This window comes from Pseudoxanthomonas sp. JBR18 (genome assembly GCF_028198165.1).
Classification (GTDB): Bacteria; Pseudomonadota; Gammaproteobacteria; order Xanthomonadales; family Xanthomonadaceae; genus Pseudoxanthomonas_A.
The window spans coordinates 1,722,430-1,951,075 of sequence record NZ_CP116339.1; the positions used below are offsets into that span (position 1 = coordinate 1,722,430).

Annotated in this window: 195 protein-coding genes and 3 pseudogenes (2 of these 198 running past the window's edge); 102 read left to right on the forward strand and 96 right to left on the reverse strand. The window is 67.6% G+C overall.

All coding sequences use genetic code 11. The features are described 5' to 3' along the window. Both PJ250_RS07840 and PJ250_RS07845 read left to right on the forward strand, forming a co-directional pair. Nucleotides 1-1,348, forward strand: the 3' portion of a protein-coding gene (locus PJ250_RS07840) for a heavy metal sensor histidine kinase (RefSeq protein WP_271648025.1). Its footprint begins 104 nt before the window's first position; 1,348 of the gene's 1,452 nt are visible here — the last part of the coding sequence; its start codon lies off the left edge, out of view; its stop codon occupies nt 1,346-1,348. A 93-nt stretch (nt 1,349-1,441) separates the two neighbouring features. Then, nucleotides 1,442-1,939, forward strand: a complete 498-nt coding sequence (locus tag PJ250_RS07845; RefSeq protein ID WP_271648026.1) for a hypothetical protein — start codon at nt 1,442-1,444, stop codon at nt 1,937-1,939. Nucleotides 1,940-2,064: 125 nt separating this feature from the next. Here PJ250_RS07845 and PJ250_RS07850 read toward each other — a convergent pair whose 3' ends face one another. After that, entirely contained in the window at nt 2,065-2,967 is a 903-nt protein-coding gene (locus PJ250_RS07850) for a LysR family transcriptional regulator (protein ID WP_271648027.1), read from the reverse strand. 98 nt (nt 2,968-3,065) lie between these two features. Here PJ250_RS07850 and PJ250_RS07855 point away from each other — a divergent pair, with 98 nt between their 5' ends. Then, a complete protein-coding gene (locus tag PJ250_RS07855; protein ID WP_271648028.1) occupies nt 3,066-4,076 on the forward strand; it encodes a zinc-binding alcohol dehydrogenase family protein in 1,011 nt (336 codons plus the stop codon). A 70-nt stretch (nt 4,077-4,146) separates the two neighbouring features. Beyond that, nucleotides 4,147-4,644 (forward strand): PH domain-containing protein, encoded by a 498-nt coding sequence (locus PJ250_RS07860; protein ID WP_271648029.1) that lies wholly within the window; start codon nt 4,147-4,149, stop codon nt 4,642-4,644. An 11-nt stretch (nt 4,645-4,655) separates the two neighbouring features. On the opposite strand, the gene PJ250_RS07865 is transcribed toward PJ250_RS07860, so the two are convergent. After that, on the reverse strand, nt 4,656-5,015 hold the full coding sequence (locus PJ250_RS07865) for a ribonuclease E inhibitor RraB (RefSeq protein ID WP_271648030.1): 360 nt from the start codon (nt 5,013-5,015) through the stop codon (nt 4,656-4,658). Between the two features lie 166 nt (nt 5,016-5,181). Here PJ250_RS07865 and rmuC point away from each other — a divergent pair, with 166 nt between their 5' ends. Continuing rightward, nucleotides 5,182-6,765: a DNA recombination protein RmuC gene (gene rmuC, locus PJ250_RS07870; protein ID WP_271648031.1), complete on the forward strand. Its 1,584-nt coding sequence runs from the start codon at nt 5,182-5,184 to the stop codon at nt 6,763-6,765. 125 nt (nt 6,766-6,890) lie between these two features. Here rmuC and PJ250_RS07875 read toward each other — a convergent pair whose 3' ends face one another. Both PJ250_RS07875 and PJ250_RS07880 read right to left on the reverse strand, forming a co-directional pair. Continuing rightward, nucleotides 6,891-7,532 carry a hypothetical protein gene (locus tag PJ250_RS07875; protein WP_271648032.1) on the reverse strand — a complete coding sequence of 214 codons (642 nt, stop codon included), beginning with the start codon at nt 7,530-7,532 and terminating at the stop codon, nt 6,891-6,893. An 11-nt stretch (nt 7,533-7,543) separates the two neighbouring features. Further along, nucleotides 7,544-8,410, reverse strand: a complete 867-nt coding sequence (locus PJ250_RS07880; RefSeq protein ID WP_271648033.1) for a hypothetical protein — start codon at nt 8,408-8,410, stop codon at nt 7,544-7,546. A 392-nt stretch (nt 8,411-8,802) separates the two neighbouring features. Here PJ250_RS07880 and PJ250_RS07885 point away from each other — a divergent pair, with 392 nt between their 5' ends. Then, nucleotides 8,803-9,345, forward strand: a complete 543-nt coding sequence (locus tag PJ250_RS07885; RefSeq protein WP_271648034.1) for a glutathione peroxidase — start codon at nt 8,803-8,805, stop codon at nt 9,343-9,345. 86 nt (nt 9,346-9,431) lie between these two features. Here PJ250_RS07885 and PJ250_RS07890 read toward each other — a convergent pair whose 3' ends face one another. From PJ250_RS07890 to PJ250_RS07915, 6 genes are all read right to left on the reverse strand, one after another. Next, nucleotides 9,432-10,454, reverse strand: a complete 1,023-nt coding sequence (locus PJ250_RS07890) for an MlaA family lipoprotein (protein ID WP_271648035.1) — start codon at nt 10,452-10,454, stop codon at nt 9,432-9,434. 53 nt (nt 10,455-10,507) lie between these two features. Then, a complete protein-coding gene (locus tag PJ250_RS07895; RefSeq protein WP_271648036.1) occupies nt 10,508-10,819 on the reverse strand; it encodes an STAS domain-containing protein in 312 nt (103 codons plus the stop codon). A 7-nt stretch (nt 10,820-10,826) separates the two neighbouring features. Beyond that, the gene (locus PJ250_RS07900; protein WP_271648037.1) at nt 10,827-11,486 is read right to left on the reverse strand and encodes an MlaC/ttg2D family ABC transporter substrate-binding protein; all 660 of its coding nucleotides are present in this window, start codon (nt 11,484-11,486) and stop codon (nt 10,827-10,829) included. Beyond that, complete coding sequence (gene mlaD, locus PJ250_RS07905) at nt 11,483-12,013, reverse strand: outer membrane lipid asymmetry maintenance protein MlaD (protein WP_271648038.1); 531 nt, start codon at nt 12,011-12,013, stop codon at nt 11,483-11,485. Before mlaD ends, PJ250_RS07900 begins: the two co-directional genes overlap by 4 nt. 69 nt (nt 12,014-12,082) lie before the next feature. Continuing rightward, nucleotides 12,083-12,832 carry an MlaE family lipid ABC transporter permease subunit gene (locus PJ250_RS07910; protein ID WP_271648039.1) on the reverse strand — a complete coding sequence of 250 codons (750 nt, stop codon included), beginning with the start codon at nt 12,830-12,832 and terminating at the stop codon, nt 12,083-12,085. Nucleotides 12,833-12,844: 12 nt separating this feature from the next. Then, nucleotides 12,845-13,633 (reverse strand): ABC transporter ATP-binding protein, encoded by a 789-nt coding sequence (locus PJ250_RS07915; protein WP_271648040.1) that lies wholly within the window; start codon nt 13,631-13,633, stop codon nt 12,845-12,847. 205 nt (nt 13,634-13,838) lie between these two features. Here PJ250_RS07915 and recC point away from each other — a divergent pair, with 205 nt between their 5' ends. The 5 genes from recC to PJ250_RS07940 all read left to right on the forward strand — a co-directional run bounded on the left by recC (nt 13,839) and on the right by PJ250_RS07940 (nt 25,227). Beyond that, on the forward strand, nt 13,839-17,249 hold the full coding sequence (gene recC / locus PJ250_RS07920; RefSeq protein WP_271648041.1) for an exodeoxyribonuclease V subunit gamma: 3,411 nt from the start codon (nt 13,839-13,841) through the stop codon (nt 17,247-17,249). After that, nucleotides 17,246-21,244 (forward strand): UvrD-helicase domain-containing protein, encoded by a 3,999-nt coding sequence (locus tag PJ250_RS07925; protein ID WP_271648042.1) that lies wholly within the window; start codon nt 17,246-17,248, stop codon nt 21,242-21,244. Before recC ends, PJ250_RS07925 begins: the two co-directional genes overlap by 4 nt. After that, on the forward strand, nt 21,241-23,157 hold the full coding sequence (recD, locus tag PJ250_RS07930) for an exodeoxyribonuclease V subunit alpha (protein WP_271648043.1): 1,917 nt from the start codon (nt 21,241-21,243) through the stop codon (nt 23,155-23,157). The genes PJ250_RS07925 and recD overlap by 4 nt, the downstream gene beginning before the upstream one ends. A gap of 307 nt (nt 23,158-23,464) precedes the next feature. Beyond that, nucleotides 23,465-24,529: a serine hydrolase domain-containing protein gene (locus tag PJ250_RS07935; protein ID WP_271648044.1), complete on the forward strand. Its 1,065-nt coding sequence runs from the start codon at nt 23,465-23,467 to the stop codon at nt 24,527-24,529. A gap of 65 nt (nt 24,530-24,594) precedes the next feature. Further along, on the forward strand, nt 24,595-25,227 hold the full coding sequence (locus PJ250_RS07940; protein ID WP_271648045.1) for a nucleoside/nucleotide kinase family protein: 633 nt from the start codon (nt 24,595-24,597) through the stop codon (nt 25,225-25,227). A 119-nt stretch (nt 25,228-25,346) separates the two neighbouring features. On the opposite strand, the gene PJ250_RS07945 is transcribed toward PJ250_RS07940, so the two are convergent. Further along, nucleotides 25,347-25,679, reverse strand: a complete 333-nt coding sequence (locus tag PJ250_RS07945; protein ID WP_271648046.1) for a hypothetical protein — start codon at nt 25,677-25,679, stop codon at nt 25,347-25,349. Nucleotides 25,680-25,905: 226 nt separating this feature from the next. Between PJ250_RS07945 and PJ250_RS07950 the strand changes: the two genes are divergently transcribed. Further along, nucleotides 25,906-26,976, forward strand: a complete 1,071-nt coding sequence (locus PJ250_RS07950) for an alpha/beta hydrolase (RefSeq protein ID WP_271648047.1) — start codon at nt 25,906-25,908, stop codon at nt 26,974-26,976. A gap of 62 nt (nt 26,977-27,038) precedes the next feature. Here the strand turns inward: PJ250_RS07950 and PJ250_RS07955 are convergent, their stop codons facing one another. Further along, the gene (locus PJ250_RS07955) at nt 27,039-27,779 is read right to left on the reverse strand and encodes an SDR family oxidoreductase (RefSeq protein WP_271648048.1); all 741 of its coding nucleotides are present in this window, start codon (nt 27,777-27,779) and stop codon (nt 27,039-27,041) included. Nucleotides 27,780-28,066: 287 nt separating this feature from the next. Here PJ250_RS07955 and PJ250_RS07960 point away from each other — a divergent pair, with 287 nt between their 5' ends. Next, nucleotides 28,067-28,942, forward strand: coding sequence for an AraC family transcriptional regulator (locus PJ250_RS07960; protein ID WP_271648049.1), 876 nt, complete (start codon nt 28,067-28,069; stop codon nt 28,940-28,942). Nucleotides 28,943-29,058: 116 nt separating this feature from the next. Here PJ250_RS07960 and PJ250_RS07965 read toward each other — a convergent pair whose 3' ends face one another. The 7 genes from PJ250_RS07965 to PJ250_RS07995 all read right to left on the reverse strand — a co-directional run bounded on the left by PJ250_RS07965 (nt 29,059) and on the right by PJ250_RS07995 (nt 33,978). Next, complete coding sequence (locus PJ250_RS07965) at nt 29,059-29,982, reverse strand: XVIPCD domain-containing protein (RefSeq protein WP_271648050.1); 924 nt, start codon at nt 29,980-29,982, stop codon at nt 29,059-29,061. Nucleotides 29,983-29,999: 17 nt separating this feature from the next. Continuing rightward, nucleotides 30,000-30,437 (reverse strand): DUF6393 family protein, encoded by a 438-nt coding sequence (locus PJ250_RS07970; protein WP_271648051.1) that lies wholly within the window; start codon nt 30,435-30,437, stop codon nt 30,000-30,002. A gap of 166 nt (nt 30,438-30,603) precedes the next feature. Beyond that, a complete protein-coding gene (locus PJ250_RS07975; protein ID WP_271648052.1) occupies nt 30,604-30,936 on the reverse strand; it encodes a hypothetical protein in 333 nt (110 codons plus the stop codon). 145 nt (nt 30,937-31,081) lie between these two features. Then, on the reverse strand, nt 31,082-31,708 hold the full coding sequence (locus PJ250_RS07980; RefSeq protein WP_271648053.1) for a DUF4145 domain-containing protein: 627 nt from the start codon (nt 31,706-31,708) through the stop codon (nt 31,082-31,084). 67 nt (nt 31,709-31,775) lie between these two features. Then, a complete protein-coding gene (locus PJ250_RS07985) occupies nt 31,776-32,438 on the reverse strand; it encodes a hypothetical protein (RefSeq protein ID WP_271648054.1) in 663 nt (220 codons plus the stop codon). Between the two features lie 83 nt (nt 32,439-32,521). Beyond that, on the reverse strand, nt 32,522-32,887 hold the full coding sequence (locus tag PJ250_RS07990) for a hypothetical protein (RefSeq protein WP_271648055.1): 366 nt from the start codon (nt 32,885-32,887) through the stop codon (nt 32,522-32,524). An 842-nt stretch (nt 32,888-33,729) separates the two neighbouring features. Beyond that, a complete protein-coding gene (locus tag PJ250_RS07995) occupies nt 33,730-33,978 on the reverse strand; it encodes a type II toxin-antitoxin system RelB family anti-toxin (protein ID WP_271648056.1) in 249 nt (82 codons plus the stop codon). A gap of 111 nt (nt 33,979-34,089) precedes the next feature. Between PJ250_RS07995 and PJ250_RS08000 the strand changes: the two genes are divergently transcribed. After that, complete coding sequence (locus PJ250_RS08000; protein ID WP_343228705.1) at nt 34,090-34,395, forward strand: hypothetical protein; 306 nt, start codon at nt 34,090-34,092, stop codon at nt 34,393-34,395. Nucleotides 34,396-34,690: 295 nt separating this feature from the next. Here PJ250_RS08000 and PJ250_RS08005 read toward each other — a convergent pair whose 3' ends face one another. Next, nucleotides 34,691-35,623 (reverse strand): LysR family transcriptional regulator, encoded by a 933-nt coding sequence (locus PJ250_RS08005; protein WP_271648057.1) that lies wholly within the window; start codon nt 35,621-35,623, stop codon nt 34,691-34,693. Nucleotides 35,624-35,741: 118 nt separating this feature from the next. On the opposite strand from PJ250_RS08005, the gene PJ250_RS08010 reads away from it, so the two are divergent. From PJ250_RS08010 to PJ250_RS08025, 4 genes are all read left to right on the forward strand, one after another. Continuing rightward, complete coding sequence (locus tag PJ250_RS08010; RefSeq protein ID WP_271648058.1) at nt 35,742-36,458, forward strand: SDR family oxidoreductase; 717 nt, start codon at nt 35,742-35,744, stop codon at nt 36,456-36,458. Between the two features lie 163 nt (nt 36,459-36,621). After that, a complete protein-coding gene (locus PJ250_RS08015) occupies nt 36,622-37,593 on the forward strand; it encodes an amidohydrolase family protein (RefSeq protein WP_271648059.1) in 972 nt (323 codons plus the stop codon). Nucleotides 37,594-38,170: 577 nt separating this feature from the next. Beyond that, entirely contained in the window at nt 38,171-39,013 is an 843-nt protein-coding gene (locus tag PJ250_RS08020; RefSeq protein ID WP_271648060.1) for an endo alpha-1,4 polygalactosaminidase, read from the forward strand. 359 nt (nt 39,014-39,372) lie between these two features. After that, entirely contained in the window at nt 39,373-40,254 is an 882-nt protein-coding gene (locus PJ250_RS08025; protein WP_271648061.1) for an MBL fold metallo-hydrolase, read from the forward strand. A gap of 142 nt (nt 40,255-40,396) precedes the next feature. On the opposite strand, the gene PJ250_RS08030 is transcribed toward PJ250_RS08025, so the two are convergent. Then, on the reverse strand, nt 40,397-41,200 hold the full coding sequence (locus PJ250_RS08030; RefSeq protein WP_271648062.1) for a DUF1206 domain-containing protein: 804 nt from the start codon (nt 41,198-41,200) through the stop codon (nt 40,397-40,399). Between the two features lie 209 nt (nt 41,201-41,409). After that, nucleotides 41,410-42,168, reverse strand: a complete 759-nt coding sequence (locus PJ250_RS08035; protein WP_271648063.1) for an SDR family oxidoreductase — start codon at nt 42,166-42,168, stop codon at nt 41,410-41,412. 97 nt (nt 42,169-42,265) lie between these two features. Between PJ250_RS08035 and PJ250_RS08040 the strand changes: the two genes are divergently transcribed. Continuing rightward, complete coding sequence (locus tag PJ250_RS08040; protein WP_271648064.1) at nt 42,266-43,174, forward strand: LysR family transcriptional regulator; 909 nt, start codon at nt 42,266-42,268, stop codon at nt 43,172-43,174. 90 nt (nt 43,175-43,264) lie between these two features. Here PJ250_RS08040 and PJ250_RS08045 read toward each other — a convergent pair whose 3' ends face one another. Continuing rightward, on the reverse strand, nt 43,265-44,191 hold the full coding sequence (locus PJ250_RS08045) for a LysR family transcriptional regulator (protein ID WP_271648065.1): 927 nt from the start codon (nt 44,189-44,191) through the stop codon (nt 43,265-43,267). 348 nt (nt 44,192-44,539) lie between these two features. Between PJ250_RS08045 and PJ250_RS08050 the strand changes: the two genes are divergently transcribed. Together PJ250_RS08050 and PJ250_RS08055 are read left to right on the forward strand one after the other, a co-directional pair. Then, a complete protein-coding gene (locus PJ250_RS08050; RefSeq protein WP_271648066.1) occupies nt 44,540-45,229 on the forward strand; it encodes an SDR family NAD(P)-dependent oxidoreductase in 690 nt (229 codons plus the stop codon). 725 nt (nt 45,230-45,954) lie between these two features. After that, nucleotides 45,955-46,632, forward strand: coding sequence for a DUF2306 domain-containing protein (locus tag PJ250_RS08055; RefSeq protein ID WP_271648067.1), 678 nt, complete (start codon nt 45,955-45,957; stop codon nt 46,630-46,632). Between the two features lie 75 nt (nt 46,633-46,707). Here the strand turns inward: PJ250_RS08055 and PJ250_RS08060 are convergent, their stop codons facing one another. Further along, a complete protein-coding gene (locus PJ250_RS08060) occupies nt 46,708-47,643 on the reverse strand; it encodes a LysR family transcriptional regulator (protein ID WP_271648068.1) in 936 nt (311 codons plus the stop codon). A gap of 100 nt (nt 47,644-47,743) precedes the next feature. Between PJ250_RS08060 and PJ250_RS08065 the strand changes: the two genes are divergently transcribed. Both PJ250_RS08065 and PJ250_RS08070 read left to right on the forward strand, forming a co-directional pair. Further along, on the forward strand, nt 47,744-48,070 hold the full coding sequence (locus PJ250_RS08065) for a nuclear transport factor 2 family protein (protein WP_271648069.1): 327 nt from the start codon (nt 47,744-47,746) through the stop codon (nt 48,068-48,070). Next, complete coding sequence (locus PJ250_RS08070; RefSeq protein ID WP_271648070.1) at nt 48,070-48,852, forward strand: SDR family oxidoreductase; 783 nt, start codon at nt 48,070-48,072, stop codon at nt 48,850-48,852. Before PJ250_RS08065 ends, PJ250_RS08070 begins: the two co-directional genes overlap by 1 nt. Before the next feature lie 113 nt (nt 48,853-48,965). Here the strand turns inward: PJ250_RS08070 and PJ250_RS08075 are convergent, their stop codons facing one another. After that, on the reverse strand, nt 48,966-49,577 hold the full coding sequence (locus tag PJ250_RS08075; RefSeq protein WP_271648071.1) for a TetR/AcrR family transcriptional regulator: 612 nt from the start codon (nt 49,575-49,577) through the stop codon (nt 48,966-48,968). A 131-nt stretch (nt 49,578-49,708) separates the two neighbouring features. Between PJ250_RS08075 and PJ250_RS08080 the strand changes: the two genes are divergently transcribed. Next, nucleotides 49,709-50,677 (forward strand): SDR family NAD(P)-dependent oxidoreductase, encoded by a 969-nt coding sequence (locus PJ250_RS08080; RefSeq protein WP_271648072.1) that lies wholly within the window; start codon nt 49,709-49,711, stop codon nt 50,675-50,677. Between the two features lie 417 nt (nt 50,678-51,094). Next, entirely contained in the window at nt 51,095-52,960 is a 1,866-nt protein-coding gene (locus tag PJ250_RS08085) for a M61 family metallopeptidase (RefSeq protein WP_271648073.1), read from the forward strand. Between the two features lie 213 nt (nt 52,961-53,173). Here the strand turns inward: PJ250_RS08085 and PJ250_RS08090 are convergent, their stop codons facing one another. The 6 genes and pseudogenes from PJ250_RS08090 to PJ250_RS08115 all read right to left on the reverse strand — a co-directional run bounded on the left by PJ250_RS08090 (nt 53,174) and on the right by PJ250_RS08115 (nt 58,028). Continuing rightward, nucleotides 53,174-54,394, reverse strand: a complete 1,221-nt coding sequence (locus PJ250_RS08090; RefSeq protein ID WP_271648074.1) for an FAD-dependent monooxygenase — start codon at nt 54,392-54,394, stop codon at nt 53,174-53,176. A 106-nt stretch (nt 54,395-54,500) separates the two neighbouring features. Then, the gene (locus PJ250_RS08095; protein ID WP_271648075.1) at nt 54,501-55,310 is read right to left on the reverse strand and encodes an AraC family transcriptional regulator; all 810 of its coding nucleotides are present in this window, start codon (nt 55,308-55,310) and stop codon (nt 54,501-54,503) included. Between the two features lie 239 nt (nt 55,311-55,549). Then, the gene (locus tag PJ250_RS08100) at nt 55,550-56,230 is read right to left on the reverse strand and encodes an XAC0095 family protein (protein WP_271648076.1); all 681 of its coding nucleotides are present in this window, start codon (nt 56,228-56,230) and stop codon (nt 55,550-55,552) included. A 499-nt stretch (nt 56,231-56,729) separates the two neighbouring features. Next, entirely contained in the window at nt 56,730-57,128 is a 399-nt protein-coding gene (locus tag PJ250_RS08105) for a GFA family protein (protein WP_271648077.1), read from the reverse strand. A 120-nt stretch (nt 57,129-57,248) separates the two neighbouring features. Continuing rightward, nucleotides 57,249-57,782 (reverse strand): annotated as a pseudogene (locus PJ250_RS08110) (RNA 2'-phosphotransferase); the annotation flags it as partial. 18 nt (nt 57,783-57,800) lie between these two features. Further along, entirely contained in the window at nt 57,801-58,028 is a 228-nt protein-coding gene (locus PJ250_RS08115) for a hypothetical protein (protein WP_271648078.1), read from the reverse strand. A gap of 192 nt (nt 58,029-58,220) precedes the next feature. Between PJ250_RS08115 and PJ250_RS08120 the strand changes: the two are divergent. Then, a pseudogene (locus PJ250_RS08120) lies at nt 58,221-59,430 on the forward strand (IS4 family transposase). A 58-nt stretch (nt 59,431-59,488) separates the two neighbouring features. On the opposite strand, the gene PJ250_RS08125 reads toward PJ250_RS08120, so the two are convergent. The 4 genes from PJ250_RS08125 to PJ250_RS08140 form a co-directional block, all read right to left on the reverse strand. Next, a complete protein-coding gene (locus PJ250_RS08125; protein WP_271648079.1) occupies nt 59,489-60,826 on the reverse strand; it encodes a hypothetical protein in 1,338 nt (445 codons plus the stop codon). Between the two features lie 87 nt (nt 60,827-60,913). Continuing rightward, entirely contained in the window at nt 60,914-61,477 is a 564-nt protein-coding gene (locus tag PJ250_RS08130) for a hypothetical protein (RefSeq protein ID WP_271648080.1), read from the reverse strand. 55 nt (nt 61,478-61,532) lie between these two features. Continuing rightward, nucleotides 61,533-62,390: a restriction endonuclease gene (locus PJ250_RS08135; RefSeq protein WP_271648568.1), complete on the reverse strand. Its 858-nt coding sequence runs from the start codon at nt 62,388-62,390 to the stop codon at nt 61,533-61,535. A 129-nt stretch (nt 62,391-62,519) separates the two neighbouring features. Then, nucleotides 62,520-62,864 carry a hypothetical protein gene (locus PJ250_RS08140; RefSeq protein ID WP_271648081.1) on the reverse strand — a complete coding sequence of 115 codons (345 nt, stop codon included), beginning with the start codon at nt 62,862-62,864 and terminating at the stop codon, nt 62,520-62,522. A 641-nt stretch (nt 62,865-63,505) separates the two neighbouring features. Here PJ250_RS08140 and proB point away from each other — a divergent pair. Continuing rightward, nucleotides 63,506-64,660, forward strand: coding sequence for a glutamate 5-kinase (gene proB, locus PJ250_RS08145; protein ID WP_271648082.1), 1,155 nt, complete (start codon nt 63,506-63,508; stop codon nt 64,658-64,660). A gap of 13 nt (nt 64,661-64,673) precedes the next feature. After that, complete coding sequence (locus tag PJ250_RS08150) at nt 64,674-65,957, forward strand: glutamate-5-semialdehyde dehydrogenase (protein WP_271648083.1); 1,284 nt, start codon at nt 64,674-64,676, stop codon at nt 65,955-65,957. A gap of 58 nt (nt 65,958-66,015) precedes the next feature. Here the strand turns inward: PJ250_RS08150 and PJ250_RS08155 are convergent, their stop codons facing one another. The 6 genes from PJ250_RS08155 to PJ250_RS08180 form a co-directional block, all read right to left on the reverse strand. After that, nucleotides 66,016-67,320, reverse strand: coding sequence for an aminotransferase class V-fold PLP-dependent enzyme (locus PJ250_RS08155; RefSeq protein ID WP_271648084.1), 1,305 nt, complete (start codon nt 67,318-67,320; stop codon nt 66,016-66,018). A 334-nt stretch (nt 67,321-67,654) separates the two neighbouring features. After that, nucleotides 67,655-68,548, reverse strand: coding sequence for a type II toxin-antitoxin system RelE/ParE family toxin (locus tag PJ250_RS08160; RefSeq protein WP_271648085.1), 894 nt, complete (start codon nt 68,546-68,548; stop codon nt 67,655-67,657). 201 nt (nt 68,549-68,749) lie between these two features. After that, a complete protein-coding gene (locus PJ250_RS08165) occupies nt 68,750-69,697 on the reverse strand; it encodes a hypothetical protein (protein WP_271648086.1) in 948 nt (315 codons plus the stop codon). Nucleotides 69,698-69,733: 36 nt separating this feature from the next. Then, entirely contained in the window at nt 69,734-70,141 is a 408-nt protein-coding gene (locus tag PJ250_RS08170; RefSeq protein WP_271648087.1) for a hypothetical protein, read from the reverse strand. Between the two features lie 229 nt (nt 70,142-70,370). Then, a complete protein-coding gene (locus tag PJ250_RS08175; RefSeq protein WP_271648088.1) occupies nt 70,371-70,502 on the reverse strand; it encodes a hypothetical protein in 132 nt (43 codons plus the stop codon). 255 nt (nt 70,503-70,757) lie between these two features. After that, nucleotides 70,758-72,164: a hypothetical protein gene (locus PJ250_RS08180; protein WP_271648089.1), complete on the reverse strand. Its 1,407-nt coding sequence runs from the start codon at nt 72,162-72,164 to the stop codon at nt 70,758-70,760. 142 nt (nt 72,165-72,306) lie between these two features. Here PJ250_RS08180 and PJ250_RS08185 point away from each other — a divergent pair, with 142 nt between their 5' ends. Then, entirely contained in the window at nt 72,307-72,858 is a 552-nt protein-coding gene (locus PJ250_RS08185) for a YdeI/OmpD-associated family protein (RefSeq protein ID WP_271648090.1), read from the forward strand. A 51-nt stretch (nt 72,859-72,909) separates the two neighbouring features. On the opposite strand, the gene PJ250_RS08190 is transcribed toward PJ250_RS08185, so the two are convergent. Beyond that, nucleotides 72,910-73,521 (reverse strand): TetR/AcrR family transcriptional regulator, encoded by a 612-nt coding sequence (locus tag PJ250_RS08190; RefSeq protein WP_271648091.1) that lies wholly within the window; start codon nt 73,519-73,521, stop codon nt 72,910-72,912. A gap of 260 nt (nt 73,522-73,781) precedes the next feature. Here PJ250_RS08190 and PJ250_RS08195 point away from each other — a divergent pair, with 260 nt between their 5' ends. After that, nucleotides 73,782-74,996 carry an MFS transporter gene (locus tag PJ250_RS08195; RefSeq protein ID WP_271648092.1) on the forward strand — a complete coding sequence of 405 codons (1,215 nt, stop codon included), beginning with the start codon at nt 73,782-73,784 and terminating at the stop codon, nt 74,994-74,996. A gap of 104 nt (nt 74,997-75,100) precedes the next feature. Here the strand turns inward: PJ250_RS08195 and PJ250_RS08200 are convergent, their stop codons facing one another. The 3 genes from PJ250_RS08200 to PJ250_RS08210 form a co-directional block, all read right to left on the reverse strand. Continuing rightward, nucleotides 75,101-77,155 carry a glycoside hydrolase domain-containing protein gene (locus PJ250_RS08200; protein WP_271648093.1) on the reverse strand — a complete coding sequence of 685 codons (2,055 nt, stop codon included), beginning with the start codon at nt 77,153-77,155 and terminating at the stop codon, nt 75,101-75,103. 93 nt (nt 77,156-77,248) lie between these two features. Beyond that, nucleotides 77,249-79,387: a penicillin acylase family protein gene (locus PJ250_RS08205; protein ID WP_271648094.1), complete on the reverse strand. Its 2,139-nt coding sequence runs from the start codon at nt 79,385-79,387 to the stop codon at nt 77,249-77,251. A gap of 363 nt (nt 79,388-79,750) precedes the next feature. Beyond that, nucleotides 79,751-80,197: a MarR family winged helix-turn-helix transcriptional regulator gene (locus PJ250_RS08210; protein WP_271648095.1), complete on the reverse strand. Its 447-nt coding sequence runs from the start codon at nt 80,195-80,197 to the stop codon at nt 79,751-79,753. Nucleotides 80,198-80,513: 316 nt separating this feature from the next. On the opposite strand from PJ250_RS08210, the gene PJ250_RS08215 reads away from it, so the two are divergent. The 9 genes from PJ250_RS08215 to PJ250_RS08255 all read left to right on the forward strand — a co-directional run bounded on the left by PJ250_RS08215 (nt 80,514) and on the right by PJ250_RS08255 (nt 90,382). Further along, a complete protein-coding gene (locus PJ250_RS08215; protein WP_271648096.1) occupies nt 80,514-81,002 on the forward strand; it encodes an RNA polymerase sigma factor in 489 nt (162 codons plus the stop codon). A 5-nt stretch (nt 81,003-81,007) separates the two neighbouring features. Beyond that, complete coding sequence (locus tag PJ250_RS08220; RefSeq protein ID WP_271648569.1) at nt 81,008-82,060, forward strand: FecR family protein; 1,053 nt, start codon at nt 81,008-81,010, stop codon at nt 82,058-82,060. A 151-nt stretch (nt 82,061-82,211) separates the two neighbouring features. Next, nucleotides 82,212-85,259, forward strand: coding sequence for a TonB-dependent receptor (locus tag PJ250_RS08225; RefSeq protein ID WP_271648097.1), 3,048 nt, complete (start codon nt 82,212-82,214; stop codon nt 85,257-85,259). Between the two features lie 115 nt (nt 85,260-85,374). After that, on the forward strand, nt 85,375-86,772 hold the full coding sequence (locus tag PJ250_RS08230) for a CehA/McbA family metallohydrolase domain-containing protein (RefSeq protein ID WP_271648098.1): 1,398 nt from the start codon (nt 85,375-85,377) through the stop codon (nt 86,770-86,772). A 98-nt stretch (nt 86,773-86,870) separates the two neighbouring features. Next, nucleotides 86,871-87,473 (forward strand): GTP cyclohydrolase I FolE, encoded by a 603-nt coding sequence (folE, locus tag PJ250_RS08235; RefSeq protein WP_271648099.1) that lies wholly within the window; start codon nt 86,871-86,873, stop codon nt 87,471-87,473. Between the two features lie 58 nt (nt 87,474-87,531). After that, nucleotides 87,532-88,068 (forward strand): cytochrome b, encoded by a 537-nt coding sequence (locus tag PJ250_RS08240; RefSeq protein WP_271648100.1) that lies wholly within the window; start codon nt 87,532-87,534, stop codon nt 88,066-88,068. A 304-nt stretch (nt 88,069-88,372) separates the two neighbouring features. Next, on the forward strand, nt 88,373-88,957 hold the full coding sequence (locus tag PJ250_RS08245; protein WP_271648101.1) for a manganese efflux pump MntP: 585 nt from the start codon (nt 88,373-88,375) through the stop codon (nt 88,955-88,957). 4 nt (nt 88,958-88,961) lie between these two features. Continuing rightward, nucleotides 88,962-89,363 carry a YchJ family protein gene (locus PJ250_RS08250; protein WP_271648102.1) on the forward strand — a complete coding sequence of 134 codons (402 nt, stop codon included), beginning with the start codon at nt 88,962-88,964 and terminating at the stop codon, nt 89,361-89,363. A gap of 161 nt (nt 89,364-89,524) precedes the next feature. Continuing rightward, the gene (locus tag PJ250_RS08255) at nt 89,525-90,382 is read left to right on the forward strand and encodes a D-hexose-6-phosphate mutarotase (protein WP_271648103.1); all 858 of its coding nucleotides are present in this window, start codon (nt 89,525-89,527) and stop codon (nt 90,380-90,382) included. 20 nt (nt 90,383-90,402) lie between these two features. On the opposite strand, the gene PJ250_RS08260 is transcribed toward PJ250_RS08255, so the two are convergent. Together PJ250_RS08260 and PJ250_RS08265 are read right to left on the reverse strand one after the other, a co-directional pair. Further along, on the reverse strand, nt 90,403-91,011 hold the full coding sequence (locus tag PJ250_RS08260; protein WP_271648104.1) for a hypothetical protein: 609 nt from the start codon (nt 91,009-91,011) through the stop codon (nt 90,403-90,405). Between the two features lie 199 nt (nt 91,012-91,210). Continuing rightward, a complete protein-coding gene (locus PJ250_RS08265) occupies nt 91,211-91,648 on the reverse strand; it encodes a PepSY domain-containing protein (RefSeq protein ID WP_271648105.1) in 438 nt (145 codons plus the stop codon). A gap of 311 nt (nt 91,649-91,959) precedes the next feature. Here PJ250_RS08265 and PJ250_RS08270 point away from each other — a divergent pair, with 311 nt between their 5' ends. Both PJ250_RS08270 and bphP read left to right on the forward strand, forming a co-directional pair. Continuing rightward, nucleotides 91,960-92,556, forward strand: coding sequence for a biliverdin-producing heme oxygenase (locus PJ250_RS08270; RefSeq protein ID WP_271648106.1), 597 nt, complete (start codon nt 91,960-91,962; stop codon nt 92,554-92,556). Further along, nucleotides 92,553-94,454 (forward strand): bacteriophytochrome BphP, encoded by a 1,902-nt coding sequence (gene bphP / locus PJ250_RS08275; protein ID WP_271648107.1) that lies wholly within the window; start codon nt 92,553-92,555, stop codon nt 94,452-94,454. The genes PJ250_RS08270 and bphP overlap by 4 nt, the downstream gene beginning before the upstream one ends. Nucleotides 94,455-94,525: 71 nt before the next feature. On the opposite strand, the gene PJ250_RS08280 is transcribed toward bphP, so the two are convergent. The 9 genes from PJ250_RS08280 to PJ250_RS08320 all read right to left on the reverse strand — a co-directional run bounded on the left by PJ250_RS08280 (nt 94,526) and on the right by PJ250_RS08320 (nt 109,315). Next, on the reverse strand, nt 94,526-95,671 hold the full coding sequence (locus PJ250_RS08280; protein WP_271648108.1) for a glycoside hydrolase family 5 protein: 1,146 nt from the start codon (nt 95,669-95,671) through the stop codon (nt 94,526-94,528). A 542-nt stretch (nt 95,672-96,213) separates the two neighbouring features. Then, on the reverse strand, nt 96,214-97,257 hold the full coding sequence (locus tag PJ250_RS08285; RefSeq protein WP_271648109.1) for a glycoside hydrolase family 5 protein: 1,044 nt from the start codon (nt 97,255-97,257) through the stop codon (nt 96,214-96,216). Between the two features lie 449 nt (nt 97,258-97,706). Continuing rightward, nucleotides 97,707-98,717: a glycoside hydrolase family 5 protein gene (locus PJ250_RS08290; RefSeq protein WP_271648570.1), complete on the reverse strand. Its 1,011-nt coding sequence runs from the start codon at nt 98,715-98,717 to the stop codon at nt 97,707-97,709. A 234-nt stretch (nt 98,718-98,951) separates the two neighbouring features. After that, entirely contained in the window at nt 98,952-100,139 is a 1,188-nt protein-coding gene (locus PJ250_RS08295; protein WP_271648110.1) for a benzoate/H(+) symporter BenE family transporter, read from the reverse strand. A 99-nt stretch (nt 100,140-100,238) separates the two neighbouring features. Next, nucleotides 100,239-101,288, reverse strand: coding sequence for an acyltransferase family protein (locus PJ250_RS08300; protein WP_271648111.1), 1,050 nt, complete (start codon nt 101,286-101,288; stop codon nt 100,239-100,241). 132 nt (nt 101,289-101,420) lie between these two features. Further along, a complete protein-coding gene (locus tag PJ250_RS08305; RefSeq protein WP_271648112.1) occupies nt 101,421-102,473 on the reverse strand; it encodes an acyltransferase family protein in 1,053 nt (350 codons plus the stop codon). Nucleotides 102,474-102,688: 215 nt separating this feature from the next. Beyond that, complete coding sequence (locus PJ250_RS08310) at nt 102,689-104,140, reverse strand: glutamate synthase small subunit GltD family protein (RefSeq protein ID WP_271648113.1); 1,452 nt, start codon at nt 104,138-104,140, stop codon at nt 102,689-102,691. A gap of 133 nt (nt 104,141-104,273) precedes the next feature. Then, on the reverse strand, nt 104,274-108,731 hold the full coding sequence (gene gltB, locus PJ250_RS08315) for a glutamate synthase large subunit (protein WP_271648114.1): 4,458 nt from the start codon (nt 108,729-108,731) through the stop codon (nt 104,274-104,276). 221 nt (nt 108,732-108,952) lie between these two features. After that, complete coding sequence (locus PJ250_RS08320; protein WP_271648115.1) at nt 108,953-109,315, reverse strand: I78 family peptidase inhibitor; 363 nt, start codon at nt 109,313-109,315, stop codon at nt 108,953-108,955. Nucleotides 109,316-109,417: 102 nt separating this feature from the next. Here PJ250_RS08320 and PJ250_RS08325 point away from each other — a divergent pair, with 102 nt between their 5' ends. After that, entirely contained in the window at nt 109,418-110,521 is a 1,104-nt protein-coding gene (locus PJ250_RS08325) for a DNA topoisomerase IB (protein ID WP_271648116.1), read from the forward strand. 70 nt (nt 110,522-110,591) lie between these two features. Here PJ250_RS08325 and PJ250_RS08330 read toward each other — a convergent pair whose 3' ends face one another. Beyond that, complete coding sequence (locus tag PJ250_RS08330) at nt 110,592-110,906, reverse strand: hypothetical protein (RefSeq protein WP_271648117.1); 315 nt, start codon at nt 110,904-110,906, stop codon at nt 110,592-110,594. Between the two features lie 300 nt (nt 110,907-111,206). On the opposite strand from PJ250_RS08330, the gene PJ250_RS08335 reads away from it, so the two are divergent. The 7 genes from PJ250_RS08335 to PJ250_RS08365 all read left to right on the forward strand — a co-directional run bounded on the left by PJ250_RS08335 (nt 111,207) and on the right by PJ250_RS08365 (nt 120,421). Continuing rightward, a complete protein-coding gene (locus PJ250_RS08335; RefSeq protein ID WP_271648118.1) occupies nt 111,207-111,908 on the forward strand; it encodes a TorF family putative porin in 702 nt (233 codons plus the stop codon). 18 nt (nt 111,909-111,926) lie between these two features. Then, nucleotides 111,927-112,019, forward strand: a complete 93-nt coding sequence (locus PJ250_RS08340) for a potassium-transporting ATPase subunit F (protein ID WP_093141244.1) — start codon at nt 111,927-111,929, stop codon at nt 112,017-112,019. Nucleotides 112,020-112,029: 10 nt separating this feature from the next. Further along, entirely contained in the window at nt 112,030-113,733 is a 1,704-nt protein-coding gene (gene kdpA / locus PJ250_RS08345; protein WP_271648119.1) for a potassium-transporting ATPase subunit KdpA, read from the forward strand. An 11-nt stretch (nt 113,734-113,744) separates the two neighbouring features. Next, entirely contained in the window at nt 113,745-115,787 is a 2,043-nt protein-coding gene (gene kdpB / locus PJ250_RS08350) for a potassium-transporting ATPase subunit KdpB (RefSeq protein ID WP_271648120.1), read from the forward strand. Between the two features lie 56 nt (nt 115,788-115,843). Then, nucleotides 115,844-116,437, forward strand: a complete 594-nt coding sequence (gene kdpC / locus PJ250_RS08355) for a potassium-transporting ATPase subunit KdpC (protein ID WP_271648121.1) — start codon at nt 115,844-115,846, stop codon at nt 116,435-116,437. A gap of 623 nt (nt 116,438-117,060) precedes the next feature. Next, nucleotides 117,061-119,724 carry an ATP-binding protein gene (locus PJ250_RS08360; protein WP_271648122.1) on the forward strand — a complete coding sequence of 888 codons (2,664 nt, stop codon included), beginning with the start codon at nt 117,061-117,063 and terminating at the stop codon, nt 119,722-119,724. Continuing rightward, nucleotides 119,702-120,421 carry a response regulator gene (locus PJ250_RS08365; protein ID WP_271648123.1) on the forward strand — a complete coding sequence of 240 codons (720 nt, stop codon included), beginning with the start codon at nt 119,702-119,704 and terminating at the stop codon, nt 120,419-120,421. Before PJ250_RS08360 ends, PJ250_RS08365 begins: the two co-directional genes overlap by 23 nt. A 2-nt stretch (nt 120,422-120,423) precedes the next feature. On the opposite strand, the gene PJ250_RS08370 is transcribed toward PJ250_RS08365, so the two are convergent. From PJ250_RS08370 to PJ250_RS08390, 5 genes are all read right to left on the reverse strand, one after another. Next, nucleotides 120,424-120,972, reverse strand: a complete 549-nt coding sequence (locus PJ250_RS08370) for an SH3 domain-containing protein (protein WP_271648124.1) — start codon at nt 120,970-120,972, stop codon at nt 120,424-120,426. 59 nt (nt 120,973-121,031) lie between these two features. Next, on the reverse strand, nt 121,032-121,832 hold the full coding sequence (locus tag PJ250_RS08375) for a MipA/OmpV family protein (RefSeq protein ID WP_271648125.1): 801 nt from the start codon (nt 121,830-121,832) through the stop codon (nt 121,032-121,034). A gap of 104 nt (nt 121,833-121,936) precedes the next feature. Continuing rightward, nucleotides 121,937-122,212, reverse strand: coding sequence for an EF-hand domain-containing protein (locus PJ250_RS08380; protein WP_271648126.1), 276 nt, complete (start codon nt 122,210-122,212; stop codon nt 121,937-121,939). Nucleotides 122,213-122,358: 146 nt separating this feature from the next. Further along, entirely contained in the window at nt 122,359-123,666 is a 1,308-nt protein-coding gene (locus tag PJ250_RS08385; RefSeq protein ID WP_271648127.1) for an ATP-binding protein, read from the reverse strand. Beyond that, on the reverse strand, nt 123,663-124,382 hold the full coding sequence (locus PJ250_RS08390; RefSeq protein WP_271648128.1) for a response regulator: 720 nt from the start codon (nt 124,380-124,382) through the stop codon (nt 123,663-123,665). Before PJ250_RS08390 ends, PJ250_RS08385 begins: the two co-directional genes overlap by 4 nt. 290 nt (nt 124,383-124,672) lie before the next feature. Between PJ250_RS08390 and PJ250_RS08395 the strand changes: the two genes are divergently transcribed. The 8 genes from PJ250_RS08395 (at nt 124,673) to PJ250_RS08430 (ending at nt 138,097) form a co-directional block, all read left to right on the forward strand. After that, on the forward strand, nt 124,673-125,830 hold the full coding sequence (locus PJ250_RS08395) for an efflux RND transporter periplasmic adaptor subunit (RefSeq protein WP_271648129.1): 1,158 nt from the start codon (nt 124,673-124,675) through the stop codon (nt 125,828-125,830). Between the two features lie 11 nt (nt 125,831-125,841). Then, nucleotides 125,842-128,883 carry an efflux RND transporter permease subunit gene (locus PJ250_RS08400; protein ID WP_271648130.1) on the forward strand — a complete coding sequence of 1,014 codons (3,042 nt, stop codon included), beginning with the start codon at nt 125,842-125,844 and terminating at the stop codon, nt 128,881-128,883. 4 nt (nt 128,884-128,887) lie between these two features. Beyond that, nucleotides 128,888-131,956 (forward strand): efflux RND transporter permease subunit, encoded by a 3,069-nt coding sequence (locus PJ250_RS08405; protein WP_271648131.1) that lies wholly within the window; start codon nt 128,888-128,890, stop codon nt 131,954-131,956. Next, the gene (locus PJ250_RS08410; protein ID WP_271648132.1) at nt 131,953-133,386 is read left to right on the forward strand and encodes an efflux transporter outer membrane subunit; all 1,434 of its coding nucleotides are present in this window, start codon (nt 131,953-131,955) and stop codon (nt 133,384-133,386) included. The genes PJ250_RS08405 and PJ250_RS08410 overlap by 4 nt, the downstream gene beginning before the upstream one ends. 397 nt (nt 133,387-133,783) lie before the next feature. Beyond that, nucleotides 133,784-134,170, forward strand: coding sequence for a BlaI/MecI/CopY family transcriptional regulator (locus PJ250_RS08415; protein ID WP_271648133.1), 387 nt, complete (start codon nt 133,784-133,786; stop codon nt 134,168-134,170). Between the two features lie 2 nt (nt 134,171-134,172). Next, on the forward strand, nt 134,173-135,885 hold the full coding sequence (locus tag PJ250_RS08420; RefSeq protein ID WP_271648134.1) for a M56 family metallopeptidase: 1,713 nt from the start codon (nt 134,173-134,175) through the stop codon (nt 135,883-135,885). 236 nt (nt 135,886-136,121) lie between these two features. Further along, on the forward strand, nt 136,122-136,769 hold the full coding sequence (locus PJ250_RS08425) for a hypothetical protein (RefSeq protein WP_271648135.1): 648 nt from the start codon (nt 136,122-136,124) through the stop codon (nt 136,767-136,769). A gap of 8 nt (nt 136,770-136,777) precedes the next feature. Beyond that, complete coding sequence (locus tag PJ250_RS08430) at nt 136,778-138,097, forward strand: XVIPCD domain-containing protein (RefSeq protein ID WP_271648136.1); 1,320 nt, start codon at nt 136,778-136,780, stop codon at nt 138,095-138,097. A 103-nt stretch (nt 138,098-138,200) separates the two neighbouring features. Here the strand turns inward: PJ250_RS08430 and PJ250_RS08435 are convergent, their stop codons facing one another. The 3 genes from PJ250_RS08435 to PJ250_RS08445 all read right to left on the reverse strand — a co-directional run bounded on the left by PJ250_RS08435 (nt 138,201) and on the right by PJ250_RS08445 (nt 142,942). Beyond that, nucleotides 138,201-139,388: a ribonuclease H-like domain-containing protein gene (locus PJ250_RS08435; protein ID WP_271648137.1), complete on the reverse strand. Its 1,188-nt coding sequence runs from the start codon at nt 139,386-139,388 to the stop codon at nt 138,201-138,203. A 115-nt stretch (nt 139,389-139,503) separates the two neighbouring features. Further along, nucleotides 139,504-142,044: a DEAD/DEAH box helicase gene (locus tag PJ250_RS08440; RefSeq protein WP_271648138.1), complete on the reverse strand. Its 2,541-nt coding sequence runs from the start codon at nt 142,042-142,044 to the stop codon at nt 139,504-139,506. A 187-nt stretch (nt 142,045-142,231) separates the two neighbouring features. Continuing rightward, the gene (locus PJ250_RS08445; protein ID WP_271648139.1) at nt 142,232-142,942 is read right to left on the reverse strand and encodes an outer membrane protein; all 711 of its coding nucleotides are present in this window, start codon (nt 142,940-142,942) and stop codon (nt 142,232-142,234) included. A gap of 1,093 nt (nt 142,943-144,035) precedes the next feature. On the opposite strand from PJ250_RS08445, the gene PJ250_RS08450 reads away from it, so the two are divergent. The 3 genes from PJ250_RS08450 to PJ250_RS08460 all read left to right on the forward strand — a co-directional run bounded on the left by PJ250_RS08450 (nt 144,036) and on the right by PJ250_RS08460 (nt 146,160). Next, entirely contained in the window at nt 144,036-145,013 is a 978-nt protein-coding gene (locus PJ250_RS08450; RefSeq protein ID WP_271648571.1) for an AI-2E family transporter, read from the forward strand. Nucleotides 145,014-145,156: 143 nt separating this feature from the next. Beyond that, the gene (locus PJ250_RS08455; protein WP_271648140.1) at nt 145,157-145,642 is read left to right on the forward strand and encodes a hypothetical protein; all 486 of its coding nucleotides are present in this window, start codon (nt 145,157-145,159) and stop codon (nt 145,640-145,642) included. 8 nt (nt 145,643-145,650) lie between these two features. Then, the gene (locus PJ250_RS08460) at nt 145,651-146,160 is read left to right on the forward strand and encodes a hypothetical protein (protein WP_271648141.1); all 510 of its coding nucleotides are present in this window, start codon (nt 145,651-145,653) and stop codon (nt 146,158-146,160) included. A 36-nt stretch (nt 146,161-146,196) separates the two neighbouring features. Here PJ250_RS08460 and PJ250_RS08465 read toward each other — a convergent pair whose 3' ends face one another. From PJ250_RS08465 to PJ250_RS08480, 4 genes are all read right to left on the reverse strand, one after another. Further along, nucleotides 146,197-146,784, reverse strand: coding sequence for a hypothetical protein (locus PJ250_RS08465; protein ID WP_271648142.1), 588 nt, complete (start codon nt 146,782-146,784; stop codon nt 146,197-146,199). Between the two features lie 84 nt (nt 146,785-146,868). Further along, a complete protein-coding gene (locus PJ250_RS08470; protein WP_271648143.1) occupies nt 146,869-147,450 on the reverse strand; it encodes a TetR/AcrR family transcriptional regulator in 582 nt (193 codons plus the stop codon). Between the two features lie 385 nt (nt 147,451-147,835). After that, the gene (locus PJ250_RS08475; RefSeq protein WP_271648144.1) at nt 147,836-149,251 is read right to left on the reverse strand and encodes a serine hydrolase domain-containing protein; all 1,416 of its coding nucleotides are present in this window, start codon (nt 149,249-149,251) and stop codon (nt 147,836-147,838) included. 85 nt (nt 149,252-149,336) lie between these two features. Further along, on the reverse strand, nt 149,337-150,107 hold the full coding sequence (locus PJ250_RS08480) for a hypothetical protein (RefSeq protein WP_271648145.1): 771 nt from the start codon (nt 150,105-150,107) through the stop codon (nt 149,337-149,339). A gap of 192 nt (nt 150,108-150,299) precedes the next feature. Between PJ250_RS08480 and PJ250_RS08485 the strand changes: the two genes are divergently transcribed. Continuing rightward, a complete protein-coding gene (locus PJ250_RS08485) occupies nt 150,300-151,085 on the forward strand; it encodes a winged helix-turn-helix domain-containing protein (RefSeq protein WP_271648146.1) in 786 nt (261 codons plus the stop codon). A 497-nt stretch (nt 151,086-151,582) separates the two neighbouring features. On the opposite strand, the gene PJ250_RS08490 is transcribed toward PJ250_RS08485, so the two are convergent. Beyond that, on the reverse strand, nt 151,583-151,954 hold the full coding sequence (locus PJ250_RS08490; protein ID WP_271648147.1) for a YciI family protein: 372 nt from the start codon (nt 151,952-151,954) through the stop codon (nt 151,583-151,585). 310 nt (nt 151,955-152,264) lie between these two features. On the opposite strand from PJ250_RS08490, the gene PJ250_RS08495 reads away from it, so the two are divergent. Then, on the forward strand, nt 152,265-154,079 hold the full coding sequence (locus PJ250_RS08495; protein WP_271648148.1) for an amidase: 1,815 nt from the start codon (nt 152,265-152,267) through the stop codon (nt 154,077-154,079). Between the two features lie 525 nt (nt 154,080-154,604). After that, nucleotides 154,605-155,186: a hypothetical protein gene (locus PJ250_RS08500; protein ID WP_271648149.1), complete on the forward strand. Its 582-nt coding sequence runs from the start codon at nt 154,605-154,607 to the stop codon at nt 155,184-155,186. Between the two features lie 87 nt (nt 155,187-155,273). Here the strand turns inward: PJ250_RS08500 and PJ250_RS08505 are convergent, their stop codons facing one another. Together PJ250_RS08505 and PJ250_RS08510 are read right to left on the reverse strand one after the other, a co-directional pair. Continuing rightward, on the reverse strand, nt 155,274-155,711 hold the full coding sequence (locus tag PJ250_RS08505) for a transposase (protein ID WP_271648150.1): 438 nt from the start codon (nt 155,709-155,711) through the stop codon (nt 155,274-155,276). 126 nt (nt 155,712-155,837) lie between these two features. After that, complete coding sequence (locus tag PJ250_RS08510; protein WP_271648151.1) at nt 155,838-156,197, reverse strand: IS110 family transposase; 360 nt, start codon at nt 156,195-156,197, stop codon at nt 155,838-155,840. A gap of 1,405 nt (nt 156,198-157,602) precedes the next feature. Here PJ250_RS08510 and PJ250_RS08515 point away from each other — a divergent pair. The 8 genes from PJ250_RS08515 (at nt 157,603) to PJ250_RS08550 (ending at nt 162,930) form a co-directional block, all read left to right on the forward strand. Then, nucleotides 157,603-157,953, forward strand: a complete 351-nt coding sequence (locus tag PJ250_RS08515; protein WP_271648152.1) for a hypothetical protein — start codon at nt 157,603-157,605, stop codon at nt 157,951-157,953. Between the two features lie 67 nt (nt 157,954-158,020). After that, nucleotides 158,021-158,305 carry a DUF7660 family protein gene (locus tag PJ250_RS08520; RefSeq protein ID WP_271648153.1) on the forward strand — a complete coding sequence of 95 codons (285 nt, stop codon included), beginning with the start codon at nt 158,021-158,023 and terminating at the stop codon, nt 158,303-158,305. Between the two features lie 762 nt (nt 158,306-159,067). Then, nucleotides 159,068-159,760, forward strand: a complete 693-nt coding sequence (locus PJ250_RS08525) for a hypothetical protein (protein WP_271648154.1) — start codon at nt 159,068-159,070, stop codon at nt 159,758-159,760. 634 nt (nt 159,761-160,394) lie between these two features. Next, nucleotides 160,395-160,784 carry an Imm26 family immunity protein gene (locus tag PJ250_RS08530; RefSeq protein WP_271648155.1) on the forward strand — a complete coding sequence of 130 codons (390 nt, stop codon included), beginning with the start codon at nt 160,395-160,397 and terminating at the stop codon, nt 160,782-160,784. Nucleotides 160,785-160,986: 202 nt separating this feature from the next. Continuing rightward, a complete protein-coding gene (locus PJ250_RS08535) occupies nt 160,987-161,214 on the forward strand; it encodes a hypothetical protein (RefSeq protein WP_271648156.1) in 228 nt (75 codons plus the stop codon). Beyond that, a complete protein-coding gene (locus PJ250_RS08540; RefSeq protein WP_271648572.1) occupies nt 161,184-162,077 on the forward strand; it encodes an IS3 family transposase in 894 nt (297 codons plus the stop codon). Before PJ250_RS08535 ends, PJ250_RS08540 begins: the two co-directional genes overlap by 31 nt. 25 nt (nt 162,078-162,102) lie before the next feature. Next, complete coding sequence (locus tag PJ250_RS08545; RefSeq protein WP_271648157.1) at nt 162,103-162,513, forward strand: DMP19 family protein; 411 nt, start codon at nt 162,103-162,105, stop codon at nt 162,511-162,513. Nucleotides 162,514-162,573: 60 nt separating this feature from the next. After that, complete coding sequence (locus PJ250_RS08550; RefSeq protein WP_271648158.1) at nt 162,574-162,930, forward strand: hypothetical protein; 357 nt, start codon at nt 162,574-162,576, stop codon at nt 162,928-162,930. A 229-nt stretch (nt 162,931-163,159) separates the two neighbouring features. On the opposite strand, the gene PJ250_RS08555 is transcribed toward PJ250_RS08550, so the two are convergent. Beyond that, nucleotides 163,160-163,546 carry a hypothetical protein gene (locus tag PJ250_RS08555; protein ID WP_271648573.1) on the reverse strand — a complete coding sequence of 129 codons (387 nt, stop codon included), beginning with the start codon at nt 163,544-163,546 and terminating at the stop codon, nt 163,160-163,162. Between the two features lie 214 nt (nt 163,547-163,760). Between PJ250_RS08555 and PJ250_RS08560 the strand changes: the two genes are divergently transcribed. From PJ250_RS08560 to PJ250_RS08570, 3 genes are all read left to right on the forward strand, one after another. Then, nucleotides 163,761-164,084 (forward strand): YdcA family protein, encoded by a 324-nt coding sequence (locus PJ250_RS08560; protein WP_271648159.1) that lies wholly within the window; start codon nt 163,761-163,763, stop codon nt 164,082-164,084. 237 nt (nt 164,085-164,321) lie between these two features. Next, nucleotides 164,322-168,713, forward strand: a complete 4,392-nt coding sequence (locus PJ250_RS08565) for a hybrid sensor histidine kinase/response regulator (RefSeq protein ID WP_271648160.1) — start codon at nt 164,322-164,324, stop codon at nt 168,711-168,713. A gap of 101 nt (nt 168,714-168,814) precedes the next feature. Beyond that, on the forward strand, nt 168,815-169,750 hold the full coding sequence (locus PJ250_RS08570) for a diguanylate cyclase domain-containing protein (protein ID WP_271648161.1): 936 nt from the start codon (nt 168,815-168,817) through the stop codon (nt 169,748-169,750). A 160-nt stretch (nt 169,751-169,910) separates the two neighbouring features. Here PJ250_RS08570 and PJ250_RS08575 read toward each other — a convergent pair whose 3' ends face one another. Then, on the reverse strand, nt 169,911-170,825 hold the full coding sequence (locus tag PJ250_RS08575) for a LysR family transcriptional regulator (protein ID WP_271648162.1): 915 nt from the start codon (nt 170,823-170,825) through the stop codon (nt 169,911-169,913). A gap of 97 nt (nt 170,826-170,922) precedes the next feature. Between PJ250_RS08575 and PJ250_RS08580 the strand changes: the two genes are divergently transcribed. Next, nucleotides 170,923-171,747, forward strand: a complete 825-nt coding sequence (locus tag PJ250_RS08580) for an SDR family oxidoreductase (protein ID WP_271648163.1) — start codon at nt 170,923-170,925, stop codon at nt 171,745-171,747. Nucleotides 171,748-171,771: 24 nt separating this feature from the next. Here PJ250_RS08580 and PJ250_RS08585 read toward each other — a convergent pair whose 3' ends face one another. Next, entirely contained in the window at nt 171,772-172,734 is a 963-nt protein-coding gene (locus PJ250_RS08585; protein WP_271648164.1) for an AraC family transcriptional regulator, read from the reverse strand. A gap of 91 nt (nt 172,735-172,825) precedes the next feature. On the opposite strand from PJ250_RS08585, the gene PJ250_RS08590 reads away from it, so the two are divergent. Beyond that, entirely contained in the window at nt 172,826-173,668 is an 843-nt protein-coding gene (locus PJ250_RS08590; RefSeq protein ID WP_271648165.1) for an oxidoreductase, read from the forward strand. Between the two features lie 86 nt (nt 173,669-173,754). Here PJ250_RS08590 and PJ250_RS08595 read toward each other — a convergent pair. Next, a pseudogene (locus PJ250_RS08595) lies at nt 173,755-174,633 on the reverse strand (ATP-grasp fold amidoligase family protein); the annotation flags it as partial. Nucleotides 174,634-175,171: 538 nt separating this feature from the next. Next, nucleotides 175,172-176,272: an HDOD domain-containing protein gene (locus tag PJ250_RS08600; RefSeq protein WP_271648166.1), complete on the reverse strand. Its 1,101-nt coding sequence runs from the start codon at nt 176,270-176,272 to the stop codon at nt 175,172-175,174. Between the two features lie 446 nt (nt 176,273-176,718). Here PJ250_RS08600 and PJ250_RS08605 point away from each other — a divergent pair, with 446 nt between their 5' ends. The 3 genes from PJ250_RS08605 to PJ250_RS08615 all read left to right on the forward strand — a co-directional run bounded on the left by PJ250_RS08605 (nt 176,719) and on the right by PJ250_RS08615 (nt 179,856). Continuing rightward, the gene (locus tag PJ250_RS08605; protein ID WP_271648167.1) at nt 176,719-177,291 is read left to right on the forward strand and encodes a VOC family protein; all 573 of its coding nucleotides are present in this window, start codon (nt 176,719-176,721) and stop codon (nt 177,289-177,291) included. A gap of 84 nt (nt 177,292-177,375) precedes the next feature. After that, entirely contained in the window at nt 177,376-179,337 is a 1,962-nt protein-coding gene (locus PJ250_RS08610) for an ADP-ribosylglycohydrolase family protein (RefSeq protein WP_271648168.1), read from the forward strand. A gap of 138 nt (nt 179,338-179,475) precedes the next feature. Further along, a complete protein-coding gene (locus PJ250_RS08615) occupies nt 179,476-179,856 on the forward strand; it encodes a hypothetical protein (RefSeq protein ID WP_271648169.1) in 381 nt (126 codons plus the stop codon). 86 nt (nt 179,857-179,942) lie between these two features. On the opposite strand, the gene PJ250_RS08620 is transcribed toward PJ250_RS08615, so the two are convergent. Both PJ250_RS08620 and PJ250_RS08625 read right to left on the reverse strand, forming a co-directional pair. After that, complete coding sequence (locus PJ250_RS08620; protein ID WP_271648170.1) at nt 179,943-180,542, reverse strand: nitroreductase family protein; 600 nt, start codon at nt 180,540-180,542, stop codon at nt 179,943-179,945. A 150-nt stretch (nt 180,543-180,692) separates the two neighbouring features. Next, complete coding sequence (locus tag PJ250_RS08625) at nt 180,693-181,925, reverse strand: serine hydrolase domain-containing protein (protein WP_271648171.1); 1,233 nt, start codon at nt 181,923-181,925, stop codon at nt 180,693-180,695. 158 nt (nt 181,926-182,083) lie between these two features. On the opposite strand from PJ250_RS08625, the gene PJ250_RS08630 reads away from it, so the two are divergent. Together PJ250_RS08630 and PJ250_RS08635 are read left to right on the forward strand one after the other, a co-directional pair. Further along, nucleotides 182,084-182,452 carry a DUF427 domain-containing protein gene (locus PJ250_RS08630; protein WP_271648172.1) on the forward strand — a complete coding sequence of 123 codons (369 nt, stop codon included), beginning with the start codon at nt 182,084-182,086 and terminating at the stop codon, nt 182,450-182,452. 401 nt (nt 182,453-182,853) lie between these two features. Continuing rightward, nucleotides 182,854-183,036, forward strand: coding sequence for a hypothetical protein (locus PJ250_RS08635; protein ID WP_271648173.1), 183 nt, complete (start codon nt 182,854-182,856; stop codon nt 183,034-183,036). A gap of 221 nt (nt 183,037-183,257) precedes the next feature. Here PJ250_RS08635 and PJ250_RS08640 read toward each other — a convergent pair whose 3' ends face one another. Then, nucleotides 183,258-185,051: a GGDEF domain-containing protein gene (locus PJ250_RS08640; RefSeq protein ID WP_271648174.1), complete on the reverse strand. Its 1,794-nt coding sequence runs from the start codon at nt 185,049-185,051 to the stop codon at nt 183,258-183,260. A gap of 139 nt (nt 185,052-185,190) precedes the next feature. Then, a complete protein-coding gene (locus PJ250_RS08645; RefSeq protein ID WP_271648175.1) occupies nt 185,191-185,622 on the reverse strand; it encodes a VOC family protein in 432 nt (143 codons plus the stop codon). A 104-nt stretch (nt 185,623-185,726) separates the two neighbouring features. On the opposite strand from PJ250_RS08645, the gene PJ250_RS08650 reads away from it, so the two are divergent. From PJ250_RS08650 to PJ250_RS08670, 5 genes are all read left to right on the forward strand, one after another. Further along, on the forward strand, nt 185,727-186,617 hold the full coding sequence (locus tag PJ250_RS08650; protein WP_271648176.1) for a LysR family transcriptional regulator: 891 nt from the start codon (nt 185,727-185,729) through the stop codon (nt 186,615-186,617). 285 nt (nt 186,618-186,902) lie between these two features. Then, on the forward strand, nt 186,903-188,051 hold the full coding sequence (locus PJ250_RS08655) for an efflux RND transporter periplasmic adaptor subunit (protein WP_271648177.1): 1,149 nt from the start codon (nt 186,903-186,905) through the stop codon (nt 188,049-188,051). Nucleotides 188,052-188,054: 3 nt separating this feature from the next. Then, on the forward strand, nt 188,055-191,156 hold the full coding sequence (locus PJ250_RS08660) for an efflux RND transporter permease subunit (protein ID WP_271648178.1): 3,102 nt from the start codon (nt 188,055-188,057) through the stop codon (nt 191,154-191,156). Nucleotides 191,157-191,369: 213 nt separating this feature from the next. Then, on the forward strand, nt 191,370-192,206 hold the full coding sequence (locus PJ250_RS08665; RefSeq protein WP_271648179.1) for an alpha/beta fold hydrolase: 837 nt from the start codon (nt 191,370-191,372) through the stop codon (nt 192,204-192,206). A 317-nt stretch (nt 192,207-192,523) separates the two neighbouring features. Continuing rightward, nucleotides 192,524-193,945: a carboxylesterase/lipase family protein gene (locus tag PJ250_RS08670; protein WP_271648180.1), complete on the forward strand. Its 1,422-nt coding sequence runs from the start codon at nt 192,524-192,526 to the stop codon at nt 193,943-193,945. Between the two features lie 12 nt (nt 193,946-193,957). On the opposite strand, the gene PJ250_RS08675 is transcribed toward PJ250_RS08670, so the two are convergent. Further along, nucleotides 193,958-195,271: an Nramp family divalent metal transporter gene (locus PJ250_RS08675; protein WP_271648181.1), complete on the reverse strand. Its 1,314-nt coding sequence runs from the start codon at nt 195,269-195,271 to the stop codon at nt 193,958-193,960. Nucleotides 195,272-195,482: 211 nt separating this feature from the next. Between PJ250_RS08675 and PJ250_RS08680 the strand changes: the two genes are divergently transcribed. The 4 genes from PJ250_RS08680 (at nt 195,483) to PJ250_RS08695 (ending at nt 197,795) form a co-directional block, all read left to right on the forward strand. Next, nucleotides 195,483-195,839, forward strand: coding sequence for a hypothetical protein (locus tag PJ250_RS08680; protein WP_271648182.1), 357 nt, complete (start codon nt 195,483-195,485; stop codon nt 195,837-195,839). 84 nt (nt 195,840-195,923) lie between these two features. Then, complete coding sequence (locus PJ250_RS08685; protein ID WP_271648183.1) at nt 195,924-196,406, forward strand: flavin reductase; 483 nt, start codon at nt 195,924-195,926, stop codon at nt 196,404-196,406. A 152-nt stretch (nt 196,407-196,558) separates the two neighbouring features. Next, the gene (locus PJ250_RS08690) at nt 196,559-197,287 is read left to right on the forward strand and encodes a haloacid dehalogenase type II (RefSeq protein WP_271648184.1); all 729 of its coding nucleotides are present in this window, start codon (nt 196,559-196,561) and stop codon (nt 197,285-197,287) included. Between the two features lie 25 nt (nt 197,288-197,312). Next, entirely contained in the window at nt 197,313-197,795 is a 483-nt protein-coding gene (locus PJ250_RS08695; protein WP_271648185.1) for an Lrp/AsnC family transcriptional regulator, read from the forward strand. Between the two features lie 18 nt (nt 197,796-197,813). On the opposite strand, the gene PJ250_RS08700 is transcribed toward PJ250_RS08695, so the two are convergent. From PJ250_RS08700 to PJ250_RS08710, 3 genes are all read right to left on the reverse strand, one after another. Continuing rightward, nucleotides 197,814-199,661, reverse strand: coding sequence for a family 43 glycosylhydrolase (locus tag PJ250_RS08700; RefSeq protein ID WP_271648186.1), 1,848 nt, complete (start codon nt 199,659-199,661; stop codon nt 197,814-197,816). Between the two features lie 451 nt (nt 199,662-200,112). After that, nucleotides 200,113-201,318 carry an enoyl-ACP reductase FabV gene (gene fabV / locus PJ250_RS08705; protein ID WP_271648187.1) on the reverse strand — a complete coding sequence of 402 codons (1,206 nt, stop codon included), beginning with the start codon at nt 201,316-201,318 and terminating at the stop codon, nt 200,113-200,115. Between the two features lie 171 nt (nt 201,319-201,489). Further along, complete coding sequence (locus tag PJ250_RS08710; RefSeq protein ID WP_271648188.1) at nt 201,490-201,723, reverse strand: hypothetical protein; 234 nt, start codon at nt 201,721-201,723, stop codon at nt 201,490-201,492. A 140-nt stretch (nt 201,724-201,863) separates the two neighbouring features. Between PJ250_RS08710 and PJ250_RS08715 the strand changes: the two genes are divergently transcribed. From PJ250_RS08715 to PJ250_RS08725, 3 genes are all read left to right on the forward strand, one after another. After that, a complete protein-coding gene (locus PJ250_RS08715; RefSeq protein ID WP_271648189.1) occupies nt 201,864-203,858 on the forward strand; it encodes a bifunctional 2',3'-cyclic-nucleotide 2'-phosphodiesterase/3'-nucleotidase in 1,995 nt (664 codons plus the stop codon). A 54-nt stretch (nt 203,859-203,912) separates the two neighbouring features. Continuing rightward, nucleotides 203,913-204,257, forward strand: a complete 345-nt coding sequence (locus PJ250_RS08720; RefSeq protein WP_271648190.1) for an antibiotic biosynthesis monooxygenase family protein — start codon at nt 203,913-203,915, stop codon at nt 204,255-204,257. A 102-nt stretch (nt 204,258-204,359) separates the two neighbouring features. After that, nucleotides 204,360-205,418: an alpha/beta hydrolase fold domain-containing protein gene (locus tag PJ250_RS08725; protein WP_271648574.1), complete on the forward strand. Its 1,059-nt coding sequence runs from the start codon at nt 204,360-204,362 to the stop codon at nt 205,416-205,418. A 3-nt stretch (nt 205,419-205,421) separates the two neighbouring features. Here the strand turns inward: PJ250_RS08725 and PJ250_RS08730 are convergent, their stop codons facing one another. Further along, nucleotides 205,422-206,834, reverse strand: coding sequence for an amino acid permease (locus PJ250_RS08730; RefSeq protein WP_271648191.1), 1,413 nt, complete (start codon nt 206,832-206,834; stop codon nt 205,422-205,424). 222 nt (nt 206,835-207,056) lie between these two features. On the opposite strand from PJ250_RS08730, the gene PJ250_RS08735 reads away from it, so the two are divergent. The 3 genes from PJ250_RS08735 to PJ250_RS08745 all read left to right on the forward strand — a co-directional run bounded on the left by PJ250_RS08735 (nt 207,057) and on the right by PJ250_RS08745 (nt 209,979). Then, nucleotides 207,057-207,269: a ParD-like family protein gene (locus tag PJ250_RS08735; RefSeq protein ID WP_271648192.1), complete on the forward strand. Its 213-nt coding sequence runs from the start codon at nt 207,057-207,059 to the stop codon at nt 207,267-207,269. Then, on the forward strand, nt 207,266-208,042 hold the full coding sequence (map, locus tag PJ250_RS08740) for a type I methionyl aminopeptidase (protein ID WP_271648193.1): 777 nt from the start codon (nt 207,266-207,268) through the stop codon (nt 208,040-208,042). The genes PJ250_RS08735 and map overlap by 4 nt, the downstream gene beginning before the upstream one ends. A 362-nt stretch (nt 208,043-208,404) precedes the next feature. Next, on the forward strand, nt 208,405-209,979 hold the full coding sequence (locus tag PJ250_RS08745) for an FMN-binding glutamate synthase family protein (protein ID WP_271648194.1): 1,575 nt from the start codon (nt 208,405-208,407) through the stop codon (nt 209,977-209,979). A 94-nt stretch (nt 209,980-210,073) separates the two neighbouring features. Here the strand turns inward: PJ250_RS08745 and PJ250_RS08750 are convergent, their stop codons facing one another. Then, nucleotides 210,074-211,078, reverse strand: a complete 1,005-nt coding sequence (locus tag PJ250_RS08750) for a LacI family DNA-binding transcriptional regulator (RefSeq protein ID WP_271648195.1) — start codon at nt 211,076-211,078, stop codon at nt 210,074-210,076. A gap of 94 nt (nt 211,079-211,172) precedes the next feature. Between PJ250_RS08750 and PJ250_RS08755 the strand changes: the two genes are divergently transcribed. Genes PJ250_RS08755 through PJ250_RS08770 form a run of 4 tightly spaced genes read left to right on the forward strand, consistent with a single transcriptional unit; the run spans nt 211,173 to nt 215,510 of the window. After that, nucleotides 211,173-212,225 (forward strand): sugar phosphate isomerase/epimerase family protein, encoded by a 1,053-nt coding sequence (locus PJ250_RS08755; protein WP_271648196.1) that lies wholly within the window; start codon nt 211,173-211,175, stop codon nt 212,223-212,225. Nucleotides 212,226-212,258: 33 nt separating this feature from the next. Further along, a complete protein-coding gene (locus tag PJ250_RS08760) occupies nt 212,259-213,479 on the forward strand; it encodes a nucleoside permease (protein ID WP_271648197.1) in 1,221 nt (406 codons plus the stop codon). 11 nt (nt 213,480-213,490) lie between these two features. Beyond that, nucleotides 213,491-214,618, forward strand: coding sequence for a Gfo/Idh/MocA family protein (locus tag PJ250_RS08765; RefSeq protein WP_271648198.1), 1,128 nt, complete (start codon nt 213,491-213,493; stop codon nt 214,616-214,618). Between the two features lie 34 nt (nt 214,619-214,652). Next, complete coding sequence (locus PJ250_RS08770; protein WP_271648199.1) at nt 214,653-215,510, forward strand: sugar phosphate isomerase/epimerase family protein; 858 nt, start codon at nt 214,653-214,655, stop codon at nt 215,508-215,510. A gap of 186 nt (nt 215,511-215,696) precedes the next feature. Here PJ250_RS08770 and PJ250_RS08775 read toward each other — a convergent pair whose 3' ends face one another. The 9 genes from PJ250_RS08775 to PJ250_RS08815 all read right to left on the reverse strand — a co-directional run bounded on the left by PJ250_RS08775 (nt 215,697) and on the right by PJ250_RS08815 (nt 226,442). Beyond that, nucleotides 215,697-216,410, reverse strand: a complete 714-nt coding sequence (locus PJ250_RS08775; protein WP_271648575.1) for a 3-keto-disaccharide hydrolase — start codon at nt 216,408-216,410, stop codon at nt 215,697-215,699. Between the two features lie 67 nt (nt 216,411-216,477). Further along, nucleotides 216,478-217,062, reverse strand: coding sequence for a gluconate 2-dehydrogenase subunit 3 family protein (locus PJ250_RS08780; RefSeq protein WP_271648200.1), 585 nt, complete (start codon nt 217,060-217,062; stop codon nt 216,478-216,480). Beyond that, nucleotides 217,062-218,747: a GMC oxidoreductase gene (locus PJ250_RS08785; protein WP_271648201.1), complete on the reverse strand. Its 1,686-nt coding sequence runs from the start codon at nt 218,745-218,747 to the stop codon at nt 217,062-217,064. The genes PJ250_RS08780 and PJ250_RS08785 overlap by 1 nt, the downstream gene beginning before the upstream one ends. A 34-nt stretch (nt 218,748-218,781) precedes the next feature. Then, entirely contained in the window at nt 218,782-219,654 is an 873-nt protein-coding gene (locus tag PJ250_RS08790) for a hydroxypyruvate isomerase family protein (protein WP_271648202.1), read from the reverse strand. A gap of 386 nt (nt 219,655-220,040) precedes the next feature. Beyond that, entirely contained in the window at nt 220,041-221,294 is a 1,254-nt protein-coding gene (locus tag PJ250_RS08795) for an MFS transporter (protein ID WP_271648203.1), read from the reverse strand. 87 nt (nt 221,295-221,381) lie between these two features. Further along, a complete protein-coding gene (locus PJ250_RS08800) occupies nt 221,382-223,601 on the reverse strand; it encodes a TonB-dependent siderophore receptor (RefSeq protein ID WP_271648204.1) in 2,220 nt (739 codons plus the stop codon). Between the two features lie 114 nt (nt 223,602-223,715). Then, nucleotides 223,716-224,570, reverse strand: coding sequence for a nitrilase-related carbon-nitrogen hydrolase (locus PJ250_RS08805; protein WP_271648205.1), 855 nt, complete (start codon nt 224,568-224,570; stop codon nt 223,716-223,718). After that, complete coding sequence (locus tag PJ250_RS08810; protein ID WP_271648206.1) at nt 224,567-225,490, reverse strand: proline iminopeptidase-family hydrolase; 924 nt, start codon at nt 225,488-225,490, stop codon at nt 224,567-224,569. The genes PJ250_RS08805 and PJ250_RS08810 overlap by 4 nt, the downstream gene beginning before the upstream one ends. A gap of 178 nt (nt 225,491-225,668) precedes the next feature. After that, the gene (locus PJ250_RS08815; RefSeq protein ID WP_271648207.1) at nt 225,669-226,442 is read right to left on the reverse strand and encodes a LuxR family transcriptional regulator; all 774 of its coding nucleotides are present in this window, start codon (nt 226,440-226,442) and stop codon (nt 225,669-225,671) included. A 404-nt stretch (nt 226,443-226,846) separates the two neighbouring features. Between PJ250_RS08815 and PJ250_RS08820 the strand changes: the two genes are divergently transcribed. Then, nucleotides 226,847-228,253 carry an ethanolamine ammonia-lyase subunit EutB gene (locus tag PJ250_RS08820; RefSeq protein ID WP_271648208.1) on the forward strand — a complete coding sequence of 469 codons (1,407 nt, stop codon included), beginning with the start codon at nt 226,847-226,849 and terminating at the stop codon, nt 228,251-228,253. Continuing rightward, nucleotides 228,250-228,646, forward strand: partial view of an ethanolamine ammonia-lyase subunit EutC gene (gene eutC, locus PJ250_RS08825; RefSeq protein ID WP_271648209.1) — the 5' portion only. Its footprint extends 413 nt past the window's final position; 397 of the gene's 810 nt are visible here — the first part of the coding sequence; the start codon lies at nt 228,250-228,252; its stop codon lies off the right edge, out of view. The genes PJ250_RS08820 and eutC overlap by 4 nt, the downstream gene beginning before the upstream one ends.

A 228,646-nucleotide genomic window follows, 5' to 3' on the forward strand; every position in this document is an offset into this window, starting at 1 on the left:
CGAGCTGCAGCGCCACAAGCGTGAGGAGCTCAGCGCGCGGCTGGTGATCATCGAGCGCCTGTCCCACCAGGCCAGCGACCTGAAGCACTGGGCGTACTTCCGCGACAAGCTGGCCGACTTCACCCCAGAGGACGGCAGCCTCTACTTTGCGGTCGAAAGCGCAGACCCGCGCTTCCGCGTGGGTGAGCGGTTCCTGGATCAGGCGACCTTCGACGAGCATGGCGAGGGCTTCGGCAACGCCATCCTGCCCAATGGCCAGCGCTATCTCACCGTAGCCCATGTCTTGCCGCCAGAGGGCGACCGCCCCGCCGTGCGCCTGATGGTGGCCGCCGGGCAGCGTGACATCGAATCGGCCGAATGGCTGCTGGCGGTGGGCATCGTGGTGCTCTCGCTGGTGGCCATCGCCGCGGTCTCGGCCACCGGCTGGTGGATCGCCCGTCGCGGCCTGGCCCCGGTGGACCGGCTGAGCGAGTACGCACGCCGGCTGGATGCGCGTGATCTGACCCTGCGCCTGCCGGCCGACGACCTGCCGACCGAGCTGGACGGCCTGGTGGTCTCGCTCAACGAGGCGCTGGCCCGGCTGCAGCGAGCCTACGAGCAGCTCAATGCCTTCAACGCCGATGTGGCCCACGAACTGCGCACACCGCTGGGCAACATGATCGGCGAGACCCAGGTGACCCTGTCGCGCGCGCGCTCGACCGACGCGCTGGAGTCCACGCTGCAGTCCAACCTGGAAGAACTCGAGCGCCTGCGCAACATCATCAACTCCATGCTGTTCCTGGCCCGCGCCGACCGGGGCGAAACCGCCCGCGACCTGGTCGAGGTCTCCCTGCACGAGGCCACCACCAAGTCGGCCGAATTCATGGAAATGCTCATGGAGGACGCCGGGCTGGAGCTGCGCATCGTCGGCGACGCGCGCGCCTGCGTGGAGCAGTCGCTGTATGCCCGGGCGATCACCAACCTGTTGGACAACGCCCTGCGCCATGGCGCGGCGGGCAGCACCGTGCACGTGGACATCGCCGACGGGCCCGATGCGGTGAGCGTCACCGTGCGCAACCAGGCCACGCCCATCCCGCCGGACAAGCTGGCGCATCTGTTCGACCGCTTCTACCGGGCCGACCCCTCGCGCACTGGCAGCGACCAGAACCACGGCCTGGGCCTGGCCATCGTCAAGGCCGTGGCACAGCTGCACGGCGGCTCGGTCTTCGCCGAGTCGCGCCAGGGCGAGGTGGCCATCGGCCTGCGCCTGCCGCGGGTGCCGCGCACCGACCCTCCGTCCCGCCCGGACAGGCCGGCTGCCCGCGCCGCCCGTGATTCAGCGCTGCCCAGCGCCCAGCCCAGCCACTGAGCCGGGCGCCGCTGGTCGCTGGGCGGCCGCCGCGTTTACAGTGCGGCCCTGCGTTGTGAATGGGCGCGTGCTGCGCCGGGATCAGGAAACTCCATGCTTGCCCTGCTGCTCGCCGCCGCGACTGCCGTCGCCCCTGCGGACACCCGTGAGGTCACCGTGCAGACCGCCGTCCCGGCGCCATGCCTGGCGGTCTACCAGGGCCCGCCGCAGGGCAGCCACCTGCTGATATCCGCCCAGACCCTGGGCAAACTGGCCCATCAGGATGCCGACGGCCTGCCCCTGGACGCACGCATGGCCCGGATCATGGCCAAGCGCGCCCAGGCGCTGCTGGATGCCGCCAAGGGTGCCGCGCCCGATCCGCAGGGCTGCCAGCCGGTGTCGCTGGCCCCGCTGCACGATGCCGGCTACGTCGTCATCCCCCTGATCGAGGCCGGCCGGGTCGCGGTGTGGTCGCAGGCGCGCGGCGCCCTGGCGTCCACGATCCACACCCGGCAGAACGCCTGCACCCTGGATGCACCGGCCGGTGGCTTCAGCGCCACGATCGAAGGCGAGGCCACCGCGTTCTTCGCCATGGTCACCTGCGTGACCTGAGCGCCATGGGTGTGGGCGACGGGTGGGGTCCGGCACATTGGCGAGTGGCTTGATCGGGAAGGTCTCGTCGCCGCCGTGGCGGCTCCCCCAGCAGCGATGCCCTCAACGCTTCCTCGAAAGCGGACTCAGGGCGGGGCGAACAGCGCCTGCAGCCGCTCGGCCAGCAGGGCATGCAGCTGGCGCACCGCCGGGGAGAACTGACGCCGGTGCGGGCACGCCAGCTGGATCGGAAACGGCTCGCCGTGGTCGGGCAACAGCCATTCCAGGCGACCGGCGGCGATGTCGGCCTGCACGTCCAGCCACGACTTGTAGGCGATCCCGTGCCCGGCCAGCGCCCACTGGCGGGTGATGTCGGCGTTGTTGCTCAGCAGGCTGCCACGCACGTGCACCACCTGGCGCTGGCCGTCCACCTCGAAGTTCCAGCGGTCGTAGGCGCGCGCGCCCACCATGTACAGCACCGCCTCGTGTTCGCGCAGGTCCTCCAGCCGCGTCGGCCGCCCACGCCGTGCCAGGTAGTCCGGCGCGGCGACCAGGACGTGGCGGTTGTCCGGCAGCAGCGGCAGGGTCACATAGCGCGCATCGTCGAAGCGGCCCTGGCGGATGGCTGCGTCCACCGGCTCGCGGAACACATCGGCCACCTGATCGGACAACAGCAGCTGCAGGGTCAGCTGGGGATGGGCGGCGCGGAACACGTCCAGCCACGGCAGCAGCACGTTGCGGCCCAGGTCCGACGGGGCCGACAGGCGCAGCGTGCCGGTCAGCGGCGCATCGTCGCCCCGCAGGCGTTCGCGGCCCTGGCGCAACATGTCGAGCACCTCGCGTGCGGTGTCCAGGTACTGCTCGCCCTCGGCGGTCAGGCGCAGCGCGCGGGTGGTGCGGGCGAACAGGCGCAGGCCGAGCTCGCGCTCCAGGCGCTTGATCGCCGCGCTGGCCTGGCCCGGCAGCAGGTCGGCCTCGCGCGCGGCGGCCGAAAAGCTGCCCAGCGCGGCGGTGCGCACGAACAGGGCCAGGTCGTCGAAGCGGATCATTTTCCCTCTGACGGTGAAAGTGATGCTCGATTGTGCCGCTTACCGGACGCAAACACCTGGCCGAAGATACTGGGCCATCCCCCTCGTGGAGTTCCCCCATGAAAGCCGTCGCCTATTCCCAGGCCGCCTTGCCGATCGAAGACCCCCAGGCCCTGGTCGACCTGGACCTGCCCCTGCCCGAGCCGGGCCCGCGCGATGTGCGGGTCAGGGTCCACGCCGTGTCGGTCAATCCGGTGGATACCAAGCTGCGCCGGCGGGCGCAGGTGAGCGAACCACGCGTGCTGGGTTTCGATGCGGCCGGCACCGTTGACGCGGTGGGCGCGGCGGTGACCCTGTTCAAGCCGGGTGACGCGGTCTACTACGCCGGGGCCATCGACCGCGCCGGCAGCAATGCCGAGTACCAGCTGGTGGACGAGCGCATCGTCGGGCGCAAGCCGGCGAGCCTGGACGATGCCCATGCCGCGGCGCTGCCGCTGACCGCCATCACCGCCTGGGAGCTGCTGTTCGACCGGCTGTGCGTGCCGGAGGGCAAAGGCCAGGGACAGGTGCTGCTGGTCACCGGCGCCGCTGGCGGGGTCGGCTCGATGCTGGTCCAGCTCGCGCGCAGGCTCACCGGCCTGACCGTGGTGGGGACCGCCTCGCGTCCGCAGACCCAGGCCTGGGTGACCGAACTGGGCGCCCATCACGTGATCGACCACCATCAGCCCTTGCTGCCGCAGTTGAAAGCGGTGGGCATCGATCAGGTCCAGCACGTCGCCAGCCTCACCCACACCGACAGCTATTTCGAGCAGTTCGTCGAGCTGCTGGCACCGCAGGGCCAGCTGGCGCTGATCGACGACCCGGCCACGCTGGACGCGCTACCGCTGAAGTCCAAGAGCATTTCGCTGCACTGGGAGCTGATGTTCACCCGCTCGCTCTACCAGACCGCGGACATGCAGGCCCAGCACGACCTGCTCACCCGCGTGTCCGACCTGATCGATGCCGGCACCCTGCGCACGACCTTCGGCGAGCACTACGGCGCGATCAACGCGGCCAACCTGCGCCGCGCCCACGCCTTCATCGAAAGCGGCCAGGCCCGCGGCAAGGTGGTGCTGGAAGGCTTCGACTGAGCCCCGCCATGGGGCGATGCGCGGCAGGCCCCATACTGGCGCGTCGATGGGACAAAAGGACAGGGACGGCATGGCGGCGCACAGCACGCCCTCGCGCCGGTATCGCGCCGGCGCCGCCACTTGGTTGGCCACCGGCGGCCTGGCCGCGCCACTGCTGGTGTTTGCCGGGGTGGCCGGCGTCCGGGGCAGCCTCGGGCTGGCGCTCGTGGCCGTGGTCATCGCCGGTCTGCTGCTGGCGGGCACCGCGCGCGTGGAACTGGTCCTGACCCCGGCCGGCGTGCGCTACCGGACCTTATTCACCACCTCTGCGCTGGCCTGGTCGCAGATCGCCGGGGCCTGGCTGGCCGCGCCGCGTGGACTGTGGTCCTACGGACGCGCGCTGCCGATGCTGGGCGTGGTGCCGCAGCAGGGCCGGACCCTGGTCCTCAGCCTGCGCGCGCTGCCGCGCGAGGCGATCGTCGATTTGGCGCACTGCCTGGCCGCGGGCGGCACGCCGGTACAGGTGGCCAATACCGGTCCGGCGCGTCGGGCGGCGGCCAGGCTCTGGGCGCCGCCCCCGCGCCGCTGAGGCCCATCGGCTCAGGCCGGGACGCCGGCCTGCTGGCTGCAGCCCCAACCGGTGCCATGCCCGCCGAAATGCTCGGCCACCTGCTGCAGGTACTGCTCGAAGTGGGTGATCTCGGCGTGCCGCGGCAGCATGTTGGCCACCACCAGCACCGTCCACGCGCCTTCGCCCTCGCCCTCTTCGGGCGCTTCCAGCTGGACCTTCAACTCGTTGCGAAACAGGAACATGCCGCAGTCCAGCGCGGCCTGCTCCTCGCTGAAATCCAGGGTGAAGTCGATCTCGCGCGGGATCGACAGGTCGTCGCCGGCCGAGGCCAGGCGCCACAGCACCTCGCCGTTCTCGTCATCGGGAAAGAGCAGGGGATTGCGCTGCATGGGCGGGTCCTTGCGCCAAGGATCGGGGCGGGCAGGATAGCGCTCCGCAGCGACACCGCAGTACCGGATCCAGGCCGGCCGTCCGTGTAGGGGCGGGCCGCGCGCTGCGCGCGTCTCCAGGCCGCCCGAAGCAGGTTCTGAGATCGGCGACCGATACACTGGCCCCATGCAACCTGACACCCTGATCCTTGGCGGACTGATCGCCGCCGTCCTCGTCCTGCAACTGGTGCTGCTGTTCCGCCGCAACGCCAACACTAGCCTGGAGCAGGCCCTGCGCGAGGAGCAGCGTATCGGCCGTGGCGAGCTGCGCGAGCAGCTCGAAGGCCTGGGCCGCCAGCAGGAGGCGCGGCTGGACCTGTTCGCGCGCAACCTCACCGACCTGTCCACCCGCACCGACGCGCGCCTGGACCAGCTGCGCGAGGCCCTGGGCGAGGACGCGCGCAAGGCACGCGAGGAGGGCGCGCTGTCCCAACAGCGCACCGCCGACCTGCTCGGCGCGCGCCTGCAGGACATGCGCACCCAGCTGGAGGCCTTCGGCCAGCAGCAGGAAACGCGCATCGTCGCCTTCGGCCAGCAGCTGGCCGAGCTGATCGCCCGCACCGATACGCACATGGCCGCCCTGCGCGAGCAGCTGGCCGAGGATGGCCGCAAGGCACGCGCCGAGAGCGGCGAATCGCTGGCGCGTTTCAGCGAGCAGCAGGGCCTGCGCCTGGTCGAGCTGACCCAGCGCAACGAGGCGCGCATCGCCGAGATGCGCACCACACTGGACGAGCAACTGCAGCGCCTGCAGGCCGACAACGCCGCCCGCCTGGAGCAGATGCGCGTGACCGTGGACGAGAAGCTCCAGGGCACGCTCAACGAGCGCCTGGATGCCTCCTTCAAGCTGGTCTCCGAGCGCCTGGAGCAGGTCCAGCGCGGCCTGGGCGAGATGCAGCAGCTGGCCACCGGCGTGGGCGACCTCAAGCGGGTGCTGACCAACGTCAAGTCGCGCGGCGGCTGGGGCGAGGTGCAGCTGGAGAACATCCTCGAGCAGACCCTCACCGCCGAGCAGTACGGGCGCAGCGTCAAGCTGCGCGCGGACAGCAACGAGATGGTGGACTTCGCCGTGCGCCTGCCCGGGCGCGGCGACCACGATGCGCCGGTGTGGCTGCCGATGGATTCCAAGTTCCCGCACGAAGACTACGAGCGCCTGCTCGACGCACAGGAGGCCGGCGACCTGGACGCCGTGCGTGCGAGCGGCACGCAGCTGGAGCGCGCCATCCGCCTGCAGGCCAAGTCCATCGGCGACAAGTACATCACCCCGCCGCAGACCACCGATTTCGCGGTGATGTTCCTGCCCACCGAAGGGCTCTACGCCGAGGTCATCCGCCGCCCTGGGCTGGTGGATCTGCTGCAGCGCGAGCACCGCGTGGTCATCGCCGGACCGACGACGGTCACCGCCCTGCTCAACAGCCTGCAGATGGGCTTTCGCACCCTGGCCATCGAGCAGCGCTCCAGCGAGGTGTGGGCGCTGCTGGGCGCGGTGAAGGGCGAGTTCGGCAAGTTCGCCGGCATCCTGGAAAAGGCCGAGAAGCAGATCACCACCGTCGGCCGCAGCCTGGGCGAGGCCAGCCGCAAGACCCGCACCATCCAGCGCAAGCTGCGCGGCGTGGAAAGCCTCGGCGCGCCGGAGTCGCAGGCCCTGCTGGGCGATCTGGGTGCTGACGCTGATGACGAATCAGCGACGACCGGTGAAGAAGCGGAGGGCTGAGCGATATCAACAAGCTGTTGCGTTGACCGACCGAATCGGCAGCCGACAGCGGCCGTTACACCCTCACGGAAAGCATCCGGCCATCGTCAGTGTCGCGGTGCACAAGATGCTGCTAAGCAGTATTCCTAGAGCGCGCCATATGCATCTAAGAACTCCTGTTTCTCAGTGTTGCACAGCGTTCTACGCGCCTGACCAGCGGCCAGACCGTAATACATCGCACAGTTCACATCGCCGTAGTATTCCGCGGTGACCTGAAATCCAAGCGCGTGACCGAATTCGTGAAGCATGGACGATTCGAAATCAAATTGATCACCGGGAACATTGCTTGAGGTTAAGCAATAAAAGCCGCCGTCATCCGCATAAGCTGGGTCGAGCCGCGAGCTGATCACGAAGATGTCAGCATTGATGATGGTGCCACCGCCTGGATCCCTCAAAATACGGGTCTTCATCAACGCAGTGGGAGATGGAAGATTTGGCGCGTCTTCCACCGTAATGTATTGGTAGTTGAAGGCCTGTGTTTGGTCTTGGACGCGTGGGTAGGTGTAGAAAAGGTCTGCTGCGATCGCAAAGCTGGCGTTCACCGCGTTCCAAGAATTTGATGCTCCCAGACTGGCAAATGCGCATCCAGCGTTGGTGATTGAATCGTGAAAGCCCTGCCGGATGCCTTGTCCAGGCCACTGAGCTTCATTGACGGGTCCTGCAGCCAAAGCGCTGTTCATTGCAAATGTCATGGCCAAGCCAAAAGTAATAGATAGCTTCCTTTCCATTTGAATTTTCCTCAGTCCTTTGAGTGAAGCGCATCGCTTTGTGCGTCGGAGACGCGAACGACCTCGGCAACCGATCGAAACGCACCGCCAAAAATAGGGTCGCTCGAACGATGCAAGAGAGCGTTGTCATCGTCCAGCTGATACGCAGAGAATAGGGACGCACTTTCTTGAGTTGCAGGGTTCTTGCCCGATTCAATGACGAGTTGCTGATACCAGTTCTTGGAAAGGATCAGCAGGTAGATATCGTTCGGGACCACTGAAAGCTCCGAGGTTACCGTTAGGATCGTCCCATCGGGGTTGGTTCCTGACCGTAACGGGATGCTTATCTCATCTCCCTGCAAGGAGGTTCCCTTGATGCTTTTCATTACTTCAAAACGCAGTTCCGAAAGGTATCCATCTTGTCTGGTGGATTGAATCGGATCAGGAAATGCTCGGGCTACAACCACAGTATCAGCAAGCAGCACTTGCTCTTGAGGCGTCGACGATGCAGAGAACACATGGTGAGCAACCTCGGCAAGATCTATTCCGGCCCGTCTTGCGATGGCGACATCTGATGCATCGAACCCAAGCGCAGCAAGATTTATTGCTGTCTCGTTGATGGTGATGTTCTGAAATTGTGCACGCCTTTCAGCGATGGCCTGAGATTGAACTCGCTTGGTTGCGGGGAAGTTGAATGAGCTTGCATCAAGCTTAGTGGCGCGAAAGCTCTCGTAATTGTCAGCTTTGCCGCGAGCCTCCAATGCTTTGATTCGCATCAGCTGTTGGTTGCTGCGCTCTGCCGCGTAGCGCTCAGATGCCTGCGGTGAGCTAAGTAGACTTTGACCAGATGCAGAAGCGACCGCCGCGAAAGAGCAAGCGATGAGAATCATGGCCTTCATATCCCATTCCCTTGGAAGTTGTACTTCTGGGAAGATTCTGAAACTCCTCTAGCGCTGTCTGGGATTTCTGTCAATAAAATGCGGGCTAATCGAATTGCTTTTTTCCTATAACCTAGTCTTAAGGCGTCTTCGAAGAAGCTGCTCAAGCCAACCGATCGTCGATAGTCGATAGTCGATAGTCGAGCCAGTCCATGTGAGCATTTGGCCGCTTTCTGTCTTTCCGGATCTGAACATCGTCCCGTTCCTGCAGAGCTGTAGCTTCCGGAGCTCAGTACGGTACGCGAGGCAATCGTACCCGTAGACACACGATTCCCACGCCGCGCTAACACCTGACGCTGCGCTGCGTGCTTAGACTGCGCGGCCAGTCTTTCTCCTACCTTGGGCTCCCGCCAATGACCAGCCTGTACGACCTCCCCCTCAAGACCATCGAAGACCAGCCGGCGACGCTGGGCGACTACCGCGGCAAGGTGCTGCTGGTGGTCAACGTCGCCTCAAAGTGCGGCCTGACCAAGCAGTACGCCGGGCTTGAGGCGCTGTATCGCGCCAAGCAGGACGCCGGGCTGGAAGTGCTGGGTTTCCCGGCCAACAACTTCAAGGAGCAGGAGCCGGGCAGCAACGCCGAGATCGCCAGCTTCTGCAGCACCGAATACGACGTGACCTTCCCGCTGTTCTCCAAGATCTCCGTGGCCGGCAACGCGGTGCATCCGCTCTACCAGGCGCTGGTCAACGCCCAGCCGGTGGCCACCGGCGAAGGCCCGATGCGCGACAGGCTCAAGAGCCTGGACATCAAGGTCAACCCGGCGCCGGGCGTGCTGTGGAACTTCGAGAAGTTCCTCATCGGCCGCGATGGCCGGGTGGTGGGCCGCTTCGCCCCGGACGTGGAGGCCGACGACCCGCGTCTGGTCGAGGCCGTGGACGCGGCGCTGGCCGGCTGAGCATCCGGCTGGCCCGATCATGAAAAAGGCCGCCTGGACAGGCGGCCTTTTCTCTTTCCTGGAATCCGGTGTTCGCGGCGGGCAGCTCAGCCGCCGCCGGCGGGGAACACCGTCGGCATGGCGTCCATCGGCACGGTCGGGTTGCCCTCGTCCTCCAGCAGATACGGCGGCAGGTCGCTGTTCTTGTCCTTGTTGCGCTGGCCGGCGTCGTCGATTTGGTAGTTGCGGCGCTGCAGCCAGCCATCGCGGAACAGCGCGTACTCGTCCAGTGCGCCGGCGCGCAGCGCGTCCAGCGACATCAGCTGGGTGCGCACGTCCACCAGCTGCAGGCCCTGCAGGAAGATGCGGGCCTTGTCGTTTTCCACCCGCTGCACCGGCGAGAACGGGGCGTCGCCCACCAGGCCGAAGGTGTCGCGCACCGTGCGCGGCCCGAACAGCGGCAGCTCCACGTAGCGCGACTGCCGCCAGCCCCAGACCGCCAGGGTCTGACCGAAGTCTTCGCTGTCGTTAGGCACGTTGTCGCGGCTGGCCGGATCGAAGATGCCGGCCACGCCGACGGTGGTGTTGATCAAAAACCGCCCCAGCGCGTCCCAGGCTTCGCCCGGCTTGCCCTGCAGCAGGCTGTTGACCACCGTCAGCGGCTGGCCGAGGTTGTCGAAGAAGTTGGTCACCCCGTTGCGCACCGGGCGCGGCACCACCTTGACGTAGGCGGTGGCCAGCGGCTTGGCGACAAAACGGTCCACGCCGTTGTTGAAGCGGTGGACCTTGCGGTTCCACTTTTCCCACGGGTCGTAGCTGGGCGGTGCGCCCGGCGCCGGCGGCGGCAGGGTGGGATCGGCCACCGGATCGTAGGGCGAGCTGCCGTAGATGGCGCCGTAGTCCTGCTCTGCGGCGGTCGGTGCAGGCGCTGGCGCGCCGGCGACCGCCTCCGGGGCGGAGGCCTGCGGCGCAGCCGGCGTCGGATCGGACACGGCAGCGGCCGGTGCCGGTGCATCAGCGGGAGCCACCACCTCAGAGGCCGGTGGCGCGGAGGCGACCGGCTTGTTGGAGGCGCAGGCGCCCAGCAGGGCGCTGATCAGCAGGACGGGGACAACACGCAGCGTTTTCATTTCCAAGTTCCCTATGGGAGGCACGCCCCCGGTGGGGGGACATGCAGGGCCGATCAAGCCGGCCGTAGCGCGGGCACGTAGTCCAACGCGGGGGTCAAGCGATAGGCCGCGCACAGCTCGGCCAGTCCAGTGGGTGCGCCGTCCACCTGCACCTCGCTGGCACCGCCGGCACGCAGACGCGTGGCGGCGGCGACCAGCAGGGCCAGCCCGGCGCTGTCCACCGAGGCGACCGCGGTCAGGTCCAGCCGCCGCGCACCGTCCAGTGCGCGTTGCGTGGCCGGCCACAGGGCCTGGGCGGCGGCACGGTCCAACGCCCCGGTGAACACCAGGGCATCGCCGTCACGCTGGACCGTGGGCTGGCTCATGCGCGGATCAACGGCCGCCGTTGCTGCCAGCGGCCTGCAGGCGCCCGGCGCGCAGATCGGCGGTCACCTGCTGGATGGACTTCTGCCGCAGCGGGGCGTCGAACTGGTTCTTGAAGGTCTGCACGTAGGAGATGCCCTCGACCATCACGTCGAAGATCTTCCACTGGCCGTTGACCTGGTGCAGCAGGTAGTCCACCGGCACCGGGTCGCCGGTCTCGCGCAGCATCTCGCTGGACACGCGCACGCCGCGGTTGCCCGGCAGCGGGGTCTCGGACTTGATCCGCACGCGCAGGCGGCTGTTGAAGTCCAGCAGCGACTGGCCGTAGCGCGCGGTCAGGTTGTCGGCCAGCGCGTTGGCGAAGTCATTGACCTCCGCGTCCGAGGCGCCACGGCCGTGGATGCCCAGCACCAGCCGCGCGGCGTAGTTGCCGTCGAACGCGGTGTCGAACTCGGTCTTGACGAAGGACTTCAGCGCGGCCGGGTTGGCCTTGAACTCGGCCCGGCGGTTCTCCAGCGTGGTCAGCACGCGGGTGGAGTTGCTCAGCACCAGGGCGCTGGCCGAGCCCTGCGTGGGCGCGGCGGCGGTGGTCTGTGCGGCCAGGGCCACGGTGGGGGCCGTCGCGGCCAGGACGGCGGCCAGGGCCAGGGTCATCATCGAACGTTTCATGGGGTCTCTCCCGTGGGGGCGGCGGGCGCATCGGGCGCGCTGTCCGAATCGTTGCCGGCGGGCTTGCCACCGCCGCTGAACATGTATTTGCCGACCAGCTGCAGCAGATCCACCGCCGGTTGGGTGAAGGCGATCTCGTCGCCGGGCTTGAGCGGCTGCGGGTCACCGCCCGGCGACAGGCCGATGTAGTTCTCGCCCAGCAGGCCGCTGGTGAAGATGCCCGCCGAGGTATCGCCCGGCAGGTCCTTGTACTTGCCGTCGATGCTCAGGGTCACCACCGACTCGAACTGCTTCGGGTCCAGGGTGATGTCGCTGACCTGACCGATCACCACCCCGCCGATCTTGACCGGCGCCTGCACGCGCAGCTGGCCCAGGTTGGTGAAGCGCGCCTTCAGTTCGTAATGGCCGCCACCGCCGAAGCCGAAGGAACGGTTGGTCGAGGCCAGCGCCAGCACCAGCAGCGAGGCCAGCGCCAGCAGCAGGAAGGCACCGACGGCGAATTCGAGTCGTGGTCCGCGTGCGGCCATGGTCATCTCACTCTTGAGTCTTCAGGTCGCGCTGCGTGGTGCGCCGCGACGGTTGGCAGGAGGCGCGCATCACTGGAACAACAGCGCCGAGAGGACGAAATTGAGCATCAGCACCAGCAGCGAGCCGTTGACCACCGCGCGGGTGGTGGCCACCGAGGTGCCCTCGATGGTCGGCTCGGCATGGAAGCCGACATAGGAAGCGACCAACGCCGCCACGCCGCCGAACACCGCCGACTTGAGCAGGGCCACGCCGAAATCGTCCCAGGCATCCACACTGCCCTGCAGCGCCGACCAGAACGTGCCGTTGTCCAGGCCCAGCACCTTGACCGCCTCGAACCAGCTGGCGCTGATCGCCAGCGAGCAGAAGAAGCCGGTCAGCAGCGGCACGGTCAGCACCGCGGCCCAGAACCGCGGCGCCACGGCCTTGGCGATCGGGTCGATGGCCATCAGCTCCAGCGCCTTGATCTGGTCGGTGGCGCGCATCAGGCCCAGCTCGGCGGCGATGGAGCTGCCGGCGCGGCCGATGAAAAGCAGCGCGGTCAACACCGGGCCCAGTTCGCGATACAGCGACAGGCCCAGCAACGTGGACAACGCATCGGAGGCGCCGAAGGTGGTCAGGGTGCGGTAGCCCTGCAGGGTCAGCACCAGGCCAACGAAGGCGCCGCCGACCACGATGATCGGCAGCGAACGCGCGCCGATCTTGTAGATCTCGCGGGTCAGCTCGGCCCAGAAGTCGCGCGTGGGCACCGAGGCGCGCAGCACCGACAGCGAGAACAGCCCGGCGGCACCCAGTGATCGGATGGAGGTAGCGAAGGCCATCAGGACATGCCCTTATGCGGCCCGCGCCGAGGCGGCGCTGTCGAAGGGGATCGGGCCATCGGGCGCGCCGCGCAGGAACTGCACCACCAGCGGATCCTCGCTGGCTTCCAGCTGCGCCGGCGTTCCGGAGAACACCAGCCCGCCGTTGGCGATCACCAGCGCCTGATCGCAGACCGGCAGGGTCTCGTGCACGTGGTGGCTGACGATGATGCTGGTCAGCCCCAGCGAATCGTTGAGCCGGCGGATCAGCGACATGATGACCCCCGAGGCGATCGGGTCCAGCCCGGTCAGCGGCTCGTCGTAGATCATCAGCGGCGGGTCCAGGGCCAGGGCGCGGGCCAGGGCCACGCGGCGGGCCATGCCGCCGGACAGCTCGCGCGGGTACAGGCCCTCAGCCGTGCGCAGGCCGACCGCGTTGAGCTTGAGGTCCACCAGCTGGTCGATCAGCGCCTCCGGCAGCCGGGTGTGTGCGCGCAGCGGCAGGGCGACGTTCTCGGCCACGGTCAGGTCGGTCAGCAGGCCATTGCCCTGCAGCAGCACGCCGACGTTCTTGCGCAGCTCGCGCAGGGCGCGGGTGCCGCGCGGGATCGGCTGGCCGAACAGTTCCACCGTGCCGGCGGCCGGCACCAGCTCGCCGGTCAGCGCGGCCAGCAGCGTGGACTTGCCGCTGCCCGAAGGCCCCAGCACCGCGGTGACGCTGCCGCGCGGGGCCGACAGCGTGACATCGCGCAGGATCGCGCGCCCGCCGCGCTCCAGGCGCAGATTGGCAAGACGGATGGCGATGTCGTCGGACTGGGTCATTGGGGAGCAGGTAGGGGCGGCCCACGGTAGGTGAGCAAAACGACGAAGCAGCTTCGTTGGCGCGCCCTGAATAAAACCGCACTGGTCAGTACGTTTATTGTGACAGATCGGACCGGTTGACCGGGATGGGCGGAAGTCACGGTCTGCGGGACGCGCTGTTGCGCGCGTCTCGCGCGGCGCGACGGGCATGCCGCATCATGCCCGGATGCAGGACGCCCGACCGGATTTCCGCCTCTACCCTTCGAACGCGCTCGACCTGCTGGCCGGCCTGCTGGCCGCGGAACTGCGCCAGCCCGTGCCCGGACAGTCGATCCTCACCCCCGAGGTGATCCTGATCCCGCAGGTGGCCATGCGCCGCTGGCTGCAGGCCACGCTGGCCGCCGAGCACGGCGTGGCGGCCAACCTGGAGTTCCTCACCCCTGGCGAGTTCGTCGCCCGTGCGCTGGAAGCCAACCCCGAACAAGCCTCGGCGCCAGTCCTCGGCAAGGCCCAGGACGAGCTGGATGCAGCCACCCTGCACTGGCGCCTGTACGCGGCGCTGACCGACCCGGCGGTGCTGGCCGATCCGGCCCTGGCCCAGCTGGCCGCCTACCTGCATGGGGACGACGTTCTCAAGCCCTGGGCCCTGGCCGGCGAGCTGGCCGGCGTGTTCGAGAAATACCAGGCCTGGCGCCGCGACTGGCTGTTGCGCTGGGAGGCCGGCGCCGACCCGGCCGATCCGCAGGCGGTGCTGTGGCGGCACGTCGCGGCCGGCAGCGCGTATCGGGCGCGGCGCATCCAGGCCTACCTGGACCGGTTCGAGCGCGGCGCGCTGCCGCAGGGCCTGCCCGGGCGCGTGTTCGCCTTCGCCACGCTCAATGTCTCGCCCGACGTGCTGCGCGTGCTGGCCACCCAGGCGCGCGTGGGCACGCTGCACTTCTACCTGCCCACCCCCGCGCAAGGTTACTGGGGCGACCTGCAGGCCCTGCGCCCGCGGCGGCGTGCCGATGCCGGTGACGGTGACGGGGTGATCGACGGCCTGCTCGACGCCACCGGCGGCGAGAACCCGCTGCTGCAGGCCTGGGGCGCGGCCGGGCGCGACTTCATGGCGATGCTGGGCAGCTACGAGGTGGTCCACCCCAGCGCCGAGATCGATGTCTACGCCGATCCGCTGGCCACCGGCCAACGCCCGCTGCGCGCCGGCGGCCTGGGCGACAGCCTGCTCAAGCGAATGCAGAGCGACCTGTTCCATCGCCGCCGCCCCGCCGTGCCGGCGCCGCTGGCCGCGCTGGACCGCACCGACCCCAGCCTGCAGGTCCACGCCTGCCACACCCGCCTGCGCGAATTGCAGGTCCTGCACGACCAGCTGCGCGGCCTGCTGGAGGACCCGCGCTTCGATCCGCCGCTGCAGGCGCGGCAGATCGCCGTGCTGGCGCCGGACATCGACCCGTACATCCCGTACCTGGAAGCCGTCTTCGGCGCCAGCCAGGACGCGCCCGGCGCGCGCATTCCCTACGCGCTGGCCGATACCAGCCCGCTGGCCGGCGAGCCGCTGGCCGAGGTGTTCGTGCGCCTGCTCGGCCTGCCGGTCTCGCGCTTTGGCCTCAACGAAACCCTCGACCTGCTGGCCAGCCCGCCGCTGGCCGAGGCCGCCGGGCTGGATGCGGCCGCGTTCGAGCGCCTGCACGGCTGGCTGCAGGCCGCCGGCGCGCGCTGGGGCGTGGATGCCGCCCATCGCGCCCAGCACGGCGCGCCGGCCGACGACGCCTACACCTGGACCTTCGCGCTGGACCGGCTGCTGCTCGGCCATGCCAGCGGCAGCACCGAGGACATCGCCGGGGTGGCGCCGTTCGATGCCCTGGAAGGCGGGGCCCTGGACGCGCTGGACGCCCTGGTCCGCCTGCTGCGCGTGCTCGCGCGCTACCAACGCGCCTTGAACGAGGCGCTCTCGCCGTCGGCCTGGCGCGAACGCCTGCTCGGCCTGCTCGACGCGCTGCTGCCGCAAAGCCCCAGCGCGCCGGCCACGCAGCGCGCGCTGGACCGCCTGCGCAAGCTGATCGACGACTTCGCCAAGGAGGCGGGCAAGGCGGGCTTCGAGGCCAGCGTGCCTGCCGAGGTCGTGCGCGCGCATTTTGCTGGCGTGCTGGCCGAGGCCGACACCCGCGCCCCGCTGCTCACCGGCGGCCTGAGCGTGGGGCGCATGGTGCCGATGCGCCTGCTGCCGTTCCGGGTGATCTGCCTGCTGGGCTTGAACGATGGAGACTTCCCGCGCCGCGACCCCGCCGCCGGCCTCAACCAGCTCACCGCGCAGCTGGGCACCGACAAGCGCCGCTACGGCGATCGCTCCACGCGCGAGGACGACCGCTTCCTGTTCCTGCAATTGTTCGCCTCGGCGCAGGACGTGTTCTATGTCAGCTACCTGGGCGCCGATGCGCGCGATGGCAGCGTGCGCGAGCCCTCGGTGCTGGTCACCGAACTGATCGGCGCGGCCGCGGACCAGCACGTCGATGCGCCCGCCGCACGCACCGCCCTGACCGTGCGCCACGCGCTGCAGCCCTTCGCCCCGGCCGCGTTCGGCGCCGAGGGCGATCCGCGCCGTTTCAGCTATCGCGGCCAGTGGCAATCGGCCTCGGCGCGCCTGGGCGGTGCGCGTGCGCCGCTGGCGCCGTGGTTCGATGCGCCGCTGCCGGCGCGTGATGTGGAAGAACGCGACCTCCCGCTCGAGGCGCTGCGCCGCTTCTTCACCGCCCCGGCCGCGCAGTTCCTGCGCCAGCGCCTGGACCTGCGCCTGCCCGAGCTGGACGAGGTGGGCCAGGACGTCGAGCCGCTGCTCACCCCCGGTGCCGGGCTGGACAAGGCGCTGCTGCAGCACCAGGTGTTCGACGCGCTGCTGACCGGGAACGACGCGGCGTTGTGCGACCGGCTGCGCGCCCGCGCGCTGCTGCCCTCCGGACCGCTGGGCCGCAGCCAGCTGGCCACGTTGGTCGCGCAGCTGCGGCCGTATGCCGAGGCCTTCGCTGGCTGGGCCGGGGGTGCGGAACGCCGCACGCAGGCCATCGACATCGAACTCGACGGCCTGCGCCTGCACGGTCGCCTGGAGGGCGTCTACGACACCGGCCTGGCCCATGTGCGCCTGGGCGCCATGAACGGCCCGGCCGCGATCCGCCAGGGGCTGGACTGGCTGGCCGCCAACGCCGCAGGCCTGGCCCTGCCGCTGGTGCGCTTCCACGAGGCCGAGACCGGCGTGGGCCCGTTCGTGCGTGCGCCCATCCCGCAAGCCCAGGCCAGGACCGCTCTGCAGGGCCTGCTCGCCCTACGCGCGCGAGGCCTGCAGGCGCCGCTGCCCTTCGGCCCCTACAGCGGCTGGGAATTCTTCAACGCAGACGATGCGGACAAGGGCATCAAGGCCGCGGCAACGCGCTGGCGCGGCACCGAGCGTTCCTGGGGCGAAGGCACCGGCGAGGCCTATCGACTCGCGCTGCGCGGCCGTGATCCGTTTGCCGACGCCGCGCTGCTGCGCCAGTTCGCCGATACCAGCTTCGCGATCTTCAGCGCGGTGGAGCGCGGCGTGGTCCACGCAGACTTCGATGACGACCACCGCTTCGCCGTGGATGCCGACACGGAGGTCGAGGCATGACGCCCGCCGATCCCTTCCTCGCACTGCCCCTCACCGGCACCCACCTCATCGAGGCCAGCGCCGGCACCGGCAAGACCTTCACCCTGGCCACCCTGGTGACCCGGCTGGTGGTCGAGCAGCGCCTGCGCATCGGCCAGATCCTGGCGGTCACCTTCACCGACGCGGCCACCCAGGAGCTGCGCAAGCGCATCCGCGAGCGCCTGGTGCTGGCCGCCTCGCTGGTGCCGGACACCGCCGACAAGGGCCCGCTCGACGTGGGAGCCGCCATGGCGGCGACGGGGCCCGCAGGCAACAGCGACGTCGAGCCGGCGCTGGCCGAGCCTCAAGGGACGGCTTCAGGGGAAAGCTCCTCGCCGCCATGGCGGCTCCCACGGGACCACGCGACGCCAGACGAGGCACCGGATGCCGCGCTGAGCCGCGCCATCATCGCCGCGCACCTGCAGGCCGGCGACGAAACCCCGAGCCAGCTCAAGCGCCGCCTGCAAACCGCCGACGAGGACGTGGGAGCCGCCATGGCGGCGACGGGGCCTGCAGGCAACAGTGATGTCGACCCGGCGCTGGCCGAGCCTCAAGGGACGGCTTCAGGGGAAAGCTCTTCGCCGCCATGGCGGCTCCCACGGGGACAGGCGACGCCGGACGAGGCACCGGATGCCGCGCTGAGCCGCGCCATCATCGCGGCGCGCCTGCAGGCCGGCGACGAAACCCCCAGCCAGCTCAAGCGCCGCCTGCAAGCCGCCGCCGACGAGATGGACCTGGCCGCGATCTTCACCATCCACGGCTTCTGCGCGCGCGTGCTGCGCGAACACGCGCTGGAAAGCGGCCAGACCTTCGCCCCGCCCGAGCTGCTGGCCAACGACCGCGCTCTGCGCGCCGAGCTGGCAGCCGACTTGTGGCGCAGCACGGCCGCCGACGAAGCGCTGGCACCGCTGCTGATGTCGATGTGGCCAGGGGGCCCGGATGCGCTGGCCCGCGATCTGGGTGAGCTGATCCGCCAGCCCAACCTGCTGCCGCCGCTATGCAAGCTGTCTGAAAATCCCCGCCCCCTTGTGGAGGTTGCTGCGCGGGAGCTGATCGCCGCGATGGATGCGCATCTTCCAGAAGCACAAGAGGCGATCGCCCGTGCGTTCGATGGCAAGGCATTCGACGGCCGCCGCGCACGCCGCCCGAGTTTCGATAAGGCCTTTCAGACACTGCAGGCAGGGCGCGAACTCGCAGCCTGGCAGTTCGACGACAAGAACCATCTGGATAAATTGTTGCCGGCCAGAATGCTGGAATTCTGCAAGGACGATACGCGGCACAAGGTTCCGGTCTCCCCGCTTTTCGATGCGCTGCACGCTTGGGCTGAGGCAGATCGCTTGGCGCAGCAGTGGCTGGAGGAGGCCAAGACACACCTGCTGCACGCCCTGCGCGACCAGGCCCGCACGCGCCTGGTCCAGCGCAAGCAGCAGCTGCGTGTGCAGACCTATGACGACCTGATCGACGGCGTGGCCGATGCGCTCAAGGGCCCGTACGCCGACGCGCTGGTCCAGCGCCTGCGCGCGCAGTACGCCGTCGCGCTGGTGGACGAGTTCCAGGACACCGATGCGCGGCAGTGGGGCATCTTCCGCACCGTGTTCTGCGACTCGGAGGCCACGCGCAACGCATCGCTGACCCCGGCGCTGTTCCTGATCGGCGATCCCAAGCAGGCCATCTACGGCTTCCGCGGTGGCGACGTGCAGACCTATCTGCAGGCCGCCAAGCACGCGCAGGCCGCGCCGGCCCTGGAGCGCAATTTTCGCTCGCGCCCGGCCGTGCTGGCCGCGATCGAGGCCCTGTACACGCAGGCCGGCGAGCGCGCCTTCCTTGACGACAGGATCCGCTTCCACCGCGTGCTGCCCGGCACCCAGCGCGCCGATGCGGATTACCAGCGCCGCGGCGCCAACGCGCCCGCGCTCACGCTGTGGCAGGCGCCTGCGCCGCAGCCCGACGACAAGGGCAAGCGCAAGCCGCACAGCGCCGCGCGCGCGCGCGAACTGGCCACCCAGGCCTGTGTGGTCGCCATCCATCAGGTGCTCAGCGACGCACGCGCCGGCACCGCGACGCTCAACGGCAGGCCGGTGCAGCCGGGCGACATCGCCGTGCTGGTGCGCAAGCACGGCGAGGCCACGCGCATCCAGCAGGCGCTGGCGGCGGTCGGCATCCCGGCCGTGGCGGCGGGCAAGCAAAGCCTGTTCGCCACGCCCGAGGCGCACGAGCTGCTGACCCTGCTGCTGGCCCTGCTGCATCCCGCTGATGACGGCCGCCTGCGCGCGGCGCTGGCCACCGTGCTGCTGGGCGTGGATGCCGCCGGCATCGCCGCGCTGGAAGGCGATGGCACCACCCACGCGCAGTGGCAGGGCAAGGCGCTGGCCTGGCGCGAGCGCTGGCAGCGCGGCGGTCCGCTGGCCCTGGTGTCGGACCTGTGCGCCGACAACGCCGAGCGCCTGCTCGGCCTGCTCGATGGCGAGCGCCGCCTCACCAACTACCTGCAGCTGGGCGAACTGCTGCAGCAGGCCGATGCGCGCGCGCTGGGCCTGCAGGGCCTGGTCGACTGGCTGGGCCAGCAGCTCGCCCAGGCCGATCCCGACGACGAGACCCAGCTGCTGCGGCTGGAGTCCGACGCACGCCGCGTGCAGATCGTCACCCTGCACAAATCCAAGGGCCTGGAATACCCGCTGGTGTTCCTGCCGTTCGTGGGCATCGGCGGCAAGGCGCCCGATCCCGGCCGCGCCTGCGTGGTCGCCGACGAGGACGGCCAGCGCTTCCTGCACTGGAAGCTGCAGCCGGAGCTGTTCGGCTGGGACGCCGCACGGCAGCTGTGGATCGAGGCGCAGCGTGCCGAGGACGCGCGTCTGCTCTACGTCGGCCTGACCCGCGCCGAGCACGCGCTGTGGATCGCCACCGGCGACTTCTACAACGCGCAGCAGACCGCGCTCGCGCCGATGCTCGACGGCCTGCCCGAGACCGCCGGCATCGTGCGCGACAGCGCCCAGCCGGGCACCGTGGCGTGGCTGCCGCCGCTGAGCGAGGGCGATGCCCCCATCGCGCGGCCCGTCACCCGCCACATCGCGCCGGACTGGTGGGTCTACAGCTTCACCCAGCTGGCCAACGCCGACAGTGGCGGGACGGACCTGTCCACGCGCGCCACGGTGGCCGTGGCCGGTGGCAGCGACGAGCCGGAAGGCGAGGGCGGTGATGCCACGCCGCAGCCGGCCGAGGTGTTCGACCCGCGCTTTGCCGGCAATCGCTTCGGCGTGGTGCTGCACGAGGCGTTGGAAGAAGGCGACTTCGCCAAGTGGCGCGACTGGCAGCCCGGCGATGCCGCACCCGCCGACGAGCGCCGCACCATCGAGACCGCACTGAAGGGCGGCGGTTATGCCACCGACGAACTGGACGACGGTGTCGCCGTGCTCACCACGCTGATCGGCCAGACGCTCACCGTGGCCCTGCCCGAAGGCGTGCGCCTGTGCGATGTGCCGGCCGAGGCCCGCCGCGCGGAAATCGAATTCCAGTTCGCCCTGCAGCCCACCGCCATCGAGGCCCTGCTGGCGTTGCTGCATGCGCACGGCGTGGTGCGCGATCGCCACGGCTTCGGCCTGCGCCGCACGCTGGAAGGCCTGATGACCGGCCTGATCGATCTCACCTACACCCATGCCGGCCGCTGGTACGTGCTGGATTACAAGTCCAACCGCCTGCCGGCCTACGACGCCGCGGCGATGCAGCGGGCCATGGCACACAGCGAGTACGACCTGCAGGCGTTGATCTACACCCTGGCGCTGCACCGCTGGCTGCGCTTCCGCCTGGGCGACGGGTACGACTATGACCGCGACTTCGGTGGCATCCGCTACCTGTTCTGCCGCGGGCTGGACGCGACGCGTGCCGATTCGCCTGGCGTGCATGCGCAGCGCTTCGCACCGGAACTGATCCATGCACTGGACGCGCTGTTTGCCGGTGCGGCGGTGGAGAAGGCGGCATGAGCCTCCTCAACGCCCTCTTCGCCGGCGGCCACCTGCGCACGCTCGACCACGCCTTTGCGCAGAGCCTGCGCCGGCTTCGCCCGGACACACCGGACGAGGTGCTGGCCGCCGCCGCGCTGGCTTCGCTGGCGGTCGCCAACGGCCACGCCGGCTTCGATCCGGCGCGTCCGCGCCTGCTGGTCGATGTGGACATGGCCTGGCCGCAGGCCGAGGCATGGGCCGACCAGCTTCGCGCCTCGCCATGGATCGCCCAGCCAGCCGATCCGCTCATGCCGTCGGCCACTGATGCGCCGCTCGCCTTCGAGCGTGGCCTGCTCTACCTGCGCCGCTACCGCGAGTACGAGTCGCGCCTGGCCGCCGGCCTGCAGCGCATCGCCGACCAGCCTGCGCACACCGATGACCTCAACGCCGTGCGCGAGGTCTTCAACGCCTTGTTCCCCAACGCGGCGCAGGGCGAAGACCGCCAGGCGCGCGCCGCCGCCCTGGCCCTGCGCCGCACGCTGCTGCTGGTCACCGGCGGCCCCGGCACCGGCAAGACCACCACCATCACCCGGCTGCTGGTGCTGCGCATCGCGCTGGCGGCGGCATTCGGTCGGCCGCCGCCGCGCATCGCCCTGGCCGCGCCCACCGGTCGGGCCGCCGAGCGCATGGCCGAAAGCCTGCGCCGTGCGGTGACGGCCATCGTCGCCAGCGGCGTGGACGCCGGCCTCTGCGCCGCGCTGCCGGAGTCCGCCAGCACCTTGCATCGCCTGCTCGGCGTCATCCCCGACAGTCCCAGCTTCCGCCACACGCCGGACAACCCGTTGCCGCTGGATGTGTTGGTGGTGGACGAGGCCTCCATGGTCGACCTGCCGCTGATGTGCAAGCTGGTCGAAGCCGTGGCCGCCGGCACCCAGCTCATCCTGTTGGGCGACGCCGACCAGCTGCCCTCGGTCGAGGCCGGCGACGTGCTGGCCGCCATCCTCAGCGCCGCAGGCCCTGGCCATGCCCTGCGCGCCGATGACGCCGCCGCGCTGCAGCCGCTGCTCGGCGACGCCACGCCCGTCGATGGCGACACCGGCGGCCTGCGCGGCCACCGCGTGCAGCTGCTGCGCGGCTATCGCCAGGATGCGGACTTCGATCTGTCCCCGTTGGCCGACGCCGTGCGCGGAGGCGATGCCGACACCGCTTTATCACTGCTGCGAGGCGGCACCCTGCGTGGGGTGGAATTCCACGAGGACGTGCTGGACCCGTTCGAGGTCCGTCGCGAGGCGCTGCTGGCGCACTGGCGCGCCTTGAGCGAGGCGCCCGAACCGGCCACCGCCCTGGCCATGGCCCAGCGCCTGCGCCTGCTCACCGCCGTGCGCGAAGGCCCGCAGGGTGCGCGCGGCCTCAACGCCCGTATCGAGGAATTGCTCTCCGGGCGTCGCACCGGCCCTGCGCCGGCCTACTTCCACGGCCGCCTGCTGCTGATCACCGAGAACAGCTACCGCCATCGCCTGTTCAACGGCGACATCGGCATCTGTCTGCGGGACGGCAGCGGCGCACTGCTGGCCTGGTTTGCCGGCGAGGCCTCCGGCCAGGTGCGCGCCTTCCATCCGGCCGCGTTGCCCGCGCACGAAAGCGCCTTCGCCATGACCGTGCACAAGGCGCAAGGGTCCGAGTTCGATGAGGTCTGGCTGCAGCTGCCGCGCGGTGACAGCCGCGTACTCTCGCGCGAGCTGGTCTACACCGCCATCACCCGTGCCCGCACCCGCCTGCATGTGGCCGGCAGCGCCCAGGTGCTACGCGAGGCCCTGGCCCGCCACGCCGTGCGCATGTCCGGACTGGCGTGGCGCTTGGGCGTGGACCACGTCAGCTTGCCAAGCAGCGCGCCTGCGGAAGCCCAGGCGCCAATCGTAGAGGCCACGCCGGTCCAGGGCGCGCTCTTCTAGCGGGCGGCGTGCGGGTGCGTCATCGCCTCGGCGCGGCCGCAGCGCCCACGACGCAGGACGCCCGTCACGGCCGAACGTGTCTGACGCAGGCCAAACGCAAGCATGGCCGCGTGTCATGACGATCTGTGCGCCGCGCGGCCTCGCTTCTGGATCGCGCGACAGGCACACCGATTCCAGCGGCGCAGGTCGAGCGCACACGTGCGCTTTGCGTCCGCGGATCGCCGTCGCCCGATGATTTGGGTGAACGAGCGAGCGTGTGTAGAGTCCCCCCGTGTCGAAACACGCGGTCTGGGGAGGCCGACACTGCATGAAGCGCAAAGCAGGACCGGTGGTGCGCGTGCTGCGCGTGGTGATGCCGCTCGTCGCACTCGCCTGCCTGGTGGTGCTGCCGCCCTGGGCCGGCATCCTCGCCTGGCTCAAGCCGCTGCCGGATACCGTGCAGCAGCAGGTCGATGACGCTGGCGCCGCAGGCCTGGAAGGGTTGGTCGTCTACGTGGACCGGGCCGGCCAGCCGCCGCGCACCTATGTCGCGGCCGGCCAGCACACCGATCCGCATGCGCTGTTCAAGATCGCCAGCATCAGCAAGCTCTACATCGCCGCGGCAACGGTCAAGCTGGTCGACCAGGGCCGGATGTCGCTGGACGACACCGTGGCCCAGCGCCTGCCGCAGCTGGCCGGGCACATCGCCAACGCCGACCGCATCACCGTGCGCATGCTGCTGCAGCATCGCAGCGGCATCCCCAATTTCGTCGACGCCAAAGGCTTCGACTGGGGCCAGCGCCAGCACGATCCCGACGACAACCTGGCCCTGGTGCTGGACCAGCCGGCCGACTTCGCGCCGGGTGCCGAGCAGCGCTACTCCAACACCAACTATCTGCTGCTCGGCAAGATCCTGGACCAGGCGCTGGGTCACAGCCACCGACGCTACATCCGCGAGCACCTGCTCGCCCCGCTGGGGCTGACCCATACCTACGGGCAGCTGGCCGACGTGGACCCGGCCGCGCTGGCCAGCGGGCACGACCGCAGCGTGCCGGACGACCTCAAGACCCTGGACTTCAACACGCCCGGCGGCGCGATGATCGCCACCGCGCAGGATGTCGGGGTGTTTGTGCGTGCGCTCAACGACGGCCGCCTGCTCACTCCGCGCCAGCAGGCGCGCTACGCCAGCGTCTCCGACACCAGCCACGACGGCTGGCTGCCCGGCTACCAGAGCATCGCCCGTTACGACGCCGGCTTGGATGCGGTGGTGGTGCAGTTTGCCGGCGTCACCGGCGGGCGCGGCGAAACCGAGCTGCTGGCCAAGGTGAATGTCCAGCGCGTGCTGCGCCTCCTGCGCCGGCAGGCCCAGGCAAGTGCCCATCCGAAGCAGTGATGCGCAGCGGTGCGTCGCGCCGATCGCGTAGGGTGTCCGCCCCAGTCCATCGTCTCGAGGCACCGATGATTCCAGACCAGGCCATCGCCCGCGCCAACGCGCTGCTGGCCCAAGGCGGCCGCCGCATCCTGGGTATCGCGGGGCTTCCAGGGGCGGGCAAGTCCACGTTGGCCGCGCAACTGGCCGAACAGTTGGGCGCATCGGCGATGGTGGTGCCGATGGATGGCTTCCACCTGGCCAACGCCGAGCTGCAGCGCCTGGGCCGTGCCGCGCGCAAGGGCGCACCGGACACTTTCGATGCCGCGGGCTACGTGGCCCTGCTGGGCCGCATCCGCCAGCAGCGGCCCGGCGAGGTGATCTACGCGCCTGCGTTCCATCGGGAGATCGAGGAGCCCATCGCCAGCGAGATCCCCATCCCTCATGACGTCCCGCTGATCATCACTGAGGGCAACTACCTGCTGATGGAAGACGGCGCGTGGGCCGGCGTGCGCGCCCAGCTGGACGAGGCCTGGTTCGTCGATGTCGATGCCCAGCAGCAATATGGCCAGCTGCTGGCGCGGCACATGCGCTACGGGCGCAGCCAGGCCCAGGCCGAGGCGTGGATCGCGCAGACCGATGCGCCCAACGCACAGCGCATCGCCGCCACCGCGCATCGCGCCGACTACCGCGTGCCCTGGGCCAGCCAGGCGATGGCCTGATTCCATCCGCCCGGCTGTGTAGACGGCGCGCGCGTCACGCGGCATTCCACGCGGGCTTCCACGCAAGGCGCGCACAAAAAGGCCCGCAGCGCGGGCCTTGTCGTGCCAGCGTCAGGCGCCTACTTGGTCTCCACGCGCCGGTACTGGTCGCTGCCGGTATTGAGCTGGCCGTTGGCCTCGTCGATGGCGAAGGTCACCGTCTCGCCGTCGTTGTTCACCTGTAGCGCGCCGTCCTTGTAGATGGCCGGGTAGCTGTCGGTCTTGGGCTTGCGGCTGAAGAACTTCGGCGTGGTGCTGCGGACCATGAAGGCCTCGCCGCTGCGCTCGATGTCCATCGTCTCGTCCTGCGTCTGCACGTTGACCCAGTGGCCCACGAACTTCTCGCCTTCCACCTTGGCGCAGCCGGACACCAGCAACGCCGTGGCCAGTGCGGCCCCCATCCACTTCATCATCGTATGTACTCCGTCAGTTGTGCTGGCGGCGAGGATGCGCGGCGGGGGATGTAGGGAAGGTCAAGGTGTGGCGTGGGTCAGGCGCGCCTTGCAAAGGAGCTGCACTCTGAGCGTTGTCCCCGGTGGCCATCGCGTGACTTCTGGGCCTTCCAAGGATTGCGCCGGGCGGCAATGATGCAAACGCGGTGATGGACGTCCATCTGCCGCCACGATCAGGGGAACCACTTTGAAGAACGTCTTTGCCGTGCTGCTGCTGGCGCTGGCCTTTTCCGGCTGTGCGTGGGCCAATGACCTGCGACCGTCAGCGCAGGAAGCCGGCGCGTCCGCGTGCACCTCGCCCCGGCAGCCGGTGAACGAGCAGGGCTTTGTCCAGATCGGTGGCATTCCGCAATGGATCACCATCAAGGGCGATGACTGCGCCAACCCGATCGTACTCCTTGTGCATGGCGGTCCCGGCAATCCGATGAGCCCGTATGCCGACACCATCTACGCCGGCTGGCAGAAGCATGTCACCCTGGTGCAATGGGATCAGCGCGGCGCTGGCATGACCTACGGCAAGAACAAGCCTTCGGAAGAAACGCCGCTGACCTTGCAGCAGATCCGCGATGACGGGATCGAAGTGGCCACCTACCTCACCCGGCATCTGGGCCAGCGCAAGGTCATCGTGATGGGCGGCTCGTGGAGTTCGATTATCGCCATCCACATGATCAAGGCACGGCCGGACCTGTTCACTGCGTATCTGGGCTGGTCGCAGATAGTCAGCTACAGGACCAATCCGCCCGACACCTATCAACGGCTGCTCACCCTGGCACGGGCCGCTGGCGATGCCGAAAGCGTAGCCAAGCTTGAGCGGCTGGGCGCGCCGCCGTGGAAGGACCCGCACAACTTCGGCATCATGCGCCGTATCGACCGCAAGTACGAAGCGATGAACACGGAAGACGCGCCCAAGGCGTGGTGGACGCCGGCGCCGCTGTACGCGACCGCGCAGGCGCAGGCCGACGCCGTCGCAGGCGACGACTATTCTTACCTGCAGTTTGTCGGGCTGCACGGCGACGGCATGTTCGCCACCGTGGACCTGCCCGCCCTGGGCACCGACTTCGATGTGCCGATCTTTCTGCTGCAGGGAGAGGAAGACCTGCTGACCTCGCCCGCCATTGCAAAGCCCTACTTCGACAGCCTGTCGGCGCCGAAGAAGGCCTTCGTGCTATTGCCCCGCACCGGCCACGACCCCAACCCGATCATGGTCGATGCGCAATATCGCCTGCTGACCGAACAGATCCTGCCGTTGGCGCAGTAGCGGCCACCGCCTGCGCGATAGGGGTATCCGTATCGTGCGGCCGTCCCTGATGGGACGGCCGGCTACCAGGCGTGCCGATGCTGGGTGGCGTGACCATCGTGGAAAAAGCCGCCGGTGGGCCCCAGCGGGTTGGCCTGGGCCAGCTCGACGACGACCCTGGCGGCCTCCTCGACCGAGCGAAAGCCGTCGTGTCCATTGAGATCGGTCGCGGTGTAGCCCGGATTGACCGCGTTGACCTTGATGCCTTCGGCCAGCAGTTCCTTGGCCAGCTTCACGGTCAGCATGTTCAGGGCGCTCTTGGACGCACTGTAGCCGGCGTAGCCCACGTCCCAGAACAGGCCGGCCGGGTCGTTGGTTTCCGCGATCGATCCAAGGGAGCTGCTCACCATCACGATGCGCGCGCCCTTGGCCTGGCGCAGGCAGGGCAGAAAGGCCTGGGTCATGCGCATGGGGCCAAGGGTATTGACCTCGAACATAGTGCGCATGTCATCCAGCGACTCCTGGCTGGCCTGCACCGGCGAGCCCAGGCTGATGCCGGCATTATTGACCAGCACATCCAGCGCGCCAGCCTCCTGCTGGAAGCGCGCGCTGGCGGCTTGCACGCTGTGGGCATCGGTGACGTCCAATACCAGCGCATGCGCGTCGAGCCCCTCGCCGCTCAGGTCGGCGGCGGCCGCCTGGCCGCGCTGGTGATCACGACAGCCCAGCCACACGGTGTAGCCCAGGGCGCCCAGCTGACGCGCAACGGCCAGGCCGATGCCCTTGTTGGCGCCGGTGATCAGGGCGGTTTGTTGACGGGACATGCAAGACCTCACGGACAAGGAAGACAGGCATCCACTATCCCCGGCCGCCGCGCGGACGGCCGCCCTCCAAGACCCATTGTCTTGCCTGATCCTTCCAATCCGGTTAGCGTCGCCGCGGTCGGTGCGACGGCCTGCCATGGATCCGGCGTGAGGCGGCCCAGGCCATCGGCGCTTGCCGCCCGCGGCCCGTGCATTCAGCCCGCTTGCGTCGATGCAAGGGTCCCACCACCCCGCCAGACGCGTGTCGCCGACATGATCCGATGTTCCGCCCGCATGGACACCCGCCCTTGAGCGACCCCGCCGCACTGCTTGAACCCCTGATTGCCATCGCGTCCCGGCATGCCAGCACGCGCGACGCGCGCACCGCCGTGCCCGGTCTTTCGATCTGGTCGGCGCACGCGCGCAGCAAGCCGATCCCAGGCCTGTTCGAACCGGCGTTCTACCTGCTCGCCCAGGGCGCCAAGCGGCTGAGCTTCGCCGACCGGGAATACGCGTTTGGTCCGGGCATGTGTGCGGTCGCGCTGGTCGGCCTGCCGTTTTCCAGTCGCGTGGTCGACGCTTCGACCAGCAAGCCGTACCTGGGCCTGGCGGTCAGGCTCGATGCCAGCGTCATTGCCGGCTTGCTGATCGACATGTCCGATCCGCCCGCCAAGCGGCCGGACACCATCACCATCATGCAGGCCGACCAGCGGGTGCTGGAGCCCCTCGGCCGCCTGCTGGGGCTGCTGGATTCACCCGCGGATATCGCCATCCTGGCGCCGCAGTTCGAGCGGGAGTTCTGCTATCGCCTGCTGCAAGGCCCGATGGGCAGCCAGCTACGCGAGATGGGCGGCTATGGCCCGCGCTTCTGGCAGATCAGAAAGGCCGCAGAGTGGATCGCGACCCACGCCGACCAGCCCATGCACATTGCGCAGCTGGCCGAGGAGATCGGCATGAGCGTCACCTCGTTCCATCGCCATTTCAAGGCCATCACCGGCCATGCGCCCCTGGCCTACCAGCGCTACATCCGCCTGCTGCATGCGCGCCAACAGCTGGCTGCCGGCACCGGCAACGTCACCTCGATCGCCTTCGCGGCCGGCTACGCCAGCGCCTCGCAGTTCAGTCGCGAATACAAGAAGTGCTTTGGCGTGTCGCCTGTCAGCGATTTGTTGAAGTCGGCTTGATTCAAGTGGGCCAGCCAACAACGGGGCCGGGCGCGCCTTTAGGTGGCGAAGGTGCCAGCCAGGTTTTGTTGCAAGCAGTGGAAACTGCACGCTGACCCGCTTCTCTGGAAAGGAACTTACCGAGCGAGCGCGCCGTGTTGGGGCTGCTCCATCGAGCGCGAGGTCTCCTGGGTGGGCGCCTGCACGGCTTGCTGGTTGGCGATCTCAAGCCTGTGCAGATTGTCGGCCAGGGGCTGCTTGATCGCATCGCCCTTGTCGACGTGGACGCGCATGACGTCCTGACCATTCCCCGGATTCTTCCAGACCGCAAACAGGTTGCCATTGGCCGGATTGGCGACCACGTCCTGGATCCCCGGCAGACGGCCCTGTTTGGCTTCTACCGCAAGCGCACCCGCCATCCGTTCCTTGTCCTGCTGGTTCGTGTAGACGCCTGCTTCGGGGCCAAGCCTGTCCAGTCCTGCCAGGGCCTGCCTGAAATACGGGTCGTTGCGCTGCTGGGCCTCGCGCTCGGCATCCTGGGCGGGGCGCCCTGCGCTGGAGACGCGGCCAGAATTGCTGAGTCCAGGCAAGACCGGTCTGATCGACTCATCCAGCTGCCGACCCGATGCGGGCGCCCAATGACCAGTGAATCCATCCTGCCTGGGCTCCGGAAGCTTTGCGTCCCGCAGCACGCTGTCTGCCAGCGTGTTGGAGTTCTGCTCCAGGGGGTCGTAAGGGTATCTGTCGTCCTTGCTCCTGGCGTTGGCGATCATCTGCTGCCAGGTCTTGGACAAGTCCGGACCATGCGCGATGCCTTCCCGATATTGCTTCTGGCCCACCGCGTTGGGATTGGCGGGATGGTCGGGATTTGTCCTGTCGTAAGGAAGGTTGGTTTCGACGTGCATCCTTCCATAGGGCAGGCCGGGCTGAGGATCCCCTGTCCATCCGCTAATGGTGTGCTGGTGACCCTGCTTATCCGTATAGAGCAGGAACTTATGGTGATAGTCCTTGCCCAGCTGTGACCCGATATTGCGGTACCCAACCTCGATCTTCTCTTCCATGAGGCGCTCCGTGATCCCTACTGGTTTTTGAGGTGCAGTGCTTCGATTCCGGACACCTTGCCGTTCGTATCCAGATTGAAGGTGATCACGACAGATCGCGCATCCGGGTCCAGCATGGCCTGACCATGGTTGTCGCGTACCACCAGCTTGTCCGCCGTGTCCTCGACCACCTTTGAGGTGGAGGATTTTGCGAACGCATCAATGACGGCGGCCTTGTCGGTGCCGACGGGAAAGTGCCTGCGCACGATGTCGCTGACATCCAGCTGCTCGAACCGGACAGGCTTCTGGGACGCGTAAATCTCTTCCAGCATGGGACCAACTCCTGATTTCATGGATGCTTCCTGTGTCGGCGCGCGACGCGCCGTGCCCGCATTGGTGCAGGATGCAAGCGGCAGTGTGGCGATGGCGATCAAAGCGATCGATGCAGTCCAGCCGCAAGGCGTGAAGCGTGGCATGGCGATCTTCCTTCTCCTTAAGGTCTACGGCATGGCGCGTACGCCATGGCGTCTGACGGTCCCTGACCGCGCCGGCGGAGCACGTCCGCATTCCAGGCGAGGGCCATAGCGTACCCCTTATCCGGTCGGCCGGCTGCGCCCGCCTTTGTGGGCGCAGCTTGGCACGTCACCTGGTCTCGACGCGCCGGTACTGGTCGCTGCCGGTATTGAGCTGGCCGTTGGCCTCGTCGATGGCGAAGGTCACCGTCTCGCCGTCGTTGTTCACCTGCAGCGCGCCGTCCTTGTAGATGGCCGGGTAGCTGTCGGTCTTGGGCTTGCGGCTGAAGAACTTCGGCGTGGTGCTGCGGACCATGAAGGCCTCGCCGCTGCGCTCGATGTCCATCGTCTCGTCCTGCGTCTGCACGTTGACCCAGTGGCCCACGAACTTCTCGCCTTCCACCTTGGCGCAGCCGGACACCAGCAACGCCGCGGCCAGTGCGGCCCCCCTCCACTTCATCATCGTGTGGTCTCGGTCAGTTGAGCTGGCGGCGAGGATGCGCGCGGGGGGGCGTAATGGAGATCAAGGATGTAGATCTAGATTGTGGCAGGGGCCAGTGTGCCTTGCGAAGAAACTGCACTCTGGCCCTTGTTCTTGTCTGTTTTCGTTAGACCTTAACCGGCTGGGCCACGGCCTCTTTCTTTGCAGCGCGATCATTCTTGCGCTTCTGGAACTGTTCGAACTTCTGCGCGAGCAGGAAGACATAGTCAATGATGGCATACGTGAACGTCATGACGTCGTTGGCATCTTGGGCACTGATTTCTGTGTCTGTTGCGTGCGCAGCATTGTTGCGTTGATCTCTAAGTTCCTCGCTCCATTGATACAGTCGTGAGTCAATGACTCCGCTGTCACGAAGCTCCTTGAGCCCACCCCCCAGGTAATTGTCTTTCGTGTTGTAGTAACGACATATGGCTTCAAGAGATCGGCCACACATAGCAGTCGCGGCGAGATACGCACCAGACTGCATGCATTTCTCGGCTTCGTCGATTGAGTTGCGCACGATGGGTGGAATGTCTGAACCCAAGGCGCGCTTGGGGCGCGGGTAAACTCTGATTGGGCGAGACCAAACAGTTTTGCTGTCTACAAAATCCTCCTGAGACTCAGCAACGATGGCCGAGTCGCAGGATGGGCACTTAAGGAAGAAAGTCTTTGTCGCAAGGAACTCAAGGTCGCTGTGCTCACACAGCAACTCAGCGTCAACTCTTGCTGCGCAGACATGGCAATCAATCAGCACCCGTGGCCTCCTAACGCCTGATTTAAGTCGAACCACGAAGCGGCTTCGGCTTGCATGAATTGTTAGATTATTCGTCAGAGTCACCGCGAACGTTCAGCTTGCCAGCCGCTTGCTGCTCTGCCAGCGGCTCAACGCGCCGATACACTGAGAGCAAAATCTTGAGTTTCATCACGGGGTGGCCTTGAGTGCGCTGATCTAACAGCGCTACTTCCCGCTCGGACAAACCCAGCAAATTTTCCAGCTGCTTTGCGGAGGACTCGCAAAATTCGATCTGCTTTTTTCGCAGGTCGAGCTCTTGGCTCTTCAAGTTTATCTTTGAAAGTTTATGTTCCACGGAACCCTTTTGGATGTTCCGGTATGTATCGTGCGCGGCATTAATCGAGGAGCAAACAGACTTAACTATGTGGGCTACCGTTGCTGCAGCAGCCAACAGCAATGTTAGCTCGATGAAACCCGGTGAAGCGTACTGAATGCTTTTCACCTGTGGACGAAGCCGCGGAGGGATCTTGTGGAAAAGCTGATTGAAAAAATTGACGGTGCTGTAGCCGCCCTGCCAAGGGAACTTCCCGTAGATGTATTCAATCTCTTCCCGGCGGGCTAACGGTAGATCAGTCATGAGCGAGTAGGCGAAGCCGTAAAGCTGAACGTACTCGCGGGTCGCCTCGGAAAGATCCTCCAAATTCCAGCGGCCATCCAGCTCAAGCTTCACGTCTTCTGCAGTCAGTGCCATGAACTCCCCCCTACGAGAATCTAACGCTGGATTTAAGTCGCGCCGCGAAGCGGCGTCGGCTTGGACGAGTTGTTAGGCGGCGCTCAGGTGGCGAGTGCGACGACCAGGGCGAAGACCGCCAGGACTGAAGATCCCACCGCGAGCTTGAGAGTCACAGCTTGCTGCGCAGCAGTCTCCTTTAACCCCAAAGCAATTCCCTCAAGTTGCTCAGCAATGCGGACCACCACTTCCGATTCATTCTCTTGGTGGGTTTCTAATGCTTGAATGCGCTCAGCAATGGACTTTATCTGGGCTGAAGCAGATGCATGCGGATCAATAGGGGCGGGCTTCGGCTTCGAATCGAAAGTTTTCCAAATGCCTTTGGCTGCTTTAGCCACATCCGGCAGATAGACAAGAATTTGCCTCCACGGAATCTTCGTCGCGGCAGTGACGGCTACTGATGCAGGCATGTGCCCCCCTTCGGGCGTTGAAATAGCAATGATTCTGGTGTGCGGCCTAACGCCTAAATCAAGTCGGCCCGCGAGGCCGGTTTGGCCTGAATAATTTGTTAGAGCCTACCTTTGCTTGAGAATGTTCTCGAGCGAGTTGCTGCGACCTGCCAATGCACACTGATGAAAGAGGGTTAGCCAGTACTCCCTTGTCCTCTTCTTGCTCTCTTCAGCATTTTCCCAATTGGAAATCTGAATCATCAGATCGTATGCGACTCGAGCGGCTGAGTCGGGTTGTACCGTGATTGGGCCACTGACCGAAATTTGATCCGCCATAACTATCTCCTGATGTTGGGTGTGAGCTCTAACGCTCATTGGACCCCGGGTCCGGGGTGCTGCTCGAACTGTTCATGTGTGAAGTGTTTGACGTCAAGGAATTTTCTAAATAAAAGCCGGGAGCTACATGATCGTGGGCGGTGTCGAAACCAGTCCAGACTAGCGTGGAATCCGACAGAAGCATGGGGTGTAACAGACGGAAATCTCACTGGGCGTCTGTCGCACTGACGCGCGAGCACGTCAACGGCTTCCATTGCTTGCACTGCACCAGGGGGCGGCATCCTTGGTCTGCGGTGATACCCATCGGCCACGGCAAGGCGGCGATTACTTCGATTCCGTTCTGCTTGCGCCTGCGTCCCATGCAAGAACTCCCCAGTCCCTGCGCGAACCATAGACCTCGGCCGGTCTCCTGTCAGCGGTGAGCGAAATTGTCCCGGTGAGTAAAGGGAGCGGCTAGACGTCGTGGCTACGCAGATGTTGCCGTGAGCGATCAATTGAGGCGCCGCGCCAACAGACGCCACCCGTGATCAGCTGGCCAAAGCCCGCTCGAACTTTGAAACAAACACTTTGAGAGAGCTTCCACAAGCGGCGCAAAAATCACGCAGTTGCAGCAAATCCATCCGCCGCCCGCCGCGTTCAACATCGCTGACGTAGGACTGGGGACGGCCCAGCGCAGCGCTCAGGCCCGCCTGCGTCAGCCCTGCAGCCAATCGGAGATCGCGCAGCTGCTGCAGCAGGATTGCGTACTCCGCTTTATGGATCGACTTGGTGGACATGGGGGGGAACGTCGCGCGGGAGCAACGACGCTATATCCCCTTTTCAAATATCCGAAAAACAGATAAATTCGAACTGCGGGCACCCCGTCCGCCATGTCGAGGAAGGACGCCGTGACGACTTCGAAAGCCTTGAGAAAAGCCGCCAAAGCCCAGGCCACTGCCACTGCCACTGCACCGCCGAGCGCGGTCTACCCGTTCGGCGCGACGCTGGTGCAGATCGACCGGTTCCATCAGCTGCTGCGCACGATCAGCGCGCATAGCGACATGGTGACCGTTTGCAGTGGCGCGCAGATGGACGACGCCAGCCTGAGCACGCTGGGCGAAAGCATCTTCAACGCGGCGCACGAGGTGCGTGTGCTGGTCGATACGATCTACACGCAGCGGCTGTGCGAGGGCAGCCCATTGGGCAATGGTTAGCGGTCGCGTCGGGCTGGTCGCTCAGGGTTGTTCGCGGGTGGCGGTTTCGCTCCATGCCGGCTCGTTCCATCGCTGGCGCCTGGCATGGGGCCGCCACGCCTGCGCTGGTGCCAGTTGCCTGTTGCGTCCCCGTTTCCGCCCGCATGCCAGCGGCCGTCCGCCTGCTTGTCAGCGGTAAACCGCGCTGCGGATGCGCTTGGGCACCCATCGCCGGAAGCTCGCACGCCCGGGCGTGGCGGAGTGGCGGTGGTGCGCGCTGCCGGATCGAGATTGCGCGTCTGCACTGATCGACCGATCAGTCGCGCAGCCGCGTCTCCTTGCAGACGGTCAGGACGGTGTCGCGCAGCCAGCGATGGGCGGGGTCTGCATGCAGGCGCGGGTGCCAGATGGCCGAGACCTTGATCGCCGGGGTGCGCACCGGCAGCTCGAAGTACTGCAGGCCCGCGTCGGTGGCGATCTCCTCAGGCGATCCGCTGCCCAGGCTCGAACGCGGAACCAGCCCGATCAGGTCCGCATTGCGCACGATCCGCATGGCGTTGGTGTAGCTGGGCACGACCATGACGACCGTCCTGCGCAGGCCCAGCCGATCCAGCGCATCGTCCACCGGACCTGAAAACTTGCGCTTGCGCGATACGACCACATGCGGATGGCTGGCGTAGCGCTTCGCCGTGATGCCAGGCCTTGCCAGGAGCGGATGTCCGGTCCGGCAGATCCCGACGAATCGGTCCTGCAGCAGCAGCCGCGTCTTCAACTCCGGCGCCTTGGTGCCGATCACCCCGATCTCCAGGTCGATCATGCCGTCGCGCAACGGCTGTGCGTCCTTGTCGAGTTTGGGAACGAAGCGCAGGCGCACGCGCGGCGCGGCCTGGGCGATCGCTGCCATCAGCGAGGCGCCGATGAGGTCGATGAACCCGTCATTCGCCCGCAGGGTGAAGGTCCGCTCCAGGGTCTTCAGGTCGAGGTCGTTGTTCGCCGGCTGGAGCACGGCGCGTGCACTGTGCGCGAGTTCATGCACCTGCGCGGTCAGTTGTTCGGCGTAGGGCGTTGGCACCAGGGTCCTGCCGGCCTGGACGAGCAGTTGATCGCCGGTAGCGAGCCGCAGCCTGGACAGCGTCCTGCTCATGGCCGAGGGGCTCAGGCCCAAACGACGCGCGGCGCGTGTCACGTTGCGCTCGGTCAGCAACATGTCCAACGCGGTGAGGAGGTTCAGGTCGACGTGCTGGCTCATGAAGGTCCGGGATCAACTGTGCATCAGACGCATTCGATTATTGCATCTCACGCGTCTGGTGCATGCCCTGATCCACCCGCAGAATCGATGGCAGACCTATCGTTGAGAGGTGTACGTCATGAACAACGCGAATCAGCTTGAACCCCGCCCGCGCGTCCTGCTCGTCGGGGCGTCGCGTGGCCTGGGTGCGGCGATGTCGGCCGAACTTCTCCGCAGGGGTTGGGACGTCACCGGCACCGTCCGCGGGCATGGCAGGACCGAACTGCATGACCTGGCCGATGCCCACGCCGGCCGCGTGGAGATCGAACAGCTCGACGTCACCGATCAGGCGCAGATCGCCGCACTGCGCGAGCGCTTGTCCGGTCGCAGCTTCGACATCCTGTTCGTCAACGCCGGTACCGCGAACACCCACCAGGAAGAAACCATCGCCGAGGTCTCCACCGAGGAATTCACGCGTGTGATGGTCACCAACGCGCTCTCCCCGATGCGCGTCATCGAGGCGTTGCAGGACCTGGTGCCCACGCACGGGCTGATCGGGATCATGTCGTCGGGGCAGGGCAGCATTGCCGATAACGAGAAGGGTGGTCATGAGGTCTATCGCGGCAGCAAGTCCGCCCTGAACCAATACATGCGCAGCTACGCGGCCCGCCACGCAGGGGAATCGCGTGCCCTGTTGCTGCTGGCGCCCGGCTGGATCCGGACGTCCCTGGGCGGGCCGGAGGCACCATTCAGCCTGGAGGAGACCGTCCCCGACATCGTCGACACCCTGCTCTCCAAGCAGGGTAAACCAGGGCTGGAATATCTCGACCGCGTGGGCCGCGCCGTGCGTTGGTGACACGGGCAGATGCCGCGCATGTCAGCGCCGAACGACGGACGGTCGCTGGAGCCGCGGTGGCGGACCGTGATGCGCTGCACCGGGGCCGGGCGCTAGCCAAGGCGCCCGGCGCGACCTGCCGCGGCAGAGACCAGGGTGGACTGAGTAAACGCCAGGAGGTTGCATGAAATTGATCGGCATCGAAGAACACGTGCTGACCCACGACGTCCTCAAGGCCTGGAGCGCGGCAGGCCTGGAGGCCACCGATCCAAGCGTGGCGTTCCATTCCGGCGTGATCGAGGGCCGCCTGCTGGACCTGGGCAAAGGCCGGATCGAATTGATGGATGAAACCGGGCTGGACGTGCAGGTGCTGTCCCTGACCACGCCGGCGCTGCACGATCTCGGAGCGGACAGTGTGGAGCTGGCAAGACGCACCAATGACGCGCTGGCGGCGGCTGTTGCCCGTCATCCGACCCGTTTCCAGGCGATGGCGACGCTGCCGATGGCCGTCCCCGAGGCCGCGGCCCGCGAACTGGAGCGCTGCGTCAGGACGCTGGGCTTCAAGGGCGTGCTGTTGTGTGGAAAGGTCGGCGAGCGCCACCTGGACGCTCCTGCCTTCTTTCCGGTCTTCCAGACGGCGGCGGCGCTGGGCGTGCCGGTGTTCCTGCACCCCCGCGTGCCCGCCCCGTCGGTGCGGGATGCTTACTACTCGGGCTTCTCGCCGGAGGTCGATGCGGCGTTGGCCACCTACGGCCTTGGCTGGCATTACGACGCCGGCCTCCAGTTCATCCGCCTGGTCCTTGCCGGGCTGTTCGACCGCTTGCCGAGCCTGCAGGTGATCCTCGGTCATTGGGGCGAACTGGTGCTGTTCTACGCCGAACGCCTGGCCGCGATGGATCGTGTGTCCGGTCTTGAACATCCGATCGCCACGTACCTGCGCAGGAACCTCTATGTCACCGCAAGCGGCATGTTCCTCCCGCACTTCTTGGAGCGTGCCGTGGCCATCGTCGGGGCCGAGCGGCTGCTGTTCTCGACCGACTTTCCCTACCAGTACCGTCCAGGCCATGAGGCGAGGGCCTTTCTGGAGCGCTGCGGGCTCTCCGATCAATGCAAGGCCGGGTTCGCCCACGCCAATTGGACGCGGTTGACCGGCTGAAGCGTCACGCGCACGACAAGGAAGCGGACGCGCTCTTGGCCGCGGGTTGGCTTTACGCAGTGGCGCATGACCAGGCACGGAAGCGTCGCGTCCATCAAGCGACGCAGGGCAATGGTCTTGCGGTCGCTTCCCGTTTTCCGGGTGCTTTGAGCGCTTGCATCTCGGCGGGAGCAGCCGGGGCGCGGCCCGAGCGGGCTAACTGGGGAGCGCGCATCGGGAGGCGATCCGGTGATCAGTCCCTTTCGCGCTTTCCCTCAGCCCCGGGGGATGGACGTCGTAATGGCCGTACGCCGAGCATGGGGCGCATGCGAGGGGACAACTGGAGACTTCAGCGCGCCATGACGATGCGTGCCCGTGGGGGCGACCGGTCGCCCCCGCGCTGTGACAGGTTGCGCTTTATGGTCGATCAGGCCCTCTTTTTGTCGGTTTAACGTTTCGTTACATTGCGTGATGTTTCGTTTTCGCTCTATGTTCGCTGCGCGCGGGCCGGTCGGCCGGCGCGCGTGGACAGGATGCAGGCGCCTTGGGTGGGCCCTGTCCGCCACGCCCTTCGCACATCCCCGGACGGAGCAGGCTGATGAAAAGACATGGCGCGGTACGCAGTTCGTTGGCAACGATGGTGGGCACGGTGGCGTTGTTCACTGCGGGCGTGGGCTTGGCGGTGACGCTGCCGCCGGCCAATGGCAAGTTCGATTACCAGCTGGGCGGGGCGTACACGCCCAAGGCCGACGTGGCCATCGTGGACCGGGACCGCACCGATGCGCCGGCCACGGGCAAGTACAACATCTGCTACATCAACGGCTTCCAGACCCAGCCTGGCGAGACCGCGTGGTGGAAAAAGAACCATCCGGACCTGCTGGTCAAGAAGAACGGCAAGTACCTGGAAGACCCCAACTGGCCGGGCGAGCTGCTGTTCGACACCTCCACGGCGGCCAAGCGCACCGCGCTGATGCAGGTGGTGGGCCCGTGGATCGACGGCTGCGCGGCGGCAGGCTTCAACGCGGTGGAGCCGGATAACCTGGATTCGTGGACGCGCTCGTCGGGTCTGTTGAAGCGGGCCAACAATGTGGCCTTCGCCACGCTGATCGCCGCACGCGCGCACCAGGCCGGCCTGGCGGTGGCGCAGAAGAACGCGCCGGAACTGTCGCTGCAGGGCTATACCAAGATCGGCTTCGACTTCGCCATCGCCGAGGAATGCCAGGTGTGGTCCGAGTGCGAGGACTACACCGATGTCTACGGCAAGCAGGTCTACGAGATCGAATACAACGACGTGACCGAGGACGCCGACGGCAACCCGGTCGATCCGATCAGCTTCTACAACGCGGCTTGCAAGGCGCGCGGCCAGAACATCTCCGTGATCTACCGCGACCGCGCGGTGACCACGGACACCGGCGCCGGCTACGTCTACAAATCCTGCTGAGCGACGCCGGGCGCGGGGAGGCGCCCGGCCGACCGCCGCCCAGACCTGTGCGGCGGCGGCCGCGCATGCGGTTGGCTGCGCGTCCAAGAGGCAAAGGCCCAGCGCGCCATGTAACAGTTGTAAACGTCTGTGTCGGGCGCGACACCAGCGCCCCGCGCGCCGGCGCCATACTCGCCCGGCCGCCCGCGGCTGGCTGCAATGGCGCTCGGCGGTGCGTGACACCACGACCTTGTGGTGATGCGCGCGCGACCTCTGCAGCTGTGGCCAGCGGGCCGGATCGATGACCCGGTGCCACCGGGTGCGGATCCGCACGCGCCGGACCGTCGGCGCCATCCCCTTGCATGCACAGGAAAACCAACATGGACCTGAGGACCGAATCCAGGGTGTACACGGTGGGCGAGGCGAGCGTCACCCGCATCACCGACCGCGTGCTGGACACGTTGCGCGGCCCGGACATCTTTCCCGACTGGACGCACGAGGCGGTGCGGGACCACGCCCAGCCCATGCGGCCCGAGCACCTGGGCGAAGACGGCGAGCGCCTGCTGATGAGCGTGCACAGCTGGCTGGTGCGCGTGGGCGGCAAGACCGTGCTGGTCGACACGGGGATCGGCAATGGCAAGTCGCGACCGTTCAACCCGATCTTCCACCAGCTCAACACCGACTACCTGCGCAGGCTGGCGCACGCCGGTGTGACGCCCGAGGCGGTGGACATGGTGCTGCTGACCCACCTGCACGTGGACCACGTGGGCTGGAACACCATCAATGTCGATGGTGCGTGGGTGCCGACTTTTCCCAACGCACGCTACGTCTATGCGCAGGCCGAAGAGGATTTCTACGCCAGCGACGAAGGCGCGTCGCGCCGAATGGTGTTTGACGACAGCGTGCTGCCGCTGATCGAGGCAGGCCTGGTCCAGCGCATCGGCGATGGCGGCGGCGCGGTCGATGCGCACTTCCACTTCCATCCCACGCCCGGGCACTGCGTGGGCCACATGTCGATCGGGCTGGCGTCGGCGGGTGCGTCGGCGCTGTTCGGCGGCGATGTCATGCACCATCCGCTGCAATTACGGCATCCGGCGTGGAACGCGGTCTTCTGCGCGGAGGCGGAGCAGGCGCGGCGCTCGCGCGCCTGGGCGCTGGCGTACGTGGCCGACACGCGTGGGCTGTATTTCAGCTCGCACTTCGCAGGGACCTCGGTGGTGCAAGCCAAGGGGCCGGACCCAGCGCAGTGGGCTTTTGTTTGAGCGGTTCGCCGGCTGCGTGGCGGCGCTGCCCCGGCCGGCAAGGCGCCAATGACCTGCATGGTCGTCCGCCATCGGCAGCACCAGCGGCGTGCATGTGCCAGGCACTGACGCCCGGACGCGTATGGCCGGCTGGCCCCGTGATTCAGGCATTGGTATCGCGATACCGGGCATTGACGAAACAGTACACGCCATAGGCCACCAGCCCCAGCGCGACCACCAGCAGCAGCCAAGGCCCAAAGGGTTGCTGGGCCAGCGTCGTGAGCGCCCCGCCCAGGCCCTTGGCCTCACTGGGGTCGGTCTGCAGCGCCGCCAGGCACAGGAATCCGCCAATCATCAGGAAGACCAGCCCACGCGCCGAGAGCCCCCAGCGGGCGATGCCCTCGGCCCACTTGAGTTGATGGGCCGGCATGTCCTCGGTATGCCAATGCGCGCGATAGCTGCGTTTGATGGCGCGGCGGAACTGGGCCACGCCCACCAGCGCGATGATGATCCCCACCAGGCCGATGGCGATCAGCCCGCCCTCATGCTGCATGACCATGGCGGTGCGCTGCGGAGTGCTGGAGGAATCGCTGCTGCTGTGCATCAGCAGGCTGATGCAGCGCCAGGCCAGCGCCGCATAGCTCAGGCCGCTGATGACGAACCCGGCGCGCATCAGCAGGCCCTTGGCACCGTTGCCCTTGTTTTCCGAATCGAGCACGGCCTGGATCAGCCGCCAGGCGGTGTAGCAGATCAGGCCCACCGCCAGGAACACCAGCAGCGTGGTGCCCATGGGCTGGGCGGCCATGTGGGTGATGGCCTCCGAGGCACCGCCGCGTTGACCGCCCAGGCCGAACGCCGCCATCGCCGCCAGCCCGCCGATGAGCAGGTAGACCACGCCCTTGGCGGTGTAGCCGATCCGGGCAGCCACGGTGACACCGCGCTGCGTGTTCCCACTGGGGTGTTCCATGCCGAGTCCTCTGCGTTGGGGCAGGCGATTGCGCCACTGGCCGTGCCAACGCGCATCACGCTACCGCCCGGCTCGGAAGGTGACGTGATGTGCGGGCCTCGGCACCCCGCGCCGTGCTGAAGGGGCGACATGGACTGCGTGTCCGCGTGGACCGCAGACGCGCGTTGCCGGCTCGATCCAGCCACGCGCGCCACCAGCGATGCGCGCAGTTACACCTGCGCCTGGCCCCCATCGACGAACAGCTCCGCACCGTTGACGAAGCTGGCATCGTCGGAGGCGAGGAACACGGCCGCACGCGCGATCTCGATCGGCTCGCCCACGCGTCCCAACGGCACCTGGGTGGCCAGGAAGTCCAGCAGGCCCTGCTGCTGGCCGGCGTCCGGACCGGCCAGTTCCACCAGCCCGGGCGTGCGCGTCGGGCCAGGCGCCAGGATGTTGAAGCGCAGCTTGCGTGCCTTGTCGACTTCGAGAATCCAGTTGCGGACCAAGGCGCGCACCGCCGCCTTGGACGCGCCATAGACGCTGAAGCCCGGCGAGCCGGTGGAACCGGCGGTCGAGCCGGTGAGCATGACCGAGGCGCCCTCGGCCAGGACCGGCAGCAGCGCCTGCACCGTAAACAAGGTGCCCTTGACGTTGCGATCGAAGGTGTCATCGAAGTGCGCTTCGGTGATTTCCCCCAAGGGGACCAGGCTGCCGCCGCCTGCGTTCACGAACAGCACGTCGAGGCGGCCGTGGTCGGCCTTGATGGTCTGCGCCAGATGCGCGAGTTCGCCGAGTTTGGCCGAATCGACCTGGATACCTTTCGCATTGGCGCCGATCGAGGCCACCGCAGCATCGAGCTGTTCCTTGCGGCGACCGGTGACGTACACCGTGGCCCCTTCGAGGGCGAACTGGCGCGCGGTTTCCAGGCCGATGCCGGTAGTGCCGCCGGTGACCAGGGCGATCTTGTTGTTGAGCTTGAGTGACATGAGGAAAACCTCGACAAGTGGTAGGTGACCAACAAGGTATCGACCCCACATCCGCAACAAAATAGAATCATCTGAAAGCCATCGTTTCAGGAATGTCATGTCCAAGCTTCCCGACTTCGAAGGCCTCGCGCTGTTTGCCAAGGTCGCCGAATGCCGCTCCTTCGCCGCCGCGGCGCGGGAACTGGACCTCTCGGTGCCCACGGTGTCGCGCGGCATCGCCAGGCTCGAGACGCGTCTGGGCGCACGCGTGTTCAATCGAACCTCGAGGCAACTCGCACTGACCGGGTTCGGCCAGGATCTGTTGGGGCGGGCGACCCAGCTGTATCGCGATGCAGAAGAAGCCGAGGCCGTCGCACGCGACCAGTCCGCGTCCCCGCGTGGCACCGTCCGCCTCGCCGTGCCCATGAGTTTCGGCGTGCGCTGGATCGCGCCCCTGCTGCCCGGCCTGTTCGAGCGCTACCCGGAGCTGTCGCTGGACCTGCACCTGTCCGACGCGGTCGTGGATCTGGTCGGGGACGGCTTCGACGCAGGCCTGCGCATTGCCTCCCTGCCTGATTCGACGCTGGCCGCGCGGCGCCTGTGTCAGGTCTCGCGCTACACGGTGGCCGCACCGAGCTATGTCGCCCGCTACGGCCAGCCCGGTCACCCGCGCGATCTGGATCCGGCGCACTGCCTTGCCTTCGCGCTGCGCGCCGGGGGCGATGTCTGGCGCCTCAGCAACGGGCGCAGGAAGGAAACCGTGCACCCCCTGGGCCGCCTGCGTGTGACCAATTCGGAAGCGTTGCTGCCCGTGTTGCTGGCGGGCCATGCCGTCGCCGCGCTCCCCGAGTTCATCGCCGCCGAGTACCTGCGCGACGGGCGGCTCGTGCCACTGTTGACCCAGTGGAAGCAGTCGGACGGCGGTCTGTACTTCGTCACCCCCACCACACAGAACCGGCCCGCGAAGGTGGAAGCGGTGGCCCGCTATTTCATCGAGATGTTCGCCGCGCCGCCGTGGCGGCAGTGAGGACAGCGCCAGCAGGGCCCTCGCGGTGCTGATCAGGCAGCTGGTCTACAGCGTTCGCAGATCCGGAGCAGCAGACGCGCGCTGATCGGGCTACATCAGCCTGACTCCGCTTCCCGAATCGCGCGTGATCTGCAGGCAGAAGTCCAGGAATGCGCGCACCTTGGCTGGCGGATGCCGACGCGAGGGATAGATCGCGTAGAGCGGGAACACCTCATCCGGCCAGTCAGGGAACAACTCCACCAACGCACCGGACGCCAGGAGCGGCTGCAGGCCGAGCGACATCAATTGGGCAATCCCTGCCCCTGCCACGCACGCATTGATCATCGTCCCCACGTCCGTAAGCAGCAGCGTTCCGCGCGTTGCCACCGGCAGGGTCACCCGGCCTTTCTGAAATTCCCAGTCAAAGGGATGGCCGGTCTGCGGATCGCGAAATTGCAGGCAATCATGGGCTTCCAGTTCCTGCGGCGTGGCGGGCCTCCCGCAGCGCTCCAGGTAGGACGGTGCGGCGACGGTGAGGATGCGGGTTTCCAGCAGGCGTCGCGCGACCAGCGATGAACTCGGCTGGGGACCGAACCGGACCGCCACGTCCACGCCATCGGACACCAGATCGCCGATCACCTCGCGGGTCAACACCTCGATGTGCAGGTCCGGATAGCGTTGGCAGAACGCGGGCAGATGCGGCGCCATGACCAATGCCGAGAAGAACGGATCGACCTGCACGCGCAACCGCCCTTCGACACGGTGGGCGGCTCCCGAGGCACGCCCGGCGGCCATCCCGATCGCCTCCAGGTGCGGCATCACCTCCTCATAGAACCGCTGGCCTTCGGAGGTCAGCCGGAGCGAGCGCGTATTGCGGTCGAACAGGCGAATCCCCACGCTCGCCTCCAGGCGGGCGATCGCACGGCTTACACCAGAAGGCGACATCTCCAGGCGCTCGGCCGTCCTGGCAAAACTCCCCGCTTCGACCACCGCCGCCAGCAGACTCACGCCACCCAGCAATCGACCATCGAACTGCATCACCTCTCCTGGCCAAGACACGCCCGCAGGCGCAACTCACGACTTCAGCGCGCTGGCCATACGGCCGACTCGTGCATTCAAGTCAAGAGTCTACTTCCCTGGATTCGCTTCAGTCCCAGGCCAGCGCCTTGCATGATGGCTGCGTCCTGTGACCCCACTGCTCGGGGTAGCGCACCGCCCCGGTGAGCCCCGTGCCGCCGGCCGCCCCTGGAGTCCGTCCCGCTCCGCGCGGGAGGTCACGCATGACACCACGCGTGCCGCGCACGGCGTCTCGGCCGTCCACCCTGAAATCCAGACGGCCCTGCCTGATCGGCGGTCCAACCGGCCGCCCAACCCCGGAGACCTTCCATGCCCCCCAAGAACACCATCCTCATCATCGGCGCCTCGCGTGGCCTGGGCCTGGCCCTGACTGAAGCCTTCTGCCAGCGCGGCTGGCACGTCATCGCCACCACCCGGGCCCCGTCCGCGGCGCTGGATGAAGTCGCCCAGCGCTTCCCCGCCAGCCTGGAAGCCGAGCGCGTCGACCTTGCAGAGGCCACCAGCGTCCAGGCCCTGCGCGAACGCCTCTCCGGCCGTTCCCTGGACATGCTCTTCGTCAACGCCGGCATCGCCAAGTCGATCACCGCCACCGCGAGCACGGCGCCCCAGCAGGACTTCCTGGACATGATGCTCGTCAACGCCTTGGGACCCATGCGCCTGATCGAGCTGTTCGAACCCGTGGTCGCGCCCCACGGGACGATTGCGGCGATGTCCTCCGAGCTTGGCAGCATCACCCAAAACAGCGGTGCCTGGGATCTCTATGCCTCGACCAAGGCCGCGCTCAACATGCTGATGAAGTGCTTCGCTGCGCGGCGTCCCCACGATGGCCGCGCGATGCTCGTGGTGGCCCCGGGCTGGATCAGGACGGACATGGGCGGTGACGAGGCGACCTATTCGATCGAGGAGGCCATCCCGCGCGTGGTCGACACGCTGGAAAAGAACCACGGCCGCCCAGGCCTGCGTTACGTCGATCGCTTCGACGCCACGCTGCCCTGGTAGCGATCGACGGGCATCGGGATCGTCGCCGGACGAGCACCTGGATCCGCTGGTGACGCCCGGCGTGGACCGACGCCATCTCCAGGATGATGCAAGCGCTCGGACGGGGCGACGTGAGACGGTTCAGTGCGCGCCACCGTCGTACCGGCACGTCGTGCGGATTCGCGCCAACCTGCCCTCGTGATCCAGATCCCCAGCCCGGGCAAATAAAAACGGCGCCAGGGTGTTGCCACCCGGCGCCGCCGCTGTCCCGCAAGCCGATCAAGCCGGCCGGGGAAAGCCGCTTACTTGTTCTTCTTTTCAGCCTTGGCCGCGCGCTTTTCCTTCAGCGTCTTGGTCGGCTCTTTCTTCTGGGTCTTCTTCTGGTCCATTCCCTTGCTCATGACACCCTCACGTTCAGCGGTTGGATCGGTCTGGCATCGCCAGGGGCCTGGCGTGCGCGGCTAATGTACGCCTGGTGCGGTGCGTGGTGTCAGGGCCAACGCGGGCGCTGGATTTTCGTTGGCCATCCAGTCATGCATGGCCTGCGCGGGGTCGCATCCCACGGTCAGAACAACGGGCTGGTACGCCTGGGTCGCCGTCCTCCGCGCGCCGCCTGAGGTCCGGGCGTGGACCATCGCGGCCGCCTTTGAACGATCTGCAAGCAAGGGCGGCAGGTTGAGCTGGCCCCCTGCAAGGGTGCTAGCGTTGCGCCGGGCCGGCCGCGCGATGGGGTGGGGGAGCGAGCAATGACACACCGAGTCGAAGCGCAGGCGCGCCGCGCACGTGGCGGGGCGAGCGTCACCGGCATGGCCGGCGTTCTGCTCTGGCTGGGCCTGGCCGTTGTCGGCGGCAGCTTCCTGCATGCGGCATATGGGAAATACGCCTCGCTGGCGTCGCCGGCGTATGCGATGTTCGTGGCGCGGCATGGATGGCTGTGGTGCCACCTGGCCGGGGGGAGCGTGGGCGTGGTGCTGGGACTGGTGCAGCTGCTGACCCAGCGCTGGCCGCGGCTGTGGCGTGTGCACCGCGTGTCGGGTCGCGTGTACTTCGCCGCGATGCTGGTGGCCATGGTCGGCGCGATCGGCCTGATTGCGACCTCGCCGGCACCGATGGGCATCCGCGTGGCTTTCAGCGCGACCTTGCTGGCGTGGCTGGTCACCGGCGGTGCGGGCCTGGTGGCCATCCTGCGTCGCGACGTGGCGGCGCACCGGCGCTGGATGCTGCGCGCGTATCTGGTGACGCTGGCCCCGGCCGTGTTCCGGCTGGCGCTTGCGGGCGTGGTGGCGCAGGGTATCGCGCCATCGCCGAGCCTGATCGCGTGGATGCTGTGGGGCAGCTGGGCCGTGCCGTTGCTGGTCTATCAGGCCGGAAAGTGGGCGACCGGCAGCACTGTCCGGCGGGACGCGCGCACCGCTGCCGCCTGAGGCCGTCCGGAGCGCAGGGCGCGGCAAGTGCCGAGGCTGTAGTGTCCAGACAGCGCGACTAGGTTGCCGAATCGATCATCGGGAAGCGCCTGGCTTCGCGGGCGCTTCATTCCCGATATCCCGATCGAGCAGGCAGTCGATAAAGGCACGCAGCGCCGGCCGCATGTAGTGCCGGCTCGAGTAGTAGAGGAACAGGCCGGGGACCGTCGGCGACCAGTCGGCCAGGACGCGCCTGAGGCGTCCGTCCTGCAGTGCTTCGGCGATGTCCGCGTCGTTGTACGCATACAGGATGCCCAGTCCCTGCAGCGCGGCGGGCACGATGATGTCCTGATGGTTGGAGATCACCTGTCCCTCGCCGAAGAACTCGATGGCCTTGTCCTTTTTCTTGAAGGTCCAGCCGGCGACCTTGCCGCTGCCGGGGAAGCGCCAGTTGATGCAGGCATGGCGGCTCAGGTCCGCTGGCGTCCTGGGCTCGCCATGCCGGGCCAGGTAGTCGGGCGAAGCGACAGCGAGCAGTTCGAAGTCCGGCGTCAGCCGGACCGCCACCATGTCCTTCTGCAGTCGGCCGCCGACGCGGATGCCGGCATCGAAGCCTTCTCCGGCGATGTCGCTCAGGCCATCGTCGATGACGATGTCGAGCACGACATCGGGGTTGGCCTGCGCGAAACGCCCCAGCCGCGGCGCGAGCACGCGCTTTGCCGCCATGCTCAGCGTGTTGATGCGCAGGGTGCCTGCCACGCGTGCGCGCGTGCCCACCGCCTGCGCCACGGCCTGGTCCATGTCACGAAGCAGGGGGGCCATGCGCTCATGCAGCCGTCGGCCGGGCTCGGTCGGTGAAACGCTGCGGGTGGTGCGATTCAACAGGCGCACGCCGAGCCGGGCTTCCAGCTGACGGATGATCTGGCTGAGCGCGGAGCGCGACAGCCCCAGGTGATCGGCGGCACGGGCGAAGCTGGCCCGGTCGACGACGGCCACGAAGGCCTTGAGTTCCGCAAACTCCGAGCCGCGCATTGTGCACTGATTCCTACATAGCCTGATCAGATCATAGGCGATTCTCTAACCTCGCCAAGCGGATCAATCTTGCGTTGCACACCCAAACTGGAGCATCGCAATGAAAGATCTGGAGCTGCCCGAGCCGATCTCGGCCTACTTCGAAGCCGACCGCCAAGATGGCCAGGCGGTGGCCCGCTGCTTCACCAAGACCGGCGTCGTCCTCGACGAGGGCAGCACGCACGCCGGCGCGGCCGCGATCGAGACCTGGAAGAACGCGGCGTCCGCCAAGTACACCTACACCGCCAGGCCCCACACGCTGGAGGTCCAGGCGGGGCGCTACATCGTCACCAGCCAGGTGTCGGGAAACTTCCCGGGCAGCCCGCTGGACCTGCGCTACTCCTTCGTCCTGGAGCGCGGCAAGATCGCCTCGCTGGAGGTGGCGTGATGCACTTCGACCTCCAACTGGCAGGCAAGCGCATCGTCGTCACCGGCGGCACGCGCGGCGTCGGGGCGGCAGTGGTTGAACTGCTGTCCCAGCTCGATGCACGGGTCGTGGCGATGGCGCGCTCGATGCCGAAGACGCCTGTCGAAGGCGTCCACTACGTGGCCGCCAACCTGGCGTCGGCCGACGGCGTCCATCAAGCGGTCGAGGCGGCGCGGGAACGGCTCGGCGGCGTCGACATCCTGATCAACGTGGTGGGCGGTTCTTCGGCGCCCGCGGGAGGCTTCGCCAGGCTGGACGATGCGCAATGGGCCACGGCGCTCGACTTGAACCTGATGTCGGCCGTGCGGATGGACCGCGCCTTGCTTCCGGCGATGCTGGCGCAGGGATCCGGCGTGATCCTGCATGTGACCTCGATCCAACGCATGCTGCCGCTGCATGACGCCACGATCGCCTATGCCGCGGCGAAGGCGGCGCTGTCCACCTACAGCAAGGCGCTGTCCAAGGAAGTGACCTCCCAGGGTGTGCGCGTGGTCCGCGTCTCGCCGGGCTGGGTGGAGACGGAAGCGGCGGTCGATTTCCTCGGCGCCATCGCGGCCAATGCGGGCACCGATTACGAAGGCGCCAAGCAGAAGGTCATGGAGGCGCTGGGTGGGATTCCGTTGGGGCGTCCGGCCAAGCCGAGCGAAGTGGCCGATCTCATCGCCTTCCTGGTGTCGCCCCGCGCCGAGTCCATCTCCGGCGCCGAATACACGATCGATGGCGGGACCGTGCCGACGACGTAAACGCCCGATCGGCACTCGCGGCACCGTGGCGTCGCGCGCCTCGCGGGCAGGCGCCTTGCTGCACCGCCCACCGACGTTGGGCGGCTTTCCGTTCGCAGTCGATCAGTCCGGGGTCACCGCTGATCGTCCTCGCGCACCGGCCTGTCCGAGGCATCGATGCCGGCGATCAGGAGGTCGACCATGGCCCTTGCCGCCTGCTGACCGTTCGGCCCGGCATTGACGTTGGCCACGCCGGCCAGCGCGCGAAGCAGATCCAGTGGCTCCAGGCCGAGCCGGATCGGACGGTGCTCGGCGAGTCCGTCGACCAAGCGGCGCACGGCCTGCTTGAGCTTCAGGCTCGACGAGGCGTAGACCTCGGAGGCCTGGCCGTCCATGGAACTCAGCACTTCACGCATCCCTTGCTTGGCGGCGAGGTAATCCACGAACAGCAGCAACCATTCGCGCAGCGCCGTGATCGGTGGGTGGGCTGCGGCCAGGCGCTCGGCCGCGGCAAGGAGATGCTCCAACTCGTTCTGGTAGACCGCCAGCACGAGCGCGTCGCGATTGGGAAAGTGGCGGTACAGCGTTCCCGGACCGACCCCGGCGCTGCGGGCGATTTCGTCCAGGCTCGCGTCCGACCCCTTCTCGGCAAACGCCGCCTTGGCTGTCTCCAGCAGGCGGAGACGATTGCGTTCCGCGTCGGCCCGCGGCTTGCGTCCGGGGGGCTTCGCGCCGGCTTTGGTCATTCCAGTCGTTACCTCTTGATAAGCGGAGAGCGTCTCCGCATAATAAACGGAGAGCACTTCCTTTTAATTCCAGCGTCGGGCTCATGGTAGCCGCTGGCGCGCTCGCCCCGTCACCCACCGAGGAACCCACCATGTCCAATGCATTCGGATCCAAATCCACCACGGACGATGTCCTGGCCGGAATGGATCTCAGCGGCAAGCGCGTCCTGGTCACAGGCGTGTCGGCCGGCCTGGGCGTCGAAACCGCCCGCGCCCTGGTCGCCCACGGTGCCCACGTGGTTGGCGCGGCGAGGAATCTCGCCAAGGCGAAAGAAGCCACGGCCGGCATCCACGCCCAGGCGGCGAATGGCGGGCAATTGGACCTGATCGAGCTTGACCTGGCTTCGCTGCAGAGCGTGCGGAGCTGCGCCGATGCGCTGCTGGCCGATGGCCGCCCCTTCGATGTCGTCATCGCCAACGCCGGGGTGATGCGCACGCCATTCGGTCACACCGCCGATGGTTTCGAAACGCAGTTCGGCACCAACCACCTGGGCCACTTCGTGCTGGTCAACCGGATCGCCTCGCTGATCGCGCCAGGTGGGCGCCTGATCTGCCTGTCGTCCGCCGGGCATCGCTACTCGGACGTGGATCTGGACGATCCGAACTTCGAACGGACCCCCTACGATCCGAGCGCGGCCTACGGCCGCTCCAAGACCGCCAACATCCTGTTTGCCGTCGAGTTCGATCGCCGTCACAACGCACAAGGCGTCCGCGCAGCCGCCGTGCACCCGGGCGGCATCATGACCGAGCTCGGTCGCCACCTGGCACCCGGCGAACTTGAAGCGACGGTGGAGAAGATCAACGCGCAGTCCGCGGCCGAAGGCCATCCCCCGTTCGAGTTCAAGTCCATCCCGCAGGGGGCCGCCACCTCGGTCTGGGCCGCTTTCGTTGCCAACGCGGACGACATCGGCGGGCGATACACCGAGGACTGCCAGGTGTCGTCGGTCACCGACGGACTGATCACGCCCGGCACCCCTGGCGTCCGCTCCTACGCACTGGACCCGGAGCGGGCACAGGCACTGTGGGCACTGAGCGAAAAGCTGGTGGGCGAACGTTTCTGACGGCCCCAATGCGACGCAAGCACACGGATTCATCGGCCTCGGAGCCGTCGATGACTCCAGGTCGCGGGGGCGGGCGCCATGCCCCAGCGCCCGCGCGCCTGGGAAACTGACGGTATCCCGGGAAGTCCTTTCTCATTGCCGCGAAGCGATCCGCTCCCTTGAAAGTCGTTGCGCGTGGGTGTGCTGAATTCACGGCTACCATGTCGCGCGTGGCCGCGATGCCCGCCGCAGCCCGGTGCGCCCTTGGCGTCCGCGTCGGCAGGTCGAGGGGGATGCCGGCATCGGCATGACCTGCGGTTTAGGCCTCATGTCGTCGTGTTTGCATCGATGTTCGTCTTTCAGGGGTAGGTGGTGGATCCAAGAATTTGCCGGCTGTTGCGCCGGTCGATGTTGCTAAGCGGGTGCTGGTTGGTCACCGTGTGCGCCGCGCACGCGCAGCTGCCGCAACCACTGCCTGGTCCGCCTGCAATTCCCAGCCCGCGCGAGCAGCCGTTCGACGGCGTGATCACGCTGCAGGTCGATGCGACAGACACCGCGCACGCGCTGTTCAAGGTGCGCGAATCGATCCCGGTCTCCGCGTCCGGCCCGGCGGTGCTGCTGTATCCCCAGTGGGAGCCATCGAGCCACGCGCCGAGTATCTCCGCCGCGCAGCTGGCCGGCCTGGTCGTCCGCGCCGGCCAGCAGCGGCTGGAATGGCGCCGCGATCCGCTGGATCCGCACGCGTTCCATGTGGCGGTACCGGACCACGTCGACCGGCTGGACCTGGAGTTTGCCTACGTCACGCGCGTCAGCGATGGCCTCCTGCGCCCCGACTTCGTCAACGTGCAGTGGCAGCACATGCTGCTGTATCCGGCCGGGTGGTTTGCGCGGGACCTCCCGGTACGCGCCGGCATCACCTTGCCGCCGGGGCTGCAGGTGGTCTCCTCACTGCAGGTCGAGGGACGCAGCGGCAACGCCTACACACTGGCGCAGACCACGCTGGAGCGGCTGACCGACGCGCCCCTGTTCGGCAGCCGCCAGCTGCGCACGCTCGACCTGTCCACGCCGGATTCGCCCGGGCTGCACCTGGATCTGGTGTCGCGGGACCCGGCCGCGCTGCAGGTGTCCGATGAGCAGATCGCCGCACTGCATCGCCTGGTGGCGCAAACCTCGGCGGTGTTCGGCCGCGCGCCGTACCGGCACTTCGATGCGATCACCCTCCTCGACGACGATGCCAGTTTCGGCGGAATCGAGCACGCCACGTCGGCGGAGATCTACCTGCCGGCCCACTACTTTTCCGACCCGGACGCGCAGCTGGGCCTGGCCGACATGTTCGGGCATGAGCACGTGCATGCGTGGAACGGCCGTGCCCACCAGCCGGCGGACCTGTGGACGCCCACGCCCAACACGCCGATCCGCAACAGCCTGCTGTGGGTCTACGAGGGCCAGACCGAGTTCTGGGGCCGGGTCCTGGCCGCCAGAAGCGGCATGCGCAGCCGTCAGCAGGCGATCGACAACCTCGCCCTCGTGGCCGCCGAGGTCGCCGCCAGCGACGGACGGGCCTGGAAGACGCTGCGCGATACCGTCAACGATCCGCTGTATGTCACCGGCGCATCGACGGTGTGGCCGGAGTGGCAGCGCCGCAAGGACTACTACGGCGAGGGCGTGCTGCTGTGGCTCGATGTCGAGATGACGCTGCGCGCGCGCTCGCATGGCCGCTACGGCCTCGACGACTTCGCCAGGCGCTTCTTCGCCGCTCCCCAACCCGGAAGCGGCCCGGCGACCTACACCTTCGAGGATGTCTGCGCCGCGCTCGCCGCGCTGGTGCCGATGGACTGGGCCGGCTACCTCAACGCCCGCCTGGACGCGCATGACGCCATCGTGCTGCAGGGCCTGGCGCGCGGCGGCTGGGCGCTGGTCTACGAGGCCACGCCCACTGCGGCCTTCGCGCAGAGCGAGCGCGACCTGGGCGGCACCGACCTGCGCTATTCGATCGGCCTGGTCGTCGCCGATTCCGGCAAGCTGCGCTCGGTGGCGATGGACAGCCCCGGCTACAACGCCGGACTGGCCCCCGGCGCCGTGCTGACTTCGGTCAATGGCGCGACGTTCTCGCCTGCCGCACTGCGCGCGGCGGTGGCCAATTCCGCCCGACAGCCGGTTTCACTGGGCTACACCGTCGACGGTAAGGCCCTGCAGACCAGGCTCGACTATCACCAGGGCGCCCGCTATCCGCGCCTGGTGCGCATTCCCGGTAGCGAGGACCGGTTGTCCGCACTGCTCGCCCCGCGCCCGGCCGGCGGCTGATGCATCAAGCCTGCGTGTTCGCCAGTGGAGCGACTGTGTGTGCTCACTGTCGCTGTGGCGCGCAGGGGATTTAATTTCCTCCGTACTTTATTGCACGTCCCTTTTATTGCACGCAGATTGCCTGGCATTCGCCCCGCGCCCCGCTTTCAGGAAGCACGCAGGCGCACGCTGGCGGATTCAATCCAGCCTGGCCCCGTTTCCGGCGGTCACCCGCTAAGGCCGCCGTGCGTCCAAGGGTGGTGCGTATTGGGGGAAAGCAAAGTCGTTGACGATGGCTTGCTCGCGCCGTGCGGGGCTCGGTTTCAACAAGCGCTGCACCGGGCGGCTGGCCATCACCCGCAGGACAAGACGTGCCAACGCGCTGCCGAACGCGGTCCGCGGATGCATCCAGCGGATGCTCCGGGGGCTGATGGCGCGTTGCGAGGCCTCCACATACGGGCGCAACAGCGCCTCATAGGACGTGAAGGCACGCGCGTGATCCGCGCCAGATCCGATCTCGCCCGCCAGAAGATAGGCGCCCACCAGCGCCAGCGCGGTGCCCTCGCCGGTGAACGGGGTCGGACAATAGGCGGCATCGCCGAGCAGCACCACGCGTCCGCGGGACCAGTGCGACGCCTGCACCTGACTCATCGGGCCAAAGTAGAAATCCCTTACGTCATCGAGTGCGGCGACGATGCGCTCGGCAAGCACGCCGCGGCCGTTCAGGGCCTCGGTCAGCAGCGCTCTCGCCGCGGACGTCCTGTCGCCCACGATATCGCTGCGTTCCCGTCGGAAGGTGACCAGCACGGTGGTCTCCTGCGCGTCACCGGGGCGCAGGAAGATCATCGTGCCCTTGCCCAACGTCGCGCAGGCCCAGTCATCGTCGTCCGGATGCCGCGGGATTTTGAAGAACGCCATGCAAGCGCCGAGATAGCGGAACCGGGTCTCCTCGGCGAGGACCAGGCCGCGGGTGGATGAGCCGATCCCCTCGGCACAGATCACCAGCTCGAATTCCTCGACCTGGCCCCCGTCGAAGGTGACGCGCACGCCGTTCTCATGCTCGGACAGCGCACTGACACGCGTTCCGAACCGGTAGTCGCACCGCTCCCGCACCGCCTCGTATAACAGGTGCGCGAAATCGCCTCGCAGAATCTCGAAATCCGCGGTCAGTCCCGCGAAGGCGCCGCGGGGAAACGCCGCGAAGCGCCGGCCGGCCGCGTCGACAAAACGGACCCCGCGCTCGCCGGTATTCCGGGCTTCGATCGCTTCGGCCAGGCCCATCCACTTCACCACCTGCTGGCCGGCGCCCTTGATGTCGACGTTCTGCCCGCCGTCGCGCAAGGCCAGCGCCTTCTCGGCGATCACGACGTGATGGCCGTACCGTTGAAGCCAGTACGCACATGCGGGCCCGGCGATGCCCCCGCCGCAGATCAGGATCTTCTTCGCGTTATTCATGCCTACCCAGGCCCGCCGTGTGGGAGCACAGAGCCTAGGCCGGCGCGGCGGAAGAGGCATGGGGCCGGCCTGCCAATCGGTATTGCGATCCCGCCACCCCGTCGCGTCAATCGTCCGTGCGAACGGACGCGTGGCGCCCTGCGCGGAGCGCGAGGTACCGTGCCGGGGGCTGGCCGAGCACCTTCTTGAACATGGTGATGAAGGCGCTGGCGTTCTCGTATCCCAACGCGAAGGCCACCGCCTGCACGGCCTCGCCTTCAGCCAGACGTTTCAACGCGAACACGATGTGACATTGCTGGCGCCACCGCACGAAGCTCATGCCGATGTCGCGGTGAACGAGGCGGAAAAGGCTGCGCTCGCTCATTGCGAGCCGGTGCGCCCATTCGCCGATCGACGTGCGATCGGCAGGATCGGCAGCGAAGGCATCGGCGATCCGGCGCAGGCGCGGGTCGCTCGGCAAGGGCAGATGCAGGCGTTCGACCGGCGCTTTCACCAGCTGGTCCAGCATCGTCTGCGCCAGGCGGCCGTCCGCGCCCTCGGTTTCGTACAGCGGCGGCAGGTGCGACACGCCGATGATCAGTTCGCGCAGCAGTGGCGACAGGGAAAGCGTGCAGCACTCGGTGAACATCGCCGGAACCGCTTCGGGTTCGACGAAAAGCATGTAGACCGCGACGTCGCCCACGCCACGCACGCCGTGTTCCATGCCTCCTGGAATCCACAACGCACACTGCGCAGGCACCATCCACAGGCCCTTGGCGACCTCGCATGTCACCAGGCCACGAACCGCCATGATGAGCTGCGCTTTCCGGTGCCGGTGCGGCGGCTGCTCGAATCCGTCGGTGACCAGCTCCGCCCCGATCGCATAGACGGGACGTGGGACCTCCTGCGGATAGTGGTAGTTGTCCGTGGACGACACTCGCCCTCACGCGTGCTCGGTACCTGGGGTCGCGCAGGTTAGCGCAGCTGTGCCCGACCGCGAGCAAGGGCCGCAAGCGGGCAGGCCATCGCAAGGGTGTGGCCGGCGGTGGCGGCGGCCCGTCCCCTGATCCAGGCCCCGACACCTCGGAACTGGCAGAGGTGTCGGGGCGGATTGAGCTGGCCTCGTGTGTTGCCCGGATCCAGTCAACCCGGCCCCGCTACCCATGCCTTGACTGGCTACTGATACGTCGGATGCGATTGCGAGAGGCGCGGTGCGATGCCAGCAGGCACAGGCGCCGGTGGCACCAGGTAGCTGGCAGGCGCTTCACGCACGCTGCCCAGCGTGCGCTTGGGACTGAAGCGCTGCGACGCGTAGATCTCCTCGACGATGTCATGGATCCGACCCACATCCCGGGAGATGGCATCGCCCATCACCGCCAGCGTGGCTTCTGCGTACTCGGCATGATCGGCGCAGCCGACGACGTTGCCGATGGCGCGCAGGCTTTCGAGCAGCAGATTGATCTCGTCGATCTGGCGCAGGGTGATGCCGGAGAGGTAGCGCTTGCCCGTCGCCGGATGGATCGCGCCTCCCGCCTCGATGCCTGCTTCCGATGCCTCATCCGGCGCCCCGTGCGCGTCGCGCTCCATCCCGGACGCGACTGCGTCCTTCCCACGCCTGGCCGGCCAGGCAAGTGTCTCCATGACCTGGGCCATCTGTTGCTTCATCTGCCTCAGGCGCCTCGCCACCTCGCCCAGGCGACGCGCCGCGTCTCCCTCCGCGGTGTCGACCCTTTTTTGCGGCCGGGCCAGATTGGCCAACTCGGCCACGTCGGTGTGCAGCTGCTTCAGCCGTCGCTGGCTGTCCTCCGGCAGGAAATAGCCGGTCGTTTCCTGATCGTGCGTATCGTGCGTCGACATGCTTGCCTCCTCGTTCCATGAAGTACCCGCACGCCGGGATGGCGACGGGAAGTCGGGAGGTTCGAAACCGCTAAGAGCCGGCGGGCGTATTCCCCCGAAGGGTGTTGTATTAGCCGCCCTCCCGACGCAGGCATCGCATCGGTTTGCACCCAGAGATCCAGGCACAAAAAACCCACCGGTTTGACGGAGGTGGGTACCGCTCTTAGAGGAGTTTCGACGCTCCTTGGTAGGAAGACTGCTACCGGTAAACGCGCGTGTCAACAGGCTTCCAGCCAATCACGGTGCGCAATGTTTGAGAGGCGCGCTCGATGTAAGGGAGGCGATGCCTACGGCCCCAGCAGGCTGACTGTGGTGAGCGAAACGGCTCGCACATCAACGCATCGGCTGCTCATCTCTTTGGGTGCTGGTGCCGAGGCAGACGGCCTGCCATTCGCACCGCACCTCGCCTGCGGGAGGGATGCAGGCGCGCGCTGCGTAAATTCAGGGCAACCCGGCCGCGTTACTTCCGATCCGCTGGATGATTAATGCCGTCACTGGTGGGGACATCCGGGATGGCGAAGGGATCGATGCCCTCAAGACACCCCACGTTGTACCCGTACAGGCCTGGGTTGGAGCGACGCTGGTGGTGGGTGTAGATGCCGCAGTTCGAGCAGAAATAGTGCTTGGCGGTATGCGTATTGAACTCGTAGAGCTTCAGGTGCTCAGCGCCCTTGAGGATGCGGATGCCGCTCAGCGGGACCGAGGCAACAACGGCCCCTTTGCGCCTGCAAATGGAGCAATTGCAGCGGCGTGGGTCGACGATGCCGTCCGGCAGATCGAGTTCCAGCTCCACCAAGCCGCAATGACAAGAAGCCCGATGCTTGGGCTGTACTTGGACACCACCAACTTCCTTCAACACTGAGGGTCTCTCCTGTAAGGGCAATCGCCTGGATCAAGTCACGCTGCGAGGCGGATTCGGCTTGAATGGGTCATGAGAACCGCCGCACCCTGACTCCTGTTCCTCGACTCCTGTCCTATCAATGAATGTCGGCGGCACATCCCCGGTGAGCCACACACCGTTGTCCGCCTGAAAGAACGCGAAGCCCTGCGAGTGCATCCGTAGGGCTTCGATTTTCAGGACCACGGGTTTGCCGTAGCGCTGTCCGACAGTGGTCGCTGTGGCGATATCTTGCGACAGGTGCACGTGATGACGTGCGCCAGGGCGCAGGCCCTCGGCCAAAATCGAATCGAGGAAGCGTGTAGCGGTGCCGTGATAGAGGAACTCCGGTGGCATTTTGGCTTCGTGCTGGATGGCCACGGTGTCGGTTGAGTGGCCCTGTACGGCGCGAATGCGAAAGCCGTCCTCGGAGATCGCAAAGCGCTTCTTGTCGCTGCCGGCGACCACGGCGCGGATCAGCTCTACATCAAGTTCCTTGCCGGCCGTCTTGGCTCCTGTAATCAGCGTCTCAATCTCAGCCCAGCCCTCACGGTCCAGCGTCAATCCGATGGCGTGCGGCTCATGCCGCAGCACGTAGCTCAGGAACTTGCTCGTCTCGTTGAGTTGCTTGCTCATGTCGCTGTTCAATCGCTGCTAGAAAGCTAATCCACCGCCCTGACCTGCTCTTTGCAGCAGGGCCAGTTCCTGCCCAAATAAAACAAGGTCAGAGCGAATATTCTGAGATGCTAAAACTCGCTCCGGCCCCTTTTTCTGGGTCGGCGGTACCTGCAGCTCGGCGGCGCACAGCGGCGCCACCGCCAGCAGGCTGCACAGACCAAGCAGCGCCCGTTGTGCGAGGAACGTCAGGGGATTTCGGGGCATCGCGGTGGTTCCTTTGGAAAATTAAGGCTGAAGATTGAGTGCAGGTACTGATTTATGAAAGTGCACTCTGACTCTGAGGTATCCCCACGTTTTCCCGAGATGGATCAGGTAGTTGCGTCCTGATCGAGTGGAAAGCAGTGCGCGCATGGCGCAGTCTTCGAGGTGACTAAACCAAAAGAAGGACTGCGAGCCATGCGCGCCAGTGAAGTATTGCAGAGGTGCTTGGGTGATGCACTGGGCCCCATGCACGCCTTGCGTGCGCGGGCGCTGTTGAAGGCGGTGGAAGCGCTGACCGCGGGATGGCGATTGACCCTGATCGATCTTGCCCGGCGTTGGCCGCGCCGAGCGCGTGCGCGCCCCGCTCAAGGCGGCAGACCGCTTGCTGGGCAATCGGTATCTGCAGGCCGAGTGTCTGTCGCTGCATAGCGCTATGGCGCGCTGGTTGCTTCGAGGCGAGCGCCCGCTGATCGTGATTGACTGGAGCGACTTGAAGGCCGACAAGTCCTGGTGCCTGCTGCGTGCGGCCGTTCCTGTGGGTGGCAGGACATTGACCTTGCTGGATCGGGTTTACCCGGGCGATGAGCAAGGATCTCCGGGTGCCGAACGACGGTTCCTGCAACAGCTGCAGACGCTGATTCCCGCTGGGCTACGCCCGATTCTGATCACTGATGCAGGCTTTCGCACACCCTGGTTCAGGGCAGTGGAGGCACAGGGCTGGAGCTGGGTCGGTCGCCTGCGCGGCACAACGCTGGTCAAGCCAGCCGAGGTGGAGAACCGACCGGACCAGTGGGTGTCATGCCGATGTCTCTGGCAACTGGTGCAAGCCAGGCCGCGCGAGCTGGACCTGATGCACATCAACCGAAGTGATCCACTGGCTTGCCGATTGGTGGTTCATGGCAAAACCCCGCGCGGACGCAAGCACTACAGCCGACGTCATCGGACTGCGGTGGCGCGCAACTCGCATAGCCGCAAAGCAGCCGCAGGCGTACGCGAGCCATGGCTGATCATTGCTTCACCGGATCTGGTCGACGCCAGCGCCCATCAGCTGGTCGGACTGTATGCGCGGCGCATGCAGATCGAGGGCAGCTTCCGCGACCTGAAATCGCATCGCTACGGTGCCGCCTTCGAAGACAGTCTGACCCGCCAGGGCCCACGCCTGAGCATCCTGTTGATGCTCAACACACTGGCCTGTTTCGCATGCTGGCTGGCGGGCCTAGCCAGCGAGCGCAACGGCCAAGCCAGCTGGCTGGCGCCGCGCAAGACCAAGCGCAAGCTCTATTCGACCCTACGCCTTGGACGCGAAGCCCTGCTCAGACATTGGCCAATGGAACCCATCGGCCAATGGTTGGCCTGCCTGCGCACGTTGCCAGACCACGTTCACCAACAGATGGTGTTGGGCTAGAAACGTGGGGATACCTCAGACTCTGACCTCTGATATTCGAAGATAAAAAATTAAGAAACTACGGAATATCTTCCTCGCCTTGTGCCCCAGAACGGCTCACTGACGAGTAGGACTCAGATACCGCCAGTTCGAAGTCCGCACCTAGTTCTGATGAGAGATGGCTGCGCAACATCATCAGCTTGAGCTTTACTCGCTCCCGGAATTTAAATTCGTCGCTTAAGTCCAATCCATCCACAGACGTATAAACAGTGTCTTTAGCAATTACTAATAAGCGGGCAAGTGCCAAGCGTTGTTCATTTATCCGCATAATCTTTCTTATAAACAAGTCGCCTAGGCGCCAGGCCAGCCCGACCACGCCGGCAATCGTCGCGGCGAAGGGTAGCCTTTGTAGCATCAAAGCCATCACTTCGGTGTAAGTACTAACGTCCGAACGCAGAATCCTATCAGCTCCAAAATATAGAAGAAGGACGCAGGTGGCGATGATTGAAATCGAAAAATATAAGAACCAAGAGTAGAGCGACGACTGCTTCTTACCTTCGAGAACATAGTCGCTGTATTCGTCGGATATTAAGCTTCTATCATTGTTAAGACGTTGAAGTTCGGCTCTTTGTTCGACTAAATTTGAATTAAGGCGTTGCGCTTCTTGCCTCAATTGCTGTACGGAATTTTCATCCGCAGATAATGTAGACTTTTGAGTTTCGATAGAAGTTTTGAGCGTTGCAGCTTGGCTGATAAGAGTCGATTGCTCCTTTTTAAGAGCATCTATGGACGATTTAATGTCATCTTTTTCTTCAGAAAGTGTTGATATCTCCAGCTGGGTCTCGCGAGTAATTTTATCTAGTTCCCCCAGCTTTGATTCAGCAGCATCGACGGAAGTATTTTTTGCGGCCACGTACTCTTCCGCTTCCGCCCTAATTTCTTCAACAAAGGACGCCCGTTCCGCGATTTTTTCAAGCTGAGAGTAGGTATGTCCGTTAATCTTCAGATTAGAAGCAAAAAGTGCTCTAGATCCCGATGGTGAACTAGCTATAAAGCCCGAGCATACTTTCCTAACTCTAAATCTAGTGAAGGGGGTCTTTTGAGTTCCTTGCGTCAAAATCATTGAAGTTGCAGTCAATACGGAATCCGAGCCGGCAATATCGATCGCCTTTAATGAAAGAGAAGATATCGCCTTGTTATCGCTTGAGAAAATATCGATGCTACTGACGTAGCAGGGTTCTGTAAATTCAAATGCTCGGCCGCCTTTAGGTATCTGCGCATTAGCAATATTTTTCGGTTTTAGAAGCCTTTTCGAAGACCCGGTAGTCTTGACGCTACTGTTGATCAATGAGACGCCTGGCGGGTGCTCGCCTCGGAGCAGCTGCAGTACGCTCAAAAATTTTTCCGGCGAGACCATTTGATTTCCTTTTCTTTGTTAATTAAAAAATGGCGGGCGCTGAAATTTTGGTGGCTGATTGAGCAGGGCGTACTGCCGGAGCTCTGATTACTTCAAGGGCACCCAGTATGAGTAAGCGGCAAAAACGAGACCAATAATACCTAGCGCAAACCCACCAACGGTGTAGTACTTCTGCATGCGGTGCTCTCGACTCTTTAGAGCGACAAGTTCCCTAATTTGTATGGCCAAGGGTTCGAGTGCATCTGGTGTTTGCGACATTCCCTCCCTGAGTCTTTCTAGGTGTATGCGAACCTCGTTGGGTAGACCATCAAATGGCTCACGGTCCCTCATTTCTTTAAGTAGAGACTCAATAAGGGATTGGTGCTCTTGGAGGCTCAAATTCCGCTGTGCGAGAATTTCACGCAGCAAGATTTTAAGGTTATTCTGTATATCGTGTTGAGTGGCTCCTCGTGTTTCAGCAATTTCTTGAATTTGGCGGAGACTAAGGTTTTTGCCTTTGTGAATTATAGACAGGGCTAGATCTTCAGAAAACTTTTTCTTGTTTTTTTGTTTGATTATTTCTTCTGTCAGACTAACTCCTAGCCAGAAGGAGAAAATAACTCCCGCGAATAAAGATGAAAATATTGCAATGGCCGGCGCGTAATTTGTCATGGCAATTGTGTTGCAAGCGGGGTCAGGTTCACTCGGCTAACGAGGTCAGGTTCACTCATGCGGTTCCTCTGCACTTGGGGAAATGGCTGCAGCCGAGGAAGGGCTCGCCGGTGCGGCGGTTCGTTCGCTGCACCAGCGTGCTGCCGCAGCGCGGGCAGTGGGGTTCGGCGGTGGCGATGGGTGGCGTGGCCACCAGCACCGGTTCGATGCGCAAGGAAGGCGCCGGCGGGACCGCCGCGTCTCGCTGTGCGGCGCGGATCATCTGCAACAGCTGCGTGCCGCTGATCAGTTCAATCGGCTTGCCCTGGGCAAAGCGCTCGGCGTCTTGCGTGTAGGTGCCAATGCAGACGATCTTCACCGCATCGGCGCGGTGATGCGCTAGCAGCCCGGCCATTTCGCGCACGATGCTGACGCCGACTTGCTGGCGCTTCCACTGCTTGCATTGCACCAAGGTGCGGCGGCCGTCCTTGCGCAGGATCAGGTCGATGCCGCCATCGGCGCCGCCCAGGCCGGTTTCCTCCACGGCATAGCCCTGGCGGCGGAAAGCTTCGCCCACCAACAGCTCGAACTGGCGCCAGCCGCCTTGGCTGAGACTTTCAAGATCACTGCGTGTATCGAGGAGGCGTTGTCGCTCCTCGCGCTGCTTCCGCACTTTGCTGCGGTGTTCCTGGCGATTGCCGAAGGAGACCAGCGCGCCCACGCAGCACATGACGAGCCAGAGCCACGCCAGCGGCGCGAGCATGGCACCCATGCCTTGATTGAAGCCCTGCGCCAGCATCCCGCCGTGGTGACCCATCCACCAGACGAAGCCGTCGCGCACAGCGAAGAAGCCGATCAGGCCGAGGGCGATGCCCACCGGCCACGGCAACGCGCTGACCACCTCGATGCCGTGCTGTTTGCGTCTGCGTCCCATGCAAGAAACCCCCGTTCCCGACCGCACCATAGCCGCCGGTGACCATGTTGTCAGCGTGCAGCACGGCACGGTGTGCCGGGGGCACGTGCGTTTGCGGTGGCCTCGCCACCGGGGGTGACGCGTGCTGCGCTAGCGCCCGGCGTTGTCGTCCGGCATCAGCAGCACCAGCGGGGCGCAGGCGCGGTCCGAACAGCCGAACGTGCGCACACGTTCGCCGTGGATCCACGTGGCGGTCGCGGCCGCGTTGATCCGGTAATTCCCGATCTGACCATCGGCGGTGAGCTGGCCGCTGATGGTGCAGGGCAGTGCATAGAACGCGCCCTGGGTGCCATCCGAATATTCGCGGCTGGCGGCGAAGAAGCGCGCCACATCGTCGCGGTCCAATGTCCAGGCCTGGCATGCACGTTGCAGCCCGGCATCGGCCGCGCGGCCGGGCTCGGGCGCGTAGACCGGTGCGCCGACGCTGCGTACCACGACGCTGGATCGGTTCGCGCCCGGGGGCTGCAGGTGCGTCAGCGGATCGGGCCGCTGGGTTGCTGCACGCCGCCAGCGGCAGCGCCAGGCTGGCACTGCCGGCCTTCGCGTTCGCCTGCCGTGGCTTGGCAAAGCGTGTCGTCGCTGTCGAGGTGGTGGGCATTCCTGCGGTCCTGTTGTGGTGGCGCGCGGCTCCGGTGATGCGGTGGGGCGGATTGCCCTGCGAACGCGCATCGCTGTGGGCGGTGTTTCATCTTCGCTCAGCGCGGCTTCCCATCGCCGCGCAAAGCCTTCAACCACAGGCCTTTTGCCGCACTGCGGAAAGTCGCCGATCCCGCTGGAAACGCCTTGAAATGCCGCTTATTTCGCAATGTCGGCTTGGGTGAACAGGGCAATTCTGTTAGACTGCGTCGTCTTCGGATTCAGCCCGCGACCTTCGCTCCCATCGCCGAGCGGGTGTTCGGATCCCCACAACCAGGCGCGCGATTGAGCCTGCTCTCGCGCCGCACTGCGCTGCTGATCTGCTTCTCCCTTCTGCCGATCGTGTGCGTACCGGGTCATCGCCCGGACACCGCAGGCCGGCCTGCGCCCGCACGTTGGGCGCGCGCATCTTTATCTTCGCAACAAAGAGGAATTGCTCGATGTCTGGTTCTGCTGTCTCCCCCCTGCCGCACCCCTTCCCCGCGCAGACCCTGGCGCCCTGGCGTCGCGCGGTGATCAAGGTGGGCAGCAGCCTGCTGACCGATGGCCGTGGCGCGCTGGGCACGCATAACGCCGCGGTGCTGGCGGCGCTGATCGCGCGCTTCCGCGCGCAGGGCCGCGAGGTGCTGCTGGTGTCCTCTGGCGCGGTGGCCGCCGGCCGCGGGCTGGTGGCACGGCGTCGCGGCAGCCTGGTGCAGCGCCAGGCGCTGGCTTCGCTGGGGCAGACCCCGATGCTGGCGCTGTGGCAGGGCCTGGTCGACCAGCCGGTGGCGCAGGTGCTGCTGAGCCACGACGACCTGCGCAATCGCCGCCGCTACCTCAACGCGCAGGCCACGCTGCAGGAACTGCTGCGCAGCGGCGCGCTGCCCATCGTCAACGAGAACGACACCGTCGCGGTGGACGAGCTGAAGCTGGGCGACAACGACAACCTCGGCGCGGCCGTGGCCACGTTGGTGGATGCGGACGTGCTGTTCATCGCCACCGACACCCAGGGCCTGTACACCGGTCACCCCACGCGCGATCCCAACGCGCGTCCGCTGACCCGGGTCGAGGCCATCACCCCGGAGATCATGCGCATGACCGCCGGCGGTGCCGGCGCGCTGGGCACCGGCGGCATGGCCACCAAGCTGGAAGCCGCCAGCAAGGCCGCCGCGGCCGGCATCGACACCGCGCTGTTCTGCGGCCGCGATGCCGGTGCGCTCGACGCCCTGGGCCAGGACGTGCTGCACGGCACGCTGATCCCCGCGCACGGCCCGCGCCTGCTGGCGCGCAAGCTGTGGCTGCATCATCAGCCGGCCTGTCGCGGCCGCCTGCAGATCGACGCCGGCGCCTGCCGTGCCCTGGCCGAGCGCGGCGCCTCGCTGCTGCCCGGCGGCGTGGTGAACGTGGAAGGCGACTTCAGCAGCCGCGCCGTGGTGGACCTGATCGACCTGGACAACCGCCGCATCGGTCGTGGCCTGGTGCAGTACCACGCCAGCGACCTGCAGCGCATCGCCGGACGCCACAGCCAGGAGATCGAGGACGTGCTGGGCTTCCACAACGGCCGCGCCGTGGTCCGCCGCGACGACCTGGTCCTGATGGACCGCATGCACTGAACACGGAGACCCCATGACCGCACAGAACGACCGCTATATCCGCACGCTGGCCACCCGCGCCCGCGCCGCTTCCCACGCCATTGCCGCGCTGGACGCCGACCGCCGCGCCGCGCTGCTGCAGGCCATGGCCCAGGCCGTGGACGCCGGCCGCGCCGACATCCTGGCCGCCAACGCCGATGACCTGCAGCGCGCCCGCGCCGCCGGCACCACCGGTGCCATGCTCGACCGCCTGGCGCTGGACGATGCGCGCCTGGACGGCATCGTGCAGGCCATCGCCGAAGTGGCCGCGCTGCCCGATCCGGTCGGGCAGGTGACCCAGCGCCAGACCCATCCCAACGGCATGACCGTGGAAAAGGTGCGCATCCCGCTGGGGCTGATCGCGATGATCTACGAGGCCCGCCCCAACGTGACTGCCGATGCCGCCGCGCTGTGCCTGCGCGCGGGCAACGCGGTGCTGCTGCGCGGTGGCTCGGAGGCGCGCGGCAGCAACATCGCCATCGCCCGCTGCCTGCATGCGGCACTGGCCCGGTTCGACCTGCCGGCCGAGGCCGTGGCGCTGGTGGAAGACACCGCGCGCGAGCACGTGCTGGAACTGCTGCAGCTCACCGACCTGGTGGACCTGGCCATCCCGCGCGGCGGCGAGCGGCTGATCCGCTTCGTCGCCGAAAACGCGCGCGTGCCGGTCATCAAGCACTACAAGGGCGTGTGCCACCTGTACGTGGATGCCGCCGCCGACCCGGTGCTGGCCACGCGCCTGGCCATGGACGGCAAGCTCTCGCGCCCGGGCGTGTGCAACGCGCTGGAGACCCTGCTGGTGCATGCTGACATCGCGCAGAGCTGGCTGCCCGGCGCGCTGCAGGCCCTGGCCGCGCGCGGCGCGGAGATCCGCGGCTGCGCGCGCACCCAGGCGCTGTTCCCCGAGGCGAAGGCGGCCACCGAAGAGGACTACGATGCCGAGTACCTGGCGCCGATCCTGACGGTGCGCGTGGTCGACACGCTGGACGACGCCATCGCCCACATCCAGCGCCACACCTCCGACCACACCGAGGTGATCTGCACGCGTGACGAGGCGGCGGCCACGCGCTTCATCGGCGCCATCCGCAGCTCGGCGGTGATGGTCAACGCGTCCTCGCGCTTCAACGACGGCGGCCAGCTGGGCTTGGGCGCGGAGATCGGCATCTCCACCACCCGCCTGCACGCCTACGGCCCGATGGGCCTGGAATCGCTGACCATCGAGCGCTGGGTCGTGCGCGGGCAAGGCCACGTGCGCCACGCGGAATCCGCCGAGGCGGCGTGATCCGCAGGTCCGGTTACCGCGGTGCCTGGCGCTGAGGGTGACCGGCGGCCGCCATGGCTCAGGCCGTGGCGGCGATCTTGCGCAGGGCCTCGGCCAGGGCGTGCAGGTGCGTGACCGGGGTGAAGGTCTGCGGGGTCACGCGTACGTTGCAGCCGCTGGCCAGCTCCTTGCGCACCACGGTGAAGATGCCGAATTCATCTTGCAGCCGGCGCTGCAGTGCGCCCACCTGCGCCTCGCTGCTGCGCCCGCGCAGGCGCACGCCGCCCATGCCCGAGGCGTTGGCCATGCTGGCCGGGCCGAGGAGTTCGATGTCGGCGTGGTCGTGGAACTCGTCCGTCCACGCCTGGCGCAGGTACTGCAGGCGCACCTGCTTGTTGGCCCCGCCCAGCGCGTGGTGGAAGGCCAGCGCATCGGGCACGGTGAGGAAGGCGGCGAAGTTGGAGGTCGCCAGGTGCACGCGGTTGGACACGTCCTCGTCACCCGCATGCTCGCCGGGGAACGGTGCCACTGCCGCGCGCGTACCCGCTCGCATGTACAGCGCGCCCACGCCCACCGGCGAGCCGATCCACTTGTGCAGGTTGAACACCGCCCAGTCCACGTCCAGGTCCGGCAGGGTGAAGTCCATCAGCCCCCAGGACTGGGCGCAGTCGCAGATCACATGGATGCCACGCTGCCGCGCCAGCGCGGCGATGCGCTTCACCGGCAGCACCAACCCATGCTGGTTGCTGACGTGGGTCAGCACCATCAGCTTGAGGTTGGGGTGCGCGTCGAAGGCGTCGGCATAGGCCTTGAGGTAGTCGGCATCGGTGCCGGTGGCCGGCAGCGCCAGGCGGTGGCCTTGCGCGCCGCGGGTGTCGGCCAGCCAGCCCATCATCTTCTGGAACTCGGGGTAGTCCACGTCAGCCCACAGCACCGCGTCGCCCTGGCCCAGGCCCTGGTACTGGGTGACCAGGTTGACGAAGGATTCGGTAGCGTTGCGGGTCAGCATCAGGTCGCTGGCGTCCACGCCCAGCGCCTCGGCGGTGCGCTTGCGCGCGCTGTGGAAATCGGCCGGGTAGTCGCGGCGTGCGTACCAGGACAGCTCGTGATTGACCCGATGCGTATGGCGCCCGTACGCGGCCTCCACCGCGTTGGACATCTTGCCCCAGTAGCCTTGTTCGAGATTGATGATGTCCTCCTGCGCCGGATAGAGCGCGCGCACCTGCTGCCAGTGCGCCTCGTCGCGGGCCAGCACCTCGGGAGTGGCTGTGGAGGAAGGCACCTGGGCCGGCGTCGGATCGGCGCAGGTGGACAAAGCCGGGCCGGCCAGCGCGGTGCCGGCGAGCGAGGCGGAGGCCTTGAGGAAGGTCCTGCGATGGGTCATGTCGGGGCGGCGCTGCGGGGGTTCTCGAACGTAGCAGCCGGTGGTGACCGCCGCCAGCGCGTCCGCGCCTGACGGCGCGGGGCATCGCGCATCGATGGCGCCAACGCGGGCATCACCGACGCGAGTGCGTGGAGAAGATCGGGTGCGACAGCGGCCTTTCGCACGCTGGGACCTTCGTCATCCCTGGCGTGGGTAGCGCGATCGGAGGGGCACGCCAGGTCCGCGCGGCGGCGCGGTATCGATGTTTCGCCGCGCTTCGTGATCGCGCCCGAACGGTGGCAGGCGCGTGGACGACTGGGCGCCGGTGACGAACTCCGCGCGCGCCGGCGTGCCGTCAGCGATACGGGCCCGGACCCTTCCAGACCAGATCGCCATGGTGGTAGACGCGCAGCATGTTGATGATCTGCCGCGACTCGCCGATGTCCGCCAGCTCGGGGGAATCCGGCGGCAGCGCCCGGCACGCGCCCGAGCCGTGCTTGAGCACGATGTCCAGCGGGCAGACCATCAGATATTCGGTGCCGGGCAGGGGGATGGCGAACTCCTTCATGCCCTGCGCCATCCAGGCGCGCACGCGATCCTCGCTGCGGGTCTCGTAGATGGCGTGATAGCCACCGACCTGCAGGCTGGGTCCGCTGTCGCCCGTGTCGCGCCCGCTGCCCTGGCGCACCGCCGGGCTGTCGTCCCAGCCGGCGTTGACCGGCGCGCTGTCCTGGGCGATGTAGCCCGGCGGGTGACCCCAGGTGGGCGAGCGGCGCCCGGTCGGCGGCGGATTGGAAGGCGGGGTCTGCGAGGGCTGCGGCGCCTCACGCGGCTGCTCGGGCGTGGGGGCCTGCTCGCTGGTCGCGGTGCTGGGCGGTGCGTCCTGCTGGACCAGCAGGGGATTGTCGGAGCGGTCGGTGCGCGTGGTCTGCAGGCGCGAGGCGGCCGGCGGCGTGCGTGCCACGCGCGGCTTGGCCGGGCGCGGCGTGGGGGGCGTCTTGGCGCGCGAGGGCGGTGGGCTGGGCGGGGCGGTGTCCGCCGGCGCGGTCGAGTCACCGATGAAGTCCACGCGCATGCGTCCGCCGGCCGGTGCGCCCTGGCTGGTCTCCACGGTCGGCGGGTTGGAGTGCAGCAGCACCAGCAGCATCAGCAGATGCAGCAGCAGGCTCAGCAGCGCGCCGATCCACGACTGCAGGCGTTCACTCCAGGGCTGGGCCCGCTGTTCCGCGGGGATCGACGCGTCGCTCATGCCGTCGGGGCGTCGATGGTGCGGGACTTCATGCGGGCTCTGCGGGGGTGAAGCCGGTGGGGTGTGCGCATCGTAACGCGCCCGCGGGCCGGTTCCGTTTGCAGGCGATGACAAGGCGAACCGCGCCGGCGGGGACATTCAGCCGGGACGCAGGTGGGCCGGGCAATCGTCCGGTGCTCAGGATCGCGCGAACCTCCGCGGTTACCTGGCCAGCGCGGATGGGGTCTGAAGCGCCTGCGTGGGGGCCTGTGCTTCGGTCGCCAGTGCCTGGCTGCGTGCCAGTGATTCGGGCAGCGTCGGGGGTGGCTGGGTCAGGTCCGCCCTGATCCGCAGGCCAGGGTCTTGCGAGGAGTAGACCCAGGCGATGTCCTGGTGCACCGCGGCCTGTGCGTGTTCGGGCCTGAGGCCCTCGCGCTGTGCCTTCACTGCGCTGTCCAGGACATGCGCATCGGACACCGAATCAGGCAACTGTTCGCGCAGGGTCTTGAACATCGGCGCGGCCGGGTGGTCGCGGTCCAGCGCTTGGGCCGGCGCGACGGGCGCGGGAATCTGCCCGGTGCTGCGCAGCCAGGGCACCACCGCCGTGTCGTAATGGCTTCCGTAGTAGTCCCGGTAGTCGCCGGCCGGGGCGACCGAAGGGTGCTCGTTGCCAAAGGCGGTGGCGATGCGCGAAAGCGCGGTCTCGCGGTCGATCGTGCCTGCGGCATGCTCCCCGGCGATGGTGGCGTAGGTGGCCGCGTTGGCGCCGGCGATGCCGATGTCGGGCCCGCCGGCGGCCCGGATCTCGTCGCGCACCACCGCGTTGCTCAGCGTGGCGGTGGCCTCGTCGCGCAGCGACCGGGTGATGTAGGCATCGCGCGAGCTGTAATCCTCCGGCTCGTTGAAGCGGTGATGCCCGCACTCATGGGACAGGGACTGGGCAATGCTGTCGCCGTGCCCCATCTGCCCGCGGTCGATGACGATGCGGGTATTGGGCGCATCGTAGTAGGTGCCGCCGCCGGCGGCGCCCCACTCCACGGTGAAGCCGTCATGCCGCAGCTGCTGCAGTTCCTGTTGCAGCGTGGCCGACTGCTGCACGAGGGCAACCAGGCTCGGGTCCTGCAGCGGGGTCGCCGGTGCGGGCGGATTGGGAGGGGTCGGGTCGGCCATGGTGCAGGTCCTTTGCAGCCTGGGAAGCGATCGGAATCAGTGTTGGCGGATGGAGAGCTGGACCAAGTGCTGTTGCGCCGCATCCAGCCCCAGGATCACCGTGGCCTCGCCTTCATGGGCTTCCCAGTAGGCCGTGGAGCCCGGCGCGTTGGGGCGTGGCGGCTTGGGCATCGCGCCGGGCCACTGGGCTCCATCGAACGGCACCTCGCCCGCTTCGAAGGACAGCAGCAGGACGCGCGCGCCCTGGCCATCGGCGCTGGTCCGCACCGTGATGTCATGGACGGGCAGTCCCGCGAGCCGGCCCTGCGCGGCTTGTCGGATCCGCCAGCCATCCTGCTCGGAGGTGGGCCCCAGGGCGCTGCCCAGCAGGGCATCCAGGCGCTGGGCGTCGTCGAAGGGGGTGGCGATCAAGCGATCCACATCCTGTTTGATGCGTTCGATCACGGCAGTGCTCCTGCTCGAAGTGGGGGTGGCCGGGGCGGCCGGCGGTTGAACGGGCGAAGTCGCACACGCGGACACCGTGCACGCGACGGCGAGTGTCAGGGCACGGGCGGCGACGGGGAAAGCGGGGTTCATCCTGGATCCGCAGTGCTTTCGAAGGGCCCGAATCTAGAAGATTGGCTGGCCCGTGTAAAAGCCCACGCGCGGAGCCGTGATGGAATGCGCAGGCGTGTCAGGCCTGGTTGCGGTGGTCGGTCGCCCAGGCGCTGCCGCACTCGGCCAGCAGCGGCGCGGGCGTCGGCGTATCGGCGCCGGCACCCTTGTAACGATGCGCTCCGGCCGGTCGGTTTGGCCAAAGAGGCAAGTGCGGCCACGTGGGTGGGCGCGCCAGCAGGGCCGGGTTGGACATGTCCCCGCGCGGCTTGGCCGCCCACCACGCCCACCCGCGCGCTGCTGTTGATGGCGTCGGCTCGGTGATGGCCGACAGGGGCGGTCCAGGCGCGCGCCACATCAGCGAGGAAAGCACCCCCGGCTGGCCGACACCGCCCGCCCAATGTGGCCGCGCTGGCCTGCAGCATCTGGACTACCCGGGGCGTTTGTTGCCGTGGCGAAGCGCGGTTCAGGCGTCTGCGACCGCCGGGGCCGGCGGGGATTGTGCCGACGCGCCAACATCCGGGTCGTACCAGAAGGGGATGGCATAGTCGCGCCTGCGCAGCACGCCACGCTCGCTGCCCTCTGAATTCCATCGCAGGTGCAGGTCGTGTCGGCCGGGTACCTTGCCCTGCAGGTCGAGGTAACCCACCAAGCCGCGCATGCCCAGATCGCGACGCTCCATCGGCACGAAGTCTGACAGCGCGACCGGTTGGCCATCGAGCGTCACGGTCCAGATGCTCGCCATGCAGGCAACGGCCGCATCGGCCGCTGCGCGGTCGGTTGCGATGTTGTCGCCATGGTCGACGCATACGGTCTGCGCCAGTGCATTGTCCAGACGCGGACGATGTGGAATGAACAGCCGCAGCCGCGCCTGCTCGATCCGGTCGGAGGGAATCAACGGATAACGCAGCATCGCATCGTCCGGCGTGCGCATGGATTCGTAATGCGCGCTGAGCATGCCGTGGTCGACCGCTTCGCTGGTGACGACGCGATAGCGGCTGAGGAGCGAGAAGCTGGTCGAGGAGACGATCTGGAGGCCGCCGATCGTCATGGCCAAGAAGATCACCAGCAGATACACCGTATTGAAGCCGACACTGCCCATGTTGCTCTGCAGGGTGAACTGGACCGGTCCGCCCAGGCGCTGCAGGGTCACCGCTGAGAACACGCGCAGCAGGCGGTTCATCGCGAGCTCGAGCCCCTGGGCAGGTTGACGGCGCCGGGCGCGGCGCATCATCAGCTTGTCGAGCGCGAAGATCGCCATGCCGCCCACCAGGAAGGCGACGTAAGGGACCGCGAAGGCGATGAAGGTCGCACGTTCGCTGTCTTCGAACAGCAGACCGATCAGCGATGCGGGGATCAGCAGCGACAGGCCGATCACCCCGATCCACGTCAGCGTCAAGGCCAGCAGGATGGTCATGGCGAACAGCACCGAGGCGGTGCGGTCCACGCGGTCGATCGTCTCGCCCAGCTCGCCAATCATGCTGCGATAGAAGCGTTGGGAACCGGCGCCCATCGACGACAGCCGCTCCCAGCGGATGCCGGAGGGAAAGTGCGACTTCAACCCGACCAGGCCGACCCAGTAGCCGCGGATCGCCAGGTGCACCACGAAGGCCGAGCCCAGGGCATAGGACAGGCCGACGCCGATATTGAAAGCGAACTGCAGCACGTACCAGGTCGCGCCGTCGGCGTGCAGCTCGCTGCCGACCCAGGCCTGGAACAGGTGCGTCGGCAAAGTCAGCAGGGCGAAAGCGAGCAGACCGGAGATCAGTAGCTCCAATTCGTCAGTTCGCTCGCGCAGACGCTCGAAGCTGATACGGCGGCCCGCAGGCATGGCGTTTTCGCCCTGTGGCGCGGCCTGGTCGATGTCGTTCATCCCGAATGCCCCTGTCTCCCCGCGCCGGAGTGTAGGGGCACCGCCACGTCATCGCCTAGATCGGGGCGGCGGGGGACCCACATTGGCGGACGCACGACGGGCGCTGCTAACGTGTGCGCCTGTCTTCCTCAACGGGCGTGTCATGGGCCGGGCATCGGGCATGGTGAGCTTCAGGGCCAAGTTGCTGCGGCCGGCCGCACCGGACGGTGCAACGTGGTGCTTCCTCCTGGTGCCTGCGGCGGCCAGTGCGAAGCTGCCGGCGCGTGGGATGGTGACCGTAGACGGGACGCTGGCCGGTACGCCGTTTCAGGCCACGCTGCTGCCGGACGGACAGGGCAGCCATTGGCTCAAGGTCGAGGACGCGCTGGCGCAGGACGCCGGGGTGGCGGCGGGCCAGACCGTGGCGGTGGCGATGACGCCGGTCGCCGAGGAGCCCGAGCCGGCCGTGCCCTCGGATCTGCGTGAGGCGCTGGAAGACAACGTGGTCGCACGTGCGACCTGGGACGACATCACCGCCGTGGCGCGGCGCGACTGGATCTTCTGGATCACCTCGGGCAAGAAGGTCGAAACCCGCGCCAAGCGCCTCGGCGTGGCGATCGACAAGCTGGCCAAGGGCAACCGCCGTGCGTGCTGCTTCGACCGCTCCGGGATGTACGACAAGAGCCAGCACGCGCCGAAGGCGGCGCTCGATTGAACGGGCGCGTCGGCGTTGCGGGCAGCATCGGCTCGCGTCGCTCGGCAACCGCTACGCGCTGCGTGACGCGTCCCAGGCCGACATGATCGCGGTGACGGCAAGATCCATGACCGGATAACGGACGCCATCGCGGGCCAGGGTTGACAGGCCCAGCAGGAAGGCGTCGAACACGCTGGCCAGGGCGCGCGCGTCGGTCCCGGCACGCAACTCGCCGCTGTCGATACCCCGCTGGACGCAGGCGGTGATGCCAGCGCGTGTCCGCGCGCGCGAGCGCGTCAATGGCGCGGTGACCGATGCGTCCTCGCTGGGCGCACTCATGACGCCCAGGCCGACCATGCAGCCCTTTGGGTGGCCGCGTTCGCACTGCATCCGGGCCGAGCTGCGCAATGCGGTCTCCAGCGCATCGCGCGGGTCCAGTCGCGTATCCCACAGGCATTCGGTGACCTGGGCGAAGGTGGCCAGGTAGCGCTGCACGCACTCCTGGAACAGCGCCTGCTTGGAGCCGAAGGCTGCGTAGAAGCTGGGCGCCGAGATACCCGCACCGATGGCGCCTTTCAGCTGGCTCAACGAGGTCGATTCGTACCCGTGCTGCCAGAAGATATGCATCGCCTGTTCGACCGCCTGGTCCCGATCGAAACCGCGCGGACGTCCCATCACTGCCATGTCACGCTCCACGAAGGCCACATTAGTTAAATACTAATCGGTACAGATATCGTTGACAACGCGTCGCGCGCCGACTAATTTACCGTTCGATACATAAGTGCAGCTGGCCCAGTCAGTGCGCTCCCCTCAAGCGCCAACGCATGCCGCTTTCGACCGTCCGGCGATCTGCATTGGATTCGCCAAAATATGGATCGATCGATACAGACGTCGGCCAGATGGCATGGCATGTACGGCTCCAAGCCCTTACGACCAGGATCTCCATGAAGACATCGGCACCGCCCCCTCCTGAACGCGCGGACGCGCCCCTGCCCCTAGGCGCCCTGCTAGCGCTGGCGATGACCGGCTTCATCTGCATCGTCACCGAGACGCTGCCGGCCGGGCTGCTGCCCCAGATGGCGGCTGGGCTCGGGATCTCCCAATCGTTGGCGGGGCAGTCGGTGACCGCTTACGCGCTGGGCTCTCTGCTGGCGGCCATCCCGTTGACCATCGCCACGCAACGCTGGCGGCGACGCAACGTGCTGCTGCTGACGATCCTTGGATTCCTCGTCTTCAACTCGATCACGGCCTGGTCCACGCACTACGGAGCGACGCTGGTGGCGCGCTTTCTGGCCGGGGTCGCGGCAGGCCTGGCATGGAGCCTGCTGGCGGGTTATGCGCGCCGCATGGTGGCGGTGCGGCAACAGGGCAAGGCCATGGCGGTGGCCATGCTGGGCACGCCCATCGCGCTCTCGCTCGGCGTGCCGCTGGGCACTTGGCTGGGCGCCGCGATTGGATGGCGATGGGCATTTGCGGCCATGTCGGGACTGACCGTGGTGCTGGTCGTCTGGGTGCTTGCCAAGGTGCCGGATTATCCGGGCCAGGCTCGCGCCGAGCGCCTGTCCTTGGCCAAGGTCTTCGTCGGCCCGGGCGTGCGGCCCGTGCTCGCGGTGGTAGTGGCCTGGATGCTGGCGCACAACATCCTTTACACCTACGTGGCGCCTTTCGTCGCGCGGGCAGGGCTGGCGACGCAGGTGGACGTCATCTTGCTGATCTTCGGCCTGGCGGCGCTGGTGGCGATCGCCTTCACCGGGCGCCTGGTCGACCACCATCTGCGCACCCTGGTCCTGGGAAGCCTGGCGCTCTTCGCGGTGGTCTCCCTGCTGTTCGTCTGGCTGGGACGCGTGCCGGCGGCGATCTATATCGGCGTGGCGGTATGGGGGATCACTTTCGGGGGCGCGGCGACCTTGTTGCAGACGGCGCTGGCTGACACCGCGGGCGAGGGAGCCGACGTGGCGCTGTCAATGAATGTCGTCGCGTGGAACTCGGCCATCGCCGGCGGTGGCCTTCTGGGCGGCGTGCTGCTGAAGACCTGGGGTGCAGCCGCCTTCCCGCCGGCGATGCTGATGCTGCTTGTCGCCGGATGGTGCATTGCCTGGTCGGCGCGGGCGCACGGCTTCAGGGCAGGCGCGCGTGACGTACATGCGGCCGGGCATTGAAGCCATCGCCGCACCTGGCGATCCGGCGGGTAACGCCAGGATCCCGCGCTGTGCGGCATCCGGTTCCGGTTCGCCCGACGCCGTGGTGAAACGGGCGGTGCGGCTCAGTTGGCGGTGTGCATTCGCAGGGTCATGCCCCGCGCCAGCGCGGCATGGTCGATCCACGGCAGGGGTGTCGGCTTTCCAGCCAGCGTGGCGCGGGTGATCGCCGCACCGTGGCCTTCGCGTTCGATGGTGATGGTGCGCCCCGGCTGCGGATGCAGCTGGATGCGGGCGAAGGCCGGCACGGCGCCGATGACATAACGTGGTTCGCCCAGGACCAGCGGGTACAGGCCCATCGAGGCCCACACATACCAGGCCGACATGCAGCCCGCGTCGTCGTCCATGCCGTCGGCAAAGCCGACGGGATCCAGCGCGAAGCTGCGCCCATGCCAGGGCGTGCGGCGCTTGCCCTCGTTGGCATACGGATGGTCGATGGGCTGGGTGAGCAGGCGCTCGACCAGCGCCTGGCCGCGCTGCGGCGTGGCGGTCAGCGCATACAGGAACGGCGCCTGGATGTCCGGCTGATTGGTCATGTTGTAGCGGTCCTCGTCAAAGAACCGCTGCAGCTGCGCGTCGAAATCCCGCGCGCCCAGCGCCGTGCCGCGCAGCCAGTCCAGGTCGAACACGCCCGCCCAGCGGTACTGCCACAAGGTGCCCTGGTACAGACCGCGCGCACGCACCGTGTCGAACTCCGGAGTGATGTCGTGGAAGACCTGCATCCACATCGGCCGGTAGGACAGCGCGCGCTGCTTGAAGTCGGCGGCCAGTGACTTGTTGCCAAGGTCGTCGGCCAGCTGCCACACCGCCCAGTCGTCGTAGGCGGCCTCGATCACCTGGTCGGGCGTCTGCCGCTGCAGCGTGGCGCTGTCGGCGGCCATGCGCGGCAGCAGGGCCTTGGCGTCGATCCCGGTGATGCCCTTGCGCAGATAGTCCAGCAGCGCGATGCCGGCGTGCTCGGTGCGCACGGTGATGAAGGGTTCGGTGCGCGTGGACCACTGCGGCTTGCCGACCGCGTACAGCTCGGCCAGCGAGGCGCCGATGTCGCCGGCGCGCTGCGGGTCCAGCAAGGCCAGCAGCGGCAGCTGGGTGCGGTAGTTGTCCCACACCGCCCAGCCGGAATAACGATGATGTCCGGCGGCCACAGTGCGCACCACGCCATCGGCCGCGCGATAGCGGCCATCCACGTCGTCGATGCGCGACGGCGACTGCATCACATGAAACAGCGCGGTGTAGAACAGCGCCCGGCGCTCGGGCGCGCCGCCCTCCAGGGTGATCCGCGACAGCGCGACGTTCCAGGCATCGTGTGTCTGTTGCTGCACGGCCTCCAGCGTGCGGTCGCCCAGTTCGGTGGCCAGCACGCGCGCGGCCGAGTCAGCATCCACGGTGGAGAACGCGCTGCGCAGTTCCAGCGTGTCGCCAGCCTGCACATCCAACGCCAGGCGCAGGCGGTTCTGGGCGTCGGGCTGCACCGTTTGCGTGACCGGATGGCCGTTGTGCAGCAGCGTGCTGGCGAACCACAGTCGGTACACGCCTTCGTCGCAGACGGTGCCGCCTTCCAGCGCGCCGCGCAGCGCGTCGAGCCGGGTCGATTCCCAGCGCGCGTCGATGCGCTTGGCATAGCTGTGCATCGGGTCCAGCGTCACCACCACGCGTCCGGCCTGCGGCACGGTGAACCGGGCGATGCCGGCGGCATTGGTCGCAGCCAGGTCGGCCACCAGGCCGGTGCGAGCGTAGCGCACGTGGTAGCGGCCGGGCGCGGCGGTCTCGGTGGTCTTGTCGATGGGTGCCGGGCGGTCCTGGTCGCCTTGCGCATCCACGCGCACCAGCAAGTCACCCCCGGCGCCGCCGCAGCCCACGCCGACCGCGCGCGTATGCGAGAAGCCGCGCAACAGCCCATCGCTGTCGTCGTAGCCCATGTGGTTGCCCGGCGCGGTGTCCGGCCCCAGCAGCACCATGCCGAACGGCGCGCCCACCGCTGGCGTCAGCTGGCCATGGTCACCGCGTGTGCCGACGAACGGATCGACCGCATCCACCGGTGCGGTGGCGGCGAAGGCAGGGCTGGCCAGCAACAGCAGGGCGGCCCACAGCAGGCGCAGCGGACGGAGCGCAGGGGACATCGGCATTCGGCCTCGGAGCAGGGCGGAAACGCCACATGATTCCAGATGCGCATGGCAGACGACATCACGCGCCCTGCGGGGCCGGGCGTTGACTCAGTAATGCTCGATGGATTCGACGTGCGCGTCGACCTGCTCGCGCGTGGTCCACAGGGTGCGGTATTCGCCCTTGGCCAGCAGGCCGAGCTGGTCGTTGTTGTGCGGGGTCCCCGGCATGGTGGAGTTGCCGTAGCTCATCAGGCCGCGGGCTTTGAGCGGCGTGCTGAACTCGACCATCGACACCCAGGTCTCGCCGTGTTGCGGCAGGCGCTCGCCGTCCTTGATCGGATCCCAGGTGATCACGTCGAACACGCCCAGGTTGCCGAAGCCGCCGCGGCCGGGCAGGTCGACCTCGCCGATGTGGAAGCGCGAGACCTCGCCATACGCACGGTCGATGCTGCCGTAGCGCTGCTCGGTGATGCCCACGGCCTGCTTGAGCTGCTGCAGCGCCAGGGCCGGATGCTTCAGGCCGTTCGGCGTGGCCAGCGGATCGTCCAGCGTCCACGGCGTCCTGTAGCCCTGCTGCGAGGTGAACTTGTAGTCGCCGGTGAACAGGCGACCCCACTCCTCGAACAGCAGCGCCCCACGGCTGCCGGCCTCGAAGTTGCGGTCCCACCGGGACAGCACGTCGGCGGCGCGGGCGATCTCCGGATCGCTGCTGCCCTTGGCCTGCGCCAACAGCGCCGGCAGCAAGCGGTCGGCGGCTAGCGAATGCACCGAGCGCTTGCGTGCGATGAAGTCATCGAAGGACAGCTTTTTATCGCCGGCCATCGACAGGACCGAGGTTTGCGAGCGCAGCGACATCGGGCCGACCGGGGCGATATAGGACGGGTAGTCCTTTGGGTCCAGCACGCGCGGCCAGGTCGAGACCCACGGCGTGTCGTTGGTGTTCTGCACGAAGCCGCCGGCCGGGTTGATGACCTTGGGCAGCTCCCTGAAGGTGTGGATGTCGGCCTCGTCCCACAGCGTGTCCGAGGTATCGCCCGGCACCAGGCCCTCCCAGAACGCCAGGTCACCGGACTTGTGGCGCGGCAGAATGCCGTTGTCCAGGTACATGACGTTGCCTTCGCGATCGCCGTAGACGATGTTGAACTTCGGCACCTGGACCTGCTCCACCGCGGCCAGGAACTGTTTGAAGGTGTGCGCCATGCCCATGTCCCAGTACTGCTTGAGCATGCCGGGGCGGTCCAGCCCGGCCACGCGCAGCGCCACCAAGGTGCCGTCGTGCCGCTCGAACACCGGCCCGTGCACGGTGTGCTTGACCTGGAAGCGCACGGTCTTGAGCGACCCATCGGGCTGGCGCACTTGCATCTGCCTGTCGGTGACCTTGAACGGCAGCACCTTGCCGTCGAACACATAGCCATCGCCCTTGGCCGTGAGCTTGTAGGTGGTCGACCCCAGCAGGGTGTTGACCGTGTTGGTGAAGCCCAGGTCGTTGTTGAAGGCGAAGCGAATGATCGGCAGTCCGATCTGGGTGGCGCCGTAGAGGTCGATGCCCGGGCCGTTGAGGTGCGCCTCGTAGTAGGTGAAGAAGCCCGGTGCCCACGGCAGGTGCGGGTTGGCCAGCAGCATGGTGTGGCCGTCTTTGGTGCGCCTGGGCATCAGCGCCCAGGCGTTGGAGCCGTCACGGCCTTTGGTATCGGGCGGTGGGGCATCGCCCAGCACGTTTTTCTCGTTGGCGATGTAGATGTAGTTCATCAGGCGCTCGGCGTGGGCCACCACGTCCACGCCGGTGATCGGCAGCACCTGCATCAGGGAGGGATCGATGCCTTCGGGATGCGTGCGCGCGGCTTCGGTCATACCGCGCGCGAAGGCATCCAGGTCCTGCTTGAACTGCGGGGTCTGCTGGTCGTACCAGATCCGCGCGCGCGGGTAGACATCGTTGCTGATCATCCAGCGATCCTGGTCGGCGTACTGCGCACCCCAGTATTCGGCGGCGCGGCCGCGGGCCTCGCCGTAGAGATGCAGGACGATGTTGGCGTGGCTGCGGACCTGCGACCAGCCAAAGCCATAGAACACGTCGGCTTCGGTCCTGCCGTAGATGTGCGGTACGCCGTAGGTGTCCCAGAGGATTTCGCCATGTTCGCCCGCTCCGGCGGCCAGTGCGGGGGTGGCCAGGGCGAGCAGGCCGATTGCGAGCACATGGCGCAGCGCGAGCGCGCAGCGGCGCAGGCAGGACGGGCGGGCTGGATGCATGCGAGGACACCTGTGGGGGAAGGACGCCACCGCCAAGCGCGATGCCGCGTGGGTGGGATTGCGGCGCGTCCCACCGTCCGCAGTCTAGGCAGGCGGCCATGGGCGCGGAAGCCGCCGCGCGGGTGGGTCGTGGCCGGGTGGGTAGGAGGTGTGCACCGTCGGGTCCGGGTGCGACGACGCGCCCGGGCCTGGCTGGAGATGGGGTGCGTGCGCCAGCTCCTGCAGGGCTGGCCGCGCGCTGGCGCAGAGCCGAGGCAAGAAGAGCGGGTCGGCGCCCGACCTCCAGAGCACGGACGAGGGCGGCGTGATGGGTGCAGGCAGAGGAAGCCCGTCAAGGCAGTCAGGCCATGCCGGGCGGGCCGATCAGGCGGGTTTGGCAGCTTCTTCCACGATCCGATAGAAACGCAGGATCACCTCAATCTCCTGCGCCGACAGTTGCCCGAAGGTGGCCTTGCGCAATGCGGTCAGCTGTCGCTCCAGCTGCTCGCGCAGGGCCTCGCCCTCGGCGGTGAGCCACAGCAGGTTGGCGCGCCGGTCGCTGGCATCGCACTGGCGCTCGACCAGTCCGGCGGCGGCCAGCTTGTCCAGGATCCGCACCAGCGAGGGGCCCTCCACCCCGATCAACTGGGCCAGTTCGACCTGGCGGAGGCCGCCCCCAGCGCGGCCGATCATCAGCAGCGGCGTGGTCATGGCATTGGAGATGCCCTGGCCGGCCAACGCGTTGTCCACCACCTTCTGCCACTGCCGCGCCACCGGGATCAGCCCGGCGGAAAGCTGGAAACGGAGCTGTTCGGCGCTGGAGATGGGCATGGGACAACCGGTGGTTCGTGGGGCTCCTATCTAAACACCGAAGCGATTTGCCTGGGAAACGCCTTGGCCTTCATGCGCTACGGAGCCTGCAGGCCTGGCGGTGTTCGCGATGTCCGGCGTGCTGGTGGCGGCGCGCCAGCGGGTGGATGCGGCCGGCGCGTGCGTTCTTGCCCTGGCCGCGCAGCCAGGCAATGCGGGAGGATGTGCCCCCGCCCCCACGTCATCGACGTGTCATCGCTCCGGCCTACCTTGCCCGGTTCACAGGGGCGGCAAGGGGAGCGGGTTGGGCGAGCCGGCGAAGCGGGGACTGGCGCGGATGTTCGCCGAGCAGCAACCGGTGCTGCGCGGCTTCTTCGTGCGCCGGGGTGCGCATGAGGACGCCGACGACCTGGTGCAGGAGACCTACCTGCGCCTGCTGCGCGCGCACCAGCAGCCCGGGGCGGCGATCGCCAACCCGGAGGCCTATCTGTTCACCGTCGCGCTCAACCTGGCGCGCGAGCAGGCCGTGCGCCGGCGCCGGCCGCACGTGCCGATCGAGGAGTTCGAGCAGCTGTCCGGCGGACTGGAGGGAGGGGAGGCCGTGGAAGATGCCGCCGAGCGCGCGCAGCGTCACCAGCGCCTGCAGGAACTGCTTGGCACCTTGCCCGAACACACCCGTGCCGTGCTGGTCATGCAGTACCGCGACGGCCTGAGCTACAAGCAGATCGCCGAGCGGATGGGGGTGTCGGCGCACATGGTCAAGAAGCACGTGACCCGGGGGCTGTCGGTGTGTCGCCGGGCGTTGGCCGATCGGGTGCCGGCATGAGCGCGGTGCAGTCCCTGCCCGGCGCGGCCACCCGCGAAGCCGCGCACTGGCATGCCGTGCAGCGTGCCGGCGGCCTGGACCAGGCCCAGCAGGCGCGCTTCATGGACTGGCTGCTGGCCTCGCCCGTGCACCTGCGCGAATACTTGGCGGTCTCGCGCGTGGCCGGCGAACTGGGCGAGGTGCTGCGCGACATGGAGCTCGACCTGGATGCCCTGCTGGCTGGCGGCAGCCCGTCCGCCGAGCCCGACAACGTGGTGACGTTGCCACAGCGAAACGGGTCAGCGCAGGCACGGCCTGCGCGTGGTGCGGCGCCACGCCGACGCTGGCCGCGCCTTGCCGCGGCGATGCTGGTGGTGGCATGCGCCGGCGCGGTGCTCTGGACCGCGATGCCGCGGACCACGCACTACGTCGCCGGCCATGGGGCGACACGGCGCTTCACCTTGCCCGATCACACGGTCGTGCACCTCAATGCCAGCAGCGCGCTGTCCGCGCGCGTGGGCTGGTTCTCGCGTGAGGTGCGGCTCGAGCGAGGGCAGGCCAGCTTCGAAGTGGCCTCCGACCGGCGTCCGTTCGCGGTCCAGGTTGATGGCATGGAGGTGCGCGACATCGGCACCACCTTCGATGTGTCGGTCCTGCCCGGGCACACGCGGGTGGACGTGATCGAGGGACGCGTGCGCGTGATCGACCATGCGGGTCATGGACGCATGCTGGCCGATTTGGGCATGGGGCAGCGCGCACGCATTGGATCGGGCGACCGCGTGGTGAGTGTGACCCAGGAGGATGTCGACACGATGACTGCCTGGTGGCAGCGCCGCGTCGTGTTCCGCGATACGCCGCTGCGTGAGGTCATCGCGCAGTTCAACCGCCTCAACACCACGCAGCTGCAGGTGGACGATGCGCGCGCCGGCGCGCTGCGCCTGACCGGCAACCTGCAGGGCGACGACCTGGCCTCGCTGCGTGCCTTCCTCAAGGACCAGCCGACGCTGCAACTGCGCCAGGCCACGGATGCCGTGCACATCGCCAGCCGCACGGCCGCACCGACGGTGACACGACGCTGAGCATGCCCACGCGCGGGCGCGCGGCGCGTGTCAAAAAAAATTCATGGGCAAACCGGTACCCGATCCAGGTCGAAGGCCGTCGTAGTCGTGGCATGTGCGGACACGCGGTGTCACGCACGGCCACCTCCGACCCCACCACCGGATTCCCATGATGCGTCGCACCCTGTTCCTCTCCATTGCCCTGGCCCTCAATCCCCTGGTCGCCACCGCGCAACAGGCCGCGCCTGCCACGCAGGCCATGCCCGCCCAGTCGCTGGACCATGCGCTCAATGCGCTGTCGCAGCAGACCGGGCTGCAGTTCGTCTACGACAGCGCCGCGGCGGGCAACCCACGCACCGCGGCGATCCCCGCCGGGCTCAGTGCCGAGGACGCGCTCAAGCGCCTGCTGCAGGGCACCGGGCTACGCTACCGCTATCTCAATGCCGGGACGGTGACCATCGAGGCCAATGCCGCCGCGGCGCCCGCCGCGCCGCAGGCCGCGACCGGGATCGGCGCGGCCACTGGCGGTCCCGGCCCGCAGGAGGCCTCGCTGGTCAGCGCCCGCCTGCAGGACCTGGACGGGGTGCAGGTCACCGGCAGCTACAGCCGCAGCCTGGAACAGGCGGTGGACCTCAAGCGCGCCAACATCGGCTTTTCCGATTCGATCGTGGCCACCGACGTGGCCGACTTTCCCGAGCAGAACCTGGCCGAGGCGCTGCAGCGCATGCCTGGCGTGGCGATCGAGCGCAACAAGGGCCTGGGCACCAAGGTCAGCGTGCGCGGCCTGCCAACCGAGTACACCCACGTGTCGATCAACAACCTGGCCACCGCCTCGGGTAGCGGCGGGCGCGACGTGGAGTTCGACATGTTCGCCTCGGAGATCATCCAGCAGGTCACGGTGAAGAAGTCCCCGACCGCCGCCGACGAGGAGGGCGGCATCGCCGGCTCGGTGGACATCAGTACCGCGCGCCCGTTCGACTATCCCGACCGCAAGCTGGTGGCCTCGGCCGAGGGCGCCTACAACTCGATCTCGGAAAAGACCGATCCCAAGTTCGCCTTTCTGGCCAGCGATACCTGGGGCGACTGGGGCGCGTTGGTGTCCTTCGCCTCGGCCAAGCGCACCAATCGCACCGACTCGACCTCGGGCATCAACTTCCGCCCGCTGACGCGCTTCCTGGGGGCGTCGGGGACACGCAGCAGCCAGGCCGTGGACGTGCTGGCGCGCGATGCCGGCATCGTGGTCAGCGACCCGAAGGACACCGACGTCACCGACCGCCTGGTGTTCCAGGACAAGGTCGGCGATCGGGTGTATCTCAACGAGCAGGACAAGTGGGGGGCCACCGCCTCGCTGCAGTACAAGCCCAGCCAGGACTTCAGCCTGACCTTCGACGCGATGCTGGGCAGCTACGACACCCACGAGGACGAATACGACGCTGCGGCCTACTCGGCCTCCAGCAAGAGCACGCTGCAGCGGATCTACGATTACGACGCCGACACCCTGGCCGATGATGGGCTGGTGGTGCTGCGCGACGTGGCCTACACCGCCACCCAGCACGAGTTCCTGAGCAAGGAGCGGACCAACAAGACCGACTACAGCCAGTACAGCCTCAACCTGGACTGGAAGGGCGACACCTGGCAGCTGGATGCCATGGCCGGCTACTCCGGCGCGGACAAGTCGCTGGACTACGCCAACCTCAAGCACGTGGCCTATGCGCCCTCGCGCACGCGCTGGACCGGCCACAGCGGCGAGACCATTCCCAGCGACGACCCCAACACCATCGACATGTACAACGCGCCGGAGCGCTACCTGTTCGAGGCCTACGAGACCTCGCTGGAGAAGATCTCCGACGACAAGTACGCCGCGCAGCTGAACTTCCGCAAGTCGCTGGACCTGGGCTTCTTCCCCGCCCTGCGCGCGCTGCAGTTTGGCGGCCGCTATACCGACAAGTCCAAGGAACGCCGCTACGGCGAACTGAAGATCACCGGCCCCACGGCCGGCAGCAGCGCGTGGGTGGGCACGCGCACCCTGGCCGACAGTCCGTTGCAGCCCATCGGCGACATCGTCCCGGGCGGCGGCTACAGCCTCAAGGGGCTGGACTGGATGATGATCTCCAATGACGATGCGCGCGACCTGTTTCGCTACGACGGCTTCTATACGCCGTTCGACGCGGGCCAGTACTACCGCGTGGACGAGACCGCCAGCGCGCTGTACGCCATGGCCGACCTGGCCTTCGACGTGGGCACGGTGCCGGTCACGATCAACGCCGGCACGCGCTATGTCGATACCCAGGTGACCTCCTACGGCTATCACCCGATCCAGAACCCGGACGGCAGCACCGGCTATTCCGATGCCCCGGTCTCCCAGGATGGCGATTACCAGCGCTGGTTGCCGAGCTTGAACGCGACCGCCGAGCTGGTGCCCGACTTGCTGCTGCGCGCGGCAGCGTCCAAGACGATGATGCGCCCGGCGCTGTCGGACATCGCCTACAAGCGCACCGCCAGCTGGAGCTCCTATCGCTTCACCGACGGCAATCCGGACCTCCAGCCGACCTATGCCAAGCAGTGGGAGGTGGGCCTGGAGCGGTACCTGGACAACGGCGGCCTGCTGGCGGCCTCGTATTTCTACAAGAAGATCGACGGGGTGGTGATCAGCGCGCTGACCGGCACGGTGCCGGACGTGACCGTCTACAACGCCAACGGGACGGTCAACGGCGTGTATGACTTCGACGTCTACCAGCCGGTCAATGCCGAAGGCAGCTACGAGGTCGACGGCTGGGAGTTGGTGGCGCAGCTGCCGCTGGGCATGGTCCACCCGGCGCTGGAGGGCTTCGGCATCAATGCCAACTACACCATGCTCGACAGCTCGCTGGCCGGTGAGTCGGACCTGGGCATCAAGACGCCCATGCCGGGCCTGGCCGACAAGGTCTACAACTTCACCGCCTACTTCGAGAACGACCGCTTCGATGCGCGCGTTTCGTATAACCACAAGAGCGCCTACGTCGAGTCCATCGGCTACAACCTCTACCCGATCTGGCGCGACGCCTACGGCCAGGTGGACGTGTCCATCGGCTATCGCATCAACGATGTGGTCAAGCTGACCCTCAAGGGCATCAACCTGACCGACGAGGCGACCACCGGCTACACGATGGATCCGGCGTTCCCGACGATGTACGAGCTGTCCGGTCGGCGCATCAGCCTGGGCATCCGCGCCGACTTCTGATCGCGCGCCATGGCGATGCGAGGGTGGCCGCGTGCGGCCATCGCATCGCCCTCCCTCGTCTCCGTGCGCAGCGCCGTGCCTTCCCGCGCGGAGGTGACGCTCAAAGGAGTTTCCGATGTTCTTTTCTCGACATGCGCCGCGGTCGGCGCTATTGGGCCTGCTGCTCACGGCAGGATCGGCCCAGGCCGCGGATGACCCCGACGCTGGGCGCCAGTGGCAGCCCGGCGATCACCACGTCCATAGCGAGTGGAGCGTGGACTGGGACCGCAGCACCAACCCGCCCACGCCCGTGCGTGGTGGCGACTCGCACTACACACGCACCCGCAATGCGCAGGCGGCCCATGCCTACGGGCTGACGTGGATGGTGCACACCGACCATGGCGGTCCTGGACATGCCGCGGTGGATCGCGACCAGGCCTGGCCGGCGCTGCAGCAGGCGCGCCAGGCGGTGCCGGAACTGGTCCAGTTCCATGGCATGGAGTTCAACGTGCCGGCGGGCGAGCACGCCTCGCTGATCATCGCGCCCGGCGCGGACGAACGTGGCCAGTTGTATGAGATCGAGCGTCGCTACAGCCGGGGTGACGCCTTTCCCGAAGATCCGCGTGACGACCAGCCGCAGCGCATGCTGGAGGGGTTGGCGTACATGCGCCAGCTCTCGCCCACGCCGTTGATGATCATCAACCACCCCGCGCGCACCGCCACCGGCATGGGGCGCTGGGGCGATGTCACCCCGGCCGAGTTGCGGGCCTGGCATGCGGCCGCGCCGCAGGTGCTGGTGGGGATGGAGGGCGCGCCCGGGCACCAGGCCTCGGCGCAGCATCGCGGGCTGTACCGCAACGCCCCGGCGCCCACGCTGGGTGGCTTCGACCAGATGGTCGCCGTGGTGGGCGGGGTGTGGGACCAGCTGCTGGCCAGCGGCATGCGCCTGTGGATCACGGCCAACTCCGACTCGCACGTCAACGCGCGCGATGGCGGTGAGGAGTTCGACCCGGGCCAGTACAGCAAGACCTACGTGTGGGCGCGACACACACCGCAGGACCTGATGGACGGCTTGCGCCAGGGCCGGGTGTTCACCGTCACCGGGGATCTGGTCGATGCGCTGTCGCTGCAGGTGGGCACACCGGACGGCCGCGCCGTGGCGCAGCTGGGCGGGCAGGTGGCGCTGTCGGCCGGCGCGCCGATGCAGGTGCGCCTGCGCGTGCACCGGCCCACTGCCGTCAACGCCCACGGCCAGCGTCCGCCTTTGGATCATGTGGAGTTGATCGTGGGCACGCCTGGCGCGGAGGGGCCACGCATGCGCAGCCGCGTGTTCGGCGAGCAGGACTGGCGGCGCGAAGGCGACTGGATCGTGGCCGAGTGGACGCTACCGGTGCCGGCGGGCGGCGCCTTCGTGCGCGCCCGCGGCAGCAGCACGCCTGAACGCACACCGGCACCGGATGTGCCCGGCGAAGACCCCTGGCAGGACCTGTGGTTCTACACCAACCCGGTGTTCGTGGTCCCGGCGTCCTCCTGAAGCGGCCTGCAGTGTTCCGTACGCCCCGCGCTGACGCGCGCGGGGCAGTCCGGTACGATGCCGGCCCCTTCCAGCTGTCCCGGACAAGGTCTGCGGCCATGAGCGATTCCGACAACATCCGCGGCGGCGTCAGCCGCGACCAAGCCGAGGACGCCGTGCGCACGCTGTTGCGCTGGGCGGGCGAGGATCCCGCGCGCGAAGGCCTGCTGGACACGCCCAAGCGCGTGGCCAAGGCCTATGGGGACTGGTTCAGCGGATATCGCGAGGATCCGCACGACTATCTGGCCCGCACCTTCGAGGAAGTGGCCGGCTACGACGAGCTGATCGTGCTGCGCGACATCGAGTACGAAAGCCACTGCGAGCACCACATGGCGCCGATCATCGGCAAGGTCCACGTGGGTTACCTGCCCGATGGCAAGGTGGTGGGCATCAGCAAGCTGGCGCGCGTGGTCGATGCCTTCGCGCGGCGCTTCCAGGTGCAGGAGAAGATGACCGCGCAGATCGCCCAGTGCATCCAGGACGTCCTGGCGCCGCGTGGGGTGGGCGTGGTGGTGGAGGGCGCGCATGAGTGCATGACCACCCGTGGCGTGCACAAGCGCGGGGTCAGCATGGTCACCTCCAAGATGCTGGGCGCGTTCCGCGATGACGCACGCACCCGCGCCGAGTTCCTGCGCTTCATCGAGGTCGGCGGCAAGCGCTGACGGCACTCCGACCTTGCCCGGGCTAGGATCGCATTTCCGCGATTGGCACAGGCCCGTCATGACCGAAGTGATCCCTGCGCGCTACAGCCGGCGCGTGCGCGTCTTCCACTGGGTGACCGTGCTGCTGATCGCCGGCGCCTACGCGACCATCAACGCCCGTGGCTTTCTGGAGCGCGGGACCCCCGAGCGCACGCTGGTGATGCAATCGCACTTCCTGTTCGGGCTGGCGGTGCTGCTGGTGGCCCTGCCGCGGCTGGTCTCGCGCCTGGGCACGCAGGCCCCGCCGATCCAGCCGCCGCCACCCCACTGGATGCACCGCGCCAGCCAGGTCACCCACGTGCTGCTCTACGCCTTCATCATCGTCCAGCCGCTGCTGGGCCTGGTCTCGGGCATCGTCGACGGCGGGGGTGTCGGCCTGCCTGGCGGCCTGCGCATCCCCGGGCTTCCCACCGAACACAAAGCCCTGTCCGATACGCTGAAGTCGGTGCACGTCTGGCTGGGGACGGCCTTTTACTGGGTGATCGGGCTGCACATCGTGGCCGCGCTGTATCACGCGCTGTTCCGCCGCGACAACGTCCTGCGGCGCATGCTCTGAGCGCAGATGCAGGGGCCGCGTGGCCACTTGCCTGCGTGGTCGCCGGTCCAGTTGCGGACGTTGCCTGTGTATACTGCGCGCCCCGCTCGCAGCCCAGTGCCGTGTCGCGGGATCTCCTTGGGGAGTAGCCGGCTCGGCCCGCATCGCGGCCAGAGCGCAGCCGTCAACATGCTTGGCTTCAAAAGGCCATGGCGGCTGCAACCACACCAGGTTGGCAAGACCAACGAGCAGCCCGACGCGGCAGATGGCCGGCGCGTGGGGTTTGTTCGTTCGTCCACGTTTCCGGCCGTGGTGACTTCATCCGATGAATCCGATTTCCATCCTCCTGCTCGGCCTGGCCATGTCCACCGATGCGTTCGCCGCGGCCCTGGGCAAGGGCGCGGCCATGGCCAAGCCCACGCTCGCCCAGGCGCTGCGCGTGGGCCTGATCTTCGGCGTGGTCGAGGCCATCACCCCGGTCATCGGCTGGCTGATCGGCTCGGCGGCCTCCAGCTACGTCAAGGCTTACGACCACTGGATCGCCTTCGTCCTGCTGGGCGCGCTGGGCGCGCACATGATCTGGAAGGCGCTGACCGAGGACGATGAAGCCGACGAGGCCGAGGCGTCCGCCGACCGGCACGGCAACCTGGTCACCCTCGCCCTGACCGGCCTGGCCACCAGCATCGATGCGATGGCCGTCGGCGTCGGCCTGGCCTTCGTCAACGTGCCGATCTTCGTGGTGGCCGGGGTCATCGGCGCCTGCACCTTCACCATGGTCACCCTCGGGGTGATGGCCGGGCGGGCGCTCGGAGCGATGATCGGCCGCCGCGCGGAGCTGGCCGGCGGCGTGATCCTGATCCTGGTCGGTGCGGCGATCCTCTACGAACACCTCAGTGGCGCGGCGGGCTGACGCCATGCGGACATCCACTCCCCCCAAGACCTGTCCGTGCGATACGGGCCTTCCCTACGCCCGCTGCTGTGGCCCGCTGCATGCCGGTACCCCGGCGGCCGACGCCGCGGCCCTGATGCGCTCGCGCTACAGCGCTTATGTGCTGGGTGATGCCGGGTATCTGCTGGACAGCTGGCATGCCTCCACGCGCCCGGAGAGCTTGTCCCTGGATGATGCCCCCGGGCGACGCACCGCCTGGCTTGGGCTGAAGGTCGAATCACACACCGTCACCGGGCCGGACACCGCCGAGGTGGCATTCACCGCACGCCTGCGCATCGGGGGCGGCTCTGCCCAGCGCATGCACGAGCACAGCCGTTTCGTGCGCGAGGACGGGCACTGGTTCTACCTGGACGGCGAAGTCGACTGAATCACGGGCCGGGGCGATGAGCGCGCAGGCTCAGACGCACTGCGAAGGCCCGCCCGGTGAGGGGTCCGACCAGGCTGCAGAAGGTTGGGTAAGACGCGCTCCCACGGCGACCCCACGGGCGTCTGGCTAGACTGGCGGCCCGCTTTCGTTCGCGAGCCACCATGACCCACGCCCTGACCGAGACCACGCTGCGCGGCCTGCCCGTGCTGGAGATCGAATCGCCGCTGTGCACCGCCCGGCTGTCGCTGCATGGGGGCCAGCTGCTGTCGTTCGTGCCGGCGGGGGGGCAGGAGATGTTGTGGGTCTCGCCGACGGCGGTCGGTGCGCCCAAGGCCATCCGCGGCGGTGTCCCGGTGTGCTGGCCCTACTTCGCCAAGGAGAACCAGCCGGCCGACGTCGTCCAGCATGGCTTCGCCCGCACACAGCCATGGACGCTGGAGGAATCGCGCGAGGACGGCGATGGCAACGTGCATGTGCGGCTTTCGCTCCCGGCCGATCCGCGCACGCCGCTGCGGCTGGAGCAGCTGCTGGTCTTCGGCGCCGGCCTGCAACAGGCGCTGGTGACCCACAACCCTGGGGCCGAGCCCGTGCGCATCACCCAGGCGCTGCATAGCTACTTCCAGGTGGGCGACGCGCGGCGGGTCACGGTCGAAGGCCTGGCGGGCCTGGACTACACCGACAAGTTCACCGGCCGCGTGTTCACCCAGGACGGCGACTGGACGCTGGCCGATCCGCGTGATCCCGGGCGCAGCGACCGCGTCTACCACGACGCAGGCGGACGCTACCTCATCGTCGATCCGGTGCTCGGGCGCCGCCTGCGCCTGTCCACCACCGGCAGCGCCGCGGTGGTGGTGTGGAACCCGGGGCAGGAGGGCGTGCAGGGCTTCACCGATGTTCCGCCCGGGGCCTGGCCTGATTTCCTGTGCGTGGAGGCGGCCAACGCGGGCCGTGACGTCGTGAGCGTGGCGCCCGGTGCGTCAGTAACCCTGGCGCAGACGCTGGAGGTTCTGCCGGCATAAGGAAGCCGTCCGGTGCGCGACTACAGCCGCTGGTAGGCGTAGCCCCCCAGCAGGGACAGGCGCTTGAGCGCCTCGTCGCGCTCGAACTCGTCCAGGCCGTCGGTCAGAAAGACCAGGGTCTTGCCATCGCGCGAGATCGACAGCACCGCCATGTCGGCCAGCACGCCGCGGTCCGGGTCCCGACGCTCGACCACGGCGGTGGCGTAGTGCCCCATGCCCTCGACCGGGACCAGGCGGACGCGGTCCAGGTCCGGCTCACTGCCATCGGTGAAACCCCGCGCCAGGTCACGCACTTCTTGACGCGGCGTGTGGCCCTTGGACGGCCATTGCTGCACCAACAGCCGTCCGAACTCGCCATTCCACTCGCATGACGCGATGCCGAAGGCATCGTGCTGTTCCTGCCTGGCACCTTCGGCCAGCGGGAACACCTTGCGCAGCTCGTCCCGGGTGATCAGCTCGCAGGGGGTCGAGGCGATCTGACGCGGTGCCGGTGTGCGCGCCGCCGGTGCGGTGACGGCGGCCTCGGGCTGCGAATCGGCGCAGGCAACCAGGCAAACGGCCAGCAACAGCGTGACCAGGCCGTGTCGGGCGCGCCGGCGCCTAGAGGCCGTGGTGCGGGCAATGCGCATGTCGATCCTGGACGCCTGCTGGACGGGGGAACCCAGCTTCTCCAGAACGTAACCCCATTTGCAGGATTTTTAGGACACGAAGCACGAAAAAAATGCGGGGTTAGCCGCAAAAAACCAAAAACAGAGCCGCCCAGGTGACCCGGGCGGCTCGTAAAGCAAGGCATGACAGGCCGGCGTGACGAGCGCGCCGGCCCGAGATTCAGTCGTTCTCCACGTGCAGGATGGCGCCGTCGTCCGGGCTCAGGTGGATCTCGACCTGCTTGCCGTCGGCGCGTTCGGCTTCGGCCTGCCACATGCCGTCGTCGAAATCGACGTCATGGATCTTGGCATAACCGGCGGCGGCGAGCTTGGCCTTGATATCGTTCTCGCTGAGATTGGAGACCTGGGCATCGGCGAAGACGCGGCCACTGGCCGGGTCCACCCGCACGTCCGTGCGATTGCCGTTGGCGCTGGTGGCATCGGCCTCCCACATGCCGTCCTCGAAGTCGATATCGTCCACCTTGGTGTAGCCCTTGTCGGCCAGCAACTGGCGCACCTGGGGTTCGGTCAGGCCCTTGGTCTTGGGCGCATCGGCCGCGGCGGCGGCGCCGGCGGCGGTCAGGGCGAGCAGCAGCGTCGTGGTCTGGATGATCCGCATGGTCCTTCCTCCTCACTCTTGGGTGGGGACCACTGAGCCAGCGTGGACGTGTAGGCGGGGTCAGCAATGCGCTGCTGCCAGCTGAACGCGGCCCGCGTCGACGCGGCAACGCCCGCCATCACAGGGATTGCGGCGCTGGCCGCGGGCTGAACGGTCATGGCGACCCCCCCATCGAAGTTCCGATGGTCGGGAGCCGTGTGCGAGCGCGGGCCGGGCTTTTGATTGGTCATCGGCGCAGGCGCTGTTAGGCTCGCAGGGGCTGGGGCGGTTCTCCTGGCTCTGTGCCGCTCATGCCCCACGCCTGCCATCCCATGTCCCCCGTTCCCGACCTTGCCCCACCGCCTGCCGCGCGTTTCCTGCGCGAGGCGACTGCGCAGGCACACGCTGCAGTGGAGGCACTACCGCACATGCCCGCGCTGGCGGCCGGCACCCTGGAGCCAGCCCTCTACGGCCGGGTCCTGCAGGCGCACCTGTCCATCCTGGCGCCCTGGGAGCACGCGCACGCGGCCTGGCTGGCGGCGCTGCCGGTCCATGGCTGGCGCTACCGGCCTCGCGTTCCGGCGCTGCGCCATGACCTGCATGCCCTGGGCGAGCCCCTTCCGCCGGTGGCCGGAGCCGCCGAGGCGTCGATCGAAGCCGCCCAGGCCTGGGGCATGCTCTACGTCGTGGAGGGCTCGATGCTGGGTGGGCGGGTGATCGCCCGACAGTTGCGGCGTCAGCAGCCCTCCTTGGAAGGGGCGCTGGCCTACTTCGACCTCGGCAGCGAGGAGCCCGCCGCCTGGCGGCGGTTCCAGGACTGCCTTGAAAGGGCGCTCACCCCGCCTGGCGCCCGCGAGCAGGCGGTGGCTGGTGCGATGGCGATGTTCGCCCGTTTTCACCAACAGCTTTGCTTCGGAAGGCCCGTATGAACGTTGTCGTCGATCCCGTGGACATGGATGCGTGCGCGCGCGAGCCCATCCACATCCCTGGCTCCATCCAGCCGTTCGGCGTGCTGCTGGTCATCGACCCGGCCACCGGATGCATCGTCCAGGCCAGTGAGACGGCCGCGGCGGTCCTGGGCGTGGACGATCCGCTGGGCCGGCGTTGGGACGCGTTGCTGGACCTGGGCAAGCGCCAACTGCCCGATCCGGCCAGCGTGACCGAGCGCGTGCACCTGTCCCACGCGGCGGTCGAGTTCCCGCTGCGTGACGCGACTCCGGAGGCGTCCTGGGTCGGCGCGTGGCATCTGTCACCCACGCACTGGCTGGTCGAACTGGAGCCGCGCGACTCGCGTGGCTCCGACGCCGGACTCAACGATGCGCTGCCGACCCTGCGGCTGCTGGAGCGCGACGGTTCGGTCGCCGAGGCCAGCCTGCGCGTCGCGCGCGAGATCCATGCGTTGCTCGGCTATGACCGGGTGATGGTCTACCGTTTCGACAACGACTGGAACGGCGATGTCATCGCCGAGGCGCGCGCGCCGGACCTGGAGGCCTACCTGGGCCTGCATTATCCGGCGACCGACATTCCGGCCCAGGCCCGTGCGCTGTACCTGCGCAACCGGGTGCGCCAGATCGCCCATGTCGGCTATCGCCCCTCGCCGATTACACCGGTGCTCAACCCGGCCGATGGCCAGCCGGTGGACCTGAGCGATGTGAGCCTGCGCAGCGTCTCGCCGGTGCACCTGGAGTACCTGGCCAACATGGGGGTCTCGGCGACGCTGGTGACCTCCATCGTGGTCAACGACGCGCTGTGGGGCCTGGTGGCCTGCCATCACTACAAGCCGCACTTCGCCAACCATGCCATGCGCGATGTGGCCGATGCGCTCTCGCGCGGCCTGGCCGGGCGCATCGGGGCACTGCAGGCGGTGGAGCGCGCGCGCACCGAGTCGGTCCTGCTGACCGTGCGCGAGAAGCTGATCACCGCGTTCAACGACGCCGACACCATGACCCCGGACATGCTGGCCGAGATGGCGCCGGACCTGATGGACGTGGTCGATGCCGACGGCGTGGCGATCTTCCACGGAGATCATGTCACCCGCCACGGACAGCTACCGCCGGAGCGGGACCTGGCGCGGATCCGCGCCCAGATCGAGTCGGGCGATTACGAGGCGCTGCGCGAGGGCGCGGTCGGGGCCCTGCATACCGACACCATCGGGACCACCTTTCCGCCGCTGGCCGACCTGGCGCCGCTGGCGGCCGGCCTGATCTTCGTGCCGCTGATGCCGCAGGCTCGCAGTGCGCTGATGTGGACCCGGCGCGAGCAGGTCCAGACCGTCAACTGGGCCGGCAACCCCGCGTTGGCCAAGCTGCCGGACATCCCCAACTCGCGCCTGTCTCCGCGCAAGAGTTTTGATCTGTGGCAGGAAACCGTGCGTGGCCGCGCGCGGCCGTGGTCGCAGCTGCACCTGGAGTCGGCCCGCAGCCTGCGCGTGCTGATCGAGCTGATGGAGCGCAAGCGCTATCAGCAGGACTTCGTCATGCTCGAGGCCTCGTTGGCGCGCCTGCGCCAGGGCGTGGCCATCATCGAGCGCGGTCCGGCGGGCATTGCCCGGGTGGTCTTCGTCAACGAGGCCTTCGCCGACCTGGCCGACCTGGACAATTCGGACATGATCGGCCTCGACATGCGGACCCTGCTGGATCCCTCGGTGCGCGCCGAAGCCCTGTCGGCCCTGGAGACCCAACTGCGCGCATCGACACCGGCCGCCAGCGTCCTGCCCCTGCGGGTCGCCAATGCCGAACCACGCCTGCTGCATTTCGACTTCGAGCCGCTGCCCGCACGCGGCGGGCAGACGACCCATTGGCTACTGCAGCTGAGCGAGCCCGGCTGAGCGACTCCCCGGTGCCAAGTCCGGACCTTGTCCGGGAACTGGCGTTGGGTCTGCGTTGCGCGACGTGAGGTCTAGAGCTTCCTGGCCTTGACGGGCAGCGAGAGCATCGGGGAGACAGGGGAGCTGGCCGCGGGATTCGACGGCGGGTTGGAGCTGGCCGGGGGGGGCGAGGCTGTGCCGGTGGTGATGCGCTTGGCCCGGTTCGACAGGACCGTCATCTGTGGCTTGGCGCTGCCATCGCTGGCCGGTTGTACGCTGAACATATAGTTGCCCCACCATGCGCCGCCGGCCCAGTAGCTCCAGCCGCGCCAGACATCGGCGTTGTCCTGGACGTAGGCCAGCATGTTGTCCAGTGCGGACAGGCAGGTCTCGTTGGCGGCCGCGCCGAACTCGCCGAGGAAGCCCGTCCTTCTGTTGGTGCGCAGCCAGCTGGTGAACGCCGCCAACTTGTCCGCTCCGATCGACGTGCTCACGCAGGTCGAGTGGGTCCCGGAATAGTCCGAATCCATGTACTGGTGGACCTCAAAGGCGATGTTGTTGGCCGAGTCGGTAATCGTCAGCAGGGCATCGGCGTTGGAAGTGCCACCGCCTGCGCTGGCATTGGTCCAGCTGTGCGCGCCAGTCCATGCCACGCCGGGGACCAGGATCAGGTTGCGGGCGCCCGTGGCGCGGATCGCATCGATGCCTGCCTGGGCACTCGCGGCCCAGGTGACGGCGTCGACCCCGTAGGGTTCGTTCATGAGGCCGAAGATCACGGCGCGATCGTTGGCGAATTCCTTGGAAAGCTGGCGCCAGAGATCGGCAAAGACCGTGTTCGGAACCGAGCTGGTCCCGATGCGGGTGCCGTAGTACTTGGCATAGTTGTGCGGATCCAGGATGACAGTGATGCCGTGGTTCTTGGCACGCGTGACGGCCGTGCGGATGTAGGAGAGCTGGGTGACGTCGAGGGTGGCCCCCGCACTGGATTGCAATCGCTCCCAGAGGAAGGGAAGGCGTACGACGTTCATCCCCTGACTGGCGTAGTAGGCGAAGTCGGCATCCGAGGGATAGACGTAGTTCTGGTACAGCACGCCCGGCTTGGCCGAGGAGTTGAACTCGGCGCCGGCGAGGTTGACGCCGGCGTACTTGAGGACATCGGTGGCGCTGGCGGGATGGGCGTGGGTTAGCAGGGCGATCAGGAGGGCGGCGGAGGCCGCCAGGGGCGGTAGCAGACGCATATGGGCTCGGGGGAAGTGGTCACCTCGCCGTGCCGTCCGGCCGGTCGAGGCGGAGGACCCGCACTGCCTTGTCGGACAGCCGCTGGTCCCTGCGTCGGGAGGAGGAGGTCATGACCCATGCGATCCCTGTGCATTCGGTCGATGGCCCCCGCGGAGTGCCGTTCTCGGCATCGGGGGCCATGGCCCACTCGATGCGGCGGGCCATTTCTGGCCCGATTTGCCAAACGGTCACTAGGCTCCCAGCAAGGCCTGTGCCGATTTCGGTCGGTTTCATACGTGATGTGTAGAAACTGTGACGATTGCCGCTCTGTGTCATCACTCCCTTAGTGAGGGGCGACTCGTTTTGCGCTGTGAAGCGTTTGCCATGTGGCTCTGTAGCAAAGTTTCCCGCGCTCACCTCTCCGCCACGAGCCAACCTTGCGTCGGCTTTACGTCGCGTCGTGCCCCTGGGAGTCACTTCCTGCGGGGGCGGAGCACGGATCCGTGACGGTGACGAAAGACCAGGCGGGCCGGACATCGCGTCCTGCCCGCCCGGTTAGGACTTACTTGCCGCTGACCTCATGGGCGTGCGGAGCAAGGATCTTCATCTGGGGCCGGGAGGCGCCCTTGTAAGGCTGCACGTTGAACATGTAGTTCGAGGGCCACCATGCGCCTGCGGCCCAGTAGGTCCAGCCCAGCCACACGTCCTTGTTGGACTGCATGTACTCGAGCATGTTGTCCAGCGCCACCATGCAGGTGCCGTTGTTGGCCGCGCCGAACTCGCCAAGGAAGCCGACCTTGTGGTGGGCGCGCAACCAGGAGGTGAAGCTCTTGAGCGTGTCCGCGCCGATGGTCTTGCTGACGCAGCTGGAGTGGGTGCCCGAATAGTCCGCATCCAGATATTGGTGGACCTCGAAGGCCAGCTTGTTGGCGGGATCCTTCAACTTGAGCAAGGCATCGCCATTGGAGGTGCCGCCGCCTGCCGAGGCGACCGTCCAGTTATGCGCCCCGGTCCAGGCGACACCCGGGACGAGGATCAGATTCTTGGCACCGGTGTTGCGGATGGCGCTGATGCCCGCCTGGGCAGCGCTGGCCCAGGTCACCGCCTTCATGTCGTTTGGCTCGTTCATCAGCCCGAACATCACCGCATCGTCGTTCTTGAAAGCAGCGGCCAACTGGCGCCACAGGTCGGCGAACACGGCGTTGGGGACGGCGCTGGTTCCGATGTACCTGCCGTAGTACTTGGCGTAGTTGTGCGGATCCAGGATGACCTTCATGCCGTGGTTCTTAGCGCGCGTGACCGCCGTGCGCAGGTAGGACAGCTGCGTCGCATCGAGCTTGCCCCCCGCACTGCGCTGCAGCCGTTCCCACAGGAAGGGAAGGCGCACCACGTTCATGCCCTGCCTGGAGAAATACGCGAAGTCCGAATCGGACGGATAGACGTAGTCGTTGTAGAGCACGCCAGGCTTGGCCGCGGAGTTGAACTCGGCGCCGGACAGGTTGACGCCGGCGTACTTGAGCACGCTGCCAGCCTTGGCGGCGGGGGCGCACGCCAAGGCTGCGGCGAGTGCGATGGACGAGACACGAAGGGTTTGGAACAGGCGCATATCGGGGGATCTCAGCGTCGTTACTCGGCAAGCGAGTGGAGGTTTCATGGGAGGTGGGTTCAGGCCGGCGGCATCCAGGCAGCACCGGTCATCGGGCCAGGCGCCCGCTCGCACGGGCAGTCAGGCCGCTTTTGCATTGAGGAGGAGCCGTTACCCCGCGCGATCCGGCACGGTGCTCAATCGACCCCAAGGCGTGGTGCCACAGGCGGCCGGCCATTCGGTCCGGCGATACCTGACAATCGCGACATCACGTGGCCGATCCTAGGTGGGTTTTGCGTGCAGTTCACACCCGGCGTGTAGAAGGTGTGACGCCGTCGTGAATATCACATTCGTGAACAGGGGTCTGTGCCGTTTCGAGGACTGCGTCTCGCTCCGGTTGTTGACCCGGATAACAAAAAAGCCGTCACGTGGACGGCTCTTGTCATGTCACTGCCAAGCGCTTGCGCGAATCAGTGGGGTGAAGTCACCGCCCGGGCATGGCGAGAGAGGATGCGCATCTGCGGCTTGTCGCCGCCATCCCGACCCGGTTGCACGCCGAACATGTAGCTCGGCGGCCACCAAGCCCCAGCCGCCCAATAGCTCCAGCCCAGCCAGACGTCACCGTTCTTTTCCATGTAGCTCAGCATCCCATCCAGCGCGGCCATGCACTCGGGCCGCGTGCTGGCGCCAAACTCACCCAGGAAACCGGTTTTGTGGTGCTTGCGCAGCCAGCGCGTGAAGCCCTCCAGGCGCTGCACGCCGACCTGTTCATTGACGCACGTGTCCTTGGTACCGGAGGAATCCTTGTCCAGGTACTGGTGCGCCTCGAACGCAAGGTTGTGAGCCGGGTCGCGGATGGCGAGCAGGGCGTCGGCGTTGGAACTGCCGCCCCCGGCGGTCGCGCTATTCCAGCTATGCGCGCCGCTCCAGGCCGTGCCAGGGACCAGGATCAGGTTCTTTGCGCCCGCCTCGCGGATGGCATCGATGGCCGCCTGGGCCGAGCGGGCCCAGGCGCGCGCGCTGATGCCGTGCGGTTCGTTCATCAGCCCGAACAGCACGTCCGGCTTGTTGGCCAAGGCCGGCTCGCGGGCCAACCGCGCCCACAGGTCGGCGAACACCGCGTCGGGTACCGCGTCGCTGCCGATCTTCTGTCCGTTGTATTGGCCATAGTTGTGGACATCCAGCAGCAGGGCGATGCCATGCCGGTGGGCGTTGTCCACGGTCTTGGTGAGCATCTCCAACTGGGTCGGGTCCAGCTCGCCCTTGGGCTCGGGCTGCAGGCGCTCCCACAGGAACGGCAGGCGCACGATGTTCATGCCCTGCGCGGCGAAGTAGGCGAAGTCCTTATCCGACGGATAGGTGTAGTCCTTGAACACCCTGCCCGGCTTCTGGCTGGACTTGAACTCGGCCCCGGCCAGGTTCACGCCGGCGTATTCCAGCACGCGCTTGTGCTGGGCCAGGCCCGTCAGCGGCAGGGCCATGAGCAGCAGGGCCAGGAACCGGGAAGGTCGGGACGGATGCAAGCGCATGCGGAAGCTCCGGTGGGCCGTCATCGCGGCTCCTGGTCGTGGTGAGCGACGGTTTCGCCGATGCGGTCTGGGTGGGTGCGGCGGAGGGTGGGGGATGGCCGCCTCGTCGTGACGAGCCTAGGACACCTAACGCAACTGCAGCATGAAACCGGCGCTGACCATCGCGTCAGCGCTCAGTCGGCAGCGTCAGCCGCGCTTGGGCGGGCGCAGCGCCAGCATCACCACCACGCCAGCCACCAGGCCCCAGAAGGCCGAACCGATCCCCGCCAGGCTCAGCCCGGATGCGGTCACCAGGAAGGTCACCAGCGCTGCTTCGCGCCCGGTGTCGTCCTTCAGCGCGCCGTGCAAGGCGCTGCCGAGCGTGCCGAGCAGGGCGATGCCGGCCACGGCCATCACCAGTTCCTTCGGAAATGCCGCCAGCAGGGCGACCACCGTGGCGCCGAACACCCCCACGATCAGATAGATCACCCCCGCCCAGACGGCGGCCATGTAGCGTCGCGCGGGGTCTGGATGGGCTTCGGGCCCCATGCAGATCGCGGCGGTGATCGCCGCCAGGTTGAGGGAGAACGCGCCCAGCGGTGCCAGCACGACATTGAGCACGCCAGTCCAGCCGATCACCGGCGAGACCGGCACCTGGTAACCGGAGGCGCGAATGACCGCGACCCCGGGCACGTTCTGCGACGCCATGGTGACCACGAACATCGGCAGGGCCAGGCCCAGCAACGCGGCCAGGGAGAAGGTCGGGCTGACCCAGACCGGCTGGGCCGGGGCGAGCGCCACGCCGTCCAGGTGCAAACGGCCGCGCGCGCCAGCCACGACGATGCCGGCCAGCAGCGTGGCGATCACCGCATAGCGCGGCCATTGTCGGCGCATCAGCAGATAGACCGCCAGCATGACCAGCACCAGCAGCGGCTGGCTGCGCACCGCCACGAACGTATCCAGCCCGAAGCGCAACAGCACGCCTGCCAGCATGCCGGCCGCCAGTGGCAACGGGATGCGCCCGAGCATCCGTTCGAACACCCCGGAGAACCCCGCCATCGCCACCAGGACGGCGCAGATCACGAATGCACCGATCGCATCGGACAGCGGCAGGCCGGTCGTCGTGGCCGCCAGCATCGCCGCCGCCGGTGTCGACCACGCGGTGACGACCGGGACGCGGTAACGCAAGGACAGCCCGATGCAACTCAGGCCCATGCCGATCCCCAAGGCCAGGATCCACGAGCCGATCTGCGCCTGGTTGGCGCCGACTGCCTGCGCGGCCTGGAACACGATGACCGCCGAACTGGCAAAGCCCACCAGCACGGTGACAAAGCCTGCGGCCAGCGCCGACAGCGAGGAGTCGCGCAGCAGGCGCGAGGAGAGCAGGGCAGCCATGGCAGACCGGAGTGGGGAACGCGGCGTGTGCAGCTTAATCGGCGTCCGCTCGCGCGGCCAATCTGGTTTCAAGCGGATCGATCCGCGTCCTCTCCGTGATCAAGCTGGGTCAGTGCGTGTGGCCTCGCTCACCCGGTGCCTTGCCCGCAGGAGGGCTGGTGAGAACAGCAGATCGAGCCAGCGCCAACCGCGTCGCACACGGAGCAGGCAAAGCGCCAGTGGCGTGCCGACGCCAGCAGTGAGCAGGCCAACGAAAAGCCAGACGCCGTCATGCGTGACTTTGCGCAGCACCACGATCAGCGCAATGAACAGAGTGAAGTGAACGACATAGAACACGATGGCGTTGCGTCCGACGTAGGCGAGCGCGGGTGCGAGTGGCGTTTGCGCCAAGCGTGCGGCCAGCCAAGCCAGCAACGGCACGCTGCCCAGCACCAGTGGCAGATAGCCCGGCCATGTCTTGGCCAAGCCGCTGTGCAGTGCCAGGATCGAGGTCGCAACGAGGCAGAGCGTCGACACTCCCAGCCACCACAGCGGCGGGCGCGTCAGATCAAGACGCGCCCGCACTATCGCGTCGCCGCATAGAAAAAAGGCCAAGTGGTAGAAGAACTCGCCGTCGTGCGGAGTTGCCATCCGGCCGACAAGGATCGAGAGCGCGACCAGCGCCGGCACCAGGATCCAGATCGGGAATCGCCTCAACCAGGGCGCCACCAGGAAGAACAGCGCCAGGTCGAACAGGAACCAGGTCGGCGGTGCATGGCCCACCAGCAGTTCGGCCAGGTTCCACCAGTTCACCGACTCGCCCAGCATCACCACCGACCCTCCTTCGCGCAGCGCGAAGTTCAGTAGCAGCCAGACCAGGAATGGGTAGACCACATTGTCGAGTTTGCCGCGGAAGTAGTGGGACCTGCCCTTGGCCAGGCTTCGTGCCAGGAACATGCCCGACAGCAGGAACAGCAATTCCATACGGAGCGGTGAAACAATCAGGTTGAGAGCGTCCACCCCGGGCATCCACAGCGTGTCCATCGCCGAAGCCCAGTCAGCGCCGGCCTCTGCACGGGCGAAATACTCGGCGTGCGCCACGATCACCAGTAATCCGCAAATTCCCCGCAGTACGTCGATCCAGACGGCACGTTCCCTCGTGTCTCCCACCGCACCGCCCCCAGCGCGCTCGCGCCGCTTTTTAGTGTGGTTTGAGTCTAAGAAAAAGTGATTAGTTAGTCACCCTTTTCTAAGGGGCGCATGGCGCCGAGATCGGCATCACACGTGTCGTCAGTCGATGATTCAGGCGACCCGTTGGGCGAGCACGGCGTGCGCACGTCGGCGGCCCGGCCACGAAAACAGCCAGTTCACGATCGGCATCCCGATGCGGTCGCGCGCCAGGCAGATCAGCGCGGGAGTGCCGATCCCGGTCAGCAGCAGGACGCCCAGCGAGACCGTTCCGTCGAGGGTGACGGTATGCAGCAACCAGGCCACCACCAGGAACGGTGGGTAGTGCGCCAGGTAGAACACGATCGAGTTGCGCCCCACGTAGGTCAGCGGCGCCGACCACGGATGAGCCGCGGCATGTTCTGCGCACCACACCAGCAGCGGCAGTGTGCCCAGCACCAGGGGCAGGTAGACGGGCCAGACCTTGGGCATGCCACTGAAGTTGGCGAGCAGGACGATCGCCAGCAGACACAGACCGGAGAAGCTCAACAGGCCCTTCGAACGATAGGCGGCCAGGTCCACGCCGCGCCGGCTGATCCAGTCGCCCAGATAGAAATAGATGAAGTAGTAGAACAGCTCCGGCTTCACATAGAGCGAGGTCGGCACCAGCCAGGCCAGCGCCAGCGCGACGGGGATCACGGCCAGCGGCGAGAAGCGCCGCAGATATGGGGTCACCAGGAAGAACAGGAACAGGTCGTAGAGGAACCAGGTCAGGGTGCTGGTGCCGGTGACGATGGCGCCGAACTCCTCCCAGGCGAACGGAACCCCCTTGGCTGCTGTCGCGCCGCCATCGCGCACCAGGATGATGACCAGCGACCACAGCAGGAACGGATACAGCACGCTACGCAGCTTGCCGGACAGGTAGGCCTGGCTGCCCTTGCCCAGGCTGCGTGCCACGAACAGGCCCGACAGCAGGAACATCAGCTGCATCCGCATGGGCGCCAGCGAGACATTCACCAGGCGCACCAGATCGGTCAGCAGGCTGCCATCGACCGTGGCGCCGTCGGGCAGGTAGCCGTGGAACGCGTACTGGCGCGCATGCAACAGGATCACCAGCAGCACGCTGCCGCCGCGCAGCAGGTCGATCCAGGGTTGACGGGCGCGCGTGGCGCTGACGAGTTTGGGCATCGGGGGCTGCCTGGGTTGGCGCAACACGGCGCGACCACGAGAACAACGCACGCATCCGCACGCCCGGCCATGACGGCGCGGGTCATCGTTCAACGGAAGGCTTGCGTGCCCGGGATGGTCGATCTTGGGGGACCGCGGCCCGACCAAATAGCACGTCGCGCCGCGAAGACCCCGTCAACGCGGTGCGGCGTGGTTGCGCAGATCCTGCCGTCGCTTCAGGCCAGCAGCAGCTCGGTGATGCTGGCCGCCGCGTCGCGGCCTTCGGCTACGGCGGTGACCACCAGGTCAGCCCCGCGCACAGCGTCGCCACCCGCGAACAGCCTGGGGTTGGTGGTCTGGTAGGGCAGGCGGCCGGCGTCCTCGCCCCCGGCCACGATGCGGCCGTTGTCCAAGGCTTCCACGCCGACGGCCGAAAGCCATTCGGGCAGGGTCGGGGAGAAGCCGAAGGCGATGATCACCACGTCGGCGTCCAGCACCGATTCGCTGCCTTCGATGATCACCGCGCTGCGGCGGCCGCGGGCATCGGGCTCGCCCAGCTTGGTCTCGGCCACGCGCACGCCGGCGACCTTGCCGTCGGCGCCGGCGTCGATAGCCAGCGGCTGGCGGTTGAACAAAAAGCGCACGCCTTCCTCGCGGGCGTTGGCGACCTCACGCGCGCTGCCGGGCATGTTGGCTTCGTCGCGGCGGTAGGCGCAGGTGACCTTGGCCGCGCCCAGACGAATCGCGCTACGCACGCAGTCCATGCCGGTATCGCCGCCGCCCAGCACGACCACGCGCTTGCCGGTCAGGTCGGGCAGGGCGATCTGGTCTTCCCAGCCGGCGATGGGCCGGCCCCAGGTGTCGCCGCCGGTGACGATGCGTGCGTTCTGGACCAGGAACGGCAGCGCCGGCAGCACGCCGTCCAGGTCCTGCCCGGTCAGGCCGCCGTCGGTGTAGCGATAGGCGCCGGTGCCCAGGAACACCGCGTCGAACTCCTCCAGCAACTGCTCCATGGTCACGTCGGTGCCCACTTCCACACCCAGCCGGAATTCCACGCCCATGCCTTCGAGCACCTCGCGGCGGGTAGAGATCACCGACTTGTCCAGCTTGAAGCTGGGGATGCCGAACTGCAGCAGCCCGCCGATCTGCTCGTAGCGGTCGAACACCACGGCCTGCACGCCGGCGTGGGCCAGTTTGTCTGCGCACGACAAGCCCGCCGGACCGGCGCCGATGACCGCCACCCGCTTGCCGGTGGGCGTCACGCTGCTCATGTCCGGGCGCCAGCCGGTGGCCAGGGCGGTGTCGACGATGTACTTCTCCACCGCGCCGATGGTCACCGCGCCGAACTCCTCCAGCGTGCAGCTGCCTTCGCACAGGCGGTCCTGCGGACACACCCGCCCGCAGACCTCCGGCAGCGGGTTGGTGGTGTGGCACAGGGTGGCCGCTTCATGGATGCGGTTTTCCTGGACCAGCTGCAGCCACTGCGGGATGGCGTTGTGCACCGGGCACTTCCAGCTGCAGTACGGGTTGCCGCAATCCAGGCAGCGACCGGCCTGGTACTGGGCATCGGCCTTGTCGAACTTGCCGTACAGCTCACCCCAGTCGCCGGAGGTGCGCAGTTCCACCGGGATGCGCGTGGGCATCTGGCGGGGCAATTCGAGGAACTGGAAGGCGTGCTTGCGGCTCATGGGACTCTCGTGGTCTTCGTGCGCCCGGCGTGGCCGGGCGGTGCGTGGGTTCACCGTGGGAGCCGCCATGTCGGCGATGAGGCTTTGCAGGGAAAGCCCATCGCCGCCGTGGCGGCTCCCACAAGGGCGCAGGTCAGGCGGCCCTGCGCAGCGCGTCGGTCAGCGATTCGATGCTGGCCGCCTTGGGCTTCACCAGCCAGAACTTGCCGATGTAGTCGCGGAACTCGTCCAGGATCTGCTGGGCCCAGATGCTGCCGGTAAGTTCGCGATGGCGCTGGATCAGCGTGTGGATGTGCTGGCGGTAGTTCTCGAACCCTTCCGGACTAATCCGGTGGATGTCGATCAGCTCATGGTTGTAGCGGTCCACGAAATCCCGATCCAGGTCAAGCACGTAGGCCAGGCCACCGGTGAAGCCGGCACCGAAGTTCAACCCGGTGCGGCCCAGCACCATCACGATGCCATCGGTCATGTACTCGCAGCAATGGTCGCCGGCGCCTTCCACCACCGCCAGCGCGCCGGAGTTGCGCACCGCGAAGCGCTCGCCAGCGCGGCCGGCGGCGAACAGCTCGCCCCCGGTGGCGCCGTACAGGCAGGTGTTGCCCAGGATCGCCGTGTTGCGGGCCTCGAAGCGCGCCCCGCGCGGCGGACGCACCACCAGGCGGCCACCGGCCATGCCCTTGCCGACGTAGTCGTTGGCTTCGCCTTCCAGTTCCATGTTCAGGCCGCCGGCGTTGAACGCGCCGAAGCTCTGCCCGGCCGTGCCGCGGAAGCGCAGCTGGATCGGCGCATCGGCCATGCCGAGGTTGCCGTGGGCACGGGCGATGGCGCCGGACAGGCGGGTGCCGATGGAGCGGTCGGTGTTGTGGATCAGGTGGCGATGCTCGCCGCCGGCCTTGGTGCGGATGGCGTGGGCCAGTTCGGAGTCCAGCTGCGTGGCCAGGCTGTCCGGGGATTCGTACATGCGCTGGGCCGCGCAGGTATCGCTATCCAGCTGGGCTCCGGCCAGCAGGCGGGAGAGGTCCACGTGCACGCCTTCGCGCGGGCTGTGCACGATCTGCTCCAGCAGGTCGGTGCGGCCGACGATCTCGTCCAGCGAGCGTGCACCCAGGCGCGAGAGCCAGGTGCGCACTTCCTCGGTGAGCAGGCGGAAGAAGTGCTCCACGCGCTCGGGCAGGCCGGTGAAGTACTCGGCGCGCAGGCGTTCGTCCTGGGTGGCCACGCCGGTGGCGCAATTGTTGAGGTGACAGATGCGCAGGTACTTGCAGCCCAGCACGATCATCGGCGCTGTGCCGAAGCCGAAACTGTCCGCGCCCAGGATGGCGGCCTTGATCACGTCCAGCCCGGTCTTCAGGCCGCCATCGGTCTGCAGGATGGCGCGGTCGCGCAGCTGGTTCTGGACCAGGGCCTGGTGGGCCTCGGCGATGCCCAGTTCCCACGGCACGCCGGCATAGCGGATCGAGCTGATCGGCGAAGCGCCGGTGCCGCCGTCGTGGCCGGAGATGGTGATCAGGTCGGCGCCGGCCTTGACCACGCCGGCGGCAATCGTGCCCACGCCGGCATGGCTGACCAGCTTGACCGACACCAGCGCGGTCGGGTTGACCTGCTTGAGGTCGAAGATCAGCTGGGCCAAGTCCTCGATCGAGTAGATGTCGTGGTGCGGCGGCGGGCTGATCAGGCCGATGCCGGGCTTGGCGTAGCGCAGCCTGGCGATGGTCTCGTTGACCTTGTGGCCGGGCAGCTGGCCACCCTCGCCGGGCTTGGCGCCCTGGGCGACCTTGATCTGCAGCACTTCGGCGTTGACCAGGTATTCGGGGGTGACGCCGAAGCGGCCCGAGGCCACCTGCTTGATCTTGGAGCGCTTCTCGGTGCCGTAGCGGGCCGGGTCTTCGCCGCCCTCACCAGAGTTGGAGCGCCCGCCCAAGCGGTTCATGGCGATGGCCAGGGCCTCGTGGGCCTCGGGCGAGAGCGCGCCCAGCGAAATGGCCGCGGTGTCGAAGCGGCGCAGCACATCGCCGGCCTCGGCGACCTCCTCCAGCGGCAGCGGGGTCTCGGCCAGCTTCAGCCGCAGCAGATCGCGCAGGGTCGAGGGCGGGCGGTTGTGCACGGCCTCGGCATAGGCCTGCCAGTCCTTGGTCTGCCCGGTGCGGGTCGCGCGCTGCAGCGTCATGACCACGTCCGGATTGAACATGTGGTACTCGCCGCCGTGGACGTACTTGATCAGGCCACCGACCTCCGGCTTGCGCAGGTCGTTCCAGGCGTTGCGGCTGAGCTGGCGGGCCTCGGTATCCAGGCGGCCGAAGCCCACGCCGCCCACGCGCGCGGCCGCGCCGGGGAAGCACAGCTGCGCCACCTCGGGGTCCAGACCGACGATTTCGAACAGCTGGGCGGCGCGGTAGCTGGCGATGGTGCAGATGCCCATCTTGGAGATGATCTTGGACAGGCCCTTGTAGATGCCCTTGCGATACTTGCGGCCGATCTGGGCCACTTCGCCGCCGTCCTTGAGCTTGAGGATGCCGCGCCGGCCCAGGTCGAACAGGGTCTGGTAGGCGAGATACGGATACACCGCCGTGGCACCGCAGCCCAGCAGGCAGGCCATGTGGTGCGGATCGCGCGCGGTGCCGGTCTCGATGATGAGGTTGACCTCGCAGCGCAGGCCGACATTGGACAGGTGGTGGTGCACCGCGCCGGTGGCCAGCAGGGCATGCACCATCGGCCGGTCGGCTTCGGGATAGCGGTCGGACAGCAGCAGCATGACCATGCCTTCGCGCGCGGCGGCCTCGGCCTGCGCGCAGATACGCTCGATGCCGGCCTTCAGGCCTTCCTCGGGCGCGTAGGACAGGTCGATCAGGCGGTTCTTCTGCGCGTACTGGTCCATCTTCAACAGCTGGCGCAGCTTGCGCTGGGACAGCACCGGCGAGTTGAGGATGACGTGGTTCACCGTCTCGGCGGCCGCGTGGAAGATGTTGGTCTCCTTGCCCAGCTGGGTGGAGAGCGACATGGCGATGCCTTCGCGCAGCGGGTCGATCGGCGGGTTGGTCACCTGCGCGAAGGCCTGGCGGAAGTAGTCGTACAGCGGCCGGGTCTGCTGGCTGAGCACCGCCATGGGCGTGTCATCGCCCATCGAGCCGGTGGCTTCCTGCTCGGTCTCGGCCAGCGGACGCAGGATCTGCTCCACCTCCTCGGTGCTGAGCTGGAACAGCTTGTGGTAGCTGCGCAGGGTCTTGTCGTCGAACGGCTCCTCGACCAGCGACGGGTCGATCAGCTCGGTCTGCAGATAGGTCACGCCCTGCTGCAGCCACTGCTTGTACGGGGCGCGGCCCCGGTTGATGCGGTCGATCGCCTCGGTGTCGAGCAGGTCGCCGCGCTTGAGATCGATGGCCATCATCTCGCCCGGGCCCAGCTTGCCCTTGCGGGTGATGCGTTCGGCCGGCAGCTCCCACACGCCGGCCTCGGAGGCGACCAGGAAGTGGCGGTCGGAGGTCAGCATCCAACGCGCCGGGCGCAAGCCGTTGCGGTCCAGCATGCACGCGGCATAGCGGCCATCGCAGGCGACGATGCCGGCCGGACCGTCCCACGGCTCGGTGTTCAGGCCATAGAACTCGTAGAACGCGGCCAGGTCGGAGTCCTTGAACTCCAGCGCGGCGGTCGCCGGCGGCACCAGGATGCGCAGCGCCTGCAACAGGTCCATGCCGCCCGAGGTCAGCAGTTCGAGCATGTTGTCCAGGCTCTGCGAGTCCGAGCCATGCATGGAGATGACCGGGTTGAACTCGGCGATGTCGAACTTCGGCGTCTTCCACACCTTGCTGCGCGCCTGGGCCCAGGAGCGGTTGCCCTCGATCGTGTTGATCTCGCCGTTGTGCGCCAGCAGGCGGAACGGATGGGCCAGCGGCCAGCGCGGCATGGTGTTGGTCGAGAAGCGCTGGTGGAAGACGATCGCGCTGGAGGTCAGGTCGCTGCGCTGCAGGTCCGGGTAGAACACCGGCAGCTTGTCCGGCAGCACCATGCCCTTGTAACCGACCACGTGCGGCGACAGGGTGACCACGTAGAAGTCGTTGGTGGCCTCGCGCAGCGCCTGTTCGGTGCGGCGACGGGCCAGGAACAGCGCCAGCGCGAAGGCCTCCAGATCCTGGCCTTCACCGGCTTCCACGAAGATCTGCTCGATCCGCGGCAGCGTGTTGCGGGCCAGCTCGCCGCAGACCGACTCATCGGTGGGCGGCACGCGCCAACCGCGCACCACCGCGCCGGCGCGGGCCAGCTCGGTTTCCAGCGCGCTGCGGCAGTCATCGGCCAGGTCGCCGCTCAACGGCAGGAACACCAGGCCCGCTGCGAAGGTCGCGCCCACCTCGATGTGCGCCTCGTGCGCCAACGCACGCAGGAACGCGTCCGGTTTGCGGATCAGCAGGCCGCACCCATCCCCGGTCAAGCCATCGGCGGCGACGCCGCCACGATGGGTCATGCGCGACAGGGCGGTGATGGCGGTATCGACGAGCTGGCGCGAGGGCTGGTCGTCCAACTGGGCGACCATGCCGAAGCCGCAGGCATCGCGTTCGTCGTTGGGGTCGTAGAGCCCGTGGCGGTTGCGGGGGGCCATGGTGCTACCTCAGGAATACAGGGAGGGTGAGGCGGCACCCGTGCCCTTCCGAGGGCGGCGCAGACGTGAAGAAGGTGTCACCGGACTTGCGATAACACCACATCTTGGTGCGGCGCCGCAACGGCTGCCTCATCCGGGTGCGTAGACGGTTTCAGAGGCAACAAAAACAAGGCCTTTCGCGTCGCCCGGACACGCTGGATCCGCCGCTGTTTCGAGCGGCCTCAGCCGCAGCGCACCGCGCTGGCCGCGCCCTTGTCGTCGACCTCCACATTCAGGCGCGCGGCGTTGAATTCCATGGTCACCACCTGATTGGGCTTGAGCACACGCACGCTCTCCGCGCCCGTGTCCTGCTTGGCCTGGTCGAGGTCGGCCTGGGTCGGCGTCTTCCCGACCAGCCACTGGGCCTGGGTGGCATCGCAGGCGCTGGCATCGGCTGGCGGTGCCTGTTCGCCGGTCGCGGTGGCGGCCGCCTCGGCGCGTTGTTCGGACTGGGCCACGGCCCGCTGCTGCTCGTCCGGCTGCGGTCCGCTGCAGGCGGACAGGCCCAGGACCAGCAACGACATCGGCAGGGTGATGCGGAACATGCAGCGCTCCTCTAGGAAGAAGGACCCATGTTAACCACGTGCCGCGGCCGCAGGCGATGCGCTTGACGGCTCCTTGATGCGCCGTTGCACATCGTGCACGCCATGCCTCGCGAACCACGCCCCCAGCCCGCCGCCTCCGCCGCCGCCCTCAACGAGGCGGCCGTCATCGCCGCGCAGGCGGGCCTGATCTACGTCACCGATGCCGAGCCTGGCTACTCGCGTCGGCGCGCGGGAAAGGGGTTCGGCTACCGCGACCCACAGGGCCAGGCGGTGCGCGATGCGCTCACCCTGGGCCGCATTCGCGCCCTGGCCATTCCGCCGGCCTACACCGATGTGTGGATCTGCATGGATGACCGCGGCCACCTGCAGGCCACCGGGCGCGACGCACGGCGACGCAAGCAGTACCGCTACCACGCGCAGTGGACCGAGGTCAGCGGCGAAGGCAAGTACGACCGCATCGTGCAGTTCGGCACGCGCTTGCCGCGCCTGCGCCGCCGCCTGCGCCAGGATCTGAAGCTGCGTGGTTTCCCGCGCGAGAAGGTGTTGGCCATCGTGGTGGCGGTCATGGCCGAGACCCTGGTGCGCATCGGCAACGCGACCTACGCCCGCGACAACCGCTCCTTCGGCCTGACCACGCTGCGCAACCGGCATGTCGCCTTCGCCCGCGACCGGGTGCGGCTCAAGTTCCGCGGCAAGGGCGGGTTGGAACATGACATCGGCATCGACGATGCCCGGCTGGTCAAGCTGATCCGCGCCGTGCAGCACCTGCCTGGGCAGGCGTTGTTCCAGTACCGCAATGACGAGGGTGCGCTGCAGCCGGTGGATTCCGGCGCGGTCAACGCCTACCTGCAAGAGGTGATGGGCAAGGACTTCACCGCCAAGGACTTCCGCACCTGGGGCGGCACGCTGGCGGCGTTCAAGCTCTTGGCGGCCACTCCCCTGCCGGAGCCTGCCAGCAAAGCCGCGTTGACCCGCGCGAAGAACGCGGTCATCAAGGAGGTTGCCCGCGCGCTGGGCAATACCCCGGCGGTGTGTCGCAAGGCCTACATCGACCCGTGCGTGTTCGTCGCCTGGGAGGATGGTCGCCTGCAGCGCGCCGCAGGCACCGCGCGTGGCGAGCGTCAGTGGGAACAGGCCGCGCTCAAGCTGCTGGCCCGGGTGCACAAGGTCTCGCTGCGTGGCGAGCGCCGCGCGGCCAGGGGCTGAGCCAGCGCCGGTGTAAACGAAAACGCCGGCGTCCTGCGCCGGCGTCGTCATGGATCGTGGCCTGCGGCGATCAGTTCATTGCCATGCTGCTGCCACTGCATCCGATCGCGGTGATGGCATTGTTGTCGCCCACCTGCACGTGCACCGTGGAGCCGCCTTCGGTGGCGCCGGCCACATCGCCGCCGGTGGACAGCTCGGTGCTGTCGCTGTCCACGCGGATGCGTTCCAGGGTCGGCTGCGCGGCGGCCAGGCCCACGGCGCCCTTGACCATGTCGGTATGGCAGGTGCCGGAGATGTTGCCGTCCAGCGGCTCGAAGGCCAGCGGCGCCGAGGCGCAGGCGGACAAGGCGAGGGACACGGCGGCGGCGGTCAGGGCAAGGCGCATGGATGGCTCTCCGGGTGGTCTGCAACGCGCGCAGCATTGCCTGCGGCATGTTGCGGCGTGATGAAGCCCCTGGACACTGCGCGCCTGGCAGCGTGGGCAAGGCGACCGCCCGCCGCTGCAGCGCACGCTGGCGGTGCGTGCAGCGACGCGCGATCACCTCACAATCGATCACAGGCCGAGAATTGATGCGTTTTTTACGCGGCGGTGGCCGGGCAGACGTGGAGCCTTTACGCGCCCGGGGCGGACGATGGCGGCCTTCCGGCGGACCTGACGTCCGTCTCCTGCGAGCCCGCATTGATCATGTTGTCGTTCCTGTCCGTTCGCGCCTTGCCGGCTCTTGGCCTGGCGGCGCTGTCGCTTGTTCCCCCCGCCGCTGGCGCGGCCACGCTGGCCGGTAACGCCGCGCTGACCAGCGACTACGTCTGGCGCGGCACGACCCAGACCCAGGGCGACTTCGCAACCCAGGCGGGCCTCAAGGCATCGGCCGCCAACGGCCTGTACGTGTCGGCCTGGGGTTCGAACGTCGAGTTCGCCCCCGAGACCCACGCCAGCAGTGAGCTGGACCTGGTGGCTGGCTGGAGCGGCGCGCTGGCGCAGGACTGGGCGCTGGACGCCAACCTGACCCATTACCGCTATCCGTCCAGCGCCGTCGACCTGGACTGGACCGAGCTCGGCGCGACGCTCACCTGGAAGTCCAACGTCTGGGCGCAGCTGGGCTGGTCCAGCGACGCACTGGCGACCCATCACACGGGCACCTACGCGCAACTCGGTGCGCGGATGCCGCTGGGCGAAGCGTTCCGGCTGGAGGGCGCGGTCGGGCACTACTGGCTGGACGACGCCTACGGCCAGCGCTACTCGCACATGCAGCTGGGTGGGGTGTGGGCGTTCAAGGCGCCGTTCGAACTGCGCCTCACCTGGCACGACACCGACCGCGCCGCGCGCGACCTCTTTCCCGATCTGGCCGGCTCCCGCGTGGAAGCCGCGTTCCAGGCCTTCTTCTAAACCGACCGGAGAACTGCCATGCCTGGCTGGCTTGCCTTGATCTGCGGCGCACTGGTGATCGTCGCCGGCGCCTACCTGCTGTACGTCGTGCTGCGTCCCGAAGACTTCTGAGCGCGCCGCCATGATCGAAATCCTGTTGATCCTTGGCGCCGCGATGGCGCTGGCCTGGCCGCTGGGGCTCTACCTGGCGCGGGTCATGCGCGGGGCGCCGATGTGGGGCGACGCGGTGTTCGGCCTGGTGGAAAGGCCGCTCTACACGCTGCTCGGGGTGGACCCGGTGCGCGGCATGTCCTGGCGCGGCTATGCCAGCGCGTTCGTGCTGAGCAACCTGGTGGTCGGCGCGCTGGTGTGGACGATGTTCATGACCCAGGCCTGGCTGCCGCTCAATCCCGATGCAGTGCCCAACATGCGCTGGGACCTGGCGTTGCACACGGCGGTCTCGTTCCTGACCAACACCAACCAGCAGCATTATTCCGGCCAGGCCCAGCTGTCCTACCTGTCGCAGATGGTGGCCATCACCGGCTTGCAGATCGTCACTCCGATGATGGGGTTAGGGCTGGCGGTGGCGACGTTGCGCGCGTTCTTCGGCAAGGGCCAAGGCGCGGACGCACAGCAAGACGAGCCGCGCGCGGTGGACGTGGGCAACTACTACGCCGACGTGATCCGCGCCTGCGTGCGCTTCATGCTGCCGCTCTGCCTGGTGTGGACCTTGCTGCTGGGCAGCCAGGGCGTGCCGTCGACCCTGCAGGCCGGTCCAAGCGCCACCCCGGTCGAACACAGCGCCACCTTCACCGCCCAGAAGCTGCCGCTGGGCCCGGTCGCGGCGATGGTCGCGGCCAAGCAGCTGGGCACCAATGGCGGCGGCTGGTACGGGCCCAACAGCTCGGTGCCGCTGGAGAACCCGACGCCGCTGTCCAACGCGCTCGAATGCCTGGCGATCATCCTGGTGCCGATCGCCGTGGTGTTCATGGTCGGCGCCTTCACCGGGCGCCGGAAGCTGGCCGGGCTGATCTTCGGCAGCATGCTGCTGATGTCGGCGGCCTCCACCACCGCGCTGGTGTGGGCCGAAGGGCATGCCGCCACGTCGGCCAGCCCGATGGTGATGGAAGGCAAGGAAGTGCGCTTCGGCGCCGATGCCTCCGCGCTGTGGGCAGCGCTGACCACCCAGACCTCCAACGGCTCGGTCAATGCGATGCACGACTCGCTCAGCCCGCTGGGCGGCGGGGTGGCCATCGCCGACATGCTGGTCAACGCCATCTGGGGCGGCATCGGCTGCGGCCTGCAGGCCTTCATGGTCTATCTGTTGCTGGGGGTCTTCCTGGCCGGACTGATGACCGGGCGCACGCCGGAACTGTTCGGCCGCAAGATCGAGACCCCGCAGGTCAAGCTGCTGGCGCTGCTGATCCTGCTGCAGCCGATCGTGCTGCTGCTGTTCACCGCGATCGCGCTGGCCGTGCCATCGCTCACCGGCAACTCCGATCCCGGCTTCCACGGCATCAGCCAGGTGTTCTATGAGTACGCCTCGGCCTTCGCCAATAACGGCTCGGGCTTCGAGGGGCTGGGCGATGGTACCGCCTGGTGGAACCTGAGCTGCACGCTATTGCTGCTCCTGGGTCGCTATCCGGCGCTGATCGTGCCGTTGGTCGTGGCCGCGCAGCTGGCGGCCAAGCGCCGCACGCCCGAATCGGCCGGCAGCCTGCAGATCGAGACCCCGACCTTCGCCCTGACCCTGATCGCGGTGATCGGCGTGCTGACCGTCCTGCAGTTCATGCCGGTGCTGGTGCTGGGGCCGGTCGCCGAACACCTGGCCCTGATCGCTCATTGAAGGCGCATACGATGAATACCCAAGTCCATTCCCACCGGACCCGGCAGCGCCTGCTGGACGGCGCCGCCATCAACGCCGCGCTGCGCGATGCGGTGCGCAAGCTCAATCCCGCCACGCTGGTACGCAGCCCGGTCATGGCCGTGGTCATGGCCGGCACGCTGGTCAGCCTGCTGGTCACCCTGAGCGGCCAAGCGCCGCTGGGCTTCGGCCTGGCGGTCAGCGCGATCCTGCTGCTGACCGTGCTGTTCGGTAATTTCGCCGAAGCCATCGCCGAGGCCCGCGGCCGCGGCCAGGCCGCCTCGCTGCGCAGCGCCCGCCAGGACCTGGTCGCGCGCAAGGTCGATACCGCGCTGCCCGGCGCTGGCGAGACCCGCCTGCCCGCGTCGGACCTCAAGCAGGGCGACTACGTGATCGTCTCGGCCAGCGAATTCGTCCCGGCCGACGGTGAGATCGTGCGCGGGCTGGCCACCATCAACGAGGCGGCCGTCACCGGCGAATCGGCGCCGGTGCTGCGCGAGGCCGGCACCGACCGCAGCGGCGTGATCGGCGGCACCAAGGTGCTGACCGACGAAATCGTGGTCAAGATCACCGCCGAGCCCGGGCACAGCTTCCTGGACCGGATGATCGCGCTGGTCGAAGGCGCCAACCGGCAGAAGACGCCCAACGAGGTGGCCCTGACCCTGCTGCTGGCGGCCATGACGCTGACCTTTCTCATCGTGGTGGCCACGTTGCCGGTGATCGGCGCATTCGCGGGCGTGCGCGTCGATCCGCTGCTGCTGATCGCGCTGCTGGTGTGCCTGATTCCCACCACCATCGGCGGCCTGCTGCCGGCCATCGGCATTGCCGGCATGAACCGCGCGCTGGCGGCCAACGTGCTGGCCAAATCGGGCAAGGCGGTGGAAGTGGCGGGCGATGTGGACGTGCTGCTGCTCGACAAGACCGGCACCATCACCTACGGCGATCGCCAGGCGACGGACTTCCACGCGCTGGCTGGCGTAGACGGTGCGCGACTGCGCGAGGCCGCGCTGCTGTCCTCGCTGGCCGACCCCACGCCGGAAGGCAAGTCGATCGTCGCACTGGCACGCCAGCATGGCTGCGCGACCGCCGAGCCCGACAAGGCCGAGTACCTGGCGTTCACCGCGCAAACGCGCATGTCCGGTGTGGACGTGGCCGGCCGCGCGATCCGAAAGGGGGCGGTCGATGCGATCTCGCGCTATGTCAACGAGCAGGGCGGCGGGGTGCCGACGGAACTGGCCGCGCGCGTGGAGCAGGTCGCCCGCGGCGGCGCGACCCCGCTGGTGGTGGCCGAGGGCCGCCACGTGCTGGGCGTGATCGCGCTGTCCGACGTGGTCAAGCAGGGCATCAAGGAAAAGTTCGCCCAGCTGCGCGCGATGGGCATCAAGACCGTGATGATCACCGGTGACAACCCGCTCACCGCCGCGGCCATCGCCGCCGAAGCCGGCGTCGATGACTACATCGCCGAGGCCAGGCCCGAAGACAAGCTCGCGCGCATCCGGGCCGAGCAGGCCGGCGGCCGGCTGGTGGCGATGGTCGGCGACGGCACCAACGACGCGCCCGCCCTGGCGCAGGCCGACGTCGGCCTGGCGATGAATTCCGGCACCCAGGCCGCCAAGGAGGCCGGCAACATGGTCGACCTGGACAGCGACCCGGCCAAGCTGCTGGCGGTGGTGGAAGTGGGCAAGCAACAGCTGATCACCCGCGGCGCGCTGACCACCTTCTCGCTGGCCAACGATGTGTCCAAGTACTTCGCCATCCTGCCGGCGCTGTTCGCCGCGGCGATTCCCTCCATGGCGGCCTTGAATGTGATGCACCTGTCCAGCCCCCGCAACGCGGTCCTGGCGGCGCTGATCTTCAATGCCCTGGTGATCCCCGCGCTGATCCCGCTGGCGCTGCGCGGCGTGCGCTTCCGGCCGGCCACAGCCACGGCACTGCTGCGCCGGAACATGCTGGTCTACGGCGTGGGCGGCGTGTTGCTGCCGTTCGTGGCGATCAAGCTGATCGACCTGCTGCTGGCCGCGGTGGTCGGCGCATGAGTCGCGCCGACCTTGCCCCCGCGTTGATGTCTCCCACCTTCGAAAGAGGTATCGCCATGTCGCCCCACCCCCTGCAGGACCGCGCCGCGTGGCGACCGGCCCTGGTGCTCCCGTTGGTTGCCCTGCTGATCATGGGGCTGTCCTACTCGCTGCTCGGCACCGGCCTGGCGCGCGCGGCCTTTCCTGACCAGGCCACTGGTAGCCTGCTGCGGCGGGGCGACACGGTCATCGGTTCGGCACTGGTGGCGCAGCCGTTCACCGGCGATGCGTGGTTCCATCCGCGTCCGTCTGCGGCCGGGTACGACCCGATGTCGGCGGCCGGCAGCAACCAGGCGCGCAGCAACCCCGAGGCGATCAAGCGCGTGGACGATGCCATCGCCGAGGTTGCCAGGGCCGAGGGCGTGCCGCCCTCGCAGGTGCCGACGGACATGGTGACCGAGTCCGGCGGGGGGCTGGACCCGGACATTTCGCCGGCGGCGGCGCGAATCCAGGTCGCGCGGGTGGCGCGGGCGCGGGGAATGTCTTTGGAGAAGGTGACTGCGCTCGTGCAGGCCAATACGGCTGGGAAGCAGTTTGGGGTGTTTGGGCAGCCGCGGGTGAATGTGTTGAAGTTGAATCTGGCGTTGGAGGCGGAGGCATCCAAGCAGTGACCGACTGTTTCTGGCTTTCTCTTTAAGAGCAAGCGCTTTCGTGCGGCTTCGCCGCCCGACCCACTTTCTTTGCTCGTGCAAAGAAAGCGGGGCAAAGAGGGGCGTTTCAACAGACGCATGTCTGGTCAACACGCCCCGGGCGGCACGCCTGCGCTTCGCGCAGGTCCGCTACGCGACGAGGGATTTTTGGAAGGGACATCTATGTCCCTTCCAAAAACGTCGCACCTCCTTATGCGGCGCCCTACGGGTCTTGTCCTCGTCGCTTCGCCGTGCCTTACGGGGGGGCTCAAAGCAAAAGCAGAGCAACCGCCTGCTCTCGCTGTTGCGGTTGCTCCTTGCTTCCCTGTCTGAGCCGTAAAGCGAGCCGAGCATCGCAGGAAAAGACGGCCGAAGAGGCGCCCTGTTTGAGCGAAGCGAGTTTGGGCGCCGTGCCGTTTTTTCCGAGAAGCGCAGGGGACCGGCGCGCAGCGCCGGATCGCGTCCCGGCGAGTAGCGGTTTTGGTGACTTTTGCCGCGACAAAAGTCACTCGCGCCCGCAGGGCGCGAAAGCACTGCTTTCATGCGATTCACAGCGCAGCAACCCAAACACCAAAACCAACAGCAACCCACGCACAATCACCGCCATGACCGACTCCCGCACCCGCCAAGCCGACGCCCTCATCGAGGGCCTCGCGCGCGAACACGGCGGCAAGCTCACCGTGTTCCTCGGCGCCGCTCCCGGCGTGGGCAAGACCTACGCCATGCTCAGCCGCGCACGTGAGCAGCTCAAGCGCGGCACCGATCTGGTGGTGGGCATCGTCGAGACCCATGGCCGCAGCGAAACCGCCGCCCTAGTCCAAGGGCTTCCCCAGCAGCCGCGCAGGCACCTGGCCTACCAGGGCCACCTGCTGGAGGAGCTGGACCTGGATGGGCTGCTGGCGCGCAGGCCGGCGCTGGTGCTGGTGGACGAACTGGCCCACCGCAACGTGCCGGGCAGCCGTCATGAGCGGCGCTGGCAGGACGTGGCCGAGCTGCTCGACGCCGGCATCGACGTGTGGACCACGGTCAATGTGCAGCACCTGGAAAGCCTCAACGACATGGTGCTGCGCATCACCGGCGTACGCGTGTCCGAGACCGTGCCCGATGCGGTGTTCGACCGGCTCAACGACATCGTGCTGGTCGATCTCCCGCCGCGCGAACTGGTCGAGCGCCTGCAGCAGGGCAAGGTCTACCTGCCCGAACAGGCCGCCCAGGCGCTGCAGGCGTTCTTCTCGCCATCCAATCTCACGGCCTTGCGCGAGCTGGCGATGCAGACCGCGGCTGAGCATGTGGACAATGCCCTGCGCGAGGACGCGACCGCGCGCGGCCAGACCGGGGTGCCGTTGCGCCGGCGCGTGCTGGTGGCCATCGACGGCGGCGGCCAGAGCGAATACCTGGTGCGCGTGGCGCGGCGCATCGCCGAGCGCCGCGGCGCGCCGTGGACGGTGGTGACCGTGCAGCGGCGCGCCTTCGACGCCAAGACCCAGCAGGAGATCGATCGCGCCTTCGCCCTGGCCCGTCGCCTGGGCGGCGAGGCCGAGCTGCTACATGGTCCGACCATCGCCGACGCGCTGCTGGACCACGCCGCACATAATGGCGTGTCCACGCTGGTGCTGGGGCGCACGCGCGAGCGGCCGCTCGCGCGCATGGTCAACCGCACCCTGACCCAGCAGCTGATCCAACGCGGCGCGCACCTGGAGATCAACATCGTCAGCACGCCCGCGGCACGGGCGCGGGCGCGCCGTGGCATCCATGCGCTGCCGCAGCGACTGAGCCGGCACGACCTGGGCTTTTCGCTGCTGGCGACCGTTGCGGCGGTCGGCTTGTCATGGCTGGCGCAACGCTGGATCGGGCTGGACGACCTGTCGATGGTGTTCATCGTCGCGGTGGTGGTGGTGGCCGCGCGCACACGCATGGCCGCGGCGGTGCTGACCGCGGCGCTGTCGTTCCTCTCGTACAACTTCTTCTTCATCGCTCCGCGCTACACCCTCCACATCAGTGCCCAGCAAGGCGTGGTGACGGTGTTCCTGTTCCTGGCCGCGGCGCTGGTGGCCGGGCGCCTGGCGTCGCGGCTGCGCATGCAGGTGCTGGCGCTGGCCGCCGCCAATCGCCACGCCACGGCCATGCAGCAGCTCGGGCGCGAGCTGGCCACCGCCGCGGACCTGGGGCAGGTGCTGCAGGCCGGGCGCCGGGCGATGGAGCGGGCGCTGGACCTGCAGGCCTGGCTGCGGGTGGGCGAGGTGGTCGAGGCCGCGCCGTCGGCGACGCTGGGCGAGCTCGACCTGGCCGCCGCGGCATGGACCCAGCGACATGGCGCGCCCAGCGGGCGCCACACCGATACGCTGGCCGGCGCCGGCTGGTGGTTCGTGCCGATGACCGCCAGTGAAAAGGCCACCATCGGCGTGGCCGGCCTGCGCCTGGAGCCAGGTCAGCCGCGCCTGGGCCTGGAGCACCGTCGCCTGGCCGAGGCCATGGTCGAGGACATCGCCCAGGCCGCGCTGCGCACGCAGCTGGTGGGCGACCTGGAGAGCGCGCGCATGACCGGCGAGACCGAGCGCCTGCGTTCGGCATTGCTCTCCTCGGTCTCGCACGATCTGCGTTCGCCACTGGCGGCGATGATCGGTTCGGCCAGCAGCCTGTCCAGCTATGCCGAAGCGATGCCGCTGGAGGACCGCCGCGCGCTGCTGGAGACCATCCTCACCGAAGGCGAGCGCCTGGACCGCTACATCCAGAACCTGCTCGACATGACCCGCCTGGGCCACAGCGGTTTGACCCTCAACCGCGACTGGATCGGCGTGGACGAGCTGGTGGGTTCGGCCGTGCGTCGTCTGCAGCGCTACCAGGCCAGCGCCAAGGTCGAGGTGTCGCTGGCGCCGGAGCTGCCGATGATGTGGGTGCATCCGGCGCTGGTCGAACAGGCCGTGTTCAACGTGTTGGAGAACGCAGCCAAGTTCTCGCCGCCCGGCGAAGCGGTGCGCGTGTCCGCGCGCCTGGCCGAAGGTGCGCTGCGCATCGACGTCGCCGACAGCGGACCGGGCATTCCCGAAGCCGAGCGCGCGCGGATCTTCGACATCTTCTACACCGTCGAACGTGGCGATCGGGGCCGCCACGGCACCGGCTTGGGGCTCACCATCTGCCAGGGCATGATCGGCGCGCATGGCGGCAGCGTGGAGGCGCTTCCCGGTCAGGATGGACGCGGTACGCTGATCCGCATCACCTTGCCCCTGCTGCAGCCCCCGCCCCGCGATGACACCGACGACTCCGACTGACGCCTGCACCTCGCCCGCCCGCGTGCTGGTAATCGACGACGAAACGCAGATCCGCCGCTTTCTCGAGATCTCCCTGCGCGCGCAGGGTTACGCGGTGCTGCAGGCCCACGATGGACGATCCGGGCTGGAAACCCTGGCCACGCACGGCGCGGACCTGGTGATCCTGGACATCGGCCTGCCCGATCTGGATGGACATCAGGTGCTGGCCCAGCTGCGCCAGTGGAGCCAGGTGCCAGTGCTGATGCTCAGCGTGCGCGCAGCCGAAAGCGAGAAGGTCGCCGCGCTCGATGCGGGGGCCAACGACTACGTCACCAAGCCGTTCGGCACCCAGGAGCTGATGGCGCGCGTGCGCGGCCTGCTGCGCCAGCAGGTGCTGGCCGATGCCAGTGCGCCGCCGGTGTACGACGACGGCCATCTGCGCGTGGACCTGATCCATCGCGAGGTGCAGCTCGATGGCGCCCCGGTGACGCTCAGCCGCAAGGAGTTCGCGCTGCTGTCGCTGCTGGTGGCCAACGCCGGCCGCGTGCTGACCCAGCCGCAGCTGTTGCGCGAGGTCTGGGGCCCCACCCATACCGAGGACACCCACTATCTGCGTGTCCTGGTGGCCAAGCTGCGCACCAAGCTGGGCGACTCGGCGCTGCAACCGCGCTACCTGGTGACCGAGCCGGGCGTGGGCCTGCGCTTCGTGGGGGGTTAGCCTCAGCGTGCGCGGTCCACCCGCACGCAGCCGTGTCCATTGCACGCGGTGGTGCTGCGGTGCGCGGGCTCGGCGGGTCTGACCACGGTTCGGCCGGTGTGGGCACAGCCCTGGTCATTGCAGGCCGTTGCGCCACGGTGGACCACGGTGACTGAGGGCTCGCTTGGCCAGTGCGGATACCAGGGACGGCCCACGTAGTGGCGCTCCCAGTAGCCATGGTCGAAATGCACGACGGTCAGGCCGATGCTGGGGGCCAGCACTGGCGTGAGGACCACCAGGCGCTGCGCCTGGACCACGCGGATGTAGGTCGCCGACACCCAGCCTCGATGACCGCCCCAGGCGACGTCGCACCAGGTGTAGCCCGGCGTGCAGCCATAGGTGACCAGAGTGACCTGGGCCGGCATGGCCACGACCAGCGGATACGTGGTGGCCGGACCGGCGCGCAGGTTGACCCGGGTGGCGGTGACCACGGTGGTGGCCTGCGCGGCGCCGGTGGTCCCCAGGACCAGACCGGCCGCGATGAGCAGGAGAACGAAACGATGGCGTTGCACGAGAAGGCTCCTTCGACGAGGCGAAAGTGGACGGGAGGTGGGCAACTCCGCGCGCGGATTCAGAACCGACGCGCGACGAACAGCGACATGCGCACCGGGGTGTCGTCTTCGACCAGGGGACTGTCGCGCGCGTGGCCATGGAGCTGCGCCAGCTGCAGGCCGGAGCCGACGATCCACTGCGGACTCAGGGCGATGCTGGCGCCCAGGTTCAGCGCGATCTCCTCCAGGCCGCCTGCCGGGTCGTAGGCCGCATAGCGGGCGCTGCCGGTGGGCACGCCATACCAAGTGCGCATGTGTTCTCCATCGGACCAGGTGGCCGACGGCCCGAGGGTCAGGCGCAGGCGTGGGTTCGGCTGAAAGGTGCGCTGCAGGCGCAGGGTGGCGGTCTTGCCCTGGTCGCTGTCACCCATCGATCGGGTGGCGGTGAGTGTGGCCGAGAACCCGTCAGCCGCCCAGCGGGCGAAGACCGAGCCCATGCCCGCGCGGTCGATGTCCTCCACGCCGGCCGCGCGCTGGGCATCGGTCGCCTCGCGCGGATCGTTGGCCTGCGCGGACAGCGCCGCGCCGAAGGTCCAGTGCGCGCCGACGGGCAGGGCCATCCCCGCCTGCAACGGCGTGCCGCCAAAGGGATTGCCCAGGTAGAAAGGGACCTGGGTGAAGCGCACGTTGAGGACCGGCAGGATGACGGTGCGTTGGTCGTCGCCGCCGGGCGTGTCGGGGATGGACGCCACACCCAGGCCGACCAGGCCGTGGGCGGCCGTGTCGTCGGCTGCCGAAGGGGGGACGTCATCGGCGGCCAGCGCCGGGGTAGCCAGGGTGACCAGCGCCAGCAGGGTGGACGAGGCAGTCAGGGAAGCCATGGCGGATCTCGCGAAAGAAGGTCCCTGCCCGCCGGTGGAGGGGGTCCGGTGGTGCCTGTTGGCCCGGCGGGCAGGGAGAAGGGAGACGTGGGGGAGGGTGCGGCTCAACGGCCGCCCATGGCCTGCTGGGAGAACGCCTTGATCTGCTCGAGGGTCACGTAGCCGTTGCCGGCCTGGTCGATCTTGGAAAAATTCTTGGCCAGGCGCGGCATGCCTCGCTCGGCTTCGGCCTGGGTCAGCTTGCCGTCGTGGTCGGCGTCGGCCTGGTTGAAGCGCGCTTCGAGCTGCTGGGCGGCCTGCTGGGCGCGGCCACCGCTTTGCGGTGCAGCCAGGGCCAGGGTGGGCAGGATCAGCAGGGCGGTCATGACGAGGGTTCGCATCGGGTTCCTCCGGGGGTTCATGAAGTCCGGTCGGGACGATCCCGGCGCGGTGGAATCATGCTAGGAACCGCCCGGGCGCCAGGTGTTGCGCCGGGTAGGGAGGATGTTTCAAACCCTGACAGTGGGCCTGCGTCGACAGCGCCGCTTCAGCTGCCGGGCGTCTCGATGGGCAGCAGCAAGGTGGCGCGCAGCCCGCCCTCGTGCGGGCTGTCCAGGCGCAGGCGGCCGCCGTGCACGCGCGCCAGGCGATCGACGATGGCCAGCCCCAGGCCAGTGCCGCCACCGCCCGAACGCGCCGCATCGGCTCGGGTGAACGGGCGCAGCAGGTGCTCGACCTGATCGGCGGGAATGCCCGGTCCGCGATCACCCACGCAGATCGAGAGCTGCTGGCCGCGGCGCTGGGTCTCCACGGTCAGGCCCTGCCTGCCGTAGCGCGCGGCGTTCTCCATCAGGTTGGCCACCGCGCGCTGCAGGGCCAGGGCGCGCATGGGCACCGTGCCCACCGCATCATCCAGGTACAGCGCGAACCAGCTGCCGCTGTCCTCGAACTCGGCGGCCAGCTGCCGGATCAGGGTGTTGACCTCCACCGGCGCGGGCGCCTCGTCGCCTTCGGTGCGGCCGAAGTCCAGGAACTTGGTGAGGATCCGGTCGATCTGCTGGATGTAGACGCCAGCGCGCTGCTCGTCGAGCCGGCCTAGCGCCAGGGCCAAGCGCAGCTTGGTCAGCGGCGTGCGGATGTCGTGCGAGATGCCGGCCAGCATCAGTGCGCGCATGCTGTCGTTGCGCTCTAGATTCTCGGCCATCCAGTTGAACTGGCGTGCCACGGCCGACAGCTCCGAGGGCCCGTCCTCGTCCAATCGCTCCGGCGCGCGCCCGCTGCCGACCGCGCGCGCGGCGCGTTGCAGTTGGCGCAGCGGACGATTGATGCGGCGCTGGATCAACCAGGCGGCCAACAGGCTCAGGCCGGCGACGATGGCCGACACCGTGACCGCCACGGTCATGGCGCGGTTGCGCAGCTGCGTGTGCAGCGGCACAGTGACGTGATAGGTCCGCGCTCCCAGGCTGACGCGCATGAAGACCTGCCCGTCGGCGTTGACCATCGGCTGGCTGTCCGCCGGCAGCCGGGCCTTGAGCTCCCTCAGGAAGTCCTGCATCCATGGTCCGCCATCGAGCTGCGTGGCGGGTCCAGGCTGCGTCGGCGCCTCGGTGATGCGCAGTGGGCCCTCGGCGTTGATCCGCGCGATCGCCGCGCGCCGCGCCTCGGGCGAGAGGCTGGATAGCACGATGCGCTGGGTGCTGATCTGCGAGACCACCAACTGCGCCAGCCCCTCGGCGCGCGGGCGCTGCACCAGGTGGTAGAACACCGCGAAGGTCGACACCACCAGGGTCACCGTCAGCGCCATCAGCAGCACGACGTTGCGCGCCAGCAGCGAGCGTGGCCAGAAGCGCTTCATTCGGCCGAATCGGGGACGAACATATAGCCTACGCCCCACACCGTGCGCACGAAGCGTGGGTTGGACGGATCCACTTCGATCTTGCGGCGCAGGCGCATCACCTGCACGTCAAGGCTGCGATCCAGCGCCTCGTATTCGCGCCCGCGCAGGCGGTCCAGCAGGTGCTCGCGGCTCAGCGGCAGGCCCGGGCTGGCCGCCAGCACGCGCAGCAACTGGAACTCGGTACTCGACAGCGGCACCGGCGCATCGCCGTTGAGCACTTCCATGCGGGTCAGGTTGAGGGTGTAGGGGCCAAAGCGCATGACGTTGCTGCCCGCCCAATGGCCTTCGCCGGCGCTCATCGACTGCCGGCGCAGGGCCGACTTGAGCCGGGCGATGAGCTCGCGTGGATCGAACGGCTTGGCCAGGTAGTCGTCGGCGCCCATCTCCAGGCCGACGATACGGTCCACCGACGCCCCGCGCGCGGTCAGCATCAGGATCGGCAGGGTGCTGCCTTCGGCGCGCAGCCGGCGCAACACCGACAGCCCGTCTTCGCCGGGCATCATCAGGTCCAGCACCAGGGCATCGTAGGGCTCGCGGCGCAGGCGTTCGTCCAGTTTGCTGGCCGAGGCCAGTGCCTGCACTTCGAAACCGTGCTCGGTGAGATAACGGCGCAGCATGTCGCGCAGTTCCAGATCGTCGTCAACGATCAGGATGCGGGAGGACCTGTCTTTCACGTGAGCTCCGGCGCGTGGATTGGGCGGCATTCTTTTCGTCGCGCCGCCGCTACGCAACCGGCCCGAATGCCGGGAAAAATACCGCGTATCGCGCAAATCCCGCCGCCACGGGGGTTTGCGCGCACGGCAGCGGCTTTTGCTGTTACCGCTTGTTACAAAGTCGGTGCAGTTTGAAGCGGACCGGCGGGCGTGCCTGCCTACCATGCGCCCGGCCTCGTCGGAACGCGAGGCCCGTCCGGCGGCGCATGTGTCGACCGGTGCCACCCTCACTGCCTCCCTCGGTGAACTTCTTGAAGACGTCCCGCTGGCGCCGCTTGGCGCTGCCTGCATTGCTCGCCGGTGTCCTGCTGCTGATCGTGGTCGCCCTGACGCGCCATCACGGGCAACAGGACGACCAGGCCGCCCAGCCACGGGTGGTGCGTACCGTCACCCCGCAGGTGCGCGACATGCCGATTTACCTCGACGCGGTGGGCACGGTGGTACCGGCATCGATGGTCACCGTACGCACCCAGGTGCAGGGCACGCTGGCCACGGTCGACTTCCGCGAAGGCCAACCCGTGCAACGCGGCGACCTGCTGGCCACCATCGACGATCGCGAACTGCGCGCCCAGCTGCGAGCTGCCGAAGGCGCGTTGGCACGCGATCGGGCGCAGTTGGCCAACGCGCGCCGCGAGCTGGAACGTACCCGCGCACTGGTGGACATCGGCTCGGCCTCGCGCCAACAGCTCGATGCGCAGGACACCGCGGTCAAGCAGGCCCAGGGCGTGGTCGAGGCCGATACCGGCAGCGCGGGCCAGCTGCGCGTGCAGCTGGGCTACACGCGCATCACCGCGCCCATCGACGGCATCGCCGGCCTGCGCCAGGTCGATGCCGGCAACCTGGTCAGCCCGGGCGATGCCGATGGCTTGGTGACCCTGGCCAGCACCACGCCGACCACGGTCAAGTTCGCCGTGCCGGTGGCGCAGCTGGCCCAGGTGGTGGCCGCGCGCAAGGCAGGCGAGGTCACCGTGGACGCCCTGGCGCGTGATGGCGGCGATGTGCTGGCCAGCGGCACGCTGCAGGCCATCGACAACCGCGTGGATGAAGCTACCGGCACGGTGATGCTGCGGGCGCGCTTCGACGATGCTGCCGGTGCGCTGTTCCCCAACCAGTTCGTCAGTGCGCGCCTGCATGCGCGGATGCTGGATGACGCGCTGGTGGTGCCGCTGCCGGCGATCCGCCAGGGCACGCAGGGCGCGTACGTGTTCACCGTGCGCGAGGGCAAGGCGCACCTGCAGCCGGTGCAGACCGGCCCCAGCCTGGATGGGATGGGCGTGGTCAGCGGCGACGGCCTGGATGCCAAGGCACAGGTGGTCGTCGAGGGTGTCGATGCGCTTGAGGACGGTGTGGCCGTGCGCGTGGCCAGCGACGCACCGGTGGACACCGCGCCGGCCGACGCCGGGCGCTGAGCGGCCTGCCCATGAACCTGTCTCGTGTCTTCATCGGCCGACCGGTGGCGACCGCGCTGCTGATGGTCGGCGTGCTGGTCGCTGGCCTGATCGGCTACCGCAGCCTGCCCATCTCGGCCCTGCCCGAAGTGGATTACCCCACGCTGCAGGTCTACACCGAGTATCCCGGCGCCGGCCCGGACGTCACCGCCGACACCCTGACCGCGCCGCTGGAGCGCCAGCTCGGGCAGATCGCCGGCCTGGAGAAGATGCGCTCGACCAGCGCCAACGGCGCCTCGGTGATCACCCTGCAGTTCGGTCTGAGCACCTCGCTGGATGAGGTCGAGCAGGACGTGCAGGCGGCGATCAACGCGGCCAAGGCGCGGCTGCCGGACGACCTGCCGTATCCGCCGGTCTACAGCAAGGTCAATCCGGCCGACACCGCCGTGCTGACCCTGTCGATGACCTCCGACATCCTGCCGTTGACCCGGGTGCAGCAGCTGGCCGAGACCCGCATCTCGCAGAAGGTCTCGCAGATGACCGGCGTGGGCCTGGTCACCGTCAGCGGCGGCCAGCGCCCGGCGGTGCGGGTCACCGTGGATACGCGCAAGCTGGCCGCGCATGGCCTGAGCCTGGCCGATGTCGACAGCGCGCTGGCCGCCGCCAACGTCAACATGCCCAAGGGCACCCTCGACGGCCCGCAGGTGGCCTATGCCATCGGCGCCAACGACCAGCTGGAGGACCCGGCCGACTACGCCGCCCTGGTGCTGGCGTGGCAGCACGGCGCCCCGCTCACCCTGGGCCAGGTGGCCGATATCGTCACCGGCGCGGAGAACACGCGCCAGTCCGCCTTTGCCGGCACTACGCCGGCGATCCTGATCAGCATCCAGCGCCAGCCCGGGGCCAATGTCATCCAGACCGTGGACGGCATCCGCGCCGCGTTGCCGGCGCTGTCGGCCGCGCTGCCGGCCTCGGTTCACCTGACCGTGCTCGGCGACCGCACCGAGACCATTCGCAGCTCGGTGCACGACGTGCAGGTCGAATTGGGCATCGCCATCGTGCTGGTGGTGGCGGTGATCTGGGTGTTCCTGCGCAACTGGCCGGCCACGCTGATCCCGGGCATCGCTGTGCCGCTGTCGCTGGTGGGCACCCTGGCGGTGATCTACACGCTGGGCTTCAGCCTCAACAACCTCACCCTGATGGCGCTGACGGTGGCCACCGGCTTCCTGGTCGACGACGCCATCGTGATGATCGAAAACGTCAGCCGCCACATGTCGCTGGGCAAGCCGCGCATGCAAGCCGCGCTGGAAGGCGCCGGGCAGGTAGGCTTCACCATCGTGTCGCTGTCGGCGGCGCTGATCGCGGTGATGATCCCGCTGCTGTTCATGGGCGACGTGGTCGGGCGGCTGTTTCGCGAGTTCGCCGTGACCCTGTCGGTGGCGATCGTGGTCTCGGCCGGCGTCACCCTGACCTTGGTGCCGATGCTGTGTGCGCGCCTGCTCCAGCCCGAGGCCGAGCCCGACCAGCATGCGTTCTTCGTGCGGCTTCAGCGCGGCTACGCGCGCCTGCTCGAACGCCTGCTGCATCGGCGGGCTGCGGTGATGCTGGCGGTGGCGGTCGCCACCTTGCTGACCGCTGCGCTGTTGTGGGGGTTGCCCAAGGGGCTGTTCCCGGTGCAGGACACCGGCATGCTGCAAGGCGCGGTGCAGGTCGATGCCGGCAGCGCCTTTGCGCGCATCCAGCAGCGCCAGGAGGCCGCGGCCCGGCTGGTTGTCGCCGACCCGGCCGTGGCCCACGTGTCCATCAGCGCCGGCGTGGACCAGACCAACACCACGCTGGGCACCGTGCCGCTGCTGGTGGCGCTCAAGCCCGGGGGCGAGGGCAGCGCCGAGGTCATCGCGCGGCTGTCGGCCAGGGCGCGTCAGGCCGGCCTGGGGCTGCAGCTGCGTTCGGTGCAGGACCTCACCCTGGACACCCAGTCCTCCGCATTGCCCTATGCGATGGGCCTGGAATCCACCGACCGTGCCGCGTTGGCGCAGTGGACGCCCAGACTGATGGCGGCGATGCGCACCGACCCCGCCTTCGCCAGCGTCGACAGTCAGGCCATGCGACGCGGCCTTGAAGCGCGCCTGGACGTGGACCGCGTGGCGGCCTCGCGCCTGGGCGTGAGCATGCGCAGCATCGACCAGGCGCTGTACGCGGCTTACGGGCAGAGCCAGGTCTCCACCCTCTACACCGACCTGAGCCAGTACCACGTGGTGCTGGCCGCCAGCGGCGGCCTGCGCAATGTGCAGGAGGTGCTGGACCGCATCCACGTGCCAGGCGCCAATGGCACACCCATCGTGCTGTCCACCCTGGCGAAGCTACGCGTGCAGGCCGCGCCGGTGACGCTGGAACGGCAGGGCCAGTTCCCCTACGCCGATATCGGCTTCAACCTGGCCCCGGGCGTGTCCCTGGGCGATGCGGTGGACACGCTGTCCCGGCTGGAACACGACATCGGACTACCGGACTCGATCACCCCGCATCTTGAGGGTGCGGCGGGCAGCTTGTCCGGCGCCATGTCCGGCCAGGCGGTGCTGATGCTGGCCGCGGTGCTGGTGGTCTACCTGGTGCTGGGCATGTTGTACGAAAGCTTCATCCACCCGCTGACCATCCTGTCCACGCTGCCCTCGGCGGTACTGGGCGCGCTGGCCGCGCTGTGGATCAGCGGGCTGCAGTTCGACGTGATCGGCACCATCGGCGTGGTGCTGCTGGTCGGCATGGTGATGAAGAACGCGATCATGATGATCGACTTCGCCCTGGAGCTGGAGCGCGAGGAGGGACTGGACGGCATCGAGGCCATCCGCCGCGCCTGTGAACAGCGCTTCCGTCCGATCCTGATGACTACCCTGGCCGCGCTGCTGGGCGCGGTGCCGCTGGCCTTCGGCAGTGGCATGGGCGCCGAGCTGCGCCACCCGCTGGGCCTGGCCATCATCGGCGGGCTGATCGTCAGCCAGCTGCTGACGCTGTTCTCCACGCCGGTCATCTACCTGCTGCTGCGCCCGGTCGAACAGGCGCTGGCCAGGCGGATCTGACGCCATGGCCCGCGACCTGTCCGGCCCGTTCGTGCGGCGCCCGGTGGCCACCACGCTGTTGGCCATCGGCATCACCCTGTTGGGGCTACTGGCATTCCGCTTGCTGCCGGTGGCCTCGCTACCGGATGTGGAATTCCCCACCGTCCAGGTGACCGCCAACCTGCCCGGTGCCGATCCGCAGACCGTGGCCACTGCGGTGGCTACGCCGCTGGAGCGCCAGTTCACTTCGATCGCCGGTATCACCGACATGACCTCGGTCAGCTACACCGGCTCGGTGCGCATTGTGATCCAGTTCGACTTGGCGCGCGACGTGGACGGCGCCGCGCGCGACGTGCAGGCCGCGATCAACGCCGCGCTCAGTCGCCTGCCCGACGACATGGATGGCGTGCCCACTTACCGCAAGGTCAACCCGGCCCAAGCCCCGGTAATGGCCCTGGCCTTGACCTCGCAGACCGAGGACACCGCCAGCCTGTACGACGCGGCCTCCACCGTACTGCAGCAGAAGCTCCTGCAGAGCGAGGGCGTGGGCGACGTGCAGGTCGGCGGCGGCGCCCTGCCGGCGGTGCGTGTGGAACTGGACGGCCAGCGCCTGAACCAGCACGGCATCGGCCTGGACCAGATCCGCCAGCTGCTGGGTGGGGCCAATGCGCGCGGCGCCAAAGGCAACGTGCAGGTGGGCGATGCCGATTACGCGCTGGCGGCCAACGATGGCCTGCAGCAGGCCGCCGCCTACCGCGATCTGGTAGTGCGCGACCACGACGGCGCGGTCACCCGCCTGTCCGACCTGGCGCTGGTCACCGATTCGACCGAGAACACGCGCAGCTACGGCGTCATGAACGGCAAGCCCGGCGTGGCCCTGATCATCAGCAAGCGTCCCGGCGCGAACGTGGTGGACACCGTTGACCGCGTGCGCGCGCTGCTGCCCGAGCTGCGCGCCGCGCTGCCGGCGACCATGCGGCTGGAGGTGATGCTGGACCGCACCCAGACCATCCGCGCCTCGCTGCACGAGGTGGAGCTGACCCTGCTGGTGTCGGTGCTGCTGGTGATCGCAGTGACCGCGGCGTTCTTCCGCGACTGGCGCGCCACGCTGGTGCCGGCGGTGGCCGTGCCGCTGTCGCTGCTGGGCACCTTCGCGGTGATGTGGGCGCTGGGTTACAGCATGAACATCCTCTCGCTGATGGCACTGATCGTGGCGGCGGGCTTCGTGGTCGATGATGCCATCGTGGTGGTGGAGAACATCATGCGGCACCTGCAAATGGGCAAGTCGCGCGTGCAGGCCGCGCTGGACGGTGCGCGCGAGGTGGGCTTTACCGTGTTCTCCATCAGCATCTCACTGGTGGCGGTGTTCATCCCCCTATTGCTGATGTCCGGGCTGGTGGGGCGGCTGTTCCGCGAGTTCTCGGTGACCCTGGCCGCAGCGGTGCTGGTGTCGATGGCGGTGTCGCTGACCATCACCCCGATGATGAGCCGCATGCTGCTGCGGCCCGGCGCCGGCAATGCGCACGCGGACGGCCGGGGCGCCTCGCCCGACGGCTTCTATGGGCGCACCCTGCGCTGGACGCTGCAGCGTCCATGGTCGATGGCCTGGATCACGGCCGGGGTGGTGGTGCTGGGGCTGGCGGTATTCGCTCTGATGCCCAAGGGCTTCTTCCCCCAGCAGGACACCGGGCTGCTGCTGGGCCAGGTCTACGGGCCGCAGGACATCGCCTTCGCCCCGATGCGCCAGCGCTTCACCGGCCTGGTCCAGACCCTGCGCCGCAACCCCAACGTCGACCAGGTGATCGGTGTGATCGGTGCGACTGGCGGAACCGCCTCTAACACCGGCGCGCTGTACGTGACCCTCAAGCCGCTGGGCGATGCGCGCCAAGACAGCGCCGATGAAGTGGTCGACCAGCTGCGGCATGCCTTCGCCGACGAGCCCGGCATGCAGGTCACCCTGCAGGCGGTGCAGGACATCGGCGTGGGCGGGCGCCAGGCCGCCGGGCAGTACCAGTACACGCTGTCCGGCGACGACCGCGCCGCGCTGGAAGCCGTCGCACCGAAGGTGGAGGCCGCGATGCGCAGCGTTGGCCTGATCACCGATGTCAGCTCGGACCTCATGGACGGCGGCCTCAAGGCACAGGTGCAGGTCGACCGCGCCGGCGCCGCGCGCCTTGGCCTATCGATGCAGGCCATCGACCAGGCGCTGTACGACGCCTTCGGCCAGCGCAGGGTGTCCACCATGTACCGCGAGATGAACCAATACCACGTGGTCATGGGCCTGGACCCGGCGCAGGCCGGCAAGGCGGCTACCCTGGACCGGCTGCACGTCACCGCCGCCGACGGCGCGCTGGTGCCGCTGTCGGCCGTATCGCGCTGGGACACGCGCAGGACCAGCATCTCGCAGTCGCACCAGGGGCAGTTCCCGGCGGTGACGCTGTCTTACAACCTCAGTCCCGGCGCCTCGCTCGGTCCGGCACAGAAGGCGGTGGAGCAGGCCGTGGCCCAGCTGCACCTGCCCGCAGGGGTCACCGCCGCGCCCGCCGGCAACGCCAAGGCGTTCAAGGACACGGCCCGGACGATGCCGTTGCTGATCCTCGCCGCGCTGGTGGCGGTCTACATCGTGCTGGGCATGCTCTACGAGAGCCTGCGCCATCCGCTGACCATCCTGTCCACGCTGCCCTCGGCCGGCATCGGCGCATTGCTGGCGCTGGCGGTGTGCGGGTTCGAGTTCAGCATCATTGCCTTGATCGGCGTGATTTTGTTGATCGGCATCGTCAAGAAGAACGCGATCCTGATGATCGACTTCGCCCTGCAGGTGGAGCGGACCGAACACCTCACTGCGCACCAGGCCATCCTGCGCGCCAGCCTGGTGCGCCTGCGCCCGATCATGATGACCACCCTGGCCGCGCTGCTGGGCGCAGTGCCGCTGATGCTGGGCAGCGGCTACGGCTCCGAATTCCGGCGCCCGCTGGGCACGGCCATCATCGGCGGGCTGATGCTCAGCCAGCTGCTCACCCTGTATTCCACGCCGGCGATCTACGTGCTGATGGATCGCTTCGGCCGACACCGTCGCCATGAGGCCACGCCATGACCCGACTCCCCCGATCACGCGGGCGCCTGCTCGTCCGCGTGCTGCTCCCGCTCACGCTCGCCGGCTGCATGGCCGGCCCGGACTACGTGCGCCCCACCATGCCGGTGCCGGCGCAGTTCACCGAGGGCGACACGGTGTGGAATCGCACCCAGGCGCCTGCCGCCGATTCGTCTGGCGCCGCCTGGTGGCAGGCCTGGCACGACCCGGTGCTCGACGCCCTGCAGCAGCGGGCGCAGCAGGCGAACCTGTCCATCGCCACGGCGAACGCCGCCTGGCGTCAGGCGCAGGCGGCCATCACCCAGGCGCGCGCGGCGGCCCGGCCGCAGGCCAGCGTGGGCGTGACCCAGGGCCGCAGCGAGAACAGCGTCGCCGCCCAGGGCCTGGACGAATTGGCCGACGGCCGCCCCCGCGACACTGCCCAGGCGCAGGCGACGCTGAGCTGGGAGCTGGACCTGTGGGGCCGCACCCGGCGCGCGGTGGAAGCGCAGGGCGCCCAGGCCCAGGCCTCGGCCGAGGACCTTCGCGCGCAGTGCCTGAGCATCGCCGCCAGCGTCGCCAGTACCTATCTGTCACTGCGCCAGGCCGATGCCCAGCTTGCGCTGCTGGACGAGCAGGTCCAGGCCAACGCCGCGCTGCTTCAGATGACCGAGGCCGCGCACCGGCTGGGCGCCGCCTCGCCCGATGACATCGTCCAGGCCCGCAACAACGTCGATGCCAGCACGCTCGCGCGCGAGGCCACCCGCGCGGCGCGGGCCAAGGCGCTGCATGCGCTGGCCGTGCTGACCGGGCAGGCACCGGCCGGCTTCACCGTAGAGGCAATACAGGGCTACGTCTTCGCCGCGCCGGCTCCGCCGACGGTGCTGCCGGCGGATCTGCTGCGCCGCCGCCCGGACGTGCGCGCGGCCGAGGAGCAGGTCCGCGCCGCCAATGCGCAGATCGGCGTGGCCAGAGCGGCGTACTTTCCCAGCCTGGGACTGTCGGCGAGCGGGGGCTATGTCGGCGCCAATGTCGACGACCTGCTCGACGCGCCGCTGCGCACCTGGTCGGTCGGCGGCCAGCTGCTGGCGACACTGTTCGATGGCGGCGCACGCCGCGCCCAGGTGGCCCAGGCACAGGCCGCCTACGACGGCACCGTGGCGCGCTACCGGCAGAGTGTGCTGACCGCGTTGCAGGACACCGAGGACGCGCTGTCCGACTACCAGCACCAGGAGCGCCAGGCCCTCTACGCGCGCCGCATGGAAGACGATCGCCGCGCTAGCTGGCAGCGCCGTCAACAGGGCCTGGCGCTGGGCACCTCGGCCAAGCGCGACGCCCTGGTGGAAACCCTCAGTCTGCTCGACGCCCGGCAGAACGCGCTGGACACCCAAGCCACGCTGTCGCAGGACGCGGTGGCGCTGTACAAGGCCATCGGTGGCGGCTGGACACCCTAAGCGCGTCCCCACAGCACCCGCCTCACGCGTGTCGCCGCGTCTGCCGGCGCTACGCCAATAGCGCGGCCATGCGCGCGGCATGATCCTGCAGGCCCGCAGCGATGACCCTGGCCTACCGCAGGTTTCACGCAGCGCGCCCTCGCTCAGAAGGCGCATGGCATTAAGCCGCGCCTAATAACGATTGGAAGGCGGTTGCTAGCGAGAAGATGGACCCTGAATTTTCGCCGCATTGATGTTGTGGAAGGCTCGCATTCAACCGGGAAGTCGCTTGGCCCACGGCTTCTTCCCAAGCGCAGGGAGATCTCTCCACCGCTCGTCGGCAATGACCTTCGGCACGCTTGACTACAGGTGTCGTCACGACTAGCTTTGACTACAGGTGTAGTCAAAGGAGACGGCCATGCGCCGCAAGAGCATCGGGGACCAGGAACTGGCCCTGCTTCAGTACATCGGGGAGCGGGGCGAGGCGACGGTGGGTGAGGTGGCGGCCGGCTTCGGCGAGACGCGCGGGCTGGCGCGCTCGACCGTGCTGACCATGATGGAGCGCCTGCGCACCAAGGCTTACCTAAGCCGCAAGCAGGTCGGAGGCGTGTACCGCTATGTCGCCACGGCCGGTCAGGACGATGTGGTTCAGGGTGCGGTGGCCAGCTTCGTGGAGAAGACGCTGCAGGGTTCGGTATCGCCCTTCGTGGCCTGGATGTCCCAGCGCAGCGAGGTCAGCGACGACGAGCTGGCCGAGCTCGAAGCCCTGGTCTCCAAGCTGCAGTCGCAGCGCAAGGAGGGTTGAGCGTGGACGCCTTCGCTTCTGAATTGATCACCCGCCTGGCCACGACCAGTGTGCAGACCGCACTGCTGGTGGCGTTGGTGTGGGCGCTGTGCCGCGCGCTGCCACGCCTGCCGGCGTCCACGCAGTGCTGGCTGTGGTGGACGGTGGCCCTGCAGGTCGTGATCGGCCTGGTCGCCGCCCCGCTGGAACTGCCGTGGCTGCCCGCCGCCGCGCCCGTCGCGGAGGCGCCCACCGCCTTCGTCACCGCCACCGAAGCCGCCGCGCCGCTGGCGCTCGCATCGGGCGCCGCGCCGCTGTGGACGCTGCCGACCTGGCAGACGGCGCTGCTGGCGCTGTGGATCGCCGGGATCGCCGTGATGGCCTCGCGCACCCTGCTGGACTGGCGTGCCAGCCGCGCGCTGGTGCGGTCCTCGCGTGCGTGCGATGACGCCACGCTGGTCGGTGCATTGCGCCTGGCGGCTGAAGCACATGGCCTGCGCGAAGCCCCGCCGCTGCGCCTGTCCCATCACACCACCTCGCCGCAGCTGGTGGGTGTCGTGCGCCCCGTACTGTTGCTGCCGGCAGGCGAAGCGGCCCGCATCGGCGACGACGACCTGGACATGGCCCTCACCCACGAGCTGGTCCACCTGCGTCGTCGCGACCTGTGGTGGGGCCTGCTGCCCGCGTTGGCCCAGCACGTGGCCTGGTTCCATCCGCTGGTGCATGTCGCACTGCGCGAATACGGCGTGGCCCGCGAGGCCGCCGTCGATGCCGCGGTGGTGGCTGGCAATCGCCATTGCCGCGGCGACTACGGCCGCCTGCTGGTCCGTCTCGGTGTCGCGCCGAAGCCAGGCGTCGGCCTGGCCAGCGCCTCCCCGTCCTTCATCACCCTCAAACGGAGGCTGCTCATGCTGCAGAACACCCGCACCTTCCCGCGCTTGGGCGCGGGCTTGATCCTGGCCGTGGTCGCCGTGGCGGGCGTGACCCCGCTGCGCCTGGTCGCCGCTCCGCAACAGGTCGATCCCGCACAAGCGGCCGCATCCGCACCGGATGCACCGCCCCCACCGCCTGCCGCGTTGCCGGCAAAGCCCACCCTTCCGCCACCGCCGGCCAACAAGAGCAAGCGCGTCCCACCGCCGCCTCCGGCGCCGCCGGCACCTCCGGTGCCGCCGGCCGCGCCCGCACCACCGGCCACCTCCATCACCGGCCTGCATATCCCGGACAAGGGCAGCAATACGGTGTGGTTCGAGCGCGATGGCGCGCAGTACGTCATCAAGGACGCCGCCACGGTTGAACGCCTGCGCACGCTGCACGAACCCAGCAAGCGCCTGGGCGCACAACAGGGCGAGCTCGGCCGCCAGCAAGGCGCACTGGGACGTGAGCAGGGGGAGCTGAGCCGGCAGATGGTGGCCATGGGCCGCGAGATCGCACGCAAGGCGACCGAGGAAGCGCGCATTGCGATGCAGGCCAGCCACGGCGCCGCGCAGGACGAAGCGATCGCACGCCAAGCGGCGGACGCCGCGCGCGCCGCAACAGAGCGGGCGACCGAGGCCATGCAGCGCAGCGGCTTGACGGCAAAGATCGAGGCCTTGGCGCGGGAGCAGGCCGAACTGGGCGTGCAACAGGCCGAGCTGGGCAGGCAACAGGCCGAGCTCAGCGAGCAGGCGGCCAAGGATGCCGAGGCCGTCCTCGAGCGCGCCATGCGCAGCGGCCTGGCCCAGCGCATCGACGGCTGATCTGCAGACCTCGATCGCTTTCTTTCCCCGCGCGCTTGGCGACGTGACGCGGGGATCCGGTCGCTCCGGAATCGGAGCGGACCCTTTCTCGCGCGACCGTCCGCGCCCTTTGCGATGGATGACGCAGATCGGGCAGTGCCGTGCCTTGGCGCGTTGATCCCAGTCGCGAATTCGGGTTAGATCGGGGCAGGCCTGCTGGGAGCCGGCCGATCTTCCCCTCGCCAAGGACGCTGCCCATGAAATCCGCATCGGTCATCGCGCCCGGCCTCATCCTGGCGCTCGCCGCCACCGCCTGTGGATCCACGCCCATGCACAGCCAAGTCCCGCGCACTCATGTGGACGTCAAGGACAACCAGCCGCCAAGGCCGGTCATCCAACGCAACCCCCATCCCACCGCCTATGAGGTGACCGTCGCCATCAAGGACGCGCCGGGGCCGTTCGAGGTGGTCAAGGCCGCGATGCAGTACGAGGTGTTGGAGCCGAGCTGCCGTCCTGACCTGGGCGGCATGGCCGGCACCCGCGCCAGCCTGCTCGAGTGGATCCCCGTCGAGTTGCACAAGCAGGCCGACGACACCTATCGCGGCACGATCTACGACGGCTTGTTGAAGGATGAGGACTACTACGGCCTCGGCGTCTGCCACTGGTCGCTGGTGACGGTGCAGTTCAAGCTTCTTAAGAGCCTTCAAGAGAGCGACCCAAGTTTTTCGTACCACCTTTGGCACGAAGATCTTCAGCACGCTACGCAGGTGCCCGCCTATTTCCCCCGGAGCGCCTACAACGACACGAGTTCCGAAGGCATCGCGTTCCCTGGTGTCGACTCGCCTGAGAAATTCAAGCCTGAAGCGCGCGACAAACTCTTTGTGATGAGTATTTCCATCAATTAGGAAGCATCATGACGGTCTCGACGGAAGCGAGAGCTGTACTGGCAGCGGATGCCTACGAATTCCACCCGCGCGATAAGTGGGAGGAAGGCGTTGATGCCGATGGTGTCAAGTACGTAATTGTCAACCAGGTGTCGCGCCCGAGCGGATACCAGGGAACGCTCTATAAAAATATCGACACGGGCGAGCTTGTCGTCGCGCATCGTGGGACGGAATTTGACCGACAATTGGTCAAGGATGGTGTGTTGGCGGACGGCGGCATGGTGTTGGCGGGCGTCAACAGCCAGGCAGAAGACGCAAAAGCTTTCACCGAATCGGCGATGCGTGAATATGAGCGCCTGGGCCGTCACGGCTACGAGACGTCTCCTCCCATCGTAGTTGGCCACTCCCTCGGCGGAACGCTCGCCCAGATCACTGCGTACGAGTACGGACTCAAGGGCGAAACCTTCGACGCATATGGCGCAGCTGGGCTAACCCTGCACATCCCGGAAGGCGGGCAAGACGTCATCAACCACGTGCGTGCGACCGATTTCGTGAGCGCGGCCAGCGCGCACTATGGCGATGTCAGAACCTACGCGACCGAGCAGGACATCGCCGCGCTCAAGGAGCATGGCTATGCAAATGATCATCGCGTGCTGACCGATCTGCGCAATCCCTTCGGGGTGGCGTTCGGCGTCGGAATCGCCGCGCACTACAGCGGCAACTTTTTGCCCCACAATCCCGAAGGCGGCGGTTCGATCATCAACGCCGACGACGCGGCGCGCTACGCCGAGTATCAGCCGATGGTGGACAAGTACCGCAACGACATCCATCTGGTGCATCAGGGCCTGGCGCTGCCTCGCAACGTCGTACATGGCATCGGTGATGTGTTCGGGCACGGCCGGGAGGCGTCGCAGCCGGTCGGCGGCGTGGTGCAGCCTGCTGTCGTGCCGGCGCCAGCGCACGCGGCGCTGCGCCTGGACCCGATGTTCCAGCAGATCCAGGGCCACGTGGCACAGCTGGATGCAAGCCTGGGGCGCATCCCGGATGCGGCCAGCGAGCGCATGAGCGCCAGCCTCTACGCCAGGGCCGTCGAGTCCGGCATGACCCGGGTCGATGGCATCCACCTCAGCGTCGAGGGCACCCAAACGCGTGCCGGCGAGCGCGTGTTCGCCGTGCAGGGCGCGCCAACCGACCCCGCGCACCTGCGGACCTCCGTGTCCACGGAGGAAGCGGTCCAGGCACCGGTCGAACAGTCCTTCACCCAGGCCGCGCAGCAGCGGGCCATGCAGCAAGGCCTTGCGCAAACGCCGCAGGTGCAGGCCGAGTCCATGGGCGCGCTCTCGCGCTGAGGAGCATCAGGCGGGCCAACGCCGTTCACGAGGCGGCCGCGTGCCGTCCAAGCCTCTGGTGTGATCCTGACGATCACTGAGGCAACCCGCCACGCGGTCTTGGCTACGGTGCTTCCTCGAACACCAGAACCTCGCGGTCGTCTTCCTCGGCCTGCACCAGGCGCTGGAGGAGCTGGGCGAGCGTGACCACGTCCTGGTGGTTGTGCTCGGCCACGCGGCGCAGGTTGCGGGCACTGCCGCCGCGCAGGTAGGACAGCCACGCGGCAGGCGCTTCGGAACCGGGCAGGTCGTCCTCGCGCACGATGCGCAGCAGCTGGCGTTCGATGGTGGACAGCTTGCAGTTCTCCCAGGTGCCGCGGTACCGGCGGCGCGTGGGGTGCAGCAGGTCCACGTGGTCCAGCGCCGACAGCGGCTCGATCTGGCGCGCCAGCCGATAGCGGGCCTTGAGCAGCGGCGCGTCGTAGCTGCGGCCGTTATAGCTGCACAGCACGGTGCTCGGTGAAAGCCACTCGGCGAAGGTGCGCAGCATCGGGCCTTCGGCCGCCATCGTGGACATCATCAGCTGGCGGATGCGCAGCCCTTCGGTGCCGTCGGCCTGCACGTGCCAGTCGGCTGCGCCGATCATGAAGGCCCGCGTGCCGGTGCCCCCGGCCAGTCCGGTGGTCTCGGTATCGAAGAACAGCAGGTCACGCGGCGGCACCGCTTCCTCGTGGCGCCGCGCGAAGGCCAGCGACAGCGCGGCGCGCGGGATGGCCTGCGGCAGGAAGGCCTCGATCAGGTGCAGCCCGGGCGAGCGTTCGCGGCCGGGCAGCTGGCGATCCCGAGAGGCGGGCTTGCGTGCCGGTACAGACGCGGCGGGCCTGCGTTCGCGCGTGGCGATCAGCTTGCGCAGCGCGTCCACGTTGCGCGGTTGCAGGCTGCCACGTGGCGCTTCGTTGGCGGCGGGGCCAGCGGGTGCATCCATCCAGTCCAGCACCGAACGCGCGCGCTGCGGCTTGGCCTCTTCCGCGCTGCGGTCGCGCGGTTTCCGCCCATGCGTGGCCGCGGCGTCCGGCAGACATGCATCGCCGTCCGACAGCTGGTGGGAGGGCTGTTGGTTCGTTCGCTTGGAGGATGCTTCCTGCGTGCGCCGCGGTGGTTGCACCGCCTGGGCGTTGGCAACCCCGGCAGACACCGGCGCGGCCGATGCGGCAGGTGCCTGAGTCGAAGACTGCGCCACCGGAGCCTCACGCACGGTTCTGTCGCCCGCCTGTTTGCGCAGCGCACGCAGGCGATCCGCGTTGATGCTCATGCGCGTTGCCCCGCTTGCCGTGGGAGCGGCCATGGCCGCGATGGCTTGGTCGGGAACGCCCGATCGCCGCCATGGCGGCTCCCACGAGGGTTGCAGACAACATTGCGTGCCGGAATCACGGTAGCGTCTCCAGCGCCGCGCGATCGTCTTCCAGCGCTTGCAGCGCCGGATCGAGCGGCGCGAACACGGCCTGGTCGTCGAAGGCCTCGCCACGCTGCACGTCGGCGTCCAGGTCCGACAGCAGTGCCAGCACCTTCAGCGCCAGCGTCTTGGGCGAGGCGCCCTTGCCGTCCTCGTGTGCGGCCAGTACCGGGCCGACGCAGGCTGGGCAACCGGCCTTGCAGTCGCAGCGCTGCACCAGCTCGCCTGCGCGCTGCACCAGTTCGCCCTGCCGCAGCCACAGCGGCTCGCTCAGGCCCACGCCACCGGGGAAGTTGTCATAGAGATACACGGTGGGCACGAAGGCCTGCTCCAGCTCCACCGTGCCTTCCTGCCCGTCCACGCCGCGCAGCTGTCCGCGGCCGGTCTGGTCGGCCATCGCGAACCACGCGCCATCGCCGTTGCCCACGGCCTTTTGCAGGTCGCGCGCATCGGCCATCACCGCCACCGTGGCGACCACGTGCAGCGCATACGAAGCCCCCAAAAACCCATCCAGCGCATCCTGCTTGCTGGCGAACGCCTTGCCCAGCGTCGCCTGCGGCAGCTGCCACCAGAGCGCGGTGGTGTGCAATTCCTGGTCGGGCAGGTTGACCGGGCCGTAGCCAATGTTCTCGTGGGTGTAGTAACGGATCTTCTTGTAGCCGCTCACACGTCGCACCACGTGCACCTCGCCGTGATGCGCATCGCCGCGTCCGGCCGGCCCGCCGTCGAAGCGCTCCAGCACTTTCAGCTTGGTGTAGTCGATGCTGTCGGTGTAGTAGTCCACGTGCGTGCGGGTGACGTAGGCCTTGCGCCCGTCCCAGTCCAGCCGCTCCACCTGGTAGGGCGTGGACTGCACCATGTGGATGGCGCCTTCGTACAGGGTCAGCGCCGCGGCCGAATAATCCACCTCGGCGATGATGGTCTGCTTGCCGTCGGTCTTGTCGACCACCACGAAGTTGCCGTCGGCCACCGAGCGCAGGCTGACCGCGTTGGCCGGATAGCTGTCGGCGATCCACTCCCAGCGATCGCCTTCCTGGTGCACCACCTCGCTTTCGGCCAGGGCTTCCAGGTACACCAACGGATCGACCGGACCGAATGGCTCGCCCGCGTTGAACGGCAGCTCGAACGCCGCACAGCGGATGTGGTCGAACAGGATCAGCGGCTGGTCCGGCGCGGTGCGCGCATGCTCGGGCGGTGCATCGGCGAAGAAGTCCGGATGTCGCACCACGTACTGGTCCAGCGGCTGGCTACTGGCCACCAGTACGCCCAGCGATGGCTGCTGGCGCCGGCCCGCCCGGCCGAAGCGCTGCCAGGTCGCGGCCACGCTGCCCGGATACCCATTGAGGATCACCACATCCAGGCTGCCGATATCCACGCCCAGCTCCAGCGCCGAGGTGCTGACGATGCCGTCGATGGTGCCCGCGCGCATGGCGCGCTCGGCCTCGCGGCGCTCGGTCGGCAGGTAGCCGCCGCGATAGGCGCGGATGCGTGGGGCTTTGCGCGGGTCGTGGTCGAAGATGTCCTTCAGATACTTGGTCAGCACTTCCACCATCAGCCGGCTCTGCGCGAACACCAGCGTCTTCAGGCCCGACTTGATCGCAATGCGCGCGATGCGGTTGGCCTGCGAGCGCGCCGAGGCGCGCAGGCCCAGGTCGGCATTGACCACCGGCGGGTTCCACAGCAGGACGTGCTTGTCGCCAGTGGGCGCGCCCGACTCGGTGATCGCGTGCACGCGGTCCTCGATCAGCGCCTCGGCATGCGCCTGGGGATTGCCGATGGTGGCCGAGCACAGGATGAACTGGGGATTGGCGCCGTAGAACGCGCAGATGCGCTTGAGCCGGCGCAGCACGTTGGTGACATGGCTGCCGAACACACCGCGATAGGTGTGGATCTCGTCGATCACCACGTAGCGCAGGTTCTCGAAGAACTGCGCCCACTTGGTGTGATGCGGCAGGATCGCCTGGTGCAGCATGTCCGGGTTGCTCACCACGATGTCGCCATGCAGGCGGATCGCCTGGCGCGCATCGCCAGGGGTGTCGCCGTCGAAGGTGAAGGCCTTGACCCCCAGCTCGCCGGCGCGGTTGAGTTCCAGCAGCTCGGCCACCTGGTCCTGGGCTAGCGCCTTGGTCGGGAACAGATACAACGCCTTGGCCTTGGCCGTCATCGCCGCGCTTACGACCGGGAGCGTGTAGCACAGCGACTTGCCGCTGGCGGTGGGCGTGACGATGGCCACATGCGCGCCACGCTGGCTGGCCGACCACGCCTCGGCCTGGTGCGCGTAGAGCTGCTCGATGCCGCGTGCGCGCAGGGCTTGCGCCAACGCAGGCGGCACGTCCTCGGGGATCGGCGCATAGCGGCCCTCGCGCCCGGGCAGGGTGAAGCTGCCGGTGATGCGGTCGGCATAGCGGCGTTCCAGTCGCGCGGTGAGCAGCGCGCCGTCCTTCGATGGCTGCCCGTCGGTGGTGGCCAGGGCGCGCTCGGCGTCCTCGGTGCGGCGGGCCAGTGCGTGGGCCATGGCGGATCATCCCCAAAGACGCGTAGGGAAGCCCATGGTCGTCTCAGCGCGTGAGACGCCTTGCCGGCCAAGCACTTAGACGCCGGTGGGACCTTCAGGCCACCGATGCATTCGCTTGCTCGATACCGAACACGGGCACCCGAAGGTGCCCGTGCGGTGCTTTCAATGCGGCCTTGCAGGCGTTGGATCAGAACGCGTATTCAGCCGAGATGCCCAGCAGCGCGGTGGAGCGCTTGGGGCCATCGAACTTGTCGCCGGTGACCGGGTCGCGCAGTTCGCCGGACTTGGCGCGGAAGTAGTCGTAGTGCAGGCCCACGCTGAAGTTCTTGGTGGCATTCCAGCCGGTGCCCACGCCGGCATACCAGCTGTTGCGCCCATCGTTGCCGCCGCTCTTCAAGCCCAGCTCCTGGCCTGCGGAGTTGTAGTAGTTGGCGTTGTTGTCCGAGGCGCGGAAGTAGCCACCGCGGGCGCCCAGGTACCAGGACGGGGTCAGGTTGAAGCGGGCATTGCCGCCCAGGGTCCAGCCGCGCAGCGCGTTCTCGCTGTCGTGCTCATCGACCGGGTCGTCGTTGAAGGCATTGCTGACCTTGATGTTGCCCAGGTCGGTGTATCCGCCTTCCACGCCCAGGCCCCACTGCGGGCCCAGCTTCCAGCGATAGCCACCGCCGAGCTGGTAGCCGGTACGGCGTCCGTCACGGCTGTGGAAGGTGTTGAAGTCGCCGCTACCAAAACGATCGGCCGTGCCGCCGTCAGTACGGCCCACACCGCCGGACACGAACCAGTTGCCCTGGCCAGTGGCCAGGTCCGGGCGATAGGTATCGCCACCGGCGCTCTGGGCAAAGGCGGCAGGCGCGGAAAGGGCAGCCACGATGGCTGCAGAGATCATGATTTTTTTCACTTATGACTTCCTTTAGTGCTGGGCGGTTCATGTCAAAGCGAAGCGACATGCCGCAATTGGACGCCGACCGGGCTGGGTGCGACGTGGGCGCCAGTAGAGACTTTTCGACCTGAAGCGCGTCGAAATATTCACGTTCTTCGAAGCTTGCTTTAACGCGTGATTCAAAGCTGGTTCAAAGGCATGAGCGTGGCGCGAAACTCACTGCGAAAGTGGACTGCCGAACTAACATCCGCGCCAGCCGTGGCTGCTGAATACAGCGTCAAGCGGTTGCTTTACGGCTGCGCCGCGATTGCGGCGCGCGATGGAGATCGTTGCGGGCGGCGCGGTCTCGAGATGCGTTTGTGCCGAAGATTCGCGACCGCTCGCTTGGTCGTCATCCTCGATCAAGGTTGCTGAAGCCAAACGCTGCCTCACGGAGATGGGTGGCGGGCTTGTCCGCCACGCCGACCGTGGAGTTGCTCGCACCTGCCGATGGCATCGATGGCACGCCCGCACGCATCCGGTTCGTTCCGTTGGCCGCATCAGCTCGCGCGTCGCCTGCGAGCCATCCGCGTGTTTGGGTGAGGAATACGCCGGCGCATCCGAGGCGGCGCTGAGCGGAGCACCCCCGGGAGCGATCGCAAAGCGGGCCTCTTCGACGCGGGCGCATGGTGAACGATCCATGCGCCTGGGGGACGGGCGCACTGCAACGGTGGGATGCACGTGCAGGCCGCTGCGCCACGCGACGATTCGGCGACAGCGTCGCAGACCCGCTGACGGAGGTGCATGACCCCGTTGGCCGCGGCGTGGAAACGCCACGTCTGTAGCGAGGTGCGGCCGATCTCCACCCCGGGATCGCGGTCGACACAGAGCAGCACCAGCCACGCCGTGGGTCGCAGCGGCGGCGGTATCCAGCGCCGCCTCGGGCGCGCAGCGGGGTGAGCGGCGCCTTGCGAGGCGCAGCCACGCGCTGGTGGGTGCCCGCCTTCGCTCGCTGTGCACCTGGCCGGCGGCATTGTCGCGCCTTGCCCCTCCCGGATGCTCCCTGATGGAAGTCCCTGCCGCCCCCGCCCCGGGTCCCCTGCGCGCTTTCGCCGCGCGTGTGCTGGTCGTGCTGGCGCTGGGCGCGCTGGCGCTGCTGGCGTGGAAGCTGTCCGAACTGCTGCTGATCATCTTCGGCGCCGTGGTCGTGGCGGTCCTGCTGCACGGCCTGACGGCCTTGTTGCGGCGTGGCCTGCCGGTCCCGGAATGGGCGGCGCTGGGCCTGGTGATTACGTTGCTGGTCTTGCTGCTGGCCGGTGTGATGACGATGTTCGGCGCCGAGGTCGCCGGACAGATCGATGCCTTCCGCACCACGCTGCCGGCGGCCTGGAACAAGTTCCACGCCTGGCTGCAGTCCGGCCCGCTGGGCCCGCAGCTGGAGGAGCTCCCCGATCAGCTGCGCCAGGGCGCTTCGACGCTGGCCACGCATGCCGGCGCGATCCTGCTGTCCGCCGGTGGCGGCATCACCGACGCGGTGCTGATGGCGGTCGGCGGCGTGTACCTGGCCGCGCAGCCGCGGCTGTATCGCCATGGCCTGTTGCGCCTGCTGCCGCTGGACCAGCGCGGCGTGGCCGACGAAGCCCTCAGCGCCAGCGGCACCGCGCTGCGCGCCTGGTTGGGTGGCCAGCTGCTGGCCATGGCCGTGGTCGGCACGCTCACCGCGCTGGGGTTGTGGATGTTGGGCGTGCCGGTGGCCCTGGGCATCGGATTGTTGACCGCGCTGCTGGACTTCATTCCCATCGTGGGCCCGATCCTGGCGGCTGTCCCGGCCATCCTGCTGGGCTTCACCGTCAGCCCGCAGGTGGCGCTGGGCGCGCTGGTGCTGTTCGTGGTCCTGCAGCAGATCGAGGGTCACCTCCTGCAGCCGCTGATCCAGGCGCGCGTCGTGAACCTGCCGCCGGCGCTGCTGCTGTTTTCGCTGTTCGGCATCGGTGTGCTGTTCGGGCCGATGGGCGTGGTCCTGGCGGCACCGCTGACAGTCGTGGTGTTCGTGCTGGTCCGGCATCTGTACGTGCGCCACGCGCTGGGCGATCAGGGCCAAGCCGCCTGACCTGCGCGCAACGGAAAACAAACCACGGCCTCCAACGCGCTCGCTAAAGTCCAGCCTGGCCGAGGCAAAGCAAGGGCGCGCCGCCCGGCGCGCAAGGAGCGAAGCAGGTGAAGCGGGCACCACACGTAGGGCGATGCATCGTCGTGATCGCCGTCTGGGTGGTCGCACCGCTGTCCCAGGCGCAGGATGTCGCCGGGGCCCCGCTCGCGGTCGCGCAGCAGGTGCCCCCCGCGACCGACGCGCCACCTGCTCGGCTCAGTGCCGGCGATGAGGTGCCCACCCTGGGCGAGGTCAAGGCGCTGCCGCCCGACGAGGAGGAGGCGCTGGATCTCTATCGCTTCCGCAATCCCATCCAGGTCGATCCCAATCCTTTTGCGAAGGGCTATCGCCCGCCACCCTCGCCGAAGGAGATCTCGGAGAACGGCGGCTATCTGGCCTACGGCCTGTCCAAGCTGATCGGTGCGGCGGCCAAGGGGCTGCAGAACGTGCCGCGCGTCCGGGGACAGATCGAGCCCGCCACCGCCAGGCCACCGCCGCTGAGCCTGGAACAGATGGACCGCGCCGCACGTGTCTGCGGCGCCGACGGTGCGGACTGCACGGCGCCGGCCGTCGTGCCCGCCTCGCCATGAGCCGCGTCATGCAGACCTTTGGCGGTCTGGTGATCGGCGCCCTATTCGGCGCGTCGCTGTCGTCCGCAGTGGCGCAACAAACCTTGACCTTTAGTGCGATGCAGGCCGCACCTGCCATCACGCCCGCGGCCGAGCCAGCATCGTCCGCCGCGCCAGCGTCGGCCTCCGCCGCTACGGCCGCCGATGCCCGCGTGCCCACGCTGGGCCAGGTGCAGGCCCTGGCCCCGGAGGACACGCAAGAGGCCCTGAACCTGCACGCCTTCCGCAACCCGGTCACCGTCGACCCCAATACTTTCAGCAAGTCATACGACCCGGGGATCAGCCCCGAGGAGATGGCGCTCAAGTACGACGGCTACGTCAACTACGGGCTCAACATGGGCTTGCTGCAGACCTGGAAAGGCATCAAGCGCGTCACCGGCATGCGCCCCTACGAGCATCCCGCCAGCGCCCGCCCGCCGCCGCTGACGCAGGCGCAGATGCGCAGGGCGGTGCAAGCCTTGGAAACCGAGGACGAGTGACGCTGCGTCGCTTGTTTCAACCCTTGCGCTTCACGCTCAGGACATGATCGATCGCCGCTTGCGGCGCTGCGCACCCACGGCCAGCCACAGTGCCGAAAGCAGGGAGTAGACCGCGCCCACCGCCGCATACCCGGCGATGCGGTCGATCGAGGGCATCTCCGGCTTCAGTGCCTGCTGCAGGAACAAGCCGCCGGCCAACGCTGACTGTGCGCCGCTGAGCATCATGGCCCACTGCCCGCCCACGGACTTGCGGCGTGCGATGGCAGCGCCAAGCTGCAGCAGGCCGGCGGCGATCGCCCAGGCGCCGTACACCTGCAGGACCGCATGCATATCCGCGCGCAGGGCGATCAGGACGGCAATCGTGGTGGCGCCACTGACCAGCGCATTGATCGCCTGGCTGGTGTTACGCGCCAGCCCGCCGCTGCACTTCGCATCGACCACGTTGGCCAGGGCATCCCATGCGGGATAGATCACCAACAGGACGGCGGCCACGGCAGGGACGTGCAGGCCAATGCCGAAGGCCGCAGCGACCCAAATGAGAGAGAACACGCCACGGCCGGTGTAGTAGCGGGTCAGCCAGTGCTGCGGGGCAGGTGACGGGGAGGCATTCGAAAGCTGGTTCATGAGGAAACTCCGTTTGTTTGGGGTGCAGCGGGACGCTGGCGCACGCAGGCGTGCCCAGACCGGGGACAACCTTTGGAGGTGCGCTTAGCTGGGCGCGAGTCGCTCCAGCGCGCGCTTCATCACCACGCCGAAGACCTCCGGCTCGCCGTAGGCGCGGGCCGACAACATGGCGCCATGCACGGAAGCCATCAGGGCCTCGGCTTCCACGCCCGGCGTATCGACCAGCTGGAATTCGCCCTGCGCCGCGCCGCGCTCCAGCAAGGCGGCCAGCCAGGTCGACAGGTCGCGGAAGTACCCAGTCACCTCGGCCGCCACGTCGTCCGGCAGCTGCGGCATTTCGCTGGCCAGCAGCGCGCAGACGCACAAGGGCGCCGTGCCATCGGCAATGCAGCTTTCCCAATAGCCCACGTAGCGCTGCAGCTGGAGCGCAGGACTGGGCGTGCTGCGCTCCAGCTCGGCCAAGCCCCAACGGGCTTCCTGCCGATAGCGCTCCACCAGCACGTGGACCAGTTCGGCCTTGCTGGGGAAATGGTGGTGGATGCTGGGCTTGCGGATGCCGATCCGGCTGGCGATATCGGCATAGCTGAAGCCGTTATAGCCGCCTGCCAAGAGCAGTGTGCGGGCCTGGGCGAGAATCTGGTCCGCGGTGGAGGGTGTCGATTGCATACAGGCATACTACCTACTAGTAGGTAGGCGCGCAACTTGGCGTCTCCCGCCGTCCTCCGATCGTTCAGATTCACGACAAGGGGCTTGGCAACGTCGTGAAAGTTGACAGGCCCAATGCACCGCCTGTCCCGGGTAAAGCCGCTTCCGCGCTCGCCCAGTTCACGGCGTAGGCGGAACCGGCCGATCAGGTGGCGGAGTCGGAAAAGTCACTGCAGTCGAGCTGCATCCTCCGGAGTCCGCCTTCGAGTCGAAAGAAGTGAACCTTTCCGCCGCCTGCATAGCGACGAGCGCGTGTCTATTGACGCCCTGCGCCGAAACGTCAGCCGCCGTCGCTCTTGATCGCGCCGTGCATTGCCACCGATCCAAGGCGACCAGCGGCGCGCATTCATCTCTGCCTGCTCGAAAGCCGGCGTGACTTTTCGTACAGCAGCTTGGCACCCTGTGTATCACCCTTGGCCGCATGCGCCTCGGCCAAGCTGTCCCAGGCGTTGGCAGAGTCCGGGAAGAGCACCGTGTTCAGCACGAAAACACGCAACGCGGGATCAACACCCAAGTTCTCCCGAATGGTATAGCCCGCCGTGTTGATGGTCCGCTCCAGCTCCATATCGCTAAGCGTGGTACCTGCACGGATCCGCTTCGCTTGCGCGAGCGTATCGCCTTCGGCTGGTGGCCGTAGTGCGTAGCCCACCAACGCCTCCGACAGTGCCTCCACCGGGAACCGGTCAGGTGCCACCACGGCCATTGCGCTGTCTACGAGCATGCGCGACCAGACATTCTTCGCACTGCCATTGGTCAGGTAGATAAAGATGTAGACATCGCCGTCTAACGTGCCATCGAAGAGGATGCGCACCCGAACGCGGGTTCCTCCATCATGGCCGACCTGCCGATAGGCACCGCTCTCACCATATTCCCAGCCGATAGCGAACCAGCCGCGCTGTCCGTCGGCCAGCATCCGCGGCTGCCAGAGCCGTTGTAGCGTGGACTTGCTCACCAGTTCGCCAGACGTCATGGCTTGCAGGAACCGGGCAAGGTCATCCAGAGAGATGTGCAGGGTGGCGTGCCCGTAGGCGTAGGCAGGCCATGGGAGATCCGTCTCTTCTTCCAGATGCCCTTCTCTGCCGATATAGGAACTCACCACGCGCTGCTTCGGTGGTGTGGCCATCCCCAACCAGGTGTGTTGCAGGTGGAGTCTGTCGATGATGCGTTCCTGTGCAACCTGCGCATAGGGCTTTCCGTAGTGCTTGGCGAGCAGTGCGGCCAGCACGACGTAGTTCGTCTGCGTATAGCGGGACTTGGTACCCGGAAGAAAAAGCAGCGGTACATCGGCCAAAGACCCGAACACTGCCTGCAGGTCAGGGGGAAACTGCGTGTTCCCCGCGGTCTCTTTGCCCTGGTGGGTGTCGAAGTAGTCTGGGACGCCGGAGGTATGGTCGAGGAAGTCGCGCACGGAGATCGCCTTCCACCGCGCCGGCAGGTCAGGCAGATAGGTGCTCGCCGGGGCGTCGAGCGCCACTTGCCCAGACTCGACCAGCTGCATGACCAAGGCACTCACGAAGAGCTTGCTCAACGAATAGCCGGGAAAAACGAAGTCTGTGGTCAGACGCTCGTGGGTTCGCAGGTCGGCCTCTCCATCCACACCCCTGAAGAGCACCCGCCCATTGTGCGCCACCAGCAGCGCCTGGCCCGGGATGCCGTAGCGCTCACGGTTGAGTTCCATCTGCCGAGCCAGAGTGCGGGACAGTGCACCCCCCGCAAGGGCGCAGGGAGAAACCAGCAAGGCGATGGCGAGCATCATCGCCATGGAGCGCCTTAAGATCAGCAAGCACTGCATGCAAGAAGCACCTCTGTTGTCATTCGGATTGGGGCGTGTGTGGCCTGGTTGTCTGTCAGTGGACAAAGAATGCGGTACGGGCAATGCCCGCATTGTTCGTCTTGCCCATCCAGGCACGCACTTCTACTTCGTACAGGCCGGGCGCAGCGGTTGGCAGGCTCGCATCGAACATCGCGCTTTTGGGGTCGAACCGAAGCGCCACGCTGCCAAGCGCTGCGCCATCGACTGTCACATAGGCTTCGACCGCAACATCGCTCGCAGCCCACGTGCCACCTTCGGAAATCGCACAGCCACACAGCATCGTGACGTTCGCCCGCAAGGGGACGGTTGTGCCCGCCTTGACCCATTGATATGCGGCAGGTTGGGTCAAGCCGACGATCAGTCCCGGCAGTTCCATCAACCATCCGTCGCCGGCAGTGAGGTCATGCCCCGGCAGGATCCATTGGGTACTAGTGGCTGTCGTGGTGGCCTGGGGTTGGCTGAGCGGGCCGGTGACGCTCAAGGTCACCCGACGGGGGTGGTCAATATCGAGCGTTGCCCGGAAGACGGCCGAATCCTCAGTGGAACGCTTTTCACCAGGGACGTTTGCTTCAACCATGATCCGCCGCGTCTCACCCGTCGTCCCCGACGTCTGCCCTTGGGCCAGGATCTCGCCGGTCTCCGCGTCGGTCAGGACCACGCGGGTCGATGCGGTGTATCCGCCGAGGAACTTGGCGCCGCGTGCGATCACCCTGACTTCCACCTTGGTCGGTTGTGCCGTGGCCTGGCCGGCCATCGCGGCCAAGGCAGTGGACAGACATAGAAGGGCGGATATGGAGATGCGCATGCGAGCTTCCTGAACATGGATGGGGGACGGTTGGTGAGGCCGGTCGGCAAAGATGCGCTCTTACCGCAGTAGCCCAGCAGGTCTCGCGGACAAGCTTGCGGCGCTCTGCCAGAATGATCGAATGACATGTCATGACTTCCGCTGACATGTCCTAACGGCAAGGGCAGCGAGGGGTGATAGGAGATCAGGGCGATGCTGCGTTTCGACGATTTCAGGCTGGACCCGGAGGCCCTGCAGGTCTTTCGGGGGGATGTTCAACTGGATGCTCCACCGCAGGTAGTGGAGGTCCTTGGCTATTTGATCGAAAACGCGAGCCGGATCATTCCTCGGCAGGAACTTCTGGACCGGTTCTGGTCGCGCGCCGGTACCGGCGGGGATGCGGCCCTCAACACCTGCATCCGCCGCATCCGCACGCTGCTGGAAGATGACGCCGAAGCGCCGCGCTACATCCAGACCCGGCCCCGCTCCGGCTATCGTTTTATCGGCATGCCAATGGTCGATACGGAACAGCGAACACCGCCTCCGCGCCGCTCCATCACGCTGCGTCTGGCCGCCATCCTGTTCGGGGGCCTCGCGATCGGATGCGCGGCCTGGGCGTGGGGAGGCGGCACCCTGGTGCGGCCCGACCACAGAATTGCGATCGAACCGGCGCAGGGATTGTGTGAATACGTGCTGTTCCCCCACTTCAACGCTGGCTTACGCGAAAGCCTTCTGGCCCAGGTCAGCCACAATCTGCCTGCCGGCTACAGCATGGCCTCGGACAGCAAGCACGCTGACCTGCATGCTCGTGTCAGTGTCCGGCAGACCGAGCAGCAGACCGTCGTCGTATTGACGCTGGTCGAAGAAGGCAAGGGTCGTCTGCTGTGGTCCGGCGAATTCTCCGACGCGACCAATATGCAGAACTACGTGCCGCTGCAACGCTCACTGGCCAAGCGCATGGCGATGGGCCTGACGCAAGCCCTCAAAAGTCGCTCGTAAGACCGATCACTCGTTTCATCGGAGTCTCTGAGTCGGGCAATGGCAGGAAGCGGTCCGCCTCACCTACGCAGCACTGGAGGCAAGGTGTCTTGTTGCGCACAGCTGCCCTCACACCGCTGCCACCCACCTTCAGCCACGGATACCCTTTCCCAGCCGTGACTTTGCCGTTTGAGGGCGCGCCCGCTGACGCAGGCTTTGCTCAGCTCACTGGCTTTGGGCGTACCTCGTGCGGGGAACGGGATGAACGGAGGATGGTCTGTCCTCACTTTTCGCTTTGGATCAGGGTGAGAGTCGGTACCAAGGCGGGATAGACGCACGCCGTGCGGTGCCGATGACAGTAGCGGCCCAGCTCCGCGACCCAAACGCCAAGAGGCGGAAATGGCGCCGTCCGCTTCTCGGTTCGCTTCGGCCTGCGCGGGTCGTACGCGGGCCATCGACAAACGCACGGACAGCGCCATGTCAGACGAGATGGAGGGCGCGGGACAGGTGCTTGACCCTCACGGCACCAGATAGAAGTCCAATGGAATCAACTCCACTGCCCAATCGCCTTCCTCGCCGATCTGGGCGGCTGGGTGCATGGAGGCAATGCGTAGCGCCTCGTCCTCGTTGTCCGCCTCGATGATGAACAAGCCGCCGACGACCTCCTTCGATTCGGTATAGGGACCATCGGTGATCTGGGTCTTGCCGTCGCGCGGGCGCAGCGTGCGCCAGTGCTCCAGGTCGCCAAGCGAGGCCGACAACAGCAGCTTGCCGGTCGCACGCATCTTCTCGTCCAGCGCCGGGCACTGGCTCACGATGGCTTTCACCGCATCGGGGGACAGGGCGGCGAATTTCTCGGGAGTGAAGTAGGCCAGGCCGAGGTATTTCATGGGAGATCCTTGGATTGGGAAGCGCACTGACGACGAAGCAGTCGGCCACAAATCGACAATAGCGCTGGCGGCGTGTGGATTGGTGGCGGGCCGGGAGGTTTCGGCCCGGGATTGGATCACCTGTCCATCGACCTCCCGCCTGCCCGGGACAAGCGATGCCCACAAAAGCACGCCCGCCAAGCGGCAGCACGTCCGGACCGGGATGCGTTCCCAGCGCGCCGGCTTTCCGCTACGTTCCGGTGGCTGGGGCCGCGCGCCCGCCCGCATCGACAGCCACGCGCGCCTGCCTGGGCGCACATCGGAGAGCACCATGAAAACGCGTCGCGATTTCCTGACCCAGGCGCCTGTCGGCCTGCTGGGTGCCGTAGTGGCCGGCAGTGCCGCTGCCCAGACCGGCGCGCAACCGCCGGCCACGTCGACGCCACCGCCGCCGGGTTCGCCCGGAGCGTTCAATACCGCGCCGCCGGTGGGACCCAAGCTGGACACCGCCACTTTCGCCCAGGCGGAGAAGCTGATGCAGGTGACGATGACCGAGCCGCAGCGCGCCATGGCGGTGGCCAACTGGCCGACCTCGCTGGCCGGCCTGCTGGAGCGTCGCACCGGCCCGCGCAAGGTCGCGCTGGAAGAGGGGTTGGCGCCGGCCACCACCTGGTTCCCGGCGATGGGGCGCGCGCAGGTCGGCCCGACGCGTAATCGCTTCATGTCGTCCAAGGTTGCCGAGATGCCGCTGCCGGCGAAAGACGAGGACATCGCCTTCGCCTCGGTGGCTCAGCTGGGCGCGTGGATCCGCACGCGCCAGCTCACTTCCACCCGCCTGACCAAGCTCTACCTCGAACGTTTGAAGCGCTTCGACCCGCAGCTGCGCTGCGTGATCACCCTATGCGAGTCGCACGCGCTGGAGCAGGCCGCGCAGGCCGACCGGGAGATCGCCGCCGGCCATTACCGCGGTCCGCTGCACGGCATCCCGTGGGGCGCCAAGGACCTGCTCGACACCGCCGGCATCCCGACCACCTATGGTGCCGAGCCGTTCAAGCATCGGGTGCCAAAGGGCGATGGGGCGGTGACCCGCAAGCTCAACGCGGCCGGCGCGGTGCTGGTGGCCAAGCTCAGCCTGGGCGCACTGGCGCTCAACGACATCTGGTTCGGCGGGCAGACGATGAACCCGTGGCTGCCGCAGGAGGGCGCCTCCGGCTCCAGTGCAGGGCCTGCCGCGGCCACGGCGGCCGGCCTGGTGGCGTTCGCCATCGGCAGCGAAACCCAGGGCAGCATCATCAGCCCGTGCATGCGCTGCGGCACCACCGGCCTGCGCCCCACCTATGGCCGCGTGCCGCGCACCGGCGCCATGACCCTGTGCTGGACCATGGACAAGCTGGGCCCGATCACCCGTTCGGTGGAGGACACCCTGCTGGTCCTGCAGGCCATCCACGGCACCGACCCGGGCGACACCGCCAGCGTGGCCGCGTACCTCGATTACGACGCGGACGCATCGATCAAGGGCCTGAAGGTCGGCTACTTCCCCGCCTGGATGCAGGAGGCACCCGCCACAGACCTGGATCGCGCCGCGCTCGATCACCTGCGCGCGCTGGGCCTGGTCCCCACCGAGGTGTCATTGCCCGGCTGGCCCTACGACGATCTCAACCTGCTGCTGTTCGCCGAGGCCGCCGCCGCCTTCGAGGAACTCACGCTATCAGGCCAGGTTGAACAGCTGAGCGAGCAGACCCCGGACGCGTGGCCCAACCTGTTCCGCGAGGCGCGCTTCCTCTCCGCCGTGGATTTCGTCCAGGCCGACCGCCTGCGCCGCAAGGTGGCCGCCGAGATGGCACGCGTGATGGGCGAGGTGGACCTGCTGCTGGTGCCCTCACTGCGCGACGAGATGATGGTCATCTCCAACATGACCGGCCAGCCCGCGCTCACCCTGCGCACCGGCTTTGTGGAAGTCAGCCAGGTCCGCAGCGACTGGGCACCCGATCCCAAGCACCCGCGCCCGACGCTGGCCAAGCCGCACCGCGTGCCCTACGGCGTGACCCTGGTTGGTCGATTGTTCGAGGAAGGCACGCTGGGCCGCGTCGGCAGCGCGCTGGAAGCGAAGGTGGCGGTAGCGGGGGAGCGGCCGGTGGGGTTTTGAGGGTTGGGGCGCCCGGCCTGCCGAAAGACGCTGAGAGGGGACGGATGCGAAGCGCGGTGCAGAGGGCAAGGAGGATAAAAACTGTATTCCGACTCCAGTTCTCGTCACCGCATCCACAGTGTCGTCACGAAGGGGTGCGCGCATGCGAGGTGGCTCGCAACCATTGATAACGGGGCCGGACCGGACGCACCGAGATCATCCGGCGGAGGGCTCCTGCCCCGTCGCGATCTTCGTGGCCGCGCTCTCCTTCTCGAGCTAACGCCATCCAACACCCGTTAACGTTGCGGCCCGCAACGTGGGCGGAACTCCGCACGATATCGGGGTCTGCGCGCCCCGCGATGTTGTACCGGGTTCTGTCCGCCCCTTATTCCGACACCCGACGAGCAACTCACGCGCGTAAATGGCACTGCAAGCATTTGATTTCTGTCGGGAACTTTGAATTGACGCCGCCAACGGCGACAGCACAGAATCCAGATAAAACCCCTTCGAGGGGTCTAATAGTAGTTAGGGCACTAAGGGGGTTCTTTGCAAATCACAGAACAGCAAAACCGAGCTGCTGGAGACTTCGTCGATCTAATTGCGAGACGATTGGGTTCTGGCCGCGCTATCCATCCAGAAACCGCAATAGCCTCCTCTGCCCGCATTTCAGGGAGTTTGCTCCTGCGGTCATTCGGTTTCGATCTTGATTCGGAAGAGCCGGGCACGGTTCTGCTCTCCAATGAGGCAAACGAACAAGGCCCTAACTTGGTCAATCTACTCGGTGCATTCTTGGCTAGGAATCGGGTTACGCTTGATTCAACCATGCTTGGCGGCGCGCCCGAACATCGCGGCACGCAACCAAATCTCGATATACAACAGTCACTCGCATTACTACAGGCGGATGCGCTTCAAATTGCTGCGCGGCATTCACTGTCGCTGCGACAAGCCGCGGAGGCCGCTGCCTTAGCTACCGGCTTCATCGTCAAGGAGTGCGTAGCATCTGTTGGTGGGGAGGTTGGCTTCAATGTCGCAGCTTTCGGATTCATTGAGGGCAGCAAGACTGTTCCGCCACTTCTGAACCCCGCCAGCAAACCATCTTCTTCAAAGCCGTGGTACAAGTTCTGGTAGGGCCGTGGTCTCGGGCCCTAACAATTCATTCAAGCCGAAGTTGCTTCGCAACTCGGCTTAACTCAGCAGCTGTCTTCCGATGAGTGGTCAGCAGACCGGGGCAGCGCCCTGCGCCAGTTCGTCACGGCGGTGCGCGTTGATGATCGTCAACAGCTTGCGCATGCATGCGACGAGCGCGACTTTGGCCAGTTTTCCGCGCGCACGTAGCTGCTGGTAGTGCGCCTTCATGGCAGGGTCCCAGCGCACGGCCGAAAGCGTGGCCATGTAGAGCGCAACGCGGACCGGAGCCCGGCCGCCACGAATGCGTCGCGCGCCGCTGGCCTGGCCGCTATCGCGGTTCATCGGTGCCACCCCCACCAGTCGCGCGATCTGGCGTCGGGTCAATGTGCCGAGTTCCGGAAGCAAGGCCAGGCTGGTCGCCTGGAACACCGGCCCAAGTCCCTTACACGAGCCAAGCGCCGGTGAGGCATGCGCGTCGAGCAGCGCACGGATCTGCTGATCGATGGCCGCCAGCTCGCGCCGCATAGCCGCGATGGTCCTGGCAGCAAGTGACCGGATCGGAGCCGGACACATCGCCATCTGTTGCCGATGCGCCTGCAACGCGGTGACGACCTGGCCGCGACGGCGCAGCCAGTCCCGCAGCTCCCGCTGCTAGGGAAGCGGCGCGTTGTAACGTTGCAGCCGGTCGGCAAACATGCGGGCCATCAGGCAGAGCATCTGCGCGTCGATGGCATCGGCCTTGGCCACATCACCCGTGGCGCGCGCGAAGTGGCGCGCCTGTCGCGGATTGACCCGTGCGAACCATACCTCGGCATCGCAACAGGCCTCCAATAGCGCATCCTCGTAGCCGCCCGTTGCCTCGACCACAACACGGGCTTGTTCAAGCTTTACGAGCAAGCGCATCAGCTTGCGGAGACCGGCTACCGAATTGGGGACGCGCATTGCCCCAGCCTTACCTTCGATCGCCACATCCAGCGCCGCCTTGCCCACGTCGATCCCTACTGCGGTCATGGCCGTTCTCCGATAGAGTTGGCTGGTCGAGAACATCGCGCCCGTAGCCCACGCTTATCAGTTCGAGGGTGACTTCGGTCAACTGTCCGTGCGCAGGGCGCGAGCACCGGCATGCGGCCCCTGCTGAGTTACGGTGCTGCTACACCGAGGCGTTATCGGGCGCGCATGCCGGGCTCTCGGCGCCTACAGTAGGGAAACTGGAAGACATAAGGCGTTAGGCGTGTGGCGTCTTCCTTGGCATGGCGTTCCCGCTTGCACCAGCAATTGTGCCGCCTGACACTTGGCAGGTCACCTCATCGGATGGTCAACGTGGCAAGCCCTGCATCGGACGCAGTACAAGACAATCGCCGTGTCGGCTCGCGCGCCCTGTCGGCCATCCGCGTTGGGCCGTCCTGGCCTAACAAGTCAATCAAGCCGAAACCGCTTCGCGGTTCGGCTTATTTCCAGCGTTAGAGCCCTTTGGAAACTTGGCAGCCCATTACAGTCGTTGAGCTTGAGGTGCTGGTTGCCGATCAGTTTTCCAACTGCTCGCCTGCTCAACAGATTGTATTTGCCTCGTATCGCGTTCCTTTTTACTTGGTACCTTTTCAGCGTAGCCGCTTGTTGGAGCATGTTCTTGTCGTTGCGGAGTTGCCATCTGGCCTACTTTACTACGAGGATGTTGAGGGGGGATTTGAGGTTGGAGTGCTAGATGCCGACGGCATCCTGCAGGACCATGGCTGCAACCAGTTGGAGTTGACTCATGTGCTATCGCGAGCAGGGCTCTAACAAATCATTCAAGCCGAACCCGCTTCGCGGGTCGGCTTAATTCTGGTGTTAGGCGTGTGCCTTCTTCTTTGGCTTGGTTCTCCCGCTTGCACCACCCCTTGCGCCGGCTGACACTTGGCGGGTCACCTCATCGGACGAACAACGTGGCAAGCCCTGCATCGGATGCAGCACAAGACAATCGGCCAATCGGCTCGCAAGCGCAGCCGACCACCTGCGTTGGGCCGTCCTGGCCTAACAAGTCAATCAAGCCGAAGCCGCTTCGCGGCTCGGCTTATTCCCAGCGTTAGGCGTTCAACCATGAGAGGGAAAGGAATGGAACAGTCGTGCAATGATTGTGGCTGTGCTGTCGGCGACCTTCACGAAACGTTCTGTATCAAGGAGCGTTGCCCATTTTGTGCCGGACAACTGGTTTCTTGCGGGTGCGTTTCGAAGGTTCTAGAGTTGAACGCTCAAGAGCAGCAGGCTCTCGATGAGTACGTCGACGATGAAGTCGAACCACTTAGAGGCATCAATGCTCGTTGGATCAAGGCGCTCAATCGAAAAGGCAGAGTTCCCTTCAACGGCTGACGCACTGCCGCCTAACAGGTCATTCAAGGCGGACGGCTTCGCCGCCGCTTAATTCCAGCGTTAGCACTCTATGACAGATTCGCTCTCCGTCAACGAAGCGCTGGACAAGCTAGGCCATCTCGACGGGGAGCCCGTGACCGTCCATGGAATTCTCCACTTTGAGTTCGAGCACATTGCCATCTGGCACTACCCGAAGGGGGAGAGGCGCGACATCGAGCCATTCGGCCAAGCTAGTTCCAGCATTTGGCTTAGTACCGGCACTGGCAGCGTGCAACTCAACGAGAGAGGCCTGGAGAAACTTCACGGGCATCGCGTATCGGTTTTGGGTACGCTCTATGCACCGGGCCCGCGCTTCAGTGGTTGCGGGCATCTTTCTGGCACCCCTGCGGAAATTCTGGTGAGCTCCATCGACCGCCTGTAAGGGTGCTAACAATTCATTCAAGCCGAAGTTGCTTCGCAACTCGGCTTAATTCAAGTGTTAGGCACGCATGGCAAGCGATCAGTTGTTCAATGTTCTTCAAATGGTCGACGGCGAGACCACATTCATTCGCTTCGTCGAGTTGCTGGCGGCAGAGCGTGACTCGGCGGACAAGTTGCCTCCGACCCTTGACGGGTTTCAGGGCGCCTGGGCCAACCAAACCATCGCAGATTTCCTGCGTGCCGGCGCTGCCTGGGCGGAGGACTCTGAGTTTGGCGTTCGGCCAGGGCCCAAGCCCACCAACCCGTGGCAGCTGTTTGCTACCTTCTTGTGGGCAGGGCGTGGCTACGAGTAGCGCGCCTAACAATTCATTCAAGCCGAAGCCGCTTCGCGGCTCGGCTTAATTCAGGCGTTAGGCGTGTGACTTGTTCTCTGGCTCGGCGCTCCCGGTTGCACCAGCCATCGCGCCGCCTGACACTTGGCAGGTCACCTCATCGGATGGTCAACGTGGCAAGCCCTGCATCGGACGCAGTACAAGACAATCGGCGTGTCGGCTTGCAAGATCAGCCGGCCACCTGCGTTGGGCCGTCCTGGCCTAACAAGTCAATCAAGCCGAACTGGCTTCGCCAGTCGGCTTATCTCGGGCACTAGGGGCTAGAACATGTGGGCAAACTTCGGTGGCATGCCAAAGCTGCTAAAGTTCCTCACTGCGCATGCAGCGTGCTGCCTTATATTTTTCTTCGTATCTGTCATTCCAATCGACTATTACGCCATACAAGGTCGACATGTCACTTACGCTGAGTGGTGGAGCAGCGGCGCAGGTGTATTCGCATGCTTGATCGGCCTCGTTGGTCCTTTCGTGGCGTGGGCACTCGCGTCAAAAAAACCATATGCACGCGCTGTGTATTTAGGGTTTCTAGCCCTTGCGTTTTTAGCACCATGCCCGTTCTTTGGCATGCTCGCCTATGTTTTGCCTGGTCTACTTGTTGTGGGTGTCGGTGCGTTCTACCTCTATAAGTGGCGGAGCGTGCAGGCGTACTTCGCCCCTAAAAATTCATTCAAGCCGAACCCGCTTCGCGGGTCGGCTTAATTCAGGCGTTAGACCTGCACAACACTTATGCGCACAGCTGACCCACAGAACATAAAAAGCGATTTCCTCTCAGGCCTTTCTGATATTGAAGGCGTGCTAGCGAACTTCGCCACAGTAGCTCTACCGAAAAGCAATAAGAATCTCATTGCAGAGTATTCATTCCTTGGCGCTTCAGTGCTGCTCGAGGGATTCATAAGTGACCTATTTGTTGCCTACATCAACAAGAAGAGTGGGCCATTCATTGGCGCACTGACTCAGAAGATGACGATAGAGAGCACGGATGACTACGCAAAGAGAGCAATTCCGCTGTCCACAGTGGATATCGCATCGCACTTGACTCTAGAGAAGATCAGGAAAGTCCTAGACCCAAAAGGCTGGAACGTTACGTTCGCCATCTCGGCTGATATGAAAGCAAAAGCCGGCATCTGGCTAGACCTTCCGTACAAAACGCATTTCACTAGCATGCCAAACCGCCAATGCGCGCTCGTAGAAGCGACAAAGGCGATGCGCAACTATCTTGCCCATCGCAGCAGCGCCTCTCAACAAACGATGCAAACCGCGCTTCACCATGGCAGTCTTACTGCGGGATTCAAGCGCGGCACTAACCAAGTTCACAGCGTTGGCTCATTTCTAGATAGCACTCCGACAGGAAAGACACAGGCCCGTCTCGTTTTCTACATAGATGAGCTCAAGGGAATGGCTGACCAACTATGTCCATGAGCAGGTCTAACAATTCATTCAAGCCGACGCCTTTGGCGCGGCTTAACTTGGGCGTTATGTTGCAAGGCAAGCATGTACGCAAACGTTGAGAAGGCGCCTGCTGAGCTAACGAAACTTGGAGGTCCATGTGGCCCCATTTCAGTCTGGCTTGTGCTCACACGCCACGGAATAGCAGCTGAGCCAGCCGAAATCATCCGCCGCTGCAACTACAGCGAAACGTTTGGGTCTTTCGCCACCTGCTTGGCTGAGACACTGCAAAGCTTTGGGTTACGTGTTCGCCTTCATTCGGATCCAGATCCAGATCCAAACGATTTAGAGCGCTCGGCCTATCAACGAGTCTCCGTGCTACCTGCGGCGCCCTTGTCAAAGCTACTCACGGATGTTGCTACCGGCGCGAGTGTAATTGTGAGCTACATCGCGCCGGGAGGGGATGGCCACTTCTCTCCATTAGCAGGCGCTATAGCAAACAAGATCCTCTTGCCATACAGCGCAGAAGGACTAATGCTTCGGTCCGAGTTCAGCAAGCGCTGGCGCGCCAATGGAATTCTCAGGCAGGCTGTCGTTGCAACATAACAATTCATTCAAGCCGAACCGGCTTCGCCGGTCGGCTTAACTCACGCGTTAGACATACAACATGGCAGCCCGCGAAGGTGACATTTTCACGATTCCGCTTGAAGATGGACGCAAGGCTCTGTGTCGCGTTCTCTTTGCGTCGAGCTATTTCAAAGACGTAGTTCTTATCGGGTGCTATGGGGTGCGTTCCGACGACCTTTCAACAAGCGAGCAAGCCAGCACAGGCCCTAAGGCAATGGTATATACGGGCTGGTCAAAGGCTTGGACCATCATCGGCCACGAGCCGATGGCTAGCCATGAGGGCACACTCTCCCGGCGTATCGTTGCGGGTGATGTCTGGGAAGGTGACAAGCTTATGGGGAAAGCCACCGAAGCAGAGTTGGCATCACTTCCAAAGATGCAAGTTCACGGGCATCGCATCCTCGTCAGGCATCTCGCAAAGTATGTCTAACAACTCGTTCAAGACGGACGGGATAGTTCCCACGGTTTAGTGGACACCCTGATCTATCTTTTCAGGAGTTTCCCATGCCCAAGCCAGGCCCTAGAACCACGACCCGCTACAGCGAGCAATTCAAAGCCACCGCCGTGCGCCTCAGCCGGCTCCCCGGCGTCCAGGTGCAGGACGTTGCCGCCTCGCTTTACATCCTCCCGTCATGCTGTCTCGTTGGCGCAAACAGGCGCGCGAGGGCACGATCATGGTCAAGGGTGTGGACGTCGATCCGGCCGTCGCGGCCGAGCTGAAGGAGCTGCGTCGGGTGAAGAAGGCCTACGAGCAGCTGAAGGTCGAGCATGACCTTTTAAAAAAAGCGATCGCGTTCACTTCCGAACGAAAAGCGAGCGCTTCGCCGTCATCCAGACCCAGCAAGAGCACTGCCCGGTGAGGCGGCTGTGTCGCCTGTTCGGGGTCAGTGCCAGTGGCTTCTACGCTTGGCGTGCCCGTCCGCTCAGTGAGCGCGCGCAGGAGGATGGACGGCTGATCGCAAAGGTTCGCCAGCTGCATCGGGCGAGCCGGGAAACCTACAGCAGTCCGCGCGTGCACGCCGAGCTGCGCCGGCAGGGCGAGCCGGTCGGGCGCCGCCGGATCGAGCGCCTGATGCGCGAGCACGCGGTGCGCGCGTGCTCGGCCTCGCTGTATCGCGGTCTGCCCGGCCTGGGCCGGTTCTATGCCAGCGTCGACAACCAGATCCATGCGTTGACCATTGAGCGCTGCGATCAGGTGTGGGTGACCGATGTGACCTACCTGAAGGTCGCGGGCACCTGGCGCTATCTGGCCACGGTGATGGACCGCTATTCGCGCCGCCTGCTGGGCTGGGCGCTGGGCCTAGAGAAGACGGCCGCGCTGACCTGTCGCGCGCGCGCTGCGTCCGTACGCCACCGACGCCCTGCACCGGGCACGCACGTGCACAGCGATCGCGGCGTCGAGTTTCTCGCCAGCGACTTCAAGCCAGTCCTGAGCAGGGCCGGCCTGGTGCAGAGCGTGAACCGCCCGCGACGCATGACCGACAACGCCCACATGGAGTCGTGGAACAAGTCGATGAAGTCGGATATGTATCACCGCCGACGCTTCACCGACGGCCGGACAATGCGCCACACACGCTTGGCAGCTGCATCGATTTCTACAACCAGCACCGCTTACACTCGCCCTTGGGATATCGTTCGCCGATCGAGTTCGAGGTCCAATGTGTCTGACCCACGGTGTCCACCTTTTCGTAGGAACTCTCAGCCGCTCCGCGGATCGGCTTAATTTAAGCGTTAGACGGGCCAAATACATGGATCGTACCGAAGCACTTGTTCACGACCGTTGGAAGCAGCACGGATTCGAGTCGCTACTCCCAGAAGAGCAGGGTTACGTGGCCGTATGGTGGTTCGCCATGGAGGTCAACAACGGCGGCTTTGACCAATATTTCCGTAACAACAGCGGAGATGCTGCGCGGCTGGCGCTGGATATGCTCCATCAATCGGAAGCACGCGAAACTCACTCGCTGCTGAGGGCGGCGCTGTTAGTTTTTGAGCAGGTAGGCGGGTACAGAGCTGACCGCGAGGCTCGAAATAGTCGGCTCGACAAACTACCTGCCAACGCTTTCGATGACCTGGAAAGCCAGTTCTACGATGGACAAGAGCACTTCATGAGTAAAGTGCTCTCGGTCGTCGCACAGGCTCACATCCGCGCTAATGTCTAACTTCTCGTTCAAGGCGGACGCGCTGACGCGCGCCGCTTAACTCTAACGTTAGGCGTCGAAGTGGAACTTCCTGATCGAAACAATGTATACGCTGTCATCGTCTGCGATGCTCGTCTCGCTAAGCTCGCAGAGCTTCTGGTTACATTGTTCCGGGTGCCAGATGACTCTGTCTCCATCAAGACATCGCAGTTCAACGGCGCACAGACGTTGCGATTCTATGCACCGAGTGCTGAGTTCACTGCGCATCCTGGTCTTACTGACGGTGAGTTTCTCCTCAATGGCGCAGTTGCAGGAAACGATGACGACGTTCGTGGTGTTGCTATCTCTCTGTATCAGGCATTATTTCGTGGTGGATTTCGGCCACAACTCGATGCTTACGGCGCAGACGGAGGCTGCGTTGTGGAGTTCGACGCCTAACTAGTCGTTCAAGCGGACATTGGTCCGCAGTCGGCTTCATGTCATAAACTGGTAGACCTCGGCGGCCCAATGCCGCTTAACTCAGCAACTGTCTTCTGATGGGTGGTCAGGTCGCCAGGGAAGTCCTGGCCATCAGTTCATCGCGGCGCCGCGCATTTACGATCGTTAGCAGCTTGCGCATGCAGGCGCGCCAGCGCTGAACAACCGGGGTCAGAGTGCAATTGCGCCTCTACCCACCCTCACACCGCTGCCATCCCCCTTCCGTCGCCGACACCTGCTCCCAGCCGTTGCTCAGGCGCTTGAGGGCGCGGCCGCTGACGCAGGCGTAGCCCAGTTCCTTGGCTTCGGGCGTGCCCAGTGCGGGGAGCGCGATGACCGAGCGCGAGGGGGCGGGTTTGCCCTGACGTTGTGCTTCGCTCTGCAGCAGGGTGTGCTCCAGTCCTTCGCAGTACCGGACCATCCCGGGATTGGGGTGATTGCGGTACTGCGCGCAATGCAGCGGCGTGGCGTCTCTGGCCGTCGAGCTGTAGGGCTGGCGCGTGGGGGGAATGTAAGGGCGATGCGTGGTGCCGACCGCCGCGCGGGTCTGTGCGGTGGCGGGCAGGGCCAGGGCCATGCTCGCGGTGATCAGGCTCAGCGATGCCGCGCGGATGACGGCGATCATGCGTTCCATGCGATGCCCCTGTGTGCGTCCACGCCGATCCTACCCAAGCCGGCGGCCTTTGCGCGCGGGGTGACCGGGCTTGGCGGGTGAGGCGATGCGCACACGCCACGTGTGGTTTAAGGTCCTTGCCTGTCGCTGCAGGGGGCCGCGGTGTCGGGGGAGTCGCATGTTCAAGCCAATCGCGCGGTTGCTGGTGCTGTTCGCGCTGACCATGGCGATGGGCGCGTTGGCCAATACGCCGTGCTCGGGTGCCAAGGGCGGGGTGCACCACTGCGCCAGCGGCCGCTTCGTCTGCAACGACGGCTCGGTCAGTGCGTCCAAGCGCGTGTGCAGCGGTGGCGAAGGCGCAACGAATGCGCAGCACCTGGCGCCGCCGCCGGCCGCGTCAGGCAGCTGTCCCTGCAGCACGGGCACGTTCTGCACCGGGCCGCGTGGCGGCCGCTACTGCCTCACCCCATCGGGTCGCAAGAGCTATATCCCGAGGGACTGACTCCCGGGCGCCCCCGCTGGTCGGCGCGTCGTTGCTCGCGGTGTATCCAGGATTTCTGCGCACAGACCAAACGCCATATCAGGCCAAACGTGCGCCGCGGCTCAGTTTTCACCTCTGTAATCGCTCCCTGGAGCCAGCGCCATCAAGTCCGCCTGAAACGGGCCGATGCCCGGGGCGGGAACGTCGTCGTTGTCGGGAGTGATCCGGCATCGCGGCGTGGCGTGGGGACATCGGGGTATGGGCAAGACGCAGCGCGCAACATCGACCGAGCGGCGGACCGTCTGGCAGGGCGGTCTGCTGGTGCTGTGTGCCGGGCTGCTGGTGACGGCCGGGCTGGTCCGGCGCGAGCATCTTCACGGCCAGCAGGAGTTGCAAGCCGCCGTGCGCGCCGACACCGCGCTGTACGCCAGCCAGATCAGCGGTGCGATCCATCGCTACCACGCCGGCCTGCGCGGCCTGCGCGGTGCGGTGCTGGCTTCAGAGTACGGTGAGAAGCACGCCGACCTGAATGTCTACAGCAGCGCGCAGGACCTGGAGCTGGACTTCCCCGGTGCGGTGGGGCTGGGATTTGTCCGACGCGTGCCGCCGTCGCAGCTGGAGGCGTATCTGGCCCACATGCGGCGCGAAGGCCTGACCGACATGAAGCTACGGCAGTTCGCCCCGCACGAGGGCGACCTGTACATCATCGAATCGCTGCAGCCCATCGCGCGCAACCAGGCGGTGATCGGCCTGGACCTGGCTTCGGAGACCAGCCGACGCGAGGCGGCCGACGCCGCCGCGCGCAGCGGCGAGCCGCGCCTGACCGCGCCCATCACCCTGGTCCAGCAGCCCGACCATGCGCGGCAGGGCGTGCTGCTGCTGTTGCCGGTCCGTGCGCCGACAGGCGCGGCGCGCGCCGACGGTCCACAGGGCGTGATCGGCTGGGCCTATCTGCCACTGCTGCTGGACGAGGTGCTGCTGCAGCTGGAGCCGGAGCGCTGGAACCTGTCGGTGCAGATCGCCGACGTGACCGATGCGCACGACCAGACCCCGTTCTACGCGTGGGCGCCGCCACAGACGCCTGCCCTGTCCCACACGGTGGTGGACCGCCAGGTCGATGGTCGTCATTGGCGCATGACCTTCGGGGTGTTGCCCACCTTTCCGGGCGCCGATCCCACGGCGACGTTGGTGCGCCTCGTCGTGGCCGGTGTGGGGGCCAGCGTGGCGCTGGCGCTGATGACCAGCATGCTGCTGCTGCGTCGTCTGCGCCGGGCGCGCACGCGGCGTCAGCAGGAGCTGCTGGAGGCAGTGGTCCATGGGTCGGCCGACGGCATCATCGGCAAGCGCCTGGACGGGGTGGTGATGAGCTGGAACCGCGCCGCCGAGACGCTGTTCGGCTATACCGCCGAAGCGGCGATCGGGCATCGCCTGCTCGATCTGATCGTGCCCGAAGCGCTGGCCCACGAGGAAGAGGCGGTGCTCAAGCGCATCGGACGTGGCGAGGTGATTCCGAACTTCGAGACGGTACGCCGCCGCGCGGACGGGACGCAGGTGGACGTGCTGGTCAGCGTCTCGCCGATCTACGACGCGGACGGGCGCGTGGTGGGGGCCTCCAAGACCGTGCGCGACATCTCCGAACAACGCCGGGCGCGCGAGCAGATCCTGCAGCTCAATGCGCGCCTGGAAGAGCAGGTGGCCGCCCGGACCGCCGAACTCACCGCGTCGAACGCGCTGCTGCAGGGCGTGCTGCATGCGGCGTCGGAAGTGGCGGTCGTGGCGACCGATACCGCCGGCACCATCGTGCTGTTCAACTCCGGCGCCGAACGCATGCTGGGCTATCGGGCCGATGAGCTGGTTGGCAAGCACACCCCCCACGTGTTCCACGTGCAGGCCGAGATCGATGCCCGCAGCGAGGAACTCGAGCGGACGTACGGCGTCACGCTGAAGGGCTTCGATGTCCTGGTGGAGGTGGCCCTGCGTACCGGTGTCCAGACCCGCGAGTGGACCTATCTGGACAAATCCGGGCACGGTCGCCCGGTCAATCTGTCGGTCAGTACGATCCGCGACGCCGATGGCGTGCTGACCGGCTATCTGGGCGTGGCTTTCGACATGAGCGAGCAGAAGGCGGCCGAGCGCAAGCTGTCCTACGCCAACCAGCAGCTGTCCATGGCCACCGACGCAGCCCAGCTGGGGATCTGGGACCACGACCTGGACAGCGGCGCACTGGACTACAACGCACGCATGGCCGAGATCTACGGCTGGCCGTTGCCAACGCCGGGGTACACGATCACCTTCGAGGACTGGCGGCGCAGTGTCCATCCCGACGACCTGCCCTGGGTGGAGGACTTGCTGCGTCGCTCGTTGACCGATGGCAGCGAATACGCGCCGGTGTTCCGCATCATCCAGGGCGACGGCGCCATCCGCCACATCCAGGCCGCCGCCTATGCCGAGCGCGATGCCCATGGTGCGGTGGTGCGCCTGGTGGGCATCAACCGCGACATCACCGGACAGCTGGAACTGGAGCAGGCGCTGCGCGATGCCAAGGCCGCGGCCGACCATGCCAATCAGGCCAAGTCCGAGTTCCTGGCCAACATGAGCCATGAAATCCGCACCCCCATGAATGCGGTGCTGGGCATGCTGCAACTGCTGGGCCGCAGCCGCCTGGCGCCCTCGCAATCCGAGTACGTGCGCAAGGCACAGCTGGCCGGCGGCATGTTGCTGCAGTTGCTCAACGACCTGCTGGACTACTCCAAGATCGAAGCGGGCAAGCTCCAGCTGGACCCGCATCCGTTCTCGCTGGACACGCTGCTGCAGGAGTTGGGCGTGGTGCTGTCCTCCAGCCTGGGGGACTCGGACGTGGAGATCGTCTATCAGGCATCGCCCGAGGTTCCGCTGGAACTGGTCGGCGACAGCCTGCGGTTGCGCCAGGTGCTGATCAACCTGGCCGGCAATGCGATCAAGTTCACCCACTCGGGCAGCGTGTGCATCCGCCTGGCGCCTGCGCCAGTGGACCATGCGATGGCCGAGGGCACCGCCTGGCTGCGGGTGGAGGTGGAGGACACCGGCATCGGGATCTCACCCGAGCAGTTGGTGCGGTTGTTCAAGGTGTTCACCCAGGCCGAGGCGTCGATCAGCCGGCGCTACGGTGGCACCGGGCTGGGGCTGGTGATCTGCCAGCGCCTGGTGCAACTGATGGGCGGCACGCTGCAGGTGGCCAGTCGGCCGGGCCTGGGCAGCCGGTTCTGGTTCGACATCCCCATGCAGCTGCAGCCCGGCGCGCGGCGCCTGGGCACGGCGCTGGCGTGCTGCCCGGGCGGGGGACTGCACGTGGTGGGCGGCAGTCACGCGCTCTGCGGCTTGGCAGAGGCGCTGGCCCAGGCCAGTGGCCTGGACATGCGGCATTCGGCGGTCGATGCGATCGAGCCCGCCAGGATCGCGGCGGATTGCCGGAGCGTGGTGATGGAGTGGCATCCCGAGCGCGCCGCGCAGGTGCGGGACCTGGCAAGAGCCCTGCGCGCCCGTGCTGCCCCACCGCGGCTGGTGGTGGTGTCCAGCCATGCCAGGGCCCTGCAACGCGCACAGCTGGACGATGCGGCATGGCCCTTCGACGCGACCCTGGCCAAACCGGTCACCGCCCTGCAACTGGGCGCTGCCCTGTGCGCCACGTCGACCTCGCCCGCGCTGCCGCCGATCAGCGACGACCTGCCCCTGGCCGGCGTCCACGTGCTGGTGGTCGAAGACAATGCGATCAACCGCGAGGTGGCCGCCGAGCTGCTGGTCGCCGCCGGCGCCACCGTGGAGCTGGCCGAGGGCGGACGTGACGGCGTGGCCCGTGTGTTGGGCAAAGGCGGACCGCTGGACGCGGTGTTGATGGATATGCAGATGCCCGACCTGGATGGGCTGGAATCCACGCGCGAGATCCGTCGTGATCCGCGCATGGCCCAGCTGCCGATCCTGGCGATGACCGCCAATGTCTCCACCGATGACATGGCCGCCTGCACCGCCGCGGGCATGAACGGCCATGTCCCCAAGCCGATCGAGTCCGCGCGCCTGGTCGCCAGCCTGCTGGCACTGTTGCCCGCCCGGGCCGAGCGCGGCGCGCAGGTGGCGGCAACCGCCCCGGCGCAGGCCGAGGCCGATGTGGATCCCGAGGCGGATGCCATGGTCGAGCCGATCGCGCGGGTTTTGGATCGCCTGGGAGGCAATGCGGCCCTGCTCCAGCGCGTGCTGAAGCAGTTCGATGACCAGGCGCGGCTGCAGCTGGACGCGGGCGAGCAGGCGCTGTCCCACGGCGACCTGGCCGAGGCGGCCGGGCGCATGCATACCTTGCGCGGCATGGCCGCCAACCTGGGCGCCGTGGCCCTGGCGCTGGCCTGCGGTGAATTGGAAGACGGGTGCAAGCGGGGCCTGGCGCCACCGGCGCAGGCAGTCCTGGCGCTGCGTGGGCTGACGGGCCGTTCGATCGAGGCGCTCCAGCACGCCCTGGCGACACGGGTGCAGGTGCAGGTCAGCGCCGCGTCCACACCCGCACCTTCCTTGCCGACCCTGGAGAACGTGAGCGATCAACTGGAGGCGCTGGCCGTGCTGGTGGGGGAGTCCAACCTGGCCGCGCTGGAGCTGCTGACCGACATGCCGGCGGCCATCGATTGACCGCAGGGCGCGCACTACGCGCAGCTCCTGGAGCTGGTGAATCTGCTGGATTTCCAGGGTGCCAGGGTGGCACTCGAGACCTTGCGTTGCGGGAGCGTGCAATGAACCAACAACCAACTTGGGGATGGCCCACGGACCGACTGCCGCGGGTGCTGGTGGTGGACGACCAGGCCATCAACATCCGCGTGGCCTTCGAGGCCCTGCGCGGGGACCACGAAGTGTTCATGGCCACTTCCGGCGAACAGGGCCTGCAAGTTTTCCGCGATGCCCGTCCGGACCTGGTGCTGCTGGACGTGGTGATGCCGGGCATGGACGGGCACGAGGTCTGCAGCCAGATCAAGGCCGGCCCCGATGGCGCGGACGTGCCGGTGATCTTCATCACCGGGCATGACAGTGACCAGGCGCAGGTGCAGGGGCTGGGCCATGGCGCGGTGGATTTCATCGCCAAGCCATTCCACCCCGAGGTCTTGCGCGCTCGCGTGCGCAACCACCTCCTGCTGAAGTTCCAGACCGACTACCTGCGCTCGGCCGCGCTGTACGACGGCTTGACCGGCCTGGCCAACCGGCGCCATTTCGAGGAGGTCTTCGCAGGCCGGTGGCGCGCGGCCGAGCGCAACGCGCAGCCCTGCGCGGTGCTGATGATCGATGTGGACCATTTCAAGCAATACAACGACTGCTACGGCCACCAGGCTGGCGACGAGTGCCTGCGCCAGGTGGCCGGGGCAATCGGCAAGGCGCTGATGCGCCCGATGGATCTGGCCGCGCGCTATGGCGGCGAGGAATTCGTCTGCCTGCTGCCCGAGACCTCGCTGCCCAACGCCGGTCCGGTGGCCGAGCGCCTGCTGTGCAACGTGCGCGAGTTGGCCGTGCCGCATGCCGCTTCCGGCGCCGCGCCGGTGGTGACGGTCAGCGTGGGCATCGCGACCAGCCTGGGCGGCTCGGGACGGGCCCCGCAGGATCTGCTGGCCGATGCCGACGCCCAGCTCTATCGGGCCAAGGCCGCCGGTCGCAATCGCGCGTGTGCCGCATCTGCCTGAGGCCACGTGGTGCGGGCCGCGTGCGTGGGCGATCCGGGTGTCACGCGCGATGGAGCCGCGAGGGGCCGTGGTCACCCGCAAACGGACAAGGTCAGGTTGACTGACATCTTCGTTGCGCGCGCGGACCCAAGCGGCAGCATGATGCCGGTCTTCTCCGCACCTAACTGGCGGGCCGCGCCTGTGCCTCGGTCACCTCCCGCAGCAAGGCGATGAAGGCCCGAAGCGGTGGTGGCACGTGGCGCCAGCTGGCGTAGTACAGGCACAGGCCGGGATCGGCGGGCGACCAGTCCTCCAGCAGCAGGACCAGGCGGCCGTCGTCGAGGGCGGCGCGCGCGAATGGTTCGGGAACGAAGGCGATGCCCAGGCCCTGGATGGCGGCGTCGACCATCAGGTCGCTGTTGTCCAGCAGCAGCGCGCCGGGAACATCGACCGCCATCTCGCGCCGGCCCTTGGCGAACTCCCAGCGATAGCGCTTGCCGCTGGGCAGGCGCTGGCGGATGCAGTGGTGGTCGCGAAGCGCCTCGGGTGTGGCGGGTCGCCCGTGCGCGGCGACATACGCGGGCGCGGCGACGGCGACAAAGCGCAGCGTGCCGCCAAAGGGGATGGACACCATGTCCTTGGGCACCGCTTCGGCCAGGCGCACGCCGGCATCGAACCCCTCGGCCACGATGTCCACCAGCCGGCCTTCGCTGACCAGCTCCAGCGCCACGCGTCGATGGCGTTGCAGGAACGCCGGCGCCACGTGTTGCAGCAGCCAACGCGCCGCGCCGGTGCTGGCGTTGATGCGCAGGGTGCCGACGATTTCATCGGGCCCGTGGCTGATGGTGTCCAGCACGGTGTCCAACTCGTGGAGCAGGGGCGTCAGCCGCTGCAGCAGGTGTTCGCCGGATTCGGTCGGCGCCACGCTGCGCGTGGTCCGGTGCAGCAGGCGCACGCCGAGGCGCTGCTCCAGCCCGCGCAGGGCGTGGCTGAGCGAGGAGCGTGACACGCCCAGGCTGTCGGCCGCGCGCTGGAAGCTGCGATGGCGGGCCACGGCGGCAAAGGCTTTCAGGTCGGAGAGGGTGACGTCGGCCATTGGTGGTAAATCCTCACCAGCTCATGCAGATTGGTGAGGCTTATCCTACGCGCCCGCCGCGCCTACCTTCGTTGCAACTCAACGAAGGAGCTTGCCCATGAAGACCTGGCTGATTACCGGTGCGTCCTCCGGCCTGGGGCTGGAAATGACCCGCGTCTTGCTGGCGCGCGGGGACCGGGTGGTGGCCTGCGCGCGTCGCGTGACGCCGTTCGCCGAACTCGAGCAGCAGCATGGTCAACGCCTGCGGGTGGCGCAGTTCGACCTGACCGACACCACGGCGCTGCGGCGCGAAATCGACGCCGCGTTCGCGGTCTTCGGGCACATCGAGGTGGTGGTCAGCAATGCCGGCTATGGCCTGTTCGGTGCGGCCGAGGAAGTCAGCGACGAACAGATCGAGCGCCAGCTTTCCACCAACCTGACCGCCTCGATCCAATTGGTGCGCGCGGTGTTGCCGCACCTGCGCGCCCAGGGGGGTGGCAGGCTGCTGCAGGTGTCCTCCGAAGGCGGGCAGGTGGCCTACCCGAACTTCAGCCTGTACCACGCCAGCAAGTGGGGGATCGAGGGGTTCCTGGAATCGGTCGCGCAAGAGGTGGCCCCGTTCGGCATCGAGGTGCTGATCGCCGAGCCCGGTCCCACCCAGACCGGCTTTGGCGCGGGGTTGGATCATGCGTCGCCGATGGAGGTCTACGAGGCGACCCCGGCCGGCGAGCTCAGACGCGCCATTGCCGATGGCAGCCTGGCGATCAAGGGCGACGCGGCGCGCAGCGTCGCGGCGATGATCGACGCCGTCGATGCCGCGCGGATGCCGAGGCGACTCGCCCTGGGCAGTACCGCCTTCGACAACATCCAGCGTGTCCTGCAGGCGCGCCTGGAGGAGCTGCTGCCGCAGCGGCACGTGGCCTATGGCGCGGACCATGGGTGAGTGCGGCGGATGTGCGTGGCGCGATCAGTGCGATGACACATACGCCGCCACCGCCTGCTTCGGCGGCACCGCGAAGTGCTCGCGCATGCGCTGCACTTCGCGCGCAGGCGTCAGGCCGAACAGGCGCTTGAACTCGCGGTTGAACTGCGAGGGGCTTTCGTAGCCCACCGCATGACAGGCCGCGGCGGCGGTCATGCCTTCGCGCACCATCAGCAGGCGCGCCTGGTGCAGGCGCGTGGACTTGAGGTACTGCATGGGCGAGGCGCAGGTGACGGCTCTGAAGTGACTGTGGAAGGACGGTGCGCTCATGCCGGCCTCCTGCGCGAGCTGGGCCACGGTCAGCGGTTGCGCATAGGCCGCATGCAGGTGCTGCAACGCCTTGCCGATCTTGCCGAAGCGGCCCTGCATGGCCAGCGCCGCGCGCAGTGTATGGCCCTGCGGCCCGGTGAGAATGCGGTAATACAGCTCACGCAGCAGCTGCGGCCCCAGGATGGCCGCCTCCATCGGCGCGGCCAGCGCCTGCAGCAGGCGTTGCACGGCCTGGTGCAGTGTCGGGTCGATCGGGCTGGAGACCATGCTCTGCGGCGGCGCGCTGGCCGGCACGCCGCCGTGGCGGTCGATCTGCAGCATCAGCTCGGCGGCCAACGCAAAGTCCAGATGCAGGTACAGCGCCAGCAGCGGCTCGGCCGCGGTCGCGTCGGTTTCCATGGTGAACGGCACCGGCACCGAGACGGCCAGGTATTGATGCGCGTCGTACACATAGGTGCGCTGGCCGAAATACCCACGCTTGCGGCCCTGGCAGACGATGACGACGCCCGGGTCGTACAGCACCGGCGTGCGCGCCAGTGGCCGGTCCGAACGCAGCAATCGCACGCCCTCCAGCGCGGTGAGGGTGTAGCCCTCATGCGGGGCCAGCGCCGCGACTATCGGGGCGAGCGGCAACAGTCCTGGCGCGGTGGGCGTGGTGGCAGATGGGATGTGGCTCATAGGAATAGGCAATGATTCGAGCCGGAATGGCCTTCGAATGGCGCTCCCGTCTCTCTATTGTGCACATCTCTCGCCCAACAGGGGTTTCTCCATGTCGACTTCCAAACGCTTCCTGATCACGGGTGTCAGCAGCGGCTTCGGGCGCGCGCTGGCGCAGGAAGCGCTGGCCGCCGGGCATCACGTGGTCGGCACGGTGCGCAGTGCGCAGGCGGCCGAATCGTTCGAAGCGCTGGCGCCGGGCCGTGCCGTGGCACGGGTGCTGGATGTCACCGACACCGCCGCGATCCAGCCCACCGTCGAGGCCATCGAGGCCGACATCGGCCCCATCGACGTACTGGTCAACAACGCCGGCTACGGCCACGAGGGCGTGCTGGAGGAATCACCGCTGGATCAGATGCGTCGGCAGTTCGAGGTCAACGTGTTCGGCGCGGTGGCGATGATCCAGGCGGTGCTGCCACACATGCGCGCGCGCCGCGCCGGCCACATCCTCAACATCACCTCGATGGGGGGCTTCATCACCATGCCGGGCATCGCCTACTACTGCGGCAGCAAGTTCGCGCTGGAGGGCATTGGCGAGGTGCTGGGCAAGGAAGTGGCCGCGCTGGGCATCCGCGTGACCTCGGTGGCGCCGGGCTCGTTCCGCACCGACTGGGCCGGACGCTCGATGGTGCGCACGCCGCGCAGCATCGGCGACTACGACGCGCTGTTCGACCCCATTCGCCAGCGCCGGCAGGCGGTCAGCGGCCGGCAGCTGGGCGATCCGCGCAAGGCGGCCCTGGCGATGCTGGCGGCGATCGAGGCCCCCGAGCCGCCGGCGCACCTGCTGCTGGGCAGCGATGCGCTGGGCCTGGTGCGCGAGAAGCTCGACGCGCTGAAGGCCGAACTGGCGCAGTGGGAAGCCTTGACGGTCTCCACCGACGGGTCGCAGGCGTAGTTCATTCGGGTCGGCGGTCAGCCCAGGGGCCGGGCCTGCAGGGCGGGCGCCGGCCGGCGCGGGACCGCAAGCGCCGGCCGGACGCACTGAACCCACATCTGCCCCATCAGCGCGTCCAGGCCCTTGTCCAGGCCGGTGACCAGTCCGGCCCCTGGGGTGAAGGTCAGCTCGCCGAAGTAGATGCGACCGGCCTGGATGTACCAGTCCACCCGGACGTAATCGAACTCCGCCGCCAGCGCCTTGCTCAGCTCCAGCGCGTGCTGCAGCTGGGCGCCCGTGCATGGCGGGCTCAGCCCCGCATCGCGGATGCCGTGGAACGGCACGCTCAGGCTGTTGACGAAAAAGGTCATGGACAACGGTGCTCCGCTGCTGCGGTAGATCACCTGCAGCACGTACTGGAAGCGCCCGTCACGCTGGCGGAACATGTGGAACTTGTAGTCCACGGGGGGCTGCGCCCCGTCGCCAATGTACTGCTCCACCAGCAGCCGTGGCGGAATGCCGCGGTAGTGGATCTCGCGCACCGCCTTGGAAAAATCGGTGCGCAGCCAGCGTTGGCAATCGGCCACCAGCGCCTGGCGTCGTGTCTGGTCGGGCTCGTCCAGCATCAGCTCGACCATGCCCGAGCCGTGGCTGGACTTGATCACCGTGCGCTGCCACTGGGTCCGCTCCAGCAGCGAGGCCGGGTCGGTGGTGTCGTGGAGCAGGGGGATCAGGTACTGCCGGCCGACGCGCGCGGCCACGTGCGCGCGCACGGCGAACTTGTCGGCCAGCCGACGATAGGTCGGGTGGTCCCCGTAGACGCGCTTGCGGTAGAGCACTTTCTCGTTGAAGGTGCGCGGCTGGCGCAGATTGGGCCACCGCCTGAACGTCGCCAGGAAGTAGATCCGGTCCTGCAGGCCCCAGGGCAGTCGCACGACCAGGACGTGCGCCAGTTTGCGCGCCAGGCGCATCACGGTCCCACGTATCGGACTTGGCGCGGACGCGTGGGGGGCGCTGGCCGCTTGGGCAGGCGGGTGTGCAGGAGCGAGCCGGTCAGCGTCCTGCAACGGATCCGGAAAGGATGTCTCCAGGCTTGGCCGCTCGATGGCGATCGTATGGCTGTCCAACACCAGCAGCTCCATGGCAACCGCGACACAAACTATGACGCGGGTCACTACACAAACAGGACGTGCATAGTAGAAGAAGCGCGACTTACGTCTTTTTCACAATGTGAAACGTGCATTCTCCGCGGCAGGGTGATCGCCGAAGGGGATCGACGGGAAAGGCGGTCGCGGTGCGGAGAGACCTGAGCTGGCAGGGGCATCCGGCTGGCCCGCGCGGCGAAGGCGCTGCTATGCCCGACGTATGCGTCCCGATCACCGGGTGCCGGTCGGCCGTCGGCGCGGCGTGCAGTGCTGGCAGGTCCCCGTGTGGGTTACGCGCGCTGGAAAGCCGGAATCGCGCGGGTCCTTCGGGACGCCCTGGACCGGAGCGGTCGGTGCGCCCGACCGAACGAGGCGTGGGTCAGGGCGTCGCGGAGTGCGACGAGAGCCGTTCCCAGAGCTGCCGGTTGGCGTCCTCGTCCGGCTCCAGGGTGGCCAGCATCGCCAGGGCGTTGTCCTCGGTCTCATCGTCGCTGCGCACCAGCATGGTGAGCACGGCGGCCAGGCGGCCGTAGCGCAACGCCTTGCCCAGGGCCGTGGTGGGCACGGTGTGGTCGCGTTCGGCGCGCTGGTCGGTCAGGGCTTCGGCCAGGGTCGGGGGCAGTTCCCAGCCCACCGCCACGGTGCGTGCGGTCGGGGTGACGTGCCGGTCCAGCAGGGCCGCGGCCGTGACCAGCTCCTTGGGCACGCCGGGGTGGCGGGCATAGGTCTCGCTGAGCACGCGCATCACGATCACCGCGCCCAGGCCCTGCAGCAGGCCGAGCAACTGGGCATGCAGGGCATCGTCGAGCGTGCCGTTGCGCTGGGCGTGGTGCGCGGCGGCCACCGCCGTGCGCAGCGCGTAGTCCCAGATCGCGGCCGGCAGCCGCGCAAACAGCCCGCTGTCCAGGCTGAGCACCGGCTGCATCAACGCCGCCACGACGATCTGGCGGACCCCGTCGGTGCCGATCTGCGCCACGCCGCGTTCGATGCTGTCCACCGCGTGGCCGTCACGCGGCCGGTACAGGGCGCTGTTGGCGATGCGCAGCAGGCTGGCGGCCAGGGCCGGATCCTGCGCGATCACTGCGGCGATCTGGTGGTTGGAAATGTCCGGGTCGTTCACCGCGCGCATGAGCTGGGGAAGCAGGTGCGGGCGACGCGGAATGTTCTTGGGCCGCACGTCCAACTGGGCCAGCTCGGCTGCCGCTTCGGACAGGATCTGCGCCTGGATGCCCCCGATCGGCGTGGCCGGGTCGATCAATTCCGGGGCGTGCATGACGGCCGCGTACATGCGCCGGATCAACGGCCGCAGCGCCGGCGGAGGCAGGGAACTGGGTGCCGCCGGCGTGGGCGTGTCCTGCGCGTCGGCCTGCGCCGGGACGGCGGATGGCGGGGCGGGGCGCGTGTCGCGGCGACGGCGCCACCACAGCGCACAGGCCACGCCCAGGACAAGCACGATCAGCAGCGGGATGGCGATATCCATGGACGGGCGGTTGGCGGGACGGTCCTACTATCGGGTGCCGCCCGGGTTCAGGCAATGGCCGGCCCCAGCGCGGTTGCGCACCATACAAGCGTGTCGGTACGTGAGGCGCTGCATCTGTTCGATACGCCGGATTCATAGAGGCGTTGTTCATGCGCGACGCTCTAGCTGACGAGACCGGCCGCCTTTCTGGTCCGGCTTTTCGGTGAGACGTCTCGGCTGAGACACCCGGGCGATGAGCGCGACGAGGGATTCGCGACCGATCGCGCTGCGTCGGATCTGGAGACCGTTGAACGAGGCGGTGGCGCGGCTCAATTCACGGTTCGACGGCAGCATGGGCGCTAGCGTGGGTGGCACGCTGCGCTGACAGCGTCGACTGGATGGTGCGAGGTGAGGGCGGATCTGAGGCGGCGTGTCGGGTGGCGCTTTGTCCAACCGAAGGAGTGAAGATGCATCCGTCCCCCACGCCGCCCCGTCACGATGCGTTCGGCGAACTGCCGCGCGGTATCCACCACCTTGGTCTCACCGTCCCCGATCTGGACCAGGCCACCGATTTCCTGCGTGCCGCGCTCGGCGCGCGTTGGTGCTATGACGGCCTGACGGCAGACGATCCACCACGCCAGGGTCACCAGGTCGAGCGCCAGCTGGGCCTGCCTGCAGGCGCGCAGGTTTGCCGCCAGCGCATGTTGCGCATCGGCAACGGGCCGGGACTGGAGTTGTTCGAGATCGACAGTCCTCAGCGTCAGGGCGCCGCAGGCCTGCAAGACCTCGGCCTCAACCACCTGGCGGTGTACTGCGATGCGATGGAAGCGGCGGTCGAGCGCATCCGCGCGGCCGGAGGCGAGCTGCTGTCAGAGGTGCACGGCAATTCCCGCCACGAGGACACGCCCGGCAACGGCAGCGTGTACGCGCGTGCGCCCTGGGGCATGTTGATTGAACTGCAGACCATTCCCGCCGGTTACACCTATGGTCCGGACAGCGAAGTCCAGGCTTGGCTACCGACGCGCGCCACCGGGGACTGAGCCGCGCATGTGGCGCCGCGGCGGGTGGCGACCGCGTCCGCCGTGGCATGCTCCTGGCCCGCCGACCAGGAGCGCGACCGCCGCATGGATCCCACACCTCGCCTGCCAGCACGCTGTTGGCTGGCTGTGCTGTTGCTGACGGTCTGGGGCCAGGCGCGCGCGCAACATCCCCTTCCCCCGGCGCAGCAGTCCGATCAGGTCATCGCCGTGCAGGACTACCAGGACCGGGTGCTGGCGTCGTGGCTGGGCCAGATCATCGGCAACACCTACGGTCTGTCCTACGAGTTCAAGTACATCGACGCACCGGGACCGGACCGGTTTCCCTACGGGTTTGGCGAGTACCTGCAGCAGGTGAAGGCGGTCAACGGCGCCTTCTCCGACGACGACACCGATATCGAGGTGATGTACCTGCTGCAGATGGAGCGGCATGGGATCACGCCGAGCTATGCACAGCTGGCCCAGGCCTGGCAGCACCACGTGCGCGAGAAGGTCTGGGTTGCCAACCGCGCGGCGGTGACCCTGATGGCGGCTGGCTACCAGCCACCGCTGACCGGTGCGCGGGCCTACAACCGGCAGTGGTTCCAGATCGACCCGCAGCTGGTCAACGAGATCTGGGCGGTGACCGCGCCGGGCATGGTCGGCTATGCGGTGGACAAGACGCGCTGGGCGGCGCGCATCACCAGCGACGACTTCGGCACCGAACCGGCGATGTTCTACGGTGCCCTGTACGCGGCGGCCTTTTTCGAACACGACATCGACCGCCTGTTGGACCGTGCCGAAGCCGCCATGCCGGCCGACAGCCACTTCGTGCAGACCGTGCGCCACATGCGCCGTCTGCACGCGCGCTACCCCGATGACTGGCAGGCCGCACGCAAGGAGATGGCGGCCGCCTATTACCGGGACCTGGGCTACAACCACGACGCCTGGCGCGTGGTGGACGCCAACCTCAACGGCGCCTGCGCGATCCTGGCCCTGCTCTACGGACGCGGCGAGGTGCAGGCCACGCTGGATTACGCCAGCGCGATCGGCTTCGATGCCGACAACCAGGCCGCCACCATGGTCGGCCTGCTCGGGATCATCGGCGGGACGCGCGCGCTGCCGCACGACCTGTTGTTTCCCTTGCCGGAGGCCGGCTGGCGCAAGCCCTACAACGATCGCTACATCAACGTCAGCCGCCACGACCTGCCCGATGCCTCGATCGCGGATCTGGCCCGGCGCATGGCCGTGCAGGGCGAGCGGGTGATCCTGGCCAACGGCGGGACGCGCTTTACCCGGGATGGACGCGACTACTACCGCATCCCGGCGCAGGTCGCCTTCCTCGCCCCACTGGCCCTGCCGGCGGCCCCGGCACAGGTGGCCGAGGTCGGTCGCCCGTTCTCGCTGGAGGTGCTGGTCGATGGCGGCGCGGGCGAGCGCCTGACGATAGCCGAGGGCACGCTGCCGGCCGGCGTGGCCCTGGACGCCACCGGCGTGCGTGGTACGCCCCGGCAGGCGGGCGAGTTCGCCTTCACCCTGCTGCGGCAACGGGGGACGGCGCAGGCGCGCCAGCGCTACGTCATCCAGGTGCATTCGCCCAACCTGGCGCCGTCGGCCTCTCAGTTGTTGCACAGCACCCCGGGGCGCGACCTTTCGGCGATGCGCGATGGCCGCGCCGAACCCACCTACTACAGCCCGCACACGGCCACGCCCGGCCGTGTCGTCTACGGCTATGCCTGGGAGCGCGCGCAGGACATTTCGGTGCTGGTGTTCAATCCGGGTACGCCGGAGGAATTCGGCGGCTGGCTGACCTCGCTGGCGGTCGAGTTCCAGGATGCGGACGGGCGTTGGCGGCCGGTCGACGGGCTGCAGGTGACACCGGCGATGGACCTGGAAAACAGTCAGTGGCGCAAAGGCACCGATATCGACCACACCCTGCGGTTCGCGCCGGTCAGCACCCGGGCCATCCGCCTGGTCGGGACCTCCGGGGGCGTCGAGCGCGACGCGCGGAATGGTGGTGGGCGCGTCTACTACAGCAGCCTGGGCGAGCTGGCGGTCTACGGGCAGTGATCGGCCAGGACGCAACACCGGTCACAGTGCGGAGCTGAATGGGAGCGCGTTTTCCCCTTCCCGCACGCGTGTTTCACGCCTGCCAACCGGTCCGGGGCCTAGCTTGGAGGCTCCCCCGAATGTCTGCAGGACGCCACCATGTCGCTCACCGAGCCTTCCACCCGGCGCATGCCGCGCACCGCCGCGGCGACGCTGGCCGCACCGCGCGGCCCCGAGACCCGACTGGCCACGTCAGCCCGGTCATCGCGCGCGAAGGCCGGCTTGGCCGGGCGTCTTCCGGGCTCGCCCGCGCTCGCCGAAGCCGTCGCGGCCTTCGGGCGGGCACTGGATGCGCGGCTTCCCCTGGTCGAAAGCGATGAAGCGTGGTGGGCGGCGCTGACACCGGTCCATGTCGCCCTGGCGTCCCGTGTTCCGCCCTGTGAGGCCGGACGCTTCGAACTGGAAGTGGACACGATGCTGGCCCGTCGCGGATCCCCGGGCTGGGCCGTGCGCCAGATGATGGCCAAACTCGGCCGCTGACAGGCCCTCAAAACGAAAACGCCCCCGACGGAGCGCGTCCGGCGGGGGCGATGCGGGCAGTGCCGGTCGGCACCGCCAAGTGACCATCAGGCGAAGACGCGGAAGCGCTCGCTGTCGTCCATGAAGTCCTTGTCGCCGAACGGCGCTTCGTGCGAACCAAACGGCATTTGCGCGCGCAGCTTCCAGCTGGCCGGCAGATTCCACTTGGCGGCGGCCGCCTCATCGGGCAGCGGGTTGTAGTGCTGCAGGCTGGCTCCGATGCCCGCATTGGCCAGCGCCGTCCACACCGCGTACTGGGCCATGCCGCTGGACTGCTCGGACCAGATCGGGAAATTGTCCGCGTACAGGGGGAACTTCTCCTGCAGGCCCTTCACCACGTCCTGGTCTTCATAGAACAACACCGTGCCGGCGCCGGCGGCGAAGCTGTCGATCTTCTGCTCGGTGCTGGCGAAGGCGTCGGCCGGCACGATGGCGCGCAGCGCATCCTTGACCAGGCCCCAGAACGCATCGCTCTGCGCGCCAAACAGCACTACCGCGCGCGAACTCTGCGAATTGAAGGAGGTCGGCGAGTGCTTGACGGCTTCCTGGATCAGCGAGGTCACTTCTTCCTGCGACAGCGGCAGGGACTTGCCGAGGGCGTACTGGGTGCGACGGACCTTGATCGCGTCGATGAGCTGGTTGGTCATGGGGATGGCCTGTTGGGAGAGTCGGCCTTCAGCGTAAAGACCCGACGCAAGGTCAGCCAGCACGCTTGGCGAGACAATCCGTTACTGCAATCGAAATTGCGCGCGAAGATGAAACGATTCCCCATCGCGATCCGGGTGCGCGGCGCGGGTTCATTCGGACGCGGCAGGCGCGGTCGCCCCACGCGCCAAGGTCTCCTCGATGGCGCTGAAGGCCGAGTGCCGCCCGGGCGGGCTGCCGCCCACCCCGGTGGCGAAATAGGCCACGCCCGAGCCGGCCGCGCGGTCGATCCATAGCCCGGATAGCAGTCCGTAGGCTTCGCCCGCGTGGCCCACGCGCGCCACGCCGTCGCCGAACAGGTCATCGCCACAGTCGCTGCCCGGCGTGGCCAGGGTCTGCACCGCCAGCCCGTAGCGGCAGATCATGGCCCGCCCCGGCGTGCTGCCGTCCTCCTCGTAGGCCACGCCATTGCCGGCGTGCCAGGTCCACACCGGCGTGGTCAGTGTCCGCACCGAGGCGGCGCTGAGCAGGCGCACGCCATCGACCTGGCCATCGCCCAGCAACAGGCGCCCGATGCGGGCCAGGCCGTCGGCCGAAATGCGCAGGCCGCCCTGCGGGGAGAACGTCGCGCCGTTGGTACCGGGTGTCCATACCGACAGGTCGCAACGGCCGTCCCGGGCCGGCACCACCGAGCAGGCCGGGCGCGCACCGTGGTTGTCGTCCTTCACCGGCGTGCCGTCGGCGTCGTACAGGACGACCGCGTGCGCAGCGCTTACGGCGCTGCAGGTGTCCCAGTTGTAGCAGGCGTCCAGCTTCAACGGCGCGAGCACCAGGCGTTGCATCAGTCTGTCGAAGCGCTCGCCGGTGGCGCGCTCCATCACCGCGGCGACCAGCGGGAAGTTGAGGTTGGTGTAGCGGAAGAACGTGCCCGGCGCGTGCGCGCCATCCCAGGCGCGCGGATCGTCCAGGATCTCCTTGAGCTGGCCGTCCAGCGGGGTGGCGTAGTAGCCGGCCGCATCGGTCAGGCTGGAGCGGTGCGAAAGCAGCAGGCGCAGGGTGATCGGGGTGTCGGGGAAGGCCGGGTTGCGCAGCGGCCAGCCAAGCTGGTCGGACACATCCGCGTCCAGGTCCAGGGTGCCGGCCTCGACCAGGCGCATCACACCGATGGCCACCACCAGCTTGGAGATCGAGGCCACGCGCACCGGGTCGTCGGCGGTGACCGCACGCCCGGTGGCGCGGTCGGCCACGCCATGCGCCTGGCGTGACTGGATGCCCTCGCGATCGAACGTCACCCGGACCGCCGCGACCGGTGCGCCAGCGTGGGCGGCCAGGCTGAGCGGCAGCAGGACCGACAGGGACAGGCGAGGCAGGAGGGAGCGAGTCATGGTGGACCCGGGCAGTCACGATACGGAGGATGTTAGCGACCAGCGGGCGTCCGGGCAGCGTGCGCGCGATGTGACGCCTGCGGTCATCGCGCCCTCACCTGGCGCAAAGGAGCACGGTGGTTTGCTGCGGCCCTGCCCCCGCCCGAAGACGGCGCACCATGCCCAACGCAGCCATCAAGACCCCTGGCCCCGACCACCCGATCACGCTCGCGGCCCATGCTGGCCGTGTGGTGGTCACCCTGAACGGCACGACCCTGGCCGATTCGCCCCGCGCCCTGCTCCTGCAGGAGGCCGGTTACCCGCCGGTCTACTACCTGCCGCGCGCGGATGTGGACATGCGCGCCCTGGCGCGGACCCCCGAGTCGACCTACTGCCCGTACAAGGGCCATGCGGCGTACTACGCGCCGGTGGGAACGGCCGGCCCGGGGATCGCCTGGAGTTATGAGCGCCCGCATGCGGCGGTGCACGCCATCGCCGGCCACCTGGCGTTCTATCCCGATCGGGTGGACGCCATCCAGGTCGACTGAACGCGTCGGCCCAGGCCAGGGCGGCCCGAGGGTGGTTGATCGGCGGTGCCGTACGGTTGGCCAGCACCAGCGTGGTGCCTGCCGCCTGTGGGTGTCCCGGCGCGTCCGAGCCGCGTGCGTTGGTGGCGTGGGCGACGGGTGTTTGAGAGCTGGAGGCGGGCTTGCCACGGTCGACAAGCACACGCCGCGACGGGCTGCGGCCGAGCCACCGGACGTGGTCGAACACCGGCCGGATGACGGCCGGCCGGCTTGCATCGGCGCGCGGCCGACCAGGTGAAGGGCCAAGCCGGGCCGGCGCGTGCCGTGCCCGGACCGAGCGAGCGCCGGTGACCTGGATTCACCCCCGGCCACCGGTAGAATGCGCGCTGGCCCCTCAACCCACACCGGCCCGGCCTTTGTCGATGTCGAACTTTCCTTCGGTCCTGTACCTGCTCACCGTCGCCCAGAAGCGCGCGATCCTCGAGCGCCATGGCTATACCCTGCATCCGGAAGATCGCGAATCGGACCTGGACTTCACCCTGGCCGGCGATGTGGACAGTGGCGCCATCGGCCTGAAGGAACTCGAGCAGGCCATCGGCCGCTGAGTTCGGGGGTCGGAGTTTTCCTACAGCCGCCCGCGCCGATGCCCGACAGACGGCCCGGCCGGCCGGGCGCATGCTGGCTCTGCCTCCGGCGGCAACCCTCGCATCAGCATTGGATGCTGCTCGGCACGGATCCCAGGGCGCGACATTGAGCACGTCGCATCGCACGGGCCGGAGGCTACCCCTTCTATGGCCGGTCACCCCCGGCCTTCTTTTTTCCCGGCTCAGGCCGGCGCCGGCACGCCTGGCATGACATGCACGCCCCGTTTCAAGCGCTTGGCCTCGCGCTTGGCGCCGGCCGCGCAGGAGGCGATCGCCTCGGCTCCTTCGAACCGGGCCGCGTCGGACGGGACGATGCCGATGGTCAGGGTGGTCAGCGGGAAGCTGGCCTGGCGCCCGCTGCGGTCCTCGCCTTCCAGCATGCCGCGCGCGACCTCGCGTGCGTCGAACAGCGACAGCGCCCCCTGGTTGAAGTCGGCCACGATGGCCTGGCAGCGTGCCAGCCAGTCCTCGCTCTGCATCAGGATGACGAAGTCGTCGCCTCCGACATGGCCGACGAAATCCCACTGCGGGTCCACATGCGAGGTGATCACCGAGGCGACCAGCTGGATCATGCGATCGCCGCGAAAGTACCCGTTTTGGTCGTTGTAGGGCTTGAAGTTGTCCAGGTCGCAGTAGCAGGCCACGAACGCCCGCCCGCTCTCCAGCAGGCGGTTGATGTGCTCGGTGATGGGAATGTTGCCTGGCAGCAGGGTCAACGGGTTGGCGTAGCGCGCCGCCTCGATGCGCAGTTCGGTGACCCGGCGCACCAGCGCCTCGCCCGCGCCCACCCCGCGGTAGCGACCGTGCTCGGTGACGATGAACCCGTCATGCAGGTAGCGCTGGTCCTCGCCGAGCAGGATCTGCGACATCTCGTCGATGCTCTGGCCCACGTCGCACAGCACCGGCGAGGCATGCATGTGCACGGTGCAGGGCTTCTTGCCGATCAGTTCGCGGGCGAAGGGGATGGCCATGCGCTCGTTGAACACGCGGCGGTTGATCAGGCCCACCGGACGCTGCTGCGCGTCCAGGACCGGGATCGCGTTGAGCTCGGGATTGGCGCGGAAGATCGCTTCGGCATCGTTGTTGGTGCTGTCCACCGGGATGCTCGGCGCTTCGACCAGCATGTGCTCGGCGGTGACCCGGCGGATGCCGCTGGGACGCCCGCTGCGCGGCCACACCGGGGTCTTGCCATGGCCCAGTGCCTCCAGCTCCCCGGGCACCGTGGTGGTGGTGTGGAACGCCGGCCGTCCCAGCAGGTAACCCTGCACGTAGGGAATGCCCAGGTCCTGCAGCAGGCGCAGATCCTCGATGCGCTCCACGCCTTCGGCGATCAGCTCGGTGCCGTAGCTGTCGGCCACCTGGACCAGGGCGCGCACCACGGCCAGCTTGCCGGGGCTCTCGGACAGGCCATCCACCAGGTACCGGTCGATCTTGACGAACTCCGGCAACAGCTCGTGCCACAGCTCGAAGTTGGAGTGCCCGTTGCCGAAGTCATCCAGGGCCACGCGCGCGCCAGCCGCGCGCAGGTAGCCCAGCACGTGGGCCAGGCCCTTGGCGTCCTCGACGATGTCGCGCTCGGTGATTTCCACCACGAAGCGGCTCAGGTCCTGGCCCGAGCCCTGCAACGCGCGCAGCACCTCGCCCGAGCGCACGGCACCGCGCAGCAGCGCATTGGCACTGAGGTTGAGCAGCAGGCGGCCACCGGTGGCGAAGTCGAACGCGCGCACGGCGGCCTCGACCGCGCGGGTCTCCAATTCACCCAGCGTGCGGCGGTGGCGCGCGGCCTCCAGGAGGGCCAGTGGCGAGCGCCCATCGTCCGGGCGCATCAGGGCCTCGTGCCCGGCGACGCTGCGGTCGCGCAGGCGCACGATGGGCTGGTAGGCCATGCGGAAGCCGGATCCGGATGCGGGCGTCGGCGCGGTGGCAGCGGGCGTGTCGAGGACCGCGTCGGCCGACGCGGCAGGCAGAGGGTCCATGAGGGGCGTCCGAAAAGTGGGGTCGGGCGCGCCGGGGGACGCCGCCAGCAGGACGGGCATCCAGTCACCGTCCACGGGGCGGCATTTTCGGGTCGCGGCCATGACGTGCGCATGACAGCGACCGCATTGGAGACGGGGCTTACTTGGCGAACAGGCGCGAGAGGTCGGCGAAGGCCTTCAGCTCGATCGCGTTGCCGCTGGGATCCAGAAAGAACATGGTCGCCTGTTCCCCCGGTTCGCCCTTGAAGCGGATGTAGGGCGCGATGACGAATTCGGTACCGGCGGCGGTGAGGCGCTGGGCCATCGCCTTCCAGTCCTCCATCGGCAGGACCACGCCGAAGTGCCGCACCGGGACGCCGTGGCCGTCGACCGCATTGGTCGCCGCCGCGCCGGTCTCCTGCGGGGCCAGGTGGGCCACGATCTGGTGGCCGTGGAAGTTGAAGTCCACCCATTCCGGCGAGCTGCGTCCTTCCGGGCAGCCGAGCAATCCGCCGTAGAAGCCGCGCGCAGCCTCCAGGCTGTGGACCGGGAAGGCCAGGTGAAACGGGGGCAGGGTGGCGGCGGTGTCCATCGTGAGGCTCCAGGCCTTGGGTGCGGCCTCCCGTTTTACCCATCAGCAGTCGCGATGGAAAACGATATATTCGAGCCCTCAGTCCAACTTTTGGTGATGCACGCGTGATCGCGGAGCTACGCACCCTGTTGGCCGTGGCCCGCCACGGCACCTTTGCCGCCGCCGGCGCACGCATCGGCCTGACCCAGGCGGCGGTGAGCGGGCAGATCAAGCGGCTGGAGGCCCAGCTGGGCCTGCGCCTGTTCGACCGCACGGGACGCTCGGCCACGCTCAATGCCGACGGCCTGCGCACCCTGGCGCGGGCGCAGGAGCTGGTGTCGCGCTTCGACGCGCTGGCCGACCCGGCCACGCCCGACACCGCTCAGGCACGGCTGCGAATCGGCGCGATCGCCTCGGTGCAGGCCGACCTGCTGCCCGGCGCACTGGCGCGCTGGCGTCAGGCCCATCCGCGGCGTCCGCTGCAGGTCGTCCCGGGGATCTCCCTGCATCTGATGGATCAACTGGATGCCGGCGAGCTGGAGCTGGCGGTGATGATCCGCCCGCCCTTCGGCATCCCGGCGGGGCTGGCGTGGACATCGCTGCGACACGAGCGCTACATGCTGCTGGTGCCGGCCACGCTGCGGGCGCGTGCCTGGCGCAGCGTGCTGGAGGCGCATCCCTTCATCCGCTACGAGCGCAGTTCGTTCGGCGGGCGCCAGGTGGATCGCTTCCTGCGGACCCAGCGCCTGCAGCCGCGCGAATCGATCGAGGTCGACGACCTGCCGGCCATGACCGCCCTGGTCGCCGCGGGCCTGGGCGTGGCCCTGGTGCCGTGCGCGGGCGACGGGGCTGCATTGCCACCCACGGTGCGCGCCATGCGCCTGGGCGAGGCGGCCTTCCATCGCGAGATCGGCCTGCTGCGACCGGCGCAGGCCAAGGACGATCCGGCGCTGGAGGAACTGGTCGCCAGTCTGCGGGCCGAGGCGGCCACGCCGGCGTCGCGTCGGTCGCGTTGACCCGGCCTGCGGGACAATCGGCGTACCTGCTGGACTTGCGCGCGGCAACCGGCACCCCGTGTCGCAGCGAGATGGCTTAGCGTGGTGGACCGCGTCGCGTCTGTCCGCGCTCTGGCCTGGGCATGACGAACCGGTCATGGACGCCATCGCGCGGCAATGCAGGAGCCAGACTGTGTCGCGACGATCCGGGTGTTTGCCCGGATCGCGTAGGATTCCGCGACTTTGCCCCCCACCGCCAAGCCCCTGCCCACGATGCGTCGAGTTGCCTGTTTCCGATCCTCTTCCATGTCAGGACGTGTCAGCGCATGGGCCGGCTTGCTGGTGATCGCGGCATTGGCGCTGGGGGGTTGCCAGGGCAAGGCCGACGCGCCGGCACGCACGACACGCCAGGTCCGGGTAATGACCCTGGCCCCGCAGTCGGTGGCCCTGGAGACCGAACTGGCCGGCCGCACCGTGGCCTCGGAGGAATCCGAGGTGCGCCCGCAGGTCGGCGGCGTGCTGCGCAAGCGGCTGTTCACCGAAGGCCAGACAGTCAAGGCGGGCCAGCCGCTGTTCCAGATCGATCCCACGCTCTACCAGGCGGCCAGCAACGAGGCGCGCGCGAACCTGGCCACGGCCGAGGCGGCGCTGGCCACCGCGCGGCTGCAGGCCCAGCGCTACCAGCAACTGGGCAAGACCCAGCTGATCTCCCAGCAGGAGGTCGACGACGCGGTCGCCACCTACAAGCAGGCCGCCGCCGCCGCCGATGCCAACCGCGCGGCGCTGGAGACCGCACGCACCAACCTGCGCTTTGCCACGGTGACCGCGCCGATCGGCGGGCGCATCGGCCGCGCCCTGTTCACGCCCGGCGCCCTGGTGACCTCCGCCCAGGCCGATCCGCTGGCGCGCATCCAGCAGCTGGATCCGATGAACGTGGACATCACCCAGTCCAGCAACGAATACCTGGCCTTGCGGCGCGCGATCGCCGCCGGTGGCGTGGAAGCTTCCAGTGCGCAGGTGCACCTCACCCTGTCCGATGGCACCGGCTATCCGCTGCCCGGCACCCTGGAATTCGCCGATATCGACGTGGACCAGGCCACCGGCAGCATCACCCTGCGCGCGCGCTTTCCCAACCCGGAGGGTGAGCTGTTGCCGGGCATGTACGTGCGTGCGCGCGTCGGCCAGGGCGTGCGCCAGCAGGCGCTGCTGGTGCCGCAGGCGGCGGTGGACCGCACCCCGCGCGGCGATGCCCAGGTCTGGGTGGTCGGCCAGGATGATGTCGCGCATCTGCGCCAGTTCACTACCTTGCGCTCGGTCGGCAACCGCTGGCTGGTCGACAAGGGCCTCAAGGCAGGCGAGCGCATCGTGACCGGTGGCGGTGAGGGCCTGCGCGACGGCGAGAAGGTCGTGGTCAGCGCGGCCGCGCCGGCCGCCGCCCCTGCCGAACAGAGCTGAGCCGTGCTGCCGCGCTTCTTCATCCACCGGCCGGTGTTCGCCTGGGTGCTGGCGATCTGCATCATGGCCGCCGGTGCCATCGCCATCGCCACCCTGGCGGTGGAGCAGTACCCGGACATCGCTCCGCCGCAGGTCAACATCAGCGCCACCTACAACGGCGCCTCGGCGCAGACGGTGGAGAACAGCGTCACCCAGGTGATCGAGCAGCAGCTGACCGGCATCGACCACCTGCTGTATTTCTCATCGACCAGTTCGTCCGCGGGCCAGGCCCGCGTGAGCGTCACCTTCGACCAGTCCGCCGACCCGGACATCGCCCAGGTCCAGGTGCAAAACGCGGTCAACCAGGCGCTCAACCGGTTGCCCGAGGAAGTGCAGTCGCGCGGCGTGCGGGTGTCCAAGTCGCAGGGCGACAGCCTGATGGTGGTGGCCTTGTACGACACCACCCACCAGCTCACCCGGGTGGACATCGCCGACTACATGGTCAGCTACGTGCAGGACCCGGTCAGCCGCATCAACGGGGTGGGCGAGGTCAACGTGTTTGGCGCGTCCTACGCGATGCGCATCTGGCTGGACCCGCACAAGCTGGCCGCCTACCAGCTCATGCCGGGCGATGTGAGCGCGGCGATCCGCGCCCAGAACACCCAGGTCACCGCCGGCGAACTGGGCCAGCAACCGTCCGGGCCGGAGCAGACGCTCAATGCCACGGTCACCGCACAGTCGCGTCTGCAGACCCCCGCGCAGTTCCGCGACATCATCCTGGCCACCCAGCCCAGTGGCGCCAGCGTGCGCCTGGGGGACGTGGCCCGGGTGGAGATCGGCGCGGAGTCCTACCAGGACGCCAGCTTCCTCAACAACTATCCGGCCTCCGGCTTCTCGGTCTCGCTGGCCTCCGGGGCCAATGCACTGGAGACAGCCGACGCGGTGCGCGCGAAGGTGGAGCGCCTGAAGGAGACCTTCCCGCCGGGGCTGGAGGTGGCCTACCCGCGCGACAGCACCCCGTTCGTGAAGCTCTCGATCGAAGGGGTGGTCCACACCCTGCTCGAAGCGATCGCGCTGGTGGTGCTGGTGATGTATTTGTTCCTGCAGAACGCGCGGGCCACGCTGATCCCGGCGATCACCGTGCCGGTGGTGCTGCTGGGCACCTTCGGCGTGCTGGCGGTGACCGGCTTCACCATCAACACCCTGACCTTGTTCGCCATGGTCCTGGCCATCGGCCTGCTGGTGGACGATGCCATCGTGGTGGTGGAGAACGTCGAGCGCATCATGCACGAGCAGCACCTGCCGCCGCGCGAGGCCACCGAGCAGTCGATGGGCGAGATCACCAGCGCGCTGATCGGCATCACCGTGGTGCTGGGCGCGGTGTTCCTGCCGATGGCGCTGTTCGGCGGGTCCACCGGCATCATCTATCGGCAGTTCTCCATCACCATGGTCTCGGCCATGGGCCTGTCGGCGCTGGTCGCGCTGACCCTGACCCCGGCCCTGTGCGCCACGCTGCTCAAGCCAGTGGAAGCCGAGCGCAAGCCGGGGCGGTTCTTCCGCTGGTTCAACCGCAACGTCGAACGCGCCCAGGACGGGTACCAGCGCCGCCTGGGCCGGCTGCTGGCGCGGCCCTGGCGCTGGATGGCGCTGTATGTGGGCATCGCGCTGGCCGTGGGCCTGCTCTACGCACGCATGCCCACCGGCTTTCTCCCGGTGGAGGACCAGGGCCAGATCCGCGTGCAGTTCAACGCGCCGGAAGGCACGCCGCTGCCGGCCACCGAGCAGCTGGCCAAGCGGGTGAGCGACTACTTCCTCACCCAGGAGAAGGCCTACGTCGAGTCGGTGTTCCTGGTGGTGGGTCGCAACAACGCAGGCGTGGGCCAGAACGCGGGCCAGGGCTTCCTCTCGCTCAAGCCATGGGGCGAACGCGGCAGCGAGGGCACCGCGGCGGCGATCATCGCGCGGGCCAACGCGCACTTCCGCAAGTCCACCGAGGACAAGGTCAGCGTGTTGGCGCCCGGCGCGGTGCGCGGGCTAGGCCAGTCCAGCGGCTTCGAGCTGTGGCTGCGTGACAGCAACGGGGCCGGCCGCGAGGCGCTGCTGCGCGCCCAGCAGGCCGTGCTGGACCAGGCCGGCGAGGACAGCCGCCTGACCGCTGTGCGCCTCAACGGCCTGGGCGACAAGCCTCAGCTGCACGTGGACATCGACCAGGCCCAGGCCAGTGCACTGGGCCTGGCCCAGTCGGACATCAACGCGACCCTGTCGGCCGCCTGGGGCGGCACCTACGTCAACGACTTCATCGATCGCGGCCGGGTCAAACGCGTGTACATCCAGGGCGACGCGCCGTATCGCGCGCGGCCGGAGGACATCGGCCAGTGGTATGTGCGCGGCAGCGGCGGACAGATGGTGTCCTTCGACACCTTCGCCAGCACGGGCTGGACGCGCGGCGCCCAGCTGCAGCAGCGCTACAACGGCCTGGCCGCGCTGGAGCTGCAGGGCAGCGCGGCCGACGGGGTCAGTTCGGGCAAGGCGATGGACATCATGCAGGGCCTGGTCGATGCGCAACCCGGGTTCGACCTGCAGTGGAGCGGGCTGTCCTACCAGGAGCGCATGTCCAGCAACCAGACCCTGCTGCTGTACGGCGCCTCGATCGCCTTCATCTTCCTGTGCCTGGCCGCGCTCTACGAGAGCTGGTCGATCCCCGTCGCGGTGCTGATGGTGATCCCGCTGGGCGTGCTGGGTACGGTGCTGGCCACCACGCTGGCCGGCTTCGACAACGACATCTATTTCCAGGTCGGCCTGCTGACCACCATCGGCCTGTCGGCCAAGAACGCGATCCTGATCGTCGAGTTCGCCGAGGCCCGGCGGCGGGCCGGGCGCCCGGCGCTGGAGGCGGCCCTGGCCGGTGCGCGCCTGCGCCTGCGGCCGATCGTGATGACCTCGCTGGCCTTCGTGGCCGGCGTGATCCCGCTGGCCCTGTCCACCGGCGCCGGTGCGGCCAGCCGCCGCGAGATCGGCATCAGCGTGATCGGCGGCATGGCCACCGGCACCGTGCTGGCGGTGCTGCTGGTGCCGTTGTTCTTCGTGCTGGTGCGGCGCGTGCAGGGCGCGCGCGCCGCGCACTGACCGACGCGCGCCTGAGGCCGAGCGGGAACGGCCCGCTCCAGGTGTACCCTGCGTTCGCCAGCATGGGCCCGGGCGAAAGCCTCGACAGGCCTGCTCGCATTGCCTCGCCCCATGCCTCGGTACGCACCACGCACTTCCCCCCCCGCGATGGCTGGCGTCATCTGTCCGGCCTAGCCTCAGTCGTTCCCGCCCTTCAACCCGGAGCACACGATCATGAGCACAGTCACCACCCAAGACGGCGTCGAGATTTTCTTCAAGGACTGGGGCCCCAAGACGGCCCAGCCCATCATGTTCCATCACGGTTGGCCGCTCTCGAGCGACGACTGGGATGCGCAGATGCTGTACTTCCTCGGCAAGGGCTTCCGGGTCGTCGCCCACGACCGGCGCGGCCACGGCCGCTCCAGCCAGGTCAGCGAGGGCCACGACATGGGCCATTACGCCGCCGACGCGGCCGCGGTGGTCGAGCACCTGGACCTGCGCGAGGCGGTGCACATCGGGCACTCCACCGGCGGTGGCGAGGTGGCCCGCTACGTGGCGCGTCACGGCCAGCCGGCCGGGCGCGTAGCCAAGGCCGTGCTGGTCAGTGCGGTGCCGCCGCTGATGGTCAAGACCCCGGACAACCCGGGCGGCACGCCGATCGAGGTGTTCGACGGCTTCCGCCAGGCCCTGGCCGGCAACCGCGCACAGTTCTTCCTGGACGTGGCCGCCGGTCCGTTTTACGGCTTCAATCGCGAGGGCGCACAGGTCTCCCAGGGCGTGATCGAGAACTGGTGGCGGCAGGGCATGGCCGGCGGTGCCAAGGCGCACTACGAGGGCATCAAGGCGTTCTCGGAAACCGACCAGACCGAGGACCTCAAGCAGATCACCGTGCCGACCCTGGTGATGCATGGCGACGACGACCAGATCGTGCCGATCGACGATGCCTCGCGCCTGTCGGTCAAACTGCTGCAGAACGGCACGCTCAAGGTCTATCCGGGCTTCCCGCACGGCATGCTCACCACCCATGCGCAGGTCCTCAACGACGACCTGCTGGCCTTCATCCAGGGCTGATTCGCGTTGGGCTTCCCGGTCTCGCTCCGCGGCGGAGCGTGGCCGGGAAAACCCCGCGGCTGGCCCCGCGCGGATATTGGCCTCCTGGCAGCGCGATCGGATGGCGCCGGGGATCGGTGCGCAATCCACGCACGCGCATCGATGGCCGGCCGTCGCCGGGTCCGTCGGCAGCGCATCGGTGATCTGAACGGCAGCGGTCTGCGACGTTCAATCCGGCGGCCGCTGAACCGGGCAGGCCGCACTGCGGGATGACAAGCCGGCGCCATTGCGCGATCTTCGGCGGCGCCCGCGGCTGGCGGGCGTGATGAGGAATGCCGATGTCGCTGTCCCGCTCGCTGCTGCCCACGCTCGCGCTGTGCGCCTCGCTGGCCCTGCTGTCCGCCTGCGCGACCGGATCCGATGCCACGCCGCCAGACCAGGTACGCATCGACACCGGGCGCCTGCAGGGCGCGCGCGCCGATGGTGTGACCGCGTTCAAGGGCATCCCGTTCGCCGCTCCGCCGGTGGGTGCGCTGCGCTGGCGCGCGCCGCAGCCGGCCGCGGCCTGGTCCGGCGTGCGCGATGCCAGCGCCTATGGTCCGGACTGCATGCAAAAGCCCTTCCCCAGCGACGCTGCGCCACTGGGCACCACCCCGGCCGAGGACTGTCTGTACGCCAATGTCTGGAGGCCGGCCGATGCCAAGGGCAAGCTGCCGGTGCTGGTGTGGATCTACGGCGGCGGCTTCGTCAATGGCGGCGCATCGCCGCCGACCTATGCCGGCGCGGCGTTGGCCCGGCAGGGCATCGTGGTGGCCAGCTTCAATTACCGCGTGGGCCGCTTCGGCACTTTCGCCCATCCGCAGCTGACCGCCGACGACGCCGACCACGGCCTGCTGGCCAACTACGGCTACATGGACCAGCTCGCGGCCTTGCGCTGGGTCCAGCGCAACATCGCGGCCTTTGGTGGCGATCCGGACCGGGTCACCATCGTCGGCGAGAGTGCAGGCGGGATGTCGGTGCACATGCTGCTGACCTCGCCGATGGCGGCCGGGCTGTTCGACCAGGCGGTGATCCAGTCCGGTGGCGACGGCATCAGCAAGGGCGACCTGGCCGGGGCCGAAGCGACCGGCGTGCGCTTCGCCCAGTCCAAGGGCATCGCCGCCGATGATCCGCAGGCGCTGGCCAAGCTGCGTGCGCTCTCGCCGCAGGCGGTCACCGACGGCTTGAACCTGGCCACCGCCTTCGCCCCCAGCGATGCGCCCAAGACCTTCAGCAGCCCCATCGTCGATGGCAAGGTCGCCGTGGACATGGGGACGGCGTACGCTGCGGGACGGTTCAACAAGGTCCCGGTGATGGTCGGCGCCACCAGCAACGACATCGGCGGGCGCGAGGGCTACATGGTCACCGGCGCGCGCAAGGTCGCCGGCCTGCTGGCCGACCAGGGCATCCCGACCTGGTACTACCGGTTCTCTTACGTGGCCGGCTCGGCGCGCACGCCGGACAATGCGGGCGCCAACCACGCCAGCGACATCCCGTTCTTCTTCGACACCGCCGACATCAAGTACGGCGCCGACACCACCGCGCAGGACCGCACGGCCGCGCGCCTGGCCAGCGGCTATCTGGTGAACTTCGTCAAGACCGGCAATCCCAACGGCGCGGGGCTGCCGACCTGGACGCGCTACGACAGCGCCACCCACCCGATGCTGGACCTGACTGCGCAGGGCACCGCGGTGGGCGAGCCCGACCCCTGGGCGCCCTAGGGGCGACACGCCCTAGGCGATCCAGAAATACAGCAGCGCCAGGTTCGCCAGCGAGATCACGCCGAACAACAGCCACGCCAACGCCGCCACCGGCACACTGTTGGCAAAGCGCCCCATCAGCGTGCGGTCGGAAGTGAAGCGGATCAGCGGCCACAGCGCGAAGGGCAGCTGCAGGCTCAGCACCACCTGGCTGAGCACCAGCAGCTTGCCCACCGCGCCCTCGCCCAGCCACAGCACGCCGGCCAGGGCTGGAGCCAGGGCCAGGGCGCGGGTGATCAGGCGCCGCTGCCAGCACGGGATCTTGATGTGCAGGAAGCCATCCATCACCACCTGCCCGGCGATGGTGCCGGTGAAGGTCGAGCTCTGCCCGGAGGCCAGCAGCGCCACGCCGAACAGCAGGCTGGCCACGGTGCCGCCGACCAGCGGATCGAGCAGGTGGTAGGCGTCCTGGATCTCCACCACCGTCTGCCCGTTGCGATGGAATGCCGCCGCGGCCAGGATCAGGATCGCCGCGTTGACCAGCAGCGCCAGCGACAGCGAGCCAATGGTGTCCACACGGGCAAAGCGCACCGCGCTGGCCTTGGCGGCGTCATCGCCTCCGCCCACGCGGGTTTGCACCACCGAGGAGTGCAGGTACAGGTTGTGCGGCATCACCGTGGCGCCCAGGATGCCGATGGCCAGGTACAGCGGCGCCTGATGGCTCAGCATCTCCCAGCTCGGGCGCAGGCCCGCGGCCACCTCCGGCCACAGCGGTTTGATCAGCAGCAGTTCCACGGCGAAGCAGACGCCGATCGTGACGATCAGGCCCAGCACGATGGCCTCCAGCCGGCGGAACTTCGCCCCCTGCAAGGCCAGCACGATCACCGTGTCGAAGGCGGTCAGCACCACGCCGGTGGTGATCGAGACGCCCAACAGCAGATGGAAGGCCAGCGCCGCGCCCAGCACCTCGGCCAGGTCGGTGGCCACGATGGACAGCTCGGCCAGCAGCCATTGCCCGCGCGCCACGCGCGGCGCGTAGCGCGCGCTGGACAGCTGCGCCAGGTCCTGCCCGGTGACGATGCCCAGGCGCGAGGCGAGGTTCTGCAGGACCATGCCCGACAGGCTGGCCAGGACCACCACGAACAGCAACGCATACCCAAAGCGCGATCCCGCTTCGATCGCCGTGGCCCAGTTGCCCGGGTCCATATAGCCCACCGACACCAGCAGCCCGGGGCCGAGGAAGGCCAGCAGCCGCCGCGGCAGCGAGGCGCCTGCCGGCACCGCGACGCTGTCGGTGACGGCCGAAGGACAGAACGGCGCCGTGGCGGTCGTGGGGAGCTTGTACATCGATGCGGGACAGCTTGGCGGAGGGAGTCCCGCTAGCCTAGCCCTGGCGAGGCGCCGCCGGCCATGCGCGGCGCGTGCGATCACCGGGCATGCGGTGCAGCACGCGCATCGCGTCCGGCCTGTCGCACCAGGACGGGCTGTTTCACGGCATTCCAACCCAGGCTCTGGGATGTTCGATGGACGGGGCAATCGGGACAAACGAGGGGTAAAAATGGGGAGTGCGAAGGATCCGCGCGGCGCCGGTCACCAGCTGGTGTGGTGTCTGGACCGCGAAGAAGATTACTGGCGCACGTACTGCGCCGGGCAGGGCATGTCCACGGAAGAGTTCGATGCGCGCTGGCCGGTGGTCAGCCTGGCCTACCGCATCGCGCTGGATCACCCGCGCGAGTCGGTGGAAGAGGCGCTTCGGCGCTTTCTGCGCGACACCAACGGATCGGGCCTTGACGAAGACAGCCGGCGTCAGGCGTTCGGTCGGATCTGGGGCCGGATCCTGGCCCGCCAGCATGGGGATCTTCCGCCTGGCACGACGCTGGAAGCCGCGCCGCCGGGGTCTTCAGCGGTGGAATAGGTCGCCCCGCCTGCCCAGGCGATCCGCAGCGTGTCGTGCACGGGTGTGAAACCGCCCGCCACAAGCGTGGACAATAGGCGGGTCATGAATTCCGAACGTTTCCGCCACGCCATGTCACGCCTGGGCGCGGCCATCAATGTCGTCACCACCGCAGGCCCGGCCGGGCGCCACGGCCTCACGGCCTCGGCCGTGTGCAGCGTGACCGATGCGCCTCCGACCGTCCTGGTCTGCATGAACCGCCGTTCCGGCTCGCATCAGGTGTTTCGCGACAACGGCGTGCTGTGCGTCAACGTGCTGTCGCGCCACCATCGCGTCGTGGCCGGCCGCTTCGCCACGCCGGCCGATGCCGGGACCCGCTTCGAGCACGACGCCTGGGAGGTGCTGGAGACCGGCGCCCCGGTATTGGCCGATGCCAGCGCCGCGCTGGACTGCCGCATCACCGACATCAGCGAGGTGGGCACCCACAGCGTGTTCTTCTGCGAGGTGGTGGCCGTCAGCACGGCCGCGCAGGCGGGAGGATTGGTCTGGTTCGACCGCGCCTACCATCCGCTGGGCGATCCCGACTAGCGGCCCTCCGGCCGGGTCGAGCGTGCCGCGTCGCCGCGCCTGCCTTGCGTGCGTCGCGCTCGCCGCCGATCGCACCGGCACCGACATCGGCCTGATCGTCCAGTGCCCTGCCAGGGCCTTGGACAAGACGCTTAACCTCAAGGATATCCACCATGCAGTTGACCGATTTCAAGGCCCTCACCTTCGACTGCTACGGCACGTTGATCGACTGGGAATCGGGCATGATCGAAGGCCTGGCCGCGTTGACCGCCAAGGCATCCAGGGCCGGTCTGCAGCTCGGCCGCGACCAGATCCTGCAGGCCCACGCTCGCCACGAATCCACCCTGCAGCGCGACACCCCGGCCAAGCGCTACTGCGATTTGCTGGCGGTGGTGTACAAGCGCTTGGCCGACGAATGGGGTGTTGCGGTGTCGGTGGATGAGTGCGAACACTACGGGCGCTCGGTGCGCCACTGGCCGGCGTTCCCGGATTCGGCCGAGGCTCTGCAGTATCTGAAGAAGCACTACAAGCTGGTGATCCTCTCCAACGTCGACAACCGCTCCTTCAGCCATTCCAACGAGAAGCTGCAGGTCCAATTCGATGCGATCTACACCGCCGAGGACATCGGCTCGTACAAGCCGTCTCCGCGCAATTTCGCCTACATGCTCGAAAGCCTGGCCGAGCTCGGCTTGGGCAAGCAGGACATCCTGCATACCGCCGAGAGCCTGTACCACGACCACCAGCCGGCCAACGCCCACGGGCTCGCCAGCTGTTGGATCTACCGTCGCCACGCCCAGCAGGGTTACGGGGCGACCATGGACCCGGGCATCAAGCCCAAGACCGATTTCTGCTTCCACTCCATGGCCGACCTGGTGAAGGCGCACCAGCGGGCCCTGCGGTAAGGCGCAGAAGACCAAGACATCCGCCATGGACAAGCCACCCAAGCTCGACCGCATCGACATCAACATCCTGGCCGAACTGCAACGCAACGGGCGGGTCACCAACGCGGACCTGGCCGAGCGCGTCGGCCTGTCGGCCAGCCCGTGCCTGGCGCGGGTCAAGCGGCTGGAGCGCGCCGGCTACATCGCCGGCTATGGCGCGCGCCTGGATCTGGCCAAGCTGTTCCGGGTGCAGGTGGTCTACACCTCGGTGACGCTGGTCAATCACCGGCGCGAGGATTTCGACAAGTTCGAACACGGCCTGCGCAGCATCGACGAGCTCAACGAATGTCACCTGGTCAGCGGTGGCTTCGATTATCTGCTCAAGTTCGTGGTGCGCGACGTGGCCCACTACCAGGAGCTGATCGAGACCCTCCTGGACCGCAACATCGGCATCAGCAAGTATTTTTCCTACATCGTCATCAAGTCGCCGATCGTCAAGGTCGATGTCTCGATGAAGTCGCTGGTCTGAGCGCACCTGCGTTGGCGTTCAGGGCATGGACACCACGCGCCCCAGCGGTGACACCCCGGCCTCGTTGAACGCTTCCACCGACACCGAGTACCCGGGCTGCACGTTGAGCGCACGCAGCTCCAGCGTGGTGCCATGGTCGGTGAAGATCTGGTAGGACAGGGTGAGCCGATCGGGGCGCACGCCCCAGCGCACGTTGTAACCGATCGCACCGGGCACGGGGGTCCAGGCGATCGTCGCGTCGCGGCGGTCGTCATGGCGCGTGGCGGTGATGCCGGTGGGGGCGGCCGGCGGCGGGCCGTCGGCATTGCCAAACACGCGCAGCCCGCTGATGGCCAGGTGCGCGCCGCCGATGTGGCCATGCACGTAGCGGACGTAGCGGGTACGCACCGGCGTGTCGAGCTGCAGGTAGGCGTTCGGCCGGTCGCGGCGCGTGGCCGGGGCGTCGTCGATGCGCGCCAGCGGCGCCCAGTGCGTCCCGTCGTGCGACTGCTGCAGCTCGAAGCTGGTGTAGATGTCCGGCGCATCCACATAGCGCCCGGCCTGGTAGTCGGCGAAGTTCACCTGCACCGCGCGCACCGTCATCTCCGCGCCCAGGTCCACGCGCAGCGTCTGCCCGGTCTCGGTCCTGCCCGCCACCCAGAAGGTCCGCGCATCCTCGTCCGTGGCACGCCCCGCTTGGAACTCACCGAGCGTGGATGAGGCGAGCGCGGGCTTGCGCCAGGACAGCAGCATCCAGCCGGTGAACAGCGCTTCGGGATCATCGACTTTGTTGGTGGGCATCCAGTGCGGAAAGTCGCCGAAGCGGGTGGACACCGCCATCTGGCCATCGTCGTAGAAGCGCGCCGGATACATCCCGATGCGGCGCTCGAAAGTGCCATTGACCCCGATCCATGACGTGCCTGTGTTCCACCAGTTGCCGTGCGCATCTTCGAAGGTGGAGCCATGCCCCGCACCCACGACGAAGCCGCCGGGCTTGTAGGCGATCGGGTTGTACTCGGCGTAGGTGAACGGCCCCAGCGGCCCGTCGCCCACATAGGTGCCATTGCCGTAGACGTTGTACTCGGTCCCCGGTGCGCCGTACTGCAGGTAGTAGCGCCCACCGTGCCGGGTCATCCAGGCGCCCTCCAGGTAGTTGCCGATCGGCTTGCCGTCGGGAAAGCGCGCGCCGTGATGATCGGGGCCGAAACGTTCCCAGCCATGTCGGTCCGGCTGCAGGGTCAGCAGCGGCTTGGGCTTGCCGCGGTAGGACCAGCGTCCCGGCGCGCGGTCCAGCGCAATGCCGTAGAGGGGATAGACATCCGACGAACCCCAGTACAGGTACCACTGGCCGTCGTCATCGATGAACAGGTCCGGGTCCCACGGACCGGACGGGATCATGCCCTTGGGCACCTGATCGTCCAGGTTGGCCTTGACCGCATCTGGCAGCGGCGGCAGCACGCGGGTCAAAAAGTCCAGCCGCCCGCTGCCCGGATCCGTGCTTTCCAGCACCGGACGCGGCGCGTAGGCCGACTGCATCAGCACCAGGCGCTGGCCATCGGAGACCGCCGCCGGCGCAACCACCGGCTCGAAGGACCAGCGGCTGGGCGCGATGAACGTCCAGTCCAGCAGGTTGGCCGAACGCCAATAGCCCTCGGCAATGGTCAGGAACAGGTAATAGGCCCCGTCGTGGCGCACGATCACCGGATCGGCGCCGGTGCGGTAGCTCACCGCATCATTGAGGTGCTCGAAGTTGTAGCGATAGTCCACATCGACCGGATTGGCGTAACTGCGCCGCGTCTCCTGCGCCTGCGCGGTACAGGCCGCCGTGCAGGCCAGCAGGGCAAAGACCGCGTGCGCTGCGCGGACGAATCGGCGGGGACGGGACATGCAGCAGATCCGGGGGCGAACGGGCGCCCATGGTGCCGCCACGTTGTAACCGATGCCTTCCGCGTCGCAGCATCTGGCGTCGAGTCAGCCAGGCGCGCCCGCATGCGGCCCTGAGCCACTCATCCCTCGGGCACCGCCCGTTGGCATCGTGCCAAGCCGGGCAGGACATGCGCAGGTGCGTGCGTGGTGGTTGGAACTGGGGGGCCGAACGCAGCGCGCGCGTTCGGCGCTGCCCGCATCTGCACCTGTTCAAAATCAGATGCCCGCGCGGAGCGGGCATCTGCCGGCGCAAAGTAGCGCGCCGAAACGTTTCGCCGCATGTCGTCACATGGCACGGCGTCGCAGCAGACTAGTGCACCCAACCCGACTGCCAGCCAAACGGGCGCTCACATCGGGCAGAAATAAGCCCGCGCGGCGGCGGGCTCTTCCAGGCTGACGCGGGCACGGGACTTCAGAGTTCGATCACGTCGAAGCGCACGTCTGGGTTCACCTCGGCGTCGTAGTCCACGTCATCACGCTCGAAGCCGAACAGCTTGAGGAACTCGTGCTTGTAGCTGGCGTAGTCGGTCAGCTGGAACAGGTTTTCGGTGGTGACCTGCGGCCAGATCGCCTTGGCAGGGTCCTGCACTTCGGGCTTGAGCTCCCAGTCGTCCAGGCGCAGACGATGCTCCTCGTCGACTTCGGCCGGCGCGCCATCGGCGCGGTACATGCGCTCGCGGAACAGGCGGTCCAGCTGCTCGATGGTGCCTTCGTGCAGACCGAGTTCCTTCATCACCTTGAAGGCGATGGCGATGTACAGCGGCAGCACCGGGATGGCGGCGCTGGCCTGGGTCACTACCGACTTGAGCACCGCCACATTGGCGCCGCCGCCGGTGGCGGCAAGCTGGGCATCCAGACGACGCGCGGTGGCGTCCAGATCGGCCTTGGCCTTGCCCAGTGCGCCGTGCCAGTAGATCGGCCAGGTGATCTCGGTGCCGATGTAGCTGAAGGCCACCGTCCTGGCGGCCGGGGCCAGCACGCCGGCCTGGCTGAGCGCGTCGATCCACAGCTGCCAGTCCTGGCCGCCCATCACGGTGATGGTGTCCTCGATTTCCTGCTCGGTGGCCGGCTCCAGCGTGGCCTGGATCACCTGGTCCTTGTTGGTGTCGATGGCGCTGGAGGTGTAGGGCGCGCCGATCGGCTTGAGCGCCGAGCGCTTGAGCTCACCGGTGGACGGCAGCTTGCGCACCGGCGAGGCCAGCGAATAGACCACTAGGTCGACCTGGCCGCCCATCTCGGTCTTGATCAGCTCGATGACCTTGGCCCGCGCCTCGTCGGAGAACGCATCGCCATTGATCGAGCGGCTATACAGCCCTTCGGCCTTGGCGAACTTGTCGAAGGCCGCGGCGTTGTACCAGCCGGCGGTGCCGGCCTTCTTCTCGCTGCCGGGCTTTTCGAAGAACACCCCGAGCGTGTCGGCGCCGAAGCCGAAGGCGGCGGAGATGCGCGCGGCCAGGCCGTAGCCGCTGGAGGCGCCGATGACCAGCACCTTCTTGGGGCCATCGGTGCGCACGCCCAGGGCGCGGGTGGCGGCGATCTGGTCGCGGACATTCAGTTCACACCCGAGCGGATGGGTGGTGGTGCAGATGAATCCGCGGACCTTGGGATGGATGATCAAGACGATGCCTCTTGGAAGAACGTTGCGCGCGGCATCTTAATCCCCGCGCCGCCATACGACCACGTGCGCAGGCGTATGGCATCTGGCTTGGGAACGCTGCAGGCCGGCTGCCTAGCGCCGCGATGCGGTTGCCGTGCACACCGCCAGCCCGGCCAGGACGGCGCCCGTGAGTCAGCGCTGCCAGGGGGGGCGCTGGGCCATAAACACGGCGATGCTGCCGGCCAACATCACGAGCACCGCGTCGAACGCCGCGCGGAGCGCGATCCGGGTCAGGCCCAGCACCAGCGACTGGGTCAGGACCGTGCCCAGGGCGATCAGGGCGAGGCGAGCAGGTGGCTGGCTTCGGGCATGGCGACATGCTCCCTGTGGAGGCGGGGAGGGCGATGGCGAAAACGGCGCGGCCATGACGCGGGGCGACCGGGATCGCCCGTGCACAGCCCAGCGTCCAACCCGGCCGCCCCGACGTGCGAAGTCAGGGTCGGCGACATCGTCGGGTCAAGCGAATCTGATACCGTCCCGCCCCTTGTTTCCAGCCTGTTTCCGCCATGCCCCTGTCGCTGCGCCGCGTCCCTGCCTTCCTTGCTGTCTCCCTGGCCCTGGCCAGCTGTGCCACCACGCCCGCCGCCCGGGCACCGCTGGCCGACGGCGCCACCGCCCAGGTGGCGATCCTGGAGACCACCGATGTCCACTCCAACGTGCTGAGCTACGACTACTACAAGGCGCGGGAAGACGATTCGGTCGGCTACGAGCGCGTGGCCACGCTGATCCGCCAGGCGCGCGCAGAGTTCGCCAACAGCCTCCTGTTCGACGATGGCGACACCATCCAGGGCACGGTGCTGGCCGACTTCCAGGCCAAGGTGCAACCGGTCGGCTGCGACGAGGAGCTGGGCGTCTACAAGGCCTTCGACGCCATGGGCTACGACGGCGGCACCGCGGGCAACCATGAGTTCAATTACGGCCTGCATTTCCTGTCCCAGGTGACCGGCACGCCGATGAACGTCGACGGCGGCACCACCCAGCGCTGCAAAGGGCCGGACTATCCGCTGGTGCTGTCCAATGTGTTCAGCACCCGCGACAACCAGCCGATCTTCAAGCCCTGGGCCGTGGTGACCAAGAACATCGTCGTCACCGGGGCCGACGGCAAGCCGCAGGTGGTGCCGTTGAAGGTGGGCATCATCGGCTTCACCCCGCCGCCGATCCTGGCCTGGGACAAGCAGAACCTCGAGGGCAAGGTCACCGTCACCGGCCCGGTCGAGGCGGCCAGGCGCTATCTGCCCGAGCTTCAGGCGCAGCATCCGGACATCGTGGTCGGCATCCTGCACGGCGGGCTCAACGCCGCGCCGTACACGCCGGACATGGAGAACGGCGGCTGGCACCTGGCCGGGGTGGACGGCATTGACGTGCTGCTGCTGGGCCACTCGCATACCGAGTTCCCGGGGCCGCGCTACAAGGATCTGCCCGACACCGATGCCACGCGCGGTTTCGTGCGCGGCAAGCCGGCGGTGATGGGCGGCTTCTTCGGCAAGGACCTGGGCGTGATCGACCTGCACCTGGTGCGCAGGGACGGCCGCTGGACCATCGACCCGGCCACCACCCACAGCGAGGTGCGGCCGATCTGCAAGGGCAAGGGCGACTGCGTACCGGCCGACCCGGCCATCGCCCCGCTGGTGGCCCAGGCACACGCCGCCGCACAGGCCTACGTCAACACGCCGATCGGCAAGAGCGATGTGCACTTCACCAGCTACTTCGTCGACGAGGGCAACAGCTCCGCGCTGGCCGTGGTCAACGCCGCCCAGCGCGACTACGTGCAGCGCGCGCTGCCGGCGCTGCATCCGGAGCTGGCGGGCGTGCCGGTGCTGTCGGCGGCCGCGCCGTTCCGCACCGGCTTCGGCGGACCGGACGATTACACCGACGTGCCGGCCGGCACGCTGACCCTGCGCAGCGCCGCGGACCTGTACTTCTTCCCCAATACGCTGAGCGCGGTGAAGGTGGACGGCGCCGGGCTCAAGGCCTGGCTGGAGCAGTCGGCCGAGCGTTACAACCGCATCGATCCATCCAAGCCGGATCCGCAGCCGCTGATCAACGCCCGCCACGTGGCCTTCAATGCCGACCAGATCCAGGGCGATCTGTCCTACACGATCGACCTGACCCGGCCAGCCGGGCAGCGCATCACCGACCTGCGCTACCAGGGCAAGCCGGTGCGCCCGGACCAGCCCTTCATCGTGGCCACCAACAACTACCGCGCCAGCGGCGGCGGCAATTTCCCTGGCCTGGACGGCAGCAACGTGGTGCTGGCCGCGCCGGACGGCAACCGCGAGATCCTCGCCGCCTGGCTGAAGACCAAGGGCACGGTCACCCAGGCCGACCTTGAACCGACGTCCTGGCACTTCGCCCCGATCAAGTCTGCCGGCCCGCTGACCTTTGACTGCCCGGCCGGCAAGCTGGACATCGCCAAGGCCCAGCACCTGCCGCCGATCCGTATGCTCAAGGACAACGGCGACGGCACGGCGGTATGCGCGATCGAGCTGTCTAAAAGGTGATACAAGCCGGATAGGCAACCATGCGCATCCCTCACCTGCAAAGGACATGCATGCATGATCAATGGCATCGGCTTCTGCGTGATCTATCGGGCGCGCGTGCGTCCTGAGCTTGACTCGAGTTACATCGCCGCATGGTCCCGGTTGACCCTGCGGCTGCGCGAGCAGCGCGGGGCCCTGGGATCGCGTCTCCATCGAGGTGCCGACGGTATCTTTTATGCCTACGCGCAATGGGAAAGCGCGCAAGCACGCGCCCATGCCTTCAGCCTGCCATCGTTGGATCCCGTGGCGAGTCAGCAGATGGCGGAGGCCATCATCGAATCGCTTCCCGAGATCGTGCTGGATCCGATCCTCGATCATCTGCTGACGCCTGGTGAGGCGTCGATGTCCGCGTCACACTGAGCGCGTCACTGGCCTTTCCACAACCCTCGGGGGAGTGTCTTGATCCATTCCTGTCTCGTGCGTTGCCTGCTCCTCCTCGTGCTAGCGACAACCTCTGTGGCTGTGCTCGCCCAAGATCCAGACAGCGGCGCCCGTCACGTCAAGGGGTTCGACCTCCCAGCCTCCGCATATCTGAGTGCCCAGGCAAGGAAGAAAGTCATCGCGGACGCCAACAGCGTCGACCCGCTGGCGTCCATGGACAACGCGGCGCTTGTTCGCAGTCTTCAACACCTCAGAGAGGGGACCGATGCCTGGGCGAAGGGCGAAGTGGCCAAGCTCCGTGCGCGTCATGCGGTCGAGATTTCCCATGAGCAATGGGGTGGTGTCCCCGTGGTGCTGGTGGAGCCCAAAGGCGCGAAGGGCGCGCGCGGCGCACAGCTGCTGATCGAGTTGCACGGCGGGGGGTTCGTCCTGGGGCGCGCGGAGTCGATGGGGCTGCTGGATGCGATTCCTGTCGCGGCGGCTTCCGGCATGACGGTGGCCGCCGTCGAATATCGGCAAGGCCCGGAATCCCACTTTCCCGCCGCTACTGACGATGTCCTGCGCGTCTATCGCGCGGCACTGGAACGTCTGCCGCCCAGTCGTATCGGGCTCTTCGGCTGCTCATCCGGAGGCGTGCTGACGGCCGAGGTACTGGCCCGTATCGCCGTGGAGTCGCTGCCCATGCCGGGCGCGGCAGGTGTGTTCTGCGCGGGCGGCGATGCGCGCTACGGCGGAGACTCCCGGTTCATCTCCGCCGCCATCAATGGGCTTGCGCCACCGCCATCCCAGGCCCGCACCGAGATCATGGAAGACCTTTACTACGGCGATGTCGACTTCCGGGACCCGCTGGTCTCGCCGGCCTTTTCAGACGATGTGCTTCGCCATTTCCCGCCGACACTGTTCGTGACCGCCACGCGTGCGCCGGAATTGAGCAGTGCGGTGTACATGCATGGGCGCCTGACGCGCCTGGGCCGCGGGCCACAGCTGAATGTCTGGGACGGACTGGGACACGCGTTCTACCTGGACGCGGACCTGCCCGAGAGCCGGGAGGCGTTCGAGGTGATCGCAGGTTTCTTCCGCGATCACCTCGTGCCGGCGACGCCAGACGCAGCGCAGCAACACTTCCCCGCTGCTTCGTAACCGTCAGTCCTTCGCCAACACCGCGTTGCGCCGGCCGTACAGCACGTACGCCACCAGGCCGACGACGTTCCAGATGCCGAAGTACAGCTGGGTGCGGCTGGGCAGGCTGAAGAACAGATACAGGCAGCCGAGGATCGCAACCGGGCCGACGATCCACGCCAGCGGGGTGCGGAAGGTGCGGGGGCGGTTGGGCTCGCGCTTGCGCAGCACCAGCATGCACGCGGCCACGGCGGTGAAGGCGGCCAGGGTGCCGGCGTTGGCCAGCGCGGCGATCTCGTCCAGGCGGGCGATGCCGGCCAGGGCGGCGACCAGCACCGCGGTGAAGGCGGTGGTGGCGATCGGGGTGCCGGTGCGTGCGCTGACCTTGGACAGCCCGCGTGGCAGCAGGCCGTCGCGCGACATCACGAAGAAGATGCGGCTCTGTCCGTACAGGAAGGCCAGCAGCACCGTGGGCAGCGCGATCACCGCCGCCGCGCCGATGGCCTTGGCGGCCGCGCCCTGGCCCAGTTCGCGCATGATCAGCGCCAGCGGCTCGGGGCTGTGGCCAAACACGGTGTAGCTCATCGCACCCACCGCGGCCAGCGCCACCAGCACGTAGATCACGGTGCAGCCGATCATCGAGCCGACGATGCCGATGGCCAGGTCGCGCTCGGGCTTCTTGGTTTCCTCGGCGGCGGTGGAGATCGCATCGAAGCCGTAGAAGGCGAAGAAGATGATCGCCGCCGCGGCCATGACCCCGTGCTCCACGCCATCTGCGCCCACGGACTTGGCGAAGCCGTAGGGCATGAACGGCTGCATGTGCGCACTGTCGAAATGCGGCAGGGCCACGGCCACGAAGATGCTCAGCGCGATGATCTTGACCACCACCAGGATGGCGTTGAGCGTGGCGCTCTCCTTGGTCCCGGCCATCAGCAGGCCGGCCACCACGAAGGTGATCAGCACCGCCGGCAGGTTGAGCACGCCACCGGCATGCGGGCCGGCGGTCAGCGCATGTGGCAGGTGCACGCCCCAGCCTTCCAGGAAGCCCACCGCGTAGCCCGACCAGCCTACGGCCACGGTGGAGACCACCAGCGAGTACTCCAGGATCAGGCTCCAGCCCACGATCCAGGCGATCGTCTCGCCCAGCGCGGTGTAGCTGTAGGTGTAGGCGCTGCCGGCGGCCGGCATCATCGTGGACATCTCGGCGTAGGCCAGCGCCGCGCAGGCGCAGACGATGCCCGCCGCCAGGAAGGAGATCAGCACCGCCGGTCCTGCCAGGTTGGCGCCCACACCGATCAGCGTGTAGATGCCGGTGCCGACGATGGCGCCGATCCCCAGCGCGATCAGGTGCGGCCAGCTCAGGGTGCGCTTGAGCTGGCGTCCGGCCTCGTGGACGGTGACGGTGTTGATGTCTTTACGGCGCAGCCAGGCGGACATGCGGGCCCCTTTGGAAACACGGAAAGTCCCCCAGTGTGGCCGAATCGGCCCGCGGCTTGCACCCCGCCGGGCCTGCGGCCGCGCAAGCCCGGGGCTGGGGGCACGCGCGAAACGCCGCGCTCACCGCGTTCCAGCGCGTCGCGCAGCGGTGGCCGCCTCGCTTGCGCAGGGATACACGAAACATATACGATTCATATATACCGAGCGTGTGGAGGTTTGCCGATGGGCATCGTCAACATCGATGACGAATTGCACGATCAGCTGCGTCGCGCCTGCAAGGTCAGCAGCCGCTCGATCAACGCGCAGGCCAACTTCTGGATCAAGGTCGGGATGCTGTGCGAACTGCATCCGGAGCTGAGCTTCCAGCAGATCGTCGCCAGTGAGCTGCGTGCCGCCGGCGTGCAGCCGCAAGCGCTGCGCAGCGGGCGCGCGTGATCAAGAGCACAGAGGAACTGGCGCGGATGGCCCGCGCCGGCGCGCTGCTGGCGCAGGTCTTCGACGCGCTGGGCCAACAGCGGCTGGAAGGCCGCAGCACGATGGAGCTCAACGACTTTGTCGAGCGCATGATCGTCGACGAACTGCATGCTCGGCCGGCCAGCAAGGGGCAGTACGGGTTCCCCTACGTGCTCAATGCCTCCATCGACGATGTGGTCTGCCACGGCGTGCCCGCGCACGAGGATGTGCTGCGCAGCGGGCAGATCGTCAATCTCGACATCACCCTGGAGAAGGATGGCTACCTCGCCGATTCCAGCACCACCTATCTGGTGGGCGAGGTGAGCTACCAGGCGCGGCGGCTGGTGTCAGCGGCCTACCAGGCCATGTGGAAAGGCATTGCCGCCGTGCGGCCGGGTGCGCGGTTGGGCGACATCGGCCATGCCATCGCCCATGAGGCGCGCGGACAGGGCTACAGCGTGGTGCGCGAGTATTGCGGTCACGGCATCGGCCGGGAGATGCATGAAGATCCGCAGATCCTGCACCACGGCCGTCCCGGCACCGGGCTGGTGCTGGAGGAGGGCATGACCTTCACCATCGAGCCGATGCTCAACCAGGGCAGGGCGGCGATCCGGTCCAAGCCGGAGCAGTGGCCGGTGTACACGCGGGACGGCAAGCTTTCGGCGCAGTTCGAGCACACCGTGGCCGTCACCCGAACCGGCGTGGACGTGCTGACGCTGCGCCCGGGCGAGCGCCCGCTGTGCGCGCTGGGCTGAGGCGAGCTGATCGGCCGGCGAGGCCGTAGCTCAGGCGGTTGGAGGCATCGCCGACCCGCGCCGCATCAGACTGAAATCCATCGGCATGTGCGACGCGCTTGCGGGCAGGCAGCTTGCATCGTGCGACAACGCCATCGAGCGCCACATCGCGCAACGGGCCTGGGCGGGGTGCGGTGCTTCATGCCGGGTCGACGTGGCCGCGCGCAGGCTTGGTCGCGGTCTCTCGGCTGCGCGTCCCGCGCCAGGCCCCGGGGCACTGCACCGGTCCGGTCCCTTCGCCAGTGACATGGCAGCGGATGCGGGCCTCCCGATCACGCGCTGACGCAGCCGCGAAACAGCGCCTCGCCGGAGAAGTCACAAGCATGTGGCGTTACCTGTTCTATGCCCTGTCGCTGGTCGCCATCGTGCTGGTCGCGGCCCTGATCCCTTCCCACCCCGGCGCCGCCTGGGCGCTGCTGGCGATCCTGCCCCTGATCGCACTGGGCGTGTACGACATCGCCTCGCCACGCAACGTGCTGTCGAACTACCCGGTGATCGGCCACCTGCGTTACATCATGGAGTTCATCAGTCCGGAGATCCGCCAGTACTTCCTGGAGGATGACAAGAGCGGCCGGCCGTTCAATCGCCAGCAACGCGATCTGATCAAGGCGCGCGCGGCCGGCAGCAGCGGGACCCACCCGTTCGGCACAGAATACGACGTGTTTCAGTCCGGCTTCGACTTCGCCTTGCACTCGCTCGATGTGAAGCAGGTGCCCAAGACCGCCGAGCGGATCAGCGTCGGTGGACCACAATGCGATCACCCCTACGACAGTTCGCGTCTGAACATCTCGGCGATGAGCTTTGGCGCATTGAGCAGCCACGCGGTGCTGGCGATGAACAAGGGCGCGGCAATGGGCGGCTTCGCCCAGGACACCGGCGAAGGCGGCCTTACGCCCTATCACCTGGAACACGGCGCGGATGTGATCTGGGAGATCGGCTCGGGCTATTTCGGCTGCCGCACCCAGGACGGTCGCTTCGACGACGAGGACTTCCGCAAGAAGGCCAGCAACTCGCTGGTGAAGATGATCGAGATCAAGCTCTCGCAGGGCGCCAAGCCCAGCCACGGCGGCATGTTGCCCGGCTCCAAGGTCAACGCCGAGATCGCGCGCATCCGCGAGGTGCCGCAGGGCCAGGACTGCCTGTCGCCTGCGGCACACCCGGAATTCAACACCCCGCGCGGGCTGCTCGACTTCGTCGCACGGCTGCGTGGCCTGTGCGGCGGCAAGCCGGTCGGCTTCAAGCTGTGCATCGGCCGGCGCAGCGAGTTCCTGGGCATCTGCAAGGCGATGCTGGCGACCGGCATCTTGCCCGACTTCATCACCGTCGACGGGGCCGAGGGCGGCACCGGTGCGGCGCCGGTGGAACTGTCCGACCGGCTCGGCCTGACCATCAACGAAGCCTTGCCCTTCGTGCACAGCGCGCTGGTCGGCTGCGGCCTGCGCGACAAGATCCGGGTGATCGCCAGCGGCAAGGTGGTGACCGGTTTCGACATGGTGCACAAGATCGCCATCGGCGCGGACATCTGTAATGTGGCCCGGCCGATGATGTTCGCGGTCGGCTGCATCCAGGCGCTGCGCTGCCACACCAACACCTGCCCCACCGGCGTGGCCACCCAGGACAAGCGACGCGCCCGCGCGCTGAAGATCGACGACCGCGCCGAACACGTGAAGCGCTACCACCGCGCCACGCTCGACAGCTTCATCGAGATCACTGGCGCGATGGGCGCGGCCGATCCGGCGCAGCTGACCCCGCAGCACATCCTGCACCGCATGCCCGATCAGCAGGCGCGCGATTACGGACAGCTGCATCGCTACCTGCGTCCGGGCGAATTGCTGTCAGAGCCGGTGCCGGACCCGTTCGCCGACGATTGGGCCCGCGCCAGCGCCGAGCACTTCTAAGGCGGCCGATATCCGCGGGGCCCGTGCGCGTCTCAAGGGCAACGCAGTGTGCGCCGCGTAGCTCGAGCATGCCTTGGCGAGAGCAGACCGAGACTCAGGCGGGCGGCGGCGCCGTCGATCCACGAAGCATCAGGCTGAAATCCAGCGTCTGCTGCAGCGGCGTCTGGGTCGCGGCGATGATGGCCAACAGCAGGTTGACCGCACGCATGCCGATCTCGCGCATCGGCTGGGCGATGGTGGTCAACGGGGGGCTGAGGTAGCGCGAGGACGCCAGATCATCGAAGCCGACGACGGAGAAGTCGTGCGGGACGCGCATGCCGTGTTCGCGGCACGCGGCCAGCACGCCCAGCGCCATCTGGTCGCTGAAACAGAAGGCCGCGGTCGGCGGCGCTGGGCGATCGAGCCAAGTGCAGGCGGCTGCGTGGCCGGACTCGACCGAGAAATCGCCGGGCACCAGCTGCAGCTGGCGCATGCGGCCCCGCGCCCTGGCCGCGACCTTGACGCCTTCCAGGCGCTGCCGGTGCAAAGGGTTGTCCGGTGGGCCGCCGACCACCGCGATGCGCTCGTGCCCCAGCGCGTAGAGATGCTCCATCGCCGCGCGTGCCGCCGCCGCGTTGTCGATGTGCACGCTGGGGATGCCGAGCGCGGGGTCGAACTCGCAGCCGTTGACCACCGGTGCTGCGGCGCCGCGCTGCCTGACGATCTGGCGTGCCGTCGGCGGCAGCCGGTGGCCCAGCACGATCAGCCCATCGGCCTCGTTGCGGCGGAGCATCTGCGCATAGCGTTCCTCGCGCTCGGGCAGGTGCTGGGTATCGCCCAGCAGGACGGCGTAGTCGGCGGCCTGTGCGGCTTCTTCGGCGCCCTGCAGGATCTGCGCGAAGAAGGGATTGGCGATGTCCGGCACGGTGACCAGGATCTTGCCGCTGCGCTGGGTCTTGAGCGTCCTGGCCGCGGCATTGGGCATGTACCCCAGCGCAGTGACGGCCTGCTCGATGCGCGCGCGCGTTTCCGGCAGCACCTTTTCCGGGCGCGACAGCGCACGCGAGACCGTGCCAGCCGACACGCCTGCGTGTTTTGCGATGTCGTAGATGGTCGGCATGGCTCAGTCCGGCAGCGCCCGATGCGATGCACAACGTGTGCACCGAGGGTCCCATGCTAGGATCGTGCAATCGATTGCATCAAGGCAAATCCGCATGCGAACGCTCAAGGGTCCGGCGCTGTTCCTGGCGCAGTTCATTGGGGACACATCTCCTTTCAACCGATTGGACACCCTGGCGCAATGGGCCTCGGGCCTTGGCTATTCTGGGGTACAGGTCCCGACCAGCGCGCCGCATATTTTCGATCTTGCGCAGGCGGCGGAGAGCCAGACCTACTGTGATGATGTGACCGGCATGCTGGCCGAGCACGGCATCCAGATCACCGAGCTGTCCACGCACCTGCAAGGCCAGCTGGTCGCGGTGCATCCGGCCTACGACAGCCTGTTCGACGGCTTTGCCCCGCAGGACAAGCGCGGCGATCCGGCCGCGCGCCAGGCCTGGGCGGTGGAGCAACTCAAGCTGGCGGCCAAGGCCAGCCAGCGCCTGGGCCTGACCGCGCATGCCACGTTCTCCGGCGCCCTGGTCTGGCCGTACATGTATCCCTGGCCGCAGCGTCCGCCCGGTTTGGTGGACGAAGCCTTCGCCGAACTGGGCCGCCGCTGGCGCCCGATCCTGGAGGTGTTCGACCAACACGGCGTGGATCTTTGCTACGAAATCCACCCGGGCGAAGACCTGCACGATGGTGCGACGTTCGAGCGCTTTTTGGAGGTGGTCGACCACCACCCGCGCGCCAAGATCCTCTACGACCCCAGCCACCTGCTGCTGCAGCAGATGGACTACCTGGGTTTCATCGATCGCTACCACCCCCGCATCGGCATCTTCCACGTCAAGGACGCCGAGTACCGCCCCAGTGCGCGCAGCGGCGTGTACGGCGGCTACGAGAACTGGATCGATCGCCCCGGCCGCTTCCGTTCGCTCGGCGACGGCCAGGTCGACTTCAAGGCGATCTTCTCCAAGTTCGCCCAGTACGACTTCCCCGGCTGGGCGGTGCTGGAATGGGAGTGCTGCCTGAAGCATCCCGAAGATGGCGCGCGCGAGGGCGCGCGCTTCATCCGCGACCACCTGATCCGCGTGACCGAGCGCGCCTTCGACGATTTCGCCGACAGCGGCGCCAGCCCGGAAGCGCTGCGCAAGATGCTGGGGCTTTGATCCAATCTTGATACTGACCTGGGAGGGGAAGTCATGACGTCCACCATGTCGCGCCTGGGCGCGATGATGTTCCTGCAGTTCTTCATCTGGGGTGCGTGGTTCGTGACCCTGGGCACCTACCTGGTGCAGGGCCCGCTGCAGGCCAGCGCCGGCCAGGTCGCCACCGCGTTCCTGAGCCAGTCGATCGGTGCGATCGTTGCGCCGTTCTTGGTGGGCCTGATCGCCGACCGCTACTTCGCCGCCCAGCGCATCCTGGCGGTGCTGCACATCCTGGGCGCGGTGTTGATGTGGGGCGCTTCGGTGGCCACCAGCTTCGACACCTTCGCCGCCTGCGTGATGGGCTACATGCTGCTGTTCATGCCGACCCTGGCGCTGGCCAACAGCATCGCCATGCGCCACATGCAGGTGCCGGAAAAGCAGTTCCCGCCCGTGCGCGTGGCCGGCAGTATCGGCTGGATCATCGCCGGCGTGCTGATCGGCTGGCTGGGCTGGGAGCAGGCGCACCGCCTGGAGCTCACTTTCCGCATGGCGGCCGGCGCCTCGCTGCTGCTGGGCCTCTACGCGCTGACCCTGCCGCACACCCCGCCGCTGGAGCAGCAGCGCAACGCCAAGCTCGGACAGATCCTCGGCCTGGACGCGCTGCGCCTGCTGAAGTCGCGCTCGTACCTGGTGTTCTTCCTGGCCTCGATCGCGATCTGCATCCCGCTGTCGTTCTATTACAACTTCACCAATCCCTATCTCAACGACCTGGGTGTGCGCGGCGCCGCCGGCTTGCAGTCTCTGGGCCAGGTGTCCGAAGTACTGCTGATGCTGGCCATGCCGTTCCTGTTCGCGCGGCTGGGGGTCAAGACCATGCTGGCGCTGGGCATGGCCGCCTGGGTGGTGCGCTATGGCCTGTTCGCCTACGGCGACGCGGGCGCGGGCTTCGCGCTGCTGGTGGGCGGCATCGTGCTGCACGGCATCTGCTATGACTTCTTCTTCGTTACCGGGCAGATCTACACCGACGCCCACGCCGGCCCAGCCTTCCGCAGCAGCGCGCAGGGTTTCATCACCCTGGCCACCTATGGCGTGGGCATGCTGATCGGCACCTTCCTGTCCGGTGCGGTGGTCGAGCACTACACCACCGCGGCCGGTCGCGACTGGCAGAGCATCTGGCTGTTCCCCGCCGGCGTGGCGCTGCTGGTGCTGATCGCCTTCCTGCTGCTGTTCCGCGACAAGCCGGTCGCGGCGGCCGCGGCGCCCACGATGCATTGAGGAGCCGAATGATGAGCAAGCTCGGAGTCGCCATTCTCGGCACCGGCATGATCGGCGCGGTGCATCGCCGCGCCGCGCTGCTGGCGGGCGCGACCCTGCGCGGGGTGATGGCCTCATCGCCTGCCCGTGGCCAGGAAGTCGCGCAGGACTGGGGCGTGCCGAAGGCGTATGCCGACCTCGATGCGGTCATCGCCGACCCGCAGGTGCAGGTGGTGCACGTGTGCACGCCCAACCACCTGCACCGCGCGATGGCGCAGGCCGCGCTGGAAGCCGGCAAGCATGTGATCTGCGAAAAGCCCCTCGCCACGACCCTGGAAGACGCGCAGGCGCTGGCCGCGCTGGCGCAGTCCACCGGCCTGGTGGCCACGGTGCCGTTCGTCTACCGCTACCACCCGGTCGTGCGCGAGGCCCGCGCGCGCATCGCCGATGGTGAGCTGGGCCCGCTGCGCCTGATCCACGGCAGCTATCTGCAGGACTGGCTGCTGGATCCGGCCAGCAACAACTGGCGCGTCGATCCCGCCTTGGGCGGCACTTCGCGCGTGTTCGCCGACATCGGCTCGCACTGGTGCGATCTGGTGGAGTGGGTCGGCGGCGAGCGCTTTGCCGAAGTCAGCGCGGCGTTCGAAACGGTCATCGCCCAGCGCGCCGTCGCCGCGGGCAAGAGTTTCGCCACGCCCGCGGCGGGTGGGCAGACCCAGGCCGTCTCCAGCGAGGACGTGGCCGCGGCGATGTTCAAGACCGGCGCCGGCACGCTGGCCACGCTGACGGTGAGCCAGGTCTCGGCCGGGCGTCGCAACCGGCTGTGGTTCGAGATCGACGGCGCCAAGGCCAGCGTGGCCTTCGATCAAGAGGACTGCGAGCGCCTGTGGATCGGCCGGCCCGACCAGCGCGAGGAGATCTTCGTGCGCGGCCCGGGTGCGGGCAGCGCCGAACAGCGTCGGCTGTCCTCGCTGCCGGCCGGCCACGCGCAGGGCTATGCCCAGTGCTTCGAGGCCTTCGTCGCCGACACCTATCGCGCCATCGCCGGGCAAACGCCTGAAGGCTTGCCGACCTTTGCCGACGGCCTGCGCTCGGCGCGCATCGTCGAGGGCGTGATCGCCTCGGCGCGCACGCGCGCCTGGACCCACATCGACGCGTGACCACGCGCCGCCATCCAATCCCCGGGAGGACACCATGACGCTCACCCTGCCTCGCCGCCTTGCGGCCACCGCCCTGCTGCTCTGCGCAGCGCTTCCCGCGCTGGCCAAAGAGCGCACCGCCGCGCAGTTGCCCATCGCCGTGCAGATGTACACGCTGCGCAACATCCCCACGCTGGAAGACCGGCTCAAGCTGGTCCACGATGCCGGCATCACCGCGGTCGAGACCGTCGGCATGCAGGACACCACCGCGCCGCAACTCAAGGCCCTGCTGGACAAGTACGGCATCGTGGTCACGTCCTCGCACGTGCAGCTGGACGATCTGCGCAAGGACCTGACCAGTGTGGTCGCCTTCAACAAGGCCGTTGGCAACCATGTGCTGGTCGTGCCCTACCTGGGCGATGCCCAGCGGCCCAAGGACGCTGCGGGCTGGACCGCGCTGGGCAAGGAACTGGGACAGCTGGCCAACACGCTCAAGGCGCAGGGCATGACCTTGGCCTATCACAACCATGATTTCGAGTTCGCCCGCTTTGGCGACAAGACCGGCCTGGAACTGCTGCTCGATGGCGCCGGCCCGGCGCTGAAGTCCGAGCTGGACCTGGCCTGGGTGGCGCGTTCGGGCAACGATCCGGTGGTGTATCTGGACAAGCTCAAGGGCCGCCTGTTCGCGGTGCACGCCAAGGACAACGCGCCGAAAGGCCAGGCCGCCGACGAGGGCGGCTTTGCCGCCGTCGGCCACGGCGTGCTGGACTGGAAGGCGATCCTGCCCGCGGCCGATCGCGACGGCGTGAAGTGGTACATCATCGAGCACGACCAACCGCGCGACCCGGCGGCCGCGGTCAAGGCCGGCGCCGCCTATCTGGTCGAACACCTGCCCGCCGATGTGAAGCGCTGAGGCCGGACGCATGACGCAAAAAAGCGGCGCCTTCGGGCGCCGCTTTTCTTTCATCAAACGATGGCTGCTTCGCTGAAGCAAGCCAGCATCTGGTGGGAGCCGCCATGGCGGCGAGTGGCTTTACCGGTGAAGCCTCATCGCCGCCATGGCGGCTCCCACGATGTCACCGCGGGGGAGTCGAATCGACTACAGCTTCCGCACCCAGATGTTGCGGTAGCTCACCTTGGCGTTGTGGTCCTGCAGGGAAATCGGTGCGCAGCCGTGCGGTGCGTAGGACGGGGCGCCGATGTATTCGGTCTTGCCGGCGATCACCGTGTCGTTCTGCACCAGCACGCCGTTGTGCAGCACGGTGATGCGCGCCGGCGCGGTCAGCCCGCCGCCCTGCGAGAAGCGCGGCGCGGTCCAGATCACATCGTAGGTCTGCCACTGGCCCGGCGCGCGCGAGGCGTTGACCAGCGGGATGGACTGCTTGTAGATCGAGCCAGCCTGGCCGTTGGAATAGGTCGCGCTCTGGTAGCTGTCCAGCACCTGCAGCTCGTAGCGGTCCTGCAGGAAGATGCCGCTGTTGCCGCGGTTCTGTCCTTCCAGGCCCTGGGTCTCGGTCGGCGTGCGCCATTCCACGTGCAGCTGTATGTCGCAGAAGCTCTGCTTGCTGCGGATGCCCTTGCTGCCGGGCACCACGGTGACCGCGCCGTCGGCCACGTGCCAGCCCGGCTTGCCGCCGTCCTCGCCGTCCCAGGCCGACAGGTCCTTGCCGTCGAACAGCACCACCGCATCCGAGGGCGCCGTGCCCACCGGCGTGGCCACCGCGGCGGGCACGGGCTTCCAGACTTCGGTCTTGGCCGGGTCGCCCTGCGTCTGCGCATAGGCTGGCACGGCCGCCAGCGCACAGGCCAGCATCGCGATCGCTTGCTTGCTCATCTTGGTCTCCCTTGGGCGATGCGGCTGCATCGCGTGTTGTTGGCCGTCAGGTCGCCCAGGCCGGCGTGCCGGGCTCGTAGGCCATGTCGCCGTCATAGCGTCCGGGGATGGCGACATAGCGCAGCACTTCGGTCGCGCCGACTTGCGAGGTGAAGAAGCCGAACAGCACCAGCTGCTTGAGCATGGTGAAGTAATGCGGCGGGGTGGCCGCAGTGTCGGCACCCTGGTCTTCGGCCTTGTCCGGATCGGGGCTGACGTTGCGGGCTTCGGCGTCCAGCGTGCGCAGCAGTTCCGTGCGCTGCGCCGGCGTGAGCGCCAGGAAGCCGCCCTTGGCCCGCTTGTCCACATCGGCCAGGCCGGCGCGGAAGATCGCCTGCTGTTTGGCGTCGTAGCAATCGGTCACGAATTGCGCCATGAACAGTCCCAGGCCCGCATCCTTGGCGCCCGGCGTGTCGGTGCGCGGCAGGATGGTTTCGGCGATCTCGTCCATCAGCGCCACCTGCGCCTTGGAAAAGGCATTGTTGGCCGGCGGGACTGGCAGCTGGGCCTGGCCGAACACCACCGCCGGCAGGCCGATCATGGCCATGCCGGTGGTGGCGGCGATCATCTTGAGCAGTTCGCGTCGTTGCATCACAGATTCCCCGCCTTGAGTTCGCGCACGGCATGGTCGGCCGCGCGCGCGGTCAGCGCCATATAGGTCAGCGACGGATTCACGCAGGAGGCCGAGGTCATGCAGGCCCCGTCGGTCACGTACACGTTGGGCGCGTCCCAGACCTGGTTGTGCATGTTCAGCACCGAGGTCTTGCGGTCGCGCCCCATGCGCGCGGTGCCCATCTCGTGGATGCCCATGCCCGGCGCGTAGTCGCTCTCGTAGACCTGCACGTCCTTCACCCCGGCGGCCTCCAGCATCTCGCCGGCATCGGCGCCCATGTCCTTGCGCATGGCGTGCTCGTTGTCGCGCAACGACACGTCCATCGCCAGCACCGGCAGGCCCCACTTGTCCTTGACGGCGTGGTTCAGACTGATGGTGTTGTCGTGGTAGGGCAGGATCTCGCCGAAGGCGGTCATGCCGATGCGCCACTCACCCGGCACGCTCAGCGCCTGCTTGAGGTCGGCGCCGATGTTGAGCTCGGCGATGTCGCGCGACCAGCCGGTGCGGCTGGCGCCGCCCTGATAGCCGAAGCCGCGCAAGTAGTCGCGTCGCTCGCCATTGAGGTTGCGGAAGCGCGGGATGTAGAAGCCGCACGGCCGGCGCCCGTAGTAGTACTTGTCCTCGTAGCCGTCCACGCGCCCCGACGCACCCACGCGGAAGTGGTGGTCCATGACGTTGTGGCCCAGCTCGCCGGAGGACGAACCCAGACCGCCTTCCCACACCTCGGTGGCCGAGTTCATCAGCAGCCAGGTCGAGTTGAACGCCGAGGCGTTGAGGAACACCACCTTGGCCGTGAAGACGTAGGTCTGTCCGGTCTCCGCGTCGATGATCTCCACGCCCTTGGCACGCTTGCGGTCCTTGTCGTACAGGACTTCCTTGACGATGGAGAACGGGCGCAACGTGAGATTGCCGGTGGCCATCGCCGCCGGCAGCGTGGAGGACTGTGTGGAGAAGTACGCGCCGAACGGGCAGCCCAGGATGCACTTGTTGCGGTACTGGCAGTTGACCCGGCCCTGCTCGGGTTTGGGCTCGGTGATGTTGGCCGTGCGCGAGTGGATCATGTGGCGCGTGCCGCCGAAGGATTTCTTCAGCCGCGCGGCGACGTCCTTCTCGACGATGTTCAACGGGATCGGCGGCAGGAACTGCCCATCGGGCAGCACGTCCAGCCCTTCGGTGGTACCGGCGATGCCGGCGAAGCGCTCGACATGGTCGTACCACGGCGCGATGTCGGCATAGCGGATCGGCCAATCCACCGCGATGCCCTCCTTGGCGTTGGCGCCAAAGTCGATGTCCGACAGGCGATAGCTCTGCCGGCCCCACATCAGCGAGCGCCCGCCCACGTGATAGCCGCGGAACCAGTCGAAGCGCTTGGTCTCGGTATAGGGGCAGTCCTTCTCGTCGGCCCACATGCCGTTGGTGCTCTCCGACAGCGGATAGTCGCGCTTGAGGACCGGATGATCGGCCTTCATCTGCTGGGTGGGCGTGTCGTGATGCGGATAGTCCCAGGCCTCCTTGCCCGCGTTAACGTAGTCCTTGATGTGCTCGATGTTGCGGCCGCGTTCGAGCATCAGGACTTTCAGGCCGCGCTCGGTCAGCTCCTTGGCTGCCCAGCCGCCGCTGATGCCGGAGCCGACGACGATCGCGTCGTAGTGGTTGTCTGCCATGGGTGACTGCTTCCCTCGGTGGATAGTGGGTCTCTCACACGTCGCACAGGGCGATGGCCTGGCGCAGCGCATCCATCGGGTCGCTGTGCTCGGCGCTGAACTCGTGCGCGACGTAGCCGCCAAAGCCGGTGTCGCGGATCGCGCGGCAGATGGCGGCGTAGTTGAGTTCCTGGGTGTCGTCCAGCTCATGCCGTCCGGGCACGCCGGCGGTATGGTAGTGGACGAAGTATTCATGGTTGCGACGAATGCTGGCGATGATGTCGCCTTCCATGATCTGCATGTGGTAGATGTCGAACAGCAGGCCGAAGTTGGACGAGCCGATGCGCTTGCACAGCTCCACGCCCCAGGCCGAGTGGTCGCACAGATAGTCCGGGTGGTCCACGCGCGAGTTCAGCAGTTCCATGACCAGCACCACGCCGCGCTTTTCGGCGTGGCCGAGCAGGCGCTTGAGGCCGACCTCGGCGTTGCGCATGCCCTGCAGCGGATCCATGCCGTTGCGGTTGCCCGAAAAGCAGATCAGGTTGCGGTAGCCGGCTTCGGCGACCAGGTCGATGTGGCGCATGTAGCGCGTGACCAGTTCGTCATGGAATTCGGTGGCCGCGAACCCCTTGGTCAGGCCGAGCTCGGCGCCGTTGCACATCGCGCTGTCGATCCCGTGGGCCTTGAGCGTCGGCCAGTCCGCCGGGCCCACCAGATCGATCGCCGACAGCCCCAGTTGCTTGACCGTACGACACAGCTGGTCGATGGACAGGTCATGCAGGATCCAGCGTGCCACCGACTGCTTGAGGTGGCCTTTGGTCGTTGGCGCGGCCTGCGCCAGCGCGGGCAGGCGGGTCGAGGCGGCCAGGCCGATCCCGCCCAGCAGCGTGCCGCGCAGCAAGTCGCGTCGGTTCAAGGAGGAGGTCATGCCCAGCGCTCCGCGCGAAGAGCCGCAGCCGCCGTCTGGAGGCATCTAAACGATTGAAAGCCGGCCCCAAAAAAAAACGGGTGGGCCGTGCGCCGATGATGTCCGCGCTCGGCATCGCTTCGTGGACGTGTCGTCGTCAGCGGCGACAGACGTGGACCTGCAGTGGGTTCGAGTCGTGCCATGGGCCGGCCTCCCAACCGGACGCGGACAGGCGCCGTATCGGCGCATGCAATCGATTGCACGATAGCAGCCACGTCCTTGATTGCAAGGGCCTGGTTGGCGGTCATTCGTGCTGCATAGCAGCATCGAGTCGCCACCGGCACCGCTTCACAAAGCGCCTGATGTGGGATGCAGCGCGCGCACTCACCCTGGGCGTGGGGCGGCCGTCAACGGCTGGCGCCGGCGGCCTCGGTGCGTCCATTGAAGGGAATGAAGAACGCTAGCACCAGCCCCGCGATGCTGCAGGCCAGCGGCGCCATGAACGCGTACTTCCACTCGCCTGTCCACTCGACCAGATAGGCCATGATGATCGGGAACAGACCGGCGCTCATGTTTCCCCAGAACGAGGTCCAGCTCGCCAGCAGCGCGGTACGCTCGCCGCCCAGGTCCTGCACCGTGGACCACACCACACCCTGCACCAGACCCACGCCGAACAGCGACAGGCACAGAATGCCGACCACCACGCCGACGTTGGCGATCCACGGCACCAGCGCCAGCGACATGCCCAGGCAGAAGCCGACCACCGCCGCCGGCAATCGCGCGGCGCGCAGGCTGTGACCGCGGCGGATGCGGAAGTCCGCCCAGAATCCATACAACGTGACGCTGGCATACAGCGTCAGCCACGGCATGCCCGAGTACCAGCTCGATTCGGTCAGGCTGGCGCCGCGTTCCTTGGTCAGGTAGACCGGCATCCAACTCAGGAAGAAGGCCTGGATGCTGATCAGACAGAAGTAGAACGTCGACATCAGCCAGGTGGTGCGCAGGGACAGCAGCGCACGCACCTGCGGCCAGATCGGGGTGGAACGATGGGCCGGCGGCGTGCCGGCATGTTCCACATGCCGACTCAGGCCCCACCACAGTGCGAACAGCACCAGGCCGATGCCCGCGTAGAGGTAGAAGCAGGCGCGCCATCCCAGGTGATAGGTGAGCAGTCCGGTGGCGACCGCCCCGATGAACGGCCCGATGTACTGTCCCGACAGCGCCAGCGAGGTGAAGCGCGAGCGCTTCTCGGCCGGAAACCAGGCGGCGATGGCCGCCACCGAGCTGGGCCAGTCCGGTGCCTGCGCCGCGCCCAGCAGCAGGCGTAGCACCAGCATCCCGCCAAAGCCAGAGGCCAGCGGCATCAGGCCGATCGCCAGCGACCACAGCACCAGGGCAATGCCCATCAATCGGCGGAAACCAAAGCGCTGGATCAGCCAGCCCGAGGGCAGCTGGAAGATGCCGTAGGTCCAGGCGATCGAGGCCAGCAGGTAGGACATCTGCTCCAGGCTGAAGCCGAACTCCCCCTGCACCTGCGAGGCCACGATCATGAAGGCATTGCGATCCACCGACAGCATCAGGTTGATCGGCGCCAAGGCCAGGGCGAAGGGAATCCACGCCTTGCGCAGAGGCCGCGTTGGGGTGCCGACGGGCTGGGTCATCTGGTGCTCCTACGACGACAGGGCGGATCTCCCGCCCTGCCGGTGCTTGCCCCGCTCGGGGCGGGATGTCAGGCCTGTGCCATGCCCTTAGAAGTCCAAGGTGACGCTGGCGAAGAACGTACGCGGATCGCCCAGGAACATGTAGGTGGCCGAGCCGCCGATCCAGTACGACTTGTCGAACAGGTTGTTGACGCCCGCACGGTAGGTCAACGCATGGGCGCCCACCAACTGCTGGTACTTGGCCGACACATCCACCAGCGTGTACGAAGGCGTCTCGATCGTCAGCTGCCTGCCGGCGTTCTCATAGGCCACGGTCCTGCCGGTGTAGCGCGCCTGTCCGGAGAAGGACAAGCCCTCGATCGAGCTCAGCGCGTAGTCCACGTGCACCGCGCCGGAATAGTCGAACGCGCCTGGCACCTTCTTGTCCAGCAGCCAGGGCGAGGACGCGTTGAGGTAGTCGGCCTTGTCCAGCCACACCGCCGAGGCGCCGACAGCGAGGTCGTCGGTCAGCTTGACGTCGATCGATGCATCCAGGCCCTGGTAGCGGCTGATGCCGCTCTGCACCCAGTAGTTGGCCTCGTTGGCGTAGCCGGTGCCGCGGTCCACGCGGAAGGCCGCGGCCGTGGCGCGCACCGTACGGCCGTCCTGCTTGTAGCCGATCTCCCACTGCTTGCTGGTGTTGGGGTCGGTCAACTGCCCGGCGTTGGCATAGACCTGCTGCACCGAATTACCTGGTTCCAATGCCTCGGAGTAGCTGGCATAGAAGGTGGTGTCGGCCTGCGGCTTGTACATCAGGGCCAGGGTCGGGGTGGTCTCGTCGGTGCTCAGGTCGATCCGGGTCTTGCTGAAGTCCGTGGCCGAAGCAAACGTGTACAGGTTCTGGTGCTGCTGGTAGTGGGTGAAGCGCACCCCGACGATGGCCAGCCAGTTGGGCGTGAACTCGATGGTGTCGCTGACGAAGAACGCCTTCTGCTCGTTCCCGTTGTTGGGGAACATGCGCTGGTTCTTGACGTCGATCGGCGTGTAGTCGAACGCGGTGCTGGTGTACAGGTTGCGATACCCATAGCTCACGAAGCCCGGGTACTGGTGAGACAGGCCACGGTCTTCCTGCTGGCGGATCACGGTGGCGCCGAAGACCAGCTTGTTGCTGGTGCCCAGCACGTCCACCTCGCCGCTGACCAGCAGCTGGGCGTCGTCGTTGTCGTAGGTGGTGCGGCTCTCGAAGACGCGGTCCTGGTAGCGGCCGCTGGCGTCGAGCAGGTTGAGGTAGCCCTTGGAGTAGATCTGGTCGGTGCGGCTGTGGGTGTAGCGCAGATCCGCGTTCCAGCCCGGCGCGAACTTCCAGTTGAAGCCGGTGCCGACGTAGAGGAAGCGCGGGTTGTCGTAGGCCTCGTTGGCCTGCGGGTTGCGCACCACGTCATCGGCGCTGGGCAGCTTGGCCTGATTGTAGGCGCTGACGTAGATCATCGGCGCGGGCTTGTCGAACTCGGATTTCAGGTAGATCGAGTCGAACGACCAGGTGATTGCATCGGTCAGGTTGGCGGTCGTGGACAGGGCGATGGACTGGCGCTTGACGTCGGTGCCGGTCGGCGTGGTGCCGTTCTCGTTGACCGCGTTGAGGCGGAAGCCCAGGCCGCTGCCATCGGTGGCGCCGCGGCCGATGTCCACGTGCTCCTTGAGCAGGTTGTCGGACGTCCAGCCGAAGTCGACGCTGAGCAGGCTGCCTTCCACCGGCTTCTTGGTCACGTAGTTGACTGCGCCGCCGGGGGAGGTGAAGCCGTACATGAAACCGGACGCGCCCTTCATCAGCTGGATCTGGTCCATGACCTCCATCGGCAGGCTCAGGCCCCAGGTGGTGATCGGCACGCCGTTCAACTTCTGGCTGCCGTCGGTGGAGGAGATCGGGATGCCGCGCACCGAGATGAACGAACCCCAGCCGGTGTAGGCGCCACCGGCCTGGCGGGTGACGCTGGCGTCGCCGGCGAAGGCCTCGTACACCGAAGGCGGCTGCTTGTCCTGCAGCGCCTCGGAGGGGACCGCGGAGATGGAGAACGGCGTGTTGAGCTTGGACACCACGCCGAACGCACCGCCGGTCACGTCCTTGATTTCGCGCGTGCCCTTGATGATCACCTTGCCCAGCTCGGTCGGCTTGCTGCCAGTCTGGTCATCGTTGCTGCTGGCTTCCTGCGCATGCAGTGGCAGCGCGCTGACGACCAGCACCGCGGCCAGCGCGCAGGCCAGCGGGTGCGGGCGGGGACGGGAAGAGTGCGTGGCCGGAATGGCGGGCGTGGCGGCGGGCTCGTTCATGGCAAGACGGTCCTGTGTGGGCGGTGCGCGAATGGGGAGGGAAGTGGTGGGCACGGCGGGCCTGCGCGGAGGCGGGCGCGTCGATCAAGCTGTGCGGCACATGGCCGCCTGGCGTCAGTCCGTGACGGTGATGACGTCCGCAGGGAGCAGGGCACGTTCCTGCTCCAGGCAAGGCAGGCGTGCGCGGGTCTGCCTGGACTGGTCGGGATCGAGGTCGGCGTAGAGGATGGTCGGTGCCTCCTGCGCCTCGGCCAGCAGCTCGCCGAAGGGCGAGATCACCCGGCTGTGGCCATACACCTTGAGGCCTGCACGTTCGCCGCACTGCGCCGCGGCGATGACGTAGCTGCCGGTCTCGATGGCGCGGGCGCGCAGGAGCACGTCCCAATGCAGCGGACCGGTGATGACCGAGAACGACGCCGGCACCAGGAGCACGTCGGCGCCGGCCTTGGCCAGGGCCCGATGCAGGTAGCCGAAGCGCACGTCGTAACAGATCGACATGCCCAGGGTGATGCCCAGCGGTGCGATGTGGACGACGACCGGGGCGCCCGTGCCGGGCTTGACGCTGGTGGACTCGCGGAAATCGCCAGCGCCGCCCAGCTTGACGTCGAAGGTGTGCAGCTTGTCGTAGCGCGCGGCGATCGTGCCGGAGGGCGTGATCAGATGACTGCGATTCCAGATGCGGTCGCCCTCCTCGGTGCGCACCAGGAGTGATCCGGTATGTAGCCAGAGTCCCAATTCGCTGGCCAGCGAGCGGCACATCGCCAGGGTGGTGTCCTGCGCTTCGGGCACGCAGGCCGCGGGATACGCGGTGACCTCGGGCAACAGCAGGTTGGCGGCTTCGGGCAGGCAGACCAGGCGGGCGCCTGCGGCAGCGGCCTCGCGCACGGCGCGCTCGATCTGGCGGTTGTTGTCGGCCACTGCGGTGCCGGTGCACAGCTGGACAGCGGCGATCTTCACAGGTGGATTCATGTGCTGGCCCTGGAGGATGGATCGTGCGCGGCCAGGAACCGGCCGATCTCGTGCATGGTCTTGGCGCGCTCTTCGACGTGGCACATGTGCGAGGACTCCTCCATCAGCACCCAGCGCGCACCGGGGATGCCATCGACGTAGCCGGCCACGCACGCGGGCGTGGCCTCGTCGTGGCGCCCTGACAGCACCAGCGTCGGCACGTTGATCTGCGCGGCGCGCTCGCCGATGTCCCAGTCGCGCAACGAGCCGATCACGTGGAACTCGGTCGGTCCGTTCATCGCCAGATACACCGTCGGGTCGCTGGCCATCGCATCGAAGGTGCGCCTGACCTCGTCTGGCCAGGTCTCCAGCCGGCACACGTGGCGACGATAGAAGACCTCGGTGGCCGCCAGGTACTCAGGATGGCCGTAGTCCCCGCTTGCCTCGTGGCGCTCCAGGGCCTGGCGCACGTCCGGGGGCAGGTCCTGTCGCAGCCGCAGTGCCTCGCTCACCCAGACCGGGAACGAGGACGGTGATGAGCAGATCACCAGCGCATTGAGACCGGCAGGCCGCCGCACGGCATGCTCGGCTGACAGGACCCCGCCCCAGGATTGCCCCAGCAGGTTGTAGCGTCCGGCGACGCCCAGGTGTGCGGTCAGGTTGTCGAGTTCTTCCAGGAACAGCGCGATGGACCAGAACGCGCTGGGCGCCTCGCGCAGGTGGGTGGAGCGGCCGTTGCCCAACTGGTCGTAGTGGATCACCGCGCGCCCATCCTCTGCCAGGTCGGCAAAGGCATCGACGTAGTCGTGCGTGCAACCGGGCCCGCCGTGCGCGACCACCAGCGGTACCTTCCCGGATTCCAGCGTCCCGGTGACGCGGTACCAGGTCTGGTGTCCGTTGAAGGGCGCGTAACCCTCGCGCTGCGCGGTGTTGCTTGACATGCGGTCTTTCTCACGACGGGGACATCCCCCGCCGTCAAGACTCTCCCGCTGGCGCCGCCGCGGACAACTATAAAAAATTGCAGTTTTATTGCCCGGCCCGGTCACTACGATGACCTGATGCGGCCGCAGTGGCATGCGCCGCGGGCGGCGATGCCGCCGCGTTGGTCCACACATCAATTCAACTGCTCAGGTATCCGAAATGCGCCGCACGGGCGATGGCATGGGCGCGGTTGCGCCCCCCCAGCTTGCGGGCCGCGGTCTGCAGGTGCAGCACGATGGTCGACTCGGCGCGGTTGAGCCGCGCGGCGATCTGCTTGGTCGACAGGCCCTGCGCGGCCAGCGCGATGCACTCGCGCTCGCGCACGCTCAGCTTCATCCCGGCCGGAGTCAGCTCATCCTTGCCGAACAGCCCCAGCAAGCGGTCGTTGGTGGCATGGGCCAGATAGGTCAGGCGCATCAGGCTGAGATCGCGCACGTCCTCCACCTCGGCATAGCTTTCGTCGCGCCACAGGCCGGTGAGCGTGGCGAAGCGGTTCCCGGGCATGTGCAGCGGCACGGTGACCCCGCGCGAGTAGCGCCAGTCCTGCAGCACGGTGGAAACCGCCACGGTCGCATCGCCCAGGCTGGCCTGCAGGGCCGAAGCTTCCTTGGCGTGGTAGGACCAGAAGAACGGGCTGGACCCGCGCAGCGCCAGCGCCTGCACCGGGTCCTGCTGGTACAGGCCCTGCTCCATCCACAGGCGCCGCATTTCCTCGGGCATGTTGCGCAGCTCGATGAAGCTCGGGCTGATCATCGCGCCCTCAGGGGTCAGCGGTACCGGGGTGAAGTCGTAGATCAGCGCATCGAAGCCGATCGCCCGGGCGATCTCCAGCGCGCTGGTGATGCAGCCGGTGATGCTGTCGGCGGCCGGGACCAGATGCTGGAGCGTGAGCGAGCTGGGGGTGTCATGCATGTGCGATGCCCATCGGATTGGCCAGGACGAAGCCGCCTTGCGGATGCCTCGTGGTTGTACGCCGCGGCGTGGCCCAAGCAGGCCCTGCGACGTACGCGTCGGTCTTCCGTTGGCTGGCAGGTGACAGCCGCAGGCCGTGTCAGGCAGCGTCCGTTTCACCTGTCGGGCGCCCGGCCCATCCCCCTGAGCGCAGCCCTCCGTGCGCTCGATCATAGCGCGCGTTTCCCCGCCGTGAAGCACGCCTGCCGCGGGAGCGCTGATGAATCGTCGCCAGATTGGCGATCCGTCCACTTCCGCACGCGTCTTCCGCTCCGCGATGTGGGTCAATGTTGCCTGTTCAGCCAGGGGCGCCCGGCCTGCCGTGCCCCACAGTGTCCGCGGCGCCCCCACGCAGGGCATGGTCGATGAGCTTCATGTATCGCCTGGAAGGCAAGGTCTGGGCCTTTGCCGACCTGCGCGCGCTGCTGGCCAAGGCCAGCCCGGCGCGCTCGGGCGACCAGTTGGCCGGCGTGGCCGCCGGCTCCGAGCTGGAGCGCATGGCCGCGCGCCATTGCCTGGCCGACGTGCCGTTGCGCCGCTTCCTCAACGATGCGGTGATCCCCTATGAGCGCGACGAGGTCACCCGGCTGATCCTGGATACGCATGATGCGGCGGCCTTCGCGCCGGTCGCGCACCTGACCGTGGGCGCGTTCCGCGACTGGCTGCTGTCCGAGCAGGCCGATAGCGTGGCGCTGGCCCGTCTGGCGCCGGGCATCACCCCGGAGATGGCCGCTGCGGTGAGCAAGCTGATGCGCCATCAGGACCTGATCCTGGTGGCCAGCAAGTGCCGCGTGGTCACCCGGTTCCGCAACACCATCGGCCTGCCTGGCACGCTGGCCGTGCGCCTGCAGCCCAACCATCCCACCGACGATCTGCGCGGCGTGGCCGCCTCGCTCGTGGATGGGCTGCTCTACGGCGCTGGCGATGCGGTGATCGGCATCAATCCGGTGAGCGACCACCTGGGCGTGCTGGGCGATCAGGTCCGCATGCTCGACGGCATCATCCAGGGGCTGGAGATCCCCACCCAGTCCTGCGTGTTGACCCATGTGAGCAACAGCCTGCGGCTGATCGAACGCGGGGCACCGGTGGATCTGGTGTTCCAGTCCATCGCCGGGACCCAGGCGGCCAATGCCAGCTTCGGCGTTGACCTCAAGCTGCTGGCCGAGGCGCACGCGGCGGTGCGCGCGCTGGACCGGGGTACCGTGGGTGGTAACGCGATGTACTTCGAGACCGGGCAGGGCAGCGCGCTGTCGGCCGATGCGCATCACGGCGTGGACCAGCAGACCTGCGAGGCGCGCGCCTACGCGGTGGCGCGCGCGTTCGATCCGCTGCTGGTCAACACCGTGGTCGGTTTCATCGGGCCGGAGTATCTCTACGACGGCAAGCAGATCATCCGCGCGGGCCTGGAGGATCACTTCTGCGGCAAGCTGCTGGGCCTGCCGCTGGGCTGCGACATCTGCTACACCAACCATGCCGAGGCCGATTCCAACGACATGGACGTGCTGATGACGCTGCTGGCCGCGGCCGGGCTGACCTTCATGATCGGCGTGCCGGGGGCCGACGACATCATGCTGATGTACCAGAGCACGTCCTTTCACGACGCGCTGTACCTGCGCCGGTTGCTGCAACGCCGGCGCGCCCCGGAGTTCGAGCAGTGGCTCCAACGCATGGGCATCGCACAGGCCGATGGCCAGCTGCGTCCCCTGCGTGATACGCGGCCCGAGGCGCTGGATCGCCTGCTGGCCTACATGCCGGCGCAGGGCCCGGCATGACCACGCGCGCGCTCCTCAACGCAAACGCGCTGTCCGAAGTCGATCCATGGGATGAGCTGCGGCGTTTCACCCCCGCGCGCATCGCCATCGGCCGCAGCGGCGCCAGTCTGCCGACCCGCGCACTGCTGGACTTCGACCTGGCCCACGCCCGCGCGCGCGATGCCGTGCATGCACCGCTGGATACCGCGCCGCTGTGCAGTGGCCTGTCGGCGCTGGGCATGGCGACGGTGGAAGTCCAGAGCGCAGCCGGCGATCGCGCCCAGTATCTGCTGCGGCCTGATCTTGGCCGGCGCCTGTCGCCGCGCTCGGCCCACGCGCTGCAGGCGCTGGCAGATACGCAACGACAGGCGCCCGACCTGCTGGTGGTCATCGCCGACGGCTTGTCCGCCCTGG

What these genes read in the sequence shown, in the direction of transcription:
- PJ250_RS08635 (WP_271648173.1), top strand. Translation starts at nt 182,854, where the DNA reads ATGTCGAACTTTCCTTCGGTCCTGTACCTGCTCACCGTCGCCCAGAAG.
- PJ250_RS08750 (WP_271648195.1), bottom strand. Translation starts at nt 211,078, where the DNA reads ATGCCGACCATCTACGACATCGCAAAACACGCAGGCGTGTCGGCTGGC.
- PJ250_RS08225 (WP_271648097.1), top strand. Translation starts at nt 82,212, where the DNA reads ATGCGTCGCACCCTGTTCCTCTCCATTGCCCTGGCCCTCAATCCCCTG.
- PJ250_RS08775 (WP_271648575.1), bottom strand. Translation starts at nt 216,410, where the DNA reads ATGCTGGCCTGTGCGCTGGCGGCCGTGCCAGCCTATGCGCAGACGCAG.
- PJ250_RS08720 (WP_271648190.1), top strand. Translation starts at nt 203,913, where the DNA reads ATGATCAATGGCATCGGCTTCTGCGTGATCTATCGGGCGCGCGTGCGT.
- PJ250_RS08400 (WP_271648130.1), top strand. Translation starts at nt 125,842, where the DNA reads ATGAACCTGTCTCGTGTCTTCATCGGCCGACCGGTGGCGACCGCGCTG.
- PJ250_RS08545 (WP_271648157.1), top strand. Translation starts at nt 162,103, where the DNA reads ATGGATCGTACCGAAGCACTTGTTCACGACCGTTGGAAGCAGCACGGA.
- PJ250_RS07945 (WP_271648046.1), bottom strand. Translation starts at nt 25,679, where the DNA reads ATGATGAAGTGGATGGGGGCCGCACTGGCCACGGCGTTGCTGGTGTCC.
- PJ250_RS08240 (WP_271648100.1), top strand. Translation starts at nt 87,532, where the DNA reads ATGACCGAAGTGATCCCTGCGCGCTACAGCCGGCGCGTGCGCGTCTTC.
- PJ250_RS08610 (WP_271648168.1), top strand. Translation starts at nt 177,376, where the DNA reads ATGGATCCCACACCTCGCCTGCCAGCACGCTGTTGGCTGGCTGTGCTG.
- PJ250_RS08325 (WP_271648116.1), top strand. Translation starts at nt 109,418, where the DNA reads ATGCCTCGCGAACCACGCCCCCAGCCCGCCGCCTCCGCCGCCGCCCTC.
- PJ250_RS08785 (WP_271648201.1), bottom strand. Translation starts at nt 218,747, where the DNA reads ATGGCAGACAACCACTACGACGCGATCGTCGTCGGCTCCGGCATCAGC.
- PJ250_RS08600 (WP_271648166.1), bottom strand. Translation starts at nt 176,272, where the DNA reads ATGGATATCGCCATCCCGCTGCTGATCGTGCTTGTCCTGGGCGTGGCC.
- PJ250_RS08425 (WP_271648135.1), top strand. Translation starts at nt 136,122, where the DNA reads ATGAAATCCGCATCGGTCATCGCGCCCGGCCTCATCCTGGCGCTCGCC.
- PJ250_RS08615 (WP_271648169.1), top strand. Translation starts at nt 179,476, where the DNA reads ATGTCGCTCACCGAGCCTTCCACCCGGCGCATGCCGCGCACCGCCGCG.
- PJ250_RS07860 (WP_271648029.1), top strand. Translation starts at nt 4,147, where the DNA reads ATGGCGGCGCACAGCACGCCCTCGCGCCGGTATCGCGCCGGCGCCGCC.
- PJ250_RS07935 (WP_271648044.1), top strand. Translation starts at nt 23,465, where the DNA reads ATGAAGCGCAAAGCAGGACCGGTGGTGCGCGTGCTGCGCGTGGTGATG.
- PJ250_RS08815 (WP_271648207.1), bottom strand. Translation starts at nt 226,442, where the DNA reads ATGCATGACACCCCCAGCTCGCTCACGCTCCAGCATCTGGTCCCGGCC.
- PJ250_RS07875 (WP_271648032.1), bottom strand. Translation starts at nt 7,532, where the DNA reads ATGGAAAGGAAGCTATCTATTACTTTTGGCTTGGCCATGACATTTGCA.
- PJ250_RS08165 (WP_271648086.1), bottom strand. Translation starts at nt 69,697, where the DNA reads ATGGCCGACCCGACCCCTCCCAATCCGCCCGCACCGGCGACCCCGCTG.
- PJ250_RS08115 (WP_271648078.1), bottom strand. Translation starts at nt 58,028, where the DNA reads ATGCCCCGAAATCCCCTGACGTTCCTCGCACAACGGGCGCTGCTTGGT.
- PJ250_RS08530 (WP_271648155.1), top strand. Translation starts at nt 160,395, where the DNA reads ATGGCAGCCCGCGAAGGTGACATTTTCACGATTCCGCTTGAAGATGGA.
- PJ250_RS08385 (WP_271648127.1), bottom strand. Translation starts at nt 123,666, where the DNA reads ATGAAGCGCTTCTGGCCACGCTCGCTGCTGGCGCGCAACGTCGTGCTG.
- PJ250_RS08125 (WP_271648079.1), bottom strand. Translation starts at nt 60,826, where the DNA reads ATGGTCTCGCCGGAAAAATTTTTGAGCGTACTGCAGCTGCTCCGAGGC.
- PJ250_RS08575 (WP_271648162.1), bottom strand. Translation starts at nt 170,825, where the DNA reads ATGGCCGACGTCACCCTCTCCGACCTGAAAGCCTTTGCCGCCGTGGCC.
- kdpB (WP_271648120.1), top strand. Translation starts at nt 113,745, where the DNA reads ATGAATACCCAAGTCCATTCCCACCGGACCCGGCAGCGCCTGCTGGAC.
- PJ250_RS08155 (WP_271648084.1), bottom strand. Translation starts at nt 67,320, where the DNA reads ATGACCCATCGCAGGACCTTCCTCAAGGCCTCCGCCTCGCTCGCCGGC.
- PJ250_RS08505 (WP_271648150.1), bottom strand. Translation starts at nt 155,711, where the DNA reads ATGCGGCGCGAGCTGGCGGCCATCGATCAGCAGATCCGTGCGCTGCTC.
- PJ250_RS08305 (WP_271648112.1), bottom strand. Translation starts at nt 102,473, where the DNA reads ATGCCCAAACTCGTCAGCGCCACGCGCGCCCGTCAACCCTGGATCGAC.
- PJ250_RS07885 (WP_271648034.1), top strand. Translation starts at nt 8,803, where the DNA reads ATGACCAGCCTGTACGACCTCCCCCTCAAGACCATCGAAGACCAGCCG.
- PJ250_RS08265 (WP_271648105.1), bottom strand. Translation starts at nt 91,648, where the DNA reads ATGCGGATCATCCAGACCACGACGCTGCTGCTCGCCCTGACCGCCGCC.
- PJ250_RS08730 (WP_271648191.1), bottom strand. Translation starts at nt 206,834, where the DNA reads ATGTCCGCCTGGCTGCGCCGTAAAGACATCAACACCGTCACCGTCCAC.
- PJ250_RS08810 (WP_271648206.1), bottom strand. Translation starts at nt 225,490, where the DNA reads ATGTCAAGCAACACCGCGCAGCGCGAGGGTTACGCGCCCTTCAACGGA.
- PJ250_RS08675 (WP_271648181.1), bottom strand. Translation starts at nt 195,271, where the DNA reads ATGTACAAGCTCCCCACGACCGCCACGGCGCCGTTCTGTCCTTCGGCC.
- gltB (WP_271648114.1), bottom strand. Translation starts at nt 108,731, where the DNA reads ATGGCCCCCCGCAACCGCCACGGGCTCTACGACCCCAACGACGAACGC.
- PJ250_RS08470 (WP_271648143.1), bottom strand. Translation starts at nt 147,450, where the DNA reads ATGCAATCGACACCCTCCACCGCGGACCAGATTCTCGCCCAGGCCCGC.
- PJ250_RS08380 (WP_271648126.1), bottom strand. Translation starts at nt 122,212, where the DNA reads ATGCGAACCCTCGTCATGACCGCCCTGCTGATCCTGCCCACCCTGGCC.
- PJ250_RS08020 (WP_271648060.1), top strand. Translation starts at nt 38,171, where the DNA reads ATGAAAAGACATGGCGCGGTACGCAGTTCGTTGGCAACGATGGTGGGC.
- PJ250_RS07990 (WP_271648055.1), bottom strand. Translation starts at nt 32,887, where the DNA reads ATGCCTGCATCAGTAGCCGTCACTGCCGCGACGAAGATTCCGTGGAGG.
- PJ250_RS08780 (WP_271648200.1), bottom strand. Translation starts at nt 217,062, where the DNA reads ATGCAACGACGCGAACTGCTCAAGATGATCGCCGCCACCACCGGCATG.
- PJ250_RS08290 (WP_271648570.1), bottom strand. Translation starts at nt 98,717, where the DNA reads ATGGCCCTGCCGCTGACGGGCCTGGCCCAGCACAAGCGCGTGCTGGAA.
- PJ250_RS08365 (WP_271648123.1), top strand. Translation starts at nt 119,702, where the DNA reads ATGACACCGACGACTCCGACTGACGCCTGCACCTCGCCCGCCCGCGTG.
- proB (WP_271648082.1), top strand. Translation starts at nt 63,506, where the DNA reads ATGTCTGGTTCTGCTGTCTCCCCCCTGCCGCACCCCTTCCCCGCGCAG.
- PJ250_RS08700 (WP_271648186.1), bottom strand. Translation starts at nt 199,661, where the DNA reads ATGTCCCGTCCCCGCCGATTCGTCCGCGCAGCGCACGCGGTCTTTGCC.
- PJ250_RS08680 (WP_271648182.1), top strand. Translation starts at nt 195,483, where the DNA reads ATGGGGAGTGCGAAGGATCCGCGCGGCGCCGGTCACCAGCTGGTGTGG.
- PJ250_RS08510 (WP_271648151.1), bottom strand. Translation starts at nt 156,197, where the DNA reads ATGACCGCAGTAGGGATCGACGTGGGCAAGGCGGCGCTGGATGTGGCG.
- PJ250_RS08045 (WP_271648065.1), bottom strand. Translation starts at nt 44,191, where the DNA reads ATGCAGTTCGATGGTCGATTGCTGGGTGGCGTGAGTCTGCTGGCGGCG.
- PJ250_RS08460 (WP_271648141.1), top strand. Translation starts at nt 145,651, where the DNA reads ATGCAGACCTTTGGCGGTCTGGTGATCGGCGCCCTATTCGGCGCGTCG.
- PJ250_RS08475 (WP_271648144.1), bottom strand. Translation starts at nt 149,251, where the DNA reads ATGGCGATGATGCTCGCCATCGCCTTGCTGGTTTCTCCCTGCGCCCTT.
- PJ250_RS08070 (WP_271648070.1), top strand. Translation starts at nt 48,070, where the DNA reads ATGCACTTCGACCTCCAACTGGCAGGCAAGCGCATCGTCGTCACCGGC.
- PJ250_RS08520 (WP_271648153.1), top strand. Translation starts at nt 158,021, where the DNA reads ATGGCAAGCGATCAGTTGTTCAATGTTCTTCAAATGGTCGACGGCGAG.
- PJ250_RS08605 (WP_271648167.1), top strand. Translation starts at nt 176,719, where the DNA reads ATGCATCCGTCCCCCACGCCGCCCCGTCACGATGCGTTCGGCGAACTG.
- PJ250_RS08640 (WP_271648174.1), bottom strand. Translation starts at nt 185,051, where the DNA reads ATGGACCCTCTGCCTGCCGCGTCGGCCGACGCGGTCCTCGACACGCCC.
- PJ250_RS08360 (WP_271648122.1), top strand. Translation starts at nt 117,061, where the DNA reads ATGACCGACTCCCGCACCCGCCAAGCCGACGCCCTCATCGAGGGCCTC.
- PJ250_RS07895 (WP_271648036.1), bottom strand. Translation starts at nt 10,819, where the DNA reads ATGAGCCAGCCCACGGTCCAGCGTGACGGCGATGCCCTGGTGTTCACC.
- PJ250_RS08040 (WP_271648064.1), top strand. Translation starts at nt 42,266, where the DNA reads ATGTCCAAGCTTCCCGACTTCGAAGGCCTCGCGCTGTTTGCCAAGGTC.
- PJ250_RS07985 (WP_271648054.1), bottom strand. Translation starts at nt 32,438, where the DNA reads ATGGCACTGACTGCAGAAGACGTGAAGCTTGAGCTGGATGGCCGCTGG.
- PJ250_RS08410 (WP_271648132.1), top strand. Translation starts at nt 131,953, where the DNA reads ATGACCCGACTCCCCCGATCACGCGGGCGCCTGCTCGTCCGCGTGCTG.
- kdpA (WP_271648119.1), top strand. Translation starts at nt 112,030, where the DNA reads ATGATCGAAATCCTGTTGATCCTTGGCGCCGCGATGGCGCTGGCCTGG.
- PJ250_RS08570 (WP_271648161.1), top strand. Translation starts at nt 168,815, where the DNA reads ATGAACCAACAACCAACTTGGGGATGGCCCACGGACCGACTGCCGCGG.
- PJ250_RS08090 (WP_271648074.1), bottom strand. Translation starts at nt 54,394, where the DNA reads ATGAATAACGCGAAGAAGATCCTGATCTGCGGCGGGGGCATCGCCGGG.
- PJ250_RS08185 (WP_271648090.1), top strand. Translation starts at nt 72,307, where the DNA reads ATGGGCCGGGCATCGGGCATGGTGAGCTTCAGGGCCAAGTTGCTGCGG.
- PJ250_RS08760 (WP_271648197.1), top strand. Translation starts at nt 212,259, where the DNA reads ATGACGTCCACCATGTCGCGCCTGGGCGCGATGATGTTCCTGCAGTTC.
- PJ250_RS08260 (WP_271648104.1), bottom strand. Translation starts at nt 91,011, where the DNA reads ATGCGCATTGCCCGCACCACGGCCTCTAGGCGCCGGCGCGCCCGACAC.
- PJ250_RS08075 (WP_271648071.1), bottom strand. Translation starts at nt 49,577, where the DNA reads ATGACCAAAGCCGGCGCGAAGCCCCCCGGACGCAAGCCGCGGGCCGAC.
- PJ250_RS08150 (WP_271648083.1), top strand. Translation starts at nt 64,674, where the DNA reads ATGACCGCACAGAACGACCGCTATATCCGCACGCTGGCCACCCGCGCC.
- PJ250_RS08200 (WP_271648093.1), bottom strand. Translation starts at nt 77,155, where the DNA reads ATGTCCCCTGCGCTCCGTCCGCTGCGCCTGCTGTGGGCCGCCCTGCTG.
- PJ250_RS07940 (WP_271648045.1), top strand. Translation starts at nt 24,595, where the DNA reads ATGATTCCAGACCAGGCCATCGCCCGCGCCAACGCGCTGCTGGCCCAA.
- PJ250_RS07845 (WP_271648026.1), top strand. Translation starts at nt 1,442, where the DNA reads ATGCTTGCCCTGCTGCTCGCCGCCGCGACTGCCGTCGCCCCTGCGGAC.
- PJ250_RS08015 (WP_271648059.1), top strand. Translation starts at nt 36,622, where the DNA reads ATGAAATTGATCGGCATCGAAGAACACGTGCTGACCCACGACGTCCTC.
- PJ250_RS08565 (WP_271648160.1), top strand. Translation starts at nt 164,322, where the DNA reads ATGGGCAAGACGCAGCGCGCAACATCGACCGAGCGGCGGACCGTCTGG.
- PJ250_RS08335 (WP_271648118.1), top strand. Translation starts at nt 111,207, where the DNA reads ATGTTGTCGTTCCTGTCCGTTCGCGCCTTGCCGGCTCTTGGCCTGGCG.
- PJ250_RS08620 (WP_271648170.1), bottom strand. Translation starts at nt 180,542, where the DNA reads ATGACCAACCAGCTCATCGACGCGATCAAGGTCCGTCGCACCCAGTAC.
- PJ250_RS08685 (WP_271648183.1), top strand. Translation starts at nt 195,924, where the DNA reads ATGAATTCCGAACGTTTCCGCCACGCCATGTCACGCCTGGGCGCGGCC.
- PJ250_RS08295 (WP_271648110.1), bottom strand. Translation starts at nt 100,139, where the DNA reads ATGGCTGCCCTGCTCTCCTCGCGCCTGCTGCGCGACTCCTCGCTGTCG.
- folE (WP_271648099.1), top strand. Translation starts at nt 86,871, where the DNA reads ATGAGCGATTCCGACAACATCCGCGGCGGCGTCAGCCGCGACCAAGCC.
- PJ250_RS07915 (WP_271648040.1), bottom strand. Translation starts at nt 13,633, where the DNA reads ATGACCCAGTCCGACGACATCGCCATCCGTCTTGCCAATCTGCGCCTG.
- PJ250_RS08245 (WP_271648101.1), top strand. Translation starts at nt 88,373, where the DNA reads ATGAATCCGATTTCCATCCTCCTGCTCGGCCTGGCCATGTCCACCGAT.
- PJ250_RS08230 (WP_271648098.1), top strand. Translation starts at nt 85,375, where the DNA reads ATGTTCTTTTCTCGACATGCGCCGCGGTCGGCGCTATTGGGCCTGCTG.
- PJ250_RS08525 (WP_271648154.1), top strand. Translation starts at nt 159,068, where the DNA reads ATGCGCACAGCTGACCCACAGAACATAAAAAGCGATTTCCTCTCAGGC.
- PJ250_RS08690 (WP_271648184.1), top strand. Translation starts at nt 196,559, where the DNA reads ATGCAGTTGACCGATTTCAAGGCCCTCACCTTCGACTGCTACGGCACG.
- PJ250_RS08665 (WP_271648179.1), top strand. Translation starts at nt 191,370, where the DNA reads ATGAGCACAGTCACCACCCAAGACGGCGTCGAGATTTTCTTCAAGGAC.
- PJ250_RS08195 (WP_271648092.1), top strand. Translation starts at nt 73,782, where the DNA reads ATGAAGACATCGGCACCGCCCCCTCCTGAACGCGCGGACGCGCCCCTG.
- PJ250_RS08100 (WP_271648076.1), bottom strand. Translation starts at nt 56,230, where the DNA reads ATGTCGACGCACGATACGCACGATCAGGAAACGACCGGCTATTTCCTG.
- PJ250_RS08695 (WP_271648185.1), top strand. Translation starts at nt 197,313, where the DNA reads ATGGACAAGCCACCCAAGCTCGACCGCATCGACATCAACATCCTGGCC.
- PJ250_RS08205 (WP_271648094.1), bottom strand. Translation starts at nt 79,387, where the DNA reads ATGCATCCAGCCCGCCCGTCCTGCCTGCGCCGCTGCGCGCTCGCGCTG.
- PJ250_RS07890 (WP_271648035.1), bottom strand. Translation starts at nt 10,454, where the DNA reads ATGAAAACGCTGCGTGTTGTCCCCGTCCTGCTGATCAGCGCCCTGCTG.
- recC (WP_271648041.1), top strand. Translation starts at nt 13,839, where the DNA reads ATGCAGGACGCCCGACCGGATTTCCGCCTCTACCCTTCGAACGCGCTC.
- PJ250_RS07955 (WP_271648048.1), bottom strand. Translation starts at nt 27,779, where the DNA reads ATGTCCCGTCAACAAACCGCCCTGATCACCGGCGCCAACAAGGGCATC.
- PJ250_RS07850 (WP_271648027.1), bottom strand. Translation starts at nt 2,967, where the DNA reads ATGATCCGCTTCGACGACCTGGCCCTGTTCGTGCGCACCGCCGCGCTG.
- PJ250_RS08770 (WP_271648199.1), top strand. Translation starts at nt 214,653, where the DNA reads ATGACGCTCACCCTGCCTCGCCGCCTTGCGGCCACCGCCCTGCTGCTC.
- PJ250_RS07900 (WP_271648037.1), bottom strand. Translation starts at nt 11,486, where the DNA reads ATGAAACGTTCGATGATGACCCTGGCCCTGGCCGCCGTCCTGGCCGCG.
- PJ250_RS08535 (WP_271648156.1), top strand. Translation starts at nt 160,987, where the DNA reads ATGCTGTCTCGTTGGCGCAAACAGGCGCGCGAGGGCACGATCATGGTC.
- PJ250_RS08285 (WP_271648109.1), bottom strand. Translation starts at nt 97,257, where the DNA reads ATGCGCCTGTTCCAAACCCTTCGTGTCTCGTCCATCGCACTCGCCGCA.
- PJ250_RS08210 (WP_271648095.1), bottom strand. Translation starts at nt 80,197, where the DNA reads ATGCCCATCTCCAGCGCCGAACAGCTCCGTTTCCAGCTTTCCGCCGGG.
- PJ250_RS08795 (WP_271648203.1), bottom strand. Translation starts at nt 221,294, where the DNA reads ATGACCCAGCCCGTCGGCACCCCAACGCGGCCTCTGCGCAAGGCGTGG.
- kdpC (WP_271648121.1), top strand. Translation starts at nt 115,844, where the DNA reads ATGTCGCCCCACCCCCTGCAGGACCGCGCCGCGTGGCGACCGGCCCTG.
- PJ250_RS08435 (WP_271648137.1), bottom strand. Translation starts at nt 139,388, where the DNA reads ATGAGCATCAACGCGGATCGCCTGCGTGCGCTGCGCAAACAGGCGGGC.
- PJ250_RS07965 (WP_271648050.1), bottom strand. Translation starts at nt 29,982, where the DNA reads ATGGAAGAGAAGATCGAGGTTGGGTACCGCAATATCGGGTCACAGCTG.
- PJ250_RS08560 (WP_271648159.1), top strand. Translation starts at nt 163,761, where the DNA reads ATGTTCAAGCCAATCGCGCGGTTGCTGGTGCTGTTCGCGCTGACCATG.
- PJ250_RS08190 (WP_271648091.1), bottom strand. Translation starts at nt 73,521, where the DNA reads ATGGCAGTGATGGGACGTCCGCGCGGTTTCGATCGGGACCAGGCGGTC.
- PJ250_RS08255 (WP_271648103.1), top strand. Translation starts at nt 89,525, where the DNA reads ATGACCCACGCCCTGACCGAGACCACGCTGCGCGGCCTGCCCGTGCTG.
- PJ250_RS08655 (WP_271648177.1), top strand. Translation starts at nt 186,903, where the DNA reads ATGTCAGGACGTGTCAGCGCATGGGCCGGCTTGCTGGTGATCGCGGCA.
- PJ250_RS08645 (WP_271648175.1), bottom strand. Translation starts at nt 185,622, where the DNA reads ATGGACACCGCCGCCACCCTGCCCCCGTTTCACCTGGCCTTCCCGGTC.
- PJ250_RS08080 (WP_271648072.1), top strand. Translation starts at nt 49,709, where the DNA reads ATGTCCAATGCATTCGGATCCAAATCCACCACGGACGATGTCCTGGCC.
- PJ250_RS08025 (WP_271648061.1), top strand. Translation starts at nt 39,373, where the DNA reads ATGGACCTGAGGACCGAATCCAGGGTGTACACGGTGGGCGAGGCGAGC.
- PJ250_RS08755 (WP_271648196.1), top strand. Translation starts at nt 211,173, where the DNA reads ATGCGAACGCTCAAGGGTCCGGCGCTGTTCCTGGCGCAGTTCATTGGG.
- PJ250_RS07910 (WP_271648039.1), bottom strand. Translation starts at nt 12,832, where the DNA reads ATGGCCTTCGCTACCTCCATCCGATCACTGGGTGCCGCCGGGCTGTTC.
- PJ250_RS08415 (WP_271648133.1), top strand. Translation starts at nt 133,784, where the DNA reads ATGCGCCGCAAGAGCATCGGGGACCAGGAACTGGCCCTGCTTCAGTAC.
- PJ250_RS07995 (WP_271648056.1), bottom strand. Translation starts at nt 33,978, where the DNA reads ATGTCCACCAAGTCGATCCATAAAGCGGAGTACGCAATCCTGCTGCAG.
- PJ250_RS08745 (WP_271648194.1), top strand. Translation starts at nt 208,405, where the DNA reads ATGTGGCGTTACCTGTTCTATGCCCTGTCGCTGGTCGCCATCGTGCTG.
- PJ250_RS07865 (WP_271648030.1), bottom strand. Translation starts at nt 5,015, where the DNA reads ATGCAGCGCAATCCCCTGCTCTTTCCCGATGACGAGAACGGCGAGGTG.
- PJ250_RS08320 (WP_271648115.1), bottom strand. Translation starts at nt 109,315, where the DNA reads ATGTTCCGCATCACCCTGCCGATGTCGTTGCTGGTCCTGGGCCTGTCC.
- PJ250_RS07970 (WP_271648051.1), bottom strand. Translation starts at nt 30,437, where the DNA reads ATGCCACGCTTCACGCCTTGCGGCTGGACTGCATCGATCGCTTTGATC.
- PJ250_RS08055 (WP_271648067.1), top strand. Translation starts at nt 45,955, where the DNA reads ATGACACACCGAGTCGAAGCGCAGGCGCGCCGCGCACGTGGCGGGGCG.
- PJ250_RS08005 (WP_271648057.1), bottom strand. Translation starts at nt 35,623, where the DNA reads ATGAGCCAGCACGTCGACCTGAACCTCCTCACCGCGTTGGACATGTTG.
- PJ250_RS08440 (WP_271648138.1), bottom strand. Translation starts at nt 142,044, where the DNA reads ATGGCCCACGCACTGGCCCGCCGCACCGAGGACGCCGAGCGCGCCCTG.
- PJ250_RS08555 (WP_271648573.1), bottom strand. Translation starts at nt 163,546, where the DNA reads ATGGCCCTGGCCCTGCCCGCCACCGCACAGACCCGCGCGGCGGTCGGC.
- PJ250_RS08215 (WP_271648096.1), top strand. Translation starts at nt 80,514, where the DNA reads ATGTTCGCCGAGCAGCAACCGGTGCTGCGCGGCTTCTTCGTGCGCCGG.
- PJ250_RS08270 (WP_271648106.1), top strand. Translation starts at nt 91,960, where the DNA reads ATGTCCCCCGTTCCCGACCTTGCCCCACCGCCTGCCGCGCGTTTCCTG.
- PJ250_RS08430 (WP_271648136.1), top strand. Translation starts at nt 136,778, where the DNA reads ATGACGGTCTCGACGGAAGCGAGAGCTGTACTGGCAGCGGATGCCTAC.
- PJ250_RS07975 (WP_271648052.1), bottom strand. Translation starts at nt 30,936, where the DNA reads ATGATGAAGTGGAGGGGGGCCGCACTGGCCGCGGCGTTGCTGGTGTCC.
- PJ250_RS07925 (WP_271648042.1), top strand. Translation starts at nt 17,246, where the DNA reads ATGACGCCCGCCGATCCCTTCCTCGCACTGCCCCTCACCGGCACCCAC.
- PJ250_RS08805 (WP_271648205.1), bottom strand. Translation starts at nt 224,570, where the DNA reads ATGAATCCACCTGTGAAGATCGCCGCTGTCCAGCTGTGCACCGGCACC.
- PJ250_RS08375 (WP_271648125.1), bottom strand. Translation starts at nt 121,832, where the DNA reads ATGGCTTCCCTGACTGCCTCGTCCACCCTGCTGGCGCTGGTCACCCTG.
- PJ250_RS08790 (WP_271648202.1), bottom strand. Translation starts at nt 219,654, where the DNA reads ATGACCTCCTCCTTGAACCGACGCGACTTGCTGCGCGGCACGCTGCTG.
- PJ250_RS08480 (WP_271648145.1), bottom strand. Translation starts at nt 150,107, where the DNA reads ATGCGCATCTCCATATCCGCCCTTCTATGTCTGTCCACTGCCTTGGCC.
- PJ250_RS08060 (WP_271648068.1), bottom strand. Translation starts at nt 47,643, where the DNA reads ATGCGCGGCTCGGAGTTTGCGGAACTCAAGGCCTTCGTGGCCGTCGTC.
- PJ250_RS08515 (WP_271648152.1), top strand. Translation starts at nt 157,603, where the DNA reads ATGACAGATTCGCTCTCCGTCAACGAAGCGCTGGACAAGCTAGGCCAT.
- PJ250_RS08670 (WP_271648180.1), top strand. Translation starts at nt 192,524, where the DNA reads ATGTCGCTGTCCCGCTCGCTGCTGCCCACGCTCGCGCTGTGCGCCTCG.
- PJ250_RS08280 (WP_271648108.1), bottom strand. Translation starts at nt 95,671, where the DNA reads ATGCGTCTGCTACCGCCCCTGGCGGCCTCCGCCGCCCTCCTGATCGCC.
- PJ250_RS08590 (WP_271648165.1), top strand. Translation starts at nt 172,826, where the DNA reads ATGTCGACTTCCAAACGCTTCCTGATCACGGGTGTCAGCAGCGGCTTC.
- PJ250_RS08710 (WP_271648188.1), bottom strand. Translation starts at nt 201,723, where the DNA reads ATGGCCGCGCCGTTTTCGCCATCGCCCTCCCCGCCTCCACAGGGAGCA.
- PJ250_RS08735 (WP_271648192.1), top strand. Translation starts at nt 207,057, where the DNA reads ATGGGCATCGTCAACATCGATGACGAATTGCACGATCAGCTGCGTCGC.
- PJ250_RS08065 (WP_271648069.1), top strand. Translation starts at nt 47,744, where the DNA reads ATGAAAGATCTGGAGCTGCCCGAGCCGATCTCGGCCTACTTCGAAGCC.
- PJ250_RS08630 (WP_271648172.1), top strand. Translation starts at nt 182,084, where the DNA reads ATGCCCAACGCAGCCATCAAGACCCCTGGCCCCGACCACCCGATCACG.
- PJ250_RS08340 (WP_093141244.1), top strand. Translation starts at nt 111,927, where the DNA reads ATGCCTGGCTGGCTTGCCTTGATCTGCGGCGCACTGGTGATCGTCGCC.
- bphP (WP_271648107.1), top strand. Translation starts at nt 92,553, where the DNA reads ATGAACGTTGTCGTCGATCCCGTGGACATGGATGCGTGCGCGCGCGAG.
- PJ250_RS08160 (WP_271648085.1), bottom strand. Translation starts at nt 68,548, where the DNA reads ATGAGCGACGCGTCGATCCCCGCGGAACAGCGGGCCCAGCCCTGGAGT.
- PJ250_RS08585 (WP_271648164.1), bottom strand. Translation starts at nt 172,734, where the DNA reads ATGAGCCACATCCCATCTGCCACCACGCCCACCGCGCCAGGACTGTTG.
- PJ250_RS08715 (WP_271648189.1), top strand. Translation starts at nt 201,864, where the DNA reads ATGCCCCTGTCGCTGCGCCGCGTCCCTGCCTTCCTTGCTGTCTCCCTG.
- PJ250_RS08330 (WP_271648117.1), bottom strand. Translation starts at nt 110,906, where the DNA reads ATGCGCCTTGCCCTGACCGCCGCCGCCGTGTCCCTCGCCTTGTCCGCC.
- PJ250_RS08405 (WP_271648131.1), top strand. Translation starts at nt 128,888, where the DNA reads ATGGCCCGCGACCTGTCCGGCCCGTTCGTGCGGCGCCCGGTGGCCACC.
- PJ250_RS08495 (WP_271648148.1), top strand. Translation starts at nt 152,265, where the DNA reads ATGAAAACGCGTCGCGATTTCCTGACCCAGGCGCCTGTCGGCCTGCTG.
- PJ250_RS08135 (WP_271648568.1), bottom strand. Translation starts at nt 62,390, where the DNA reads ATGGGACGCAGACGCAAACAGCACGGCATCGAGGTGGTCAGCGCGTTG.
- PJ250_RS08465 (WP_271648142.1), bottom strand. Translation starts at nt 146,784, where the DNA reads ATGAACCAGCTTTCGAATGCCTCCCCGTCACCTGCCCCGCAGCACTGG.
- PJ250_RS08180 (WP_271648089.1), bottom strand. Translation starts at nt 72,164, where the DNA reads ATGAACGACATCGACCAGGCCGCGCCACAGGGCGAAAACGCCATGCCT.
- recD (WP_271648043.1), top strand. Translation starts at nt 21,241, where the DNA reads ATGAGCCTCCTCAACGCCCTCTTCGCCGGCGGCCACCTGCGCACGCTC.
- PJ250_RS08490 (WP_271648147.1), bottom strand. Translation starts at nt 151,954, where the DNA reads ATGAAATACCTCGGCCTGGCCTACTTCACTCCCGAGAAATTCGCCGCC.
- PJ250_RS08310 (WP_271648113.1), bottom strand. Translation starts at nt 104,140, where the DNA reads ATGAGCCGCAAGCACGCCTTCCAGTTCCTCGAATTGCCCCGCCAGATG.
- PJ250_RS08250 (WP_271648102.1), top strand. Translation starts at nt 88,962, where the DNA reads ATGCGGACATCCACTCCCCCCAAGACCTGTCCGTGCGATACGGGCCTT.
- PJ250_RS07880 (WP_271648033.1), bottom strand. Translation starts at nt 8,410, where the DNA reads ATGAAGGCCATGATTCTCATCGCTTGCTCTTTCGCGGCGGTCGCTTCT.
- PJ250_RS08010 (WP_271648058.1), top strand. Translation starts at nt 35,742, where the DNA reads ATGAACAACGCGAATCAGCTTGAACCCCGCCCGCGCGTCCTGCTCGTC.
- PJ250_RS08820 (WP_271648208.1), top strand. Translation starts at nt 226,847, where the DNA reads ATGAGCTTCATGTATCGCCTGGAAGGCAAGGTCTGGGCCTTTGCCGAC.
- mlaD (WP_271648038.1), bottom strand. Translation starts at nt 12,013, where the DNA reads ATGGCCGCACGCGGACCACGACTCGAATTCGCCGTCGGTGCCTTCCTG.
- PJ250_RS08050 (WP_271648066.1), top strand. Translation starts at nt 44,540, where the DNA reads ATGCCCCCCAAGAACACCATCCTCATCATCGGCGCCTCGCGTGGCCTG.
- PJ250_RS08625 (WP_271648171.1), bottom strand. Translation starts at nt 181,925, where the DNA reads ATGACTCGCTCCCTCCTGCCTCGCCTGTCCCTGTCGGTCCTGCTGCCG.
- PJ250_RS08580 (WP_271648163.1), top strand. Translation starts at nt 170,923, where the DNA reads ATGAAGACCTGGCTGATTACCGGTGCGTCCTCCGGCCTGGGGCTGGAA.
- PJ250_RS08485 (WP_271648146.1), top strand. Translation starts at nt 150,300, where the DNA reads ATGCTGCGTTTCGACGATTTCAGGCTGGACCCGGAGGCCCTGCAGGTC.
- PJ250_RS08800 (WP_271648204.1), bottom strand. Translation starts at nt 223,601, where the DNA reads ATGAACGAGCCCGCCGCCACGCCCGCCATTCCGGCCACGCACTCTTCC.
- rmuC (WP_271648031.1), top strand. Translation starts at nt 5,182, where the DNA reads ATGCAACCTGACACCCTGATCCTTGGCGGACTGATCGCCGCCGTCCTC.
- PJ250_RS07855 (WP_271648028.1), top strand. Translation starts at nt 3,066, where the DNA reads ATGAAAGCCGTCGCCTATTCCCAGGCCGCCTTGCCGATCGAAGACCCC.
- PJ250_RS08035 (WP_271648063.1), bottom strand. Translation starts at nt 42,168, where the DNA reads ATGTCACTCAAGCTCAACAACAAGATCGCCCTGGTCACCGGCGGCACT.
- PJ250_RS08030 (WP_271648062.1), bottom strand. Translation starts at nt 41,200, where the DNA reads ATGGAACACCCCAGTGGGAACACGCAGCGCGGTGTCACCGTGGCTGCC.
- PJ250_RS08130 (WP_271648080.1), bottom strand. Translation starts at nt 61,477, where the DNA reads ATGACAAATTACGCGCCGGCCATTGCAATATTTTCATCTTTATTCGCG.
- PJ250_RS08765 (WP_271648198.1), top strand. Translation starts at nt 213,491, where the DNA reads ATGAGCAAGCTCGGAGTCGCCATTCTCGGCACCGGCATGATCGGCGCG.